Origin of the sequence: Marinobacterium aestuariivivens, from assembly GCF_042661465.1 — a bacterium.
Taxonomy (GTDB): domain Bacteria; phylum Pseudomonadota; class Gammaproteobacteria; order Pseudomonadales; family Balneatricaceae; genus Marinobacterium_A; species Marinobacterium_A aestuariivivens.
Window position 1 is genome coordinate 2158973 of record NZ_JBHSWE010000001.1, and the last position, 230686, is coordinate 2389658.

Here is a 230686-nt window from a genome sequence, read left to right on the forward strand (position 1 = left end):
TCCCCCTTGACGACCACATATTCGGTGGGATGGTCTTCCCGCAGCTGGATTCTGTCGCTGCGCACTTCCGCATTGGCGACCGAGACAGTGAGAAGCAGACAGGTGATCAGTCCGCACAGCAGTTTCTTCATACCCAGTTCCCTTGTTTTGGCTGCCTCGGCACTCTCCCCGGAGCGATCCGGAGCAATGCATTGAGCGATGATATCAGTATAATAGGCTGATAGTTGAATTTCGCCATTCAGAGCGCACTTTGCAACCCTATAAAACCGGATCCCATGGCAAAACTACCCATTCTCGAATTTCCCGACCCGCGCCTGCGTACCATCGCCGAACCGGTGGAACAGGTCACCGATGAAACCCGCCAGCTGATCGATGACATGTTCGAGACCATGTACGAGGCACCGGGCATCGGTCTCGCCGCCACCCAGGTCAATATACATCGCCGGATCATCACCATCGACATCTCCGAAGACCGCAGCGAACCCTGGTACTGATCAACCCGCGCTTCGAGGTGCTGGACCAGGAGATCGAGGAGATGCAGGAGGGTTGCCTGTCGGTGCCGGGATTCTATGAAAACGTCACCCGTCCGAACCATATCCGGGTACAGTCGCTCGACCGCGACGGCAATACCGTCGAGTTCGAGGCACGCGACCTGCTGGCGGTCTGCATTCAGCATGAAATCGACCACCTCGATGGCAAGCTTTTCGTGGATTACCTGTCTCCGCTCAAGCGCAACCGCATCCGCGGCAAACTCGAGAAAAAGCACCGCCACGAACAGCAGGCGGTTTAACAGGCCGTTGAAAAGCGTTAACGAGGCCGCTAGCGCGAGGCAAAAATCGGCGAAATGAGGGAGTTTATGTTCGATAAAAGACCGATTTGAGCCAATTTTTAACGCCGCGATAGCAACGCAGGTAGATTTTCAACAGCCTGCTAAGCTTCCTCTCGATTTCGAAGGACTGACAGGTCTGCCGCACAGGCCTGTTTTTTGATGGGAACTCCACGATGCCCGAACCGCTGAATATCGTCTTTGCCGGCACCCCCGATTTTGCCGCCGCCAGCCTGCAGGCCCTGCTTGAAACGGAACACAAAGTCATCGCCGTCTACACCCAGCCCGACCGACCCGCCGGCCGCGGCCGCAAGCTGACACCGAGCCCGGTCAAACAGCTGGCGCTGGAGCATGGCATCGAAGTGCGGCAGCCACTGTCACTGAGGGATCCAGAGGCCCAGGAAGGGCTTGCCGCGCTGGCACCGGATCTGATGGTCGTCGTCGCCTACGGCCTGCTGCTGCCCAAGGCGGTGCTGGAGACCCCGCGGCTGGGCTGCATCAACGTTCACGCGTCGCTGCTGCCACGCTGGCGTGGCGCCGCCCCGATTCACCGGGCGCTGCTGGCCGGCGACAGCGAAACCGGCGTCACCATCATGCAGATGGACGAAGGCCTGGATACCGGCGACATGCTGCTCAAGGCGAGCTGCCCGATTCTCGCCGACGATACCAGCGCCACCCTGCATGACCGCCTGGCGACAATCGGCGCCCGCGCCCTGGTCGATAGCCTGGCCGGCATCCGCGACGGCAGCATTGCCCGCGAGTCCCAGGACGACAGCCTGGCCACCTATGCCCACAAGCTGGAAAAACAGGAAGGTGATCTCGACTGGCAACAGCCGGCCGAGCAACTGGCCCGACAGGTGCGGGGACTCAGTCCCTGGCCGGTGGCCTTTACCCGGCTGGGCGAGGAAATCCTCAGGATATGGGCGGCCGAAGCGCTGGACAGCCCCAGCCATGGGCTTCCCGGTACGATCGTCGCGGCTGACAGGAACGGCATTCAGGTTGCCTGCGGTGAAGGCGTACTGAGGCTGAGCAAGCTGCAGTTGCCGGGCGGCAAGGCGCTGGAAGCCGCCGCCATGCTCAACGCCCGACGCGAGAGCTTCAGCATCGGCACGAGGCTGGGCAACGCATGAACCTGAGAGCCCTCGCCGCCCAGACACTCGCCCCGCTGCTGCAACACCGCGGTTCACTCAATGCCGTACTGCCGGCGGCGCTCGAGCGCTGTGAAGTGCGGGACCGGGCGCTGCTGCAGCAGCTCTGCTACGGCACTCTGCGCTTCGAACCGAGACTGTCCCGGATAACGGAGCGCCTGCTGAAGAAGCCTTTTCGCGACAAGGATGCGGATCTGCAGGCACTGCTGCTGCTCGGCCTCTACCAGCTGGACCAGAGCCGCGTCGCCGCCCACGCCGCCATCAGCGAAACCGTCGAAGCCGTCGGCGAACTGAACAAGGACTGGGCCCGCGGGCTGATCAACGCGGTGCTGCGCCGTTTTCAGCGCGACCGCGACGCCCTGATCGCCGAACTCGGTGGCCAGGAGGCTTTCCGCTACAACCATCCGGACTGGCTGATCGAAAAGCTGCGCCATAACTGGCCGCAACACTGGGAGCAGATCCTTGCGGCCAACGACCAGCCGGCACCGATGGCCCTCAGGGTCAATCTCGGCAAGCTCAGCCGTGCCGCCTATCTCGAACGGCTGCAGGCCGCCGGCCTCGAAGCCCGCCCGGGAGCCCTGGCCGAATCGGCCATCTACCTGCAGGAACCCTGTGATGTTGCGCGCCTGCCCGGCTTTGACGAGGGCCTGGTCAGCGTACAGGACGAGGCGGCGCAGCTCGCCGCCACGCTGCTCGACCCGCAGTCGGGCCAGCGGGTGCTGGATGCCTGTGCCGCCCCGGGCGGCAAGCTCTGTCACCTGCTCGAGCATCAGCCGGGCCTGGCGACGGCGGACGCGGTGGAACTGGAACCGGAGCGGGCCCGGCGCATCCATCAGAATCTCGAGCGCCTGGGACTGCAGAGCCAGGTGCATATAGGCGATGCCGCCGGGCAGGAGTGGTGGAACGGCCAGGCCTACGATTGCATCCTGCTGGATGCCCCTGCAGCGCCTCCGGCGTGATACGGCGCCATCCGGACATCAAGTACCTGCGGCGCAGCGAAGACCTCAAGGCGCTGGCCGAACTGCAGCTGCGCATTCTGCAGAACTGCTGGCAGATGCTGAGCACCGGCGGTCGACTGCTGTACGCCACCTGCTCGGTATTCCCGCAGGAGAACGAGCGGGTGCTGGCGCGCTTTCTCAAGGCGGAGGCCTCGGCCTCGGAGGTCGCCATCGAGCAGTCCTGGGGCGAAGCACAACCGCTGGGACGCCAGCTGTTCCCGCAGCCCGACGGTCATGACGGTTTCTACTACGCACTGTTGCAAAAGAACGCTGCACCGCAAAAGGATATAGCCACACCATGAAGATCATCCTGCTGGGGGCCGGCCAGGTCGGCGGAACGGTGGCCGAACATCTGGCCATCGAAGCCAACGATATCACCATCGTCGACTCCGACCCGGGCCGGCTACGCGAACTGCAGGACCGGCTGGACATCCGCACCCTCGAGGGCAAGGCCTCCTACCCAAGCGTCCTGGAGCGCGCCGGGGCCCAGGATGCCGACATGCTGATCGCCGTCACCAACAGTGACGAGGTCAACATGATCGCCTGCCAGCTCGCCCATACGCTGTTCAACATCCCCACCAAGATCGCCCGCGTGCGCGAGCACGACTACCTGCGCAAGGAGGGCGAGATCTTCAAGAACCAGGCGATACCGGTCGACGTGCTGATCAGCCCGGAACAGCTGGTGACGCGCCATATCCACCGTCTGATACAGCACCCCGGCGCGCTTCAGGTACTGGACTTCGCCGAGGGCCAGGCGCAGTTGGTTGCGGTCAAGGCCTATTACGGCGGCCCCCTGGTCGGGCGCGAGATATCCTTTCTGCGCGCCCACATGCCGGCGGTGGATACCCGCGTGGCGGCGATTTTCCGCCAGGACAGACCGATCATTCCCCAGGGCAATACGGTGATCGAAGCCGACGACGAAGTGTTCTTCATCGCCGCCCGTCGCGATATCCGAGCGGTAATGAGCGAACTGCGGCGGTTGGACAATCCCTACAAGCGCATCATCATTGCCGGTGGCGGCAATATCGGCGCCCGCCTGGCCACCAGCATCGAAAGCCAGTTCCAGGTCAAGATCATCGAGCGCAACATTCAGCGCTGCAACAACCTGGCCAAGACCCTGGACAGAACCATCGTGCTCAACGGCAGCGCCTCCGACCGGGATCTGCTGATCGAGGAGAACATCGAGGATACCGATGTCTTCCTGGCGCTGACCAACGACGACGAGGCCAACATCATGGCGTCGATGCTGGCCAAGCGACTCGGGGCCCGCACCGTGATGACGCTGATCAACAACCCGGCCTATGTCGACCTGGTGCAGGGCGGGATGATCGATATCGCGATATCGCCGCAACAGACCACGATCAGCGCACTGCTGACCCATGTCCGCCGGGGCGACGTGGCGGCGGTGCACTCGCTGCGACGCGGTGCCGCCGAGGCACTTGAGGCCGTCGCCCATGGCGACAAGCGCAGCTCCAAGGTGGTCGGCCGGGCCATCGAGGAGATCGACCTGCCGCCAGGCACGACCATCGGTGCTATCATCCGCAACGACGAGGTGCTGATCGCGCACGACGATGTGGTGATCGAAAATGGCGACCATGTCGTCCTGTTTCTGGTCGACAAGCGCCGTATCCGGGATGTGGAGCGTCTGTTCCAGGTCGGTCTGGCCTTTTTCTAAACGACGGACACACCATGCGTTACCGGGTCATACTGAAAATACTCGGCATCCTGCTGATGATATTCAGCCTCACGATGCTGCCGTCACTCGGCATTTCGTTCCTCTACGACGATGGTGCCCATCACGCCTTTTTTGCCGGCTTCGCCATTACCTGGCTGACCGGCTTCATTTCCTGGCTGCCGGTCTACCGGGTTCGGGAGGAGCTGCGCACCCGCGACGGCTTCCTGATCACGGTGCTGTTCTGGACGGTACTGGGGGTCTTCGGGGCCGTGCCACTGATGCTGTCGGAGGACCCGCACCTGCGCATCGTCGATGCGGTATTCGAGTCGATCTCGGGGCTGACCACCACCGGCGCCACTGTGATGACCGGTATCGACCAGCTGCCGAAGTCGATTCTGTTCTATCGCCAGCAGCTGCAGTGGCTGGGCGGCATGGGGATCATCGTGCTCGCGGTCGCCATCCTGCCGATGCTCGGCATCGGTGGCATGCAGCTCTATCGCGCCGAGACTCCGGGCCCGGTCAAGGATACCAAGCTGACGCCACGCATCACCGAAACCGCCAAGGCGCTCTGGTACATCTACCTGTCGCTGACCATCGCCTGCGGCCTCGGCTACTGGCTCGCCGGCATGACCCCTTCGATGCCATCGCCCACAGCTTCTCGACCGTCGCGATCGGAGGTTTCTCGACTCACGACGCCAGCATCGGCTATTTCGACAGCCCGCTGATCGAGGCGATCGCCATTTTTTTCATGGTCGTATCGGGGGTCAATTTCGGGCTGCACTTTTTCGCCTGGAGACAGCGCTCGCTAGCCCATTACTTCCAGGATCCCGAATTCCGCTTCTATCTCAGCCTGCTCGGCCTGATCACCTGCATATCACTGTTCGTGCTGGTCATGACCGATACCTTCGCACCCGACGAGGCCCTGCGCCGATCGGCCTTCATGGTGGTCTCGATCGCGACCACCACGGGCTTCGCCACCGCGGACTTCGCCCACTGGCCGGTGATGCTGCCGTTCCTGCTGTTCGTCATGGCCTTCGTCGGCGGCTGCGCGGCCTCGACCGGCGGCGGCATGAAGGTGATCCGCATCCTGCTGATCCTCAAGCAGGGCTATCGCGAGATCAAACGCCTGGTCCACCCCAATGCGATCATTCCGGTGAAGATCGGCAACAGGCCGATTTCGGACCGGGTGCTCGAGGCGGTCTGGGGTTTCTTCTCGGTCTACCTGATCGTCTTCGTGCTGATGCTGATCGCGCTGCTCGGCACCGGTCTGGACCAGGTCACGGCCTGGTCGGCGGTGGGTGCGACGCTCAACAACCTGGGGCCGGGCCTCGGCGGCGTCGCCACCCATTTCGGCGGTCTCAACGATACCGCGAAATGGATCCTCTGCTTCGCAATGCTGCTCGGACGGCTGGAGGTCTTTACCCTGCTGGTGCTCTTTACCCCGATCTTCTGGCGGCGGTGATGCAAAGGTTACGCGTTACGCGTTACCACACTTACCGATACAGCTTCGGCTCGCCCCTGGGGCGGCGGCTGAAACGTCGGTACTCCCACTGGTACTGGGCGGGCAGGGCGCGAACGCACTGTTCGACCGAGCGGTTCATCGCCGCGGCGGCCTTTTCCAGATCAGGATCGCCGATACCCTCTTCGGCCGCGCGGAAGAACAACTCGAAACCTTCACCCCCGGGCAGGCGTTTTGCGTAACCACAAATCACCCGGGCGCCGGTCTGCCGCGCCAGCTGCGGCAACAGTTTCATTGTCAGTGCCTGAACACCGAAGAAGGGGCGAAAATCCCCCTGGCGGTCCGGCTCCTGGTCCGGCAGGATCCCCACCATTTCGCCGCGCTTGAGTGCTTTCATCACCATCCTCACCCCCGAGGCATTGGCGGGTGCCATCGCCGAACCCAGCCGGGCGCGCCGGCGCCTGATCAGATCGTCCATCAGCTTCAGCTGCGGCGGCTTGTACATCGCGGTGAAGGGGCGGTAACGGTTGGAGACGTAGAGGTTGAGCACCTCCCAGTTGCCCAGATGGGGCGCGATCAGCAGGACGCCACGACCCTCGTCCAGTGCATCCCTGATCAGCGACTCGCCATGCACGGCCCGGACCTTGCCAAGGCTTCGGGCGGGCGACCAGAGCCAGGACATGCCCATCTCGGCCATTGCACGACCGGTTTCCTCGAGGCTTTCGGCCACCAGCCGCTCACGCGCTTCGACGTCCAGTTCCGGAAAGCAGAGCTCGATGTTGCGCCGGGTATTGCCGGCCAGCTTGCTGCCGGATTTGCCCGCCTGGCGCCGTCCGAACCAGCCCCCAGGGCATGGGCGAGTCTCAGCGGCAAGAGTGCCAGCAGTCCCAGTACCAGTATCGCCAACGCCGCTTTCAGTTTGTCCAGCACGACATCTTCCTTAGGTTGCTCCTTCCTGCGTCGGGGCATTATATCCGATTCCCAGGGCGACGAATCCCCGCGCCCTTGACGCAAGGATGGATTTCCGGCCACCGGCTCCTCTCCGACCCCTCAGTTTTGTCCCGTTTCGTGTATAATTCCGCTCTTATTTTGGCCAATCGACTAGTAGATGGTGATCTTCGTGACTGAAAAGGTGACCCCAGACGTCAGCACCTTCCAGGGCTTGATCCTGGCTTTGCAGCAATACTGGGCAGAGCAGGGCTGCGTCATCGTTCAGCCGCTGGATATGGAAGTTGGTGCGGGCACCTTCCATCCGGCGACCTTCCTGCGCTCCATCGGCCCGGAAAACTGGCGTTCCGCCTATGTCCAGCCGAGCCGGCGGCCGACCGACGGCCGCTACGGCGAGAACCCCAACCGCCTGCAGCATTACTACCAGTTCCAGGTGGTGATCAAGCCGTCGCCCGACAATTTCCAGGAGCTCTACCTCGGCTCGCTCGAGCACATGGGGCTGGATCTCGGCGTGCATGACGTACGTTTCGTCGAAGACAACTGGGAATCGCCCACCCTGGGCGCCTGGGGCCTGGGCTGGGAAGTCTGGCTCAACGGCATGGAAGTGACCCAGTTCACCTACTTCCAGCAGGCCGGTGGCCTCGAGTGCTACCCTGTGACCGGCGAGATCACCTATGGCCTCGAACGTATCGCGATGTACCTGCAGGAGGTCGACAGCGTCTACGACCTGATCTGGGCGCGCCACCCCGATGGCAGCGTCGTGACCTATGGCGATGTCTACCACCAGAATGAAGTGGAGCAGTCGACCTACAACTTCGAATACGCCGACGTCGAAACCCTGTTCGGCAACTTCGACTTCCACGAGCGTGAATGCAACAAGCTGCTGTCCCTCGAGAAGCCCCTGCCGCTGCCGGCCTACGAACAGGCGCTGAAGGCCTCGCATACCTTCAACCTGCTGGATGCCCGCCACGCGATCTCGGTCACCGAACGCCAGCGTTACATCCTGCGCGTGCGCACCCTGGCCCGTGACGTGGCCCATGCCTATTTCAATGCCCGCAAGGCCCTCGGCTTCCCGCTGGCGGACCCGGCAATCCGCGACGAAGTACTGGCTGCCTGTGCTGAGGAGAACGACTGATGGCCCACGATTTTCTGTTTGAACTCGGCACCGAGGAGCTGCCGCCCAAAGCCCTGCTGAGCCTGTCGCGCGCGCTCGAAGCGGAAGTACGCAGCGGCCTGCAGTCGGTACTCGGCGACCAGGCGGCCGAGCTGCTCCAGTCCGCCGTCTTCCGGGCCTATGCCGCGCCGCGCCGGCTGGCATTGCTGATCGAGCATCTCTGCACCGAGATACCGGCCAGCGTCTTCTTCGTCCAGGGCCGCCGGCGCGCATCGCCTTCGATGCCGATGGCGCTCCGAGCAAGGCGCTCGAGGGCTTCGCACGCAAATGTGGCACCCAGGTCGAGACACTGGTCGAGCAGGACGGCAAGATGTGTTTCCGGCAGGAAACCGCCGCTAAGCCGCTGGCGCAGGAACTGCCCGGCATCATCCAGTACGCCCTGGACAAGCTGCCGATTCCGAAGCGGATGCGCTGGGGCGCGTCGCGCAACGAGTTCGTGCGCCCGGTGAAATGGGTCTGCATGCTGTTCGGTGACGAAGTGATCGACTGCGAGATCGCCGGCCTCAGGGCGGGCCGCAAGACCCGCGGTCACCGCTTCCACTACAACCACGATATCGACCTGATCGCTCCGGCGGACTACGAGCGGGTACTGCGCGACAACGGCAAGGTCATCGCCGATTTCGCCGAGCGCCGCGAACTGATCCGCGGCCAGTTGCTGGCCGAAGCCGACAAGATAGGCGGTGAAGTGGTCATCGATCCCGGTCTGCTCGACGAAGTGACCGCACTGAACGAATGGCCGGTGGCCCTGACCGGGCGCTTCGAGGAGCGCTTCCTCGACGTCCCGGCGCAGGCACTGATCTCGACCATGGCCGACAACCAGAAGTACTTCCACCTGCTGGACGCAGAGGGCAGGCTGATGCCGTACTTCATCACCGTCGCCAACATCGCCTCGAAGGAGCCGCAGCAGATCATCGACGGTAACGAGAAGGTCATCCGTCCGCGCCTGGCCGACGCCGCCTTCTTCTTCGAGAACGACAAGAAAGCCTCGCTCGAATCCCGCATCGACAAGCTTCGGGCAATCGTCTTCCAGAAGGACCTCGGCACGGTTTACGACAAGACCGAACGCGTCGCCCGGCTGGCCGGCGTGATCGCCGGGCGGATCGGCGGCAACCCGGCCTGGGCCGAGCGCGCCGCCCGGCTGTCAAAATCGGACCTGGTCACCGAGATGGTGCTGGAGTTTCCGGAGCTGCAGGGGCTGATGGGTTACCACTACGCCCTCAACGACGGCGAGCCGGAAGAGGTCGCCCTGGCCCAGGACGAGCAGTACATGCCGCGCTTCGCCGGCGACCGCCTGCCGGAAACCCTGACCGGTGCCGCGGTGGCCATTGCCGACCGGCTCGACACCCTGGTCGGACTCTTCGGCATCAACCAGCCCCCGACCGGCTCCAAGGACCCCTTCGCGCTGCGCCGCGCCACCCTCGGCGTGCTGCGCATCATCGTCGAGAAGGAGCTGGACCTGGATCTCGTCGAACTGCTGCAGGTGGCGGCGGACAGCCATGCGGATCTGCCGGCCCGGGAAGGACTCGAAAGCCGCGTCATCGACTTCATGCTGGAGCGTTTCCGCGCCTGGTATGAGGATGCCGGTATTCCGGTCGAGACCTTCCTCGCGGTCCATGCGCTGAAGCCGACACGGCCGCTGGACTTCGACCGCCGCGTCCGCGCCGTCGCCCATTTCCGCACGCTGCCGGAAGCCGATGCGCTGGCCGCCGGCAACAAGCGTGTCAGCAACATTCTCGGCAAGCAGGGCGGCGACATCCGCGCCACCGTCGACGAGGCTCTGTTGCAGGAGGAAGCCGAGCGGGCACTGGCCGAGCGGGTGCGGGCGCTGCAGCTCGAATTGCAACCCGCATTCGGCAACGGCGACTACCAGACCGCTCTCGAGCAGCTCGCCAGCCTCAGGGATGTGGTTGACCGCTTCTTCGACGAAGTCATGGTCATGGCCGACGACGAAGCCGTTCGCGGCAACCGCATTGCGCTGCTGTCGCAGCTGCGTGCGCTCTTCCTCGGTGTCGCCGATATCTCCGTGATCGGCAGCTAAGGCAGATCACGGAATCAAAGAAACCCGCCGGCTGGCGGGTTTCTTTTGGTTCCACGTGAAACATCCGGTCGCTCAGCAGCGACCAGGATCAACTTTTATCTTTTCCCCCTGAACCGGCCGAGCATCCCGGCCGGCATATTGCCCATCACCGAACCGGCCAGCACCAGCGTCATGCCGAGCAGCAGGCCCGGCGTGATCTGTTCGCCGAAAAGCGGCACCGCCAGACCAGCAGACAGCACCGGCACCAGGGCCATCAACGCCCCCATGCGTGTTGCGTCAAGCAGCTGTACGGCCCGCACATAGCAGATCATCTGAACGATGGTCGCCAGCACGCCCTGGTAGAGCCCCTGGCTCAGCAGCATCGTCCAGGACACGTCAGCCAACGAAGTCGGCAGCAGGGTCATGTAGACCGGCAGATAAAGCATCGCCGTCACTACCACCACACCGACTGTCGCCGTCCAGGGATCCAGTGCCCAGGCCCGCAGCAGGGCGGTATACAACGCCCAGCACAGGCAGGCCAGGACGAAATAGAGGTCGCCGGTCCAGTACTGGGCCGAAGTGGCCAGGGTCTCGGCCAGCAGTATCAGTATGCCACTGCTGCTGATCAGGATACCCCGCCAGACTTTGGCGGCCTTGCGCTCGCCGGCAAAGGCTGTCGCCGCCAGCGCGATCGTGATGGGCATCAGCCCGGGCAGCAGCAGGGCAGCATGGGTGGCCGGCGCCCGCTCGAAGCCGCTGTAGACGAAACAGCCGTAGCCAAGGCCGCCGACCAGACCAAGCACCAGAATGCGAACATTGAAAAGCTGTTGTCGCTTCAGCCAGGCCAGCGGTATCAGCAACAGCACCGCGGTGCCAAAGCGGATCGCCAGCATATCGGTCATGCCCAGCGCCGCCAGCGTGCCGGCTCGCGACACTAGAATAAAACCGGTCCAGATCAGAATGGCCGCCATGGCATAGCAGAGTCCGATGGCCACGGGCCCCGTTGGCGAAAGTCTCCGCAGTGCGGTCATAGGTCATTGTCTCTTTATCAGGGTGACTGGCAGAGATAGAATAGCGCCCGAATACTTTCACTAACATCGAATAATAGTGAACATCATTTTCATTTTTTATGAATGACAATCGAGGGGAGGACGGATGATGGATATCTCGGATCTTCAGGTCTTCAAAGCCGTTGTCGAGACCGGAGGCATCACCCGGGCCGCCGAACGGCTCCATCGCGTGCCCTCGAACGTCACCGCCAGAGTCCAGAAGCTGGAAGAGACGCTTGGCCTGGCGCTGTTCAACCGCGAGAAAAACCGCCTCAGGATCACCCCGGCCGGAACCCGCCTGATGGCCTATGCCGACCAGCTGCTGCAGCTTCACCAGCAGGCGATCGACGAGCTGACCAACCCGGAGCCTGCCGGTCTGCTGCGTGTCGGCTCGATGGAGAGCACGGCCGCGGCGCGCCTGCCGGCAGTGCTGGTCGACTTCCACCGGCGTTTTCCGAAAGTCGATATCGAGCTTGCGACCGGCGCCTCCGGCCTCCTGGTCGAGAGGGTATTGCGGGGCGAACTGGACGTCGCGCTCGCGGCTGATCCGGTACCGGATGAGCGCCTCGAGAAGGTACCCTGTTTCGATGAACGACTGGTGGTCGTCAAGCCATCCTCGCTCGCCGGCACCCGGGGCCCGCGGCGCTACCAGCGAGCCTGACCGTGGTCGGTTTTACCCAGGGCTGTTCGTACCGCAACAGGATCGAGCGCTGGCTCGCACAGGGCCATCGTCATTGTGACCGCATGATCGAGATCCCGAGCCATCACACCATGCTGGCCTGCGTCATGGCCGGCATGGGTATCGCGATGCTGCCGCGAGCCGTGCTGGCGCTGCACCCGATGCTCGACGGCCTGTCGGTCGAGGACCCGGGTGCGCCGCTCAACGATGCCACCACCTTCCTGCTTTGGCGTCGTGACAGCAGGCTGCCGGCGATCGACGCACTGCGGCAACTCCTGGCGGAGGTGAGGGACGGCCGCTTCAGGAGCTCAGATAACGGCGTTCGAGATGACGCCGGAACCAGTCCGGATTGAGCGACTCGCCAGTGGCCTGGCGCATCAGCTCGTCGCTGTCCAGCAGGCTGCCATGCTGCCAGACCCGGGATTGCAACCATTCGAACAGCGGCCGGAAGTTACCGCTCGCAAGGTGCGGGTCGAGGGGTCCCAGATCGCGCTCCAGGGCTCCTGGAACTGGGCCGCCGCGAGCGCCCCCAGCGTATAGGTCGGGAAGTAGCCGAAGCCACCATCGGTCCAGTGGATATCCTGCATGCAGCCGTTGCGGTAATCGTTGCCGGTACCCAGGCCGAGATAGGCCTTCATCTTCAGGTCCCAGAGTTCCGGCAGGTCGGCCACCTCGATGCGGCCTTCGATCAGGTCACGCTCGAGCTCGAAACGCAGCAGTATATGGAAGGGATAGGTGACCTCGTCGGCATCGACCCGGATCAGGCCGGGCTGAACCCTCTGCAACAGGCTTCTCAGCTTGTCCGAACCCAGTGACGCAGCATCGGCCTGCGGAAATGCCTGGCGCAGCTGTGGCGACAGCCAGTCCAGAAAAGCGGGGTGGCGGGCGATCTGCATCTCGAACAGCAGGCTTTGGCTTTCATGGATGCCCATCGACCGGGCCCGTCCGGCGGGCTGTGCAAGCCAGGCCGACGGCAGGTTCTGTTCGTAGCAGGCATGTCCGGTCTCATGAACGATGCCCATCAGGCTCTCGATGAAGCCCTCTTCGGTATAGCGGGAGGTCAGACGTACATCCTCCGGAACGCCGCCACAGAAGGGGTGAGTGCTGACATCGAGCCGACCGCGCCGAAAGTCGAACCCCAGCCGCTCCATCAAGCGCACCCCAGCTCGCGCTGTGACGCGGCCGGAAAGGGCCCCTTGGGCTGTGGCGGCCTCAAGAGGGCCTGCCTTTCGAGGCATCGCTCGAGCAGCTCCGGCAGCCAGCCCTTCATCCGGTCAAAGAGAGCATCCAGCCTCGCCAGGCTCATGCCCGGCTCGTAAAGTTCGAGCAGCGCCTCGTAGGCGCCCGTGCCCAGGGCGTCACCGCGGATTTCCGCTTCCTCGCGAGCGAGCTTCACAACTTCGGCAAGATTGGCTGCGAAGCCCGGCCAGTCATTGTTGCGACGTTGCTCTCGCCAGGCATGTTCGCAACGCGAGCCGGCCAGGGACTGGGCCTCGACCAGAGCGGGAGGCACGACCAGGGCCCGCTGCCAGCGCCTGTGCATCTCGCGCAGGTTCGCCCGCTGCTCCGGCGTCAGGTCCTCTTCCTCCGCCTGCAGCAACCAGCCTTCGAGGCGCGGATCGGTCAGCCGTTCATGTACCACCAGTGCCAGTTCCGCCAGCGCATCGGCCCTGGCCTCGTTGCTCCCGGCGGGCATCATCACGGCCTGATCCCAGTGACAGAGGGCGCCGAGATGCTCGAGCCGGTGCAGTTGGCTGAAATGCCGTTCGAGTTTCAGATAGCCAGACATCATGGCGGAAAACCTCCTGCCCCCAATCGCTTCGTCAAGCCAGGTGACTACAGAACCAGTCGGCGGCCAGCTCGGCCACCTGCTCCAGAGCGCCGGTCTCCTCGAACAGGTGGGTGGCGCCCGGTACGATGCTCAGCTCCCGCACCGCCCCCAGAACGGCGTAAGCCTGCTCGTTCAGCTCCAGCACGGCTTCGTCATTGCCACCGACGATCAGCAATGTGGGCGCTCTGACGAAGGCGAGAGCATCGCCTGCGAGGTCCGGCCGCCCCCTCGAAACGACGGCTCCGACCCGTTCCGGCAGCCGGGCCGCCGCTTTCAGTGCGGCCGCCGCGCCGGTGCTGGCACCGAAGTAGCCGATCGCCATAGCCCTGAACTCCGGCTGGTCATCCACCCAGGCCGTTGCCGCCAGCAGCCGCTCGGTGAGCAGCTCGATATCGAATCGCCGGGCATAGACCCGGTCTTCCTCTTCGGTCAGCAAGTCGAACAGCAGGGTACCGATGCCCCGTTCGCGCAGACTTTCCGCGACGTAATTGTTGCGTCGACTCAAGCGGCTGCTGCCGCTGCCATGGGCAAAAAGCACCAGGCGGCAACAATCGTCCGGCAGGCCGAGCAAACCCGGATGACGGGACGCTCCGAAGAACAGTTCCACTTCCGCCGCAGCAGGAATATCGGTGGTCATCATCGCCCTCCAGACAAACCGATAGAGGATGTTCGTCTTCCTCCACAAGCTTAGCTCAGTGACGGGCGCTATCGCGGTCATAGGCTCTGTCGTATGATCGACCGGGTCAACGGACATTTCACAAGGAGGACCCGATGGCCGGTACCAGTCTGCTGGCACTGCTCGACGATATCGCGACAGTGCTCGATGACATTTCCGTGATGACCAAGGTTGCCGCGAAGAAAACCGCCGGCGTGCTCGGTGACGACCTGGCGCTGAATGCCGAGCAGGTGACAGGCGTCCGGGCCGATCGCGAGCTGCCGGTTGTCTGGGCAGTGGCCAAGGGCTCGCTGCTCAACAAACTGATTCTGGTACCGGCGGCACTGCTGATCAGCGCGATTGCGCCCTGGCTGATTTTGCCGATGCTGATGCTCGGCGGAGCCTATCTCTGTTACGAGGGATTCGAGAAGCTGGCGCACCGCTGGCTGCACGGCGCCCGGGAGCAGCAGCAGGAGCACCGCGAGAAGCTTGAGGCGCTCGCCGACCCCTCCATCGACCTGGTGGCCTTCGAGCGGAACAAGATTCGGGGCGCCATACGCACCGACTTCATTCTGTCGGCCGAGATCATCGTCATCGCGCTCGGCATCGTCGGTGGAGCCAGCTTCACCACCCAGGTGGCGGTCGTCAGTACTATAGCGCTATGCATGACGATTGCGGTGTACAGCCTTGTCGGAGGTATCGTCAAGCTCGATGACGCGGGATTGTTTCTGATCGGCCGCGACGAAGGCAGCCCCCTCCATGGCCCCGGCCGGGCGTTCGGGAAACTGCTGCTCAAGGGGGCGCCGTGGCTGATGAAAATGCTGTCGGTGGTCGGCACCGCGGCGATGTTTCTGGTGGGGGTGGCATCTTGGTACATGGCCTGCCCGGTGCCGAACACTGGCAGCATCAGGTCGCCGACCAGCTTGCACAGGCGACTTCACTCGGCCATGCGCTTGCCTGGGTCCTGGCTCCGGTGAGCAATGCGCTGATCGGCATTCTGGCCGGTGCTGTGCTGCTGGGCGTAGCTGAACTCGCCGGCCGGCTGTTTCGCAGACCGGCATAGTTCCACGTGGAACAGGGCAAGGACCGCAGGCCTCGACGGCCCGCGGTCTGCATCGAGTCTCAGAGCCAGGGCAATCGCACTACCTGACGACCGTGAGTGCCAGTCCGGGCCGGCGGTACCGTTTCCGGGCGACACGCTTTACGTCGTCCCTGACCGCTCGGCTGCCGCCCTCCCTGGCGGCAGACGGTCGCCCTGAAGCGGTACCCCCACCCCTCGACAACGCGGTGCCAACCGACAGACGCACCGAACCCGGTTCGCTACCCGACAATGGCCAGGCAAGCCGGCGGCGAGAACCATCCGTGCACTCGCGGCGTCAGCTGCAGCACCGAGGCCCGGAAGGCGTCGTCATAGGCAGTACGCAGCCGCTTATTCTTGACCCCGGGTTTGGAGCCCTTGGCCTGGCGCAGGAGGTTCAGGGCGAAGCGCCGGATGAGGGCCAGCACATAGTCGCCACCGCCCTCGGTGATCTGCCGGGCCACCGTTTTCTGACAGCCGATAGCGTCGATCGTCACCGTGACGCCGTCCAGGTCGAACAAGGACAGGATCTCGGGCAGGGCCGTGATCTCGTTCGCCTTCGCGTCCACCCGGCGTTGAGCCACCAACAGGCGAGCCTCACAGGACCAGGCATGAAGCAGGTGCAGTGCACGAGCCGCTGAACCACGGTGGGAGCGGCGGACGGTTTTGCCGTCCAGTGCCAGTTGATCCAGCCTGTCGCCGCCGATTCGGGCATGGGCGGCCCAATCGAAAAACGCCGCCTCGAACGCCTCCGGGTCGATCAGGGAAAAGACGCGCCCGAAGGTGTCGTGGGAGGGGGTGCCGTTGGGCAGCGGCAAGAATTGTCGCAACCAGTCCTCCTTGGCACGGCCAAATTCTGCCACGGCTTCCCAGTCATCCATGCCGGAGAGTGTTGCACAAAGGGCGATACCGAGGATGTCCGACAGCCCATGCAGCTTGTTTTGCGTGGTCCGGCGCGGATCGGGGAGGGATTCGAAGAAAGGCTTGGGGTTCGGCAGCATGGCAACGGTTTCTGCAAATGCCGGAACTAAGCCGTTTTCGCACCGGCACCGGGCTCTCCGAGGCTGATGTGGTCGGGTCTGGCTGACCGTCTGCCGCCAGGACGGCGGCAGCCGAGCCCTCACGGCGTGTCAGACAGGCCCGACCACATCGACCCTGACGATCTTGTCATCGCCTCGTGATAGTGCGATTGCCCTGGTCTCAGAGCGTGATGGCGGCAACCCAGCCGAACAGCAGCAGCGGCAGGTTGTAGTGCAGGAAGGTCGGGACGACGGTGTCCCAGATGTGATTATGCTGACCGTCGATATTGAGACCGGCGGTCGGGCCCAGGGTCGAATCCGATGCCGGAGAACCGGCATCGCCGAGCGCAGCGGCGGTGCCCACCAGGGCGACGATCGCCACCGGCGAGAATCCCAGCTGCATCGCCAGGGCACATAGATCGCCGCGATGATCGGAATGGTCGAGAAAGACGAGCCAATACCCAGCGTAATCAGCAGGCCGACGAACAGCATCGCAAAGGCCGCCATCGGCTTGCTGCCCCCCATGATCTGCGCCGACGCGCTGACCAGCGTCCCGATATGGCCGGTGTCGCGCAGCACCTGGGCAAAGCCACTCGCCGCAATCATGATGAAGCCGACCATTGCCAGCATCTTCATGCCTTCGGTGAAGGCATCATCGCCTTCGCTCCATTTCAGCACACCGGACAGCGAGAAGATCAGGAAACCGATCAGGCCGCCCAGTACCATCGAGTCCGTTTGCAGCTGAACCAGGAAAGCCGCCAGAATAGCCCCGACCGCCACCAGCATCGTCTTCGCAGAGTAGGGCGCACTGGTGCTTTCGGTACGGGCGATACGATCCATGTCGTAGTCGCGCCTGCCCCGGTAGCTGATGAAGATCGCCACCAGCAGCCCCGTGATCATGCCCAGCCCCGGGATCAGCATCGCCGAGAACGGGTCGATGCCACTGGTGTCGAGGCCACTCTTGCCGATATTGGCCAGCAGTATATCGTTGAGGAAGATCGAGCCGAAACCCACCGGCAGCAGCATATAGGGCGTGACCAGTCCGAATGTCAGCACACAGGCGACCAGCCGGCGGTCCATGCGCAGCTTCGCCATCACGAACAGCAGCGGCGGGACGAGCAGCGGAATAAAGGCGATATGGATCGGGATAATGTTCTGCGATGAACAGGCGAAGACCAGGATCATGCCGATAAGGCCATAGCGAATCTGCCCGACGCGCCTGTCATTGTCGCTCTTGCCCAGCATCCTGGCGATCCTGTCCGCCAGCATGTGGGGTATGCCGGACTTCGAGATCGCCACGGCAAAGGCGCCCAGCATCGCATAACTCAGCGCGATCTGGGCACCGCCACTAAGTCCTTCGTTGAAGGACGAGACGGTCTTTTCCATCGACAGCCCGCCGATGACACCACCAAGCAGTGAGGCCGTAATCAGGGAGATCACGACATTCACCCTTACCAGGCTGAGCAGCAGCATCGCCAGTACGCTGACCAGTACCGCATTCATGCCGAAGCCGACCGGATCGATCATGCGATACACCACATAGCCTGATATCGCCGCGAACAGGGCGATAACGACGCGGGACACCCCTGCTCCGAGACAGCGGGGGAAGAGAGTTCATGGTTCAAGATGCAGTCCTCGTTATAGTTATGGATCCACAGGTCTTATCCGGTGCCACCCGAAGGCCCGGGAAGTATTCATCAGCCGGCCGCGCACCTGTGTACCACAGGCGCGCAAGGGTGCAGAGATCCGCGCCGCGATGCAACTCCGATGCCGAAGCCGGGCCCTGATGAGCCCCGGAATTTCCGGGTGGCGTCCTTGTTCCGTTCCGCCGTCCGCGGGCGGAACCCATGCCGCACCCGGAGTCGGGCTCCGGATGCGGACAATTCGTCGAGCGTCGGACTCAGTGACTGGGCAGCAGGTCAGCCGGCATATAGCGGTTGAGCACGCCGCCCTGAATCAGATCGCGAGCATTCTCGATATCCGGCGAGAAGTAGCGGTCCTTGTCGTAGAAGGGTACCCGGCTGCGCAGGTCTGCCTTGGCCGCTTCGATCAGCTCGGCTGCCTTGAGCGGTGCGCGAAAATCGAGTCCCTGACAGGCCGCCAGGTATTCCACCGCGAGGATACCGGCGGTATTGTCACCCATGTCCTTGAGGCGGCGGCCGGCAAAGGTCGCCATCGAGACATGGTCCTCCTGGTTAGCCGAGGTCGGCAGACTGTCGACCGACGCCGGGTGGGCCAGGGTCTTGTTCTCGGACGCCAGGGCGGCGCCGGTCACCTGGGCGATCATGAAGCCGGAATTGACGCCGCCGTTTTCGACCAGGAAGGGCGGCAGCTTGCTCAGGTTCGAATCGATCAGCAGGGCCATGCGGCGCTCCGACAGCGAGCCGATCTCGGCGATCGCCAGTGCCAGATTGTCGGCCGCCATCGCCACCGGCTCGGCGTGGAAATTGCCGGCCGAGATAAAGTCGTCGGTCTCGGTGAATACCAGCGGGTTGTCGGATACCGAATTGGCTTCGGCCAGCAGCACTGCGGCGGCCTGGCGGATCTGCTGCAGGCAGGCGCCCATGACCTGCGGCTGGCAACGCAGCGAGTAGGGGTCCTGGACCTTTTCACAGCCCTGGTGCGACGCACCGATCTCGGAGCTGTCACCCAGCAGGTGACGGTAAGCCGCTGCGGCATCGATCTGTCCCTGCTGACCACGGACCTCGTGAACGCGCGGGTCGAAGGGACGACGGCTGCCCAGCGCCGCCTCGACCGAAGAGGCGCCGGCCACGACCGCCGCAGCGAAGAGATCCTCGGCCGCAAACAGGCCCTGCAACGCAAAGGCCGTGGATGCCTGGGTGCCATTGAGCAGCGCAAGCCCCTCCTTGGGCGCCAGGGTAATCGGCTCGAGACCGGCGATACGCAGGCCTTCGGCCCCGGACAGCCGCTCACCGCGGTAGGTCACTTCGCCTTCGCCGAGCAAGACCGTGCTCATATGGGCCAGTGGCGCCAGATCACCGGATGCGCCGACCGAGCCCTTCTGCGGGACGCAGGGATAGACCTCGGCGTTGACCAGCCTGATCAGCGCCTCGATGACCTCCAGACGGATACCGGAATAGCCGCGGGCGAGGGAGTTGATCTTGAGCGTCATCATCAGCCGCACGGTCGATTCGGACATCAGCGCGCCGATGCCGGCCGCATGGGACAGCACGATACTGCGCTGCAGCAGCTCGAGGTCCTGCGGGGCGATACGGGTATTGGCCAGCAGGCCGAAACCGGTGTTGATGCCGTAGACGACACGGTTCTGCTGGATGACGCGGGCGACCGCCGCGGCGCTGGCGTGGATCGCCTCATGGCTGGTCGGGTCAAGCGCCAGCTGAACAGGCGCCAGGTTGACGGTACGAAGATCCGCTAGGGTCATCTGGCCCGGCTGAATGGTAAGTGTGTGCATCTCTGACTCCTGCAAGACTAGGGTGGAACTGGCTGTGAACAACGGAACCCGTTGTCGCCCAATTTGTATATACCTATATATTACAATGCGGGATCATCGCAATAACCGAAACCTGCCGGGCTCGCACAAAAGGCGGGATGGCGTCGCGGCATTACTTTGTCAGGGCCTCCCAAAAAACCAAAAACAAGAATATTAATCCTTTATTTACTTGTACTTACATCAAAACATCCGCCCCTGTAACCGCGCTCCCGGCACCTTTCGCGACCGGCTGCAGCGCGGATTCAAGTATTTGTATAGTCATTAGCGTGGCTAATCTTGCCGCCACGACAGCCGCCGCACCAGAAAGTCCTCTGTCCTGGAAACTGTGACATTGCGACGCTTGCGTTGTCTCACAAGTATGGGTCAATCAGGGCGCAGCTATGCTGTTGCCTGCTGTTCACAACGGATACGGGGGATGTTGCCGTGTCGGATCGATGGTCGTTCTATCTCGCCATTGAAGGCTTCAATGCCGCCTGCGAACCGGAGGCCGAAGTGCTGGCGTCGGTCGAACAGCTGATGCAGGCCATTTTTCGCATGGGTCGCTACGGCTGCCCCGGGCATCCCAACCAGCTGTTCGTGCTGCAGTGCGGCGACGGCTTCCTGGTGACCAGCGAGCTTCATGAAGAGTCGCTGGAGCGCTGCGCCTGCATCGCCGTGGCCATCATGCAGCACCTGGCAGCCGAAGGCTATCTGGCGCGGGGCGCCATCAGCGAGGGTGAACTCGTCGACCTGCAGGATGAACAACCCCCGAACTGCGCGCCAGCCTGGTGGAGGATCACACCTATTCGCTGCATATGGGATTGATGAACACCAGCCCGGTGACAGGCACCGCCCTGATACGCCCGCTGGCCATAGACCGGATTGCACCGCGGGGGCCGCTGCTGTGCATTCGCCGGTCCCGCGTCGACCGCCTCGGCGCCGGGGTGCCCTCTGTGCCGATCGACGACAGCTCCAACCTGGCGTCGATCGACTGGGTCCATATGCGCTCGCCGCTGCTCGACCGTCTGCGCAAGGCAGCGACCCTGAGTGGCGGAACCGGCGCGAAACTGGAGCGGCTGCTCGATGCCATCTGCCGGTCCAGGCCCGTTCCCGAGGACTGGGCCTCGAACGTTAGACAGCTGCTGCGGATTCCGGAACCTGGAACAGGGAATACGAACAGCGGAACCTGAACCCCGGAATTCGCAGGCTCATTCCAGACCACGGTTGGGTATGGCGACGGGTATGTTTGGCTGTGGCGGCGGGTCCCGGAAGGCGCGTATCGACTGCGATAAAAACGCACAAAGCAGCCCGAAGGCTGCTTTGTGCGTTTTGCGATACGGCAGGAACCGGATCAGACGTCGAGGTTCGACACCCGCAGGGCATTCGACTCGATAAAGTTGCGGCGCGGCTCGACGTCGTCGCCCATTAACGTCGTGAACAGCTGATCGGCGGCGATCGCATCGTCAACGGTGACCTGCAGCATGCGGCGCGAATCCGGGTCCATCGTGGTCTCCCACAACTGCTCCGGGTTCATCTCGCCGAGACCCTTGTAGCGCTGGATGTAGTAGCCGCGACGGGACTGATCGAGCAGCCAGCCCATGGCCTCCTCGAAGTTCGAGATCGGCCGTACCCGTTCCCCGCGCTTCATGTAGGCACCTTCCTCGAGCAGAGACACCAGCTTCTCGCCGAGGGTGGTGATGGCCAGGTAGTCCCGCGAGGCGAAGAAGTCCTCGCTGAAGCGGTAGTAGTTCTCGACACCGTGCAGCAGGTGATTCACTTCCGGCAGGAACTGGCTGTGTTCGCGATCCTCGACGATCTCGCACAGGTACTTCTCGTTGCCCACCGCCAGCTGCCCCAGCTGCGTGCAAAGCTGCTGGCTCCACTGTTCAACGGCGGCACGATCCTTCAGCTGGGCCACTTCGAGGCGCGGCATGTACAGCATCTGCTTGAGGATATGCACCGGGTAGAGCATGCTCAGGCGATTGATCAGCTTGTCGACGGTGCGGTACTCGTTGACCAGGGTCTCGAGTGACGCGCCGCTCAGCGGCGGGGCTTCCTCGTTGACATGGAAGCTGGTGCCGTCGAGCGCGCCCTGCAGCAGGTAGTTCTCCAGGGCGTCGTCGTCCTTGAGATACTGCTCCTGCTTGCCTTTCTTGATCTTGTACAGCGGCGGCTGGGCGATGTAGATATGGCCGCGCTCGATCAGTTCCGGCATCTGGCGGAAAAAGAAGGTCAGCAGCAGGGTGCGGATATGGGAGCCGTCGACGTCCGCATCGGTCATGATGATGATGTGGTGGTATCGCAGCTTGTCCGGATTGAATTCCTCGCGTCCGATGCCGCAGCCCAGCGCTGTGATCAGGGTGCCGACCTCGGCCGACGACAGCATCTTGTCGAAGCGCGCCTTCTCGACGTTGAGGATCTTGCCCTTGAGCGGCAGGATCGCCTGGTTGCGACGATCACGCCCCTGCTTGGCGGAACCGCCCGCGGAATCACCCTCCACCAGGTAGAGTTCTGACAGCGCCGGGTCCTTCTGCTGGCAGTCCGCCAGTTTGCCGGGCAGGCCGGCGACATCTAGAACGCCCTTGCGGCGGGTCATCTCGCGGGCCTTGCGCGCCGCCTCGCGGGCGCGGGCCGCATCGATCATCTTCGACACCACGGCCTTGGCTTCCTGCGGGCTTTCCTGCAGGAAGTCGGCGAACTGCTGGCCCATCATCTGTTCGACCGCGGTTTTCACCTCGGACGACACCAGCTTGTCCTTGGTCTGGGACGAAAACTTCGGATCCGGCACCTTGACCGAGATGATCGCCGTCAGGCCTTCGCGGCAGTCGTCGCCGGTGGTGGCGATCTTGCTGCCCTTGTTGAGGCTTTCGGACTCGATGTAGTTGTTCAGGCAACGGGTCAGGGCAGTACGGAAACCGGACAGGTGGGTACCGCCGTCGCGCTGCGGAATGTTGTTGGTAAAGCAGTGCAGGCTTTCCTGGAAGCTGTCGTTCCACTGCAGCGCCACCTCGACGCCGACGCCGTTCTCGTGCATGGCGTTGAAATGGAAGACCTTGTTGACCACGCTTTTGTTGTGGTTCAGGAACTCGACGAAGGCGCTGAGGCCACCTTCGTATTCGTAGACGTCCTCGCGGCCGCTGCGCTCGTCGCGCAGCACGATGCGCACACCCGAGTTGAGGAACGACAGCTCGCGCAGACGCTTGGCCAGAATATCGTACTGGAAGGCGATATGGGTGAAGGTTTCGGGCGACGGCTTGAAGCGTACGCTGGTGCCGCTGCTGCCGGTTTCGCCGACCACCTTCAGCGGCTCGTCCGGCACGCCGTGATGATAGATCTGCTCGTGGACCTGGCCGGCACGGCGGATGGTCAGCTTCAGCTCGCTGGAGAGGGCATTGACCACCGAGACCCCGACGCCATGCAGGCCGCCGGATACCTTGTAGCTGTTGTCGTCGAACTTGCCGCCGGCATGCAACACGGTCATGATGACCTCGGCCGCCGACACGCCTTCCTCTTCGTGCATGTCGGTCGGAATGCCGCGGCCGTTGTCGCTGACGCTGACACTCTCGTCCGGGTGGATCACGACCTTGATCTCGGAGCAGTGTCCGGCCAGGGCTTCGTCGATCGAGTTGTCGACCAGCTCGAACACCATGTGGTGCAGGCCGGTACCGTCATCGGTGTCCCCGATATACATGCCGGGTCGCTTGCGCACGGCATCGAGTCCCTTGAGGACCTTGATGCTCGAGGAGTTATAGCTCTGGTTTTCGTCGCTCATCATCATCTCCTAACTCAATCAGCGTGCGACAGCTTCCCTGCATCAACCCGAAAACGGCTGACATCGGTCTGGGGCAGCCAGATCCCGTCAAGTGCGGCGGGGTCGACACAGGTAATAAAACACTGGTTGGAGGTTTCCTCCAAAAACTGGCAGAACAGCCGGCAATGCTGTTCATCCAGCTCCGACGGCAAGTCGTCGATCAGGTATATGCAGGGACGGTTGTTCAGGCGATAGAACAGGGCGCCCTGGGCCAGCTTGAGGGCGCTGACCACCAGCTTCTTCTGCCCGCGTGACAGACGCTCGGCGGCGTTGTGGCCATCCGCCCGCACTCGCAGGTCCGCCCGCTGGGGGCCGGCGCCGGTGAAGCCCTGTTTCAGATCGCGCGCCAGTCCCTCTTCCAGCAACTGATCCAGCGGGGTCTTGCGATCCCAGCCCGGACTGAACCTCAGCTCCACCGCCACACCACCGAGCAGGCGGCCGAGTGTGGCTTCGAAATCGGGTTTCAGCAGCTCGATATACTGCTCGCGCAGCTGCGTCATCTGCTCGGCATAGGCGACAAATTCCTGATCCCAGATGCGCCTGAGCCGAGGGTCGATTTTACCACACTTCAGCAGCGAGTTTCGTTGTTTCAGTACACGCCGGAAGCCGCGCCAGAGCTGGATGAAGCTGCGGTCGGAATGAAACACGCCCCAGTCGATGAACTGGCGCCGGATCGACGGACTGCCCTCGAGCAACAGAAAGGTATCGGAATCGATCACCTGCAGCGGCAGCAGCTGCGCCAGCTCGGAGAGCTCGATCGACTGGCCGGCATGACGTACCCGCACTTCGCCGTCGAGCCGGCGCTCGACACCCAGCGGCAGCGCCGGCGCACCGGGCAGGGCCTGGACCTGGGCGAATACCAGGCAGGCATCCTGGCCACTCTGCACCAGATGGCGGATCTGGGTGGTACGGAAGGAACGGGTCAGACCGAGAAAGTGGATGCCCTCCAGCAGGCTGGTCTTGCCGCTGCCGTTGTCACCGTGAATGATATTGATGCGGGGCGAGGGGTCGAGGCGCACGTCCGCCACATTACGGATATGCTGGATATGCAGGCTCTTTATCGGCATAGAAATGGCTTCGGCCGGGCGTGCCCGGCCGTATCGGCGCCGCGGATCACATCCGCATCGGCATCACGACATAGAGACTGTCGCTTTCGTCGACCCCTTCGATCAAGGCGCTGCTGTTGGCATCGGACAGGGTGAAGCGCACCTGCTCGGAGTTCAGGATCGACAGGCTGTCGAGCAGGTAGTTGACGTTGAAGCCGATCTCCAGCGAATCGCCCTCGTAGTCCACCGCGACGGTTTCTTCCGCCTCTTCCTGTTCCGGGTTGTTGGCCATCACCTGCAGCGCGCCATTGGTCAGCGACAGGCGGACGCCGCGATACTTCTCGTTCGACAGGATGGCGATACGGCTCAGCACCTGGCGCAGCTCCTGGCGGTCGCCGATCATGTACTTGTTGCCGTTGCGTGGAATCACGCGCTGATAATCCGGGAATTTACCGTCGACCAGCTTGGAGGTGAAGATGAAGTCGCCGACATGGGCGCGGATATGGTTGGCGCCGACCACCAGCCGCACCGAGTCCTCGCCGTTCTGCAACAGGCGGGCCAGCTCCAGGATCCCCTTGCGCGGCACGATGATCTGGTGATGCGTGCCGTTATCGGCCTGCACCTCGGCGATGCAGGTCGCCAGACGGTGGCCGTCGGTCGAGACCGCCCGCAGCTGACCGCTGTCGACCTCCAGCAACATGCCGTTGAGGTAATAGCGCACGTCCTGCTGCGCCATCGAAAAACCGGTTTGGTCAATCAGGTGACGCAACCCGCCCTGGGTCAACGCAAGCTCCAGCGCCTGGGGCTGTCCTCGACGTTGGGGAACTCGGCCGCCGGCAGCGTCGACAGGCTGAAACGGCTGCGGCCGGACTTGATCACCATCTTCTGACCGGTCAGTGTCAGCTCGATCAGGGAGTCGTCCGACAGCGACTTGCAGATATCCATCAGCTTGCGCGCCGGTACCGTGACCGATCCCGCCTCGGCCGGCTCGTCGAGCGTCACCCGACCCACCAGTTCGACTTCCAGGTCGGTCCCGGTCATGGACAGCTGGTCGCCCTCGGCCACCAGCAGAATGTTGGACAGCACCGGCAGGGTCTGACGACGCTCAACGACACCGGCTACCAGCTGCAGGGGTTTGATTAACGCTTCGCGCGATATGACGAATCTCATGGCGATCTACCTTGTTACGATCCGATACTACGCCGTCAGGTGACGCAGCAGATTCTGATAATCCTCTCTGATGTCCGTATCACTCTCCCGCAGCTCCTTGATCTTACGACAGGCATGCAACACGGTAGTATGATCGCGACCCCCAAATGCATTGCCGATCTCCGGCAGGCTGTGATTGGTCAGCTCCTTCGACAGGCTCATCGCGACCTGGCGCGGCCGCGCAATCGAACGGCTGCGGCGCTTGGATAGCAAATCGGACACTTTGATCTTGTAATAATCGGCGACAACCCGCTGAATGTTATCAATACTAACCTGTTTGTCCTGTAACGCCAGCAGGTCTTTCAGCGACTCCTTGATAAAGGGAGTGGTAATCGCGCTGCCCGTGAAATGGGCATTGGCAATGACGCGTTTCAGTGCACCCTCGAGCTCGCGCACGTTGGAACGGATCTTCTGTGCCAGGAAGAAGGCGGCATCGTCCGGCAGCACGATCTTCGCCTCTTCGGCCTTCTTCATCACGATGGCAACCCGGGTCTCGAGCTCCGGCGGCTCGATCGCCACCGTGAGGCCCCAGCCGAAACGGGACTTGAGCCGCTCCTCGACACCGTTGATCTCCTTCGGATAACGGTCGCTGGTCAGGATCATCTGCTGACCGCCCTCGAGCAGCGCGTTGAAGGTGTGGAAAAACTCTTCCTGGGAGCGCTCCTTGCCGGCGAAGAACTGGATGTCGTCGATCAGCAGCGCATCGACCGAACGGTAATAGCGCTTGAAGTCGTTGATGGCATTGAGTTGCAGCGCCTTGACCATGTCGGCGACAAAACGCTCGGAGTGCAGGTAGACGATGCGCGCATTGGGGTTGCGCTTGAGCATCTCGGTTCCCACCGCGTGCATCAGGTGGGTCTTACCGAGGCCGACACCACCGTATATAAACAGAGGGTTGTAGGAGCCGCCGGGATTGTCCGCCACCTGCTGCGCCGCCGCCAGCGCCAGCTGGTTGGACTTGCCCTGAACAAAAGACTCGAAGGTGAAGGACGGATTGAGGTTCGACTGGTGCTTGACGCCGCCTTCGACCTCGACCTGCCGTTCGTGGCGCGGGCTGATCGGTGCAAACGCCGGCTCCGGCGGCGCCATATCGAGCTCCAGCTGGGGCTCGGGACGCAGCGACTCGGGCTCCGGCGCCACGGCGCCTCCATTCATATAGGCCTGCTGAGGCGCGGTCTCGTAGGCCGGTGCCATCGACTGATGCGGCGGGGCCGGGCGCGGATCCCGCGGCGGCGCCACGGGCCGGCTGCGCAACGGCGCCATCGCCGGCCGGGCAGGGGAGCGCAGGGCGCCGCCGCCATGCTGCGCGACTTCGAGCCGCACATCGGCGCTGATATCGCCGGTGACTTCACAGACCACCTGACGGATGCGACTGAGGAAACGGTCATTGACCCAGTCGCGTACGAAACGGTTGGGGGCCAGCAACACCAGCATGCCCTCGCTGCCGCCTTCGGCGCGCAGCGGACGGATCCAAGTATTGTACTGCTGAGCCGGGAACTCCTCCTGCAGGCTTCTCAAGCATTGTTCCCATAGCTCGGTGGACATCGGTACTCCTGTGGGGCTTCGGCTGGCCGTACTGACAACGTATAGCGGCTGATTCTAGCGGGTTGAAAAGCACTTATCCACAGTGTTCTAAAACTTATTTACCGTGCCCCGGGATCCGGCCTTGATTGCCAGAGTTATCAACGCCAACCCGGCCCGATCGGGCCCGGGTCGGGTCGACCGCCGTGCAAAACCGGGTTGAGCGCAGCTTAATGACAGCTTATGTAACACATTATAAACAGTTTATATTGTTGTTTTATTTGCCTTATTAGTGCTTATCAACATAATTGTGCAAAACCCGCCGCAAATACCCGGATCATCCCCAGCCCCCCATCCCGGGCCGTCACAACGCCCAGGACGTCGCACATTTTCACTCCAACGAAAGCAAATAACCGATTGCGGACTAATCAGTATTCCGCTATAGTGCCGCGTCTAATTTTCACCCCTTGGATTTTCAGCCGCCTGACAGCCCCAAGGGGCTGTTGACGTTTGCGAGTATGTCCTGCCGGGACTGTTTTCACACAAGACAAGGCGCGAGTTGCGCAGTTTGGTAGCTCCAAATAAGCGACGAGCAACACCGTATTGTGCGAAAACAGCCCCGGCCCTTCAGGGTTGATCTGCAAAAGGCCTCATACGGCTTCAGCGAACTGGCTAAGGGAACCACCCTGAGCGGCATTCGCTTCATTGTCTGAGGACTTTTGCAGAACAACAGGAGACACCCGTAAACGTCAACAGCCCCTGGTGTTAGCGAGGGCTGAGTGAGTAGGACTGAAGCTATGAAAAGAACTTTTCAACCCAGCGTACTGAAGCGTAAGCGTACCCACGGTTTCCGTGCCCGCATGGCCACCAAAAACGGTCGCGCCGTACTGAACCGTCGTCGCGCTAAAGGCCGCAAGCGTCTGAGTGCTTAATGCACTCGACGCTTTTGGTCTGGTAGCAGTGGATGACCGGATTCGAATACCCTCGCCAGCTCAGAATTCTGACTGGTGAGGGTTTCAAACGTGTCTTCGACAAGGTCTCACTGAAGGTTCCGGATCAGCCCATACTGATTCTTGCCCGCTTCAACGAGCTCGATCACCCCCGGATCGGCTTTGTCATCTCCAAAAAAATGTACGTCGAGCCGTGAAACGCAACCGCATTCGACGTATCATTCGCGAATCCTTTCGCCTCAATCAGCACAAGCTTCCCCCGGTCGACCTCGTCATACTGGCACGCAAGGGCCTGGACGAACTCGAGCCTGAAGAATTGCATCAGCTTATGAACAAGTGCTGGTCGCGGCTGAAACACAAGGCAAAGAAAGCTAACCCGCAAAGATAGTGATCCTGACGCCATGGATGTAAAGCGAGTCATACTGTTTGCTGCCCTAGCATTGATCTCCTACGTGCTGGTACTGCAGTGGAACCAAGATTACGGCACCAAGGCTCCGGCCCCGGAATCCCAGACCTCCGTATCGGCCTACAGCTCCCAGAATGGCAGCGAAGTGCCCGCGGCCACTGACGCCGCCAGCGCCGAACCCAGCGCCGACGTTCCGGCCGACACCACAGCCAATGCCACCCGGTCCCAGCTCGTCAGCGTCAGGACCGATGTACTGGACGTGCTGATCGACACCAAGGGCGGCGACATCATCCAGGTGGCGTTGCCGCAGTACAAGGCCACTATCGACTCCGAACAGGCCTTCGTGCTGCTGGAGCAGAACAGTAACCGCACCTATGTCGCCCAGAGCGGCCTGGTCGGCCCCAATGGACCGGATGCCGCCGAGAGCGGCCGCCCGACCTACAGTGTCGAAGCCTCCGAATTCAGCCTCGGCGACCAGGACAGCCTCAATGTCGACCTGAGCTATACCGACCCTAACGGCGTCAAGGTGACCAAGCGCTTCAGCTTCACCCGCGGCTCCTATCAGGTCGGCCTGGACTACATTCTCGACAACCAGGGCCAGCAGAGCTGGACCGCCAACCTGTTCGGTCAGATCAAGCGCGACGGCAGTGCAGACCCGGCCGCCACCACCGATATGGGCATGCAGTCCTACCTCGGCGCGATCTTCTCCACCGAAGAGAACAACTACCAGAAGGTCGACTTCGATGATATCGACGACGGCAACTTCAAGCAGAGCTCGCCGGATGGCTGGGTGGCGATGGTGCAGCACTACTTCGTCAGTGCCTGGATCCCGGCGCCCGGTGCCGAGTACACCTACAGCACCCGCAAGCTGAACGGCAACTACATCGCCGGCTTCATTTCACCGACCCTGACGGTGCAGCCCGGCCAGCAGCAGACCGTTTCGGCCACCTTTTTCGCCGGTCCCAAGGACCAGGAGCAGCTGGCCGCGGCCCATGAAGACCTGCAACTGACCGTCGACTACGGCTGGCTCTGGTGGATCGCCTCGCCGCTGCACATGCTGCTGACCTGGATTCACAGCGTCCTCGGCAACTGGGGCCTGTCGATCATCGGCATTACCATACTGGTGAAGGCGGCACTGTTCCAGCTCAACGCCAAGGCCTTCAAGTCGATGGCCAAGATGCGCAAGTTCGGCCCTGAAATGCAGCGCATGAAGGAACTCTATGGCGACGACCGCCAGAAGATGTCCCAGGAGATGATGAAGCTGTACCAGAAGGAGAAGATCAACCCGCTGGGTGGCTGCCTGCCGATCCTGGCCCAAATGCCGATCTTCATCGCCCTCTACTGGGTACTGATGGAATCCGTCGAGCTGCGTCAGGCCGACTTCCTCTACCTGGCCGACCTTTCGGTCAAGGATCCGTACTTCATCCTGCCGATCCTGATGGGCGTGAGCATGTTCATCCAGCAGTCGCTGAACCCCGCGCCGCCGGATCCCATGCAGGCGAAGATCATGAAGATGCTGCCGATCGTCTTCACCTTCTTCTTCCTCTGGTTCCCGGCCGGTCTGACGCTGTACTGGGTGGTCAACAACATCCTGTCGATCGCACAGCAGTATATAATCAACAAGCAGATCGAAGGCGGCACGGCGGAAGCCAAGGCCGGCTAAAGAACAAGGCTCCTTCGGGAGCCTTTTTCATGTAGGGTGCTGGTGAGCAACGCGCACCTCACCACATTGAATTCGCGATGAGTTCGCGATGCGGTGCGCTTCGCTTACCGGCACCCTGCGTTCGTGGTTTCTGTTAACTGTCGACTGTTCAACTTGCCACTATGAGTTTAATCAACCAGGACACCATTGCAGCCCAGGCCACGCCTCCCGGACGCGGCGGTGTCGGCATTATTCGCGTCTCCGGCCCCCGCGCCCTGGAGATCGTCCGGGCGATCCTCGGCCTCGAACCGCAACCGCGCCATGCCCATTACGGCGCCTTCCTCGACGAGGGGGCCTGCAGATCGACCAGGGCATCGCGCTGTACTTTCCCGGCCCCAACTCCTTTACCGGCGAGGATGTGCTGGAACTGCAGGGGCATGGTGGCCCGGTGGTTATGGACACACTGTTGAAGCGAGCACTCACTCTAGGGGCTCGCCTTGCCAGGCCGGGCGAGTTCTCGGAACGTGCCTTTCTCAACGACAAACTCGACCTCGCCCAGGCCGAAGCGATCGCCGACCTGATCGACGCCAGCTCCACCCAGGCCGCCCAGTGCGCGCTGCGTTCGCTGCAGGGCGAGTTCTCCCGCCGCATCCACGACCTGGTCGAAGCGCTGATTCAGCTGCGCATCTATGTCGAGGCCGCAATCGACTTTCCGGAAGAGGAGATCGACTTCCTGGCCGACGGCAAGGTGCTGAGCGACCTGATCGACATTCTCGGCAGACTCGAAGCGGTTCAGGCCGAAGCGCGCCAGGGCAGCCTGCTGCGCGAGGGCATGAACGTGGTCATCGCCGGCCGGCCCAATGCCGGCAAATCGAGCCTGCTCAACGCGCTGGCCGGGCGCGAAACCGCAATCGTCACCGACATCGCCGGCACCACCCGCGACGTGCTGCGCGAACATATCCATATCGATGGCATGCCGCTGCATATCATCGATACCGCGGGTCTGCGCGATGCGCCGGACGAAGTCGAGCGTATAGGCATCGATCGCGCCTGGCAGGAGATACGCAAGGCCGATCGCATCCTGATGATGGCCGACAGCACCCAGACCCAGGCCATGACCCCGGACCAGCTCTGGCACGATTTCGCCGAGCGGCTGCCGGACCTGTCGAAGGTCACGGTCATCCGCAACAAGGCCGATATCAGCGGCGAGTCCATTGGCACCCGGAAGGTAGGTGAATGCACACTTATCTCACTGTCGGCGAAAAACGGGCAGGGGATAGAGCAGTTGCGTGAACACCTGAAGGAATGCATGGGTTTTCAGAGCACCACCGAGGGCGGTTTCATGGCCCGCAGACGGCACCTCGATGCCCTCGAGCGGGCTCACCGGCTGCTCGAAACCGGCCGCGAACAGCTCGAGTACAACGGTGCCGGCGAACTGCTCGCCGAAGACCTGCGCCAGGCGCAACAGGCCCTGAACGAGATCACCGGCGAGTTCAGTTCCGACGACCTCCTCGGCCGTATCTTCTCGAGCTTCTGTATCGGCAAGTAGATACGTCAATGTGGGAAGCGGCTTTGGCCGCTCCCACGACCATTGCAGCATCTCTCCTCACAGCAGCGGCGCCCCGCCGCGAATCATCCAAGAATTTCATACTCCCGCTACCCGGCCTCCGCATCGACCCGTTAGGGGATCCTGAGCGGAGCGAAGCGTGGCGCCTGTCGGTACAAGATGCGTCGATCAAACGACTGCAGCCCAAAGCAGGCTGTGCACAAATATTTTTACCCACAGGCATTGTACCGACCCAAGTTAACCACAGGCCGACCGCGGTACAGCCCATACCGTATCTCGCACAACAACTCACAGCCTAGCCGAAGGCCTTTTATGCAGGGGTTGTCTACCGCTTATCCCTGCCTCTGGGAACAGCTATCCAACCATGTTATCAACTTTATATATTATTAATTTATAAGGAAATATATGCCTTATCTACAGAATATATCAACACTATAAGGCGACCTTCTCGTCGTCAAGACAGGATACCCACAAGCCGTTCCTGACGCAGTGAGACCCGTTCCGCTGTACGGCTCCCACTCGTTAACCACAGCTTGCGTACAGACTTGCCACCAACACATGGCTCTCGACCTGTACATGTCATGTGGAAAAAGAAAGCTGTGAATAGAGCATGGACAGCCCTGGGGTCAAAGCTGTGTACAACTTGCATGCGGGAAAACCGCTCAATTCATCCACAAACTGTCCCCTGCTTGCACCCCGGTCAACAGCACTTTCCGAACAACCTAGACCGTTCTGTAATTCGCTGTTTTATAAGTATTTTTCCATGTTTGTCACAGCAAAGGCCGCTGTTAATAATCACAACCTACAAGGAAAAAGATATATAAGAATACTTTTCTTAAGATTCTTTAAAGGAAAGTTGGACAAAGATAAGCTGATCGTTTTTTGTACATTTTATATGAGCACGCATAGGGGTATACTTAGCCCCCTTTTCGACACCGGGCGACTCCGTCCGGGATGATTCTCTGCAGAGGTATGAGTTGGTGGACTATCCAGGTCGTTTTGACGTGATCGTGATCGGTGGTGGTCATGCGGGCACTGAAGCCGCACTGGCATCTGCCCGCATGGGCGCCAGAACCCTGTTGCTGACCCACAACATCGAAACCCTGGGTCAGATGTCCTGCAACCCGGCCATCGGTGGCATCGGCAAGAGTCACCTGGTCAAGGAGATCGACGCGCTCGACGGCGCCATGGCCCGTGCAACGGATCGCGGTGGTATCCAGTTCCGGGTACTGAACTCCCGCAAGGGGCCCGCCGTACGCGCCACCCGTGCCCAGGCCGACCGGGTGCTCTACAAGGCAGCCGTGAGGGACATTCTGGAGAATCAGGCGAACCTGCAGATTTTCCAGCAGGCCGCCGATGACCTGATCGTCGAGGGCGATACCGTCAAGGGCGTCGTGACCCAGACGGGTATCCGCTTCCATGCCCAATCGGTCATACTCACCGTCGGGACCTTTCTGGGTGGACTGATTCATATCGGTCTGGAGCGACACTCGGCCGGACGTGCCGGGGATCCGCCGTCCATCGCACTGGCCGACCGTCTGCGCGAGCTGCCACTGCGCGTCGATCGCCTCAAGACCGGCACGCCGCCGCGCATCGATGCCCGCAGTGTCGATTTTTCCGTGATGCAGGAACAGCCCGGCGATACCCCGACGCCTCTGATGTCCTATATCGGCGATTCGTCGGAGCAGCCGCAGCAGATCAGCTGCCATATCACCCACACCAACGAGCGTACACACGAAATCCTGCGCAAGGGACTCGACCGTTCTCCGCTCTATACGGGCGTCATCGCCGGTGCCGGGCCGCGCTACTGCCCGTCGGTGGAAGACAAGATCATGCGCTTCGCCGACAAGACCTCGCACCAGGTGTTCGTCGAGCCGGAAGGGCTGTGCACCCACGAACTTTATCCCAACGGTATCTCGACCAGCCTGCCGTTCGATATCCAGCTCGAGGCGGTACGTTCGATTCGCGGTTTCGAGCAGGCCCATATCACGCGTCCGGGCTACGCCATCGAGTACGACTTCTTCAATCCGCAGGACCTGAAGCATTCGCTCGAGACGAAACATATTCAGGGCCTGTTCTTTGCCGGCCAGATCAATGGCACCACCGGCTATGAAGAGGCTGGTGCCCAGGGACTGCTCGCCGGTATCAATGCCGCCCATCGCGCCTTCGAGCGTGACGCCTGGTATCCCCGTCGCGACGAGGCCTATATCGGCGTGCTGGTCGACGATCTGATCACCATGGGCACGTCCGAGCCCTATCGCATGTTCACCAGCCGCGCCGAATACCGGCTAATCCTGCGCGAGGACAATGCCGATCTGCGACTGACGGAGAAAGGTCGCGAGCTGGGACTGGTCGGTGACGAGCGCTGGCAGAAATTCTGTGACAAGCGTGAAGCGATCGAACGCGAGAAGCAGCGGCTGCGCGACACCTGGATTCAGCCGGGCAGTGAAGCCGCAGCGTCCCTCGACAGCAAACTCAAGTCGTCGCTGACGCGCGAGTACAATCTGGCCGACCTGGTGAAGCGACCGGAACTCGACTACGCCGATGTCGCGAACTTGAAGGGCGAGGGGGTTGCCGACCAGCAGGTCGCGGAGCAGGTCGAGATCCAGTTCAAGTACGCCGGCTATATCGAGCGCCAGCGCGACGAGATCGAACAGATGCGGCGCCAGGAGAATACGCCGTTGCCGGTGGATCTCGATTACGGCCGGGTTGGCGGACTTTCTAACGAGTTGCGTTCCAAACTCGAGTCGGTGCGCCCGACGACCATCGCCCAGGCGGCCCGCATTCAGGGCATGACGCCGGCGGCGATTTCGCTGCTGCTGGTCTACCTGAAGAAGGCACAGTTCAAAAAGAATGCGGAGCAGGCGGCCGGCTGATGGATTCCCGACTCAAGGAAAAACTGGTGCGCCAAAGTGGTGCGATGGGCATCGAACTGACCCAGGATCAGACCGAAAAGCTGATGGCCTATCTCGGTCTGCTGGTGAAATGGAACCGTGCCTACAACCTGACGGCGGTGCGCGATCCGGACGAAATGGTCGACCGGCACCTGGTCGACAGTCTCAGCGTGCTGCCCCATATCGAGGGGCCGCGTCTGATCGACGTCGGCAGCGGCCCGGGCCTGCCCGGGATTCCGCTGGCGATCTGCCGGCCGGATATCGCCGTGACCACGCTCGACAGCAATGGCAAAAAGACCCGCTTCCAGCTTCAGGTGAAGGCGGAACTGGGTCTCGAAAACCTCGACGTCGTCAATGCGCGGGCCGAAAGCTGCGGGTTGGCGCCCTTCGATCAGGTGATCTCCCGTGCCTTCGCCTCCTTGCAGGAGATGATTCTCTGGACCGCCCAGCTGTGCCGCCAGGATGGTGTTTTTCTTGCAATGAAAGGACTGTATCCTGAGGACGAACTGCAGGCGCTGCCGGCCGGATATGCACTCAAGGCCAGCCATCCGCTTCAGGTACCGGGCACCGAAGGCGCCCGCCATCTGCTGATTCTTGGGAGACACTGATCTTGGCGAAAATCCTGACGATCACCAACCAGAAAGGCGGTGTGGGCAAGACCACGACCTGCGTCAATCTCGCGGCCTCGCTGGCGGCAACCAGGAAACGGGTGCTGATGATCGATCTGGACCCGCAGGGCAATGCCACCATGGGCAGCGGAGTGGACAAGCACTCGCTGGAGCTGTCGTCCTATGAGCTGCTGACCGGACAGGCGGACGCACGGCAGGCCCGATTGATCGACACGCCCGCCGGATATCACCTGATCGGCGCGAACGGTGACCTGACCGCGGCCGAGGTGGAGTTGCTGAGCCTGCCGCGGCGCGAATTCCGCCTGCGCATGGCGCTGCAGGAAGTCGGTGACGATTACGATTTCATCCTGCTCGACAACCCGCCGTCGCTGAATCTGTTGACGGTCAATGCCCTGGCCTGTTCGTCCGGCGTGATCATTCCGATGCAGTGCGAATACTATGCCCTCGAGGGGATCAGCGCCCTGGTCGGTACCATCAACAAGATCAACCAGCGGCTCAACCCGGCACTGAAGATCGAAGGCATACTGCGCACTATGTTCGATCCGCGCATGAGTCTGACGCGGGATGTCTCCAACCACTTGGTCGACTACTTCGGCGACAAGGTCTATCGCACCGTGATACCGCGCAACGTGCGCCTGGCCGAAGCGCCCAGCCATGGTTTGCCGGCGCTGCTCTACGACAAGAGTTCGCGCGGTGCCCTGGCCTACCTGGCGCTGGCCGGGGAACTGATCCGCAAAACCGAGCAGGAAGAGGCTGCTGCAGACGCCGCCGAGAAAACGGCGACTGAAGAGATGCGCAGCGCCGAAGCGGGCACCGAAGCCGTGAAGGAAGTGAACTGATGGCCGCGATGAAAAGAGGACTGGGCCGGGGGCTGGATGCACTGCTGTCGACCGTCAATGAAATCAATGAGCCGACGTCGGCAAAGCAGGACGTCGAGCCGCTCGATGGCTACCGGCTGCTGCCGGCGGCACGCATACAGCGGGGGCGTTACCAGCCGCGACGCGATATCGAGCCCCGCGCGCTCGAGGAACTGGCTGATTCCATCCGCGCCCAGGGGTGATGCAGCCCATAGTGGTGCGCGCCATCGAAGACGGCCGATTCGAGATCATCGCCGGTGAGCGCCGCTGGCGCGCCAGTCAGATGGCCGGGCTCGACGAGGTGCCGGCAATGGTGCGCGAAGTCTCGGATGAAGCAGCCATCGCCATGGCGCTGATCGAGAACATTCAGCGCGAAAACCTCAACCCCATCGAGGAGGCGGTCGCATTGCAGCGACTGCAGCAGGAGTTCGGGCTGACGCAACAGGAGGTCGCACAGGCCGTCGGCAAGTCCCGTTCGACCATCGCCAATCTGCTGCGCCTGATGAAGCTCGAGGAAGACGTCAAGAAGATGCTCGACTATGGCGATCTCGAGATGGGGCATGCCCGGGCGCTGCTGGCGCTGACCGGCGAGGGCCAGATCGAAGCCGCCCGCGATGTCGTGGCCCGGGGGCTGACGGTACGTCAGACCGAAGATCTGGTACGCAAACTGCAGCAGCCGCAGGAAGCCCCGAAAGAAACCCCGCCGCCGAATCCGGCCCTGGAGCAGATCGCCGGCGAGTTGAGCCGCCGCTTTGCGACCCCGGTTTCGATCAGTGCCAACGCCAAAGGCAAGGGCAAAATCACCATCGCCTATAGCGGCGAAGAGGAGCTCAACTCGATACTTCAGTACCTGAAGTAGTTTTGAGATGACAGTTTACAGTTATCAGTTGTTTTTCTGTTGACGGTAAACTGCCCACGCTTTTTGGTTAAAAAATAACCTTTGGTTTCCTTTCTTTCCCTGTTGTTGTTTACCATTATTCCGGTTGCATGAATTCCATTAATACAACCGTTCCATCCCGCTTCCCGCCACCTTGTACCTTAGTGTAAAAGGCGCCGGTTCCGGTTGATGCTATACAGCATTACCCCTATAATCATCGCGCTGAATTTGGGGCCAGTGTTCAAAAATAGAGCACTCAGGGCATCGAAAAACGCGACCTGAGCGGTTGATGGCATGTTAATGCACAGGGAAAGTTCGCCGCTGCGTCGTGTACTGCAAATCCTGCTTCTGCAAACCGCCATTGCACTGCTGTTGTGCGGCGGCTTGCTGCTGTTCGCCGGTCGGGTGGAATCCTGGTCGGCACTGCTTGGAAGCCTGATTTACCTGGTGCCCAATCTCTATTTTGCAGTGAAAACACTGTCCCGCCGGCGTGGCCTCACAGGGCCAAAGGTGTTGGCGGCCATGTACATTGGCCAAATATGGAAAATGGCACTGGCGATCCTGGGTTTCAGCCTGGTGTTCGTGCTGGTTCAGCCCCTCAGTCCATTTTCCCTATTTGGCGCTTTCATCCTGCAGCAGCTGATCGGCTGGATTGCCTATGCCAGGATGATGCCGACAACAGGTTCCTGAAACTTTAAAAGAGAGACTGAGAATGGCTAGTGGAACTGTCACATCCTCAGAATACATATCCCACCACCTGACGAACTTGACGTTCGGCAACCATCCGGAATCCGGTTGGGGTCTGGCGCAGAGCGCACAGGAAGCGGCGGAGATGGGGTTCTGGGCGATCAACGTCGATACCATGCTGTGGTCCGTCGGCCTGGGTGTATTCTTCCTGTGGTTCTTCGGCAAGGTCGCGAAAAGCGTGACAGCCGGCGTACCGGGCAACACCCAGAACTTCATCGAGACCGTCATCGAGTTCGTCGATGACAACGTCAAGGGTATCTTCCACTACAAGAACCCGGTGATTGCACCGCTGTCACTGACCATCTTCGTCTGGATCTTCCTGATGAACCTGATGGACCTGGTGCCGGTCGACTGGCTGCCGTACATCGCCGGCCAGATGGGTATCCACTTCATGAAAGTGGTGCCGACCACCGACGTCAACGCGACCGGCGGCATGGCCTTCAGCGTATTCGCGCTGATCGTCTACTACAGCATCAAGCAGAAAGGCGTGAGCGGCTTCCTGAAAGAGCTGTCGTTCCAGCCGCTTCCGAAGGTTTTCCTGCCGTTCAACCTGTTCCTCGAAATCGTCGGCCTGCTGGCCAAGCCGGTCTCACTGGCGCTACGTCTTTTCGGTAACATGTATGCCGGCGAAATGATCTTTATTCTGATCGCACTGCTGCCGTTCTGGATCCAGTGGGTGCTGTCGGTACCCTGGGCGATATTCCACATTCTGATTATCACCCTGCAGGCATTCATCTTCATGGTACTCACGATCGTGTACCTGGCGATGGCCCACGACGATCACTGATTGAAATATTGATCGGCGATCATTGCAAAACAGTTTGCTTTAAAACTTGAAACTTTAACTTAACCTTGAAAAATCTGGAGAAATCAAAATGGCTGAACTGCTGTATATCGCTGCGTCGCTGATGCTGGGTCTGGGTGCAATCGGTGCTGCTATCGGCATCGGTATCCTGGGTGGCAAGTTCCTCGAAGGCGCAGCCCGTCAGCCGGAACTGGTTCCGCTGCTGCGTACCCAGTTCTTCATCGTCATGGGTCTGGTCGACGCGATTCCGATGATCGGCGTGGGTCTGGGTCTGTACGTCCTGTTCGCTGTTGCCGGCTAATAAGTAGTAGTCATTCGAACACCTACTTTATTAGACAACCGCGAGAGGTAATGGCGTGAATATCAATCTCACCATCATTGGTCAGGCCATTGCATTCTTCATCTTCGTCGTATTCTGCATGAAGTACGTGTGGCCCCCGATTACAGGGGCCCTCGCAGAACGCAAGAAGAAGATTGCCGAAGGTCTTGAAGCTGCCGACCGTGCCACCCGTGATCTGCATCTGGCCCAGGAAAAGGCCACTGCAAACCTTCACGAGAGCAAGGTCCAGGCCGCCGCCATCATTGAACAGGCCAATAAGCGGGCAAACCAGATCATCGATGAAGCCAAAGAGCAGGCGCGGACTGAAGCAGACCGCATCAAGACCGCTGCTCAGGCCGAAATCGAACAGGACGCGAACCGTGCCAAAGAAGCCCTGCGTGCGCAGGTGGCTGCTCTGGTCATGGCGGGTGCTGAAAAGGTTCTGGAAGCCTCTATTGACGAAAAAGCCCACGCACAGCTGCTTGAGAAGCTGTCCGCTGAGCTTTAAGCGAGGTTTAAGATGGCTGAACTCAATACAGTCGCTCGGCCTTATACCAAAGCTGCATTCGAATACGCGCTGGCACAGGGCGCTCTCGATCAGTGGTCCAAAATGCTCGCAACGGCCGCCGTGGTGGTTCAGGACGAGCGCATGGCCCAGGTCCTGAGCAGCCCTGCTCTGAGCAGCGAGCAGAAAGCGGCCGCGATGATCAGCGTCTGCGAAGACGAACTGAACGACGCCGGCAGGAATTTCATCTCCCTGCTGGCCGAGAACCATCGCACTTTTCTGCTCCCGGCAATCCAGGCGCAGTTCGAGCAGCTGAAAGCCCGTCAGGAAGCGTCCGTCGACATCGACGTGACCACGGCTTTCGAACTGGACGAGCAGCAGCAACAGAAACTATCTCAGGCCATCGGCACCAAACTGGGCCGCGCCGTGAAAATGACCACCCAGGTCGACAAGAGCATCCTGGGCGGGGTCGTGGTTCGCAGCGAAGACCTGGTGATCGACGGTTCGGTCCGCGCCCGTCTGGCGAAGCTGGCCGAAGCGATGACGTCCTGAGGGTGAGGAATTATCATGCAGCAACTGAATCCATCTGAGATCAGCGAGATTCTCAAGAAGCGCATCGAGAAGCTCGATGTGTCTTCTGAAGCCCGCAACGAGGGCACTATCGTCAGCGTGTCCGATGGTATCATCCTGATCCACGGTCTGGCTGATGTCATGTACGGGGAGATGATCGAGTTCCCCGGCGGCGTATACGGTCTGGCACTGAACCTGGAGCGTGACTCCGTGGGTGCCGTGGTACTGGGCGACTACCAGAGCCTGGTCGAGGGCATGACTGCCCGTTGCACCGGCCGCATCCTGGAAGTGCCGGTCGGTCCGGAACTGCTGGGTCGCGTCGTCGACGCCCTCGGCAACCCGATTGACGGCAAGGGCCCGGTCGAAGCCAAGCTGACCGACGCCATCGAGAAGGTCGCGCCGGGCGTTATCGCCCGCCAGTCCGTCGACCAGCCGGTGCAGACCGGTCTCAAAGCGATCGACGCCATGGTGCCGATCGGCCGCGGTCAGCGCGAGCTGATCATCGGCGACCGCCAGATCGGCAAGACCGCGATTGCCATCGACGCGATCATCAACCAGAAAGGCACCGGCATCAAGTGTATCTACGTTGCCATCGGTCAGAAGCAGTCGACCATTGCCAACGTGGTGCGCAAGCTGGAAGAGCACGGTGCGATGGATCACACCATCGTCGTGGCTGCCGGCGCCGCCGACCCGGCCGCCATGCAGTACCTGGCACCGTACGCCGGCTGTGCCATGGGCGAATACTTCCGCGACCGCGGTGAAGATGCGCTGATCATCTATGACGACCTGACCAAGCAGGCCTGGGCCTACCGCCAGATCTCCCTGCTGCTGCGTCGTCCGCCGGGCCGTGAAGCTTACCCGGGTGACGTTTTCTACCTGCACTCCCGTCTGCTCGAGCGTGCCGCCCGCGTGAACGCCGACTACGTCGAGAAGTTCACCAACGGTGAAGTGAAAGGCCAGACCGGTTCCCTGACCGCGCTGCCGATCATCGAAACGCAGGGCGGCGACGTCTCCGCGTTCGTTCCGACCAACGTGATTTCCATCACCGACGGCCAGATCTTCCTGGAATCCAGCCTGTTCAACTCGGGTATCCGTCCGGCCATCAACGCCGGTCTGTCCGTATCCCGAGTTGGTGGCGCGGCCCAGACCAAGATCGTCAAGAAGCTGGGCGGCGGTGTCCGTCTCGCCCTGGCGCAGTACCGTGAACTGGCGGCCTTCGCCCAGTTCGCTTCCGACCTCGACGACGCCACCCGCGCCCAGCTGGAGCACGGCCAGCGCGTCACCGAGCTGATGAAGCAGAAGCAGTACTCGCCGATGTCCGTAGCCGAAATGGGCCTGAGCCTGTTCGCGGCGAACGAAGGCTTCCTGAACGACGTTGAGCTGAACAAGATCGGCGACTTCGAAGCGGCCCTGATCTCCTACTTCAAGTCCGAGTACGCGGACCTGATGGGCAAGGTCAATGAAAAAGGCGCTTACGACGACGAGATCGCTGCCCAGTTCAAGGCCGGCATCGAGAAGTTCAAGTCAACCCAGACTTGGTAACAGCCTTCGGGCGAAGGGTCTGCGGGCGCTGTCCGCAGACCGGATACCAGGTCAAGGTAAAAAGGCGGAACTATGGCAGTCGGAAAAGAGATTAAGACGCAGATTGCGAGTATCGGGAGCACGCGCAAGATCACCAGCGCCATGGAAATGGTTGCGGCGAGCAAGATGCGCAAGGCCCAGGATCGCATGCAGTCGTCCCGTCCGTACGCGCGCAGTATCCGTGGCGTGATTCAGCACCTGGCGAAAGCCAATCCTGAATACAGCCACCTTTACATGCAGGAGCGCGAGGCCAAGCGTGTCGGTTACATCGTAGTGGCATCCGACCGCGGCCTCTGCGGCGGCCTGAACGTCAACGCGTTCAAGTCGGCCGTGGCCAGCATGAAGGCATACCACGACAAGGGCGTGGCTATCGAGATCTGTGCGCTGGGCGCGAAAGCGGTGTCCTTCTTCAAAAACTACGGCGGCAACGTCGTGGCCGCGAAAACCCATCTGGGCGATGCGCCGGGACTGGCCGATCTGATCGGCTCCGTCAAGGTGATGCTCGATGCGTTCGCCGAAGGCAAGCTGGACCGCCTGTTCGTGGTGTCGAACGAGTTCGTCAACACCATGACACAGAAGCCCGCGGTCGAGCAGGTGCTGCCGCTGCGCGCGGAAGACGACGACAAACTGCTGAGCCACCACTGGGACTACCTCTACGAACCGGACGCGAAGGAGCTGCTCAATGGCCTGCTCTCGCGCTACGTCGAGTCGGTGGTCTATCAGGCGGTGGTCGAGAACAACGCCTGTGAACAGGCAGCCCGTATGCTGGCGATGAAGAACGCAACCGACAACGCCGGCAACCTCATCGACGAGCTTCAGATGGTTTACAACAAGGCTCGTCAGGCCGCGATCACTCAGGAAATTTCCGAGATCGTCGGCGGTGCGGCGGCTGTTTAACGCAGTGAACGGGTTTAAAAGTTAAGAGGATCCGAACATGAGTAGCGGACAAATCGTTCAGATTATCGGCGCCGTCGTCGACGTGGAATTCCCGCGCGACAACGTGCCGAAGGTATATGACGCTCTGACCGTCACCAAGACCGGCCTGACGCTGGAAGTCCAGCAGCAGCTCGGCGATGGTGTCGTTCGTGCGATCGCCATGGGTCAGACCGAAGGTGTGAGCCGTGGCTGGGATGTAGAAAACACTGGTGCGCCGATATCCGTGCCCGTGGGCAAGGCCACTCTGGGCCGCATCATGGACGTGCTGGGCAACCCGATTGACGAGTGCGGTGAAATCGGTGAAGAAGAGCGCATGCCGATCCACCGCAAGGCCCCGACCTACGCGGAACAGGCAGCGACCAACGAGCTGCTGGAAACCGGCATCAAGGTCATCGACCTGGTCTGCCCGTTCGCCAAGGGCGGCAAGATCGGTCTGTTCGGTGGTGCCGGTGTGGGCAAGACCGTCAACATGATGGAGCTGATCAACAACATCGCGACCCAGCACTCCGGTCTGTCGGTATTCGCCGGTGTCGGTGAGCGTACCCGTGAGGGTAACGACTTCTACCACGAGATGCAGGAAGCGGGCGTTGTAAACGTCGAGCAGTTCGACAAGTCGAAAGTAGCGATGGTCTACGGTCAGATGAACGAGCCGCCGGGCAACCGTCTGCGTGTGGCGCTGACGGGTCTGACAATGGCTGAGAAGTTCCGTGACGAAGGTCGCGACGTACTGCTGTTCGTCGACAACATCTACCGTTACACCCTGGCGGGTACCGAAGTATCGGCACTGCTGGGCCGTATGCCGTCGGCGGTAGGTTACCAGCCGACCCTGGCTGAGGAGATGGGCGTTCTGCAGGAGCGTATCACCTCGACCAAGACCGGTTCCATCACGTCCATCCAGGCGGTATACGTACCGGCGGACGACCTGACCGACCCGTCTCCGGCGACCACCTTCTCCCACCTGGATGCGACCGTGGTACTGTCCCGTCAGATCGCCGAGCTGGGTATCTACCCGGCCGTGGATCCGCTGGACTCCACCTCCCGTCAGCTGGATCCGCTGGTCATCGGCCAGGAGCACTACGACGTTGCCCGTCAGGTGCAGGGCGTACTGCAGCGCTACAAGGAACTGAAGGATATCATCGCGATCCTGGGTATGGACGAGCTGTCTGAAGAAGACAAGCAGATCGTTGCCCGTGCGCGTAAGATCCAGCGCTTCCTGTCGCAGCCGTTCTTCGTGGCCGAGGTCTTCACCGGCGCTCCGGGCAAGTACGTATCGCTGAAAGACACCATTCGTGGCTTCAAGGGCATCCTGGAAGGCGAGTTCGACTCCCTGCCGGAACAGGCCTTCTACATGGTCGGCGGTATCGACGAAGCGGTAGAGAAAGCCAAGAAAATCTAAGCTTCCTGGCCTAACTCTATAAGAGGTAACTAGCATGGCTATGACTGTTCATTGCGATATCGTGAGTGCCGAAGGCGAAGTCTTCTCCGGCCTGATCGAGTTCGTATCGGTAACAGGTAGCCTGGGTGACCTGGGTGTCTACCCGGGTCACGCTCCGCTTCTGACGGAACTGAAACCAGGCCCTGTCGAGCTGCGCAAGCAGGGCGGCCAGGAAGACGTTTTCTACGTCTCCGGCGGCTACATCGAGGTGCAACCGCACAAGGTTACGGTACTGGCAGACACTGCGCTGCGAGCCCACGACCTGAGCGAAGCCTCCGCACTCGAAGCGCAGAAGCACGCCCAGCAGGCGATGTCTGACAAAACCGCCGAGTTCGAATACTCGCGGGCGGCGACAGAACTCGCGGAAGCTGCAGCCCAGCTCCGTACCCTGCAGCAGATCCGCAAGAAAAGCGGCAAGGGCTGATCACTCAGCCATCTGCACTCGACACAAAAAGGCAGCCCTCAGGCTGCCTTTTTTCGTTCTTTCGTAGGAGCGGCGCCTCGCCGCGAACCAACCCGCTGCCAGCTTTATTCGCCCCGAGGGCGGGGCTCCTACGGTCACAACAACCCCCACAGTGTATCGAACACGATCTGCTGCGCGGCGGCGACTTCGCGGGAGTCGATCACCACGGCGGTGGGGTAGTTCTGCGATGCCAGCGAGATGATCGCGACCCTGGGTGGATAGATGGCGATATAGGCGGCATCCACCCTGCCTTCGGTCCTGATCCATTTGCGCTCCGACAATTCGGCATCCTCGCCGCCTTCGCCGATGGCGATCACCCGCACCCGTATCCCCCGCGCGATGCGTTGCACCGTGTAGTTCGGAAAGGGGCGGTACAGGTGGCGTCGGATAGGCTTGGACGAGAACACCGAATAGACCGGGTCGGCGTTGCCGGCAACGGTGTTGAGGATGTCCCGCAGCACGAACTCGATGCCTTCGTCACCCTCGTAGAACTGCACATTGGCGGTGCTGAATTCGGGTTTGAGGTGGTTCAGTTCCGGAATCAGCCGGCTGCGCAGCTGGCCGATCGCATTGTCCAGTGCGGACTGACGTTCCTGTGCCAGCTGCAGCAGCACCTCGGGGTCCCGGGGCGAGAAATAGCGTCGCTTGCCCTTGGGCAGGTAGGTCACGATCCCCTTGCTCTGCAGGCCCTTGAGACATTCATAGGCAGTACCACGGTTGATGCCGGCCTTGTCGGCAATGGTGCGGATGGCACTCGGGCCGAGGCTGAGCAGGGCGCGATAGATGCGGACGTCGCGTTCGTCGAGGCCGAGTTGTGCGAAGATGGAGTCGGTCATTTTGTCAAAAAATTACTGACAAGCTGTATTGAATCTACCTTTGTATCAGATAAAGTCAGCGGGCCAAACACAATTCAGCAATCGTCCGGCAACAAAGCGCCGGACCAGGGATCAGCAACAGATGTCAGTGGATGTGATAATACTGGCGGCCGGGCAGGGCAGCCGTATGAAATCGGACAAACCCAAGGTCCTGCACCCGGTCGGCGGCAAGCCGATGGTGCAGCACGTGATCGATACGGCCGCCGCGCTCGAAGGGGCCCGGCTGCATGTGGTGGTCGGCCATGGTGCCGACCAGGTGCGCGAGGCGCTGCATGGCCAGGCCGTCAGTTTCGCGCTTCAGGCCGAACAGCTTGGCACCGGCCATGCGGTGGCCCAGGCGATGGACGCGGTCGATCGCGACGGCATCAGCCTGGTGCTCTACGGCGACGTGCCGCTGACCCGCGGCGAAACCCTGCAGCAGCTGATCCGCATCGCTGCCCAGGGACATCTCGGACTGCTGACCGTCGAGCTTGGAGATCCGTCCGGTTATGGCCGGATTATCCGCGACGATCTCGGTGCCGTCGTCGCCATCGTCGAGCACAAGGACGCCAGCGAGGCCCAGCGCGCCGTATCCGAGGTCAATACCGGCATCCTGGCACTGCCGACCCGGCTGCTGGCCGATTGGCTGCCGCAGCTGTCGAGCCACAATGCCCAGGGCGAGTACTATCTGACCGACGTCATCGCGATGGCGGCGTCCGAAGGGGTGCGCATCGAGGCGATCCAGCCGGCGCACGAGCAGGAAGTTCAGGAGTCAACAACCGCCAGCAGCAAGCCGAGCTGGAACGCTGGTATCAGCGCCGCGAAGCCGGGCGGCTGATGTCGGAAGGGGTGACGTTGCTGGATCCGGCGCGTGTCGACCTGCGCGGCACCCTCAGTGCCGGCCGCGATGTGGTGATCGATATCAACTGCGTTTTCGAGGGCAGGGTGCAGCTCGCAGACGGTGTCGAGATCGGTCCGAACTGCAGCATCCGCAATGCCTCCATCGGCGCCGGCACGGTCATCAGGGCGAATTCGGTGATCGAGGATGCGGTCGTGGACGCCGGCTGCGATATCGGTCCCTTCGCCCGGCTGCGCCCCGGCACCGAGCTGGCCCGGGGGCAAAGGTCGGCAATTTCGTCGAAACCAAGAAGGCCCGCATCGGCGAGGGCTCGAAGGTCAATCATCTGACCTATATCGGCGACGCAGAGATCGGGCAGGGCGTCAATGTCGGCGCCGGCACCATCACCTGCAACTACGATGGCGTCAACAAGTTCCGCACCGAGATCGGGGACGGCGCCTTTATCGGCTCCAACAGTGCGCTGGTGGCGCCGGTGACGATCGGAGCCGGCGCCACCGTCGGCGCCGGCTCGACCATTACCAGGGATGTGCCGGAGCAGAGTCTGTCCGTTGCGCGTGGAAAGCAAAGAAACCTCGACAACTGGCAGCGCCCGGTAAAACAGAAGGACTAAGGATATGTGTGGAATAGTAGGCGCTATAGCGGCGCGCCCGGTTTCGGAAATACTGCTCGAGGGGCTGCGCCGTCTCGAATACCGCGGATACGACTCGGCCGGCATGGCGGTCTGGGACGGCGATCAGATCAACAGGTTGCGCCGCGCCGGCAAGGTGCAGGCGCTGGCCGATGCGCTGGCCGAGAGCCCGCTCGACGGCCAACTCGGCATCGCCCATACCCGCTGGGCGACCCACGGCAAGCCGACCGAGAACAATGCCCATCCGCATATGTCAGGTTCCCGGCTGGCGGTGGTGCATAACGGCATCATCGAGAATTTCGAGGCGCTTAAGCGCGACCTCCAGGCCCAGGGCTACGAATTCAGCTCCGATACCGACACCGAAGTGATCGCCCATCTGCTCGACAGCGCGGTACAGGAAGGTGACAGCATCCTCGACGCGGTGCGCAAGACGGTGGCCCGTCTCGACGGTGCCTTTGCCCTCGGCGTGATGCACCAGGATTTCCCGGGCGAGCTGATCACCGCCCGCAAGGGCAGTCCGCTGGTGATCGGCGTCGGCATCGGCGAGAACTTCATCGGCTCCGATCCGCTGGCACTGCTGCAGGTCACCGACCGCTTTATCTACCTCGAAGAGGGTGATGTCGCCCGCCTCAAGCGCCTCGGCATTGAGATCTGGAATGCCAAGGGCGAGTCGGTCGAACGGCCGATCCTGCAGTTCCAGCACGGTTCCGGCAGCGTCGACAAGGGTGAGTACAAGCACTACATGCTCAAGGAGATCTACGAGCAACCGAAGGTGGTGCATGCCGCAATGGAAGGCCGCCTGGGCAAGGACAGCGTGCTGGAGCAGGCCTTCGGCACCGGTGCGGCGGAGATCTTCGACCAGGTGAGGCAGGTGCAGATCGTGGCCTGCGGCACCAGCTACCATGCCGGCCTGATCGCCAGGTACTGGATCGAAGACCTGGCCGGAATTCCCTGCATGGTCGAGGTTGCCAGCGAATTCCGCTACCGCAAGGTGGTGCTGCCGCCGGGCACGCTGTTCGTCAGTATCTCCCAGTCCGGCGAGACCGCCGATACCCTGGCGGCGCTGCGCGAAGTGCGCGACCGGGTGCTGGCGAGCCTGGCAATCTGCAACGTACCGGGCAGCTCGCTGGTGCGCGAATCGGATCTGTGCCTGATGACCAATGCCGGGCCCGAGATCGGTGTCGCCTCGACCAAGGCCTTCACCACCCAGCTGGTGGCGCTGCTGCTGACCACCCTGGTGCTGGGCCGCCGCCACGGCCTGGCGCCCGAGACCGAAGCGCGTATCGTTGACGAGCTGAAGCAGCTGCCGGCGCTGCTGGAGCGGGTACTGAGCCTGGATCCGGCGATCGAAAAGATGTCCCAGGCCTTCGCGGAAAAGCAACATGCTCTGTTCCTGGGCCGCGGCACCCTCAATCCGGTGGCGATGGAAGGCGCGCTCAAGCTCAAGGAGATCTCCTATATACATGCCGAGGCCTACGCCGCCGGTGAGTTGAAGCATGGTCCGCTGGCGCTGGTCGACAAGGACATGCCGGTCGTCACGGTGGCACCGCGCAACGAGATGCTCGACAAGCTCAAGGCCAACCTGCAGGAAGTGAAGGCGCGCGGCGGCGAGCTGTTCGTCTTCGCCGGTTGCAGCGACGAGGTGCTGCCGGAGGAGGGCGTCCAGGTGCTGGAGCTGCCGCCGGTGCCGGGCATTCTCGAGCCGATCGTCTATACCCTGCCGTTGCAGCTGCTGTCCTACCACGTCGCCGTGCTCAAGGGCACCGACGTCGACCAGCCGCGCAACCTCGCCAAGTCGGTGACGGTGGAGTAACGGTCGCTGAGGTGACGCGTTTACTGGCAACTGCTTCTGCGTTGCCAGCACACCCGCGGGGCGGCCTCCCGCCATCCCTGGCGGTGACGCGTCACCTGCCGATCACTTCAGATCGAAGCGATCGGCGTTCATCACCTTGGTCCAGGCCTTGACGAAGTCCTGGACGAACTTCTCCTGGCATCGTCCTGGGCATAGACTTCGGCGTAGGCGCGCAGGATCGAGTTGGAGCCGAAAACCAGGTCGACCCGGGTGGCGGTCCATTTCACCGTGCCGCTCTTGCGCTCGCAGATCTCGTAGAGATTGTTGCTGGCCGGTTTCCAGTTGTAGTTCATGTCGGTCAGGTTGACGAAGAAATCGTTCGTCAGCACGCCTTCCCGATCGGTGAAGACACCCTCTTTGCTGCCGCCATGGTTGGTGCCCAGCACCCGCATACCGCCGATCAGCGCGGTCATTTCCGGTGCCGTCAGCCCCAGCAGCTGAGTACGGTCCAGCAGCATCTCTTCCGGGGTGACCACATAATCCTGCTTCACCCAGTTGCGGTAACCGTCATGCAGCGGTTCCAGCGGTTCGAAGGAGTCCACATCGGTCATGTCCTGGCTGGCGTCGCCACGGCCCGGTGCGAAGGGCACTTTGATGTCCACACCGGCATCTTTGGCGGCTTTCTCGACGGCGGCGCTGCCGCCCAGCACGATCAGGTCGGCCAGGCTGACCTTCTTGTCGAGGTCAGACCGGATGCCTTCGAGTACCTTGAGTACCTTCTGCAGCCTTGCGGGCTCGTTGCCTTCCCAGTCCTTCTGCGGTGCCAGGCGGATACGGGCGCCGTTGGCACCGCCGCGGTAGTCTGAGCCGCGGAAGGTGCGGGCGCTGTCCCAGGCGGTGCAAACGAGTTCTGAGACGCTCAGGCCACTCGACAGGATCTTCGCCTTGAGGTCTGAGACTTCTTTTTCGCTCAGGCTGTAGTCCACCGCAGGGACCGGATCCTGCCAGATCAGGTCTTCGGCCGGCACGTCGGGCCCCAGGTAGCGGCTCTTCGGCCCCATATCGCGGTGGGTCAGTTTGAACCAGGCGCGGGCGAAGACTTCGGATAAATAGTCGGGGTCCTTATGGAAGCGCTCGGAAATCTTGCGGTATTCCGGGTCCATCTTCATCGCCATGTCGGCATCGGTCATGATCGGCTTGCGGCGGATGGACGGGTCCTCGACGTCCACCGGCATGTCCTCTTCGTTGATGTCGACGGGCTCCCACTGCCAGGCGCCGGCCGGGCTCTTTTTCAGTTCCCACTCGTGATTGAGCAGCATATCGAAATAGCCGCTGTCCCACCGGGTGGGATGGGTGGTCCAGGCGCCCTCGATACCGCTGGTGACGGTATCGCGGCCGATGCCCCGGGCTTTGTGGTTGTTCCAGCCCAGGCCCTGCTCTTCCAGGCCGGCCGCTTCGGGTTCGGGGCCAAGGTTTTCGGCGTTGCCGTTGCCATGGGTCTTGCCGACGGTGTGACCGCCGGCGGTCAGGGCCACGGTTTCCTCGTCGTTCATCGCCATGCGGGCGAAGGTCACCCGCACGTCCGCGGCGGTTTTCAGCGGGTCCGGCTTGCCGTCCACGCCTTCAGGGTTGACGTAGATCAGCCCCATCATCACGGCGGCCAGCGGGTTTTCGAGATCGCGTTCGCCGGAGTAGCGGCTGTTGGGGTTGTCTGTGGGCGCCAGCCACTCTTTCTCCGAGCCCCAGTAGGTGTCTTTTTCGGGGTGCCAGATATCGGCCCGGCCACCGCCGAAACCGAAGATCTTGAGTCCCATGGACTCGTAGGCCATATTGCCGGCCAGGATCATCAGGTCGGCCCAGGACAGCCTGTTGCCGTACTTCTTCTTGATCGGCCACAGCAGACGGCGGGCCTTGTCGAGGTTGGCGTTGTCGGGCCAGGAGTTCAGCGGCGCGAAACGCTGGTTGCCGGTACCGGCGCCGCCACGGCCATCGGCGATACGGTAGCTGCCGGCGGCGTGCCAGGCCATCCGTATCATCAGGCCGCCGTAGTGCCCCCAGTCGGCCGGCCACCAGTCCTGGCTGTCGGTCATCAATGCCTTGAGGTCGTTCTTGACCGCCTCGAGATCCAGCGTTTTGAATGCTTCAGCATAATCGAACGCTTCCCCCAGAGGGTCGGTCTTGGTGTCATGCTGGTGAAGAATGTCCAGGTTCAGAGCCTTGGGCCACCAGTCCATGCTGGAAGTCCCGGCTGCGGTGTTGCCGCCATGCATGACGGGACACTTGCCGGCAGAGCTGTTTGTATTGTTGCTCATTGATATTCTCCGCTCACTTTCTAGATGCGCCAGATCCAATGTAGCAGTTGGAGGGGTAAGCAGAGTTTATTTGTCTCTATAGAACCGATAGCCATTTTCAATTGTCCCCCGTCACCCCAGCGTCGCCAGGATCACCTGATCGGGCGCGAAGCAGGCGTAAAGGGCGTCGCCTGTTTTGAAGGAAAGTCCGGCGGCCCTGTTCCGGGGCACCAGAGCGCAGAGCGGTTCTCCGCCGTCCAGTTCGATCCGGTACTCGTCGAATTCGGTGCCCCGCTCGATCCCGGCCAGGGTGCCGGCCAGGCGGTTGTCCCGCACGTCTTCTCGCTCCACGTCCGCGGGCTCGAGCCATACCCAGGGGCCTTGACCAGCGCCAGCACCTCCTTGCCGACAGCCAGGTTCAGCCGCCGTGCGCTGCGCTCGGTGATATCGGCATGGATCAGTTCGCCGCCGTCCAGGCGCACGCTGACCTTGTGGCTGATGTCTTCCGGCTTCAGGCGTTCGACGCGACCGAACAGCTGGTTGCGGGCGCTGGTCTGCAGGCCGAAGCGGCTGACCACCGACAGCAGGCTGTCGAGAGAGACCCGCTCGTCCTGCACCGCGGCGACCGCCATCGCCTCGATCTCGCCGAGCAGCCGGTATATCTTGAGCAGCCGCTCGCCATAATCGGTCAGCTCGGCGCCGCCACCGCCCCTGCCTCCGGTTTCCCGGCTGACCAGCGGCCGGTCGGCCAGGGCGTTCATCTCGGCGACGGCATCCCAGGCGAACTTGTAGCTGACGCCCGCAGCCTTGGCGCCACGGCTGATCGATCCCTCGGTGCGTATCGCCTCGAGCAGGCGGATGCGTTTCGGGTTGATGAAGTCCCGGCCCTGCGTCTGCAGGGTCAGCAGGATATCCAGTTCCATCGCTCATTCCGTCCGGACAAAAGCCTATTGTGGCGCCTGCCGATCCCTGGCTCCAGTGGTTGTATTAATTTTTATATAACGCTAAATTCAACCCATTCGCTATATAAATAAAAATATAACCATGTGCTGAGTGAGGGACGAAACAGAATGAAAAGGGCGGCTTTCGCGGGGTTGCTGGCAGGGTTGCTGAGTCTGTCGGTGCCGGGCCATGCTGACGAAATTCGCGTTGCGGTGGCGACCAACTTCGTCGAGGTGATGCGCGAGCTGGCAGCCGATTTCGAGCGCGAGACCGGCCATGAGGTGACGCTGTCGTCCGGTGCGACGGGCAAGCTCTATGCCCAGATCAAAAACGGCGCGCCCTTCGACCTGTTCCTTGCCGCCGATGACAGGCGTCCCGAGCTGCTCGAGCAGGAGGGCGTGGCACTGGCGGGCAGCCGCTTCACCTATGCGCTGGGGGAGCTGGTGCTCTGGAGCCCGCAGCCGGATCTGATCGACGGCGGCCCCGAGGTACTGGAAGCGGCTCCGTTCGACTATCTGTCGATCGCCAACCCCAAGACTGCACCTTACGGCCGGGCTGCACAGCAGACACTGGAACGGCTCGGTCTCTGGGCGAATCTGGAGGGCAGACTGGTGCGGGGCGAGAATATCGGCCAGGCCTACCAGTATGTCCACAGCGGCAATGCGGCGCTGGGCTTTGTCGCCAGATCCCAGGTCTACCGTAACGGTGAATACACAGCGGGCTCGTACTGGCGTGTGCCGGCCGACTTCCACGAACCTGTCGTGCAGCAGGCGGTACAGCTGCGCGAAGGTGAAGCCGTGACGGCACTGCTCGACCATATGCGCACCCCCGCAGCCCGGGCGTTGATCGAAAGCTATGGCTACGGCACCCTGGCGCCGCAGATGGAAGGGCGCTGATTGATGTTCAGCGAGCAGGATATCGCGGCACTCTGGATCACCGTCCAGCTGGCGGCCGTGACCACGGCGCTCCTGCTGGTGCTGGGTACGCCGCTGGCCTGGTGGCTCAGTCAGAGCCGCTGGCGCGGCAAGGTGCTGATCGAGGCGCTGGTGGCGCTGCCGCTGGTGCTGCCGCCCACGGTGCTCGGCTTCTATCTGTTGCTGGCGATTGGCCCCGACGGTCCCATCGGGCGCTGGTTCGACCGCGGTCTGGCATTCAGCTTCAGCGGTCTGGTGCTGGGCTCGGCGGTCTATTCGTTGCCCTTCGTCGTGCAGCCGTTGCAGGGCGCCTTCTCGGCTATCGGCCGTCGACCACTCGAAGTCGCGGCCACTCTCGGTGCCCCGCCCCGGGACGCCTTTATCAGCGTCGTGGTGCCGCTGGCCCGCAGCGGTTTCCTGACCGCGACGATACTGGGATTCGCCCATACCCTCGGCGAGTTCGGCGTGGTGCTGATGATCGGGGGCAACATACCGGGCCTGACCCAGGTGGTCTCGATCGCCATCTACGAGCATGTCGAAACCCTGGAGTACGCCCAGGCGCATCAGCTCTCGGCACTGCTGCTGCTGCTGTCGTTCGCGACCCTGCTGGTGGTCTATCTGTTCAACCGGCGTTTTTCGGTGGTGCATCCATGACAATCGAGGCGGCCTTCAAACTCGTGCGTCCGGGGTTCAGTCTCGATGTCGAATTCAGCCTGCCGCTTGCCGGGGTAACGGCGCTGTTCGGCCCGTCTGGCTGCGGCAAGACGAGCCTGCTGCGGGCGATGGCGGGACTGGAGCGGGCCAGCGGGCATTTTCGCCTCGGCGACCGCCGCTGGCAGGATGGCGACCATTTCGTGCCGACCCACCGGCGCTCGCTGGGTTATGTCTTCCAGGAGGCCAGCCTGTTCCCGCACCTGTCGGTTGAGGGCAACCTGCTCTATGGCTGGAAACGGCTGCCGGCAGAGCGGCGGCGTATCCGCCCGGCCGAGGTGATCGACTGGCTCGGCCTGGCGGCGTTGCTCGAACGTCCGGCGACCGCGCTTTCCGGCGGACAGCGCCAGCGCGTCGCCATCGGCCGGGCACTGTTGGCCAGTCCCGATCTGCTGCTGATGGACGAGCCGCTGTCGGCACTGGACCGGCAGGCAAAACGGCAGATTCTGCCCTTTACCGAACAACTGGCCTTGCGGTCCGGCGTGCCGATCTTCTACGTCACTCATGCCGCCGACGAGGTCGAGCGACTCGCCGACCGCGTGATCTTCATGAGCGACGGGCGTATCGAGCGGATCGAGCGCCTGCAGCAGGCGCTGGCACGGCCCGATTCGCCGCTGTTCGCCGAGGAGGGGGCCGCGAGTATCCTTCATGGTCGCGTCGGCGACCCCTCGACGATGGCCGCACCCCTTTCGATTTCAACGGCCTGCGGCTGTGGCTGGTCAAACCTCTGCAACGGCCGGTTGAGCGGGCCCGCCTGCGCATACTGGCCTCGGACGTCAGTCTGGCCACCCGCAAGCCTGGCGACATTTCCATCCTCAATCAGCTGGACCTGCGGATCACCCGGATTCATCCGCCACGCGAAGGGCGGGTACTGGTAAGCGGTATTCTCGCCGATGGCCAGATGCTCGCGGCCGAAGTCTCCGCCTACTCGGTCAGCCAGCTGGCGCTGCGGGAAGGGCAAAGGGTCTACGCGCTGATCAAGGCGGTGGCGTTGCTGGGGTGAACGGTCAAAAGCGGTCACGCAACGAGTAGTAGAGCATGCCGGTGACCAGCATGGGCCAGCGCAACAGGGTCCCCCGGGAAAGGTCGGTGTCGGTATTGCGGCCATGACGTCGAAGCGTTCGGCACTGCCGCTGACGGCCTCGGCGATCAGTTTGCCGCCGAGGGTGGCCAGGGCGATGCCGTGACCGGAGTAGCCCTGGGCCACGAACAGCGACGGGTCGAGGCGACGAAAAAACGGCAGTCGATTCAGCGTGATGGCGAGGGCCCCGCCCCAGGCATAGTCGATGCCGGTACCGGCCAGTTGCGGATAGACTTCGAGCAGGTGCCTGCGCACAAAGTCGGCAATATTGCCGGGGAAGCGATTGCTGTAGTTCTCGCCGCCGCCGAACAGCAGACGCCGGTCGGCGGAGAGGCGGAAATAGTTGACCACGAAACGGGAGTCGGCCACGGCGACATCGTCGCGAATCAGGGCGCGTGCCGTCCCCTCGTCCAGCGCCTCGGTGGCGAGAATGAAGTTGTTGATCGGCATTATCTTGCCCGCGATACGGGGCTCCAGCTGGCCGAGATAGGCATTGCAGGCCAGCACGACATACTCGGCCCTGACCGTACCGCCTGCCGTTTCGATACGGGGGCGGGGCCTGTTTGGTAGCGCAGCACCCGGCTTGATTCATGGATCCGCACGCCCCTCGCAACGGCGGCGGTTGCGAGGCCCAGGGCATAATTCAGGGGGTGCAGGTGGAGGGCGTCGCTGAACAGCTGGGCGCCATGGTAGCGGTCGGTTCCCAGCATGGGCTCGAGCTCGGCGCGGGGCACGAACCTTACGCCCTCGTAACCATAGTCGCGTTGCAGCTTCTCGACCGCGCGTTGCATCGGTTCCAGGTGGGAGGCCTTGAAAGCGGTATGCAGGATACCGGACTTGAGGTCGCAGTCGATCCGGTGCTGAAGGATCAGGTTCCGTACCAGCGCGACCGCTTCGAGCGACAGCTCCCAGAGCGCCCGGGCATGGGTCGGTCCGAGCATGCGCTCGAGGCTGCCCTGGTCCTGGTTCTGCCCGACGCACACCGCCGCCATTGCGGCCCGAGGCGCCCTGGCCGATGCGGCCGGCTTCCAGCAGCACCACCCGGTAACCCCGTTCGGCCAGGTGCAGTGCCGCCGAGAGTCCGGTATAGCCGCCGCCGATAACGCAGACATCGGCCGTCGTCTCTCCCTCCAGCGCTGTGCAGACCGGCCCTGGCCTGGCCGTGGCGGCATAGTAGTTGTTGCTGTCCAGGCCCTGACGAGCGGGCCGGGGCGCAAGTGTCGAGTCGTTCATCGTCGCAGCGCTCGGGCTGTAGTTAAGCGAATATTAGTCCGCCGCCATCTTGCTCTACAATTCGATCAACCGGGGTAATCGGATTTACGCCATGGATATCGTCAAGAAGTTCCTGCAGCAACACAGCATCAGTGAAATTGAATGCCTGGTGCCGGACATGACCGGCAACGCCCGGGGCAAGTTCCTGCCGACGCGCAAGTTCATCGCCGAACCGAGGGCGCGACTGCCGGAAAGCATCCTGATCCAGACCGTGACCGGCGACTGGTCGGAGGAGCACGATCAGCTGGTGGACCCGGCGGACAGGGATATGGTTCTGCAGCCTGATCCAAGTACCCTGCGGCTGGCGCCCTGGGCCAAGGAGCCCACGGCGCAGCTGATCTTCGACTGCTACGACAGCGAAGGCAATCAGCATCCGCTGTCGACCCGCAGCGTGCTGCGCCGGGTGCTGGCACTGTATGAAGCCGAAGGTCTGACCCCTGTGGTGGCGCCCGAGGTCGAGTTCTACCTGGTGCAGAAAAACCTCGACCCCGACTACGAACTCAAGGCGCCGATCGGCCGTTCGGGCCGTTACGAGGTGGCCCGCCAGTCCTACAGCATCGATGCGGTCAACGAGTTCGATCCGGTGATCGACACCCTCTACCGCTACTGCGAGCGACAGGCGCTCGATGTCGATACGCTGATCCACGAATCCGGTGCCGGTCAGATGGAGATCAACTTCAAGCACGGCGACGCCCTTGCGCTGGCCGATCAGGTCTTTACCTTCAAGCGCACGCTGCGCGAGACGGCGCTCGAGCACGATATCTACGCCACCTTCATGGCCAAGCCGATGGAGCGCGAGCCTGGCAGCTCGATGCATATTCACCAGAGCCTGATCGACAGCCGTACCGGCCGGAACCTCTTTGCCGGTGACAATGGACGTTTCAGCGACCGTTTCTATCACTATATTGGTGGGCTGCAGAAATATGTGCCGGCGGCGATCGGCTTCTTCGCGCCGAACGTCAACTCCTACCGCCGCTTTGTGCCCGATATCGCGGCGCCGATCAATCTGCAGTGGGGGCTCGACAACCGCACCACCGGGCTTCGGGTGCCCGATTCGCCGCGGGAAGCGACCCGTATCGAGAACCGCTTTGCCGGCGCCGATGCCAATCCCTACCTGGCCATCGCGCTGTCGCTGGCCTGTGGCTACCTGGGCATGAAGGAGCAGCTGCAGCCATCGGCACCGGCCGAAGGCAGTGCCTACGGCCACAACAGCCGCGTCGAGATCGCCCGTACCCTCGAGGAGGGGTTGCGTCTGCTGGCCGCCTGCCAGCCGCTGCAGGAGATCCTCGGCGAGCGCTTCGTGCGCGCCTTCATCGCCGTCAAGCTGGCCGAATACGAGGCCTTCGCCAAGGTCATCAGCTCCTGGGAACGGGAATACCTGCTGCTGCGGGTTTGACGCGCCTACGTATGTAACTCTCCGCATGGTCTGATCCCGGGTAGGGTGGAATGAGCGCCGAAGGCGCGAATTCCACCGGGGCTTTCGGCGGGCACCTCGGTTCGACTCTTTGGTTTCGCTGCGAGCTGACATCACCGGTGGAATTCGCTTCGCTCATTCCACCCTACGTTCCTACAACCCTCCCGTCACCACCGGATCGGCAGCTCGGTCGTCGATTTCAGCGTCTGCAGCAGCAGGTTGGATTTGACGTTCGAGACCATCGGCAGGTTCAGCAGACGATGCAGCGTGATATCGGCGAAGGCCTTGAGGTCCGGCGCGATCACCTTGAGCATGTAGTCGGCATCGCCGGCCACGCCCCAGCACTCCAACACTTCCGGGTATTCGATGATTGCCCGGCGGAAGTCTTCGGCAATCTTCTCGCTGTGCTTGTCGAGCGACACGCTGACCAGCGCCATGACGCCCAGCCCGACCCTTTCCGGGTCCAGTTGGGCCACATACCTCTGCACCACGCCGGATTCCTCCAGCTTCTGACGCCGCCGCTGGCACTGCGACGGCGACAGGTGAACCAGCTCCGACAACTCGACATTGCTGAGCCGGCCATTCTGCTGCAGCGCCTCGAGAATTCTGATGTCCAGACGGTCCAACTCGACCTGATGCGAGGTTCTCACGATTTATGACTCCAGGATGCGGGAATCTTGTGAAAGTTAAGCATTTCGGGCGCACTTTGCAAAAAAACGCGCGGCCGATCCTCTAAGCTATCTCCCCATCGATTGACTTAAGTCAATTTTTACCAGAACGACGGGACTGAAGGAGATAACAACAATGGGCCTTGCACAATCCGCTGCGACCACCACCGACCTCTGGGACAACCCCTGGGCACCGACGGCTTCGAATTCGTCGAGTATGCCTCCAGCGAGCCGGAAAAGCTGGCCGCGCTGTTCGAAAAGATGGGCTTCGTCGCCGTTGCCCGTCACCGCAGCAAGAACGTGACCCTGTACCGCCAGGGCGATATCAACTTCATCCTCAATGCCGAGCCCCATAGCCGCGCCGAGGCCTTCGCCCGTGACCACGGCCCCTGTGCCAATGCGATGGCATTCCGTGTCGCCGATGCCGGGGCGGCACGCGATGCGCTGGTGGCCGGCGGTGCGACGCCGGTCGAGTCGGGGGCAGGTCCCATGGAGCTGCATATTCCGGCGGTCGAAGGCATCGGCGGTTCGCTGATCTACCTGGTCGACCGTTACGGCGATAAGGATATCTACGATATCGACTTCCGTCCGATTCCGGGCGTCGATCAGCACCCGAAAGGTGCGGGCCTGACCTATATCGACCACCTGACCCACAACGTCGCCAAGGGCAACATGGACCTCTGGGCCGGTTTTTACGAGCGGCATTTCAATTTCAGGGAAGTGCGCTATTTCGATATCGAAGGCAAGCTGACGGGCCTCAAGTCCCGCGCCATGACCAGCCCCTGCGGCAAGATTCGCATCCCGATCAACGAGTCGTCCGACGACAAGAGCCAGATCGAGGAGTTTCTCAAGGAATACAACGGCGAGGGCATCCAGCACATCGCCCTGGGCACCGGCAACATCTACGAGACGGTCGAAGCCCTGCGCGCGCGCGGCGTGGCCTTCCTGTCGACGCCGGATACCTACTACGAGAAAGTCGATCAGCGTCTGCCGGGTCATGGCGAGGACCTGGTCCGGCTGCACCGCGAGAGCATCCTCATCGACGGCGCCCCGACCCAGGGCCAGGGGCTGCTGTTGCAGATCTTCACCGATACCGTGATCGGTCCGATCTTTTTCGAGATCATTCAGCGCAAGGGCAATGAAGGATTCGGCGAAGGCAATTTCCAGGCGCTGTTCGAATCGATCGAGGAAGACCAGATTCGCCGCGGCGTGCTTGCCGCAGACGCGTAGGTTTGCCATTAACCTGCGCTAAACCGGTTTTCTTCTGTGCTGTCGATGATCCCCTACCCGGGATTGTCGGCCCGCCGGCCCTGATCGGGCCGTGTGGGCACCGATAATAACGCTAAAAACAGGACTCTACCCTTGTCTACTACCACTACTGCCTCGCAGGTGGCGGGCGCTGCACCCGCCCCGGCGCTCTGGTCGTCCCGACTGGCCTTTATACTCGCGGCTGCCGGCTCCGCCGTCGGCCTCGGCAATATCTGGAAATTTCCGTACATCACCGGCGAGAACGGCGGCGGCGCCTTCGTGCTGGTCTACCTGGTCTGCATCGCGGTGATCGGCATTCCGATCATGATGGCCGAGGTGATGCTCGGCCGTCGCGGCCGTCACAGCCCGATCAACAGCATGCGCGAAGTCGCCCGCCAGGAAGGCGTCTCGAGCCACTGGAAGGCGATCGGCTGGCTGGCGACCCTGGCGGCGTTTCTGATCCTGTCGTTCTACAGCGTGATCGCGGGCTGGACCATTCCCTATATCTTCCACGCCATCCAGGGCGACCTGGCCGGCGTCGACGCCGACCGGGCCGGCCAGATGTTCGGCGATCTGCTGGCCTCGCCCATCGAACTGACGGTCTGGCACAGCCTGTTCATGGCGCTGGCGGTGCTGGTCTCGATTGGCGGCGTGCGCCATGGCCTGGAGCGTGCCGTGACCTGGCTGATGCCGGCATTGCTGGCGCTGCTGATCCTGCTGGTGGGCTATGGCATGACGACCACGCACTTCGGCGCGGCGGTGAGCTTCCTGTTCGAGCCGGACTTCTCCAGCCTGACCGCCGAGGCCGTACTGGTGGCGCTGGGGCACGCCTTCTTCACCCTGAGCCTGGCCAGCGGTTCGATGATGGCCTACGGCGCCTACCTGCCGAAGGGCGTTTCGATTGCCCGCACCTCGCTGACGGTGGCGTTCATGGACACCGGCGTGGCGCTGATGGCGGGGCTGGCGATCTTCCCGATCGTCTTTGCCAACGGCCTCGAACCCGGCGCCGGTCCCGGCCTGATCTTCAATACCCTGCCGGTGGCGTTCGGCCAGATGCCGGGCGGCAGCTTCTTCGCCACGCTGTTCTTCGTACTGCTGCTGTTCGCCGCCTGGACCTCGGCGCTGTCGATGCTGGAGTCGGTGGTCAAATGGCTCGAGGAGCACGGCATGAGGCGCGCCAAGTCGGCCATCGTCGGCGGCCTGGCGGCATGGTTTGTAGGCCTGACCACGGTACTGTCGCTGAATGTCTGGTCCGGCTTCACACCGCTCGACGCCTTCGAGCGCTTCGAGGGCAAGACGCTGTTCGACCTTTACGACTTCCTGACCGCCAACGTGATGATGCCGGTCGTGGCCCTGCTGACTGCCGTTTTCGTCGGCTGGATCATGAAGAAGTCCTCCAGCGAAGAGGAACTGGGCGGCGGTAAAGGTCACCGTCTCTGGCTGTTCGTGCTGCGTTACCTGACGCCGGTCGGCGTACTGGTGCTGTTCCTCTACAACCTCTGATCGATTCCCGGAACCGGCCGGGCCCGAGGGTCCGGTCCCGCAATAAACAGGTTTGATACGATGAAAGAACTACTGCAGAAATTTGAAAACAAGGCGCCGGAAATCGTCTTCGAGTGGCACGATGCCGAAACCGAAGCCCGGGGCTGGGTGGTGATCAACTCGCTGCGCGGCGGTGCGGCCGGCGGCGGTACCCGCATGCGCAAGGGGCTGGATCGTCACGAGGTCGAATCCCTGGCCAAGACCATGGAGGTGAAGTTCTCGGTCTCGGGCCCGGCCATCGGCGGCGCCAAGTCCGGTATCGACTTCGACCCGGCCGATCCGCGCAAGCACGAGGTGCTCAAGCGCTGGTACAAGGCCGTGGCGCCACTGCTGAAAACCTACTACGGCACCGGCGGCGATCTCAATGTCGACGAGGTGCACGAGGTGATCCCGATCACCGAGAGCTACGGTCTCTGGCATCCGCAGGAAGGTGTGGTCAATGGCCATTTCAATCCGACCACCAGCGAGCAGATCCAGAAGGTCGGTCAGCTGCGTCTGGGCGTCGCCAAGATTGTCGAGGACAGCCGTTATACCCCGGACTACGGCCGCAAGTACGTGGTCGCGGATCTGATCACCGGCTGGGGTGTGGCCGAGGCCGTGCACCACTACTACAACATCTATGGCGGCGATGTGCGCAACAAGCGCGTGATCGTTCAGGGCTGGGGCAATGTCGGTTCCGCGGCTGCCTACTACCTGGCGCAGCAGGGCGCGCGTATCGTCGGCATCATCGACCGTGCCGGCGGCCTTATCGAGCCGGAAGGGCTGTCGTTCGAGCAGGTACGCGAACTGTTCCTGAACAAGAAAGGCAATCAGCTCGACGCGGACAGGCTGCTGTCGTTCGAAGAGGTCCAGGCGCGTATCTGGGATATGGGAGCCGAGATTTTCCTGCCCTGCGCTGCATCGCGACTGGTGACCCGCGACCAGGTCGACCGCATGGCCGACAATGGCCTCGAAGTGGTCTCCTGCGGCGCCAACGTGCCGTTCAACGATCCGGAGATCTTCTACGGCTCGATCTACGAATACGCCGATTCCAGGGTCAGCGTCCTGCCGGATTTCATCGCCAACTGCGGCATGGCCCGGGTGTTCGCCTTCCTGATGCAGGACAGGGCCGAGATCTCCGACGAGGCAATCTTCGCCGATGTCTCGGCCACGGTGCGTGATGCCCTGGCCAAGACCCACGGCGAATCCCGCGAGCCGGTCCGGATCGCCAGCACGGCCTTCGAGATCGCGCTGAAGCAGCTGGTCTGATCGGGTTGACCGAAACAACAGCGCCCACCGACCGGTGGGCGCTGTTGTTTCTGGAGTAAGCGGTGAGTGGTGAGTCGTTAACGTCCGGCCTCCGGGCGAATGAACTCGCCGGGCGGCGCGATTCCTGTACAGCTATAACGATCATGTTTGTTTGGGTCGCATATTCAGGGACGAATGTTATGGCCCGTCGTATTGCCTTCCGGATGATCACCTGCCGTCCGATGGCAAGGCGCCTGCGGCGCCTATGATGGGGTACACCGCCACACGCCCCGAGAGAGCCGGCCCGTGGGCAGTGCTGGCGGCTCTCCCCATCCTACGCCCTTCGCCGCGAGGCGCGGCTCCTACGCGCTTCACGCCTTCCGCCCGCACGGGTAGCATAGAGCCCTTCCAAGGCTTGCCGAGGCGCCTCATGACCGATGCCGTCACCTCTTTCGCGATTCATTTCACTGCTGTCGTCGGTGTGCTTTTCCTGCTGTTCCTGGCCGGGCTCGCTTTAACCGCGCTGGCGATGTACCAGATCGACAAGCGCCAGACCCGCCACAGTATCCGCCGTAATTTCCCGCTGGTGGGCCGTTTTCGCTACCTGTTCGAGCACCTGGGCGAGTTTTTCCGCCAGTACTTTTTCGCCATGGATCGGGAAGAGCTGCCGTTCAATCGTGCCCAGCGCTCCTGGGTCTATCGTGCCGCCAAGAATATCGACAATACCACCGCCTTCGGCTCGACCCGCGATCTGCGACAGCCCGGCACCTACTATTTCCTTAACTGCCCCTTCCCGACGCTGTCTGAGGACAGTGCCCGCTCCATGCCGATGCGGATCGGCCCATACTGCCGCGAGCCTTACGACGCCCCATCCTTTTTCAATATATCCGGCATGAGTTACGGCGCCCTTTCGCGTCCGGCCGTGCGGGCACTGTCCCAAGGCGCCCAGTTGGCGGGGTGTTGGATGAACACGGGCGAGGGGGACTGACGCCCTATCATCTGGAGGGGGCTGCGATCTGGTGGTGCAGATCGGGACGGCGAAATATGGTGTCAGGGACGAGCATGGCCGGCTGTCCGACGAGAAACTGAGGGAAAAGGCGGCCATTCGCCAGGTGAGGATGTTCGAGCTCAAGCTCAGTCAGGGCGCAAAGCCGGGCAAGGGAGGCATATTGCCGGCGGAGAAGGTGACGGCCGAGGTGTCGGAAATTCGCGGCATCCCCGCGGGCCAGGCGTCGATCAGCCCGAACCGCCATCCGGAGATCGACTCCATCGACGACCTGCTGGACATGATCGAGCGAGTGCGCAGCGTCACCGGCAAACCCTGTGGTGTCAAACTCGTCCTCGGCTCGACCGGCTGGCTCGAGGATCTGTGTCAGGTGATTCTGCGGCGCGGGCCGAAATCGGCACCGGATTTCATCACCCTGGACGGCTCCGATGGCGGGACCGGCGCGGCACCGATGCCGCTGATGGACAGCGTTGGCCTGCCGTTGCGCGAAAGTCTGCCGATCCTGGTCAACAAGCTGTCGGAGCATGGCTTGCGCGAGCGGGTGCGGGTGGTCGCCTCCGGCAAGCTGATCAACCCGACCGATGTGGCCGCCGCCATCTGTATCGGAGCGGATTTCGTCGTCAATGCCCGTGGTTTCATGTTTTCACTGGGCTGCATTCAGGCGATGCAATGCAACCGCAATACCTGCCCGGCCGGCGTGACGACCCACAATCCGGAGCTGCAGCGCGGGCTGGTACCGGAAGACAAGGCTGAAAGGGTGCGGCACTACCATGACAATCTGGTGCATGAGGTCGAACTCATTGCCCACGCATGCGGTGTGCCCGAGCCGAGGCTGCTGCGGCGGGAGCATGCGGCGATGGTGGTGGAAGGCGGTCGTTCGGTACCGCTGAGCGTACTCTTCCCCGGCACCGGCTCCCACCATCAACCGGGGGCCTGAATGAGGGGTTGAGGAATGCCGAAACAGGGGGCGGGCCCCTGTGGCCTAGCTCTCGTCGAACCAGGCTTCGTCGTCGATATCGCGGGACAGCTCGCGCTCTTCTCGATGACGCTCAATGGCGCGTCTGGCTTCGAGGGCCCGGCGGGAGGCACGTTTTTTCCGTTCCTGCTTTTCTTCTTCCTCGAATCCGACCAGTACATTGAAGACTTCGGTCTGAACGGCGTTGAGATCCTGATTTTTCCGTATCAGCATAGTATCAGCTCCTCGACCTCGGGAGCCCTGCGCCAGCCTGCGGCGGGAAAACCTCTGGCTGACTCAGAGACTCCGCATTACTCAGGCGCCAAGGTCGGCGCCATGTTGCATTGCAGTAAAAGAATCGCCGACTTCTCTTTTATCGCATATTCGACGATTTTTCAAACAGCAGTGACAGGATAGGGAGCCTTTGTTGCAGCCTGATGTCAGCTTTCGGGCCGACGCAGGGGCGGACGCTTGTCGTTCAGGCGCAGGTTGCGCAGGCTGCGTTTGATGGTTTTGAGATGATCGAGCAGGGCGGGGCCGAGCTTCATCGCAACCCCGACGGCCAGCACGTCGATGACCACCAGGTGCACGACCCGGGATGACATCAGGGCGCTGAGGTCCTTGTCTTCTTCCAGATCGGTATGGATGGCGATGGTGGCCAGGTCCGCCAGCGGCGTATTGCTCGGACACAGGGTGATGACGGTGGCGCCGGTTTCGCGTACCAGGCGCACGCTGTGCAGCAGATCCTTGGTGCGGCCGGTCTGGGAGACGGCAATCACCACATCCCCCTCGGACAGGGTGACAGCCGAGATCGTCTGCATGTGGGGGTCCGAGTAGGCCGCGGCGAGAATCTTGAGGCGATAGAGCTTGTGCTGGGCATCCATGCAGACCGGCGCCGAGGCGCCAAAACCGTAGATTTCGACCCTTGGCGCCTTGGCCAGCGCATCGATCGCGGCTTCGAGGGTTTCCGGATCGAGTTCCTCGCGGATGCTGATCAGGTTGCCGATCATCGAGTCGAAGATCTTCTGCTTGAACTCGCGGACCGTGTCCTTGGAATCGAGCGAGAACTGCTCGAAGCTCGGGCTGCTTGCCAGCCCCTGGGCCAGGGTCAGCTTGAAATCTTGAAAGCCGTCGTAGTTGAGCGCGCGGCAGAAGCGCACCACCGTCGGCTCGCTGACACTCGCTTCAGAGGCCAGGTCGACGATGCGCATATGGATCACTTCGTTGGGGTTGGCCAGAACATAGTCCGCGACCTTCTGCTCGGATTTGCGCAGCTTCGGACGCGCATCTGCGATCGATTTGAGCAGGTTAAAGGAGTTCAAGGCATTTCCCTTTTTCTAACAACTACTTGGCCGGCCCCGATTATAGCAATGAAAGTCGGAGGGAGCCTATCCTGAGAGGGGTCGTCGCCACGGCGCTGCCAATTGCAGCCATGCAAGGTGCGTGCTACCTTTTTGATTCGCAAATAAAAACTCCAACAAGGCAAACAACGCGGGGAACGGACTGTGAAACGTCGTCAATTTTTACAAGGAGCGGGTGCTGCCACCCTGGCGGCAGGCACTCTGGTATCGGCGACCGCCAAGGCGGCACCGGAATACAAGTGGAAGATGGTCACGACCTGGCCGAAGAACTTTCCGGGCCTCGGCACTGGAGCCAACTTCCTCGCCGAACTGATCGGCAAGCTCAGCAACGGCCGTATCGAGGTCAAGGTATACGGCGCCGGCGAGCTGGTCGGGGCACTGGAATGCTTCGATGCGGTTTCCCGCGGCACCGCGGAACTCGGCCATGGTGCCTCCTATTACTGGAAAGGCAAGAGCCGCGCGGCCCAGTTCTTCGCCGCAGTGCCCTTTGGTCTGACGGCCCAGGAGATGAACTCCTGGCTCTACCACGGCGGTGGCATGGAGCTGTGGGAAGAGGTCTACGCGTCTTTCGGTCTGGTACCGGGGGCTGCCGGCAATACCGGCGTGCAGATGGGCGGCTGGTTCAACAAGGAGATCAACAGCGTAGCCGATCTGTCGGGGCTGAAGATGCGCATACCAGGTCTCGGCGGCGAGGTGCTGAAGCGCGCCGGCGGTACGCCTGTGCTGCTGCCGGGCGGTGAAATCTTCCCGTCGCTGCAGTCCGGTGCGATCGACGCCACGGAATGGGTCGGGCCTTACAACGATCTGGCCTTCGGTCTGCACAAGGCGGCCAAGTACTACTACTACCCGGGTTGGCACGAGCCGGGCACGACACTGGAGTGCTTCATCAATAAGGAAGCCCTGGAGGGGCTGCCGGCCGAACTGCAGCTGATCGTGCGCAACGCGATCCGCATTGCCAACCAGGACATGCTGGCGGAGATGACCGCCAAGAACAACCATGCCCTGGAACAGCTGGTCAATGAGCAGGGCGTCGAACTGCGCCGCTTCCCGGACGACGTGCTGCTCAAGCTGCGCGACCTGTCCGACGAAGTGATCGCCGAAGAGGCGGCCCAGGACGAGATCACCAAGAAGGTGTTCGACTCCTTCGTCAAGTTCCGTGACCAGGCAAAGAAGTGGCACGCGGTATCGGAGCAGGCCTACCTCAACGCCCGTTCGCTTTAAGCGCAGCGCTTTGCAACAAAGAAGGCCGGCAGATGCCGGCCTTCTTCTGTTTCGTAGGTCGGGTAGAGGCCTGAAGGGCCGAAACCCGACAAGGGTGTCGGGCTTCGCTGCGCTCTGCCCGACCTACGATACCCCCTACCCGTAAACGATTTCCGGCAACCAGGTCGCGAGCGATGGCCACCAGGCCAGCAGTCCGAGCATGGCGACCTGGATCAGGATAAAGGGGATGACGCCGCGATAGATCTGGACCGTCGAGACGCTTTCAGGCGCCACGCCCCGAAGATAGAAAAGGGCGAAACCGAACGGCGGTGTCAGGAAGGAGGTTTGCAGGTTGATCGCGAACATGATGCCGAGCCAGACCGGATCCAGGCCCATGGTCAGCAGGATCGGCGCGACGATCGGCACCACCACGAAGGTGATCTCGATAAAGTCGAGGAAGAAACCGAGCAGGAATATCACCAGCATCACCAGTATCATGGCGCCGACGATGCCGCCCGGCAGGCCCGTGAGGAAGTCCCGCACCAGATCATCGCCACCGTAGCCGCGAAATACCAGCGAGAAGATCGAGGCACCGACCAGAATGATGAACACCATCGAGCTGACCTCGGTGGTCGATTTCATCACCTGCTTGAGGATCGTCAGGCTGAAGGTGCGGCGCAGTGCGGCCAGAATCATGGCACCCACGGCACCGACCGAAGCCGCCTCGGTCGGGGTCGCGAAGCCGCCGAGAATGGAACCCAGCACCAGGCCGATCAGCAGAATGGGGGCACCAGGGCCTTGAGCACCCGGCTGCCGAGATCCTCAACCGCATCGCGCTCCGCCTGGGGGATCGCCGGTACCGACGCCGGATGGACGATTGCCTTGAACAGCAGATAGAGGATGTAGGCGGCGACCAGCATCAGGCCCGGCAGCAGCGCACCGAGAAAAGGTCGCCGACGGTCACGGTTTCGGGCGAAAAGATGCCCTGGTCGATCTGCGCCTGTTGATAGGCCGACGAGATGACGTCACCGAGCAGTACCAGCACGATCGACGGCGGGATGATCTGACCCAGGGTTCCCGACGCGCAGATGGTGCCGGCGGCGACCTTCGGGTCGTAGCCGCGGCGCAGCATGGTCGGCAGTGACAGCAGTCCCATGGTCACGACGGTGGCGCCGACGATGCCGGTACTGGCGGCCAGCAGCATGCCCACCAGGGTCACGGAAATGCCCAGGCCGCCGCGCATCGGGCCGAACATCAGCGCCATCGCATCGAGCAGCTCTTCGGCAATGCGGGACTTTTCGAGCATCACGCCCATGAACACGAACAGCGGTACCGCGATCAGCACTTCGTTGTTCATGATGCCGAACAGCCGGTTCGGTACCGCCTCGAGGAAGACTGCATCGAAATGGCCCGTGAAAGTGCCGATGGCGGCGAAGATAAGCCCGGTTCCGGCCAGCGAGAAGGCGACCGAATAACCCAGCAGCAGCACCACGACGGCGCCGGCGAACAGCAGCAGCGGAAGCAGCTCAGTCATAGTCCGTGCTCCTCTTCTTCCGGGTTAAGGTGGCCCTGGCCGCTCAGCACCAGCAGGCAGCGACCCAGGTCCGCGAGTCCCTGCATGATCATCATGATCGGCATGGCAATCAGCGTGGACTTGAGAACATAGCGGTACGGAATGCCCCCGGCTTCCTGGGAGCCTTCCAGCAGGCTCCAGGAGGTGGCGACGTAGTCCCAGGAGATCACCAGGATGAACACCGATACCGGCAGCAGCAGCAGCAGGGTGCCGAGGAGGTTGATCCAGGCCTTGCCGCGTTCGGTGAGCGGGCGGTAGAAGATGTCGACCCGGACATGGCCGTCATGCTTGAGGGTATAAGCCGCGCCAAGCAGGAAGACGAAGCTGTGCATGTAAATGACCGATTCCTGTAACGCGATGTTGCCGACATTGAACAGGTAGCGCATGACCACGATCGCAAAAGTGATCAGGACCATGAGCAGGGTCAGCCAGGAAATAATCCGGCCGCTCCATTCACTGAAGGCATCCAGCAGTCGGACCAGCCGGTCAATCGGGGAGAGTGCAGGCATTGTGGTGGTTACCGCTATCCGTTTCGGAGAAGAGGCATTAAATATAACGTCATCGCTGCGAATCGTCAGTTCCCCCTGCCGCAAAATGGCGCAAAAGCATGGGAATCCGCGATCACAGGCCTGCAGAGAACAGCTGGGACTTGCCCGCGGCTTCCCTTACAATAGGGCCAGCCCGTCGGCACCAGGCCGGCGTGGCCAGACTGAATCCCCGAATTGCGGAGAGATTGATGACGGATCAACTGGAAATCGAAGCGCGGCTGCTGCGACTGGACCCGCCCCGGCTGACAGCCTTCTGCGCGGCCCTGACCGAACGCATGTTCCCGAACTTCGCGCTGTTTTCGCGCCTTGTCGAGTTCGGCGACGCGGCCCAGTTGCGGCAGATTCTCAATGGCGTCTGGGATCAGCTGGCCAACAGCGGTGCGAAGATGAATTTCGAGGTCCAGCTCGACAAGGTCGAGGCCAATATGCCTGAGCTGGACGATTTCGACATGTATGGGGCCTCGCCGGCACTCGATGCCGTAGTCGCGCTGTTTTCGACCCTCAGCTGCGTGCTTGAAGCGGATGCCAGCGAGGCCGTCGCGGTGGCGAACCTGTCACGCGAATGCGTGGCCAACTTCATCGAGGTCACCGAAGGCGACGACCAGATGTCCGACGAGGAGCTGGTGCGCTTTATCAATACCCACGAAATGATGCTGCAGGAGGAGGCTTTCCAGGAGGATGTGCTGGAGAGCCTCGAGTCGGCATCCGCCTTCAATCCCGCCCGGGTGCGGGAGCTGCGCGCCCTGGCCCGGAACGAGGGCTTCAGCAACATCGGCATCAGCGACGAAGACTGATGCTGCGTCTCGGACTGTTGCTGCTGGTGCTGCCGGGCCTGGCGATGATGGCGGGGTTCATGCTGGAGCAGTCGGCGGTCGACGCCTGTCTCGACAGCGGCGGCTCTTATGAGTACGCGGCCGGGACTTGCGACAGTACCGGCAATCACCCCTTCGTGCCGTTCAGTGCACGTTATCCGTTGCTGGTGAACGGCGGCATGTCGTTGTCCGTTATCGGGTTGCTGCTCTGTCTGACCGGCCTGTATCGCGGCCGTCGCTGAGGAGCCCTCCATGAAAACCCGCTCCAAGGTGCTGCTGGGCCTGTTACTGCTGCTGTTGGCTGCGTCGTTCTGGGCCTGGCGTTACGGTCCCGGCTGGCTGGTGCAATTCAATGCTCAGCAGCAGCAGGCCAGGACGGCCTCCGAGGCCGAGGGGCACGGCTTTGGCCGGCAGTCGGACCAGCAGGGCTGTCTCGATCGCGCTCTGACCGACTTCAATGCCTGCAGCGGTTATGACTGCACGCTGCAGCAGGATTTCTTTCTCAAGGCCTGCCTTGAAGAGGCGGCCCCGTCAGCAGGCTTCTGTGATGGCGTGCCGGCCTACCGTGAACAACCCTCCGAAGACGACAAGACCTGGGCGCGCCACCGCTGCTGGGATCTTGATATCCGCGGTGAGGGCTGCCGCCTGCTGCTGCGCCAGCAGCAGTACTGGTGCGGCGGCGGGGTCGCGGCCGAATAAGCTTTTTGTCGGGCACCCGTTGTGGGAGCTCACTCTGTGAGCGAATAACCACCACTCACCACTTTCAGCTTTCTTCGATCGTCAGTACCAGCTTGCCGCGCACATGGCCGCCGGCGCTCTGCTGATGCGCCTGCCGGGCTTCGCTCAGCGGCAGTTCGCCGGCCAGTGTCAGTTGCAGTTTGCCTTCGGCGCACAGGCGCGCCAGCTCCGCCAGCTGCTGGCCGTTCGGCTCGACGCGGATACCCAGGGCCTGCTTGCCGTCCGCTTCGGCGGCGCGGATCACGGCATCCGCGGTGACCGAAGGCAGGGTGACCAGACGGCCGCCGGGTTTGAGACAGCTCAGCGCGCTGATGCCGACTTCGCCGCCAATGCCGTCGATCACCAGGTCCGCATCCTGCACTTCGCTGGCCAGATCCTGGGTCTTGTAGTCGATCAGCCGGTCGCAGCCAAGGCCTCGCAGGTATTCATGGTTTGCCGCGGAGGCGGAACCGATCACCTCGGCACCCGCGGCCTTGGCCAGCTGCACCGCCAGATGTCCGACGCCACCGGCCGCGGCCAGTACGAGCACCTTCTGTCCGGCCTGCAATTGTCCCTTGTCGTGCAGCGCCTGCCAGGCGGTGAGACCGGCAAGGCCGAGACCGCCGGCCTGGCTGAAGCTCAGTTCGTCCGGCTTATGGGCGATCTGAGCCACCGGTGCCGCGACATACTCGGCGTAGCAGCCGGCCGCTTCGGGAAAACGGATGAAGCCGAACACCCGGTCGCCGATCTGGTAGTCCTCGACACCGGCGCCGACCATTTCCACGGTGCCCGCGAACTCCCAGCCCGGAATGAACGGCAGCTTGCCGATAAAGGCCGCGGCACCGCCACCGCTGCAGGTTTTCCAGTCGATCGGGTTGACGCCGGCGGCGCGGTTACGTACCAGGACCTCGTTGTCGCGGATGGTCGGGGTCGGCACTTCCTCGCAGCTCAGGGCGTCGGCTCCGCCGAAGGCGTGTATGCGGCTTGCTTTCATCTGGTCTCTCCCGCAGCGTGCGGCATGCAGCCGCTGACGTTTGAATTTGATAGGCTTGCGTTGCAGGCAGCCACCCCGCAGGCGGCTGCGCTCCCATTCAGCTATTGGATAGCAAGAGTATGATCTATTTGGCAATTTTGGAACTGCTGTTGTTCTGGGGCGGTCTCATTCTGTTCCTGCTGTCGCTCGGTCTCTATGCCCTGAGGACCCGGGACTACCGGTCGCTGCTGGTTTTCTGGCAACCGACCATCCAGTTCAGCCCGGTCGAGAGCCGCCTTAACCGCACCGGGCTGCTGATGATGATTCTCGGCGTGGTGCTGAGGTTCTATCTGTTTTACTTGAGCTAACACTGGCAAATTCGGGACGCTGTCATGAAAGGAAATCCGCTGAGAGGCGCAGGCTATCTGTTACGGGGCCTGCAGATGCTGCCCGATCCCTCGATCCGGCACTTCGTCATCATACCGCTGCTGGTCAATATTCTGCTGTTCGGCGGTGCCATCTGGCTGCTGCTGGAGCAGTTCGGCTTCTGGGTCGACTATCTGATCAACCAGTTGCTGCCGGACTGGGAGTGGCTGGAGTTTCTGCGCTACCTGCTGTGGCCGTTGCTGGCACTGCTGGTGCTGGTGCTGGTCTATTACAGCTTTACCATCGTGGCGAACTTTATTGCCGCCCCGTTCAACGGCTTTCTGGCCGAAAAGGTCGAGCGGCAGCTGCGCGGCGTCGCGGTTGGCGACGAGGGCTGGAAAGCGTTGCTGGCGATGGTTCCCCGTACCATCCAGCGCGAGCTGGCGAAACTTGCCTACTACCTGCCGCGGGTGCTGTTGCTGCTGGTTCTGACCTTCATACCGGTGATCGGCCTGCTGTCGCCGCTGCTCTGGTTTCTGTTCGGCGCCTGGATGATGTCGATCCAGTACTGCGACTATCCGATGGACAACAACAGGGTCAGTTTCGCGCAGATGAAGCAGCTGCTGAAATCCGAACGCCTGACGGCGGTCGGCTTCGGAGGCCTGATCCAGGTGGGGATGATGATTCCGCTGCTGAACCTGGTGCTGATGCCGGCCGCGGTGGTTGGCGCAACCCTGTACTGGGTCGAGGAACATGCCCCCGTCGTCGGCGGCGGCACCGCGCTAAGAACGTCGTAAGGTCGGTTATTATGTAGGGTGCTGGTAAGTGAACGCACCGCACCACCGCGGATTATAGTGCGCTTCGCTATCGCTCAGCAGCACCCTACGACCCTCTCGCGTCAGCCGAAGATCAGGGCGCAGCGCGGTCCCGGGAATCCGGCATCACCAGCATTTCAGGCGGGAAGTGACAGCTGAAGGTACTGCCTTCACCGGGCTGACTCTCGATGCTCAGCTGGGCGCCGTGTCGCACCAGCACATGCTTGACGATCGCCAGCCCGAGGCCGGTTCCGCCGCTGGCCGACGAACGGCTTTCGTCGACGCGGTAGAAGCGCTCGGTGAGACGGGGAATATGGATCGGGTCGATGCCGATACCGTCGTCGCTGACCGAGAAGTGCCCGCCCCTGGCGTCGACCCACCAGCGTAGCCGGATATGGCCGTTGTCCGGGGTATAGCGCACCGCATTGAACACCAGGTTCGAAAAGGCGCTGTGCAGTTCCAGTTCCTGTCCGACCAGTTCCAGTTCGCTGTCCAGCTCCAGGCTGATCTGATGCTGCTTTTCCTGTGCCAGGGCCTGGGCGTCATGCTCTATCTGCATCAGCATACTGTGCAGCGCCACCGGGTGTTCGTCGGCGATATGGTTGCTGCCTTCGAGGCGCGACAACATCAGCAGGTCGCTGACAAGGCTTTCCATGCGCCGGGCCTGGGCCTGCATCTGGCTGAGCGCCCGTGTCAGCGGTCGCGGGAGGTCCTGATCGAGGAAGGTCTCGAGGTAGCCGCAGATCACGGTCAGCGGGGTGCGCAGTTCATGGGAGGCGTTGGCGACGAAGTCCTGCCGGGTCTGCTCCAGGCGCACCAGGCGGGTGATGTCCCGTGCCACCAGCAGGCGGTCGCCCTCGCCGAACTTGGTGACCTGGTACTGCAGACGGATATCGGGGTTGATCGGGCTGGGCAGCTCCAGCGGGTCGCTGTACTGACCACGACGGAAATAGCGGATAAAGCGGGGGTCGCGGAGCAGGTTCATCACCGGCTTGCCGCGGTCCGACGAGGCCTTGAGCCCGAGCAGGCGGTCGGCCGAGCGGTTCCACCATTCCAGGTTGTTGCTGCGGTCGATAATGACCAGGCCGTCCTGCAGTGCGGCAGAGGACTGCTGAAAGCGCTGCAGTGCGGCCAGCAGATCCTGCTCGCGCTTGCCGGAGCGTCGCTGAATGCGTGCCAGCTCGTCGAACAGCTCGCCCCAGTGGCCCGGTGCCTCGGGAGGCTGGGAGTCGTCCCGGCGCTGTACCCAGTCGCTCAGCCGGTTGAAATGACGGACCTGCACCAGGCCCCAGCCGCAGAGCGCCACCGCCGCACCCCAGCCGGCGAAGCCGAACAGCAGCCCGGTCAGGGCGCCGGCGAGGATGCTGAGGGCCATACTGAACAGCATGGCGTTCCGGGCTTTCTGCATCTGAGATACTTCCTGTCAATCGGGCGGCCAAGGGTGATCCCGAATTTTTCTAATGTCTCTGAGCTGTAAGACTTTTTCTCGAGGTGCCTGCCGCCGCGCGGCCGCCTCCTGCCTTCAGGCGACCTTGGCGGAGAAGCGGTAGCCGGTACCTCGCACGGTCTGCACCAGGTAGTCGTGGCGGCTGCCGAGGGCCTTGCGCAGACGGCGGATGTGTACATCGACGGTACGCTCCTCGACGTATACATTGCCGCCCCAGACCATGTCCAGCAACTGGCCACGGGAATAGGCCCGGTCCTGGTGAGTCATGAAGAACTGCAGCAGGCGGAACTCGGTCGGCCCCAGTTCCACCGGCTTGTCGTCGGACGTGACGCGGTGGGAGATCGGGTCCAGCGTCAGGCCGTCGACGCTGACCGGTTCTTCGATGCCCTTGGGGGTGGTGCGGCGCAGCACCGTTTTCAGCCGCGCCACCAGCTCGCGGGGCGAGAACGGTTTGGTGATATAGTCATCGACGCCGGCTTCCAGGCCCTTGACCTTGCTGTCCTCTTCGCCCTTGGCGGTGAGCATGATGATCGGGATTTCCGCCGTCATTTCATCATTGCGCAGCCGGCGGGCGAAGTCGATACCCGTCATGCCGGGCATCATCCAGTCCAGCAGCACCAGGTCCGGCGTACTGTCGACGACGATTTCGTGGGCGTCGCGGGCATTGTCCGCTTCCAGGCACTCGTAGCCGGCCATCTCCAGCGCGACCGCGATCATTTCACGAATCGGCGCTTCGTCGTCGACAATCAGTACACGTTTTGATGCAGACATGGGTTTGCCTCTGTACAAATTAACTGGAAATGCCCTCGGGCCCATCCTGGGCCCGGGGACACGTCAGGGTTCCCGATACCTTTGAGCGGAGAAAGGCCGAGAAACACGGGTAATTAATACGGCAATATTACAAACGTAAATTATGACAGAGATATGACGAAGCGTCCCAAGCGGTACCTATTGGCGGCAAAAAGATGCCGATCAGGTGGCCTGCGTGTAGTGGGCGGCGATACCAATAAAGATGGCAAGACCCGCGTAATGATTGTTGAGGAAGGCGCGGAAGCAGGGTTCCCGTTCGCGCCGCCGGGCAATCCAGGCCTGGTAGAGGAAGAAGCCTGCCGCCACCACAAGACCGCCGTAGTACCAGAAGGAGAGGCCCAGCTGCCGGCCCACCAGCACCAGGCATAACAGGGTCAGTGCCTGCAGCATGGCGATGATCAGCCGGTCGGCATCGCCGAACAGGATGGCGGTGGACTTGATGCCGACCACCAGATCATCGTCGCGATCGACCATCGCATAGTAGGTGTCGTAGGCCACGGTCCAGAGCAGGTTGGCGGTAAACAGCAGCCAGGCAATGGGCACCAGCTCGGCGTCGAGGGCGGTGAAGGCCATGGGAATGGCCCAGGAGAAGGCGGCGCCGAGCACGACCTGGGGCAGGTGGGTGTAGCGCTTCATGAACGGGTAGGTCGCGGCCAGCGCCAGACCGCCGAAGGACATCAGTACCGTGGTGGTGTTGGTGAAAAGTACCAGCACGAAGGCCAGCAGCATCAGCGTGGCGAACAGCGTCAGGGCTTCACGACTGCTGACCCGGCCCGTGGGCAGCGGGCGGCTGGCCGTCCGTTTGACATGGCCGTCGACCTTGCGGTCGGCAAAATCGTTGATAACGCAGCCGCCGGCCCGGGTCAGCACCACGCCGGCACAGAAGATCAGCAGGATATCCAGGGTGGCAGTCCGCCGGCCGCGATCCAGAGCGCCCAGAGCGTGGGCCAGAGCAGCAGGTAGATGCCGATCGGGCGGTTGACCCGGGACAGCTGAACATAGGCGTCGAGGCGCTCGCGTAGGTACTCTGGGGAAAGCTGCATTTGCATAAGCGATTATCCGCGGCTGTTGCGACGAAGCGGGTATTCTACCGACTTCAGCGCGGGCAGAAAAACCTCGCACACCAGCAGCGGCTTGCCGGCCAGCCGGAATACCGATCGCCGCGCCCAGAGGCGGGTGCCGTCGGCCAGCCGCAGGTCGCCGATCTGCAGCGGCTCCCGCTGCATCGTCGGGTCCCGGAACAGTACCGATCCCAGCGAACGGTTGCCGATCTCCCTGAGTTGGCGCTGAGGGCCGGACAGAGTGCTGACCGGGAATACCGAACGGGCATAGACCCAGGGTTCGCCCCGGCCCAGCAGCAGCACCTCGCGAACCAGTGCCAGCTGGCGCGGCGGCAGGCCCAGTGCCCGGGCCTCGGAGTGGGAGGGCTTGAAATAGCCCTGGCGTAGTACCTCGACCCGGAAATGCCCCTGGCTGGCGAGGACCAGTCGTTGTGTCAGCGAACCGCGGTCCTGCAGCCAGCTGCGCCAGGGTTGGGGCGCGGCCAGGCGGGACGGGCGCTTCAACGTACGCCAGCGGGTCGAGAAATGGTTACGGGTCAGGGCCTGTGCGGGGGTCACAACTTCGGTCCGAATCAGAAAGCGGCTATCTTAGCAGAGGGGGCTGTAGGGTGGCAATGAGCGCAGCGAATTCCACCATGGGTCACGTAAGGCATGAGAGGAGCTGCGTAGCCCGATCCCCGGGCGAATCCGGGCTAACTTGGTGTAAGCTGGCAGTGAATGGCAATCTCAGAGCGAGCGAAATGAAGCGAAACTACGACAGCGACGAGATCCTGGCCCTGATGCAGCGCTGGGTCGAGGTGATGGTGGTCGGCGAGAATCTCTGCCCCTTTGCGGCGCCGGACGTGCGCCATGGCCGGGTGCGCTATGCCATCAGCGAGGCGCGGACCGAGGAGGCCCTGGCGCGGGACTTCCTCGCCGAACTGGACCTGATCCAGCATGCGGCCGAAGACGAAGTCGCGACCAGCCTGCTGATCGCGCCGCGGATGCTGGCCGATTTCGGGGACTACCTCGACATGCTGGCGCTGTGCGAGACGCTGATCGAGCGTGCCGGACTGGACGGAGTCTTCCAGCTCGCCAGCTTTCATCCCCGCTACCTGTTCGGCGGGGTACCGGAAGACGATCTCAGCCACTGGACCAATCGCGCGCCCTTTCCGGCCTTTCACCTGATCCGCGAGGGGCAGATGAGCCGGGTGCTGATGAACTATCCGGATCCGGACGCGATTCCGGAGCGCAATATCGAGCATCTGCGGGCGCTCGGGCGGGACGGCCTGGTCCGGCTGTTCCCGCCGTTTGCGGATTACTGCTGAACGGCCGTAGGAGCCGCGTCCCGCGGCGAATAGGTTTGGCACCGAGCCAAATTCATTCGCACCGGGGAAGTGCCCTTTGGGTGCGGCGCTCCTACGAAGTCAATCCTCGTCGCTCTCTTCGCTTTCGTCCTGGACCGTGCGCTTCATCTCCTTGAGGCTCTGGTGGCGCACGTCGGTGCCGCTGACCAGGTAGACCAGATGCTCGGCCAGGTTGCAGGCGTGGTCGCCGATGCGCTCGAGCGCGCGCAGTACCCAGATGACGTTGAGCACACTGCTGATCGAGCGCGGATCCTCCATCATGTAGGTGGCCAGTGAGCGCATCGCCGAGCGGTACTCCTGGTCGACGGCCTTGTCCTGTTTCGCCACCTGATAGGCCAGCTGGATATCGCTGCGGGCAAAGGCCGTCAGCACGTCCCGGACCATGGCCCGGACCAGGCTGCCGATATGGCGCACTTCCTGGTAGCCGCGCGGCGATTCGCCGGTATTGACCAGCTCGATGGCGTGGCGGCAGATGCGGGTCGCTTCGTCGCCGATGCGCTCGAGGTCCGCCACCGCGCGCGAGATCGCCATGATCATGCGCAGGTCGCTGGCGGCGGGCTGACGGCGGGCGATGATGCGGGTGCAGTGCTCGTCAATCATCAGCTCCATGTCGTTGGTCTGCTTGTCGACGCGCAGGGAGCGCTCGGCCAGCTCGGCGTCGCCGTTGAGCAGGGCCTCGATGCCGTCATGCACCTGGCGCTCGACCAGGCCGCCCATGGTCAGCAGTTCGGTGCGGATCTGCTCCAGCTCTTCGTTGAATTGCTGGGATATATGGGTGCTGTAACCGTCCTTTTCGAATTCCACGGTCTTCTCTCCAGTTGTGCTGTGTATACCGAGCCAACGCAGTAGATGGATGTAACGTCCGTAAGACTCTTAGCCGTAACGGCCGGTGATGTAGTCTTCGGTCTGTTTCTGTACCGGGTTGGTGAACAGGGTGTCGGTGACACCGAATTCGACCAGGTCGCCCATGTACATGAAGGCGGTATAGTCCGACACTCGGGCCGCCTGCTGCATGTTGTGGGTGACGATGGCGATGGTGAAGTCCTTTTTCAGCTCGTGGATCAGTTCTTCGATTTTCAGCGTCGAGATCGGGTCGAGCGCCGAAGCCGGCTCATCGAGCAGCAGCACTTCGGGCTTGACCGCGATGGTGCGGGCAATGACCAGACGCTGCTGCTGACCGCCGGACATGCCCAGCGCGCTTTCGTGCAGGCGGTCCTTGACCTCGTCCCAGAGGGCGGACGAACGCAGTGCCCATTCCACCGTCTCGTCGATCAGGCGCTTCTTGTTGACGCCCTGGATACGCAGGCCGTAAGCGACGTTCTCGTAGATCGACTTCGGGAAGGGGTTGGGCTTCTGGAACACCATGCCGACGCGACGCCGCAGCTCGGCGACATCGACGCCGCGGCCGTAGATGTTGTCGCCGTCGAGCAGGATCTCACCGGTGATGTTGCAGCTGTCGACCAGGTCGTTCATGCGGTTGAAGCAGCGCAGCAGGGTCGACTTGCCGCAGCCGGACGGGCCGATAAAGGCGGTCACCCGGTTTTTCGGGATCTGCATGTCGATGCCGTGCAGCGCTTCCTTCTCGCCGTAGCACAGGCGCAGATCCCTGACCTGCAGCGTGATCTCTTCGTCTTCCAGGCGCAGTTCGCGCTGATCGCGCTGCATGGAAGTGATATCGATGGCGTGGGTTTTGATATCAGTGGTCATGTCTCGAAACCTTTGTTGAGTCAGCTCGCCGGGCGGCATTACATTTCAAGCGCTTTGTACTTTTCGCGCAGGTGGTTGCGGATCGCGATGGCACTGAAGTTCAACAGCGCGATCACCACCACCAGCAGCAGCGCCGTGGCGTACACCAGCGGACGGGCCGCTTCCACGTTCGGGCTCTGGAAGCCCACATCGTAGATATGGAAGCCCAGGTGCATGAATTTCTGGTCCAGGTGCAGATAGGGGTAGTTCATGTCCAGCGGCAGGCTGGGCGCCAGCTTGACCACACCGACCAGCATCAGCGGCGCCACCTCGCCGGCGGCGCGGGCGATCGCCAGGATCACACCGGTCATGATAGCGGGGCTGGCCATCGGCAGCACCACTTTCCAGAGGGTCTCGGCCTTGGTCGCCCCCAGTGCCAGGGAGCCCTCGCGGATCGCACGCGGAATGCGGCTCAGGCCCTCTTCGGTGGCGACGATCACGACCGGCACGGTCAGTAGTGCCAGCGTCAGCGAGGCCCACATCAGGCCGCCGGTGCCGAAGGTCGGCGACGGCTTCGCTTCCGGGAAGAACAGGTCGTCGATGTTGCCGCCGAGGAAGTAGACGAAGAAGCCGAGGCCAAAGACACCGTAGACGATCGAGGGTACGCCGGCGAGGTTGTTGACGGCGATGCGGATTACACGGGTCAGGAAGCCCTGGCGGGCATACTCGCGCAGGTAGACCGCGGCGATAACACCGAACGGCGTCACCATCACCGACATCAGGATCACCATCAGCACGGTGCCGTAGATGGCCGGGAAAATACCGCCTTCGGTATTGGCTTCGCGGGGATCGTCGGCGACGAACTCCCAGATCTTGGCCAGGTAGTGACCGACCTTGTCGCCCAGCCCCATGGCGTTGGGCAGGAAGGCGCGAACGACCTTGGCCACCGGGATTTCGACACTGCGGCCATTGCCGACTTCGGCGACGAAGCTGTCACGGTTCAGCGCCGTGCTCAGCTCCAGCAGCTGTTTCTGCAGCACCTGGTACTCGACGTCCAGCTCGGCCCTGCGTTCCTTGATCTCGGCGTAGGGGACAGGGTCGGAGACGTTCTTCAGCTCCAGCGAACGCTGTTTCAGGCGCAGGCGCTCGAGTTCGTAGTTGATGGCGCCGATATCGCCTTTCTGTATGTCCTCGATCTGCTCGCTCAGGTTGCGGGCACGCTCGATGCGGCGCTGGAACTCCTGCCAGAGCTCGTCGTATTCGGCGCTCGGCGCATAGCCGTCGTGCTGGGCAATCAGTTCGCCCTGCTGCTTGATGGCGCGCAGATAGCCGTAGAAATTGCCCCACTCCTCGCGCTCGGCGACGAACAGCATCTCGGGATAGCTGCGGTCGGTGACATAGGCGTCCAGCGCCCAGACAAAATCGGCACCGGTGACGTCACGGTTGCCGACCTTGAACAGGTCGCGCTCCATGTGCTCGACCCCTTCCGGTACCTTGACGCCGGAGTCGCGCAGCTGGGCGGCCGGCACGAGCTCCGACTCGACCAGCTCGCCGACCAGAACGCTCTGCTGGTCGCCCTGGGTGTAGGTGGCGCTGAGCACATCGGCCGGCCAGAAGTGGCCCAGACCGCGCACCGCGATCAGGGCCAGCAGGCCCAGCACCATGATGACGCTGATGGCGACCGCACCGGCATTGAGCCAGACCCAGGGGAGCCGGAGCGGGTCCATTCGGAAAAGGAAATTCTCATCGCTGTATCCTCGTTGACCCGTTACAGAGAGCCGTATTTCTGGCGCAGATGCTGGCGGATGCTCTCGGCCAGGGTGTTGACGACGAAGGTGAACATGAACAGCACGAAGGCGGCCAGGAACAGAATCCGGAAGTGGGTGCTGCCGACCTCGGATTCCGGCATCTCGACCGCGATATTGGCGGCCAGGGTGCGCATGCCCTCGAAAATATTCACATCCATGATCGGGGTGTTGCCGGTGGCCATCAGTACGATCATGGTCTCGCCGACGGCCCGCCCCATGCCGATCATTACCGCCGAGAAGATACCGGGGCTGGCGGTCGGCATCACGACCCGCACCAAGGTCTGCCAGGGCGTCGCGCCCAGCGCCAGCGAGCCGTAGCTGAGGCTCTTCGGTACCGCGAAGATGGCGTCCTCGGTAATCGAGAAGATGGTCGGAATGACGGCGAAGCCCATCGCGATGCCGACCACCAGGGCATTGCGCTGGTCGTAGCTGATCCCCAGCTCCTGACTGACCCACAGGCGCATGTCGCCGCCGAACAGCAGGTTTTCGATCGGACCGGCGATGGCGAAGCTAAGCATCACGGCCAGGATCACCACCGGCACCAGCAGGGTGACGTCCCAGCCCTCGGGCAGCAGGAAGCGGATGCGGTTCGGCATCTGCGCCCAGACGAAGGCGAACGCCAGGATCGACAACGGCACCAGCAACAGGGTGATGAAGACCGCAGCGAGATTCAGCTCCATGAAGGGCGCGAGCCAGAGGCCGGCGAGGAAGCCGAGGATTACGGTCGGCAGGGCCTCCATCAGCTCGATCATTGGCTTGACCTTGCGGCGCAGGCCCGGAGCCATGAAATAGGCGGTGTAGATGGCACCGCAGATGGCCAGCGGGGTCGCCAGCAGCATCGCGTAGAAGGCGGCTTTCAGGGTACCGAAGGCCAGCGGCATCAGGCTGTACTTGGGTTCGAAGTCGTTGGTCGAGGCCGACGACTGCCAGACATAGGCCGGTTCTTCGTAACCTTCGTACCAGACCTTGCTCCAGAGCGCGGCCCAGGAGATTTCCGGGTGTTCGTTATGCACCGCCCAGAAGCGGAGCTCGCCGTCCTGCTCCAGCAGCAGCGCGTTGGAGCGGGGGGCATAGGCGATCTGGTCGATGGCGCCTTCGGTCACCTGTTCGCTGAGCACGTTGCGTTCTGCGGTGGTGTTGAACAGGCGCAGGGTGCCGTCGGCGTCGACGGTGGCGAAGCCCTTGCGGCGGTGCTCGATGGCAAAGCCGGCCAGCGGCTCGCCGCCGCTGTCGAAACTGCGAATCCGGGTCAGTTGCCATTCACCCTGATCGTCCCGTACCAGGAACCACTGGGACACCACACCCCTGTCGTCGGCCAGCATCAGGGAGGAGCCGCCGAGCAGCAGTTCGAAGGTGCGGATTTCGCCGGTGCTTGCGGTCATCACCTGGGTGGTACTGGCGCCATCGGCGGACTGCAGGTCTTCGACCGCCAGCTTGCCGCCCGGTGCCGCCATCAGCAGCCAGCGACGGTCCGGCATCAGCAGGAGCTTTGTCGGCTTGACGCTCTGGTTCGGCAGCGCCTGGGTGTCGATTTCGGTATCGACCTCGCCGGTGAGGAAGTTTTCGGTCAGCGACACATCGGTCTGGGTCAGGCTGCCCTGGCTGCCGCCGACCAGGCGCCAGTCATCACCGTCTCCGTTGACGGCTAATACATCCAGCGGCAGGTTACCGACCGGAATCGGGGCTTCGCCCAGCGGCCAGGCAATTTCCGGCGTGATGACGCGCTCGCCGTCCGGGTAGGACGACTTGTAGTCGTGACGCATTACCAGGGCGCTGCCATCGCTGAGACCGACCGCGAACAGACGGCGCGCTTCCGAGAAGGAGGACACGCTGGTGATGTCGGCGCCTTCCGGAAGCGCAAGGGCCTGCTGCTTGACGATCTCGCCGCTGCGGGTGTCGAAGAACACCAGTTCGGCGGCATCGGTGAGCCGCAGACCGATCTCGGCCTGCTCTTCCATGGCCAGGTACAGGGTCTTGCCGTTGCCGGGCAAAGGGTAGGGGGCGACGACCTGGCCATTCTGTTGCCGGGCTCGACCTCGGCCGAGCGGAACAGCGGCAGGACTTCGTACAGCAGATAGAAAAAGATCAGCAGGATCGCGATGATCACGCTGATACCGCCGATTCCGATCCCGGCCGTTGCGGCCCGGTCTTTCAGCGCGCGGATCTTGCGCTTGCGTCTGGCAGACGGGGTATCGAAATCGAGGTCGGGTACAGAGACGGTGGCTTCATTGCTCATGGCGCTGGGTCCCGGGACAGTATTGGAAGTTCGGCGGCTACAATAATGTAGATATATGACGCTTTTGTTACATCGTTTGGCCAAAAAGAAGCAGGGAGGCCGTCACCGGCTCCCCTGCTTCCTGTACTGATCCGGGGGCTGTTAGAGGCCCAGGTCAGCCATCTGCTTCTCGACCACCTTGGCCGGCAGCGGGATGTAACCGTCCTTGACGACGACTTCCTGACCGGCCCTGGACATGACCAGCTTCAGGAATTCACGCTCCAGCGGCTGCAGCTCTTCGTTCGGCTTCTTGTTGACGTAGACGAACAGCGAACGGGCCAGCGGGTATTTGCCGGTAACGGCGTTTTCCGGCGTGGCTTCAACGAAGGCGTCGCCTTCCTTCTTGGCCAGCGGCAGGGCGCGGACCGAAGCGGTCTTGTAACCGATGCCGGAGTAGCCCAGGCCGTTCAGGGAGGTGGAAACCGACTGAACGACGGACGCGGAGCCCGGCTGTTCGTTGACGTTGTTGCGGAAATCGCCCTTGCAGAGCGCTTTCTCCTTGAAGTAGCCGTAGGTGCCGGATACGGAGTTGCGGCCGAACAGCTGGATGCTCTTGTCAGCCAGCGCGCCGGTCAGGCCCAGCTGGCCCAGGTGCCGATATCGTCGGCAGCGCCGCACTTGCGGGTCGAGGAGAAGACCGCGTCGACCTGGTCGATGGTCAAGCCTTCGATCGGGTTGTCCTTGTGGGCAAAGACGGCCAGGGCATCAATCGCGACCGCAACCGGAGTCGGCTTGTAGCCATACTTCTGCTCGAAGGCTTCGATTTCCTTGTCCTTCATCATGCGGGACATCGGACCCAGGTTCGAGGTGCCTTCGGTCAGGGCCGGCGGGGCGGTGGAGGAACCGGCTGCCTGGATCTGGATGTTGACGTTCGGGTACAGACGCTTGAACTCTTCGGCCCAGAGGGTCATCAGGTTGGCCAGGGTGTCGGAGCCGACGCTGGACAGGTTGCCGGAGACGCCGGCTGCCTTTTCGTAGGTCGGCAGATTCGCGTCGAGCAGGTCGGAGGCGTTGGCCGTCAGGCAGGTCGCGGTCATGGCGACAGCTGCGAAGAGCTTCTTCATCGGTTTCATCTTGTGCTCCTGATTGGTTTAACCGGCAGAGTTCAACTCTGAAGTGGGGCTCACTATAGGAACGATCTGTGACAGGAATATGACAGCCGTAAAAGGGTGTCGCCATTCGTAGACTGGGGCAGATTGATCGGAAAGTAGTGATTTGTGCAGCGGCGAAGACTAGAATCTGCGCATCCCAAAACTTCAGGTCGGAAGCCCGAAAAATGTCGATAGCTGATGATCAGATCCTGGTGCCGGACGGCGAGCTTAGTCTGAAGCTGCCGGCCAGCGTGCAGGCAACCAACATGTTCGGCGATGTCTACAGCGGCTGGGTCGCCATGCGCGCCGTCGAAGCGGCCGAAATCCGCGCGGCCAAAATCGCCGAAGGCCGGATCGCGACCGTCTCGGTCGGTGGCATGGATTTCATGTCGCCGGTACTGGTCGGCACCATACTCAGTTTCTACACCCGGGTCGTCGAGCAGGGGCGCAGTTCGATGCGCATCGCCGTCGAAGTCTGGGGTCGCTGCCCCGATGGCCGCGATCCGCGCAAGGTCTCCGAGACCGAGTGCGTTCAGGTCGCCATCGACGAAAACGGTCATATCCGCCGCCTGCCGCCGCAGGACTGAACAGCTCCGAACCCTCTTCGGTCTGCTTTACTTGGTGTAGGGTGGAATTCGGCCCTAAGGTGCGCGCATCAGGGAAGCGAAGCTGCGGGAGGTCGGAGATGAATGTACGGTTGCTGAAAATGGGGTTGTCGACCCTGCTGGGTTGGCGGCGTCAGGGGTACTTTATCCCCTACCGTTATGCCGACCAGATTGCCGAACGGACGCTGGCGTATCCGTCCCTGGAACGGTTGCTGGATCAGCACCGGGATGACTTTGCCCGGCTGTTGCATGCAGCCGAGGGCTTCCTGCCCCAGCTGCAATCCATTGTAGGCCTGAAGCCGCCGCATCCTCGCTGGGAGCAGAGCTGGTTTCCGCGCCTGGATGGCATTATCGCCTACGGTCTGACACGTATTCAGATGCCCGCGCGCATCATCGAGGTCGGTTCCGGCCATTCGACACGCTTCTTTTTCGTGCCTGCCGGGAAGAGGGGCTGGAGACGCAGCTGACCGCGATCGATCCGGCGCCCCGGGCCGACCTACAGGACCTGCCGATCCGGCTGCTGCGCCAGCCGCTGCAGCAGGTCGACTTGGCGCTGTTCGAAAAGCTGCAGGCGGGCGATATGCTGTTTATCGATTCCAGCCACTTGCTGCTGCCGGGCTCCGATGTCGACTGGCTGCTGAATCGGGTCTGGCCCTCGCTGGCCGAAGGCGTGCTGGTACACTTTCACGATATCCTGTTGCCGGACGACTACCCCGAGGCCTGGCGCTGGCGCGGTTACAACGAGCAGCAGGGCGTGGCGCCGCTGCTGAGCTGTGGCGCGGCCGAACCGGTCTGGTCGAGCCACTATGTCGTCAGCCGCATGGCGGAAGTGCTGGCCGCGAGCCCTCTGTCGCAGCTGCCGATGCCGGCCGAGGCGATCGAGACCAGTCTCTGGCTGCGCAAGGTCATCCCGGCGATCTGATCATGTGGGGGCCCACTCCGTGGGCGAATATCGTCACCCGTCACCCGTCACCCGTCTACTGACAACTGCTCCTGCGTTGCCAGCACACCCGCGGGGCGGCCACCCGCCACCCCTGGAGGTGACCCGTCATAGCGGCTCGAGATTGGCGTAGCCGAGCACCAGCCACTTGGCGCCTTCGTAATCGAAGTTCACCTGTACCCGGGCCTTGGCTCCGGTTCCTTCGTAATTCACCACGATGCCTTCGCCGAATTTGGCATGGCGCACGCGCTGACCCAGGCTGATATTGCTGGCCGGCACTTCGGCGCCGGCAAGGGATGCCGAGCCGCTGTTGAACAGGCCTTCGCCGCTGTTTGAGCGCGCGGTGAGGGGGCGGCGTACCTGGGCGTTGAGGCGCACCTCCTCGATCAGCTCGGTCGGCACCTCGTGGACGAAGCGCGAGGGGCGGTTATAGGTCTCCTGCCCGTGGAGACGGCGTGACTCGGCGTAGGTCAGGTAGAGTTTCTGCATCGCCCGGGTAATACCGACATAGCAGAGGCGGCGTTCCTCCTCGAGACGCCCCGGCTCCTCGATCGACATCTTGTGGGGGAACAGGCCTTCCTCCATGCCGGCGAGAAACACCAGCGGAAATTCCAGGCCCTTGGCCGAGTGCAGCGTCATCATCTGCACGCTGTCCTGGTAGTCGTCGGCCTGGGCTTCGCCGGCATCGAGGGCGGCCTGGTCGAGGAAGGCGGTCAGCGGCGTGCGGGCGACGGCTTCCTCGGTGTCGGCGTCTTCCTGCCAGCTACCGGCGAACTGTCGTGCTGCCGTGACCAGTTCCTCAAGGTTCTCGATGCGGGACTGCGCCTTTTCGCCCTTTTCCTTCTCGTGGTGCTGGATCAGGCCGGATGTCTGGATCACATGCTCGGTCTGTTCGTGCAGCGCGGTGCCGGCGGTGTCCGCATCCAGTGCCTCGATCAGCTCGAGGAAGCCGCGCAGCGCATTGGCGGCCCGTGCCGGCAATTCGCCCAGCTCGATGATCTCGCTGGCGGCCCGCCACATGCTGTGGCCCTCGGCACGGGCGCGCTCACGCACCAGCTCGATGGTGCGGGTGCCGATGCCGCGGGTCGGCACGTTGATCACGCGCTCCATGGCGGTGTCGTCGTGACGACTGGCGATCAGGCGCAGATAGGCCAGGGCGTTCTTGATCTCGAGACGGTCGTAGAAGCGCTGGCCGCCGTAGATGCGATAGGGGACGCCGGCGCGGATCAGCATCTCCTCGATGATGCGCGACTGGGCGTTGGAGCGGTACAGCACGGCGCTGTCGGCGCGCAGATTGCCTTCCTGCACCCACTGCTGGATGCGGTCGACGATGAACCGCGCCTCGTCCTGTTCATTGAAGGCGGCGTACAGCGACAGCGATTCCCCGTCGACACCTTCGGTCCAGAGCTGTTTGCCGAGGCGGCCCTGGTTGTTGCAGATCACCGCGTTGGCGGCCTGCAGGATGCTGTTGGTCGAACGGTAGTTCTGCTCCAGACGGATGGTCTCGGTGCCGGGGAAATGCTCCGGCAGGTTCTGGATATTTTCGATACGGGCGCCGCGCCAGCCGTAGATCGACTGGTCGTCGTCGCCGACCGCCATCAGCTTGCGCTCGTTGCCGCAAAGCAGCCGCAGCCAGGCGTACTGGATGGCGTTGGTGTCCTGGAATTCGTCGACCAGAAGGTAGCGGAAACGCTCCTGGTAGTGCTTCAGCAGGGCCGGTGAGCGGTCGCGCAACAGTTCCAGCGAACGCAGCAGCAGTTCGCCGAAGTCGATCATGCCGCCGCGTTCGCAGGCCTGCTCGTAGGCGATGTACAGGTTCAGCATGGTCTGCTGGAAGAGGTCGTGGGAGCGCTCGATATGGGCGCTGCGCAGGCCCTCGTCCTTCTGGGCGTTGATGTACCACTGGAATTGCCGCGCCGGCCAGCGCTGTTCGTCGAGGTTCATCTCCTTGGCCAGGCGCTTGATCAGACGGAGCTGGTCGTCGCTGTCCATGATCTGGAAATTGTCCGGCAGGCCGGCATCGCGCCAGTGCGCCCGCAGCAGCCGGTGCGCCAGGCCATGGAAGGTGCCGACCCACATGCCATGGGGGTTGAGCCCCAGCAGCTCCTCGATCCGGCCGCGCATTTCACGGGCGGCCTTGTTGGTGAAGGTTACCGCCATGATCGAATAGGGGGAGATGCCTTCGGCCTGGATCAGCCAGGCGATGCGGTGCACCAGCACCCGGGTCTTGCCGGAGCCGGCACCGGCCAGCACCAGCAGGTTCTGCATCGGCGCAGAGACGGCTTCGCGCTGGGCGTCGTTGAGGGAGTCGAGAATCGGGGTTACATCCATAGCGGCACAACGGACTCTGGTTGATCACGAGAACGGCAGGGCAGGGCCCGGCGTATCTGGCGAAGGTGAATGGCTGTATGGGCGTCCAGTATCTTAGCGCGATGCGGCGGCAGATTCATCCCGGATCTGCCGCCGTTCACCTCAGGACAGGCGGGAAGGATGGTCGATGCGGAACTGCAGGATGCGCTGCAGTTCGGCCGGGTCCTTGAGTTTCATCTCGCCGCTCTGACGGCCGGCCTGTTCCAGCCCGAGCCACGGAATCAGCCGCGAGAGCCAGAATCGCATCGCCGCCGTGCGGGTCAGCTGCGGCCAGGCCTGGTGCTCGTCGTCGGTGAACGGGCGCACTTCGTTGTAGGCACCGAGCAGAGCCGTTTCCCGGACAGGGTCGATCTGACCGTCCGCGGTGCAGCACCAGTCGTTGGCGACGATGGCCAGGTCGTAGAGCAGGAAGGCGGTGGCGGCATTGTAGACATCGAGGATGGCGCTCAGGCGGGTATCCTCGAACAGCGCGTTGTCGTGGAAGAGGTCGCCGTGGATCGCCCCCATCGGCAGCTCGAGCTCGGAATCGCACAGCGCGTCGAACAGGCGCACTTCGCCGAGCAGCAGTTCGGCCTCGTCGCCCGGCAGCAGCTGCGCGACGCGCTGGCTTTCGCGGCGCCACCAGAAAATGCCGCGGTGGGCCCTGCGCTTCATGTAGAAGTCCTGGCCCGCCAGGTGCAACCGGGCGAGGGCGGCGCCGATCTCGCTGCAGTGCGCGGCCGTCAGCTCCTGCTGGGCGACATGATGGCCGGCAAACCGGGGCAGCAGCAGCGCCGGGCGGCCCCTGAGCTGTTTCAACGCGATGCCGTCGCGATCCTTGAACGGCGCCGGCACCGGACAGCCGCGTTCGGCCAGCCAGCTGGTCAGCTCGACGAAATAGGGCATCTCGTCCATGCCGAACTCTTCGAACAGGGTCAGGACATACTGCTGCTCGACACCGCCAGGATCCTTCAGCGTGACAAAATAGTTGGTGTTTTCGATACCGCCTTCGATGCCCCTGTGGGTGACCAGCGTGCCGAGATCGAAGTCGGCCAGCAGGCGGTTGAGGTCCTGTGCAGTTACTTCTGTATATACAGCCACAATATTACCAGCTGAAAATGACCCATTTGGGGATCAGGAGGGAGGATTCTTCGAAGCGGTTGAACTCGCCGGTGCCTTCGACGGGCACCAGGTAGTAGGGCTTGCCGACCTTCGGCACCACCTTGACCTCTTTCAGCACGCCATTGACCCGGTATTCGTAGAAGGCCTTTTCGTCGTCGTGCCGGATGGTGATTTCCGGCCCCCGGAGCCCAGTTCCGGCAGTGTCTCGGCCTGTGCCGGCGGCAGGACCAGCAGGCTGGCCAGCAACAGCAGTTTCTTCATCATTATTCCGCACTCGTTGGTTTGGCTGCCGCTTATTTAATATGATTGTCAGCCCTGACACTATCCCCGGTCACGATAAACATGGCCCAGGTCACAACCAAGATGGACAAAATATGAGCGAGCAGCACCCATCCCTCATTCTAGTCGACGGCTCTTCCTATTTATACCGTGCCTTTTTCGCCTCGCAGCAGGCGGACCTGCGCACGTCGGAAGGCTTCCCGACCGGCGCGGTGCGGGTGGTGACCTCGATGCTGCGCAGCCTGATCAGGCAGCATCCGAAGAGCCCGGTGGTGGTGGTGTTCGATGCCAAGGGCAAGACCTTCCGGGACGAGCTGTTCGAGGCCTACAAGTCCCATCGCCCGCCGATGCCCGACGATCTGCGTCAGCAGGTCGAGCCGATCCACGAGATCATCCGCGCCATGGGGCTGCCGCTGCTGGTGGTGGACGGGGTCGAGGCGGACGATGTGATCGGGACCCTGGCCCGGGAGGCCAGCAGCAAGGGGCTCGATACCCTGATCTCGACCGGCGACAAGGATATGGCCCAGCTGGTGGACCGGCACGTCACCTTGATCAACACCATGAACGACAGCCGTCTCGACGAGGCCGGGGTGCAGGAGAAGTACGGCATACCCCCACATCTGGTGATCGACTTCCTGGCACTGATGGGGGACAAGGTCGACAACATTCCCGGGGTACCGGGCGTCGGCGAGAAGACAGCGCTGGCGCTGCTGCAGGGCATAGGCGGCATCGCCGACCTCTACGACAACCTCGACAGGATACCGGAGCTGGGCTTTCGCGGGGCCAAGTCGATGCCGAAGAAACTCGAGGAAAATCGCGAGATGGCGGAGCTCTCCTACCGCCTGGCCACCATCAAGACCGACGTCGAACTGGATCAGGGCGTAACCGATTTCGGCCTGCCGGCGCCGGACAATGACAAGCTGCTGGAGATGTTCAGGCGTTTCGAATTTCGCACCTGGGTGGCCGAGCTCGAACAGGGCGATGACGGCGAAACGGCGGCGCCCGGTGTCGCGGTGCCGGAGAATGTCGAGTACGAGACGCTGCTCGAGCAGGCCGATCTGGATCGCTGGGTCGCCGAGCTGGAAACGGCGGAGCTGTTCGCTTTCGACACCGAGACCACCAGTCTCGACTATATGCAGGCCGAGATCGTCGGGCTGTCGTTCGCGATCGAGCCGGGCAGGGCAGCCTATGTGCCGCTGGCCCACGATTATGTCGATGCACCGAAACAGCTCGATCGCGATGCGGTGCTGGCGCAGCTCAAACCGCTGCTGGAGGATCCGCAGCGGCCCAAGGTCGGACAGCATATCAAGTACGACATGAACGTGCTGGCGCGCTATGGCATCCGGCTGCAGGGCGTCGCCTTCGATACGATGCTCGAATCCTATGTGCTGAACTCGACCGCGACGCGCCACGATATGGACAGCCTGGCCGACTACTACCTCGGCGTGAAGACGGTTCATTTCGAGGACATCGCCGGCAAGGGCAAGAAGCAGCTGACCTTCAACCAGATAGACCTCGAGCAGGCCGCGCCCTATGCGGCGGAAGATGCCGACATCACGCTGCGTCTGCACCAGGTGCTGCACGAAAAGCTCAGCCGCGAAGCCGCGCTGCTGCAGGTGTTCGAGGAGATCGAACGGCCGTTGATCCCGGTATTGGCCCGGATCGAGCGCAACGGCGCCCTGGTCGACGCCAGCCTGCTGGGCAAGCAGAGCCGGGAACTGGCCGAGCGGCTGGTGGCGCTGGAGCGGGAAGCCTTCGAGCTGGCCGGCCGGCCGTTCAACCTCGGCTCGCCGAAGCAGCTCCAGGAGATCTTCTACGAGGAGCAGAAGCTGCCGGTGCTGAAAAAGACGCCGAAGGGCGCGCCGTCGACTGCCGAAGAGGTGCTGCAGGAGCTGGCGCTGGATTATCCGCTGCCGAAGCTGATCCTCGAGCACCGGGGCTGAGCAAGCTGAAGTCGACCTACACCGACAAGCTGCCGCTGATGATCAACCCGCAGACGGGCCGTATCCATACCTCCTACCATCAGGCCGTGACCGCAACCGGAAGGCTGTCGTCAACTGACCCGAACCTGCAGAACATCCCGGTGCGCAATGCCGAGGGGCGGCGCATTCGCCAGGCCTTCATCGCCCCCGACGGCTACCGTCTGGTGGCGGCGGACTACTCCCAGATCGAGCTGCGCATCATGGCTCATCTGTCCCAGGATCAGGGGTTGCTGAATGCCTTTTCCCAGGGCGAGGACATTCACCGGGCTACGGCTGCGGAGGTGTTCAAGGTCGCGCTCGACGACGTCACGACCGAGCAGCGCCGTAGCGCCAAGGCGATCAATTTCGGCCTGATCTACGGCATGTCGGCGTTCGGTCTGGGCAAGCAGCTGGGCATTGGCCGCAACGAGGCGCAGCGCTATATCGACCACTATTTCGAGACCTATCCGGGCGTGCAGCGCTACATGGACGACATCCGCGCGAAGGCACGCGAGCAGGGATATGTCGAAACCCTCTTCGGGCGTCGTCTCTACCTGCCGGAGATCAACTCCCGCAACGCCATGCGCCGTCAGGCAGCGGAGCGAACGGCGATCAACGCGCCGATGCAGGGCACCGCGGCCGATATCATCAAGCGGGCGATGGTACAGGTGGCCGACTGGCTCGAGACCTCCGGCTACGATGCCAAGATCATTCTGCAGGTACATGACGAACTGGTGTTCGAGGTGCGCGAAGACCTGGTCGACGACTTCGTCGCAGAGGCGAAAACGCGCATGGCGGCGGCGGCGAAGCTGGATGTGCCGCTGGTAGTCGATGCAGGTGTCGGCGTCCACTGGGACGAGGCGCACTGACCGGAGCGCCGGCGGCTCAGATCGCCGGCGCGATTTCCATGAACATGTAGCCGATGCCGTAATGCGTCACCAGACATCCGGTATCGATCGCCAACTGCTTGAACTTGCCGCGCAGGCGTGCGATCAGCACGTCGATGGTGCGGTCGCTGTAGTTCCATTCACGGTTGCCCAGCGCCTTGAGCAGCTCCTCCCGCGGCATTACCCGGCCGGCGTTGCTGATCAGCGCTTGCAATACCAGGGTTTCGTTGCGGGTCAGGCTGGCCTGAGTGCCTGTGCCGCAGGCGATCATCTGACTCTCGGCGCTGAAATGCCAGTCCTGGCTGGCGAACAGGGCGGTACCGGCCGGTGCCGCTTGCGGCTGGCGGTGGCGGATCCGGGCCAGCAGGTTCTTGCCGCAGGCGTGCAGTTCCCGCAGTTGCAGCGGCTTGGGAAAGAACACATCGGCGCCGCTTTCGTAGCTGACGATGCGCTCCACCCGATCGTCGCAGCCGCTGGTGACGATAACGCCGGCGCTGCTGCGGGCACGAATTTCGCGGCACAGTGCGTGCCCGTCCGTATCGGGCAGTTGCAGGTTGAGAAAGATAAGGTCGAATGCCTGTTCCTGCACCCGGACCAGCGCTTCCTGTCCCGATTCGGCTTGCGAAACCATCCAGCCCTGTGCACTCAGGTACTGGCTCAGGGGCTTGGCCGAGTCCGGATCACCGTCGACAACCAGTATCTTGCTTTCCTTGTACAGGCAGGCTTGGGCATTCATGCGGGCACGGTTCCGTCATACAGGTGTTTTAATTCTTAATACTTTCTGAATACTAATAAAATGCTGGAATTAATCCAGTTTTTTAACAGTTGTTAGAAAAGTTTAGAAATATATTATAAATCATATTCTTATATTGATCCTGGCCGACAGCGAACAGGCGTCTCGTTGTGGCATAGGTTTAGGAAGCCTAAATTCAAGGCTTGCTGGGCGCAGCCGGTACCGCCGCGTCGATCGAACGAATGGCCTGCTCCAGCGGGCGGCGCTGGGAAGCCGGTAGGTCGCAGTTGTCGACCCAGTCGGCGAAGGCGTCGCCGGCGGGTCGCTGCGAGCGCCAGACTGGCCGGGCCAGCCCGCCCCCTGCAGCAGCCTTGCGATGACCAGGCAGGCGTACCAGTCATGCAGTGGCTCCATCCGACCGCGGCCCTGCTGCAGCGCCGGCAGCGAGTAGGAGGGGCTGTAGGCGCGGAAGTGCAGTCCGTCGATCGGCGTGCCGTCCGCCGCCGCGCCGGCCCAGTCGAGCAGGTGCAGCCGGTGGCCGTCATACAGCAGGTTGCCGGGCTTGATATCGCCGTGCACCACGCCGGCCCGGTGGCTCACCTGCAGCATATCCACCAGCTGTGCCAGCAGCGTCGCCGGATCGGGACAGCGGCCGTCGTGCGCGCGGATATGCTGCGATAGCGTCTCGCCGGGCAGGAAATCGGTGATCAGCAGCGACCAGCCGCCCCGGTCCTGCAGGTCGTGAACGCGCGGCAGCGGCAGCGCGGGGCCGAGCCGCTGCAGCCAATAAGCCTCGCGGGCGAGAAAATAGTGCCGCTGCGCACCCCGGCCGGCCTTGACGCGGTGCCAGTCGCCGCTGGACCGGTGGCGCAGGCGCCAGAGGTTGCGGGCGACCGCGACGGCGTCCGGCGCGTAGAGTCCGGCCTCCGGCAGCAGGCGCCGCAGGTCGCCGGGGGCGGCCTGCATCTCAGAGGTTTTCCGGCAGATCGAGAGCGGTGAAGAAGCCCTCGACGAAGGGGTTGGTCTCGCCCTCCACGCGCAGCTGCAGCCGCACCAGGCTGTCGCCTTCGGCGGCCACCAGCTGGCTGGTGGCCGCGTCGGCGGTCGCGCTGACCTGCATCGACTCGGTGAGACGGAACCAGTTCCAGAGGCCCGGGTAGCGGCGGTTCAGCACCACGTGATCGTTGCCGCTGAGCTTGACTTCGAGGTCGCGCGAGCGGGACTCGGGGACCGGCCAGCTCATTTCGGCCCAGAGCGACGGGCCGTTGCGATAGCGGTATAGCGGCCCCTCGTCGCGCAGCGAAAACTCGGTCAGGTCCGGGCTCATGGCGTCGGCCCGGATGGCGAAGCGCAGCCCCGGGGTGTCGGCGGTGAAGAAGGCGCCGCGGATACGCTCCAGTTCCGTCATTGCGCGCCAGAAGCGGCCGTCCAGCGCCAGGAAGCGGCCCGGCAGGAAACTGTCGAGCACCGGGTCGCCGCTGTCGCGAACGCTGAAGTAGCTGAGGAAGCTGTCGCCGAAGACGGCCGCGAGGCCCGCGGGGCCGAAGAATTCCCGGAAGGCCGGCAGGCCGACGTCCTGCGAGGCCTGGCGCGCGAACGGGTAGAAGGGACCGATCCGGTTGTCGTAGAACGCCATGACGTCGCTGCGCCAGCGCTCGTTCAGCAGCGCACGGACATCCGCCATCGCCAGTTCGTTGAGTCGTGCGGCGCCGCCCTGCAGCAGGTCGCGCAGCAGCGGATCGCTGTAGGCGTCGCCGAGCGACTGCATCTGTGCCAGCGGGCTCAGGGATTCCGGCGCCGCCAGCTGGTCGAGGAAGAAACGTCCGCGGTTCGGGCCCTGCGTCGCCTCCCGTACCCACTCCAGCGCCTGGTTGACCTGTCGCAGGGCCAGGTCGAGATGGCTCTGGCCGGCGTCGTCGGGGGCGATCAGGCGGTGATAGTGGACGAAGGGCTGGGCGATGGCGTCGGCCATCTTCAGCGCGCTCTGACGCTGCTCCTCGAGCTGGCGGCTGCGTTCGGCCTCGCGCTGGGCATCCAGCGGCCCCTGGACCTTCTTCGCGACGCTGCCCGTCTTGCCCTTGAGCTTGGGCGTCCGGGCGGCGTCCGCTTCGGCCCCCGGCTCGGCCAACAGTGCCGCCAGGTCGGTATGGCGGCTGATCAGGCCGTAGTAGCGCCTGAGCGGCGAGAACAGCGGCTCGGCGGCCGTTGCCAACTGCTGGCGTGTGTCGCCCCAGCCTTCGGCCGGTACCCAGCGGATGCTGTCGGCAAAGCGCTGCCAGTGGCTGACGTAGTCCTCGATATAGCGCCGGCGCAGCTTGCGGTTGATGCGCCCGAGCTCGGTTTCGCCGCTGATCCGGCCCACCAGCTCCTCGTAGTCTTTCAGCGCTTCGGCGGCGAGCTGGAAGCGGGTGCCGCTCATCAGTTCCTGGAAGCCCTCGCGGGTGAAGATGTAGGGCATCAGGTAGCCGCCGTAGCCCGGCTCGAACGCCAGCACCTGACCGTGGTTGGGGCCCAGGTTGTCGCGCAGGTCGACGCGGCGGCTGAAGCCCGGCTGCTGCAGGATATGCTGGTACAGCAGGTCGCCGAGGTCTTCCGACGCCAGCGAGGTCTTCACCAGCTCGATCAGCGGGTCGTCGCTCGGTGGCGGCACGACGCCGGGTTTCAGCAGGTCGCGCACCAACTGGCGAAAACGCTCCAGGGTGGCGACGTCGCCTTCGCCCTCGGCCTGCAGCGACTCGACGTAGTAGTCGATCAGGGCGTCGATGCCGGTGCGTTCAGGATCGGACAGTTGCTGGTAGAGATTGTAGAGTTCCAGGCTCTTCACCGGGTCGTCGAGCTTGTTGTAGACGTAGAGGTCCTTGAGCAGGTTTTCCCGCAGCCCGACCAGCAGTACCTCCTCGAGCGCCTGCTGGTAGGCGCCGTTGACGGCGCGCCCGATACCGGGATCCGGCAGCCAGCCGGGCAGGTACCAGGGGCGGGCCTTTCGTGGATGCGGCTCAGGTCGCGCAGCGCCGACAGGCTGAAGATGGTGCTCGACAGGTCGTCGAGGTGGTGGCGGGAGGTCTGCAGCTGCTGCTTGTAGCGCTCGAGTTCGGCCACCGCCTCGAGGTCCAGCGCGCGATGGTGGTCGTGACTGGTCTTGAGCAGCCAGACAAAGAGTGCGAACAGCAGACAGAGGCCGCCGCCGACGGCGACGCGCAGCACCCGGTAGGCGGTCTCGCGGCGGCGGTTGACGCCGACCAGCGCCGCTTCGGCCGCGATCTCGCGGCGCAGCAGCTGCTTGACGAACAGGCTGCGCCCCGGGTCCCGGGGAGCCGTCACCGGCATTTCGGCGATGCCGAGACGCGCCGCCAGCAGCATGCCGAGCCGGTCGACCGGCGCGCTGGCGCCGCCGCCGTGGACGAAGAAGTAGCCCCGGAAGTTCAGTGGCCGGGTTTCGAACTGGTGGTCCAGGAACAGGCGACGGAACCAGTCCTCGAGTTCGGCCTGCAGCAGGCCGATCTGGAAGGGGCCCGCGAGGATCGCCTGGCGGTAATCGGGATTCAGCTGGGCTTTGAGCGCCGGCGTGACCTGGGCGCTCAGCCGGGCCTTCAGGGCCGCGAAGGAGTCGGCGAACCAGGCCGGATCGTAGCCCTTTTTCCGGGTCACCGGCATCAGGGCACCGAGCGGGGCCTCCAGCTGCTGTTCGTCGAAGGTGGCGAAAAACTGGCAGAAGTCCTCCAGCGCGCCCATCCCGGTGAGCAGGCAGTACACCGGCAGGTCCAGCCCGAGGCGCCGGTTGAGCTGCTGCAGCAGCGCGCGGCGACGCCGTGCCTGCTGTTCCAGCCGGTCCTGGTCGCCGCCGAGCAGCTCGCCGAGGGGCTGCCCGAGCAGCACGCCGTTGGCGGCCTGGCGGGGGCGGCGCAGGTTGAGGCGCTGCAGCAGCAGGTCGAGCGCGGCGTCGAAGCCGTGCGGCGCCTCTTCCAGGTGCAGCGCCGCCAGCACCGCCTGGTCGCTGACCCAGATCGTGACCGGCAGGTCGCCGGTGTCCTCGGCGTCGACCTGCTCGAAGCCCATCTGCTCCAGCATCGGCCGGTCGGCGTCGAGGGTCTCGTCGATCAGCAGGAACCAGGGCGTCTCGTAGGGGCTGCGTCCGCCGCGGCTCTTGTTGCGCCAGGCTTTTTCGAAGGCGCTCAGCAACTGGCGCTGCTGCAGCTGGCGACGCTGCCGCTGGGCCAGCTCGGCTTCGTCGGGGCGGTTGCGCAGCCGACGGCGGCGCAGCCACCAGCTCAGCACGGCCAGGGTGCCGCGGCCGCCAGCGACAGCAGGCCGCCGAGCGCCGGCAGCCAGGCCGGCTGCCACTGCCACCAGTCGAGCAGGCCGCTGCCGGCCCAGAACAGGACGCCGAGCAGCAGCGCCAGAACGATGAAAGGCCAGACAGCCTGCTTACTAGAGTCCATCCGACTTGATCCTGTTAACGATTGGTAATGATGAAGGCATCGTCTATGCCCAGCGCCTGCGCCCGTTGCAGCAACTGGCGCGCCTGTTGCCGGTCCGCCGGGGTCGCCAGCACCCGGTACAGCGCATTCCAGGGTTCGACCCGCGCGCCGAGCGCCTCCAGGCCGTGATGCTGCAGGAAGGCCGTGGCCTGGGAACGCTGGTCGAAGGTCGCCAGCTGCACGACCCAGTGGCTTTCGCCATCCTGTGGCGCCGGTGTAGCGGTCTGTTCAGGCGCGCCGTAGCCGCGCGCGCTGCGCTGCATTTCGTCGGGCGTGCTGACGTAGACCACCTCGCGGTCCTCGGGCTCGTCGAGCTGGCGCCGGCTGAATTCGGCCAGGCCGGTGAAGCCCTCTGCCCGCGCCTCGAAGGTCTGGCCGTACCAGTAGCCGACACCGCCCCAGGCGATGCCGACGGCGGCGGCGAACAGCAGCAGCTGGCGGCCGAAGCGGGCACGGCGTGCCGGTTTGCGCGGCGGCGGCAGTTCGGCGGCGCTGCAGCCGTTGAAGCGGCTTTGCGGCCGGTTGCGCAGCACCACGGTTTCGATCTGCAGATAGAGGGCGTCGAGACGCTCGCGGCCCGACAGCCGGTATTGGCCGCGAAAGCCGATCTTGAGGAAGACGTAGATCAGCTCCAGCAGGTCGAGCAGCAGGTTGGGCTGGCCCAGCGCCTTGTCGGCGACGCGGTAGAACTGTTCGCCGCCGTCGCGCATGCCGAATAGCTCGCTGAGCAGGGTCTGGTTCTCCCAGCCGCAGCTTTCGCCCCAGTCGCAGTGCAGGATCAGCTCGTCCAGCACGATGCAGAACAGGAAGCAGCTCTTGTCGGCGACCGAAGCCGGGTAATCCAGCGCGGCGATGCGCCGCTTGAGGTCGGTGATGGCGGCGCGCAGCTCCTGGCGGAACCGGTGCAGGTCGTCGGGGCGCGGCATCCGCGGGATGGTGACGCAGAGCGACAGCAGCTCGGCACCGGCGTTGAGCAGGCGGTTTTCGGAGCTGTCGAACGCTTGCAGCGACTCCAGGTTGTGCCGCTGGTACTTCAGCACCGGGGTCGCCGCCAGCGCGATGCCGTTGCCGCGCGTCTCGTCCGGGGCGCCGGCGCCCTGTGCGACCTCGACCGTCGCTTCGTCCAGGTAATCCATGGTCATCGCGGCTTATCCCAGGGCATAGAGCTTGACGGCCAGGTCCGGGATGCGCCCGTCGACGTGCAGCGCCAGCGGTTCCCGCTTTTCCGTCAGCTCGAGCCAGTAGGGGTGGTGGCTGTCGATCTCTATGTAGGCGACGTCGGGGCGCGGGCGCAGCTCGCCCGGCGCCACCGGCAGCGCCTTCAGCGTGACGCCGGACAGGCCGCTGCGCACCAGCTCGGCGATCTGGCCCAGGCCGCAGAGTTTGCAGGCGCTGGGGAACAGCTGTGCCAAGGCCGCGGCGCCGAGGCTGGACTCCACCGCCAGCACGAAGCGGTGGCCGCCCATGGCGTGCAGGTCCGGTACCGAGGCGCGCAGCAGGCGCCTTTTCTCGAACAGCTGGGCATCCCAGGCGAATTCGAGCACGGTGTCGCTCTGCACCAGCGACAGCTGGTCGCGCAGGCGCGAGAACAGCGGCCCGAAGGCCCGCTGCAGATCCTGCAGCTGCAGCGGAGGCGACGGCTCGGCCAGGCTCGGCTCGAAGCTGCACAGTTCCGCCGACAGCGTGCACAGCTGACGATAGAGCTCGTCGGTCGGCGTCGCCGGGTTGTCCAGCGTCGCCCCGAGCCAGGGCACCCAGCGGTTGAGCGTCTGCAGCCAGAGGTATTCGCGCAGCAGCGTCTGCTCGCTCTTGCGTGCCTGGCCGGCGTCGATGCGCTGCACCACCAGGCTGGCACGGGTTTCGATCAGCACCTGCAGTTCCTTCAGGCGCTCGGTGATCAGCGTCGAGGCGCCGTACTGCAGGCAAGCCGGGATGAAGCTCTGCTCCAGCACCAGGGCACCGCTTTCGCGCCGCTCCAGCACCCGGGCGACCGGCAGCAGCGTCAGGCCGGTGATATCCTCGCCCTCGAGGATCAGCCGCACGTTGGCCTGGGCGACACGGGTCTCGACGGCATTGTTGCTGCTGTCGCTGGTGTCGAACAGCGTCACCGAGTCCAGCAGGAAGCGGCGGTTGTCGCCGCTTTCGCCGTATTCGACGCCACCCTCGACCGCCATCGGCAGCGCCAGGTATACCTTCTTCTCGAGGGTGTTCTCCGGCACGTCCAGCAGCAGTTCCTGGTCGCACTCGAAAAAGGTGCCGTCGGGAAAGACGCCGCGGCAGCCGGTGACTGCGATCTTGCCGATCTTCAGCCGTTCGCGGTCGATCGCCAGGTCGCACAGGCCATGGCGCTTGCCCTGGCCGGCGGCCGCCACGTACTGCTCGACGTAGTGGTGCAGGTGACGGTCCTGCTGCTGAAAATGCTGTGGAGCGATGAACATGCCCTCGCTCCAGACTACTTTGCGATGCCGTCTCACGGGATTTCCTCTAGAAAACTTTCCACCAGGGCGAGGCCGGTTCCATCGAGATGGAGACCCGCAGCCCGCTGACATGAATCAAGATCGGTTCCTCCGCCGGTTCTGCATCCAGCGGCAGCAGCGCCTTGGCGCTGGCGTTGCCATAGTCGGCGAACTCCGCCAGTACCGCCAGGTAGCGCGTCTGCTGCTTCAGGTCCAGGTCGAGGCGCTGTTCGCGGCCCGGCAGTTGCGGCGGCAGGTGCAGCACGTCGATCAGCGAGGCGCCGAGCAGCTCGCGCTCCTGGCGGTAGAGCTCGATGAAGGGAGCGTTCTGGAAGGCGCCGCTCTCGCTGAGCTGGTACAGCCGCAGTACCACCGGGTGCGAGTCGCCTTCGCCGTAGGGATTGACCTCGCTGTCGATGGCCAGCCGCAGCGACTGGGTGTAGCGCACGCCGGGCGCCGGCTGCGACGAGGAACAGCCGACCAGCAGCGCCAGGCCGGCGATGAGCAGCAGCGGCCTCATCCTTTCCCCCGCAATTCTTCGACGAACAGGGCGGTGAAGCGGTGATGGAATTCGCGCCGGTCCAGCTTGCGGTTGAACTGCTTGCGGTAGAGCCGCCAGTATTTCTTGTCGCGGCTGCCCCAGCCGCTGCAGAAATCGCTGAAGGCCTCCTCCAGGTGCACCGGGCTCAGCTCGTCGAGAAAGCGGTCCAGGGTGCGCTGCAGGCAGTCCATCAGCCGCTCCTGCCCCAGGGCGCGACCGCCTGGTGCTGCTGCTGTTCCAGCAGCCGGGTCAGCGCCTGCAGGCTGGCGTGCAGGGCCCGGGACTCGCCGGTGGACGGCGCCTGGTCCAGGGTGACGACGTCGGCGCGGGCGGGCTTCTCCGGCAGCGGCAGCTCGCAGTCGTCTTCGAAGGGGTCGGGGCCGAAGGGATCGTCGGCCATGACGTTGTGGCGCGAAAAGTCGCTGTCCGGCTCTGGCTCGAAGGCGCCGGCTTCGGCGTCGTCCAGCGGCCAGGCGCTGTCCGTGGCGTCGAGGTTGTCGAGGTCGAACACCGGACCCTGCGGCTGCGCCGGGCCCTCGTCCGCCGGCGCGGGACGCGCGTTCAGCAGCGACGACAGGTCGCTGACCAGCAGGCTGTAGCCTCCGAGCCTGAGGATGTCGCCGTCGCCGAGGCGCTGATGGCGGCCCCGGCCCAGCAGCCGGCCGTTGACCCTGAGTCCGTTGGTGCTGCGGTCGGTCACCTGGTAGCCGCCGCGGGGGTCGCGGCTGATCTCGGCGTGGATGCGGGACAGCTGGCGGTCGAAGTCCGGCAGCTGCAGGGTGCAGTCGTAGGCGCGGCCGATGGTGCCGCCGCCGTCCGGCAGCGCCACCGGCGCTGCTGCACCTGTTCGTGCTCGGGGATTTCGACCAGTTGCAGATTAATCGTCATAGTGAACACTCTTCACGCAGGGCGCCAGCGCCTCGTTGAAGGCGCCGAGGAAATTGGGGTTCTGGCGCAGGAAGTCCTTGGAAAACTGCACGTTGAGGTCCTGGCGCTTGTAGGGCTCGCGGCGGAAGTGGTCGAGCGGAATGCCCATCTGCCTCATCGAGTGCTCGAAGGTCAGCTCGTACTCGAGCGCGACGTCGATGTCGCCCTGCCAGAGCATCTGCAGCAGGGCGTCGGCATCCCGCGGCTTCTTCACCACGTTGTAGCCGTTCTTCTTCAGGTACAGCCACTTGCTGGTGTTGAACTTGGCGCCGTAGCGGGCCTGATAGCGCGACGACTCCTCGTCCAGGTCCAGCTTCGCCCCCGGCGCGATGAACCAGGACAGTGCCTCGGAGATCACCGGAATCGAGGCTTCGGCGTAGCGGCTGCGGGCGGAGTTGGCGGAGCCGGCGAAGAACCCGTGCATCTCGTTGGTCTCGACCAGCAGCTGCGCCTTGTCCCAGCGCATCATGTGCAGCTCGTAGGGTTGCCCCATGCGCCGCAGCGCGCACTGCACCCGCTCCAGCGCCACGCCGCCCATGTTGCCGGCCTCGTCCAGGGTCTGGTACGGGGGCCAGTTCTGGGTCGCCAGCTTGAGGCGCTCCAGCGCCTGCGCCGGCGCCGCGAACGCCGGAGCAGCAGCAGGGTGGCCAGGCGGCTCAAGGGGAAGCGGGTCGCCATCAACGGATCACCAGCGCGATTTCACCGTTGTCGATGCCCGCCCGGACCTCGTCGATCGGCAGGCCTTCGCTCAGGCGGGTGATGCACTGCTCCGCCAGGCGCGGCATCAGCGCGCGGTTGATGATCTGCTCCACCGCGCGACCGCCGGTGGTCGGGTCGCTGTTGCGGGCGACCACGAACTCCACCAGCGCCGGATCCCAGTCGAAGCTGGCATCGTACTGCTGTGCCAGCTTGGTGCGGATGCGGTTCAGCGCGATTTCGGTGATCCGGCCGAGCTCGTCGTCGTTGAGCGGGTAGTAGGGGACGACGGTGGCGCGGCCGAGGAAGGCGGGCTTGAAGAAGCGCTGCAATTCCGGACGGATGCGCTCGACCAGCTCGGCGTTGTCGGGCCGCGCGTCGCTCGCCTCGCAGATGTCGCAGATCGCCTGGTCGGCGGCGTTGGAGGTCATGATGATGATGGTGTTGCGGAAGTCGACGGTGCGGCCTTCACTGTCCTTGATGTGGCCCTTGTCGAAGATCTGGTAGAAGAGGTCGTGGACGCCCGGGTGGGCCTTCTCCATCTCGTCGAGCAGCAGCACCGAGTAGGGGTTGCGGCGGATCGCCTCGGTCAGCACGCCGCCCTCGCCGAAGCCGACGTAACCGGCTGGGGAGCCGAGCAGCATCGAGATCTTGTGCTCCTCCTTGAACTCGGTCATGTTGATCACGGTGAGGTTGTCGCCGCCGCCGAACACCTGGTCCGCCAGCGCCATCGCGGTTTCGGTCTTGCCGACGCCGCTGGGGCCGCACATCAGGAAGACGCCGACCGGCTTGCGGCTGTCGGTGAGGCCGGCGCGGGAGATGCGGATGCTCTTCGCCAGCTCGGCGATGGCGGTTTCCTGGCCGATCACCCGCGCGTGCAGCGCCTGCTCCAGCGTCAGCAGCTTGGCCACCTCGTCGCGCACCAGGCTGCCGGCGGGGATGCCGGTCCAGTTCGAGATCACCGCGGCGATCGCCTGCTGGTCGACCAGCGCGTGCACCAGGGCGCGTCCTGCTGGATGCCGTGCAGCTCGTCCAGCAGCGCCAGCAGCTGGCGCTGCCGGTCGCCGTCGCTGCGCCCTTCGGCGTGGGCGTCGCGCAACGCCGCCTTCAGCTCCCGGACCTGCTCGACCAGCGCCTGCTCCCGCGACCAGCGCCGGTCCAGGGTTTCCAGTTCGGCTTCCAGTTCGGCGATGCGCGCGCGCAGCCCGGCGATCTGGTCGTCGCCGCCGCTGAACACTGCCTGCTCGGTCTCCTGCGCCGCAAGCTCGCCCTGCAGGTAGCGGATCTTCTGCTCCAGCGCCTCCACCGGCTCCGGCTTGGCGCCCTGGGTCAGGGCGATGCGGGCGCAGGCGGTGTCGAGCAGGCTGATCGCCTTGTCCGGCAGCTGCCGCGACGGCAGGTAGCGGATCGACAGGTTCACCGCGGCGTCGATGGCGTCTTCGCGGATGAAGACGCCGTGGTGCAGGCTCAGCGACTCGGCGACGCCGCGCAGCATCTGGATGGCATCCTCGACGCCGGGCTCCTCGACCTTGACCACCTGGAAGCGGCGGGTCAGCGCCGGGTCCTTTTCGAAGTACTTCTTGTATTCGGCCCAGGTGGTGGCGGCGATGGAGCGGAATTCGCCGCGCGCCAGCGCGGGCTTCAGCAGGTTGGCGGCGTCGTTCTGGCCTGCGGTGCCGCCGGCGCCGATCAGGGTGTGCGCCTCGTCGATGAACACCACGATCGGCACCGGCGCCGCCTTGACCTCGTTGATGACGTCCTTGAGGCGGTTCTCGAACTCGCCCTTGATGCTGGCGCCGGCCTGCAGCAGGCCGAGGTCCAGCGAGCGGATCTCGACGCCCTGCAGCGCCGCCGGCACCTCGCCGGCGACGACGCGCAGCGCCAGGCCCTCGACCACGGCGGTCTTGCCGACGCCGGGCTCGCCCACCAGGATGGGGTTGTTCTGGCGCTTGCGGCAGAGGATGTCGATCGCCTTGCGCACTTCGCCGTTACGGCCGGAGATCGGGTCGATACGGCCGTTGCGCGCCTGCTGCGTCAGGTTGTGGGTGTACTTGTCCAGGGCGCCGCCGGCGGCCTGGGCGCGCTCTCGGGCGCGGCGCCGCCACCGGCGGCCGCCACCGGCTTCAACGCTGCAACCTGGGCCTGCAGCGCTTCCAGCGACACCGGCTCCAGCGCCTTCAGCGTCAGCGCGCGCAGGCCGAAGGCGTCCGGCTGCAGCAGTGCCAGCAGCAGGTGCAGGCTGCGGATGCACGACTGGTCGAAGTTCACCGAGGCCTGCAGCCAGGCGGCTTCGATCAGGTCGCTGAGCCCCTTGCTGAGGGTGGGTTGGCTATCGGCACCGCGGGGCAGCCGCTCGAGACGGACGCTGAGTTCGGCCAGCAGCGCGCGTTCGTCGACCTGCTGCTGCTCGAGAAAGCGGACCAGGGAGCGTCCCGGCCATTGAGCAGCTGCACTAGCCAGTGCTCGACCTCGATGGCCGGCACCTGCTGGTTCATGGCGGCGCCGGCCGCCTGCTCCAGGGCTTCCCTGAGGCCCGCTTCCAGCTTGCCGACCAGCTTGCTCAGCTTTACCTGCGACATCGTGACTTTTCCTTATGGCAGAAGAATTTTGCGGAACTCCCCGGGGCGGACCCGGGGCGCGAGGCAGTTGGCTTCCCCAGCCGCACCGCGCGATCGGGGCGGGAGGAGAGCTGCGGTTCGGCGATGAAATCCCGCCGTACCTGGAGATAGAGTTTCAGGTCCGTGGCTTCCCGCAGGTAGGTCCGGACCAGCGCGCGCAGCCGGCCGGCAAAGCCGCTGTCGGCCAGCAGCGCGCGATACTCGTCGCGGTCCCGCGGCTGCACCCGGATTTCCAGGCGCTGGAAGTGCAGCAGGCCGGTGCGACCCAGCAGCAGGCCCTGGCCGAGCCGGTTGTTGCGCGCCTCGGGGCCGCCGAGCCGGGTCAACGAGGTGGCCGGCAGCCGGGCGCGGCTCTGCGCCACGGCGTCGACGTGGATCGGTAGCGCGAAGTAGTCGCTCAGCAGTCGCCTGAGGCCGCCAAGGCTGCGGGTTTTCAGCCCCAGCAGCAGGCTGTAGCGCAGCAGCCCGCTGTCATCGGCGGTCGGCAGCGCCGCCAGGCTGCGCAGGCACTGCCGCTGCGGCAGTCGGCCCAGGGCTGCACCACCGGCCCGCTCCTGTTCGTCGCGCAACAGCAGGCTGGCCCTTTCCCGCTCCGACTGCTGCAGCTGGAAGAAACGGTGGTTGAACAGGTTGAGGAAGTCGTCCAGCGCCTGGTCTTCCCGGTGCAGGCTGGCGAGCAGCCGCTCGTACAGGTAGGGCGGCAGCACGCCGCGAACGCCGGACAGCGCCTCCAGGCCGAGGCGGATACGGGCTTCGGGCCCGGACAGGTCCAGCGCCCGGACCTCGGCCTCGAGCCCGTCCGGCATCGGTTCGGCGTCGAAGCGCAGCGGCCGACCGGGTGTCAGCGCACGCAGCAGACGCACCGCCTGGATGAACTCGAAGCGCTCGGGGTTGTGCTGCAGGGCCCGGCTCAGAGACATGGCTGGCTCCTGTGAAGAGCCGGCGCGAAACTGCGTATTCTCGAGTCGTCGCTGCAAAGGTGACTTGCGGGTCTGTTCGGCAGTCGGCTCAGAGGCATAGCTGACTTCCGATGGCTCCTGTGAAGAGCCGGCGCGAAACTGCGTATTCTCGAGTCGTCGCTGCAAAGGTGACTTGCGGGTCTGTTCGGCAGTCGGCTCAGAGGCATAGCTGACTTCCGATGGCTCCTGTGAAGAGCCGGCGCGAAACTGCGTATTCTCGAGTCGTCGCTGCAAAGGTGACTTGCGGGTCTGTTCGGCAGTCGGCTCAGAGGCATAGCTGACTTCCGATGGCTCCTGTGAAGAGCCGGCGCGAAACTGCGTACTCTCGAGTCGTCGCTGCAAAGGTGACTTGCGGGTCTGTTCGGCAGTCGGCTCAGAGGCATAGCTGACTTCCGATGGCTCCTGTGAAGAGCCGGCGCGAAACTGCGTATTCTCGAGTCGTCGCTGCAAAGGTGACTTGCGGGTCTGTTCGGCAATTGGCTCAGAGACATAGCTGACTCCCGTGCACCGGTGCGAAACTGCGTAATTTCGAGTCGTCACCGAAACGACGTACGTGCAGCCGCATGAAACGGTCGTAACTGCAGAACTGCTGGTAAAAGGCGTTCAGCACTTCGCCGAACAGCGCCTGCTGGTTGCCGAGCCGTTCGGCGTCCAGCGTCAGCGTGATCTCGGTGCCGGTGGCGAAGATATTGGCACCGCAGACGTTGAGCGCGGCCACCTGCTGCTCGTAGCTGACCGCGCGGATCGCCTCCGCCTGGCGGCAGCTGCGCCCTGGCAGCACAGCGACAGCACCTCCTGCAGCGCCTGCACCGGCCGGTCGGTCTGCAGCAACGAGGCGAAATTGGCGTTGAGCAGGGCGATGAAGCGCCAGTTCAGGTCATTGTCCAGCGCCGGGTACTGCGGCGCGGTCGGCGTATTCAGCAGCCGCAGCTGCCCCGGCAGGTCGATCGCGGCCAGGCTCTGGGCCGGCGTGCCGGCCGACAGCGCGCAGGGGCTGCGGCCGTTGCTGCACCAGAGGTCCAGCGACAGCACCAGGCCGTCCCCCGGGGCGGGGTCGCCGCCGGTGCAGCCGATGCTGAGCTCCACCGCGCCGCCCGGCCTCGTCCCAACGCTGGCGTACCTGCCACTGGCGCAGGTCGCGCGGCTGCCGGTAGCGGACGTCGTACAGCGGCGGCAGCAGGCGCTCGCCGTCCGGCAGCACCTCCCGCACCGCCGCGACCGAGACCACCTCGAGGTCGGCGTCGCCGGCGGCGTCGGCGACCACCGGCACGGCGAGGTGGCTGAAGTCGTAGCCGAGCGGCTCCCCCGGCTGGGCGAACAGGTTGATCGCCGGCACGGTGTTGAGCCGGAACACGCGGGTGTCGAACAGGCGGATGAACTCGGCCGGCAGCTCGCGCACGAACAGGTTCAGCCGCAGGCGGCTGTGGTCGAAGCCGCCGAGCTCCCGGCCCAGGTCGCGGATGCGGAAGTAGGCGCCCTTGTCGGGGTAGGTGAACCAGTCCCGTAGCAGGTCGAAGCCCTCGAACTGGTTGCCGTAACGCGGCAGCCAGCAGAACGACGGGTCCGCCACCCGGCTCTGCAGCCGGCCGGCGTCGATCAGACGGTGGTTGCGGCCGTCGGCATCCGACAGGCTGATCGCCTGGGTCTGGGTCAGCAGCAGCTCGATTAGGCTGGCGGCGTTCTGCTCGAAGCCCTGGACGTAGAACTCGAAGTCGTCGAAGCGCAGCTGGCTGAAACGCGCCTCGGCGTCGCAGCACGCCAGGTTCAGCTGGATCACCGCCCCGGCGTTGCGCAGCGCGCCGGGCAGCGGGAAGTTGAACGGTGCCGTGGCGGCCTCGACCGCGGCCAGGGTGAAGGGCTGGACATTGAGGTCGGCGCGGGTGCTGAAGCGGCACTCGCGGCCGTCGTCCAGCGCCACCGCCACCTCGCTGCCGGCGGGCAGGCGGACCGGCTCGTTGAGCTGCTCCGGGTCGGGCTCCAGCGTCAGCGCGCAGTAGCTCGGTGCCACCTCGGTGTAACCGGGATAGAGGATCGCCAGCAGGCCCTGGACGATCTCCGGCAGCTGGGCGTCGAGGCGCTGCTCGGTACGGGCGGTCAGCAGCGCCATGCCGTCGATCAGGCGGGCGATGTTGGGGTCTTCGATGCTGCCCTGGCTGAGCTGCAGCTGCGCGGCCTGTTCCGGGTGGCGCTGCGCATAGTCGGCCAGCGCCCGCCGCACGTAAGCCAGCTCGCGTTCGTAGTAGCGCATCAGCTGATCAGACAAGGTCCTGTGTCTCCATTCTGACGCGCAGGTCCCGCAGGTTCAGGCGCGAATCGAATACCAGGGCCTGGGGGCCGCGGTCGGTTTTCAGTTTGGCCAGCAGCGAGAAACTGACGGCGTTGTTCAGCTCGTCGCGTTCGTAGACTTCCACCCGGACCTCGGTCAGGCGCGGTTCGAAGGCCCGGACCCAGGCTTCGAGCTGGTGGGCGAAGCGGTCCGGCTCCATCTGGCTGCTGAGCGACTGCAGGCAGTCGAGGCCGAAGCGCAGGTTCGAGCGGGCCACTTCCGGCAGGCGGTTCGGCAGGGTGCACAGCGGTGCCTCCGATTCCAGCAGGCAGCCTAGCTGGTGGCGCACCGAGGCGACCAGGGCGTCGTGGTCGTCGCCGACGTCCTCGTCGGCGAGGAAGGTTTTCCAGAACAGCATCAGGCCCCCTCCCTTCGCCGCCGGGCTGGCCCAGGTCGGTGGTCAGCAGCACCTCGCCGCAGAAGTGATCGAACTGGTACTGCGGCTGCACCAGCACCTCGCAGACGAAGCGGCCGTGGCTGCCCGGTACTTCGCGCACCTGCACCCGGCCCTTCTTCAGCGGATACTTGGCCTGGGTCTGCTCGTCGCCGGCGATGACGTTGCTGCTGTAGTTGTCGAGCCACTGGCTCAGGAACAGCTCGCACTCGGCGGCGCTGTGGAAGTTGCCGATCAGGCTGCGGATCTGCACCTTCAGGTAGTGGGCGATGCGGCAGATCATCAGCGTCGTCTGCAGTTGCCCGGAGACCTGGTCGCCATCGCCCGGGCCCGGACGCCACACCGAGCCGTTGCCGTTGAAGAAGTACTTGTCGGTCAGCGGGCTCTGGCTGATCGGCACGAAGCCCCGGGCGGCGTAGAAGCCGGCCAGGTTGCCGCACAGCCGTATCGACGGCTGCGGCCGACGCAGCGGGCTGTCCGCCGCGGCGCCGTCCGGCAGGTTGATCAGGGCGCCCTGGTAGCGGTCCTGCCAGCGCGACTTCATGAAGCCGAACCAGCCGAGGCGGTTGAACTCGCGCATGGCGATGCTGGCGAAGGCGAAGGCGGCGCTGCCCCAGAGGCCGGGCCGCGGTGCCGGGATTTCGTCGAACAGGAAGCCGATGCGGCGGTCGCGGTAAGGCGGTCGCAGCCGCAGGCGCGGCATCGCCAGGCCCAGGAAGCGCGTGGCCGGGTGTTCGCGCAGGCGCTGCCAGCCGCTGTAATCCGGGCCGTCCAATATCTTGCCGATGCGTTCGACGTCGGACAGCCAGCCGGCGTCGGTTTCGCCGAAGAAGTCGTCGGCGGGTGCCAGCACGAAGGGGCAGAGGCAGAGGGCGCCGAGCTGCCCCAGCAGCTCGAGGCTGTAGAGGTCGTCGAAGGCGTCGTCGTGGTCCATCTCCATCGAGACGCCGTGGTCGACCACCATCAGGCCGAACGGCTGGCCGCCGAGGGTGTTGAGCTCGCGGTTGCCGATCAGGTTGTAGAGAAAACTGCTGCGCAGCGTGGTGCAGGTGTTGAGGTCCTGCGTCAGTTCTGGCCAGCCGATGTCAAGCACCTTGACGCGGATGCGACGGTAGCTGACCGGCAGGTTGACCAGGCTGTGAAGGTTGCGCCAGCCAGCTTCCAGCGCGCTGAAGGCCGGCTGCTGCAGAATCTGGGAAAGCTGGACCGACAGTTGCCGGTCCAGCCGGGCGATCAGGCGGCACAGCGCCGCCCTGAGCGCCTGCCGGCTCTGCAGGACCTGCGGGTCCCACTCGCCGAGCAGCGCCAGGGCGCGGGGCAGGAAATCCTCCTCGCGGGGATCCAGCCCGTTGAGCGCCTGCTGCCAGTCCGCCTGGAACATCCCGTCAGCCCGGGATCTTGGTGACCATGCGCACCGAGGTGGTCAGCTCTTCGAGCTGCAGCCAGGGGCGCAGGTGGGCGACGGCGGAGTAGGCGCCGGGACGGCCCGGCTGTTCGACCACCTGGATGCGGGACTCGCACAGCGGGGTCCTGGAGCGTTCGGCGTTGCCCATGGCGCCGGAGTTGGTGTACTGATCGATCCAGGCCTGGAGGTCGCGCTGCACGTCCGGCGCTTCCAGGTTGGAGCCCAGCTTGTCGCGGCCCATCACCTTGAGGTAGTGGGCGATGCGGCTGCTGGCCATGATGTACGGCAGGCGCGCCGAGATGGCGGCGTTGGCCGTGGCATCGGGATCGGTGTAGGTCTTCGGCTTCTGGGTGGTCTGGCCGCCGATGAAGACACCGTAGTTGGTGTTCTTGTAGTGCACCAGCGGCAGGAAGCCCAGGTCGCTCAGCTCCTTCTCGCGCTCGTCGGTCAGGTTGACCTCGATCGGGCACTGCTGCTGCACGTCGCCGGCGTCGGACTGGTAGGTCAGGTTGGGCAGGTTCTCGACCTTGCCGCCGTTGTCCAGGCCGCGGATGGCGGTGCACCAGCCGAAGGCGGTGTGTGCCTGGGTCATCTTCAGGCCCAGCTCGTAGGCGGCGTTGGACCAGACCAGCTGGCTGTTGTCGGTCGGGCGCGGGTTGCCGGCGGCGTCCACGGCCAGCTCCTCGTACTCGAACGCCTTGGTGCCGAGGCCCTTCTGGCCGTAGGGCAGGCGCGCCAGGGTCTGCGGCAGCGTCAGCACCACGTAGCGGGCATCGTCGCTCTCGCGGAAGGCGTTCCAGGCGGCGTAGACCGGGGAGTCGAAGCCGGCGGCCACCGGTTTGCCCTCGTCGAACTGCTCGAAGCTGCGGTATTCGAACATCTCCGGTGCGGCGGCGGCGAGGAAGGGCGCGTGGCTGGCCGCGGCGGTTTCGCCGAGGTAGCGCATCAGGGCCACGTCCTCATCCTTGTGGGTGAAGGCGTAGTCGCCGATCAGCAGGCCGTAGGGCTCGCCGCCGGCGGTGCCGAATTCCTTCTGGTAGAGGGCGTCGAACAGCGGGCTGCGGTCCACCGCCGGCGCGTCCTCGAACTGGTCCAGCAGCTCCTCCTTCTGGAAGTCGACCAGGCGGATCTTCAGGCTCGGGCCGAGTTCGCTCTCGCGCACCAGCTTGTTGAGGCCGCGCCGAGCCTTCCAGGCGCTGGAAGGCGTCCTGCTGCATGATCGCCGACAGCTGGCGGGACATCTGCCTGTCCAGCTCGGCGATGGCCCGGTCGATGGTGGTGGTGACGTTCTTGTCCCACACCACGGTACCGCTGAGGGCCTGCTCGGCCAGCACCGAGAACAGTTCCTTGGTGGTGTCGGCCGGGGTCTGGGCGGTGGCGGCGATGGCGCGGTCGAGCAGGCTCAGCCCGCCTTCGACGGCGACCGCCTGGGCTTCGTTGATCTGTTCTTCGGTGCTCATGCCTCATCTCCCTTGGCGTCGATGCCCAGCTCGCTGGACAGGGCGTTGATGGTGTCGGCGCTCTGCAGCACCTCCTTGAGCAGCTTCTCCAGGTCGCGGGAGCGGTCCGCCTTGGCCAGCAGCGTCTTCAGCTGGGCGCGGGTGTCGGCGAGCTTCTGCAGCGCCTCGACCTGGCCGATGATGGCGTCCGGCTCGAAGTCCTTCATCGAGTTGAACTTCAGCGCCGCTTCGAACTGGCTGCCGTCGTTGGACAGGGTGTTGTCGACCTTCAGCTTGAGCTCCGGGCCGACGCGTTTCATGACGGTGTCGAAGTTGTCCTTGTCGACCTGGTAGAAGGTGCGGTCCTCGAGTTCTTCCCGGTCCGACCTGTGGGCCGAGAAGTCGCCCATGACGCCGACCACGAAGGGCAGTTCCTTGGTCTCGACGGCACCGTTGGTCTCGACGTCGTAGGTGATGCTGACGCGGTTCTTGCTGACGCGCTTCTGTTGTGAATTCAGGGCCACGATCAACCTCCTGGTTTGGGGTCAGGGAATTAGGAAGCCTTGGATTCCAGCTTGCCGGTGGTGGTATCGAACTTGACGGTGTCGCCCTTCTCGATCTTGCCGCCGGTGCTTTCGACGTAGTACACCTGGGAGATGGTGGTGTAGGTCAGGTGCAGGCTTTCATGCGGCAGGTTGCCGTCGGAGCAGTCGAGGCTGTAGTGGGACATGCGCGCCTTTTCCAGCGTGATCACCAGGTAAGGATCCAGGCCGCCGCCTTCGCGGTTGGGCTTGGTCATGACGATCTCGACGGTCTTGCCTTCGGCACCCGGCGAGAACAGGAAGGTGGTCAGGTGCGGCGAGGCGCCGTCGGAGGTGCGGTTGATGACCACTTCACCGAGGTCCGCCATGCCCTTGTCGGCGTTGTTGCCGTTGCCGATATTGACCGACACGCCGCGGTTGGCACCCCAACTGACTTGATCGACGGCGAAGAAGCCCTTTTTGTTGCCGATGTCGGTGACGGTGGCGGCGCCCTTGATGCTCTCCAGACCGTCGATACGCATGAAAATAGAAGCCATCAGTCTCTCTCCTTAGGTATTCAGCGCCGTCTGGGCGCCGGGTGCTGTTCCGAGTGGCCGGTTACCACTCGAAGCTCGATATTCCGATGCCGTTGCCCTGGGGCTCGGCGGTTTCTGTGGCCGCCGGGGGCGGCACCCTGCCTCCTCCCGGTGTTCCTGCGCCGGCGTCGGGGGGCGGATGTCGCGTCCCCCTGCCGGCGCTGCTGCAGTTCACGGGCGCTGATCCGCGCCTCGGGGATCTCCGTGCGGTCGATACTCTCCAGCCCCGCCAGCTGGGTAATGCGCCCCATCACCGCGCTGTCGTCGCCGACCATCTCGGCCAGCAGCTCCGGCAGCGGCAGGTAGCCCCAGCGAATGGCCCGCTCCAGCAGCATGTATACGGGGCTGTGGGGCTCGGTGCGGGCGAAGAAGTCGGCGATCCGGCGCAGCTCCCGGAAGGCCTGGTCGCGGTGGTAGATCTCGCCGCCGCCTGCCAGCGTCACCATGGCCTCGGGCGCGGTGGCCGCGGGCGCCCCGGTGCCCGCAGGCTCCGCGGCGGGTTCGGTCGGCGCCTCGACGGGCCCGCTGTCGGCGGCGGGTGCCGCCTTGTCCAGCGGCCAGGGCTTGAGCTGGTCGCCGACCAGGTAGCGCAGCGCGCCGAGCAGGCGCTCGATGCTGTCGCGGACGTAGCGGAAACTCGGACCGTTCAGGCCGTCTTCGCGGCAGCGCTCGCCGATGGCGCTTTCCAACCGCGCCAGCGTCTTGAGGATGCGGCCGAGGGCCAGCACCGTATCGGTGACCGCGGCTTTTTCGGCGCCGAGCAGCGCCTGGGCCTCGGCCTTGAGCGCGGGCAGGTCGCCGCTCTTCTCGGCGGAGTAGTAGCGGCTGTAATCGATATCGCCGACCAGGGTGGTCATCTGCAGCGGCATGTAGAGCAGGCCGCCGTCGGCACTGTCGCCGATCAGCTGCAGCAGCGGCTTGGTCCGGGTCTCGGCCCATTCGCGCCGGCGGCCGGCGTCGTCGTCCGCCTGCAACTTGTCGGCGGGCGGTTTGGGGTTCAGGTCCGGCCAGAAACGCTCGACCGCTTCGGCGAAGGTGTCCAGCACCGTCGCCAGGCCTTCTAGCGGCGCGGTGCCGAACAGCTGCGCGGTCGCCAGCCAGCAGAACACCTCGACGTCCTTGGAGGTGCTGCCGAGGGTATCCTCGCACTGGCGCGCCAGCGCCAGCCAGTTGTCCCGGTTGGCGCTCTGCAGCGCCTCGTCGGTGGCGGCGTCGGGGGATTCGATCAGCTGGCGGTACGACGACTGCGCCAGGTTGAAACCGTTGCGCAGGCCCCGGTACAGCGTACGGTTGCCCTTGAGGTATTCGCCGCAGGGGGCGTCATCGGCGATCGGGTTGAGCAGCGTGTCCATGACCGTCACCAAGCAGCGTGCATGTTCTCGGCGCTGCGCCAGCGGAACTGCCGGGAAAGCCGCTTGTAATGCATATAGGCCGCGGGGCTGACCTGCAGCAGGGCCAGTCCCTCCGCGCGCCGGGCGGGATTGTTGAAGCGCAGGGTTACGGCCCGGGTACGGGGTTCATAGCGCCGGATCACCGGCTCTTGGTTGCTGCCGACGACCAGATTGCCCGTCGAGGCATTGCGGGCGTAGACCGGTTGAAAGAAGTCGCGCTTGACCATCTGCTCGATGCGCCGCGCTGCGGCCGGCTCGATATTGCGCGAGATGCACTCGTGGCAGGCCTTGAGTAGCTTCCAGGCCAGTTTCTCGACCTTGTCCCGCGGGATGGTGATATCCGAGTTGGCCTGGTCGGGGTGCCGGTCTCGCCGCCGATGCGGGTGACGTCGTAAAAGGGATGGCCGACGTCCTTGGCCTTGAGCGCCGACTTGGTGTTGAGCTGCAGCTCGACGATATGGTAATCGCCACGGCCGATGTCCATCGACAGAAAGAACTTGATATCGCGGTAGCCCTGGGCGGTCGGACCCAGCCCCCCTGCCTGACCGACTGGTAGCGGTCCTTGAGTGCAACCCCGTCGAGAGAGGTGAAGCAGCGCTGCCGGGTGATATAGTCCCGCGCTGCGTACATCGCCTCTTCGGTCTTGAAGGTGATGGTAGCGCGCGCGATATCCTTGAGGTCCTCTACGCCCTTGCTGGCGCCGCCCCGGGTCAACTTGGCCTTGGCCGTGCGCCGGTCCTTCAGCGGTGCGGACTTGATACCGGCGACGCAGCCCGGAAAGTCGGTAGCGACCTGGTTGATGAAGCGGCCAAGCAGGCGGTCGGCGGTGGTGGCGTCGGCGTAGAGTTCGTCCAGCTGCCGGTCGATCTTGCAGTCCTGGACCTGGCCTTCACTGGTCGGGTCGGCCACGTCGCCCGGCAGCAGGATGATGTCGCACAGTGGCGTAATATTCTGTTTCAGTCTTGGCATCTTGTCGTTCCTTTGCGTTTCGCTACCGGCGAGCGGCCCCTGTTTCCTGATACTGCGTGCTTTCAACCGCCGATCATGACGGTGGCGCAGCCGGCGGCGATGGAGCCGCCGTGGGTCGTCAGGTCCCCCATGCGCGCCGCCGGCTTCTTGCCGATCAGCACCGTGGCGCTGCCCTTGGCGATGCTGTCGGGCGGCCCGACGCAGGTGCAGAGCTCGCCGAGGCAGGCGGCCGGCAGCTTGCCGATCAGCACCTGGAGGTTGCCCGGACCCGAGATCGGGCCGCCGACGTGGGGGACCGGTGGCGTGCCCGGGGTCTGCAGCGGGCAGGTGTGCATGTCGGACGAGCGGGCGGCGCAGGGCATCTCGCTTCTCCTTATCCGTTCGCCGGCTGGCCGGAGCCGCCGCGGGCCAGGTCCAGCGCCATGGCGCAAACGCGGGCGCAGTACGCCGCGTGGCCTTTCCATTCCGGCAGTACCGAGGCGGTGTTGATGGCGCCGGCCGCTGCCTTGGCGTAGAGAAATTCCGGCGGCAGTACCACCGGCTGGCCCGGTTCGCCGAGGCTGCCGCTGCCGTTCCAGAACACCGCCTGGGCCAGCCAGCCGGGTGCGCAGCGGGTTCCGAGGTGCGTCACCTGGGCTTCCGCCTGGCGCCGTTTCGCTTCGTCCGGCTCCTGCACCCAGCGCTTGCACAGCGCGATGGCGGCGTTCTCGGCGTCGCTCCAGTCCCCCGGCGCAATTCCAGCGCCGGCAGGCCCACCAGAGGGTTTCGCGCATCGGCAGCGCGTGGCAGTAGAAGTTGACCAGGTCGATCCAGAGTCCCTGCTGCTGCAGGCCGGCGATGGCGTCCGCCGGTGCCTGACCGGCGTCGATGCAGGCCTGGGCCTCGTCGGACGGCTCGAAGCGCGCCAGGATCGCCTGGCAGGTGGCGTGTGGAATCTTTTTCAGCATCAGTTGATCATCACCATGCCGCCCTTGACCGTGGTGGTACCGCTGGCGGAGATCTCCGCCGAGGCCGATCCCTTGACGGTGGCGGCCACGCTGGCCTTGAGTTCGGCGTTCAGGCCGGACGCCGACAGCGACGAGCTGGCCTTGAGCGACATCGAGCCGCCGGACTTGAGGTCCACCTTGGAGTCGCCGGCGACCGCCACCTGGCCGCCGTCGAGTTGGATCTTGGAGCTGCCGGCGAGACTGATGCTGTCGCTCTCGATCTCGATCTTCGAGTCGCTGATGGTCAGCTTGCTGTCGCCGACGATCAGCTGCAGCTTGTCGCTGGCTTCCAGCGTGATCACCTTGCCGTTGACGGTGACGTTTTCGGTGGCGGTCAGGCTGTAGTGCTTGTTCGTCTTGAGGCTGATGTTCTCCTTGGCCTCGAGGCTGTAGTTCATTTCGCCCTTGACGCTGATGTCCTTGGTGACCGCGACGCGCTTCTCGGCGGTGACTTTCTCGTCGGCGTCGTTTTCGACTTCGACCAGCAGATCTCTGGCGGCGTGGAGGTACAGCTGCTCGTTGTCCTTCTTGTCGTCGAAGCGAAGTTCGTTGGCCTTGCCCTTGAGCTGGGTGCGGATACCCGACTGGGTGCTGTCCGCGGTCGGGTAGGGCGGCTTGTGCTTGCTGTTGTACAGGGTCCCGGTGACCAGCGGCTGGTCGGGGTCGCCGTCGAGAAAGCTGACCAGCACTTCCTGCCCGGCGCGGGGAATGAACTGCAGGCCGTAACCGTTGCCTGCCATCGACTGCGCGACACGTACCCAGCAGCTGGTCTTGTCGCCGCTGGCGCCGCTGTCCCAGTGGAAGCGGATGCGAATGCGCCCCTGGTCGTCGCAGGCGGGCTCGGCGTCGGTCTTGCCGGAGACCACCGCGCTCTGCATGCCGAAGACGCGTGGCTTGCCGCGGGCCGCCGGGTAGTGGAGGTGCGCCTGCGGCGTGCAGGTGAAGCGGCAGTGCTGACTGAAGGTACGTTCCCGGGTGACGCTGAACTCCTGCTCCAGCGCCACCACCAGATAGTCGCCGGGCTGGCTGTCGTCGCGGTGGGACTGCAGCGACAGGTAGCCCCCCACGGCGAGCGCGGCGCTGGCGGTCTCGGCGTCCACCAGGTGGTATTCCGAGTCGAGCTGGGCGCGCTGCGTTTCGACCAGCGGCTTGTCGAGGTCGTCGACGGCGCCGCTGATGCTGGCGGCGGGGTAGCGGAAGTCGGTCAGCTTGGTATTGCCGGCGAGCTTGTACTTCGACGCCTTGGCCTTGCTGCTGACCAGCTTGGTCTGGTTGTAGTCGTACGCCGCGAGCTCCAGGCTGGCGGCGTGGAAGCGGTGACGCGGCGCCCAGCGCTCGACCACCGGGTTCTCGCCGCCGGGCGCGCCGCTGTCGTCCAGCAGGCACTTGTCGGCGCTGTCGAACGGTTTGGCGGCGTCGTGCAGTACCAGGGTGCCGGATTCGTCGTCGCGGCCGAAGTGGAAGTGTACGCCCTCTTCGGCGAGCAGGCGGCTGACGAATTCCAGGTCGGTTTCGTTGAACTGCACGCAATAGGCCCGTTTGGCCGTCGGCATGTCGTCGACCCGGTACTGTCCCTTGAAGCCGAGCTCGTCGAAGATGGAGGTGACGATGTCGCGGGTGGACTGCTCCTGGAACACGCGGTGGCTGCGGCTGTAGCCGAGCAGTGCCAGCCAGGGCTGGATGCGCAGGCGAAAGCAGGTCTGGCGCTGGGCGTCGAGGAGTTCCAGCGTGCGGACGCCGGTGACCACGCCGGAGAAGGAGCGTATCGGCGAACGGTCGCTGCCGGGGCTGCTGTAGACCTCGCAGGTCAGGGTTTCACCGAGCCAGGCGGCGGCGTCGCACTCGGTGCACAGCAGGTCGACCTCTATTTCCGACAGGGATGAAAGGGCGGAGCTGTGACGCAGTCTGACGAGGACGTAAGTCCCGCCCTGGCTGTCTCTGGCCACCAGGTTGCTGCTCTGTGGGTCGAAGAGCACACCCATCGGTACATCCCGTTGATATCGGTTGAGTATTCGCCTGAAGGCACCGGTGCCGGGTATTCGTAGAGGTCTTGCCCGGACTTTTGAATTTAAGGTATCGGCTGAGTATATAGAGGCTTGGTTTACAAAAGCAGTCGTTAAATGTAATGAAATTGTTTTGATGTTTTTTTTACATTTATATCGAGTGTGAGCGATCGTCTATTTTGACGGGATTTCTCAGGAGTCTGCTGAAATTGCGGCTTGTCGTTTGCCTGGTTTGGATTGGTGGTGGCTGTTAAGGCTTTGATTTAATGGGCTTGGTATAAAAATATGTATCAATGTGAAGAAAATGTAATTTTTCTATTCTATTTTTTAACATTCTCGGATGTGGGTAAGCCATGGTCAGCTTAAATACCGCTCCTGGCATGGCGATAGCCATTAATTCGGCGTAATAAGCTGTGCTATTCTGCTGCCTCTGAAAACCCATCAGCTGTAAAGTTCCTTATATATCTCGACGGCTGAAAGGTTTGGTGGAAGGGGCCCCCGATGAAAGCATTTCTCGAAGTACACTTTAAGTTGATCATGACGATCTGGATCATCCTGGTCAGCGTTCTGGGTTTGCTCTACCTGATGAATTACATGAAGTTCACCAGCCTGATGTCGACGGTGGTGTCGTCGCAGCTGCAGGTGATGTCGACGTCGCTGGAACGTTCGATCATCCGCGCCGAGCAACTGGGGCTGCCGTTGCAGGAAATGGATAACCTGCCGGAATTGATGGCGCGGACCCGTGCACGTGACGAGCAGGTATCGGCGCTCTACGTCCTCGATGCCGGCGGCCGGGTGCTGTTCGCGTCCGGCACGGAGCTGCTCGACCCGGAGCACCGGCCGCGGATCCTGCGCCGGGCGCTCAAGGGTGACGAGGTCGCCTGGACCCTGGAGGAAAGCAGCGTGCTGTACAGCGGTCTGCAACTGTTCGACGGCACCCGGCAACTGATGGGCGGCATCGTGATCGCCTACGACAAGTCGGGCTACGGCGCCGTGCTGGCGCAGGTCAAGTTGCACCTGCTGGAAATGACGCTGATGATCTTCGGCAGCTTTGCGCTGCTGATTTTCGTCGCTGTGCGGCTCGGCTTCGGCGACGTCAACAAGGTCTTCAAGCTGATCAGCAGCCAGCTGCCACGGAGCCACGATGCGTCGGGCGCGGGCGGGTTGGAGCTCGTCCCCGGCTCGATGGCACACCGCTTTGCCGAGCAGATCGACCAGAGCAACCGCATGAAGGCGCAGGTACGCCGGGAGCTGGATGCGATGACCGCCGAGGTGAGCCGGCTGCGGTCCGACAGGTCCCACCACGAGGAAGTAAAAAATGACTGAGCGCAGCGACGGCCTGACCGGCTTCATCAATCGTCGCCTGTTTATCACGATCCTGCTCAGCACCTTGCTGGCGGCGATCATCAGTGCGGTGTACACCCTTACGGAATTCAATATCGCGCTCAAGCCGCGACTGTTGCAGAAAGCCGAAGCGGTGGCCGAGGTGGTTCGCGAAGACATCGAGCTGGCCCTGGGGGTCGGCGTACCCTTCGACCGGATCCGCGGCATGGATCTGTATCTCGAGGAAACGGCGGCGAAGTATCCGGAGCTCGTTTACGTACTGGTGACCGGCCGCGACGGCGAGCTGCTTTACAGCGGCGGCGCCATGGACGGCGTCCAGGCGCCGGTGACCGGTATCGCCGGTGCGGCGCTGGATGTGGATAGGGCCCTGCAGGCCGGGTTCGTCAGCCGCCTGGTCGACGGCGGCCGGGACCTGCTCCGTCTGCTGCCGCTGGGCGAGAGCAGCGAGCTTCAGGCGGAGAACCTGCAACTGCCGCTCGCGGTCGGCGGCCACGTCTACGGCGCGGTGCAGGTTGGCCTCGACACCGGCTACATCCGCACCCAGTTGACCGACGTGTTTTTCGATATCGCCATCGTGCTGGTGGCGGTGCTGCTGGTGTCGTTCGAGGTGGTGATGGTGCTGGTGATGTTCTATGTCTCCGGCCCGCTGCAGCGCTCCGAAAGCATTCTCGAACGCCAGGCCGGCGGCGACTTCTCGGTAAACGACCGCCTGTCCGGGAAAGGCTCCATCGGCACCTTTATCAGCCAGCTGAACCGCGATTCGCAGCAACTGCAGGACAGCTTTCGCTCGGCGCTCGATCAGGCGACGGGCGGTCACGGCGGCGCGATTTCCAAACCCGACGAGATTCCCCAGGGCGACGGTATCGGCGGCCGCCTGCGCCGACTCGCGGACCAGTTCAACCTGCTGAAGGTGTTGCGCGAGAAGCAGGGCAGCATCACCGATGCCCGCATTCCGCTGTTCGTGTTCGCCTTCGCCGAGGAGCTGCAAAAGTCCTTCATGCCGCTGTTCGTGGCCGAGTACTACGAGCCCAACCCCTGGTTCGACAAGGACATCATGGTGGGGTTGCCGATATCGGTGTTCATGTTCGTCATCGCGGCGGTGACGCCCTTTGCCGGCCGCTGGGTCGACCGCTGGGGCAACAAGCGGCTGTTCTTCTGCGGACTGGTGCCGGCGCTGGCGGGTTACCTTGGCTGTGCCGTCGCTTCCGGCGTGTACGAGATCATTTTCTGGCGCGGCGTGACCGCCCTCGGCTACGCCATCATCACCATCAGCTGCCAGGGCTACATCGCTGCCATCGTCACGGCACAGAACCGTGCCAAGGGCATGGCGGTGTTCGTCGGCGTGCTGATGACCGCGACCATGTGCGGTACCGCGCTCGGCGGTATCATCGCCGACCGGATCGGCTATCAGCCGGTATTCCTGCTATCCGCGATACTGGCGTCATTCGCCGGTCTGCTGGCCTGGCTGATGTTGTCGGAACAGGTCGATGAAAGGCGCAAGAAGGGCGGAGGCGGCAAGGGCTCCGCCTGGGCCCTGGCACGCAACCCGCGTTACGTCTGCATCGTGCTGTTTTGCGCCATACCGGCGAAGATCATCCTGACCGGTTTCCTCTACTACATGGTACCGCTGTACCTGGTAACGCTGGACGCGACCCAGTCGGAGATCGGCCGCATCATGATGGTCTACTCGCTGATCATCATTCCGCTGGGGCCCGTGGCCTCGCGCATCGCCGACCGCAGCGGCCAGACGGTGGAGTTGGTGGTGCTGGGGACGGTGCTCTCCGGCGTCATCCTGATCTCGCTCTACGGCGAGGCGTCGGTGATGTCGATGCTGCTGGCGGTGGCGCTGATGGGGGCGGCGCATTCCATCCTCAAGGCGCCGCTGATCGCGGCGGCGATGGAGGCAGCCGAAGCCACTCCCGAGGTCGGCCGCACCGCCGCGCTCGGCTTGCTGCGCACCTCCGAGCGGGTCGGCAGCGTGCTGGGCCCGGTGCTGGTAGCCAGCCTGCTGGTGGTTTACGACTACGGTGAGGCAATGGCCATCGTCGGTACCGGCATCGTACTGACCGGCGTCGTCATGGGTGTCTATCTGAAAAAGTCCGCGGCAAAGGAAGTCTTCGCATCATGAAACTGGATCGCCTGTTCGGCATTGCCATGCTGCTGTTCAGCCTGTCGGCAACGGCGGCCTTCACTCCGGAGCAACCGGCCCGGGTCTACATGGTGCTCTGGCGCGGATGCGAGGAGGCCTGTCAGGGCTTCCGCCAGTACCTTGAGGACCGCGAACTGCCGGTCGAGCTGATCCTGCGGGACGCCAATCGTGACAAGACCAGGTTGCCGCAGTTTCTGGCCGAGGCCCGTGACTTGCGGCCCGATCTGGTGGTGACCTGGGGCACCTCGGTGACCAAGGCGATCATCGGTCCGATCGAGGCGGGCAGCGCGGAAACGCTGCTCGGCGATATACCGGCGATGTTCATGGTGGTGGCGGACCCGGTCAGCGCCGGTATTGTCGAGTCCTACGCGCACAGCGGTCGGCCGACGGTGACCGGCATTCGCAACCGGGTGCCGGAAGAGGTGCAGATCCGTGCCATCCAGGATTACATGGAGGCGCGCCGAATCGGCGTCATCTACAGCCCGTCGGAGCTGAACTCGGTGCTGAATGCCGAGCAGCTCAAGGTGCTGTCCGGCGAGATGGGCTTCGAGCTGGTCGAGCGAACCCTGGCGCTGGGCGATAAGGGCGGTCCACTCGACGGCCAGCTGCCGAAGCTGATGCGCGAACTGGCGCAGGAAAAGGTCGACGTGATTTACGTTGGCTCCAGCTCCTACAACCTGCAGCAGCGCGACGAGTTCACCCGCGCCGCGGCCGTCGAGGGCTTGCCGGTCGCCAGTGCCTATGAGGTGATGGTGACCGACTCGGGGGCTTGCTGGCTGTGGCGAACCGTTACTACAACGTCGGTCGCCTCGCCGCCAACCAGGCGGACAAGGTGCTTTTTCAGGGGCAGCTGCCGGGCGAGCTGGAGATCTCGTCACTGAGCCGGTTCTCGGTGTTCATCAATATCGCGGTGGCGCGCGAACTGGGGCTGTTTCCGCCGATCCAGTTGCTGCGCTTCGCCGAATTGGTCAATGCGGAACCGGTCAACTGACTCCCGCAGCGGGACGTGAAAAATTTCTCTGCCGGGCCGGAACTTTTGACAGGCGCCAAGTTCAACCGCTATGCAGAGTCACATTTTCACATTCATCTGTGCCATGGTGGTGGCTACTGTATATAAGAAGCATGCGTTGAAGCCCTGCACTTGCCTGTCGTTCCCCTTCCAGGTCTGTGTAGGGCTTCTTTTTGGTGGGTACTTGTCGGGACAGTAGCTCAAGCACTTGCCCGTCGTTCGCGTTCCCAGGCCTGGCAGGCCTGGCAGGCCTGCGCAGGGCTTCTTTTTGGTATTAACTGAAAGTTTACAGTTAACAGTTTGTAGTGGCGCGCCGTTGATGTCGGGTACCGGCGGGCCTGTTGAGTAGCGTAGGGTGGAATGAGCCTGCGAATTCCACCGGCGGTATCGGACGCCGGCGGGGCCCGGTGGGGCTTGCCTCGGCAAGCGGCTCGATATCGTGGGTTGCGCAATGCCCGGGCCCGGCAGGGGTATTGAGTTCCGTACCGGTGCATCGCTTTTTCCCAGCTTACGCTTCCGTTATCACATCTTCTGCCGGCTCGGCCTCATCGTCGTTCAGCAGCCACTCGCTCAGCCGCTGCTGCAGTTGTTCGACACCGGCTTTCTTCAGCGCCGAGAAGGCCTGCACCGTGACGCCATCGCCGAGACGTTCGCGCAGTGCCTTGCGCACTTGCAGCACCGTGCTCTGCATCGGCCCCTTCTTGAGCTTGTCCGCCTTGGTCAGCAGCACATGCAGCGGCATGCCGGTGGTTTCGCACCAGCCGACCATCATTTCGTCGAACTCCTTCATCGGATGGCGGATGTCCATCACCAGCACCACGCCGCGCAGGCAGGCTCTTTTCTGCAGATAGGCGTCGAGGTGCTTCTGCCAGTGCTCCTTCATGGCGATCGGCACCTTGGCGTAGCCGTAGCCCGGCAGGTCGACGATTCTCAGGCCCGGCACATTGAGATCGAAAAAGTTGATCAGCTGGGTACGTCCCGGCGTCTTCGATGTCCGGGCCAGCCGCGAATTGTTGGTCAGGGTGTTGATGGCGCTGGATTTGCCGGCATTCGAGCGGCCGGCAAAGGCCACCTCCGCGCCCATGTCTTCCGGGCACTGGCTGAGGCGGGCGGCGCTGGTGTTGAAGGCGGCGCTGTTGAAGTGAATCGGATTTTCGGTGGTCGACATAGGGGCTCGTTCTGGGGCCTGGAGGATGGCTGGTCGCCTGGTTGCAGGCTTCGTTATCCGTTCCAGTTTATGTGGGTATTGGCTATAATGCCGCAAAATTTTACCTGTGGCTGCGCCGAACCTCCAGTCGCGGCTGTATATGAATATGGTTTGCGCCGGTGCGCCGGAGTGGACTCACAACACTTTATCAAGCAAGAGTCTGGGTTAGTCGATGAACAAACTACTGATCAGCTTACTGGTAACCCTGGGAATTTCCGGATTGGCACAAGCGGCGGGCGATGCCGCAGCGGGGCAGGCGAAAACGGCCGTCTGTGCCGGCTGTCACAATGCCGACGGCAACAGTGCCGTCGCCAACTTTCCCAAACTCGCGGGCCAGAACCAGGCCTACCTGCTGAAACAGCTCAAGGACATCAAGGGCGGCGCCCGTCCGGTGGTCGAGATGACCGGCCTGCTGGACAATCTGAGCGATCAGGATCTTGAAGATATCGCGGCCTACTTCGCCAGCAAGAAGGTCCAGCTTGGTCAGGTGTCCGAAGAGCACCTCGAAGCCGGCCAGAAAATCTACCGTGCCGGTCTGATGGACAAGGGCGTTGCCGCCTGCACCGCCTGCCATTCGCCGAACGGTACCGGCAACGCGGCGGCTGGTTTCCCGGCCCTGAGCGGTCAGCACGGCGATTACGTCAAAAAGCAGCTGATGGCGTTCCGTACCGAAGCGCGTGACAACGACCCCAACCGCATGATGCGCGATATCGCCGCCAAGCTCAGCGACAAGGACATCGAAGCGGTCGCCAACTATGTGCAGGGGCTGCACTGACCCGTTCAGCCGGGATTTAACGAAGGCAGCTTAGGCTGCCTTCGTACTGTCTGGACCCCTGTGTCCCAATCTGAACCTTGGCCGCGTTACGCAGTCCCTGTTAAGCCATGGATTAGCCGGAGAGTGAAAGTATGTTGAAGAAACTGGGCGTGGGCCTTGTGGCCCTGATGATGTCGCTGCTGGTGTCGGCGGCGGAAGGCGAGAAGTTTCAGGAGGGCGTGCACTACGCCAAGTTGCCGTTTGCGGTCAAGACTGTCGACCCGGGCAAGGTGGAAGTGGTCGAGATGTTCGGCTACCTCTGTCCGCACTGTAATGCGTTCGAACCGCTGGTGCGCAGCTGGCATGAAAAACAGGCCGAGGACGTTCAGTTTGTCCGCATTCCGGTCGTGTTCGGGCGCAGCTGGGAGCCCTTCGCCCGCGCCTACTATGCCGCCGAGCTGATGGATGTGGTGGATGAGACACACCAGGCGATGTTCGATGCCATTCATCTGCAGAAGAAGCGCTTCGCCAGGCAGGATGACCTGGTCGAGTTTTACGGCAGCCTCGGTGTCGACGCCGACAAGTTCGGCAAGCTGCTGGATTCCTTTGCCGTCAACACCAAACTCAACCAGGGTGAGTCCAAGGCACGCAGCTACGAGATCACCGGTGTGCCCACCATGGTGGTCAATGGCAAGTATCGCATCACGGCGGCGTCCGCCGGCGGCCACAAGGGGATGCTCGAAGTGGTCGACTACCTGGTCGAAAAAGAACGCGAGTCGATGTAAGGCTCCGCTGAGACCCGCACAAAGCCGCCCCTTTGGGGCGGCTTTGTCGTTTTCGGGGTTTCTCCCTTGATCGGACCGGCTTTACCTGCCCCCTGTCAGCAGGCACACTTGGCACCGGCGACCGCGAACGCGCCACTTCCACCGCATTAAGACAGGACCCCTTTCAGGTGCGACGACTCCTCCGCATACTCAAGATTGCCAGAGTAATGGCGCGTTATCGGCTGGATACTTTCTTCGAACCGGTGCCGCTACCCTGGTTCGTACGGCTTTGGCTGCGCTTACTGCCCTGGCGCTATGTGGTGCCGGCTACACAGCCTGGCGGCGAGCGTCTGCGGTTGGCACTGGAGGCGCTGGGGCCGGTTTACATCAAGTTCGGTCAGATGCTGTCGACGCGCCGCGACCTGCTGCCGGACGATATTGCCCTGGAGCTGCAGAAGCTGCAGGACCGGGTACCGCCCTTTCCCGGGCAGGAGGCTCGACTCCTGGTCGAAAAGGCGCTGGGGCAGAGTGTCGGCGAGATCTTCCAGGCGTTCGATGCCGAGCCGCTGGCCTCCGCTTCGGTCGCACAGGTGCATCTGGCGACGCTGCGCAGTGGCCGGGAAGTGGTGGTCAAGGTCGTACGGCCCGGTATCGAACGCACCATTCGCAAGGATGTCGACCTGTTGTATACCTTCGCCCGACTGTTGCAGTGGGCCTGGCCCGAAGGACGCCGGCTGCGGCCGGTCGAGGTGGTATCCGAATATGAGCAAACCATCTTCGACGAGCTGGACCTGCGCAAGGAGGCGGCCAACGGCTCCCAGTTGCGACGCAACTTCGAACAGTCCGACATTCTCTACATACCGGAGATCTACTGGGATCTGACGAGGCGCAATGTCCTGGTGATGGAGCGCATCCATGGCATTCCGGTCGCCGATGTCGTGCAGTTGCAGGCCCAGAATACCGATATGAAAATGCTCGCCGAGCGCGGGGTCGAGATTTTTTCACCCAGGTGTTCCGCGACAGCTTTTTCCACGCCGACATGCACCCGGGCAATATTTTTGTCTCCCGCGACAACCCGCAGACGCCACAGTATATCGCCGTTGATTTCGGCATCGTCGGGTCGCTGACGCCGGAGGATCAGAGTTATCTGGCACGCAATATCCTGGCCTTCTTCAAGCGTGATTACCGCCAGGTGGCGCAACTGCATATCGACTCGGGCTGGGTACCGGCCGATACCAATGTCTATGCCTTCGAGACTGCCATTCGCAGCGTCTGCGAACCTATCTTCGAAAAGCCGCTGAAAGATATCTCTTTCGGCCAGCTGTTGCTGGGGCTGTTCCAGACGGCGCGGCGCTTCAACATGGAAGTCCAGCCACAGCTGGTACTTTTGCAGAAGACGCTGCTGAATATCGAAGGCCTGGGTCGGCAGCTCTATCCGGAGCTGGACCTGTGGAAGACCGCCAAGCCGTATCTGGAAGAGTGGATGAAGCAGCGGATGGGGCCGAAGGCTGTCTATCGCTCGATCAAGGCCCAGGCACCGGAGTGGCTGGAAAAACTGCCCTATATGCCGCAGCTGGTGTTCGATGCGCTGAATCAGGTCAAGCGCCTCGAAAGTGTTCAGCTGGATCAGCAGCAGCGCTTGTCGCAGGAGAGGAAGCCCGCCAGCGGCAGCGGCGCTGGAGTCGTGTGGCAGGTCTGGCACTGCTGGCGCTGGCCCTGTTGACGGGCCGGGAAGAGGTGCAACAGTGGCTGGCGCAGCTTTCGGTAGCGGGTTGGGGAATGGCTGTCGCCGGATTTTATCTGCTGCTGTTGCACTAGCAGTGGCTTGGCGTGGCGGGGGCTTCGGTTATTCTTCCGGACTCAAGTCAGCTTAAGGTTCAAGTGGAAGTCATGTCGGAACTCTGGCTCGATCAGGTTAAATGGAACAGCGACGGCCTGGTGCCGGCGATCGCGCAGGATTACAAAAGTGGCCATGTTCTGATGGTCGCCTGGATGAATCGCGAGGCGTTGATGCTGACCGCCCGCGAGGGGCGAGGCATCTACTGGTCGCGCTCCCGTCAGAAGCTCTGGCGCAAGGGCGAGGAGTCCGGTCATGCTCAGCGGCTGCACGAGATTCGCCTGGATTGTGACGGTGACGTAATTCTGCTCAAGGTGGAACAGCTGGGTGGTATCGCCTGTCATACTGGACGTGAGAGCTGCTTTTACAGCGTGCTGGAAGGTGACCACTGGAAACCGGTGGATCCGGTGCTGAAGGAGCCCGAAGCCATCTATCAGCCAAGCGAGCCTTCTACCCATGAATGATGTACTGCAGCAGCTGGGTGAAGTCCTGGAGTCGCGCAAGCAGGCGTCAGCCGACAGTTCCTATGTCGCCAGCCTTCACGCCAAGGGGCTGAACAAGATTCTCGAAAAAGTTGGGGAAGAGGCGACCGAGGCGATCCTGGCGGCCAAGGACGCCGAGCGCAGTGGCGACAGCCGCGAACTGATCTGCGAAACCGCCGATCTCTGGTTTCACAGCCTGGTGATGCTGTCTCACCTGAATGTTTCCCACGAGGCGGTGCTCGACGAACTGGCTCGACGGTTCGGCCTTTCGGGGCTGGAGGAGAAGGCCGGTCGCAACAAGGGCTGAGGCTGTGGCGGACTGCATTTTTTGTCGCATCGCTCGACGTGAAGCGCCTGCCGAAGTCCTGTACGAGGACGAGCGGATCCTGGCCTTCCATGACCATGCCCCCAAGGCAGCGGTCCACCTTCTGGTGGTACCGAAAAAGCACATTCGCAACCTGGCCGACCTGAAGCCGGAAGATGGGGAATTGATTGCCCACCTGATGATGGCGCTGCCGGATATCGCACAGGCGGCCGGGCTTGAAAACGGGTTTCGTACCTTGACGAACACAGGCCCTGGCGGACACCAGGAAGTGTATCATCTGCATTTTCACATACTGGGTGGCCGGCGCTTGCCGGCCCTGTAGAACTGGAGGGTTATTATGGGTTTCGGTGGAATCAGTATCTGGCAGTTGCTTATCGTCCTGGCAATTCTAATACTTCTCTTCGGTACCAAGAAGCTGCGCAATATCGGTGGCGATCTCGGCGGGGCGGTCAAGGGCTTCAAGAAGGCCATGTCGGATGATGCCGACAAGAAGTCCGACGAGGACCCCAAGAAGCTGTCGAAAGAGGAAGACGCCCAGTTTTCCGAGCAGAGCGATGCGACGAAGAAAGAAAGCGTCAGCAACGACAAGAAATCTGGCCAGTAAGCCTGGCGGGCGCCTGAATGTTCGATATAGGTTTTGCTGAGCTGCTGATCATCGCGGTCGTGGCGTTATTGGTGCTGGGGCCTGAAAAGCTGCCGACGGCCGTACGCACCCTGGGTCTTTGGGTCGGGAAGTTCAGGCGCACGGTCAGCGGCATTCAGGCCGAGATCTCCGAAGAGCTTCGGCTCGACGAGTTGCGCCGCAATGCCTCGATCGAGAAAGAGCGGCTGGACCGCGAACTGGATGAGATGAAAACACCCTTCCAGTCGACATCCCGAACCAGCCCGAATGCAGGCGAGGGTCAGGGTGGCGCGTCCGATACTCCAGCTGCCGATCCTAAAGCTGCCGACTCCGGCGCAGAGAAAAAGCGGATACTTGATGAGCAAGCAGAGCGAGGGGCTGCCCGAGCAGGACCAGGAACAGCCTCTTATTTCCCACCTGGTAGAGTTGCGTCAGCGCCTGATGTGGTCGTTGCTGATCATATTGCTGGTATTTCTTGGTCTGTTCTATTTTGCCAATGATCTCTACGAGTACCTCTCCAGGCCACTGACGGCGCTATTGCCTGCCGGCACCAGCATGATTGCGACGGATGTGACCTCGCCGTTCTTTGCGCCGTTCAAGCTGACGCTGATGGTATCGATATTCGCTGCCATGCCGTTCATCCTTCATCAGGTCTGGGGATTCATATCGCCGGGGCTGTACAAGCATGAGAAACGGATTGCCGTGCCGTTGCTCATTTCCAGCATCTTCCTGTTCTACAGCGGTATCGCCTTTGCCTACTATGTGGTCTTTCCGCTGATCTTCGGCTTTTTCACCAGCGTCGGGCCTGAAAACGTCGCGGTGATGACCGATATCAGCAGCTATCTGAACTTTGTGCTGAAGTTGTTCTTCGCTTTTGGCATCGTATTCGAGATTCCGATTGCGACGCTGCTGCTGATCTGGAGCGGTGTATCGAGCGTCGAAAACCTCAGTAGCAAACGCGCCTATGTCATCGTCGGCTGTTTCGTTGTCGGCATGCTGCTGACACCGCCGGACGTGATTTCCCAGAGTCTTCTGGCCATACCGATGTGGCTGCTGTTCGAGCTGGGCATCCTGCTGGGCAGGATCGTGGTGCGTCGACCGGATGAAGGGGGGAGCCTGACCTGGAAGAGGACGACAAGGTCACCGACCCGGGTACCGGGCAAGGCAGATAAGATAGAACGGACGGAAAGGCACCTGCGAGGTGCCTTTTTTGCGGGTCCCTGATTTACTAATCCTTGGCTGTCTATACCCTGACCTATATCCATGAGCAGGTTCTGTATGGACGGCTCTGTAATCTGATTACTTTTTGGCCGGCATAACGGTGTATTTGATCGAGTTTTAATCAGATTCGCGTTGTTGAACTTCTTTTTGAAATTTTTATACAGGGGCTGTTGACTCTCCCGCTGGGGTCTGTAGAATTCGCCTCCTCGCTTGGGGAGACAGCCGGAAACGGACATCGAAACAGGCGGTGGGGCCGGAAATAAGTGGTTGATTTTCAATGAAAATTAACGATAATGACCGGCCTCTGAAACAGCTCCGATTCACAGTCGCCACGGCGACGAAAGTTGAAAAAAGAGTTGACTTCGAAACCGGGCGCGCTAGAATATGCGCCTCGCTCGAGACGCCGGAAGGCGCTTCGACAGAGACAAAAGGATCAAGTCATCGATCCGGTCTCAACGCTCTTTAACAGATTGATCAGGTAATTCGTGTGGGCGCTTGTCGGGATAGGGCAAACAAAAGCTTTATCAAGATAAGCAACCTTACATGTGAATTCATTTAAAGTTGTTTTAACTTGAGTCAGATTTAGAAGTGTTTCGGCATTTCGAAAATTTAAACTGAAGAGTTTGATCATGGCTCAGATTGAACGCTGGCGGCAGGCCTAACACATGCAAGTCGAGCGGTAGCACAGAGAGCTTGCTCTCGGGTGACGAGCGGCGGACGGGTGAGTAACGCGTAGGAATCTACCGAGTAGTGGGGGATAGCCCGGGGAAACCCGGATTAATACCGCATACGCCCTAAGGGGGAAAGTGGGGGCTCTTCGGACCTCACGCTATTTGATGAGCCTGCGTAGGATTAGCTAGTTGGTAGGGTAAAGGCCTACCAAGGCGACGATCCTTAACTGGTCTGAGAGGATGACCAGTCACACTGGGACTGAGACACGGCCCAGACTCCTACGGGAGGCAGCAGTGGGGAATATTGGACAATGGGGGCAACCCTGATCCAGCCATGCCGCGTGTGTGAAGAAGGCCTTCGGGTTGTAAAGCACTTTCAGTGGTGAGGAAAGGTGTGTGGTTAATACCCGCATACTGTGACGTTAGCCACAGAAGAAGCACCGGCTAACTCCGTGCCAGCAGCCGCGGTAATACGGAGGGTGCGAGCGTTAATCGGAATAACTGGGCGTAAAGCGCGCGTAGGTGGTTGAGTCAGTCAGATGTGAAAGCCCCGGGCTTAACCTGGGAACTGCACCTGATACTGCTTGACTAGAGTACGGTAGAGGGCAGTGGAATTTCCTGTGTAGCGGTGAAATGCGTAGATATAGGAAGGAACACCAGTGGCGAAGGCGACTGCCTGGACTGATACTGACACTGAGGTGCGAAAGCGTGGGTAGCAAACAGGATTAGATACCCTGGTAGTCCACGCCGTAAACGATGTCGACTAGCTGTTGGGAGACTTGATCTTTTAGTAGCGAAGTTAACGCGATAAGTCGACCGCCTGGGGAGTACGGCCGCAAGGTTAAAACTCAAATGAATTGACGGGGGCCCGCACAAGCGGTGGAGCATGTGGTTTAATTCGAAGCAACGCGAAGAACCTTACCTACTCTTGACATCCAGAGAACTTGCCAGAGATGGCTTGGTGCCTTCGGGAACTCTGAGACAGGTGCTGCATGGCTGTCGTCAGCTCGTGTTGTGAAATGTTGGGTTAAGTCCCGTAACGAGCGCAACCCTTGTCCCTATTTGCCAGCACGTAATGGTGGGAACTCTAGGGAGACTGCCGGTGACAAACCGGAGGAAGGTGGGGACGACGTCAAGTCATCATGGCCCTTACGAGTAGGGCTACACACGTGCTACAATGGCCGGTACAGAGGGTCGCGATCCTGCGAAGGGGAGCCAATCTCAGAAAACCGGTCGTAGTCCGGATTGGAGTCTGCAACTCGACTCCATGAAGTCGGAATCGCTAGTAATCGCGAATCAGCATGTCGCGGTGAATACGTTCCCGGGCCTTGTACACACCGCCCGTCACACCATGGGAGTGGACTTCACCAGAAGTAGGTAGCTTAACCGCAAGGGGAGCGCTTACCACGGTGGGGTTCATGACTGGGGTGAAGTCGTAACAAGGTAGCCGTAGGGGAACCTGCGGCTGGATCACCTCCTTAAACGACCTTGCCCATCCCGGCACAGCGTTCACACGAATTACCTGATCGAAGTTAAAGCAAGCGAGCTTTAAACAGTGCGTCCTGTTCAGCAGGGGGCATGATTTAAAGCTTTCAAGCTTTCATCGAAACGCCTTCCATGGCTCTTTCGATATAAGGTTCTGGATGAGGTGGCTCCAGTTTTTGCTGGCGCAAAAGCCTGCCATCCTTGGACCGAAACGTTCTTTAACAATATGGATTCGAATTCAATTCGAGATAAGTCTTGTACTGAGTACAAGCGCCAATGGCGAAAAATCTTATCGTACTCTCGTCCTTGACAGACGCCTTCGGGTTATATGGTCAAGTGACGAAGCGTGCACGGTGGATGCCTTGGCAGTCAGAGGCGACGAAAGACGTGGTAGCCTGCGAAAAGCTTCGGGGAGGTGGCAAACAACCTTTGATCCGGAGATCTCTGAATGGGGAAACCCACCCGCTTTGCGGGTATTCCTTTCCTGAATACATAGGGATTGGAAGGCGAACCCGGGGAACTGAAACATCTAAGTACCCGGAGGAAAAGAAATCAATTGAGATTCCCTTAGTAGCGGCGAGCGAACGGGGACCAGCCCTTAAGCTCAGTTGTTGTTAGCAGAACGCTCTGGAAAGTGCGGCCATAGTGGGTGAAAGCCCCGTATGCGAAAGCGGCAATTGAGTGAAATCGAGTAGGACGGGACACGTGTTATCCTGTCTGAACATGGGGGGACCATCCTCCAAGGCTAAATACTCCTGACTGACCGATAGTGAACCAGTACCGTGAGGGAAAGGCGAAAAGAACCCCTGTGAGGGGAGTGAAATAGACCCTGAAACCGTGTACGTACAAGCAGTGGGAGCAGGCTTCGGTCTGTGACTGCGTACCTTTTGTATAATGGGTCAGCGACTTAATTTCAGTAGCAAGGTTAACCGTCTAGGGGAGCCGTAGGGAAACCGAGTCTTAATAGGGCGTTTAGTTGCTGGGATTAGACCCGAAACCGGGCGATCTATCCATGGGCAGGTTGAAGGTTGAGTAACATCAACTGGAGGACCGAACCGACTACCGTTGAAAAGTTAGCGGATGACCTGTGGATCGGAGTGAAAGGCTAATCAAGCTCGGAGATAGCTGGTTCTCCTCGAAAGCTATTTAGGTAGCGCCTCATGTCTCACCACCGGGGGTAGAGCACTGTTTCGGCTAGGGGGTCATCCCGACTTACCAACCCGATGCAAACTCCGAATACCGGTGAGTGCAATCATGGGAGACACACGGCGGGTGCTAACGTCCGTCGTGAAAAGGGCAACAACCCAGACCGCCAGCTAAGGTCCCAAAGTTATCGCTAAGTGGGAAACGATGTGGGAAGGCTCAGACAGCTAGGAGGTTGGCTTAGAAGCAGCCACCCTTTAAAGAAAGCGTAATAGCTCACTAGTCGAGTCGGCCTGCGCGGAAGATATAACGGGGCTAAGCGATACACCGAAGCTGCGGATGCCACTTGTGGCATGGTAGAGGAGCGTTCTGTAAGCCGTTGAAGGGGAAGCTGTGAGGCACCCTGGAGGTATCAGAAGTGCGAATGCTGACATGAGTAACGATAATGGAGGTGAAAAACCTCCACGCCGGAAGACCAAGGGTTCCTATCCAACGCTATTCGAGGTAGGGTGAGTCGGCCCCTAAGGCGAGGCAGAAATGCGTAGTCGATGGGAAGCGGGTTAATATTCCTGCACCGGCTGTAACTGCGACGGGGGGACGGAGAAGGCTAGGCCAGCGCGGCGTTGGTTGTCCGCGTTTAAGGATGTAGGTTGAGGAGTTAGGCAAATCCGGCTCCTTAAGACTGAGATCTGATGACGAGGTCCCATGTGGACCGAAGTGGTTGATGCCAAGCTTCCAGGAAAAGCCTCTAAGCTTCAGGTTACAGCTGACCGTACCCAAAACCGACACAGGTGGTCAGGTAGAGAATACCAAGGCGCTTGAGAGAACTCGGGTGAAGGAACTAGGCAAAATGGTGCCGTAACTTCGGGAGAAGGCACGCTCCTGACGGTGACCCCCCTGCGGGGTGAGCGGTTGGGAGTCGAAGATACCAGGTGGCTGCGACTGTTTATTAAAAACACAGCACTCTGCAAACACGAAAGTGGACGTATAGGGTGTGACGCCTGCCCGGTGCCGGAAGGTTAATTGATGGGGTTAGCGCAAGCGAAGCTCTTGATCGAAGCCCCGGTAAACGGCGGCCGTAACTATAACGGTCCTAAGGTAGCGAAATTCCTTGTCGGGTAAGTTCCGACCTGCACGAATGGCGTAACGATGGCCACACTGTCTCCACCCGAGACTCAGTGAAATTGAAATAGCTGTTAAGATGCAGTTTACCCGCGGCTAGACGGAAAGACCCCGTGAACCTTTACTATAGCTTCACAGTGGACTTTGACATTACTTGTGTAGGATAGCTGGGAGGCTTTGAAGCGTGGACGCCAGTCTGCGTGGAGCCGACCTTGAAATACCAGCCTGGTACTGTTGAGGTTCTAACTCTGGACCGTGATCCGGTTCGAGGACATTGTGTGGTGGGTAGTTTGACTGGGGCGGTCTCCTCCCAAAGCGTAACGGAGGAGCACGAAGGTACCCTCAGCATGGTCGGAAATCATGCAATGAGCGCAAGAGTAAAAGGGTGCTTGACTGCGACACAGACACGTGGAGCAGGTACGAAAGTAGGTTCTAGTGATCCGGTGGTTCTGTATGGAAGGGCCATCGCTCAACGGATAAAAGGTACTCCGGGGATAACAGGCTGATACCGCCCAAGAGTTCACATCGACGGCGGTGTTTGGCACCTCGATGTCGGCTCATCACATCCTGGGGCTGAAGCCGGTCCCAAGGGTATGGCTGTTCGCCATTTAAAGTGGTACGCGAGCTGGGTTTAGAACGTCGTGAGACAGTTCGGTCCCTATCTGCCGTGGGCGTTTGAGATTTGAGAAGAGTTGCTCCTAGTACGAGAGGACCGGAGTGAACGAACCTCTGGTGTTCCGGTTGTGATGCCAATCGCATTGCCGGGTAGCTACGTTCGGACGGGATAACCGCTGAAAGCATCTAAGCGGGAAGCCCCCTTCAAGATAAGATCTCACCGGGACCTTGAGTCCCCTAAAGGGCCGTTCGAGACCAGGACGTTGATAGGCTGGGTGTGTAAGCGTTGCGAGGCGTTGAGCTAACCAGTACTAATTGCCCGTGAGGCTTGACCATATAACGCCCAAGGCGTTTGGGGTCGGGAGTTCAGGTGAAGAGCCTGAGATAAGATTTGAGCATTGGCTGAAGCTTGTGCACAGACAGGACAGGCGCGAGAAAGCGCTGAAAAATCCGAATTGAAGACTGGGGATATACCGGCCAATCACAGGTTATCCACAGGCAAAAGAATCCATATTGTGCCAGTTTTGCTTGGCGACCATAGCGAGGTGGAACCACCTGATCCCATCCCGAACTCAGTAGTGAAACGCCTTAGCGCCGATGGTAGTGTGGGGTCTCCCCATGTGAGAGTAGGTCATCGCCAAGCATCTAATAACGGAAACCCCGGTCTCGCAGAGGCCGGGGTTTTTCCGTTATGTGTTCGTTCGGCGATGACCCTCACAGGGGGCCGGTAGACAGCGCCGCTTGCGGCCGCCTTACCATGTGATAGTAGGGTCAAAACGGGACTTGTCGAAGCACAGCTTCGAGCCGTTTTGACGACCGCGGCGTGCATCGCCCGCGGGACGGCTCAGGCTCCGCCTGAGGCGCCAAGCATCCTGTCAGGATACGCCGAGTACAGATCGAAGTACCGGCTTCAGGCCTTGCCGGGCATCTTGGTATCAGTTTAGTCGAGTGCCAGTATCATTCGCTGCGGGGCGCAGCTCCTACAAGGCAGCTCCTGCAAGGGAGGCGCCAAGCATCGGGCTTCAGCATAGCATTCGCTGCAAAGAAGTGCTCTTTGGATACGTCGCTACGGAAGTCACCGACAATTGCGGGAGCGACTTCAGTCGCGAATAGCCCACTGGCACCCTCCGCCGTTCACGGCTAAAGCCCCCACAGGAGGGATCGGCTCATTCGCTGTAGTAAAGTGTCCTCCGGGTGCCCAGTTCCCACTAGTCATCTCAGTAACCAGATATTGTCGTTGTCACTTTCGTCGACCTCGTCGATCCAGTACTTGATCCTGAAGGGCTTTATCGGCTGCTCCTGTCGGGGCGGGCCGGCATTGCGGCTGACCTGGAAGTGTCCATAACAGCCAAGGTGCTGACGCGGGCCGGGTGTGACCGCGATCGTGCCCTGGCCTGTGCCGCTATGAGGATCGAGAGCGCCCGAAATGCTCAGCGTCGGCTCCTCGTGGTAGATGCCGACTCCGCCGTACACCCAGGTATCTCCCTGAACGGGCATCCGGTGTTCGAACCGGCCGCCGGGACCGATCGGTGTGGTGAAGCGGACGGCGGAATTCGAGCCGATCACGGCCTCGATCTCGCCGCCGGCCACGTCGAATCTGATCAGGTCCTGATAGTCGGCGCAGCGGATGCTCACGCGTCCGGTCATGGCGCCAAAGCCCAGGCGGTAACTGTAGTCATCACGCACCAGTCCCTGCCAGGTGCCGTTCGACGAGAGTGTTGACTGCCGAGCAGGAGGCGGAGGCTCATACCAGTAGCGGTCGGCTGCGCAGGCTGTCAGTAACGGCAGCATGAGCAGCGTTCGGGCGAAAGAGAGATAGTTCATACAACCCTCCCGGAAGCGAATCCTACCTGTCAGACCCCGGTGGCCATTGACGGTTCAGACTGCCTCGGGCCTCTGCTCGGGTGTCGCGCGCCAGGGGGCGAGTCCTTCAGAAAACCCCATCAGCGGAATTGGGATACCAGGCTGCTGAGACTGCGGCTGATGCCGGTGAGGTCCTGTGAGAGTTTCTGATTGCTCTGGGCCTCGGATGAAGAGTCCCGGGCCCTCGAGGCGGTTGTCTGAAGCGTAGCAGAAACCTGATTGGAGACACTGGACTGCTGCTCGGTAGCCGCGGCGATAAGTGTGCTCATGTCGTTGATCCTGGCCATGGCTTCACGGATACGGGACATGATCTGGCGAGCGTCATCGGAGCGGCGGACCGTCTGTTCGGTCATCTCCTGCTGACGAACCATACTATCGGAAACCTCTGAGGTGGTCTGATCGAGTTGATCTGTCAGGCGCTGTATGCGCTCCGCCGCTTCGGCGGTACCGGCGGCCAGTGAGCGGACCTCGTCGGCCACAACGGCAAAGCCACGTCCGGCTTCGCCCGCCCGGGCGGCCTCGATGGCGGCATTCAGCGCCAGCAGGTTGGTTTGCTGCGCGAAACCCTGGATCAGATGAAGCACTTCACCGATGGCCGCGGAGTCGTGCTGGAGTTTCTGCAGGCTGCGAACCGAAGCCGCGACGTCCTGTGCCAGCACCGAGACGCTCTGGCCTGTCTCTTCCATGAAGCGGACCCCCTCGTCACTCAGCGACTGAGCGTCGAGGGTGGCCGTGTTGCTGCTGCCGGCATGCTCGGCGACCTCCTGGTAGGAGGAGGAAAGCTGCTCCATCTGCACGGCGGCCTGTTCGGTGGCGCTTTGCTGGGCGTTGACGATCTGTTCCAGCTTGCCGGCGCTGCCGGTCATGGCCAGCCCCAGTTCGTTGAGTTGCCCGGTTTCGCGGCGGATGCTGTCGATCAGCAGGCGGAAGTAGTCCTGCATCTTGTCCACGGCCAGCTTCAGGCTGGCAATTTCCTCGATGCCGCTTTGCAATGCGAAACGCTGCGAGAGGTCGCCGTTGGCCAGCTGGTGAATATACCGACTGCTGGCCACCAGGTAGCCGGCCAGTCGCCGCAGCAACAGGCTCATCAGGATGCCCGTGACAATCATCAGGCCGACGCAGATGCCGATGAGCAGGTAGGCCTGTGTCTTGATCCCGTCGTATCGCTCGGCCAACGCACCGTCCAGGCGGGACAGTTCCTCCTGGAGCCCTTCGAGCTGCCGGTAGGCGACCGCTTCGGTCTCTTGCTTGCGCTTGAGGACGGTGGCGGTATTGTCCAGTTCCTTGGGATAGCGGCGTGCCAGCGACTGCAACTGGTCGAGGATTTCGCTACCGGCTTCCACACCTTCCCCGTCGGAGGCGTCGTCGCTGGCCCAGCCCAGCAGAGCCGCAACCTCATCCTGCTGAGTCTCTGTTTCCCGGTAGACGCCCAGACGCGGCAGCGCCTGTAGCTGGTTGAGGGTCTCGTTCAGCGCCCGGTGACGCTGATTGAGGTCTTGCAGACTGCCTTCACTGTCGTGATCGAAATGTGCCTGGCGAGAAAGCGAGAGCTGCTGCAACAGTTGCTGCGCCTCTGCGATCAGGGGGTAATAGCGGAGCTTTGGTTCGGCGGCCGTTCCGCTCGCCGAACTCACATACTCACTCAGCCGTTTAAGCTCCTGCGACATTTCCCTTTCGTTGTTGATCAGCAGCGTCTGGGGGTCACTCAGCTTGCCGGCGGCCCGCAGTTCACCGGTCGCCCTCTCTTCTATGCCGGTCAGCCGGTTCTGGATGCGCTGGCGAATGTCGGCGTCGAGAAGCGGCAGCTCGCCGGTCCGGGTTGCCAGCTGGGCCAGGTTTTGCTCGAGCCTGGGCAGCAGGGAGGCATCGCCGCTTTGGAGATACTGGCGCATCGGGTCCAGCAGCTGTTTGCGGCTGTTTTCCTTGAATGCCTGATAGGTCTGTCCGGTCTGGAAGGCGGAGTCCAGTCTCTGCAGCGACCAGAGCAGGGCGGCGCTGAAAAGGGCCGCGATCAGCAACAGGGACGCGGTGGCGATGCGGGTAAGGTGGGATATCTTCATCGAGGTGCCGGTTGTGCCACCCTGACATCCTTGCCGGACAGCTGAATTCGGGTTTTATCGATCCTGGCGGCGAGTTTAGCGCTGTACCTGTTACATAAATGTTACAGCTGTCGCGGCGCTTGCCGATCCTCTCAAGTCGCGTGGACACTAAAGCGCCAATCGACTAAAATACCGCCGGTTTGCCTGAAGGAAAGGCAATATCGACCCAAATTCTTGAAAGCGAGGTAAAGTTTCGGTTTTACCTCGCTTTTTTGCACCTATTCAATTTCGTATCGGTCTGTTTGTAGCGCGCAATGCGGGGAGGTTCACTTGACGAGACCAGCCATTTTGGCCCTTGAAGACGGCAGTATTTTCAGGGGGTGGCAATTGGCGCAGAGGGTCAGTCCAGCGGTGAAGTGGTGTTCAACACCTCGATGACCGGGTACCAGGAAATTCTGACAGATCCGTCGTATTGCCGTCAGATCGTCACCCTGACGTATCCCCACATCGGCAATGTCGGCACCAATGCCGAGGACGAAGAATCCGCCAAGACCTGGGTTTCCGGTCTCGTGATCCGTGACCTGCCGTTGCTGGCCAGCAACTTCCGCAGCGAACAGTCCCTGGAAGAGTACCTCAAGACCAACAATATCGTCGGCATCGCCGATATCGACACCCGCCGCCTGACCCGAATCCTGCGCGAGAAAGGCGCCCAGAGCGGCTGTATCATGGCCGGTGAGGGTATCGACGAAGAGAAGGCGCTGGCCGAGGCGCGGGCTTTCCCAGGGCTCAAGGGCATGGACCTGGCCAAGGTCGTTTCCGCCAAGGATGCCTACGAGTGGCGTTCGTCCACCTGGGAGCTGGGTGTCGGCCATGTCGAGAAAAGCGACGACGAGCTGCCGTTCCATGTCGTGGCCTACGACTACGGCGTCAAGCGCAACATCCTGCGCATGCTGGTCGAGCGCGGTTGCCGTCTGACCGTGGTGCCGGCGCAGACCCCGGCCGCCGAGGTACTGGCACTGAACCCCGACGGTGTCTTCCTCTCCAACGGACCGGGCGACCCCGAGCCCTGCGACTACGCGATCGCGGCGATTCAGGAAATCTGCAAGACCGAGCTGCCGGTGTTCGGCATCTGTCTTGGTCACCAGCTGCTGGCGCTTGCCTCCGGTGCCCGGACCGTGAAAATGAAGTTCGGCCACCACGGTGCCAATCACCCGGTGCAGGATCTCGACAGCAAGCATGTGATGATCACCAGCCAGAACCATGGCTTCGCGGTCGATGAGGACACCTTGCCGGATAACGTACGGGCGATCCACAAATCCCTGTTCGATGGCTCGCTGCAAGGCATCGAGCGCACCGACCGTCCGGCCTTCAGCTTCCAGGGCCACCCTGAAGCCAGCCCCGGTCCGCGCGATGTCGCACCGCTGTTCGATCGATTCATCGAACAGATGAAGGCGCGCAAAAGCGCCTGAGCAGACTGAACAGACGTAGTTACTAACAGATTCGACTGGTTTTTACCGATGCCAAAACGTACGGACATTCAAAGTATTCTGATTCTCGGCGCCGGCCCGATCGTGATCGGCCAGGCCTGCGAATTCGACTATTCCGGTGCTCAGGCCTGCAAGGCGCTGCGTGAAGAGGGTTACCGGGTCATCCTGGTCAACTCCAACCCGGCCACCATCATGACCGATCCGGCGATGGCTGATGCGACCTACATCGAGCCGATCAACTGGAAGACCGTTGCCAAAATCATCGAGAAGGAGCGCCCCGATGCGCTGCTGCCGACCATGGGTGGCCAGACCGCGCTGAACTGCGCCCTGGACCTGGACCGCGAGGGCGTGCTGGCACAGTTCGGTGTCGAGATGATCGGCGCCACCCAGGATGCCATCGACAAGGCCGAGGACCGTGAGCGCTTCGACAAGGCGATGAAATCGATCGGCCTCGAGTGCCCGCGCGCCGCCATCGCCCACAGCATGGAAGAGGCGCTGCAGGTACTGGATTCCATCGGTTTCCCGGCCATCATCCGCCCGTCCTTCACCATGGGCGGTTCGGGCGGCGGTATCGCCTACAACCGCGAAGAGTTCGTCGAGATCTGCGAGCGTGGTCTGGACCTGTCGCCGACCAACGAGCTGCTGATCGACGAGTCGCTGATCGGTTGGAAGGAATACGAGATGGAGGTCGTTCGCGACAAGAACGACAACTGCATCATCATCTGCTCGATCGAAAACTTCGACGCCATGGGCGTGCACACCGGTGACTCCATCACGGTGGCCCCGGCGCAGACGCTGACCGACAAGGAATACCAGCGCATGCGCGACGCCTCCATCGCGGTGCTGCGCGAAATCGGTGTCGAGACCGGCGGTTCCAACGTCCAGTTCGGTCTGGATCCCGAAACCGGCCGCATGGTCGTGATCGAGATGAACCCGCGTGTGTCGCGTTCCTCGGCACTGGCGTCCAAGGCCACCGGTTTCCCGATCGCCAAGGTCGCGGCCAAGCTGGCCGTCGGCTACACCCTCGACGAGCTGCAGAACGAGATCACCGGCGGCCGCACCCCGGCGTCGTTCGAGCCGTCGATCGACTACGTCGTCACCAAGGTGCCGCGCTTCACCTTCGAGAAGTTCCCCAGGCCAACGACCGCCTCACCACTCAGATGAAATCGGTCGGCGAAGTCATGGCCATCGGCCGCACCCAGCAGGAATCACTGCAGAAGGCGCTGCGCGGTCTCGAGGTCGGTGCCACCGGTTTCGACCCGGTCGTCGAGGATCTCAACGGGGAAGATGCCCGCAGCGACATTATTCGCGAGCTCAAGCAGCCGGGGGGCGAACGTATCTGGTACGTCGGCGATGCCTTCCGTCTCGGCATGAGCGTCGACGAGATCTACGAACTGTCGGGTATCGATCCCTGGTTCCTGGTGCAGATCGAGGACATCATCAGGGACGAGCAGCGCGTCGCCGAGATGGCGCTGTCCGATCTCGACAGGGAGCAGGTGTTCCGCCTCAAGCGCAAGGGCTTCTCCGATGCGCGCCTGGCGAAGCTGCTCGGCGTGTCCGAGAAACAGTTCCGCAAGCAGCGTCAGAGCCTAGGCGTGCGCCCGGTATTCAAGCGCGTCGATACCTGTGCCGCCGAGTTCGCCACCGATACCGCCTATCTCTACTCCACCTACGAGGAGGAGTGCGAGGCGAGCCCGTCCGGCCGCGACAAGATCATGGTCATCGGCGGTGGCCCGAACCGTATCGGTCAGGGCATCGAGTTCGACTACTGCTGCGTCCATGCGGCCCTGGCGGCGCGTGAAGACGGCTACGAGACCATCATGGTCAACTGCAACCCGGAAACCGTCTCCACCGACTACGATACCTCCGACCGTCTCTACTTCGAGCCGATCACCCTCGAGGACGTGCTCGAGATCGTCAACGTCGAGCAGCCCAAAGGCGTGATCGTTCAGTACGGCGGCCAGACGCCGCTGAAACTGGCGGTGGCGCTGGAGCAGGCCGGCGTGCCGATCATCGGCACCAGCCCGGAAGCGATCGACCGCGCCGAGGACCGCGAGCAGTTCCAGCAGATGCTCAAGCGCCTGGGCTCAAGCAGCCGCAGAACGCCACCGTGCGCAGCCTCGAAGAGGCCGTCATCGAAGCCGAGCGCATCGGCTACCCGCTGGTCGTGCGCCCGTCCTACGTGCTGGGCGGCCGGGCGATGGAGATCGTCTACAAGGAAGACGAGCTGCGCCGCTACATGACCAGCGCGGTGAAAGTCTCCAACGACGCGCCGGTGCTGCTGGACCACTTCCTCAATGCCGCCGTCGAAGTGGATATCGATGCAGTATCCGACGGCAAGACCGTGGTGATCGGCGCCATCATGCAGCATATCGAGCAGGCCGGGGTGCATTCCGGTGACTCCGCCTGCTCGCTGCCGCCCTACAGCCTGGCGGCCGACGTCCAGGACGAGATGCGCGAGCAGGTCAAGAAGATGGCCATGGAGCTCGGCGTGGTCGGCCTGATGAATGTGCAGCTGGCCTACCAGGACGGCGAAGTCTACGTCATCGAGGTGAACCCGCGCGCGTCCCGTACCGTGCCGTTCGTCTCCAAGTGCATCGGCGTATCGCTGGCCAAGATCGCGGCGTTGGTGATGACCGGCAAGTCCCTCCAGGAGCTCGGCTTCACCGAGGAGATCGTGCCGAAGCACTTCAACGTCAAGGAAGCGGTGTTCCCGTTCAACAAGTTCCCGAGCGTGGACCCGATCCTCGGCCCGGAAATGAAATCCACCGGCGAGGTGATGGGCGTCGGCGAGACTTTCGGCGAAGCCTTCATGAAGGCGCAGATCGGTGCCGGCGAGAAGATGCCGAAGAGGGGCAAGGCGTTCATTTCGGTCCGTGACGTCGACAAGCAGGGGGTGGTCAAGGTTGCCCGCGACCTGGTCGAGCTCGGCTTTTCGCTGGTCGGCACCCGCGGTACCGTCAAGCTGCTCGGGGAGCATGGCGTACCGGCCGTGGCGGTGAACAAGGTCATGGAAGGCCGGCCGAACATCGTCGACATGATTAAGAATGACGAAATCGTCTATGTCATCAACACCACTGAAGGTCGCAAGGCGATCGCCGATTCCTCCGAGATACGGCGCAGCGCACTGCAGCACAAGGTACCCTATACCACCACCCTGGCCGGTGCCGAAGCGACCACCATGGCGCTGCAGTTCGGTGAGGAGAAAACGGTTCGCCGCCTTCAGGATTTGCATGCAGGTGAGGCAGTATGAAACGAGTACCGATGACCGTGAATGGCGAGAAGGCGCTGCGTGCAGAACTTGAACGCCTGAAGACCGTCGATCGTCCCCGGGTGATCGCGGATATCGCCACCGCCCGGGAGCATGGCGACCTGAAGGAAAACGCGGAATATCATGCGGCACGGGAGCAGCAGGGCTTTATCGAGGGCCGGATTCAGGAGCTCGAGTCCAAGCTGTCCCACTGCCAGGTGATCGATGTCACCTCGATTCCGCATTCCGGCAAGGTGATCTTCGGCACCACCGTGGTGATCGTCAACATCGAGACCGATGAAGAGGTGCGCTATCAGATCGTCGGTGACGACGAGGCCGATATCAAGCACCGCAAGATTTCGGTCAACTCGCCGATCGCCCGAGCGCTGATCGGCAAGGAAGAGGGCGATATCGCCTGTGTCGCCACCCCGGGCGGCGAGATCGAGTACGAAGTCGCCGAGGTGCTGCATCTCTGATGCGGCGCCAGGCACGCAGCCAAAAAATACCGCCGGATGGCGGTATTTTTATAAAGGGGCTGCTTAGCGCAGCAGGTTCGAGAGCTTGGGATTCGGCTCCAGCGCCTTGCGGTAGATCAGCGCGATATTGCCGATTTCCTGCACCAGGGTGGCTTCGACGATGGCGCACAGCTCGCGGATCATCTCCCTCTTGACGTCGCGGTCGCCGACGACGAACTTTACCTTGATCAGTTCGTGGTCATCGAGGGCGCGGTCGACTTCGAGCTGGATGTTCTCGGTCAGTCCCTTACCGGCAACGGTCACGATCGGGTTCAGCTTGTGGCCGATGGTGCGCAGCTGCTTCTTTTGCTCGGGCGTCAGGCTCATACTAGAATACGGTGCCTCATGATTGTGTGAGTCCGGCCGCCGCTATCTGAATATGCGGCCGCGATGAAAACAATCGGCCATTTTACCCGAGTTGTCGCATGCTGAGTAGCTCGCACAGCTCCCGATCCGTCTGGAATTGCAAGTGGCAAGATCTAAAAGCAGTGGCCGCTGGTTGAAGGAACATTTTGACGACCGCTACGTCAAACAGTCCAAGTCCGATGGCCTGAGGTCCCGGGCCAGTTACAAGCTGCAGGAACTGAACGAGAAAGACCGCCTGTTCCGGCCGGGCATGACCGTTGTCGATCTTGGTGCTGCACCCGGCGGCTGGTCCCAGGTCGCCAGTGAACTGGTCGGGGATCGGGGGCGGGTGGTGGCATCCGATATCCTGGAGATGGATCCGCTGCCGGGTGTGGAGTTCGTGCAGGGGGATTTCACCGACGATGCGGTGCTGGAGCAGATCCTGGAAGCTCTGGGCGATGCTCCGGCAGACCTTGTAATCTCGGATATGGCCCCCAATATGAGTGGTATGTCCGCAATCGACCAGCCGGCGGCCATGTACCTGGTCGAGCTGGCGCTGGATATGGCGCGTCAGGTACTCAAACCCGGCGGCAGTTTTCTGGTCAAGGTGTTTCAGGGGGAAGGCTTCGATGCCTACCTGGCCGAAATGCGACAGAGTTTCAACAAGGTCGTGACGCGCAAGCCGGAAGCGTCACGCGCACGATCCCGTGAGGTCTACCTGCTCGGAACCGGCTTCAGGGCCGTATAAGTGTTCGAATCCGGGGCACCGGGTGGTCCCGGGGCGGAGCCCGATTGTAGTCAGGCCGGTCAATCTGGTGTACTTTTGAAGCGCAATTAAAGCGCTAGAGCGTCAACTGAGGGTAATCCTTTGAATGATATGGCAAAGAATCTGGTCCTCTGGCTGGTTATTGCAGCGGTTCTGCTGACCGTCTTCAATAACTTCAATGCCGAGGAGATTCCCGCAGACTCACCTATTCCGATTTCGTGGCGGAGGTGCAGGCCGACCGCGTCGAGAAGGTCGTCATCGATGGCTATACCATCTATGGCCAGCGTGAGAACGGTGAACGTTTCGAAACCATTCGTCCGGCGCTTCAGGACCCCAAGCTGGTTGACGACCTGCTGCAGCACAATGTGGTGATCGAGGGCAAGCAGCCCGAGCAGCAGAGCATCTGGACCCAGCTGCTGGTCGCCTCCTTCCCGATCCTGGTGATCATTGCCGTGTTCATGTTCTTCATGCGCCAGATGCAGGGCGGCGGCGGCGGCAAGGGCCCGATGTCGTTCGGCAAGTCCAAGGCGCGGATGATGAGCGAGGACCAGATCAAGACCACCTTCGATGACGTCGCCGGTGTCGAAGAGGCCAAGGAGGAGGTCAAGGAACTGGTCGACTATCTGCGCGATCCGGGCAAGTTCCAGCGTCTGGGCGGTCACATCCCCCGCGGTGTGCTGATGTCCGGCAGTCCGGGTACCGGCAAGACCCTGCTGGCCAAGGCGATCGCCGGCGAGGCCAAGGTGCCCTTCTTCAGCATTTCCGGTTCGGACTTCGTCGAGATGTTCGTCGGCGTCGGTGCTTCCCGTGTCCGCGACATGTTCGAACAGGCGAAGAAGAATGCGCCCTGCATCATCTTTATCGACGAGATCGACGCGGTCGGTCGTCACCGTGGCGTCGGTCTCGGCGGCGGCAACGACGAACGCGAGCAGACCCTGAACCAGCTGCTGGTCGAAATGGACGGTTTCGAGGGTACCGAAGGCATCATCGTCATCGCCGCAACCAACAGGCCCGACGTGCTCGACCCGGCGCTGCTGCGTCCAGGTCGATTCGACCGCCAGGTCAATGTCAGCCTGCCCGATATCCGCGGTCGCGAACAGATTCTCAAGGTGCACATGCGCCGGGTTCCGCTGGGCGACGATGTCAAGCCCGAGCTGATCGCGCGCGGGACGCCGGGCTTTTCCGGTGCGGATCTTGCCAACCTGGTCAACGAGGCAGCGCTTTTTGCGGCCCGCGACAGCAAGCGCACCGTCGGCATGCTGCAGTTCGAGAAGGCCAAGGACAAGATCATGATGGGCGCCGAGCGCAAATCGATGGTGATGTCCTACAAGGAGCGTCTCAATACGGCCTATCACGAGGCCGGCCATGCCATCATCGGCCGCCTGATGCCGGAACATGACCCGGTCTACAAGGTCTCGATCATTCCCCGTGGCCGCGCACTCGGCGTAACCATGTTCCTGCCGGAGGAAGACCGTTACAGCCACAGCCGCAAGACGCTGATTTCCAATATCTGTTCGCTGTACGGCGGTCGTATCGCCGAGGAGATGACGCTGGGCAAGGATGGTGTGACCACCGGTGCCTCCAACGATATCCAGCGGGCCACCAGTCTGGCGCGCAACATGGTCACCAAGTGGGGCCTGAGCGACGAGCTGGGGCCGCTGCTGTACGATGACGAGGATGGCGATCCCTTCACCCGCGGTTACGGCCAGCCGGCGAAGCATACGTCGGAAGAGACGCAGCGCCAGATCGACAAGGTGATGCGCGGTATCATCGACGACTGTTATGGCCGTGCGCATCAGTTGCTCGAAGAGAACCGCGACATCCTCGATGCGATGGCCGAAGCACTGATGAAGTACGAGACCATTGATTCGAAACAGCTGGACGAGCTGATGGCGCGCAAGCCGGTGACACCGCCGGACGGCTGGGTGGAGCCTGACAGCGAGCAGGAGGGGCGGCAGCGCAAGTCGATGAGACAGCGCCTCATGCTCAGCAGGAGAGCCGCTCCGAGCCGCCGAATCCGGAGCCGAAACCGGAGCCGGAACAGCAGGACCAGGCGCCGTCGCGCAGCGACGATTCGGATATGCCAGAGTCCGGTGATCGCAAGTTGCACTGATTGAACGGACTGGCGACAGTCGCAAAGGCCGGCCTCCAGAGGCCGGCCTTTTGTTTTTGGAAGGAACGCCGACAATGTTCCCGGAATTCAACCGGGGCAACTTAAGCTGGAGACAGGTTTTGAACACGAGCTGGATGCAATGCGGTGACAGGCGCCTGGATCTGTCCCGGGTGCAGGTGATGGGGATTCTCAACGTCACCCCCGATTCCTTTTCCGATGGTGGCAGCTACTATCGCGGTGGCTGTCTAGCCGCCGAGCAGGCACTGCAGCGTGCGGCCGAAATGGTCGACGAGGGGGCCACCATCGTCGATATCGGCGGTGAGTCGACGCGCCCCGGAGCCGCTCCGGTCAGCGTGCAGGAGGAACTTGACCGGGTGCTGCCGGCCGTCGAACGCATCCGGGCCGAACTCGACGTGGTGATCTCGATCGACTCCAGCACGCCCGAAGTTTTCACCGAAACGGCGACGATCGGTGCCGGAATGCTCAACGATGTCAGGGCGCTGACACGCGAAGGCGCCCTCGAGGCGGCTGCGGCCACAGGTCTGCCGGTCTGCCTGATGCACATGCAGGGCAATACGCCGGCGGACATGCAGTGGGCGCCGCATTACGACGATGTGGTGCAGGAAGTCGCTGACTTTCTGACCCGGCGCGTACAGGCCTGCGAGCGGGCTGGTATCCCCCGCGAGCGGCTGATACTGGATCCGGGCTTCGGATTCGGCAAGACGCTGGAGCACAACCTGCGCCTGCTCAATCGCCTGGAGGCCCTGCATGCATTGGCACTGCCGCTGCTGGTGGGCACCTCGCGCAAAACCATGATAGGTCAGGCACTGGACCGTCCGGTCGACCAGCGCCAGGCCGGCAGTCTTGCCACAGCCGTGATCGCGGTCTCCAAGGGGGCCCATATCATGCGCGTTCATGATGTGGCGGCCACCGTTGATGCGGTGCGTATGACCGAAGCCGTGTTGAGGGAATCGAAGGGAGAACAGCCTTGAGCAAGTCTTATATTAGTGCCGATGGCTTTCGCGGCCGCTGTATTGACCGGCCGGACAACCTGTTCAAGTCGAAGGGGACGAAACTGTGACAAAACGTTATTTTGGTACCGACGGTATTCGCGGCAAAGTCGGCCAGCATCCCATTACCCCGGACTTTGTCCTCAAGCTGGGCTGGGCCGCCGGCAAGGTGTTCGCCCGTTCGGGCCAGAGCCGGATCCTGATCGGCAAGGATACCCGCATTTCCGGTTACATGTTCGAATCGGCGCTCGAGGCGGGTCTTTCGGCCGCGGGGGTCGATGTGCTGCTGACCGGGCCGATGCCGACGCCGGCCATCGCCTATCTGACCAAGACCTTCCGCGCCGATGCCGGTATTGTCATCAGCGCCAGCCATAACCCCTTCTACGACAACGGCATCAAGTTCTTTTCCGCCACCGGTACCAAGCTGCCGGACGAGATCGAGCAGGCGATCGAGGCGCAGATGGATATCGCGATGACCACTGTCGAGTCCCACGAGCTGGGCAAGGCGAAGCGTATCGACGATGCCGCCGGGCGCTATATCGAATTCTGCAAGGGCACCGTGAGCGGGGCGCTGAGCCTGAAGGGGCTGCGCATCGTGCTCGATTGTGCCAACGGCGCCACCTACCATGTCGCGCCCCAGGTGTTTGAAGAGCTCGGCGCCCGGGTCATACGCATGGCGACTACACCCGATGGCATCAATATCAACGAGCAGTGCGGTGCCACGGCCCCGGCGCGGCTGCAGCAGCGTGTGGTCGAGGAGAGGGCCGACCTGGGTATCGCCCTCGACGGCGACGGTGACAGGATCATCCTGGTGGACCACGAGGGCGAGGTCGTCGACGGTGATGAGATTCTCTTCATCATCGCACGCCAGATGCAGCAGCAGGGACGTCTCAATGGTGGTGTGGTCGGCACCCTGATGAGCAACTATGGCCTGGAGCTTGCGTTGCAGCGTGCCGATATCCCGTTCGTAAGGGCCAGGGTCGGCGATCGCTATGTACTGGAAGAGCTGGACCGGCGCGACTGGCTGCTCGGCGCCGAGAACTCGGGACATGTCGTCTGTCGCCACCTGACCACGACCGGTGACGGCATTGTCGCCGGTCTGCAGGTGCTGAAGGCGATGGTCGACAGCAGCCAGAGTCTGCACCAGCTCAAGAGCGGCATGACCAAGCTTCCCAGGAAATGATCAATGTCCGGCTGGCTCGACGGGTCGACATTGCCGGTGTCGAAGCCATTGACCAGGCAGTGGTCCGCACCGAAAGCCGTCTGGCCGGCAGCGGGCGCGTCCTCTTGCGTCCGTCCGGTACCGAGCCTGTGGTGCGCGTGATGATCGAAGGCGAGGATCCGGCGCTGGTCGCCGGCCTCTGCCGGGAGTTGGCGGAGGATGTGGAAAAAGCGCTGCAAGCGCTTGTATCTTAAAATCAACTCGGTTAAGATTTGCGCCTCTTTCGGGAGGGGAGTTCGATGCGCAGAAGTATCGTGGCAGGCAACTGGAAGATGAACGGCAATCTCGAGGTCAATGCCGAGCTGATTGCAGGGATTCTGAAAGAGAAGTCCAGTGCCCAAGGCATCGAAGTTCTGGTCTGTCCGCCGGCGATCTATGTCGCCCAGGTCAGTGGCCTGCTGGAGGGTTCGGATATCGGGGTCGGTGCGCAGAATGCATCGGCTTTCGAAAGCGGAGCCTTCACCGGCGAGGTATCGCTGCCGATGCTGGCAGACTTCGCTGTCCGTTACGTGATCGTCGGGCACTCCGAAAGACGCGCCCTGTTTGCCGAGAGCGACGGGCAGGTGGCCGAAAAAGCCAGAGCTGTGCTGCTGGCCGGTATGACACCGATTGTCTGTGTGGGGGAAACGCTCGAGGAGCGCGAAGCCGGCGGGACGCTCGAAGTGGTGTCGCGGCAGCTGAGAGCCGTCTGTGACGGGCTCGATGCGGATCAGCTGGCCGGAATGGTGGTTGCCTACGAGCCGGTCTGGGCGATCGGCACAGGCAGGACGGCAACGCCGGAGCAGGCGCAGGAAGTTCACGCCGCATTGCGTGCACTGATCGCCGAGGCGGACGGGAAGGCGGGCCTCGAGGTTCGGATTCTCTACGGTGGCAGCGTCAACGCGGAAAACGCGGCACAGCTGTTCGATAAGCCTGACATAGACGGCGGTCTGGTCGGCGGAGCCTCTTTGAAGGCAAAAGATTTTATCGCTATCTGCAGTGCGGCTGCAGGTGCAAAAGTGACTGGTTGAACAAATGGAAACTCTGGTTCTGGTAGCACATGTGCTGCTCGCCGCCGCGATCATCGGGCTGGTGTTGTTGCAGCAGGGTAAGGGTGCCGAAGCGGGTGCGTCCTTTGGTGGCGGTGCCTCCCAGACCGTTTTTGGAAGCCAGGGAAGCAGCAGCTTTCTGGGTCGCATGACTGCTGTGCTGGCGACCGGTCTGTTTATTACCAGCTTCGTCCTGGCTGTTTTTGCCAAGGACAAGGCTGAAACGGTCGGTGATGCGGGGATTCCCGCACCGGCCGTGATTGAAAGCAGCGCAGGCGAGCAGCCTGAACTGCCGGCGCTGGAAAGCGCACCGGTCGAGCCGGCCGATGCGGATGTGCCGAGTGCGGAGTAAGATCCGCAGCTGAGTTTGCCCAAGTGGTGGAATTGGTAGACACGCTATCTTGAGGGGGTAGTGTCCCTAGGACGTGCCGGTTCGAGTCCGGCCTTGGGCACCATATTGAAAGTAAGGCAGGATGCATGTAATATTATGCACCTGTTTCTGATGCGGGGTGGAGCAGTCTGGTAGCTCGTCGGGCTCATAACCCGAAGGTCGTTGGTTCAAATCCAGCCCCCGCTACCACTTTAGGGAATGGTACTTTGTAGCAGGCGCGCCCGACGAGTCGGACTCGCTTTTTACAGAGCGGCATAAGCCGGGCGAAGGTCCTGGGTTCAAATCCAGCCCCCGCTACCAATACGTGGAACGGTAGTTTGTAAAGAGTACGCCCGATGGTCGGACTCGCTTTTTACAAAGCCGGCACAGCCGGGCGAAGGTCGTTGACCCAGGTCGAGACTCGCTACCACTTTTGAAGTGTGGTACTTCGTAGAAGCCAGGGCCGACGAGTCGGAATCGCTTTCTAGAGATGCCCGACGTGGTCGGGGCGAAGGTCGTTGGCCTGGTCCAGCTTCCCGCTATCACTTTTAGGGTCAGGCACGTTGACTGAATTGTGCCTGATATGGCGGGCTCGCTTTACAGGGGTGCCCGGCGGCAGTGGTAAAAGGACGGTTTTCGAGTCCAGTTTCCAATGCCACCTTATTCGTATATTTTCGAAAAGGCCCCTATTCAGGGGCTTTTTCGTAGGTAAATCAAGGCACGGGTGCCGCGATCAGAAATGGGTCCAACAGAGGCCCATTTTTTGTTTTCGGGGACTGCTCGAAGGCCTTTCAAGACGAGGTTAGCCGGTGTCAGCGAAGCTGAAATTGCTACAGGAACTGATTGAGCCGAGCGTCACCGCGCTCGGTTTCGACCTCTGGGGGATCGAGTATCTGGCCCAGGGGGCTCACAGTGTATTGCGCATCTATATCGACAGCGAAGAGGGCATCACCGTGGACGACTGTGCCAAGGTGAGCCATCAGGTCAGCGGCGTGCTGGATGTGGAGGAGCCGATCAGCGGCCACTACAACCTGGAGGTATCCTCGCCCGGAATGGATCGTCCCCTGTTCACACTGGAGCAATTCGCCGCCTGGGCTGGCCATCAGGTGCAGATCCGTCTGCGCGTGCCTTTCGAGGGCCGGCGCAAGTTCAAGGGGCTGCTCAACGGCGTCGAAGGCGACGACGTGCTGTTGGTGGTGGACAAAGAAGAATATCTCTTGCCGATCGACTCGATCGATCGCGCGAATATAGTTCCGCAGTTCTGAGGAACGCGAAGGGTTTGGCGAGGCAGTGGTATGAATAAAGAGATTCTACTGGTAGCAGAAGCGGTTTCGAACGAAAAGGACGTCCCCAAGGAGGTCATCTTTGAGGCGATCGAACTGGCGCTGGCAACCGCAACCAAGAAACGCTACGACGAAGAGGCGGATATCCGCGTCGAAATCGACCGTGCGACCGGCGATTACGAGACCTTCCGGCGCTGGCTCGTTGTCAGCAACGAAGAGGTACCGGCGCTCGGTACCGAGCTGACGCTGGAAGAGGCACACGAACAGGACAAAAACCTGCAGCCGGGCGATACGTACGAAGAGAGTGTCGAATCGGTCAAGTTCGGCCGCATCGCTGCCCAGACCGCCAAACAGGTCATCGTGCAGAAGGTACGCGAAGCCGAGCGCGCGAAGGTGGTGGCCCAGTACCAGGACCGCCAGGGGAGCTCATCTCCGGCAGTGTCAAGAAGGTGACACGTGACAACGTTATTGTTGACCTGGGCAACAACGCCGAGGCGCTGCTGCCGCGTGAACACCTGATCGGTCGCGAAACTTTCCGCATGGGTGACCGGGTCCGCGCGATTCTGCATGAGGTGCGTGCAGAAGGCCGCGGTCCGCAGCTGATTCTCAGCCGCAGCTGCCCCGAGATGCTGATCGAACTGTTCCGTATCGAAGTGCCGGAGATCGCCGAAGAGGTGATCGAAATCCGTGCAGCTGCCCGCGACCCTGGTTCACGGGCTAAAATTGCCGTGAAAACCAACGACGGCCGTATCGATCCGGTCGGCGCCTGCGTCGGCATGCGTGGTGCCCGGGTACAGGCCGTTTCCAACGAACTGAACGGAGAACGCGTCGATATCATCCTCTGGGATGACAATCCGGCGCAGCTGGTGATCAATGCAATGTCACCGGCGGACGTGGCGTCCATCGTTATCGATGAGGACTCCCACGCCATGGATGTGGCTGTTGCCCAGGAAGCCCTGGCAATGGCGATTGGCCGCAGTGGCCAGAACGTCCGCCTGGCCAGTGAACTGACAGGCTGGACACTGAACGTTATGACCGAAGAAGATGCTGCCGAGAAGCAGCAGTCCGAAATGGGTTCCATCATGGAAGTCTTCATGAACCACCTCGATGTCGATGAAGACGTCGCCGAGGTACTGGTTGGAGAAGGTTTCACCTCGCTTGAAGAAGTGGCCTATGTACCCGTCGACGAGATGCTCGAAATCGACGGATTCGACGAAGATATCGTCGAAGAACTGCGCTCCCGGGCCAAGGATGCCCTGCTCAACCTGGCAATTGCCAGCGAAGAAGTACTGGAGAACGCGGAGCCGGCTGCAGACCTGCTGGAAATGGAGGGTATGGATCGCCATACCGCCTATCTGCTGGCCGCGAAAGGGGTGATCACGATGGAAGATCTGGCCGAACAGGCCGTCGAAGATCTGCTGGACGTTGAAGGCATCGATGAAGAACGAGCCGGCCAGCTGATCATGACCGCCCGTGCGCCCTGGTTTGCGGACGACGAGTAAGGTCAACGGAATAGGAGAACCAATATGGCAGAAGTAACCGTACAGCAACTTGCCGATGTGGTTGGTGTTTCCGTTGAGCGTTTGCTTAAGCAGATGCTGGAAGCGGGTATCAAAGGTAAAAGCGAAGGCTCCAAGGTCACCGAAGGCGAGCGTCAGGATCTGCTGACGTATCTCAAGCGCAGCCATGGCGAAAACGCCGAGTCAGGCGAGCCGAAAAAATCACGCTCAAGCGCAAGACAACCTCGCAGTTGAAGATTGCCGGCGCGTCGGGCAAGAAGAAGACCATCAATATCGAAGTGCGCAAGAAGCGGACCTACGTCAAGCGCGAGACGGCAGAAGACGAAGCCGTTGCACCGCAGGAAGCTGAAGTCGAGCAGCAGGCCGTAGCGGTCGAGCAGCCGGCACAGGCGGCGGAGCCGATCGCGGCCGAAGCGCCGGTTGTAGCGGCGGAGCAGGCGCCGGCGGCAGAAGCCAAGGTCGAGCCGGTCGTCGAGAAGGCGGTGGCTGCGCAGGAAGAGGAGCCCTGGCTCCGGCTGCGCCCAAGGCCGATCCGCGCGAGGAAGCTCTGCGCAAGGAGAAGAAAAAGCAGCAGCAGCAGCAGCGGCGCAGCGAGGACAAGAAACCGTCCCGCGGTGCCAAGACTGCCCGTACCGGTCGCGGCGGCTTCGACGACGACCGCTCCGGCGGCGGTCGTCGTGGTGGCAAGCTGAGCCGTGGTCCCGGCAAGGGACGCGGCCGTGGCAATAAGGCGAACGTGCATGGCTTCAAGGAACCGACCGCACCCCAGGTGCATGAGGTTCAGATTCCCGAGAGCATCACCGTGGCGGATCTCGCCAAGAAGATGTCGATCAAGGCGGCCGAGGTCATCAAGGTGATGTTCAAAATGGGCGCCATGGCGACCATCAACCAGGTGATCGATCAGGATACCGCCATTCTGGTGGTCGAGGAGATGGGTCATGTCGCCAAGCCGATGCAGGAAAACGCGGTCGAAGAGGCGCTGATCGAGAGCATTCAGCAGCATCAGGGCGAAGCGACCGGCCGCGCGCCGGTGGTCACCGTCATGGGTCACGTCGACCACGGCAAGACCTCGCTGCTCGACTATATCCGCACCACCAAGGTGGCGGCGGGCGAGTCCGGCGGTATCACCCAGCATATCGGCGCCTACCACGTCGAAACCGAAAACGGCATGGTCACCTTCCTGGATACGCCGGGACACGCGGCCTTTACCGCCATGCGTGCCCGTGGTGCCAAGCTGACCGACATCGTCATCCTGGTCGTGGCCGCCGATGATGGCGTGATGCCGCAGACCGAAGAGGCGGTCCAGCATGCCAAGGCAGCCGGCGTGCCGCTGGTCGTTGCGGTCAACAAGATCGACAAGGAAGATGCCGATCCGGAACGCGTCAAGAGCGAGCTGGCCCAGCGCGATGTCATTCCCGAGGACTGGGGTGGCGACGTGCAGTTCGTACCCGTCTCGGCGAAGACGGGCCAGGGCATCGACGACCTGCTCGACTCTGTACTGCTGCAGGCCGAGGTACTGGAACTGACGGCTGTTGCCGAAGCTCCGGCCCAGGGCGTGGTGGTCGAATCCCGTCTCGACAAGGGGCGTGGTTCCGTCTCCACCGTGCTGGTCCAGAACGGTACCCTGCGCAAGGGCGATATCGTGCTGGCGGGCCTGCACTACGGTCGCGTCCGCGCCATGCTCGACGAGAACGGTGAGCCGATCGACGAAGCGGGTCCGTCCATTCCGGTCGAGATCCTCGGTCTCGACGGTACGCCGGACGCCGGTGACGACTTCACCGTCGTCAGCAACGAGAAGAAAGCGCGTGAAGTCGCACTCTTCCGTCAGGGCAAGTTCCGCGAGGTCAAGCTGGCGCGCCAGCAGGCCTCGAAACTGGAAAACCTGTTCGCGAACATGCAGGCGGGCGATGTGAAGTCGCTGAACATCGTGCTGAAGGCGGATGTACGCGGCTCGCTGGAAGCCCTGAGCCAGGCGCTGGAAGACCTGTCCACCGACGAGGTGAAGGTCAACATCGTTGCCGGCGGTGTCGGTGGTATCTCCGAGACAGAAGCCAACCTGGCGCTGGCCTCGAGTGCCATCATCATCGGCTTCAACGTTCGTGCCGACAATCAGGCCAAGGCCATCGTCGAGCGCGAAGGTCTGGAATTGCGCTACTACAGCGTCATCTATGACATCATCGATGACGTCAAGCAGGCAATGAGCGGCCTGTTGTCGCCGGAATACCGCGAACAGATCGTCGGTATCGCCGAGGTGCGCGATGTGTTCCGTTCGCCGAAGCTTGGCCAGGTGGCCGGCTGCATGGTCACCGAGGGTACCGTGTACCGCAACAAGCGTATTCGCGTACTGCGCGAGAACGTGGTGATCTACGAAGGCGAACTGGAATCGCTGCGCCGCTTCAAGGATGCCGTGGCCGAGGTCCGTCAGGGCATGGAGTGCGGTATCGGCGTCAAGAACTACAATGACGTCAGGGTCGGCGACCAGATCGAAGTCTTCGACACCATCGAAGTGCAGCGGACCATTTAACCCTATGGCACGTGAATTCAGTCGTACACAGCGGGTGGCGGACCAGATCCAGCGGGATCTGGCCCAGCTGATCCAGTTCGAGATCAAGGACCCGCGCCTGGGGATGGTCACCGTGAGCTATGTGAAGGTGGCGAAAGACCTCGGTTATGCCGACGTCTACGTCACCGTCATGCCGCTCGGTGAGCAGGAGGAGGCTCAGGCACTCAAGGATTCGCTGGCGGTTCTGAACAAGGCCGCGGGGTTCCTGCGCCACGAGCTGGCCCGGGGCATCAAGCTGCGGGTCATGCCGCAGCTGCGATTCCACTTCGATGAAACCGTCGAGCGCGGCCGTCGCCTGCACAGCCTGATCGAACAGGCTTACCAGCGCGACAGCAAGGACAGCAAGCCGGACGAGGAGTGACCATGGCCCGAAAACCGAAAGGGCGGGCGCTGGACGGTATCCTGCTGGTCGACAAGCCGGCAGGGCTGACCTCCAACGGCGTGCTGCAGCGGGTCAAGCGTCTCTACGGTGCCGCCAAGGCCGGGCATACCGGTGCGCTGGATCCGCTGGCGACCGGCATGCTGCCGATCGCCTTCGGCGAAGCCACCAAGTTTTCGCAGTTCCTTCTCGATGCCGACAAGCGCTATCTGACCACGGCCAGGCTGGGTGTACGTACCGCGACCAGCGATGCCGACGGTGAGGTGGTAGAAAGGCGAGAGGTGCCCCGGGATCTCGACGAGGAGCAGATCGAAGCGCTGCTCCGGCAGCACTTTCTCGGCGAGATCGAGCAGGTGCCTTCGATGTATTCGGCGCTCAAGCACCAGGGACAGCCGCTGTACAAGCTGGCCCGCAAGGGCATTCAGGTCGAGGTCAAACCGCGGCGGGTAAAGGTCTACGAGATTCGCCTGACCGCGTTGCGGGGCGATGAAATCGATCTGGATATCCGCTGTTCCAAAGGCACCTACATCCGTTCGATCGTCGAGGATCTGGGGTTGCTGCTTGGCTGCGGCGCCCATGTGCAGATGCTGCGCCGGCTCGACACCGGGCCCTACCGGGCGGACATGATGACCGCCTTCGACAGCTTGCAGCAGATGGCAGAACCGGTCTCGCCCGGCGAGGATGAAAAGGGCATACAAGCCCGCCTCGATGCGCTATTATTGCCGGTCACCAGCGCCCTGGAGGGGCTGCCGTCGGTCGCACTCGATGCGATACAGGCGCAACGTATCCTGCAGGGGCAGAGACTGGTACTGGCGGATCAGGAGCCGGTCGAACTGGTGAAGGTTTTCGAACGCGATAACGGGCGATTTCTCGGTATCGCGGAAGTATCCGATGGCGGCGTACTGAGGCCGCGTCGCCTGCTGGCGACCGCCTGACGGCGCCATCGGCGCCCGCCAAGGCGGGCATTACCGACGTTGCACTGAAAATATGCTCGGTGCATCGCGTCTTTTCAACCAGCGGCCCTGAGCCGCGTGCATATTGTTAACGGAGTTCGAAATGGCACTGTCCGCAGAAAAGAAAGCTGAAATCGTCAAAGACTTCGCCCGTGGCGAAGGCGACACAGGCTCCCCCGAAGTACAGGTTGCACTGCTGTCCCACAACATCCAGGGCCTGCAGGACCACTTCAAGGAACACAAGGGCGATCACCACTCCCGCCGTGGTCTGATTCGCATGGTAAACCAGCGTCGTAAACTGCTGGATTACCTGAAGAAGAAAGACGCCGATCGCTACCTGCAGCTGATCGGGCGCCTGGGTCTGCGCCGCTAAGCAATACCGGGGGCCATACTGAGTATGGCCCCCGTCTTTATGTACAGGATGTACGGTATGCCGCGGACGCATGGATGCGTAGGAGCGGCGATGTACAGGATGTATTGTCACCATTTTTTGCTCCTGCAAAAATGGTATTCCCGACATCCGTGTCGGTCATGCCGCGGACGCATGGATGCGTAGGAGCGGCGATATGGCCCTGTCTTCATCCACTTGATTCATCCGGCCCGTACTCAATTGCGCTTTGTCCCAGAGTGCAACTGAGTACAGGCTTTAACGAAGGACTGAATGAGGCGGCATGCGACGGGGAATTTCCACAGCACCATGAGGAAACGAATCGTGCAAGCAATTACCAAGACATTCCAGTTCGGCAACCAGCAGATCACGCTGGAAACCGGCCGTATCGCCCGTCAGGCCACCGGTGCCGTCATGGTCACCATGGGCGGCTGCCAGGTCCTCTGTACCGTGGTCGGCGCCAAGGAAGCGAAAGAAGGCCAGGACTTCTTCCCGCTGTCCGTGCACTACCAGGAAAAGTACTACGCCGTCGGCCGTATCCCGGGTGGCTTCTTCAAGCGTGAAGCACGCCCGTCCGAGAAGGAAACCCTGACCTCGCGCCTGATCGACCGTCCGATTCGTCCGCTATTTCCGAAAGGTTACATGAACGAAGTCCAGGTCATCTGTACCGTCATGTCCGCCGACAAGATCAACGATCCGGATATCGCGGCAATGATCGGTACCTCCGCGGCGCTGGCGATCTCCGGCATTCCCTTCATGGGCCCGATCGGTGGCGCCCGTGTCGGTTTTACCGAAGCTGAAGGCTACATCCTGAACCCGACATACGAGCAGCTGGCGAGCTCCGAGCTGGACATGGTCGTCGCCGGTACCTCCGATGCTGTGCTGATGGTCGAGTCCCAGGCCCAGGAACTGACCGAAGACGAGATGCTGGGTGCGGTGCTGTTCGCGCATCAGGAAATGCAGGTCGCCGTCCAGGCCATCAACGAACTGGTCGCCGAAGCCGGCAAGCCGAAGTGGGACTGGCAACCGGCCGAGAAGAACGAAGCCCTGATCGCCCAGGTCCGTGACCTGGTCGGTGAAGGCATCGCCAGCGCCTACCAGGTTGCCGACAAGCAGCAGCGCCAGAACGCCCTGGCCGACCTGCGCAGCCAGGCGATCGCTCAGGTCGCGGGCAGCGAAGAGGGACAGCCGAGCGAGAAGGCCGTCGGCGGTATCTTCAGCTCGCTTGAGAAAGAGATCGTGCGCCACCGCATCATCGAAGGTCAGCCGCGTATCGACGGTCGCGACAACAAGACCGTGCGTCCGATCAACGTCGAGATCGACCTGCTGAAAGGCGCCCACGGTTCCGCACTCTTCACCCGTGGCGAAACCCAGGCCATCGCCACCTGTACCCTGGGCACCAGCCGCGACCAGCAGATCATCGATGCGATCGAAGGCGAGCGCAAGGATCCGTTCATGCTGCACTACAACTTCCCGCCGTACTCGGTCGGTGAAGCGGGTCGCATGGGTGGTGCCGGTCGTCGCGAAATCGGTCACGGCCGTCTGGCCCGTCGCGGTGTGGCCGCGGTTCTGCCGACTCAGGAAGAGTTCCCGTACACCATTCGTGTCGTCTCGGAAATCACCGAATCCAACGGCTCCAGCTCCATGGCTTCCGTCTGCGGCGCCTCGCTGTCGATGATGGATGCCGGTGTACCGTTGAAGGCACCGGTGGCCGGTATCGCCATGGGCCTGGTCAAGGAAGCGGATCGTTTCGCCGTCCTGACCGACATCCTGGGTGACGAAGACCACCTCGGCGACATGGACTTCAAGGTGGCCGGTACCGAAGCAGGCGTTACCGCACTGCAGATGGACATCAAGATCACCGGGATCACCGAAGAGATCATGGAGATCGCGCTGGAGCAGGCGTTTCACGCCCGCAAGCACATCCTCGGTGAAATGGCCAAGGTCATCGGCTATGCCCGTCCGGAACTGCCGGACAACGCGCCGGCCATGACGCTGCTGAAGATCAACCCGGAGAAGATCCGCGACCTGATCGGCAAGGGCGGCGCCACCATCCGCGCGCTGACCGAAGAAACCGGTGCGATGATCGACATCGAAGACGACGGCACCGTGCGCATCTATGCCGACAACAAGCTCAAGGCGAAGGAAGCGATCGAGCGCGTTCAGGCGATTACCGCCGAAGCCGAAGTCGGCAAGGTCTACGAAGGCAAGGTTGTCCGTATCGAGGACTTCGGTGCTTTCGTCAACATCCTGCCGGGCAAGGATGGTCTGGTGCACATCTCCCAGATCGCCGACAAGCGTGTCGAAAAGGTTACCGACTACGTCAAGATGGATGACGTTATCAAGGTCAAGGTACTGGATGTCGACATGCGCGGCCGCATCAAGCTGTCGATGCGCGACCTGATCGAAGACGAGTCCGCTTCCTGATCAGAAGGCGAGTGAAAAAAGCCGGCCCCTCAAGGCCGGCTTTTTTGTGGGTGATCGGAACGGTCCGTGGGAGCCCGCTCCGCGGGCGAATCTCTGCGAAACGACGCCGAACTGCCCCTCTTTCGTAGGAGCACGCCCCGTTGCGAACCCGGATTTATTCGCTGCGAGGCGCAGCTCCCGCAGTCTCGTCCTTCATCAGGCAGTAGATACGGAATCCGTAGACGGTCACCAGGGTGCCGAACAGGTCGAACAGGATACCCAGCAGGGTATCGAAGGGCGCAAGGTCCATACCGCGCTGCTCGAGCAGCGCAAACGGCAGTTCCAGCAGGAAGAGGCCGCCGAAGATGATCAGCATGCCCTTGAACAGCAGCCAGAAGTAATCGCGGGTATCGCCCCAGCTCTGGCGCAGGGACTCGACCGGCTTGCGGTTTTCCAGTACGCAGACATAGTCGGCGAAGGCCAGGCGGACCCCGGCGATGAGGCCTGGCACGATCAGCGCCATCAGCCCGAGGGTGACGGCCACGGCCATCATCAGGTAGGTCAGCAGCAGCCGGCGCCAGTAGCGCAGGCCCGCCAGGATCGCCTGTCGTGCCCCGAGGGGCTGGCTGTCGACGGCCGACTGCAGGAACAGAATGGTGGCGCCCCAGTAGACCGGGAGCAATGTCAGGTTCGCCAGCATCAGCAGGGCGCCGGCATTGCGCATCGCCGTGCTGCCGGGTTCGAAGCTGTGCTGAATCAGCAGGCCCAGCAGATTCAGCGCAATGATAAAGGGCAGCTGGATGCGGGCGATGGTGCCGAAGTGACGGCGGAAGAAAAACAGGCTCTGGCGGATATACTCTAGGGTCATGGCGGGTCGTCAGTTTCCCGGTTTGGCATCGGCGAGCAGCACCAGTTTGAAGCTGCCGTTTTCAGCCAGGGTTTCGATGCGTCTGAAGCGACGGGTGGCACGTCGCTCCAGCATGATATGGCGGTTCACGACAAAGGCGGCAATGCCCTCCGGCGCCAGCAGGCGGGCCGTGGCGGCAAGGAAACGCTCGGTCAGGTCGTCCTCGACACTGAATCCTGCATGGAACGGGGGTTGCACAGGAGCAGCGGAAACTGCTCCCGGATCCCTTCGCCGCAACTGGCGGGGACAACCCGGGCGTCGATGCCGTATTCCTCAATGTTGCGGCGACAGGCCGCGATGGCCGCGGCATTGTTGTCGGTCGCGACGATCGGCGCGCCAAGCCGGGCCGCCTGCAGGGTCAGATAGCCGTAGCCGCAGCCGAAATCCAGGATGCTATGCGGCGGTTCGTCGAGCGCGGCGACAAAATCGTCGAGGTGTTCGATCAGGAAGGCGCTGCCCCTGTCGATCTTGTCCCAGCCGAAGACGCCGGGCTTGCTCCAGTACTCGAAGCGGGCGTCCCGGCACAGGGGGCGCAGTCGCGCATAGTCGCGATCGTCCAGCGACGGCCCGGGCCGTTCCGGACGGACGAAGACGCCGCGCCAGACGTTGGCACTGACCTTCTCGAACTTGGCCTGGCCGCTGAACAGCTTTTTCGTCCGGTCCAGATAACCCTTGATCCCCTCGCCCTTGTCGCCGCTGAGCACCAGTTCTCCGCCGGGACGGAGCACCCGTACAGCCTCGTTGATGCAATGATGGACCAGCGGTTTCTCCTTCGAAACCCGGTATACCACCCGGGCAACGCTGCCATTGGCGAAGGATGACAGGTCGAAATCGGACCAGTCCGCCCGCCAGCCGCGCTCGCGGGCCCGCTCGACCAGGTCGAGGCGGTTGCTGATCATCTGCACGGCCGGGCTCGGTGCGAGCTGACTGCCGAGCAGGTTCTCGTCCGCCAGCCAGAGGCAGGGTTCGGGGGCGTTCTGCAGCCAGGGCAGCAGCAGGTTGAAAGCCGGATCGCTCATGGCAGGATGCTGTGGATTTCGGATTCGGTGAGATAACGGTAGTCCCCCGGCGCAAGCTCCGGGTCGAGCTCGATCGGGCCGATACGCTGCCGGTGCAGACTGAGGACCCGGTTGCCGAGGGCGGCGAACATGCGCTTGACTTGGTGGTAGCGGCCTTCGGTCAGCTCGACGACGGCTTCGCACGCAGACAGGATCTCCAGTCGTGCCGGTCGGGTCCGCTTCAGCTCGCCGTGGAGCTTGAGCCCCTCGGCGAAGGTCGCTACGGCTTCGGGCTCGATCGGGTCGGCCGTGGTTACGCGGTAGCTTTTGGCCAGCTTGTGACGCGGCGACGTGATGCGGTGGGACCACTGGCCATCGTCGGTCAGCAGCACCAGGCCTGTGGCATCGATGTCGAGCCGGCCGCAGCAGTGCAGGCTGTCCTGACGGGGCAGGTCGACCAGGCTGTTGACGGTCGGATGGGTCGGGTCGTCGCTGGCGCTGACGTAGCCTACGGGCTTGTAGACCATCAAATAGCGGTGCCCCGGTGCCTCGACCGGCTGATCCTGGAGGCAGACCTCATCGGCTTCGGGATCGATATGCAGCGAAGGGTCCCGCACCGCCATACCGTTGACGCTGACGTCGTCGCGGCGCATCAGCCGGCGGATATCCTTGCGCGAGATACCGGTGGCCTGGGAGAGATACTTGTCCAGTCGCATAGAGTGATTCAGGGCTGTTGTCGAAAGGGGCCAGTATACCCGAGCGCAGCGCCTTTTTGTCGCCACCCGGTACTGCCGTTGCATGAAAACAGGCACTGTATGAGCTAATATAGCGCCCACTCAACAGGCCAATGGGACCGCTGTGAAACTCTTTGTCGATAACCTGACCAACGTCGATTTTTCTTACCTGCATCCGCACCGGGGGTTGCTGGGCGAGTCCTGGCTGGTGCAGCTGGTGCTCGATGGCCGACTCAACGACCAGGGCATGATCTGCGACTTTGGTATCGTCAAGAAAGCGGTCAAGGCGTGGATGGACAGGCACATCGACCATGCACTGCTGGTACCGACTGGCATGCCCCGGCTGAACCACCGTCAGCAGGACGATGAAACCCTGATCGAGTGGCGTTACCCGGACGGGCGCCTGTTCCGCTGCCGTTCGCCGCACCAGGCGATCACCCTGGTGGGCGAGCCGGAGATCAGCGAGCACAGCCTCGCGAGTTGGTGCCGCGATCAACTGTTGGCCCTCTTCCCCGGCGAGGTGCAGGGGCTGGAGCTGGCGTTCGTGCCGGAGCGCATCGAGGGTGCCTTCTACCACTACAGCCATGGACTGCACCAGCACGACGGCAACTGCCAGCGTATTGCCCACGGTCACCGTTCGCGCATCGAGATTCACCTCAACGACCAGCGCGACGAAGCCCTGGAATCTGTCTGGGCCGAGCGTCTGAGGGACATCTATATCGGCACCCGGTCGCATCTGGTGGATGACAGCGAAGGGCTGCACCACTATCGCTACCGGGCCCCCGGGGAGTTCGAGCTGCAGCTGCCGTCCGAATGCTGCTACCTGATCGATACCGAGTCCACCGTCGAGCAGATCGCCCGTCACCTGGCCGATGCCATCAAGCGGGAGCATCCGGGGGAGCGGGTCAGGGTCCGTGCCTACGAGGGCGTGGGCAAGGGCGCGATCGCAACCGCCTGACGGCCGGATATGGGGGTAGGAGCCGGGCCTCCCGGCGAAATGTGCTGGCACGCTGGTTGTTCGCTCGCAGCGCGAGCGCCTACGGCCGCCGCTGCGATTTGTTTTCGGGGCGCCCACTCTATGGGCGAACCGGTTTGACGCCGAGGTCGTTCGCACCGGGGCGGCGCTCCTACGGACTAACCTGCCCCAGCCCCGGCTTGTTGTAGTCGCAGACCCCGTCCGGGAAGATGCGCTGCAGCTGTGACCGGTGCGACTGCATGTCGACCGGGTTGTAGAGGCCGCGCCCGATGGCCTCGTCGATGCTGATCAGGCTGCATTTGAACAGATCCCCCCGCAGATCCTCTCCGGCCACGGTGCGTGGCGTGCCGTAAATGGGGTAGCGACGCATGCAGGCGCCGTCTGGCCGCTGGTTCCACTGACCGTCCCAGACATCCGGCCCTTCGGCCAGCAGCCGGCCTTCGGAATCGAAGCAGCTGTCCTGGGCGGTTTGCGGGCGCTTACCCTCGTCAAGCCATTGCAGCAGCTGCTGCAGCGCATCGGGCACCGGATTGTGGGGCCTTGCCGTCATCCAGATCAGCTGATTTCCGGCATAGCCGCGCTGTAGCAGACGTAGCCGGGCACTGAAGGCCGCACTGGCATGATGCATGTCCAGGGACGGCTCCAGATAGTGACGCAGGTCGATGACCGGGATGGGCAGCTCTCCGGTGAAAACGAGGCCGGCCCGCACCGCAGCCTGGATCGCCTCGGGATCACCCTGAGTACGGGGCGCTGGGGTACGGCCCCCATCGGGGGACAGCTGCATGTTGTGGTGGCTCCAGGGACTGAAATCCATCAGGTCGTCGTCACCGTTGAGATGCCAGAAGCGCTCCTTGCGCATCTTCGTCGGGGGTTTCCAGCCGCCGATATTGGCGTTGAGGTGGAGGAAGGTGTCGGGCTTCAGCTTGCCGTCACGAAGCGCCTGCAGGCCGTACTGGACGCCGACATTGTCCCAGGTCTGACGTGCATAGCCGCTGTCGCCGGCGCCATAGATGCGGCGCAGGTCTTCCCAGTGGGTCCAGTGCACCTGGCGCGCCACGTCGGGCTCAAAGCGCGGTGAGAAGTAGACGAAGCGCGGATTGTTGACCAGCGGTGTCAGCCCGCGCCAGGCATGGCTGCACTCGCTGCCGCCCAAGGGCAGGCGCGGCGCCCGTCCCTGGATGATCATCGCCAGCTCATAGAGCCAGGTGCGGGTGTCGTGGATGCCGTTGCGGCTGTTGAGACCGGCCACCAGGCGTCGTGACGGCCAGCTCCAGGTATCGGGCGCCAGTTTGTCGAAATAGAATTCCAGCAGCTCGCAGTCGAAGGCATAAATGGTCTGGGTCAGCATGTCCGGGTAGGCATAGAGCGCGACGCCGGCATCGAGCAGACCGCTGCCGTTCTGGGCGATCAGGTACTGCTGGATGGCGCCGCCCGAACCACCGATGCCGAGGGTGTGGCGGGGGACCCCGTAGCGGGCGCTGAACTGGCGCTTGACGCGCAGTGCCGTCTCCTCGGCAAGCCAGATATTGTAATGGTTGGAGGTCTGGTTGCCGGTCGAATAGGCGATGGCGAAGCCGGCGCGCAGCTCGTCGATGCGGCGCTCCGGGATATCGGTTTCCCGCAGGCGGCCCTGGCGGTAGCCGATGCCGACCCCGCCGCGGAACTGGTAGATCAGGTTGCCGTTCCAGTAACTCAGGTCGGGCGATTCGGGTGAGTCCTCGGGGCCTTTCAGCGTAACGATGCTGTAGATGAAACGATTGATGGTGCCGGTTTCGACGCGCACGATGAAGTCGATCTCTCCGCCTGCGACACTGATGCGGGCGATATCGCCGTTTGCCTGCGCCAGCGGGTAGAATTCGCCGGTGCCGACGCGGTTGTAGTAGTAACCGACGCGAGTCGGATGCCGGCAGTCCTTGCTGTAGCCGATCAGCCGGTCGGTCTTGCGGCCCTGGTCGTCCTCGGCAAAGACCCGGATACCGTAGCCGTCCTGATTGTCGACCAGTGGCTGCCCCAGTCCCGATGCTTCGCCGTCGCAGGCGAAGGGATATTGCAGTGGGCCGGCATAGAGTGGTTCGTGGGGACCGATCCCGCCGATGCCGATCGGGTAGGGGAAGGGGTCGTCGGGCCTTTTCCATTCACTGGGATGCGGGCCCTGGTAACTGGGTCTGGGGCTGTAGTCGAGCGGTGGCGTACCCACCACCCTCGGCATCGCGCGGTAGCGCTGGTTGGTATCCAGGTACTCCGGAATCTCATGCCAGAGCCAGGTCGCAAGCGCCAGCAGCGGGACCAGGAGCAGCCCTGCAATCTTCGCATATTTCATACCGCCTCCGCGTGATCGTAACGGGGGTATGACTAAAGACTAGCCAAAAAAGTCGCCTCTGTAAGGCATATGGAACAGAGTGTGGCGTGAAAGCAAAGCGGGGAATATGGCGGGAGAGGAACCGCTTCGCCCTTGGGGGCGAAGCGGTATTCGGCGTCAGTCGCGCTCGATCGCGAGGGCGGTGCCCATGCCGCCGCCGATGCAGAGGGTGGCCAGACCCTTCTTGGCATCGCGCTTGATCATTTCGTGAATCAGGGAGACCAGGATACGGCAGCCGGACGCGCCGATCGGGTGGCCCAGTGCAATGGCTCCGCCGTTCACGTTGACGATGTCGGTGTTCCAGCCCAGGTCCTTGTTGACGGACATCGCCTGGGCGGCGAAGGCTTCGTTGGCTTCGATCAGTTCCAGATCGCCGATGCTCCATTCGGCCTTTTCCAGTGCTTTGGTGGTGGCACAGATCGGGCCGGTACCCATGATGGCCGGGTCGACACCGGCGGACGCGTAGGCCTTGATGCGGGCCAGCGGCTTGAGGCCCAGAGCCTCGGCTTTCTCGGCAGAGCAGAGGATCACGGCTGCAGCGCCGTCATTGATGGTGGAGCTGTTGCCGGCGGTCACGGTGCCGTCCCGCTTGAAGGCCGGACGCAGCTTGGCCAGGGCATCGGCGGTCACACCGAAGCGCGGCTGCTCGTCGGTATCGAACACCACCGGGTCACCCTTGCGCTGCGGGATGCTGACCGGGATGATCTCGTCCTTGAAGCGGCCGGAGGTAACGGCGGCTTCTGCCTTGTTCTGCGATGCGGCAGCGAAGGCATCCTGCTCTTCACGGTTGAAGCCGTATTTCTCGACGATATTCTCGGTGGTGATACCCATGTGGTAATTGTTGAAGGCGTCCCAGAGGCCGTCCTTGATCATGGTGTCGACCATCTGCCAGTCGCCCATGCGCGCACCATTGCGGGAGTTCGGCAGCACATGCGGAGAGGCGCTCATGTTCTCCTGGCCGCCGGCGATAATCAGATCGGCATCGCCGCAGCGGATGGCCTGGGTCGCCAGCTGCAGTGCCTTGAGACCGGAGCCGCAGACCTTGTTGATGGTCATCGCCGGCACTTCAGACGGCAGCCCGCCGTTGATGGCGGCCTGGCGGGCCGGGTTCTGGCCGCACCCGGCGGTCAGTACCTGGCCGAGAATCACTTCGTCGACTTCAGCCGGATTCAGGCTGGTTTTTTCCAGCAGTGACTTGATGACGGTGGCTCCGAGGTCGGCCGCGGAAACGCCGGCCAGTGATCCGCCGAAGGTGCCAATGGCCGTACGGCCTGCAGCTACAATTACGACATCGCGCATAGTTAAGCCTCTTTGTTGGTAGCGTCTAGGGTAAAGGCGGAAGTCTGTCGCAGGTCGTCCCGAACAGGCGGTCGCAGGGCGGCGCCCGTCAGGTTGTCATGCCGTTGTGGCTTGCCGGCGGGGTGCGCAGGGCTCTTCGTCCAGAATGCGGTGAGGCCGGCGCGATCATTCAGACGCGCCCAAGCAGGCCGGATTGGGGCGGGATTGCAGTTGACGAGAAAGCTGCTGTACAACACATCGCACTTCGACATTGCCTCGTAACGACCGGACTGGCTGAACAGATTCCTGAGAACCAGACTAACAGGGAAGTTTGACTCTGATATTGCAGTGATTGCCAAAGCAAGAAACAAGCCTGTTTATCGAATCGCGTAAACGCCCGTCAGGCCGCCGCTCGCGATCCCCTGATTCCCGTCACTTTTTTGGAATAATGTAATAAGCGACCGGTCCAGTCTGCGCGAGGGCTTCTTGGTTTGTCAAGCAATGGTGCAGTGCGAAAGAAGCGGGCCCCGCGATGGTGCGGGGCCCGGCAGGGTCAGCGGTCGACTTCGAGATTGTCAATCAGGCGGGCGGCGCCGAGATAGGCGGCACCGAGAATAACGAGAGCCTTGTCATCGGGGCCGGCCGGGAGCAGGTCGTCACGCCGGACGATGCGCAGATAGTCACGTCGGAAACCGGCGGCTTCCAGCTGCCGAACCCCTTCTGCGGTGAGACGGTCGTAATCGCATTCGCCGGCGCCGATGGCATCGGCCGTCTCGTGCAGCACCCGGTTGAGAGTCGGCGCTACCGCCAGCTCGGCCTCGCTGAGGTAGCCGTTGCGCGAACTCAGTGCAAGGCCACGTTCATCCCGCACGATGGGGACGCCATGAATCTCGATTGGCATGCACAGGTCGGCGGTCATGCGGCTGATCACCAGCAGCTGCTGGTAGTCCTTGCGGCCGAAGAAGGCCACGTCGGGCTGGACAATGCCGAACAGCTTGCTGACCACGGTCGTGACGCCGCGGAAATGGCCCGGCCGGGTGCTGCCGCAATGCATGTCGGACAGCTCGGGCACCTCGACGATCGTCTGGTTGCCGCGCCCGCGGGGATACATCTCCGTTTCGCTGGGGACGAACAGGTAGTCGCAGCCCACCGTCCCCAGCCGGGCCTGGTCCTGCTCCAGCGTACGGGGATAGCTGTCGAGGTCTTCATTCTCCCCGAACTGCAGCGGATTGACGAAAATGGTGACCACGACCACCTCGGTATGGCGGCGGGCTTCGTTCACCAGCTCCAGGTGGCCCCGGTGAAGATTGCCCATGGTCGGTACCAGTCCGATGCGCTTGCCGTCGAGGCGTGCCTGCTGCAGCCGCTCTCGCAGCTCGGCGATTTGGTGAAGCGTCTGCATCTTACTCGAACCCGTGCTCTGCCTGGGGGAAAGTGCCGGCGTGGACTTCGTCGGCGTAGCGCTTGATGGCGCCGCGGATATCGCCGGTTTCGGCCATGAAGTCCTTGACAAACCGGGGCTTGCGGCCGGGCGAAATACCGAGAATGTCGTGCATGACCAGTACCTGGGCATCGGTATCGGGTCCGGCACCGATGCCGATCACCGGGATATCGACGGCACGGGATACCTCGCCGGCGAGCAGCGACGGTACGCATTCGAGCAACAGCAGGCTGGCCCCCGCCTGTTCGAGGCAGACGGCATCCTCGATCATCTGCTTGGCGCTCTCGTGGTCGCGCCCTGGACGCGATAACCGCCCAGCTTGTTGACCGCCTGGGGCGTCAGACCCAGATGGGCACAGACCGGTACACCGCGTTCCGACAGCCGGGTAATGGTGTCCGCCAGCCAGGCTCCGCCCTCGATCTTGACGATGTGGGCGCCGGCCTGCATCAGCACAGCGGCGCTGGCCATCGCCTGCTCCGGCGTGCCATAGCTCATGAACGGCAGATCGCTCATGACCATCGAGCCTCCGCTGCAGCGGGCGACGCTGCGGGTATGGTAGGCCATCTCGTCGAGTGTCACCGGCAGGGTACTGTCGTGTCCCTGGAGCACCATGCCCAGGGAGTCGCCCACCAGAATGACCTCCACGCCTGCTTCGCTGACCAGTTGCGCGAAGCAGGCATCGTACGCGGTCAGCACCGCGAACTTTTTACCATCCCGCTTGAGGGTGGATAGGGTATGCAGAGTGACGTTCTTCATAGGGCGTGCGCTACTTTCTGGTTTTTTCGGTTACGGATTATAGCGATATCCGTTCGAGAGTGCCCATTGGACAAAGATCAAGCTTCGCGGACAGCGCCTGACCGTCCGGCAGATGCAGCTCCGGCGCCAGTTCGGCCAGGGGCCAGAGCACGAAGTTGCGTTGGCACAGATAGGGATGCGGCACCTGCAGGCGCGCACTGTCGATCCGTTTGTCACCATACAGCAGCAGGTCGAGATCGAGGGTGCGGGGTCCCCAGCGTTCCTGGCGTACACGCTGGTGGCGCTGTTCCAGCGCCTGTAGCTCGTCGAGCAGGGCATGGGCCTCGAGGGTCGTATCGAGCCCTGCGACCGCGTTGACATAGTCGGGCTGGCCGGGTGGGCCGACGGGGTCGGAGCGGTACAGACTCGAGTGGCCGAACAACCGGGTGTCGGGCAGGTCGGCCAGTTGTTGCAAGGCCCTTTCGACATGGCCACGGGGGTTGTCGAGGTTGCTGCCCAGGCCGATGTAACAGCGGATCATCTCATGCATCGCGAGGACGCGTCCGCGGCCGGCGACGACGGGCCCGGGGCTTTTTGGCGGCCGGTGCGACATCGCCCTGCAGCGCTTCGCGGTCCTGGCCGTCGGCCGCCTGGTAGTCGGTCCACCACTGGCTCAGGCCACCGAGGTCCTCGCCGCTGGATTCGCGCAGCAGCAGCAGGTCGTAGGCTGCCCGGAAGCGGGGGTGCTCCATCAGGCGCGCCGCGCGATGGCCCTGGCGCCGCGGCAGGCGCAGCTGCAGTTCCCAGATCTCCCGCAGCGGCGTCGAGAATCGGCGCGGGATCGCGGTGTGGCGGATCTGGGCGGCGATCACTTCGTTGGCGGCTTCGTGCAGCGCCGGGATGGCCGGCAAATGCTGTTCCTGCATCAGCCGGTTCATGCGCAATTGCATCGGGTACCACAGCAGGGCCGCGAAAAGAAAGGCCGGCGTCACGCTCTTGCGCTGCTCCAGGCGCCGGTCGGTATTACGCAGCGCCTTGAGGATCAGTGCCTCGACCGGGTAACCCTGACTGCCACCTTCTGCTATGGCCGCCTGTACCTGGGGAACAGCTGCTCGAACAGGCCGTAGGTCTGCATCTCGCGATAGGCGTCCACGCCATGGCCGGACTGCAACAGCTTCAGTACCTCGTCGAACATGCGTGCAGAGGCGATATGGCGCAGCAGGGGGCCAGTTGGCGGATCGGTGCAGCGGTGGCCGGCTCGATCTCGAAGCCGAGCTTGGCGGCGAAACGAACGGCCCGCAGCATCCGCACCGGATCTTCACGGTAACGCGCTTCAGGGTCGCCGATCATGCGAATCACCCGGTGCCCCATGTCGCGGAAGCCGCCGACGAGGTCGTGGATACTGTGGTCCTTGGGGCAATAGTAAAGCGCGTTGATGGTGAAGTCGCGACGCAGCGCATCCTCTTCCAGGGTGCCGTAGACATTGTCGCGCAGTATCAGGCCGCTTTCGGACTGGCGGCCGTGCTCGCCGTCCTCGTTTTCGTCGGCATTGTGGCCGGCGCGAAAGGTGGCGACTTCGATCACATCGCGGCCAAAACGGACATGCACCAGCTTGAAGCGCCGGCCGATCAGGCGTGCGCGGCGGAACAGCTCCTCGGCCTCTTCGGGCAGTGCCGAGGTGGCGACATCGAAGTCCTTGGGACGCAGGCCCAGCAGCAGGTCGCGAATGCAGCCGCCGACCAGATAGGCTTCGTGACCGTCATCGTTGAGGCGGTGCACGACCTTCAGTGCGTTTTCGTCGAGGTGCTGGCGGGGAATCTTGTGCTCGTCGCGGCTGATAATCCGCATCTTGGCGTCGCCAGTCGTGTCGGCGGGAGTTTCAGTGTCCGGCTTGGATGCCATATTTCGTCTACGTAGCAGAAGGATGGCGCCAATCAGGATAACCGCAATGACAGCGGTCATGAACAGGCTCATATCCATAAGTGTTCGTTTTTTGTTCGCCCAGGCGTTGGAAAGTGGCGCATCATAACACTGTTGACGGCCGATAAGTAGGCCGGTTGTGCGCAGATCAGTGACTATGCCGGCAATTTGCGGGGAGGTTGGCAGATAAGGAGTGGGTTAGCTGACCACCGCCGTCGGATCTCGGTCTGGTTGTTATTTTTATTCAGACGCCTGCATCCGGAATCTCGGGCTTGGGGACCATCGTGACACCGTACGGCGGTCAGCTACAGGCCTCGTTGTTATTTTTATTCGAGGCGGTGACCTTCGGCGCCGGGCCTGTTGTTGTTTTTATTGCCGGCCGGGCCTGAGTCTTCAAGTTGTTGTTCTGGCCGTTAGAAAAGCAGGTGCCGTGCCATGTTTTGTAAGTGTTTGATTCTAAATGGATGTGCTTGGAGTTTGTTACGGCCTGAGTCGGTCGTTATGCGTCGGGTGTTACCGATGGGAACGTCCGGGTAGCACTCCTTGGGTGCGGTGGTAACAACTTTTGTTCTGTGATGCTATCGCTGCCACGGCATCTGCAGGTAGGTGGGCGTCATCTTGGGACGGTCGCAACCGGCCGGCGCGATGCCCAGGGCTGGCGAGCGGGATTCCGGGGTATTTCAAGCCGCGTCTTTGCAGGGCCTGAGCGAAAGAGAGTCAGGCGGGAATCGGGATTCTCGCGCTGCAAATTCAGTGAGGGCTCGTAACAGGGAGGGTGAGAGGGCTTGCAAGGCAGTTCGGCTGACCGCCGGTCCATCCATTCAGTGCCTGTTGTTGTTTTTATTCAGGCGTCTGCATCCGGAATCTCGGGTTTGGGGACCATCGTGACACCGCACCGGCGGGTCAGCTCGGGCCTCATTGTTATTTTTATTCGAGGCAGTGTGCGTTCCTGGATGGCTGCTTGTTGTTTTTATTGCAGTGCCCGGATGCGCTGTTGTCTTGTTGTTGTTCTGACGAACTTGTTGTTGTTTTGCGTTTATAGAGGCATGACGCGTGCCATGTTTTTTAAGTTGTTGATATTAATGCATAATAATTTTGTCGGCTGGGTTTTTACCCGTGATTCGCAGGTGGCTTGTTACCTTGGGTAACAAGCTGTCACCGGGGGCTGGGGCGCTGGGTAACACTTGCCGTAACATTGCGTCAGCCTGTGAGCGACTTCTGTATGCGCGGTGGCGTCATGGGGGGGCTGTTTCGAGGGGATTGCTCTGCTGGTTATCGGACCGGACCCGGATGCCTGGGGTGATGAGTCTGTCGGGGGATGGTCACATTGCCTCCGGGGGGCGGACGCGGTGAAACGTCGTGCCAGAAGCTGCGGGGTACGGGAGGTGCGGGATACCGCGGGAAGATCGGTCTGAAGGTACGGGTGGCTGACCACTGATCCGGGATTACGTGACTGCCTGTTTGTTGTTTTTGTTCAGGCACTCGGGTTTGGGGACCATCGTGACACCGCTCAGCGGTCAGCTCAGGCCTCATTTTTTGTTTTTATTTGAGGCGGGCTACTCACCGGCCGCTCCGTAGTTATTTTTATTGCTGGAGCGACCGGCGGTAAGGTCTTGTTGTTGTTCTTGCTTCTTGTTGTTCTTTTACCAATATAAGAGCAGGCTTCGTGCCACTTCTGTTAAGTTGTTGTTTATATGGAATAAGTTATTTTAGTGTTACAGCTGTTACCCTTTTTGGGAAGGGGAACTGTTACCCCCGGGAACGTTGTGCGGTGACAGCCTGGGTACTGAGGTAACACTTTTGGGGGCTGCGTAAACATGACCGTCGCTCGCGCCTTCCCCGGCTGTCACTTGCTGCGACTTTTGCGCGGGATGCCCAGCTTCTGGCGACGCTCCCAAAGGCATTTGCGGCTGACGCCGAGCTTTTTCGCCAACTCGGTCTCGCTCATGCGGCTCTGATTTTCCAGTACGAAACGCTGGAAATAGTCGTCCAGCGACAGTCCCGGCTGGCTTTCGCGGCGTGCGGGCGCGGCGTAGCTCACCTCTTCGGAACGGTGGGCATAGCTGCGCTCGATGTTCTGGAGTCGGGAGGCTTCCAGGTCGAGGCCGAGCAGGTCGGTGGTGATCAGATGGCCTTCGGCCAGAATCAGCGCCCGTTCGATGGCGTTCTCGAGTTCGCGGACATTCCCGGGCCAATGGTACTGGCGCATGGCATCCAGGGTGTCTTCGCTGAAGCGTGCGGCTGGCAGGCCCATCTTGTCGCAGGCGCGCTGCAGGAACTTCCTGCCCAGTTCGACGATGTCGTCGCCGCGCTCGCGCAGTGGCGGCATGCGCAGCTCCATCACGTAGAGGCGGTAGTAGAGGTCTTCGCGGAAGTCGCCGTGGCGTGCCATCTCCTTGAGGTTGCGGTGGGTGGCCGCGACCAGCCGTACATTGACCTTCGTCGACTGCACGGCGCCGACGCGGCGGATCTCGCTTTCCTGCAGGAAACGCAGCAGGCGGGCCTGGGCCTCGAGCGGCAGCTCGCCGATCTCGTCGAGAAAGAGGGTGCCGCCATCGGCCGCTTCGATCAGGCCGCTGCGGTTGCTGTTGGCGCCGGTGAAGGCGCCCTTCTCGTGGCCGAACAGCTCGGACTCGATCAGGGTTTCCGGGATGGCGGCGCAGTTGACCGAAATCAGCGGCGCCTGGGCGCGGGCGCTCTGTTCGTGGATGGCGCGGGCGACTAGCTCCTTGCCGGTGCCTGATTCGCCGAGAATCAGCACGGTGGCGTCGGTACGGGCGACCTTCTCGATCCGGTGCAGCAGCTCCTGCATCGGCCGGCAGGAACCGATCAGTTCGGTTTTGGCGTTGCGTGGCTTGGTCTCGGGCGCGGTTTTCCTGTCCGGCTGCTGCCGGCTGAGGACCTGTTCCACGGTGCGCAGCATTTCGTCGTGATCGAAGGGTTTGGCGATATAGTCGACCGCCCCCATTTTCATCGCGTCGACGGCTGATCTCAGACTTGCATAGCTGGTCATGATCAACACCGGCACGCTGCCGGCCAGCGGGATCAGGTCGGTGCCCGGCGCGCCCGGCAGGCGCAGGTCGCTGATGATCATGCTGAAGTCTTTCAGCTGGAAGCGTTCCGTAGCCTCGGCAATGGAGGCCGCATCCTCGACCTGGTAATCGTGTCTTTCCAACAGGCGCTTGAGCGCCGTGCGGATGATTGTTTCATCTTCGACAATCAGAATACGGCTCATTCGGTTCAACCTTGATTGCTACAAACGGCACCTTCCGGCCGTCAAAGCTCCGACGTCGGAAGTCCGGGTAGGGTGATGACCACTAGAGTGCCTTTATTCTGATTTTTGTTGGCCGGGCTGAATATTTCGATATTACCATAGTGTTCCTCGATAATATTGTAGACAAGTGGTAAACCCAACCCCGTACCCTTGCCGGGGTCCTTGGTGGTGAAGAAGGGTTCGAACAGCCGGTCCTGCAGTTCCGGCGCAATGCCGCTGCCCTCATCCAGCATCCTGATGATGACCTTTTCGTCCTCCCGCCCGGCGCTGACGCTGATCAGACCCTGATCGGGTGACGCGTCGCAGGCATTGTTCAGCAGGTTGACGAAAATCTGCAGCAGTTGCTGGGCATCGCCGATGACCTGCAGCCCTGACGGCACCTCGTTGCTGTAGCGCTGATTCCGGCCGCGGCTGTCCAGCGAAACCAGATGAATGGCCTCGGCGATCAGGTCATGCAACGGAACCGGCTCGTGCTGCGTGCTGTTGTCCTGGCGGCCGGCATGGGCGAAACGGACCAGGGACTGCACGATGCGACTGATGCGCTTGGTCTGGTCCAGGATCTGTTCACCGGTTTCGAGTACCGGCTCCGCGTCTGTTTCCAGCTTCAGGTTCTGTGCCAGGCAGGCGATGCCGGTCACCGGGTTGCCGATCTCGTGGGCGACGCCGGCGGCGAAGCGCCCGATCGACGCCAGGCGCTCGTGATGGGCCAGTTTGTCGGCCAGCATCAGGGTATCGGTTTCGTCCTCGAGGAGTATCACCATGCCGGCATGGGAGGCCCGTTCGCTGAGCTGCGCCTTGTGCAGGCTGAACCAGCGCAGCTGGCCGTTCAGACTGAGCTTCTGGCTCGGCAGATGGGACTGGTCGCCCTGGGTGAAGTCGGTCAGCAATTTGCCCCAGGGTTCGGGCAGCGAGGCCGGGCGCCAGGTCAGGACATCGTCGGCACGCACACCGGTGTAGCGCTCGATCTCGGCATTCCAGAACAGGATGCGGCCATCGCTGTCGAGCGTGCAGACGCCGACCGGCAGCTTCTGCAGGGTCAGACGGTGGTAGCGGCGAAGCTCGTCGAGTTCGGCGGCCAGTCCTCCCAGGCGCTGGTGGTACTGCTCCAGCTGTGACTCCAGCAGATGGACGTCGCGGGCGCGAAAACCCTCGATCGGGTCCTGGCGGTCGAGGGGCTCGAGCAGGGTGGCCGCTTCCACCGGTCCCAGCAGTCCCGACAGGTGCTGCTCCAGCTGGGTGCGCAGGCGCAGCAGGTCCAGCGGCGAGAGCACCTCGTAGTTGATGCCCAGCTGAGCGACCACGGTCTGCAGCTCCTGCGGGCGGTCTCGGGACCGAGTCGTGGACGCAGCAGGGCCTCGAAATCCTCCATCCGGGTGGCGCTGAGCTTGACGCCGACCGGCTGCTGCATGACGTTGAGCATGCAGGCATCGCCGGCCTTGCGCTCCTCCTCGGTGGTGGGGAATAGGCGGGAGCCTATGATCAGCACGGTACAGTTGAGCAACAGCGACAGCACGGCGGCACCGTGCCAGTTGTCGTCGAAGATGTTGAAGTCCAGCAGGCTGAACTGGCGGTTGAAGAACATCGTCAGCAGCCAACTGCCGATGCCGGTGCACAGGCCCAGCCCGAAACCCCAGCGATTGACGCCGGCCCAGAACAGCGTCGCCAGCAGCCCCGGCATGAACTGCAGAAAGGTGATGAAGGCGATCAGGCCCAGCAGATAAAGCGCATCCGGACGCGCCAGCTGGCTATAGAAGAGGTAGCTGCCGGTCATCAGCACCAGGATCAGGATGCGGCGCAGCCACAGCAGCCAGTTATAGAAGCGGACATTGTCCGGCACCCGGGTGATCGGCAGCAGCAGGTGGTTCTGCAGCATCGAGGCCATCGACACCGTGGCCACGATAATGACGCCGCTGGCCGCCGAGAGTCCGCCGATAAAGCCCAGCAGTGTCAGCCAGTTGGAGTTCAGCAGCAGGCCGATATTGAGGATGACGTATTCGTTGAGACCGGTGACCTGCAGCTTGAGACCGGCCCAGATGATCAGCGGCACCGTCAGCGCCAGCAGCAGCAGGTACAGCGGCATGATCCAGGAGGCCTTTTGCAGGCTGAGCGCCGAGGAGTTCTCGGTGAAGGCCAGGTGGAACATGTGCGGCATGACGATGGTGGCGGTAAAGAAGGCCAGCAGCAGGGTGTGCCAGCTCTGGTTGTTCGGCAGTCGCTGGATCTGCTCCAGGGCCTGCGGGTTCGCGGCCAGCCAGGCCTCCAGGCCGGAGGGGCCGCCGAGGACGGCAAACAGGCAGTAGAGGCCGATCGCCAGCAGCACCGCTAGCTTGATCAGCGATTCCACCGCCATGGCTACCACCAGTCCGGTATTGCGGTTGCGCAGCGAGGCGTGACGGGCGCCGAACAGGATCGCGAACAGCGCCATCACGGCACAGAAGGCCGCTGCCAGCAGGTCCCGCGGTGCGTCCCGGTTGAGCAGGTGCAGCGAATCGGAGACGGCCTGGATCTGGATCGCGATCAGCGGCAGGGTCGCGGCCACGATCAGAATCGAGGTCAGGGTGCCGACCGGCCCGCTGCGGAATCGAAAGGCGAAGAGGTCGGCCAGCGAACTGAGCTGGTGGGTGCGGGTGATCCGCAGGATCGGCACCATGATGGCCGGCGCCAGGACGAAGGCGAAGGTGGCGCCCAGGTAGGAGGTCAGGTAGGTGATGCCGGCATCCCGGGCAATGCCGAAAACGCCGTAAAAGGTCCAGACGCTGGCGAAGATGCCGAGCGACAGTGCATGCAGTATCGGGTGGTTGACCAGGCGTTTGGGCAGCATGCCGCGCTCGGTCAGCCAGGCGGCGCCAAACAGAAACAGCAGGTAGGTGAAACCGGCCGCGAACAGCCCCTGCAGACTAAGCATCGCGGCGTCCCCGCTGCAGGTCGATCAGCCAGGCAATGCCGATCAGTACCAGCCAGATCAGAAAGGGCCGGTACCAGCTCGCAGCGGGCTGCAGCCACCAGTCCAGCAGCAGCGGAACCAGCAGGTAGAAACCGACGATCATCAGCAGCGCGGTGCGGTGCAGAAACATGGGAACTCCTCAGTCCGTCGGCGATGGCAGGGCGAGCGACCCGGGAATGCGCTCGATGTCCCAGTGTTCCACCGCCCATTGCAGCAGCTCGGCAGGACTGGCATCGGCCAGCGCCGGATCGGGCTTCTGACCGAGGAACTTCAGGGCGCTCAGCAGTGCCGGAACCGGCCGCTGCGGATCCAGCGGCGTGGCCCGGGTCTGCTTGCTGAGTTTCTGCCCGTCCGGTGTCGCCGCCACCGGTATATGGGCATAGCGCGGAGTGGCATGGCCGAGATAGCGCTGCAGCTGGATCTGTCGCGGCGTCTCGTCGAGCAGGTCGCTGCCGCGCACAATCCGGGTGACGCCCTGGTCGGCATCGTCGACCACGACCGCCAGCTGATAGGCGAAGTAGCCATCGCGGCGTAGAATCACGAAGTCGCCGGAGTCCTCGGCCAGCCGGTACCGCTGCGCCCCCTGAATACTGTCGTCGAAACGAATCTCGGTCTCTTCACAACGGGCGCGGATGGCACTGGACGCCAGTCTGTCCGGAGGCTGCAGCAGGCAGTGGCCATCGTAACGGCTGCCGCCGGTGCGTTCGAACAGTTGCTTGCGGGAGCAGCTGCAGCGATAGGCCAGCTTGAGGCTGCGCAGGTATTCCAGGGCTTCGCGAAAGAGGGCATGACGCTGACTCTGGTACAGTACCGGGCCATCCCATTCGAAGCCGAAGGACTCGAGAGTGCCGAGAATCTGGCGGGTCGCGCCGGGTTGTTCCCGTGGCGGGTCGAGATCTTCGATTCTGACCAGCCAGCGTCCCTGGTGGGCACGGGCGTCAGCGAAGCTCGCCAGTGCGGCCAGCAGGGAACCGAAATGGAGCGGTCCGGTCGGGGAGGGAGCGAATCGTCCGGTATAGCGCAAGGATTGCGGTCCTGTGCAGGTGCCGGCCACCCGGGCAGGGTGACCGGATTCCGGCGGTCAGCCGCCGAGCTGTTTTTCCTTGATCTCGGCCAGCGTCTTGCAGTCGATGCAGAGGGTGGCCGTGGGGCGCGCCTCGAGGCGGCGGATGCCGATTTCGATGCCGCAGGCATCGCAGAAGCCGTATTCGTCGTCGTCGATGCGCTCGATGGCCTCGTCGATCTTGCGGATCAGTTTGCGCTCGCGGTCACGGGTGCGCAGTTCGAGGCTGAATTCCTCTTCCTGGCTGGCGCGGTCGCTGGGATCTGCAAAGTTGGAGGCTTCTTCCTGCAGATGATGGATGGTGCTGTCGACCTCCTCCATCAGCTGCCGCTTCCAGGCATTCAGAATCTGTTTGAAATGCTCGCGATGAGCATCGCACATGTACTCTTCACCCGTATCGAGATCGTAGGGTTCAAAGTGCGTAAACTGAGAATCGTTTGTTGGCATAGTCTTGCCTCACTTCTCCGAGTCCTCCGGACGGCGTGGCCCGGACCGGTTATTCCTTCAGCCTGTTCCATGCGTCGGCAAAGGCTGCGAAGTTACCAGAACCCTTTTCATTAGGCTAGCCTTTATAACCAATTTCGCCAGTCCCGCGCAGATCATGCAGATCGCGCCAAATCGCGCACTGAGCGGGTATACTGGCCGCTTTTCTTTTCGAGGAACAGGCAGGCGATGGCGACAGACTGGAGCAGGCGGGCTCTGGAGATCGAGTCCTTCAAGGTAATGGATCTGCTGAAGCGTGCGCGCGAACTGGAAGCGGCCGGGCAGGACGTGGTGCATATGGAAGTGGGCGAGCCGGACTTCCCGACCGCGGCGCCGATTGCGGAGGCTGCCCGTCAGGCCATCGAAAAGGGGCTGACCCAGTACACCCCGGCGGCAGGCATTCCGGAGCTGCGCCGGGCGATTGCCGGTTTCTACCGCCAGCGCTACGGACTCGAGGTCGCGCCGGAGCGGATTATCGTCACGGCCGGGGCCTCGGCGGCGCTGCTGATGGTGTTCGCGCTGCTGGCTGACCCGGGGCAGCAGTTCATGATGGCCGACCCGGGCTATCCCTGTAACCGCCAGTTCCTGCGCCTGGTCGAGGCCCGCGGCCAGCTGGTGCCGGTCGATGCCGGCAGCAACTTCCAGCTCACGCCCACGCAGGTGGCCGAGCACTGGCGGCCGGAAACGGCCGGAGTGCTGCTGGCCTCGCCGGCCAACCCGACCGGCTCGGTGCTGCATCAGCCGGAGCTGGCGGCTCTGGCCGAATCGGTGCGTCAGCAGGGCGGCAGCCTGGTGGTCGATGAGCTCTACCATGGTCTGACCTACGGTTTCGATGCGCCGACGGTACTGCAGGTGGATCCCGGGGCCTTCGTGATCAACAGCTTCTCGAAATATTTCGGCATGACCGGCTGGCGCCTGGGCTGGATCGTGGCGCCGGAGGACGCGGTTCCGCATCTGGAGCGACTGGCCCAGAATCTCTATATCTCGCCGTCGACGATTTCGCAGTACGCGGCCCTGGCAGCCTTCAGTCCCGAGGCGCTGGAGATTTTCGAAGCGCGGCGCCGGGCTTTCGGCGAGCGCCGGGACCTGTTGCTGAACGGGTTGCGGGCGCTCGGATTCGGTGTGCCGGTCGCGCCCCAGGGCGCTTTCTACATCTATGCCGATGTCTGTGACCTGACCGACAACGCCTTCGATTTCTGCTGGGATCTGCTGGAACGCGACTATCTGGCGGTCACGCCCGGTCTGGATTTCGGCCGCCACCGCAGCAATGACTTCGTCCGTTTTTCCTATACCACCAGTCTCGAACGGATCGAGCTCGGTCTCGAACGGCTGCGTCGAAGGTTCGGCTGATGCAGCTTGATGGCCTGATCGAGGGGTGCCTGCTGCAGCGTTACAAGCGCTTTCTCGCCGATGTCGAACTGGCCGATGGTCGGCGGGTGGCGGCACACTGCCCCAATACCGGCTCGATGCGCAATTGCAGCACGCCAGGCAGCCGGGTATGGCTGCAGGACAGCGGCAATCCGGCCCGCAAGTATCCGCTGGGCTGGAAGCTGGTCGAGGTCGAGGAGCGCTTCCTGGCCTGCATCGATACCGCTCTGGCCAACGCCCTGGTGGCCGAAGCGATCGGGCAGGGTGTCATTGCCGAGCTGGCCGGCTACCGGCGATTGCGTCGCGAGGTGCCCTACGGCGAGGAACGCAGCCGGATCGACCTGCAGCTCAGCGAAGGCTCGTCGCCCGATGCCTGGGTCGAGGTTAAGATGGTGACCTTGCTCGAGGAGGAGGGCTGGGGAAGCTTTCCCGATGCCGTCACGACGCGGGGGCAGAAGCATCTGCGGGAACTGACGGCGCTGGCGCAGGCCGGTCAGCGTGCCGTACTGCTGTTCTGTGTACCCCACAACGGTATCCGGCAGGTGCGTCCGGCCGATGGCATAGACCCCGACTATGGCCGTCTGCTGCGCGCCGCTGCCGAACAGGGTGTGGAAGTGCTTGCTTACGCGGCAGAGGTTTCCCTGTCGGAAATCCGGCTTGCGAAACGACTGCCGGTAGCGCTCTGAATGCTCAGGTCAGTACGATATTGCCGTCGATCAGGTTGAAGGCAACCGGCCACAGCTTCTGGCCATTGCACGGGCCGGCAATGCATTCGCCGTCGTCGATTTTGAACAGCGCGCCGTGGGTCGCACACTGGATAAAATTGCGTTCGTAGTCGAGGAATTGATCCGGCAGCCACTCCAGCGGCACGCCCCGGTGCGGACAGCGGTTCTCGTAGACGAAGATCCGGCCCCGATGGCGTACGGCGAAGATCCCGCGGCCCTCGACCTCGAAACCTTTGGCCCCCTGTTCGGGAATATCACTGATCGGGCATAGAACGGTCATGGGCGGTCCATAATGAATGCAGATAAAGAGTGCTTGAGCGCGGCTCACCCCGCGGGTGGCGCTGCTCCATTATAATGGCGCGCTCAGAAATTCAGGGAGTCGCTGATATCGCCGGGCGATGCATGGCATATCCTGTCCGACTCTCGACTCCAGGAACCGGAAAACATTGTGCAAGGCCTTATCGTCTACCTGAGTACAAGACCCCTGCTGTGGATGCTGCTGATCTCCGGCGGTGTACATTGGCTGCTGGCGACCGGCTGGACGGCCCCGGCGGCAGTGCCAGGCGGTGCCCGCGCGACGGCGCTGCACCTGAGCGTCGACAGGGCCCCGGCGAAAGGCGCTGAGCACCCGCGCCGGGGCGAAACGCCGGGCCCGCTGCCTGCGCAGGCCGAGACTGTTGCACAACCGCAACCGCAACCGCAACCGCAACCGCAACCGCAACCGCAACCGCAACCGCAACCGCAACCGCAACCGCAACCGCAACCGCAACCGCAACCGAAACCACAGCCACAGCCCGAACCCGAACCCGAACCCGAACCCGAACCCGAACCGAAACCGAAACCGAAACCGGAGCCGAAACCGGAGCCCAGACCGCAGCCACAGCCCCCGGACGGGCCGGTCGACGAGCTGTTGTCCGATCAGCAGGAGGTGGTGGCGTCGGCAACTGCCGACAGGGAGGCGCGCGACCCTGTCGAGCGTGAAGCACAGTGGCGGCAACCGCCACCGCCGCCGGTCTATCCGGCACTGGCGCGGCGGCGGGGGCAGGAGGGCGAGGTGATGCTGCGGCTGGACATCGACCCCCATGGTCGGGTGACGGGGGCGCAGGTGCTGGCCTCGTCCGGCTATCCGCTGCTGGATCGTGCGGCGCAGGAGGCCGGACTGGGCTGGAAGCTGGTACCGGCGCGAATCGATGGCATCGCGGTCGCCTCCTATGTGACAATCCCGGTCCGGTTCAACCTTCAATAGACCTCAATCATGATCCTGTCAGGACGGCTTTCTCCGCATCGTCTGCGCCGGCTGCTATGGCTTCTGCTGCCCCCCGCGATGCTGCTGTCGCTGCTGGTCGGACCCGTGTCACTGTCGCCGGAGATGCTGCTGCAGCCCGGTTCCCGTGACTTTCTGATCCTGTTCGAGCTGCGCCTGCCGCGACTGGTGCTGTCGCTCTTCGCCGGCGCTCTGCTGGCCCTTACCGGTGCCTCCATTCAGGCGCTGTTTCGCAATCCGCTGGCCGACCCCGGTCTGATCGGCATCAGCGCCGGCGCCGCCCTGGCCGCGGTGGCGATACTGGTGTTCGGTGGCCCTTGGCTGCTGGGCGGACCGGGTGCGGTACTGCTGCCGCTGGCGGCCTTCCTCGGCGGCCTGCTGGTAACGGCGCTGGTGGCCCGCATCGCCCGTACGCCCCAGGGAATTTCGGTCACCACCATGCTGCTGGCCGGCATCGCGTTGAACAGTATCGCCGCGGCGGCCATTGGCGTGATGAAATATTTCAGCGACGAGCTTTCGTTGCGGCAGGTCACTTTCTGGTTGCTGGGCAATCTGCACCGCACCGACTGGAACAGCGCTCTGCTGCTGGCACTGCTGGCACTGCCGGTGCTTGTACTGCTGTTGCGCGAGGGCCAGCAGCTCAATCTGCTGCTGCTGGGCGAGCAGCAGGCGCGGCTGCTCGGCGTGGTCACACATCGCCTCCAGCGGCGCCTGGTGCTGCTGGTGGCGCTTGGGGTGGGTGCCGTGGTGTCGCTGGGCGGGCTGATCGGCTTTGTCGGGCTGGTGGTGCCCCACCTGGTGCGGCTGCTGTGCGGGCCTGACAATCGCGAACTGATGCCGCTGTCTGCGTTGCTCGGGGCGCTGTTGCTGACGCTGGCCGATGTGCTGTCGCGGGTACTGGTCAGTCCGGCCGAACTGCCGATCGGGATCGTCACGGCCCTGGTCGGCGGCCCCTTTTTTCTGGTGATGATTCTCTACCGGCAGCGGGGGCGGCTATGGTTCTGAGCGCACGGGAGCTGGGCTGGCACAGCGGCGAACGGCGGATCCTGGATAATATCGATCTGGCACTGGCGCCGGGGGCCGTGACCGTTGTGCTCGGGCCCAACGGCGCCGGCAAGTCGACGCTGCTGCAGTTGCTGTCCGGGCTGCAGCTGCCGACGGTCGGCGAGGTCCGGCTCTGCGGCCGCGCGCTCCAGGGCTGGGGCGAGGCGCAGCGTGCCCGCCGGCTGGCAGTGATGACCCAGGAGCAGCCGCTGGACTTTCCCTTCAGCGTCGAGGAGGTGGTGCGTCTGGGAGCCTGGCCGCTGGCGCTGTCGAAGCCCGAGGAGCAGGCCCATTGCCGCGGCTGGCTGCGGCGTCTGGAGCTGGAGCCGCTGGCGTCACGCAACTATCTTCAGCTGTCCGGGGGTGAGCGTCAGCGGGTGCAGCTTGCCCGGGTCCTGGCCCAGTGCGGCAGCGAGACAAGCGTGCTGCTGATGGACGAACCGGCCAGTGCGATGGACCTGAGACATCAGCACCTCTGTCTGCGGCTGGTACGGGCCCTGGCCAATGCCGGCATGGCGGTGCTGCTGATCCTCCATGATCTGGCGCTGGCCGCGCGCTATGCCGACCGCGTGCTGTTGCTCAAAGCCGGGCGGGTACTGGCGCAGGGGGCGGTGGCCGAGGTGATGACCGCACCCCTGCTGAGTACGCTGTTCGACGTCTCTGTCGAGGTCAGCCGGGAAGCTGAGGTGCCCCGTTTCAGTTCATTCGTCGCGGATGACGCCTTCCCGCTTTAACCGGCCGGTGAGCAGTTCGAGCGCCTCATCGTCATCGGTGTAGACCGGAACGGTATAGCCCAGCTCGTCGTCGTCCAGCGGATGCTGCATTTTTTCTGCTGGCGCATCACGGTGACATCGGCATCGGAGGCATCCATGCCCTTGGCCTGGCGACGTTTCAATCGGGCTTCGATCAGCTTCTGTTCACAATGGCAGCTGATAATACGGAATGGGACCTTGAGCGAAGTGGCCAGCTCTGCATAACTGATCCGGGGCCGCTGGCGGATAAAGGTGGCATCGACCACCACCGTATAGCCGGCGCGCAGCATGTCGCGGGTGGTTTCGAACAGCCGGTGATAGGTACGGATGTTCATCTCCTGGCCGTACATCTCCAGCTTGTCGCCCTTGAGGCTGAGTTCGCGGTAGAGGCGCTTGCGCTCGATATCGGAGCGGATGCGGATCGCATCGATGCGCTCAACCAGCTGGCCGCTGATATAGCTCTTGCCGCTGCCGGACAGGCCGTGCATCAGCAGCAAGGCTGGCTGCGGCTGGCGGGCATAGAGCTGGGCGAGCCTGAGGTAGCGACGGAAGGTGTCGATGTCATTCTGCTCGCCGAGCATCGCCACCTTGGCCCGGACCATGGCCCGGTAGGCCTTGTAAAAATTCAGCAGCTTCAGGGCCTTGTAGTCCCCGGTGAGTTCGAGGTAGCGGTTGAGCAGACGGTGCGCCCAGCGGAACTGGCCGTTGGCCTCCAGGTCCATCAGCAGGAACGCCAGGTCGCAGATGGTGTCGATCCAGCGGAACTGCAGGTTGAACTCGATGCAGTCGAACAGCCGCAGCTCGTCGTTGAACAGGGTGATATTGGCGGTGCAGGTCGCCGTGGCATTCGCAGACATGGCCTTCGGCCTTGCGCCGGCGGATGAAATCGGTCAGGTCGCGGAACTGCTGGGCGGTCTGCTGCGACAGTTTCTGCACCGCGGACCAGTCTTCCGGATCCTGCAGCACGTCGCGCAGGTGCAGGAAGTTGTCCGACACCGTTTCCCAGATGGTCTCGGGCTCGCCCAGGGGCTGTCCGAGGCGACGATCGGCACGGCATTGTGAAAGTGGGCGATCTGCTCGGCCAGGGTGTCGATCCAGGCGGGCTCGAAGCGTTTCTGCTGCAGCAGCAGGTCGAGGCGCAGCCGGGTATCGAACTGGCGCATGCGCACGGCGTACTCGAAGGGCTCGCCCTCGCCGCCGATGCGGGCCTGGGCCGGGGTGCCGGTAATGGGCACCACCTCGAGATAGATATCCGGCGCCAGGCGGCGATTGAGCCGCAGCTCCTCCTCGCAGAAGTGCTGGCGCTTGTCGAGGCTGGTGAAGTCGAGAAAGCCGAAGTCGACCGGCTTCTTCACCTTGTAGGCGTATTCGCCGGTGAGCAGAAGCCAGGAGATGTGCGTCTCGAGAACGCGAATGTCCTGGGTGGCGTGGGGATACGCCGCCGGATCACAAAGTGATTGAATGAATTCAGGAAACATGGAATCCCGGTATCGCGCAATTGGGTAAGGAATTATACTGAGCCGATGACAAAAAAGAGAGCCTCTTCCACAAAACCTTCCCGCCGACGCAAAACAGCCCGCAAGCCTCCCAGGCGTTCATTCCGATCCGCCCTGTTCGGTTTTGTGCTGAAGCTGACGCTGGTGCTGAGCGTTTTTGCTGCCATCGGGCTGGCCTACCTCGACATGCAGGTACGCACCAAGTTCGAGGGCAAGCGCTGGGCGCTGCCGGCCAAGGTCTACGCCCGGCCGCTCGAACTCTATTCGGGGCAGCCGCTGTCGATGGACGACCTCAAGACCGAGCTCGACGGCCTCGGCTACCGCTTTGTCCGCAGTACCGCAGCCCCCGGACAGGCGGAATGGGCCAGTTCGCGCGTGCGGCTCCACACCCGTGGCTTCGTCTTCCCTGACGGATATGAACCGTCGCGTCAGCTGCTGCTCGATTTCCGCGGCAACAGTCTGTCCAGGATCCGTGACGGCGAAGGCCGCAGCCTGCCGCTGGCCAGGCTCGAACCGGTGCTGGTGGGCGGCATCTACCCCCACAGCAACGAAGACCGGGATCTGATCCGGATCTCCGAGGCTCCGCCCTACCTGATCGAGGCGCTGATCGGCATCGAGGATCGCAGCTATTACGATCACTTCGGCATCTCTCTCAAGGGTATCGCCCGCGCCATGTGGGTCAATATCCAGGCCGGGCGTTTCGTCCAGGGCGGCAGCACGCTGACCCAGCAGCTGATCAAGAATTTCTATCTCACCGCCGATCGTACGCTGCTGCGCAAGCTCACCGAAATTCCGATGGCGGTGCTGCTGGAGCTGCATTACGGCAAGGACGAGATACTCGAAGCCTACCTCAACGAGGTCTATCTCGGCCAGTCGGGGGCCCGGGCGGTGCACGGCTTCGGTCTCGCCAGTCAGTACTATTTCGGCCGTCCGATCCAGGAACTGCAGCTGCACCAGGTCGCGTTGCTGGCCGGTCTCGTCAAGGGGCCCTCCTACTACGACCCGCGGCGCCATCCGGAGCGCGCCCGCGAGCGCCGGGACCTGGTGCTGGCGATTCTGGAAGAGCGCGGCATCATCACGCCGGAACAGCTGGCCGAAGCCCGGAGCCGGGATCTCGACGTGGTCAAGACCCGCAGCCTGCACAAGGGCGCCTATCCGGCCTATCTCGACCTGGTCAAGCGTCAGCTGCGTGAGGACTATCGCGACGAGGACCTGAGTTCCGAGGGGTTGCGCGTCTTCACCAGCCTCGACCCCATCGTTCACCGGCGCGCCGAAGCGGCGATGGTCGAGACCACCGCTCAGCTGGAAAAAAGTACGGCAAGAAACTCGAGGGCCTGCAGGGCAGCATGGTGGTGACCGATCCCCAGACCGGCGATGCGCTGGCGCTGATCGGTGGTCGGGACACCCGTTTCCAGGGCTTCAACCGGGCCCTGGATGCGGACCGCTCGATCGGTTCCCTGGTCAAGCCCGCGGTCTATCTGGCGGCACTGGAGCAGGGTTATACGCTGGCCAGCCCGCTCGAGGACGAGCCGATCCGGCTGAAGTTGCCCAACGGCGATGTCTGGGCACCGGACAACTTTGATCATCAGGCCCACGGCCTGGTTCCGCTGCATCAGGCGCTGGCCAAGTCGTACAATCTCGCCACTGCCCAGCTTGGCCTCGAGATCGGCGTCGACAAGGTCGTCGACATGCTGCACCGGCTGGGGATCGAGCGGGATCTCAATGCCTACCCGGCGCTGCTGCTCGGTGGCCAGACGATGTCGCCGGTCGAGGTGGCGAATATCTATCAGACCATTGCCGCCAACGGCTTCCAGACGCCGCTGCGGGCGATCCGCATGGTGACCGATGCCGAGGGGCAGGAGCTGTCCCGCTATCCGTTCCAGGTGCGGCAGACGGTACCGGTGGAGCTGGTGCACCTGATTCAGTACGCGATGCAGGAGGTGGCCCGCGAGGGCACCGCGCGCTATCTCTACAGCCAGTTGCCGGCCGATCTCAATGTCGCCGGCAAGACCGGCACCTCGAACGGTCAGCGCGACAGCTGGTTCGCCGGTTTTACCGGCAACCGTCTGGCGGTGGTCTGGCTGGGGCGGGATGACAACGAGCGGATGCCGATCACCGGCTCCAGCGGGGCGCTTCGGGTCTGGACCGACTTCATGCGGCGCGAGCAGCCACAGCCCTATCTGGCGAGTATGCCGGACGACATCGAGTATGTCTGGATCGATGAGGCCACCGGCCTGCGCTCGGACCAGTACTGCGAAGGCTCGCGCCAGCTGCCCTTCCTGGTCGGCACGGCACCCTTGCAGGCTGTGGATTGCGGCCTGGGAGACCCGGTGAGGGAGTCTGTCGACTGGTTCAGAAGCTGGTTCCGCTAGCGTGCGGTACGTCTGCCGTTGCGTGTTTGCAGTCCGGGCGAACCGATGTCAGAGTGTCCGGCCGATGGGTTCAGTAGCTGCTTCAGATAGGACATGACGATGTATCGATACAGGTATGGTGTGTTGGCGGGTCTGGCATTGCTGGCGGGTTGTGCCGGCCCCGGCGTTTATCAGCCGCCGGTGGAGGAGCGCAGTGCCGCAGCACCCCGCGCGCCCGCAGTGGAGCCGGACACCGGTGTCAGGGTCACGCCGGTTTACGACGAGCCGGTGATCCGGCAGCAGCGCATCGAAGGCGAGCGTGGTCTCTCGGTGCAGCCGCTTTATCCGCAGGACGGTGCCCAGGCGCCGATACCGGCCCCGGAGACGGCCGCGCCGGCGTCCAGCAACCCGGCGGTGGTGGCGCTGCTCGACAGTGCCCGCCAGCAGCAGGGTGCCGGCTCCTGGCCGCGGCCCAGTCGAGCCTCGAGCGGGCGCAGCGCATCGCGCCGCGGGATCCTCAGGTGTACTACCAGCTCGCGGATGTGCAGCGGCAGATGCAGAAATATGCCGAGGCCGAACAGCTGGCACGCAAGGGTATCGCGGTCGCCAGCGGCCAGTCCGGGTCACTGCGCCGCCTTTGGCTGTTGATTGCCAACATCAGAAAAGACGCCGGTGATCTCGATGGCGCCCGCGAGGCCCTGGAGCAGGCTCGGCGTTACTGAACCCTGGCGGTCAGCCTTCGGGCTGCGCCAGGTGCGTCAGAATATCGAGGGTCGACACGACGCCCACCGGAATATCGTCACGGGTCACGAAAATCCGGTGAATCCGGTGGTTGCACATGAGGTTCGCCGTTTCCTGCAGTGAGGCGCCGGCATCCACCGTGATAAGGTGCGGCGTCATGATTTCGCAGGTCAGGTGCTGGGCATGCAGATCACCCCCGACAAGTCCGAGCTGTTCGGCCGTTACGCCTTCCAGTCCTCCGTAGTAGTAGTGGGTCATCGGATTTTCATCGATCGAGTGATCGGACTGACCATCGAACCGCAGGAGGTCGGTGAGGCTGACCACGCCCTTCAGTTCACCACCGTTACCGGTAACGGGCGCGCCGCTAATTTGGTGCTTGTTGAAGAAATCGATCAGCATTTTCAGGGACCAGTGCTCGGATACGGTCAGCACTTGGGCCGACATGATATCGGCGACGCAGGTGGTTTCGAGTGTTTTCATTGTGAGACTTCCTTCGGATTCCGGCTCGGGCGACGACTTCTGCAATCGATACTCAGTCTAGCCTCCCACAGAAGCCGGTCGCTGTCTTTAGCGCCGAAGAGGTACCCCTTTCGCAGGGCCTCAAGCCGAAATGAAAGCGTCGGTGTGGGCCGCAGCGATGGCTTCAGCCACCGCTATCTCCCCGGCGTCTGACGTCAAAGCTCAGAAATAGCAGAAAAGCGCCCAGCGCGGGCCGGTACAGCGCCTCCTGCTCGTAACCGGCCACCAGGGCGGTCGGACCCAGTACCAGCAGGGCTGCGCCGGCCATGACCACGGCAACGAGACCCGTGGCGAACGCCGTCCCCCGGTACCCCTTCAACACACCCGCCAGCAGCGCCAGGCAGATCGCCACTGCCAGCCCCTGACCGTAGAGCTCGCCGATGCCAAAGCGGCGGAAGAGCTCGAACAGGGCGAAGAACCCCAGCAGCCAGCGTCCCCAGGCCGCCCTGGACCAGTCCAGCGCCCAGGCCCGTGCCGGGACTGCCAGCGCGAACAGCGGCAGGCCGGCAAACTGGGCCAGGTTGTCCAGCATCAGTCGCAGGGTCTGCTGGTCGGCGCTGCCGGTGGTCAGCGTCAGTCGGCCAAGGGACGCCAGGGCCACCGACAGTGCACCGAGACTCATCACCAGCAGCGTCGTCGGCGCGGGGTCGGTATCGGCGCGGCGGTACAGCAGCCAGTGCTGCCGAGCGCGCTGCCCAGCAGCGCCAGCTCGGCGATCAGCTCGAACACCTCAGAGGCGGCCGAAGACGCGGTCGGCAGCGGCCAGGGTGGCCTCGATATCCTGCTGGCTGTGGGCGGCCGAGATGAAGCCGGCTTCGAAGGCCGACGGCGCCAGGTAGATGCCTTCCTCGAGCATGCCGTGGAAGAAGCGGCCAAACAGGGCGCTGTCGCAGGCGGTGGCCTGGGCAAAACTGCTGACCTGCGGCTGAGCGGTGAAGAAGAGACCGAACATGCCGCCGACCTGGCTGGTGGTGAATGCCACGCGGTGGCTCAGCGCGACGGCCTCGAGCCCTGGGTCAGCAGTTCCGCTTTTGCCGACAGCTGTTCGTGGAAGCCCGGTGCCGAGATGGCGTTGAGCATGGCCAGGCCCGCGGCCATGGCCAGCGGGTTTCCGGACAGGGTGCCGGCCTGGTAGACGGGGCCCAGTGGTGCGATCTTTTCCATGATCTCGCGCTTGCCGCCGAAGGCGCCGACCGGCAGGCCGCCGCCGATCACCTTGCCGAGGGTGGTCAGGTCCGGCTTGACGCCGTAAAGTGCCTGGGCGCCCCCAGGGCGACGCGAAACCCCGTCATCACCTCGTCGAAGATCAGAACGCTGCCGTACTGGTCGCAGACCTCGCGCAGCCCTTCGAGGAAGCCCGGTACCGGCGGGATGCAGTTCATGTTACCGGCCACAGGCTCGACGATGATGCAGGCGATCTGGTCGCCGATTTCGGCGAAAGCCTGGCGGACATTGTCGATATCGTTGTAGTTCAGGGTGATGGTGTGTTCGGCCAGCGCGGCCGGGACGCCCGGCGAGTTCGGCTCGCCCAGTGTCAGGGCGCCGGAGCCGGCCTTCACCAGCAGCGAGTCGGAGTGACCGTGGTAGCAGCCTTCGAACTTGACGATCTTGTCGCGGCCGGTATAACCGCGGGCCAGGCGGATGGCGCTCATGGTGGCTTCGGTGCCGGAGCTGACCATGCGTACCAGTTCGATCGACGGCATCAGTTCGCAGACCTTGTCGGCCATCTCGATCTCGATCGCTGTGGGGGCGCCGAAACCGGTGCCATGATCCAGCGCCTGGCGAACGGCATCGATCACCAGGGGCGCGTTGTGGCCGAGGATCATCGGGCCCCAGGAGCCGACGTAGTCGATATAGCGATTGTCGTCCTCATCGAACAGGTAGGCGCCCTGGCCGTGCTTGAAGAAAATTGGTGTGCCGCCGACGCCCTTGAAGGCGCGCACCGGGGAATTGACGCCACCGGGGATGTGTTGCTGGGCGGCCTGGAACAGGGCTTCGGAACGGGACATGGGTATCTTTCCTGGCTGGTTGAGGTCAGAACTGTCGACTGAAAAGCTGTGCCTGCCGGCGCACGTCGTCGGCGCCAAAGAGCGCGTGAATTACGGCGATCATGCTGGCGCCGGCCTCAGTCACCTGGCGGGCATTATCCACGCTAACGCCGCCAATCGCCACCATCGGCAGGCCGACTTCGGCCCCGGCCCGGGGCAGTAGAGACAGTGGGGCGGGGCGGGCGCCGGGCTTGGTGCGGGACGGGAAAAATGCGCCGAAGGCGACATAGTCTGCGCCTTCGTCCCGGCCTCTGAGCGCCAGCTCCAGGCTGTCATGGCAGGTGACACCGATAATGGCATCGGGGCCCAGTTCCCGGCGTGCGGCGGCGACCGAACCGTCGCTCTGGCCCAGATGCACACCCTGGGCCTGGCTGGCAACGGCCAGCGCGAGGTCGTCGTTGATCAGCAGCGGTCGCTCGAAGCGGTCACAGAGTTCGCGCAGCAACCGGGCCTGGCGCAGGCGCCTGTCGTGGTCGTCGCTTTTGTCGCGGTACTGCACGATCGCCGCCCCGCCCTCGAGCGCCGCCTCGACCCCGGCGAGCAGTGTCTTGTCGTCGGGCATCAACTGGCTGTCGGTAATGGCATAGAGGCCCTGGAGGCTGTAGGCAGTCATGGTGTCGTTCCTGTTGTGTGGGTCGTTTCGACCCCGGTCAAATCGCCTGCTTGCGCAGATAGTAGGCTTCGAGCTGGGCCCGCGTCAGCAGTCCGATGATGTCGCCGCGATTGCTGCTGACGCAGAGGATATCGGTTTCGCGCTCGCGCATGCAATCGGCCGCTTCCTGCAGGGTGGCGCGGAAGCTGACCATCACGGCATCGCGGCGCTGAGCCGGAATGTCCAGCAGGTTCAGGTGATCCGGCGCGCTTTCCTGTTGTTCGAGCCACAGCAGCAGGTCGGAGCGAGGCAGCAGCGCCCGGGGCTCCGGGTCTGCGAGCAGAATCCACTCCTGTGCCTGTTGCGCCAGATTTTCGGCGTATTCGGGCGTCACCTCGAGGCCGGCTCTGAGAAACTTTCGCTGCATCAGGCTGCCGACGGCGGCGCGGGACAGCACCTGGGCCAGCGGTTCCTGGCGATAATCCAGTCCCTGGGCCTGCAGCAGTGACTGGAAGATCGACGGCAGGCCGAAGAGTGCGCGCACCGTGAGGTTGCTGATCACGATCGCCAGCATGCCCGGCAGGATGATATGGGGATTTCCGGTCAGCTCGAGCAGCGCGATCAGGGCTGCCAGCGGGGCATTCAGTACAGCCCCCATCATCGCGCCCATACCGATCATCGCATAGAGCCCCGAATGGGACAGCTGGTCGCTGATCAGTTGCCCGAGGGAACCGATAAGGGCGCCCGCGACGGCACCGATAAAGAAGGTCGGGCCAATCAGGCCGCCGGGGACGCCGAGGCCCAGCACGACGGGCGTCAGCAGCCATTTGGCCAGCAGCAGCCCGGCGAGCCAGAACAGTTCGTGGTGTCCCAGCAGGCTGTCGCTGACGGTATCGTAGCCGACGCCCATCACCTGGGGCACGACCAGCGCTACGAGACCGGTCAGAATGCCGGCCAGCAGCAGGCGCCAGTAGATCGGGTAACGGCCGAGCTTCAGGGTGAACAGCATGATGCGGTTGAAGCCACCGGCCAGCAGCCCGATCAGCAGCCCCAGCAGCATCACCATCGGAATTTCACTCAGTCCGCCGATACTGAGCGCAGGCACGCTCAGCAGTGGTTCGGCGCCGAGGCTGGCGCGGATCACCAGATCGGCGGTCACGGCCGCGACAATGATGGGGGTGAAGCCGAGTACCGTATATTCCAACAGCACCACCTCCATCGCGAAGACGACGCCGGCCAGTGGGGTGTTGAAGGCGGCGGAGATGCCGGCGGCCGTGCCGCAACCGACCAGCAGGCGCATCGAATTGTTGGGCAGCCGCAGCCACTGGCCGATCAGGCTGGCGCCTCCTGCGCCCAGATGAATGGCCGGGCCCTCGCGGCCGACCGAATGGCCGCTGAGCAGTGCTATGGACGCTGCGCCGAACTGGGCCAGCAGATTGGCCGCGGGCAGATTGCCCTGGTGATAACGCAGGCGTTCGAGAACGTGGACGACCCCGACCTTGCGCCGCTCCGGCGTCAGCCGCCAAATCAACAGGATCAGCAGCAGGCTGCCGGCAACGGGCAGCAGTACCCGCACCATGTCGGGAAGCGCCTCGAAATTCTCGGGGTTGTGACCGGGCAGGTACAGGCTCAGCGGGATTTCGACGACGAGCCTGAATGCCATGACAATCAGCCCGGCCATGGCACCCGACAGGACGCCGAGAATCAACAGCTGTGGCAGGGAGTCGATATGGGACAGGCGGTCGCGAAAATGCTCCAGCGACAGGAGGTCCTTGCGAATCAATGGGCAGATGTCCGGATAGTTTTTAGGGCTGGCGCTTTGTATCATTAAGGAGTCGGCGGACAGGTGTCAACTTGTTGTCCGGCCCCCAGGGCCTGAACAGGCTCTTAACGCTTTTCGACTCTGATGAGAGGTTGATGTGATCAAGGTAGGTATCGTGGGCGGCACCGGCTATACCGGTGTGGAGCTGTTGCGGATTCTGGCGAATCATCCGGACGTCAAGGTCGACGTCATCACCTCGCGATCCGAAGAGGGCATCCGTGTGGCGGACATGTTCCCGAACCTGCGGGGTCACTTCGACCTGGCCTTCACGGTACCGGACGTCGACCGGCTGGCAACCTGCGATGCCGTCTTCTTCGCCACCCCGCACGGCGTGGCGATGAGCATGGCGCCGGAGCTGGTGGAGCGCGGGGTCAAGGTGATCGACCTCGGCGCCGATTTCCGCATCAAGGACCTGGAGCTGTGGTCGCGCTGGTATGGCATGGAGCATACGGCACCGGCGCTGGCGGCCGAGGCGGTCTATGGCCTGCCGGAAGTGAACCGCGAGCAGATCCGCAGTGCGCGCATGATCGCCTGTCCCGGTTGCTACCCGACCGCGGTGCAGCTGGGCTATCTGCCGCTGGTCGAGAACGGCCTGATCGACCACCGTCGCCTGATCGCCGACTGCAAGTCCGGTGTCAGCGGTGCCGGTCGCGGCGCCAGTGTCGGAACCCTGCTGTGCGAAACCAGCGAGAGCTTCAAGGCCTACGGCGCGGCGGGCCACCGCCACCTGCCGGAGATCAAGCAGGGGTTGAGTGCGGCGGCCGGTCGTCCGGTAGGCCTGACCTTCGTGCCGCACCTGACGCCGATGATCCGCGGTATCCATGCCACCCTGTACGGTGTGCTGAAGGATCCGACGGATGGCCTGCAGGCGCTGTTCGAGGAGCGCTACGCCGACGAGCCCTTCGTCGATGTCATGCCGGCCGGCAGCCACCCGGAGACCCGCAGCGTCAAGGGCGCCAACTATTGCCGTATCAGCATCTTCCGTCCGCAGGACGACGATACAGTGGTGGTGCTCTCGGTCATCGACAATCTGGTCAAGGGCGCGGCCGGTCAGGCGGTGCAGAACCTGAACATCCTGTTCGGCCTGGATGAGCGGGCCGGCCTCAACCTGGTCGGATTGATGCCCTGATGACGTCAATACTTGACTAAATTGGTTGGGTAAGAAAGAATAGCGCCCAGTTTGATGTGAGTGGGAGTGGGTATGACTGAGTCCTTTGAGCAGAATCCTCCGATGGTCTTTACCGATGCGGCGGCTGCAAAGGTGAAAAGCCTGCTGGAGGAAGAGGCAAACGACAACCTCAAGCTCCGGGTCTATATCACCGGAGGGGGCTGTGCCGGTTTCTCCTACGGGTTTACGTTCGACGAGGCGGTGGCCGAAGACGACACGGCCATCGACAACAATGGCGTAACGCTGCTGGTGGACTCCATGAGCTTCCAGTATCTGGCGGGCGCCGAAGTGGATTACCGGGAGGGATTGCAGGGGTCGCAGTTCGTGATCAACAACCCCAATGCCGCCACCACCTGTGGTTGCGGCTCCTCCTTCTCGATCTGATCGACCGGCGGGCAGACCATTCGGGCTGCCCGCTTGCCTCGCCATACTCCCTGAACATGTACCTGTTCCGTCACGGCTGATAGATGGCGCCGAGAATGCGCTCGCCTGCAGCACCTGTTACCGGCGGGATATTGCCACCGAGTCCCTGCAGCGTCCTGGCCGCCAGCCAGGCAAAGGCGCAGGCTTCCACCCAGTCGGGATCCAGTCCCAGCTCGGCCGTTGTACCCAGCCCATAAGGTTTCAACAGGGTTTCGAGGCGCGCCTTCAGGCAAACGTTATGACTGCCGCCACCACAGAGATAAACCTCGCCGGATTCACCCAGTACCGCCCGGATCTCCCGGCAGAGTGTCAGGGCTGTCAGCTCCAGCAGTGTGGTCTGGATGTTTTCGGGAGATTCGGCTTCGGCCCCGGCGGCGGCGATACAGCCGTTCAGCCAGTCGAAATTGAACTGTTCCCGCCCCGTGCTCTTCGGCGGCCGGGCCGAGAAAAAGGGCAGGTCCAGCAGCTTTTCCAGTAGTGCCGGCAGGACGCTGCCTGACGCGGCCCAGGCGCCGTCCCGGTCGTAGTTCAGATCGAGGTGGTGCCTGATCCAGCCGTCGAGCAGTACGTTGCCAGGCCCCGTGTCATGCCCCGAGACCGGCCGGGTCCTATCCCGGGGCAGCAGGGTGATGTTCGCCATGCCGCCCAGGTTTGCGATGACGCGGTCGATCCCGTCATCGCGAAAAAGAGCGTTGTGGAAAGCCGGCACCAGCGGTGCGCCCTGGCCGCCGGCCGCCATGTCGCGGCGCCGGAAGTCGGCGACGACGGGGAGGCCGGTGCGCTCGGCGATCAGGTTGGGATCGCCAATCTGCAGGCTGAAGCGGGCTTCAGGGCGGTGTCGTACGGTCTGGCCGTGGCTGCCGATGGCCCGGATCGACGTGCGGTCCAGCCGCTGCTGCTCGATGAGCTGGTTGGCCGCCCGGGCGAATAGTTCGGCAAGCGCAAGATCGAGGCGGCCCAGGCGCTCGATTTCGTCGGCGCCCGGGTGCATCAGTGCGAGTGTTCGCTGCCGCAGATCGGCGGGAAAGGCTTCGCTGTGACTGGCCAGCAGCTGCGCTCGCTGGCCATCGTATTCGACCGCGACCGCATCGACACTGTCGAGACTGGTGCCCGACATCAGGCCGATATAGATCGGGGGCATGGCGTTATTCGGCTCTGGCGAGCTGGGTGCCGGAGTAGGATTCGAGCTGCGCCAGCAGGGTCTGGGCAACGGAGGCGAAGGCCTGGCGCTCCGCTTTCGGCAGCGGATCCGCATGGGGCAGCTTCACCGTCACGGGGTTCTTGTGTACGCCGTTGACGCGGAACTCGTAATGCAGGTGGGGGCCTGTCACCATGCCGCTTTTGCCGACGTAGCCGATCAACTGACCCTGCTTGACCCGGCTGCCAACGGACAGGCCCTTCTTGAAGCGCGACATATGGGCGTAAAGGGTGGTGATATTCTGGCCGTGCTGCAGGATGATGACGTTGCCATAGCCGCCCTTGACGCCACGGAAGATGATCTTGCCATCGCCGGCGGCCTTGATCGGAGTGCCGGTGCCGGCAGCATAGTCGACGCCCTTGTGGGCACGGATCCTGTTGAGCACCGGGTGCTTGCGGTTCGGATTGAACGGCGAGCTGATGCGGGCAAAGTCGACCGGCGTGCGCAGGAACGCCTTGCGCATGCTGTTGCCTTCCGGGGTGTAGTAGTTGGTGTTGCCCTTGGAGTCGGTGTAGCGCAGCGCCTGGAATGCATGCCCCTGGTTGACGAACTCGGCCGCCACGATATTGCCGGTGCCGATTTTCTCGCCGTCCAGCAGCTTTTCCTCGTAAATGACGCGGAAGCTGTCGCCCTTGCGCATATCCAGGGCAAAGTCGATGTCCCAGCCGAAGATCGCCGCCAGCTCCATGATGGTATTGTTCGGCAGCCCGGCGCGGGCGCCGTCGAGGAAGAGGGAGTTCTCGATCGTGCCCTGGGCGAACTGGTGCTGGATCTTGGCTTCGCGCTCGACCGTCTTGGTACGATAGGTATCGCCCTGCTGTTCGATCAGCACCTGCTTGAGTGGGCTGATGAGATGCTTGAGCTTCTTCAGTTCGCCCCCTTCGATCAGGAAGGACAGGGTCTCTCCGGGGTAGAGGCGCTTGAGGGCGTCGCTGTCCCTGGTCGCCTGGCTGACAACATGGACGTCCCGGGCCGAGAGGCCGGCGCGCTTGAACAGGGTGCTCAGGTTGTCGCCGCTGGTCACCTTGTAGTCGACCCAGTTGGCGACGGGCTCGGCCGGTGGTGCCTTGGCTTCTGCGGTCTCCGGTTCTTCATCGGCGGCGTCGCTTACAGCCGGCTGCTCGAGAAGTGCCTGTTCGGCGTCCGTGACCAGGCCTGATTCGTTTTCGGCCTCGAGGTCGAGGTCGAGGTCGAGCGCCACTGTCTGCTGTTGCAGCGACGAGAGATTCTCGCCCCGGGTAGCGGATACCTTCTCGGAGGGGACCAGCATCAGCGTGACCCCGACAATGACGATACAGATGGATGCGGCGACCAGATGGACGGTCGGCAGGCGATGACCGATTACCTTGATGATGTTCAACACTATGCTACCCATGAATAGATGACCTGTGCGCTTGCCTATTTAACCGCAAACCGCGGGGGTTGGCAAAATAGAATATCGGCGGTAAGGGAAAAACCTTGACAGTCATCCGCCAGGTTTGTTCCTGACCCTGCACGGCGGTAGAATACGCCTCCTTTAGTCAATAGCCGTTTCCAAGGGTATTTGAAAGCAATGAGCGACATGACACTGTTACAGGATCTCAAGGCCCGCGGGTTGATCGCACAGATGACCAGCGAGGAAGAACTTGAACAACATCTGGCAGACAGCAGTGTCACCCTCTATTGCGGCTTCGACCCGACCGCCGACAGCCTGCATCTTGGGCATCTGGTTCCACTGCTGATGCTCAAGCGTTTTCAGGAATACGGTCACCGCCCGATCGCCCTGGTCGGCGGTGCCACGGGCATGATCGGTGATCCCAGCTTCAAGGACCAGGAGCGCTCGCTGAACTCCTCCGAAGTGGTCCAGCAGTGGAGCGACTGCCTCAAGGCCCAGATCAGCCGCTTTATCGATTTCGGTGACCAGAGTGGTGGCGCCATTCTGGCCAACAATTTCGACTGGACGGCCAGTGTCGACGTGCTGTCTTTCCTGCGCGATATCGGCAAGCACTTCACCGTCAACAAGATGATCGCCAAGGAGTCGGTACGTCAGCGCATCGAGCGTGAAGGCTCCGGCATCTCCTTTACCGAATTCACCTACCAGATTCTGCAGTCCTACGACTACCAGTACCTGAACAAAGAATATGGATGCACGCTGCAGATCGGCGGCTCCGACCAGTGGGGCAATATCACCGGGGGGATCGACCTCACCCGTCGTGTCAACGGTACCCATGTGCACGGGCTGACGCTGCCGCTGATCACCAAGGCCGACGGTACCAAATTCGGCAAGACCGAAGGCGGCGCGGTATGGCTCGACGAAAAGAAGACATCACCCTATGCCTTTTACCAGTTCTGGCTGCAGACGCCGGATGCCGACGTCTACCGGTTCCTGAAGTTTTTCACCTTCCTGCCGGTGGCCGAGATCGACGAACTCGAAAAGGCGGACGCCACGCGCGAGGGGCGGCCCGAAGCGCAGGCGGTGCTGGCGCGGGAAGTGACTCGACTGGTGCACGGTGACAAGGGAGTCGAGGCGGCGCAACGCATTACCGAGGCACTGTTCTCCGGTGACCTGTCGACCCTCGATGAGGGCGATTATGCGCAGCTGAGCCTCGATGGTCTGCCGTCCTCCGGACTGGTGTCGGCGGAACTGGCCGAGAAACCTCTGACGACCCTGCTGTCCGAAGTCGGTATGGCGGCCTCGGGCAAGCAGATCAAGGATGCACTGCAGCGCAATGCCGTTATCGTGAACGGCGACACCTTCGGCTTCGATGACAATATGAATGCGCCGGGCGTATTTGCGACCGAGCGAGCGCTGTTCGGCAAGTATTTCCTGGTCAAGCTTGGCAAGAAGAAGCATCACCTTTTCGTCGTCGCTTGATTTAGTGGGGTGAACGTCGGTTGGGTAGAGCGCCGAAGACGCGACACCCAGCATACAACAGGGCCGGTAGCGGTCTATCACAAGCGTCCGGTTATTCGTTTCGTCGGCTGTAATAAAAAAATGCCGAAAGGCTGTTGACTCTCCCGCTGGGGTCTGTAGAATTCGCCTCCTCGCTTGGGGAGACAGCCGGAAACGGTCATCGAAACAGGCGGCGGGGTCGGAAATAAGTGGTTGATTTTCAATGAAAATTAACGATAATGACCGGCCTCTGAAGCAACTCCGATTCACAGTCGCCACGGCGACGAAAGTTGAAAAAAAGAGTTGACTTCGAAACCGGGTGCGCTAGAATATGCGCCCACTTGAGACGAAAGGCCAGTTCATCGGTCGCTTCTCGAGACGCTCTTTAACAGATTGATCAGGTAATTCGTGTGGGCGCTTGTCGGGATAGGGCAAACAAAAGCTTTATCAAGATAAGCAACCTTACATGTGAATTCATTTAAAGTTGTTTTAACTTGAGTCAGATTTAGAAGTGTTTCGGCATTTCGAAAATTTAAACTGAAGAGTTTGATCATGGCTCAGATTGAACGCTGGCGGCAGGCCTAACACATGCAAGTCGAGCGGTAGCACAGAGAGCTTGCTCTCGGGTGACGAGCGGCGGACGGGTGAGTAACGCGTAGGAATCTACCGAGTAGTGGGGGATAGCCCGGGGAAACCCGGATTAATACCGCATACGCCCTAAGGGGGAAAGTGGGGGATCTTTGGACCTCACGCTATTTGATGAGCCTGCGTAGGATTAGCTAGTTGGTAGGGTAAAGGCCTACCAAGGCGACGATCCTTAACTGGTCTGAGAGGATGACCAGTCACACTGGGACTGAGACACGGCCCAGACTCCTACGGGAGGCAGCAGTGGGGAATATTGGACAATGGGGGCAACCCTGATCCAGCCATGCCGCGTGTGTGAAGAAGGCCTTCGGGTTGTAAAGCACTTTCAGTGGTGAGGAAAGGTGTGTGGTTAATACCCGCATACTGTGACGTTAGCCACAGAAGAAGCACCGGCTAACTCCGTGCCAGCAGCCGCGGTAATACGGAGGGTGCGAGCGTTAATCGGAATAACTGGGCGTAAAGCGCGCGTAGGTGGTTGAGTCAGTCAGATGTGAAAGCCCCGGGCTTAACCTGGGAACTGCACCTGATACTGCTTGACTAGAGTACGGTAGAGGGCAGTGGAATTTCCTGTGTAGCGGTGAAATGCGTAGATATAGGAAGGAACACCAGTGGCGAAGGCGACTGCCTGGACTGATACTGACACTGAGGTGCGAAAGCGTGGGTAGCAAACAGGATTAGATACCCTGGTAGTCCACGCCGTAAACGATGTCGACTAGCTGTTGGGAGACTTGATCTTTTAGTAGCGAAGTTAACGCGATAAGTCGACCGCCTGGGGAGTACGGCCGCAAGGTTAAAACTCAAATGAATTGACGGGGGCCCGCACAAGCGGTGGAGCATGTGGTTTAATTCGAAGCAACGCGAAGAACCTTACCTACTCTTGACATCCAGAGAACTTGCCAGAGATGGCTTGGTGCCTTCGGGAACTCTGAGACAGGTGCTGCATGGCTGTCGTCAGCTCGTGTTGTGAAATGTTGGGTTAAGTCCCGTAACGAGCGCAACCCTTGTCCCTATTTGCCAGCACGTAATGGTGGGAACTCTAGGGAGACTGCCGGTGACAAACCGGAGGAAGGTGGGGACGACGTCAAGTCATCATGGCCCTTACGAGTAGGGCTACACACGTGCTACAATGGCCGGTACAGAGGGTCGCGATCCTGCGAAGGGGAGCCAATCTCAGAAAACCGGTCGTAGTCCGGATTGGAGTCTGCAACTCGACTCCATGAAGTCGGAATCGCTAGTAATCGCGAATCAGCATGTCGCGGTGAATACGTTCCCGGGCCTTGTACACACCGCCCGTCACACCATGGGAGTGGACTTCACCAGAAGTAGGTAGCTTAACCGCAAGGGGAGCGCTTACCACGGTGGGGTTCATGACTGGGGTGAAGTCGTAACAAGGTAGCCGTAGGGGAACCTGCGGCTGGATCACCTCCTTAAACGACCTTGTCCGTCCCGGCACAGCGTTCACACGAATTACCTGATCGACGTTAGAGAAGAGCAAAAGCTTGGCTGAATAGCTCAAGCTTGAAGAAAAGCTGGTAGCTCAGTTGGTTAGAGCGCACCCCCTGCCTTCAAGGTAAAGAGCGGGTGAGGTCGACCAACGTGTCTACGAAGCTGAATGTAGGCTTGTAGCTCAGTTGGTTAGAGCGCACCCCTGATAAGGGTGAGGTCGGTGGTTCAAATCCACTCAGGCCTACCAAATTTCCGTGATACGGCGTTATGGCAACACTCGCATAGCAGGCTATGCGTCGCGTTCCCATGCCTTGTCTCACGAAAATTGCGCGTTAATCGTTGGGGCTATAGCTCAGCTGGGAGAGCGCCTGCTTTGCACGCAGGAGGTCTGCGGTTCGATCCCGCATAGCTCCACCATTTAGAAGAAAGTTGTAAGTAATAAGTTTACAGTCAACAGTTTGTAGCTTGTAACTGTAACCTGTGAACTCATCACTTAAAGCTTTCAGCTTTATCGCTCTTTAACAATATGGATTCGAATTCAATTCGAGATAAGTCTTGTACTGAGTACAAGCGCCAATGGCGAAAAATCTTATCGTACTCTCGTCCTTGACAGACGCCTTCGGGTTATATGGTCAAGTGACGAAGCGTGCACGGTGGATGCCTTGGCAGTCAGAGGCGATGAAAGACGTGGTAGCCTGCGAAAAGCTTCGGGGAGGTGGCAAACAACCTTTGATCCGGAGATCTCTGAATGGGGAAACCCACCCGCTTTGCGGGTATTCCTTTCCTGAATACATAGGGATTGGAAGGCGAACCCGGGGAACTGAAACATCTAAGTACCCGGAGGAAAAGAAATCAATTGAGATTCCCTTAGTAGCGGCGAGCGAACGGGGACTAGCCCTTAAGCTCGGTTGTTGTTAGCAGAACGCTCTGGAAAGTGCGGCCATAGTGGGTGAAAGCCCCGTATGCGAAAGCGGCAATTGAGTGAAATCGAGTAGGACGGGACACGTGTTATCCTGTCTGAACATGGGGGGACCATCCTCCAAGGCTAAATACTCCTGACTGACCGATAGTGAACCAGTACCGTGAGGGAAAGGCGAAAAGAACCCCTGTGAGGGGAGTGAAATAGACCCTGAAACCGTGTACGTACAAGCAGTGGGAGCAGGCTTCGGTCTGTGACTGCGTACCTTTTGTATAATGGGTCAGCGACTTAATTTCAGTAGCAAGGTTAACCGTCTAGGGGAGCCGTAGGGAAACCGAGTCTTAATAGGGCGTTTAGTTGCTGGGATTAGACCCGAAACCGGGCGATCTATCCATGGGCAGGTTGAAGGTTGAGTAACATCAACTGGAGGACCGAACCGACTACCGTTGAAAAGTTAGCGGATGACCTGTGGATCGGAGTGAAAGGCTAATCAAGCTCGGAGATAGCTGGTTCTCCTCGAAAGCTATTTAGGTAGCGCCTCATGTCTCACCACCGGGGGTAGAGCACTGTTTCGGCTAGGGGGTCATCCCGACTTACCAACCCGATGCAAACTCCGAATACCGGTGAGTGCAATCATGGGAGACACACGGCGGGTGCTAACGTCCGTCGTGAAAAGGGCAACAACCCAGACCGCCAGCTAAGGTCCCAAAGTTATCGCTAAGTGGGAAACGATGTGGGAAGGCTCAGACAGCTAGGAGGTTGGCTTAGAAGCAGCCACCCTTTAAAGAAAGCGTAATAGCTCACTAGTCGAGTCGGCCTGCGCGGAAGATATAACGGGGCTAAGCGATACACCGAAGCTGCGGATGCCACTTGTGGCATGGTAGAGGAGCGTTCTGTAAGCCGTTGAAGGGGAAGCTGTGAGGCACCCTGGAGGTATCAGAAGTGCGAATGCTGACATGAGTAACGATAATGGAGGTGAAAAACCTCCACGCCGGAAGACCAAGGGTTCCTATCCAACGCTATTCGAGGTAGGGTGAGTCGGCCCCTAAGGCGAGGCAGAAATGCGTAGTCGATGGGAAGCGGGTTAATATTCCTGCACCGGCTGTAACTGCGACGGGGGGACGGAGAAGGCTAGGCCAGCGCGGCGTTGGTTGTCCGCGTTTAAGGATGTAGGTTGAGGAGTTAGGCAAATCCGGCTCCTTAAGACTGAGATCTGATGACGAGGTCCCATGTGGACCGAAGTGGTTGATGCCAAGCTTCCAGGAAAAGCCTCTAAGCTTCAGGTTACAGCTGACCGTACCCAAAACCGACACAGGTGGTCAGGTAGAGAATACCAAGGCGCTTGAGAGAACTCGGGTGAAGGAACTAGGCAAAATGGTGCCGTAACTTCGGGAGAAGGCACGCTCCTGACGGTGACCCCCTGCGGGGTGAGCGGTTGGGAGTCGAAGATACCAGGTGGCTGCGACTGTTTATTAAAAACACAGCACTCTGCAAACACGAAAGTGGACGTATAGGGTGTGACGCCTGCCCGGTGCCGGAAGGTTAATTGATGGGGTTAGCGCAAGCGAAGCTCTTGATCGAAGCCCCGGTAAACGGCGGCCGTAACTATAACGGTCCTAAGGTAGCGAAATTCCTTGTCGGGTAAGTTCCGACCTGCACGAATGGCGTAACGATGGCCACACTGTCTCCACCCGAGACTCAGTGAAATTGAAATAGCTGTTAAGATGCAGTTTACCCGCGGCTAGACGGAAAGACCCCGTGAACCTTTACTATAGCTTCACAGTGGACTTTGACATTACTTGTGTAGGATAGCTGGGAGGCTTTGAAGCGTGGACGCCAGTCTGCGTGGAGCCGACCTTGAAATACCAGCCTGGTACTGTTGAGGTTCTAACTCTGGACCGTGATCCGGTTCGAGGACATTGTGTGGTGGGTAGTTTGACTGGGGCGGTCTCCTCCCAAAGCGTAACGGAGGAGCACGAAGGTACCCTCAGCATGGTCGGAAATCATGCAATGAGCGCAAGAGTAAAAGGGTGCTTGACTGCGACACAGACACGTGGAGCAGGTACGAAAGTAGGTTCTAGTGATCCGGTGGTTCTGTATGGAAGGGCCATCGCTCAACGGATAAAAGGTACTCCGGGGATAACAGGCTGATACCGCCCAAGAGTTCACATCGACGGCGGTGTTTGGCACCTCGATGTCGGCTCATCACATCCTGGGGCTGAAGCCGGTCCCAAGGGTATGGCTGTTCGCCATTTAAAGTGGTACGCGAGCTGGGTTTAGAACGTCGTGAGACAGTTCGGTCCCTATCTGCCGTGGGCGTTTGAGATTTGAGAAGAGTTGCTCCTAGTACGAGAGGACCGGAGTGAACGAACCTCTGGTGTTCCGGTTGTGATGCCAATCGCATTGCCGGGTAGCTACGTTCGGACGGGATAACCGCTGAAAGCATCTAAGCGGGAAGCCCCCTTCAAGATAAGATCTCACCGGGACCTTGAGTCCCCTAAAGGGCCGTTCGAGACCAGGACGTTGATAGGCTGGGTGTGTAAGCGTTGCGAGGCGTTGAGCTAACCAGTACTAATTGCCCGTGAGGCTTGACCATATAACGCCCAAGGCGTTTGGGGTCGGGAGTTCAGGTGAAGAGCCTGAGATAAGATTTGAGCATTGGCTGAAGCTTGTGCACAGACAGGACAGGCGCGAGAAAGCGCTGAAAAATCCGAATTGAAGACTGGGGATATACCGGCCAATCACAGGTTATCCACAGGCAAAAGAATCCATATTGTGCCAGTTTTGCTTGGCGACCATAGCGAGGTGGAACCACCTGATCCCATCCCGAACTCAGTAGTGAAACGCCTTAGCGCCGATGGTAGTGTGGGGTCTCCCCATGTGAGAGTAGGTCATCGCCAAGCATCTAATTAAACAAAAGCGCCCCGGCCTCTGGTCGGGGCGTTTTTGTTTTATATGCTCTGACCTGCTCTCACATGGGGCATGTGAACAGCGCCGCTTGCGGCCGCCTTACCATGTGATAGTAGGGTCAAAACGGGACTTGTCGAAGCACAGCTTCGAGCCGTTTTGACGACCGCGGCGTGCATCGCCCGCAGCATGGCTCGCGCGTGCGCGAGGCGCCAAGCATCCCGTCAGGATATTCCGGCTTCAGGCCGAAGCGCCAGTATCAGACCCTGCCCAGGCATCTCGTCGCCCGAAACCATTCGCTGCGGGGCGCAGCTCCTACGCCGTTTTGACGGCTGCGGCGTGCATCGTCCGCAGCATGGCTCGCGCGTGCGCAAGCCATGCTTTCCGTCCGGTTGCCAGGGACTGGTTCGTTGCGCCAACCACTGGCGGGATCGGGCAATTCGCTGCAGGTCGCCGACAATTGAGGGAGCGACTTCAGTCGCGAATAACGCTGTCGGCACCCTCCGCTGTTCACGGCTAGGACCGTTCCCACAGCTGCAAAGCCTACTTGTGATCCCTGAACTCGGTAAAATGGTACTCCGTGCTGAATGGCACGATATTCGACGAGAGGCCACTCCGGCCGTCATCGGAATAGGCCACGAAGTCTCCCAGGCAACCGACACTGTAGCGGCCTGGTGTGACCATTACCGTCCCGCGAGCGACGCCCTTGTCGGGGTCTATGTGGCCCGCGATCGATAACTCTGTCCCTTTACCTGGATGCCTGTCTCCGTTTGCCGAAAGGGTGACACGCTGGTAGAAACGACCGCTGTCGTCAAGTTGGGCGCTGATACTGTAGCCGGTATCCTGTCCCAGTTCGGCCTCCATCTGCCCTTGCCTGACGTCAAGCCTGATCCGGTCCTGGTAGGTGTCGCAGACGATGGCCTTGTAGAAGCTTCGAGAGCTGCCAAGCGGTCTTAGGCGATATCTCGATTCGAGAGGCCCTGTCCAGTTGCCGTCGTACCGGCTGCTATCGCTGGTCAGGGGGGCGAATCAGGAGAAAGAAGATAGCTGTTACCACAGCCGGAAAGCAGGAGCGTCGAGAGCAGTAGCGCACTCGAGCCGATCAAAACAGAGGCATTCATGGCAGTCCCCTCCCTTGTGGTTACTGCTTAGGACCTCAGAGGGGGAAGGCCGTTCCGGATTCGGGTTAAAGCGTCGTCAGCCGTGCCAGCTCCTGCGGAAACAACAGAGCCAGAGCGATCAGTGGCAACAGTACATAGAAGTAGGCCAGCATCGGGGCACGAATGCCCCTGTGGCTTTGACGCAGGGCCATCAGGTTGTCGATGACCAGTTGCCCTTTGATGATCACGGTGCCGCATACCAGCAACACCAGTCCAGAGTGCGGATCGGAGCTTTCGGCGATCAACGCACTGCTGAGCGTCAGCAGGATCAGCAGACGCCAGCTGTTCAGGTCGCTCATGTTTCACCCCATTACATAGACAAGCGGGAACAGGATAATCCAGGCCAGATCGATCATGTGCCAGTAGCAGGCACCGTTCTCGAGGCCTTCGTGGTCTTCGGCATCGTAGCTGCCGCAGGCGGTGCGCAGGGTCAGCCAGCTCAGCGTGGCCATCCCCACCAGGACGTGCAACAGGTGGTTGAAGGTCAGGTAGTAATAAAGTGTGAAGAAAAGATTGCTACGGGCATGTATGCCGGATGCCTCGTTCCACAGATATTCCCATCCCTTGATCCCGCAGTAGAGCGCACCGCAGGCAATGGTCAGTCCGAGCCAGCGGATGCAGCGACGGCGGTCATTGCGCCGGATGGCCGACATGGCCCGGGCAATGCAAAAGCTGCTGCTGACCAGCACCAGGGTATTGAGGGTGCCGGCCAGGGTATTCAACTGACTGGGACCGGCTGCGAACAGTTCCGGATTGTGCGCCCGGGTCACCAGGTAGATCAGGAAGAAGAGCGCAAATTCGCTCAGCTCCGCATAGATCAGAACCCATACCGCCACGCTGCCCGGCATCTGGCGGACGGAGGTCGGGCTGATTGTCGTCGCTGTCATGATCGGCTCAGAAATAGCTGCTGATCAGCCGCTCGATGGCGGCCAGGGTTTCACTGTCATCGCTCAGAGGCTCCGCCGGCAGGCGCGACAGGCATCCCCGACAGGAGTGCCGGATCCGATCATCAGCGCGCAATAGATCAACAGGCGTGTCGAGGCCGCTTCCTCCAGATCCTGGTCCTTGAGACGGCGCAGGTCATTGCCAAGCGCGACCAGCTGGGTTGCGGTCTGCTTGTCGATTCCGGCTTCCTGACAGAGGATCACCACCTCCCGCTCCGGTGTCGGGTAGTCGAAACTGAGCGCGACGAAGCGCTGCCGGGTGCTGGGCTTGAGGCCTTTTATCAGGTTCTGGTAACCCGGGTTGTACGAAATCACCAGCATGAAATCCGGATGCGCCCTGAGCAATTCGCCGGTGCGGTCGATCGGCAGTTCGCGGCGGTGGTCGGACAGCGGGTGCAGCACCACGGTGGTGTCCTTGCGGGCTTCGACCACTTCGTCGAGGTAGCAGATCGCACCTTCGCGTACGGCACGGGTCAGCGGACCATCCTGCCAGTAGGTACCGTCGGCGCCGATCAGGTGACGGCCGACGAGGTCGGCGGCGGTCAGGTCGTCGTGACAGGCGATGGTGATCAGCGGCCGATTCAGCTGTTCGGCCATGTGCTGAACGAAGCGGGTCTTGCCGCAGCCGGTGGGGCCTTTCAACAGCACCGGCAGCCGGCTCCCGGCGGCATGACGAAAGAGTTCGACTTCGTTGTGCTGTGGCAGGTAATGGATGCTGTTTGTCATAACGATGGCTCCGGTGGGGCTCGGTTGGCCCCGGTCAGATTCAGGTGCAGTTCCGGTGGTGGGCAGGCGACAGCATTGGCTGCCGCCTTCCTTTGCCGACCGGGGTTCAGCTTGCCCCCGTAAGATTCAGATAAAGACGTGGCAGCAACATGGGCAGGCGACTCAGGTCGCTGACCAGTGCATAGCCCTTGTCGCCAAAGAGAAAAGGAAGATAGTCATTGCCTTTGTCATCGATCGTGATGCAGAACGGCTGCAGGCCCAGGGCGCGGGCCTGCTGTACCGCATGGCGGGTATCCTCGATGCCATAGCGTCCCTCGTATTGATCGATATCGTTCGGCTTGCCGTCGGACAGGATCAGCAGCAGCCGCTGTGCACTTTTCTCCTGGGCGAGGATGTCCGCCGACTGGCGGATGGCCGCCCCCATGCGGGTGTAGAAGCCCGGCTTGATCTGCTGCAGTCGTCCCCGTACCGCATCGCCGTAGGTTTCGTTGAAGTTCTTCAGCAGGTGATAGCGCACCTGCTTGTTGCGGATCGACGAGAAGCCGTAGAGCGCGAAGCGATCGCGGGAACTGCTGAGCGCCTCGGCGAACAGCGTCATGCTGTCGCGAATCACATCGATCACGCGCTGCTCGTCATTGAGGCCCGCATCGGTCGACATCGACAGATCCGCCAGCAGCAGGCAGGACAGGTCCCGCTGATTGGGCCGGCGCTGACGGTAGCAGGCTCCCGGTTCCAGGCCGCGCTGCTCTTCGGTCAACTGATGGAGCCAGGCATCGAGATCGAGCTCCTCACCCTGCAATTGGCGTTTCAGCCAGCTACGTTCCGGTCGCAATGTACTGAAACGGTTGCGCAACTGGCGCGCGGCCGGTCTCAGTGCTTCCGGCAAAGGCGCCGGTGCAGCCTCGTCGGCGAGCATCGGTTGCAACAGGCAGTGATCGGCTTTCAACTGCTGGCGGCGGTAGTCCCACTCCGGCAGGCGGATGCCGTCGCCCAGCGCCAGGTCGTCGTTCTGCGGCGCCGGCAGATCCAGGTCGAAGCGCACGCGCGCGGAGCCGGCGCGGCGCTGGCGCGACAGTGTAATGATGTCCAGGTCCTCGGCGGCGCCGAGGTCGTCGTCGAGGTTTTCTTCCTGACAGCGGTCCAGTTCGACCTGCTCGACACGGCTGAACAGGCTCTCGAGCTGAAAGATCAACAGCCCGTCGGTCTGTTTGCGGTCATCGAGACGACGGGCGGTCCGGCGTACAGTACCGGCTTCCTCCGGTGCCTGTGGTGACTGCTCCGCCGACTCGCCGGAGTCTTCGTCGCAGGCATCGACCGAAAGCTCCCGCAGCGGTGCCGGGTAGAGCCAGAAAGGCACCGGCCAGGCATCGCCGGGGGCCCGGGGCAGCAACTCCACCGAGCCCGGCTGCAGCAGGGCGCGTCGAATCGCCTGCTCGCGGGTCCAGGCGTCGGCCTGGAGCTGGTCCTGGCCCGGACGCAGCAGCAGGCTGGCTTCGACCATCTCCCGATAGCGCTTCGCCAGGCCGGGCCGGGTCTCGAGCAGCAGCCGACAGGCCCGCTGGTTGTCGCGGAACCAGTGACGGAATCGAGGCAATACCGCGGCCATGGCCGTGAGCCAAAGATAGAGTGACTCATTGAGTTCGCGCTCCGGAAAGAGAGCGACTGCCGGCGGCAGTCGCAGGCTGCGCGCATCCTGCCAGCTGACCGCATGGCGCCGGTGACTGCCGGCAATACGCTGAATCAGCTTGCGCGGTGCCCGGAACGGCCGAGCTTCCGCGGCTTCAAGCAGCTTGCCGGTTTCACCACCCAGCGCGCGATAGAAGGGGGCCAGCTGAGGCTGGATATCCGCCAGCTCGACCCGGGCGTCGGCGAAATCGGTTGCCGATTGCCGCGTCACCAGTCGATGCCAGATGCCCCCTACAAACTCTTCCATGGCTCACCTCGAGAAAAATTGAAGGGCGGGAGCAGGGCTCCCACCGGGTCTCAGTTGCAGCTGCCGCAGCAGACGGCCTTGGCCGGCTTGGCGCCGCTCTCCACGGTTACCCGCTGGCCGACGAAGAAGCTGGCGAGATAGGCCACCAGTCCCAGCGCGAACACCACTCCGAAGGCTTCGCGAACCCAGAAGATCGGGATCAGCTTGGCCTGGGTGTTCATGAAGCTCAGCGCGCCGACTTCGGGCAGGCGCTGCAATGCCACCTGCCAGGCGCCGGCGACGGTCAGGGCCAGGGTGATGCCGATCATGCTGGCGCACATGGTCCAGAAGGCGAAGATCTCCAGCTTCTGCGACAGCGCGGAGTTGCCCTGTGGGCGACCGCGCATGATCGGCATCGCATAGGAGATGATGCAGAGCACGATCATCGCGTAGGCGCCGAAGAACGCCAGATGGCCGTGTGCCGCGGTGATCTGGCTGCCGTGGGTGTAGTAGTTCACCGGTGCCAGGGTATGGATGAAGCCCCAGACGCCGGCGCCGAGGAAGGCCATGACCGCGGTACCCAGGGCCCAGAGAGTGGCGGCCCGGTTGCCGTGCTGGTGACGACGCTGGCTGACCACGCGGAAGGCGAACAACACCATCATGAAGAAGGGCACCGGCTCCAGCGCCGAGAAGATGGAGCCGAGCCAGAGCCAGTACGGGCCGGGGCCGATCCAGAAGTAGTGGTGACCCATGCCGATCAGGCCGGAGATCAGCGCCAGGGCAATAATCACGTAGAGCCATTTCTCGATCACTTCGCGGTCGACGCCGGTGACCTTGATCAGCACGAAGGCCAGGATGGCACCGAGGATCAGTTCCCAGACGCCCTCGACCCAGAGATGCACGACCCACCACCAGAAGAACTTGTCCAGCACCAGGTTGGACGGGTTATAGAAGGAGAACAGGAAGAACACCGCCAGCCCCACCAGGCCGGTGATCAGCACCATGTTGATGACGGTCTTGCGGCCCTTGAGGATGGTCATGCCGATGTTGTAGATGAACGCCAGGCAGACGATGACGATACCGATCTTGGTGATGGTCGGCTGCTCGAGGAACTCGCGGCCCATGGTCGGCAGCAGCTCGTTATGGGTGAGCTTCGCCAGTTCCGCATAGGGCACCAGCAGGTAGCCGAGAATGGTCAGGGTGCCGGCGGCGGCAAAGACCCAGAACGTCACCCGGGCCAGCCAGGGACTGTGCAACTCGGTGTCGCACTCCTCCGGCACCAGGTAGTAGGACGCGCCCATGAAGCCGAACAGCAGCCAGACGATCAGCAGGTTGGTGTGTACCATCCGCGCGACATTGAACGGGATATAGGGGAACAGGAAGTCCCCGACGATGTACTGCAGGCCCATGATCAGGCCGAACAGGATCTGGCCGACGAAGAGCATCAGCGCAAATATGAAGTAGGGCTTGGCGACCCCTTGGGATTCGAATTTCATCCAGGCATCCTCCGGCTCAGCCTTCCCTGTTGGGTGGCCAGTCGTTATCGTTGATACGCGAGGTCCAGATCAGGAAGGCCGAAAGGTCGTCGACCTGCTCGGGGCTGAGGTGGAACTGCGGCATTTTGCGCCGACCCTCGGTCGGCATCGGCTGCATCTTCATCCAGGCCTGCATGAACTGGCCGAAGGTCTCTTCGCTGCCGTTGCCATAACGGTCGTAGACGTTGGCCAGTTCCGGCGCGAAATAGGCGCCTTCGCCCATCAGACTGTGGCAGCCGATGCAGTTGTTGTCCTCCCAGACCGCCTTGCCGCGGGCCACCGATTCGGTGATGTTTTCGCGATGGTCACGCTCCGGCAGCTCGCGCAGGGTGTCCAGCGTCAGCCCCAACAGCAGCAACAGAAAGAAGAAGCCGCCGCCATAGTAGATATTGCGGGCCATCCCCTTGGTGAAGATCTCGGTCATGCCGGTCCCCTCCTTATGGTGATTGTGATCGGATGCATAAAAGCGTCCCTCTGCGGTTAGTATTGGTCGTACCCTAAGACAGCAAAGGTTGTGCCATTTTTTATATCATTGATTTTTAAAGATAAAATAAATCATGTTGTTCTAATGACAGCAATGCTAAGGTTGTTCTATTAACAACAAGGTTATCTTAATGACAACATCGAGTTTCAGTGAAAGCCTGATCGGCATTGTCGCGGACCTGTCACGGGATCTGCCGGTGAGCCAGCGTTACCGACGATTGCTAGAAGCGATGCTGCGCCTCTTTCCCTGCGATGCGGCGGCGCTGCTACAGCTCGAGGGCGAGCAGCTGAAGCCGCTGGCGATAGAGGGCCTGAGCGATGACACCATGGGGCGCCGCTTCCGGATCGATGAGCATCCACGGCTGGCTAAACTGCTGCGCTCGCGCGAGCCGGTCAGGTTCGCCGCCGACAGCCCGCTGCCCGATCCCTATGACGGTCTGGTGGAGACCCTCGACCATCAGCTGCATGTACATGACTGCATGGGGGCGTCGCTCTATATAGACGAGCGGCCCTGGGGCGTGCTGACCCTTGATGCGCTGCAGCCCGAAACCTTCGACCGCATCGATCCGGTCGAACTGCGCACCTTCATCGGTCTGACCGAGGCGACGGTCAAGGCGGCGGCGCGCATGGCGTTGCTTGAAGCCGGGCGGAGCGCGAGCACCAGGTGGCCCGGGCGCTGCAGGAAGAGGGCAGGGCCCCCGAGATCATCGGCAGCAGCCCGCCGATTCGCCGGCTGCAGGAGGAGATCTCGATCGTCGCCCGTTCCAGCCTGACGGTGCTGGTGCAGGGCGAGACCGGCGTGGGCAAGGAGCTGGTGGCGCGTCAGGTGCACGGCCAGTCCGATCGTACCGAACAGCCGCTGGTATACGTCAACTGTGCCGCGCTGCCGGAAAGCATTGCCGAAAGCGAACTGTTCGGTCATGTGAAGGGCTTTCTCCGGTGCCGTCAGCGACCGGGCCGGCAAGTTCGAGATCGCCGACAGCGGCACCCTGTTCCTCGACGAGATCGGCGAGCTGCCGCTGTCGATCCAGGCCAAGCTGCTGCGGGCACTGCAGAGCGGCGAGATCCAGAGGGTCGGCAGTGACCGCCACCTGCGGGTCGATGTCCGCATCGTCGCCGCCACCAACCGGGATCTGCAGCAGGAAGTGGCCCAGGGCCGCTTCCGTGCCGACCTCTATCACCGGCTGTCGGTGTATCCCGTGCAGGTCCCGCCGCTGCGCGAACGGGGTCGTGATGTGCTGCTGCTGGCGGGCTATCTGCTCGAAGCCAGTCAGCAACGCCTAGGCATCCGCGCCCTGCGGCTGGCCGCCGAGGCCAAGCAGGCGCTGCTGGACTACAACTGGCCCGGCAACGTGCGGGAGCTCGAGCATCTGCTCAGCCGGGCCGCCCTCAAGGCCCGGTCGCAGAAACCGGGGGATACCGTGATCCTGCAGCGCCAGCACCTGGACCTGGAGCCGCTATCGGATACGGAGCAGTCGGTGCCTGCACTGCCCGGGCGGGAGGAGATGCCGCAAGGTATGGCGATGAAAGAGGCCCTGGACCGGTTCCAGCGGGATCTGGTCGTTCGGCGGCTGGATGAGCATAACGGCAATATGGCTGCCGCCGCGCGCAGCCTCGGTCTCAACCGCAGCAACTTCTATCGCCTGCTGCAGCGCCTGGACCTGCGTTAAGGCCATGGACGGCCTGTAGACAGAAAATGCAGGAGCAATTTTCTGCTAAGGCCATGGACGGCGGAAGGTCGCCCCGCCTGTAGACAGAAAATGCAGGAGTAAACGTCTGCTCAAGCTGTGAATAAGCTGTGTGGATATGGAGCCGGTCTGCCGCTCCATGTTGTCCACAGACAGGATTACGCCCCTCCGGTCCAAGCCGTGATCAACTTTATCGGCGTCAGTATTCCCGGGCCCTGGCATCCGGTTCGAAGTGCTTGTTACAAGCTTGTGCACAGCCTTGTTCAGGGTTTCTGTGGGCAGTTTTTAAGTATTCACAGGGCGGAGTTATCTACAACCCGATTTATTCACAAAACGGGCTGTAGTGCGGTCACCAGGGACCTCGATCAGGCTGTGCCGGCCTGCACCTGCAGCCGCGCCACCGGACGTTCGTCCAGGACAACATGAATCAGGGCCGTGGCCAGCGCGATGACGGCAGCCGACCACCAGACGATGTTGTAGGTGCCGGTTTCATCGTAGAGATAACCGCCGATCCAGACGCCGGTGAAGGAGCCGAGCTGGTGGTTCAGAAAGACGATGCCGTAGAGGGTGCCCATATAACGGACGCCGAACATCTGGGCGACCAGCCCGGAGGTCGGCGGTACGGTCGCCAGCCAGAGAAAGCCGGTGGCAATCGAGAACAGGTAGACCGAGGTAGTCGTCAGCGGTGCGACCATGAAAAGGGTGATGGCGACCGCACGCAGGGCATAGATGATGCCCAGCAGCTTTTTCTTCGAATACCGACCCGACCAGCTGCCGAACAGCAGGCAGCCAAAAATATTGAACAGCCCGATCAGTGACAGGCTGGTGACCGCGACACTGGCATCGAAGCCATTGTCGGTCAGGAACGCCGGCATATGGACGGTGATGAAGGCCAGTTGGAAGCCGCAGACGAAGAAGCCGGCGATCAGCAGCCAGTAATGGATATGGCCACGAGCTTCCTTGAGGGCCTCCGATAGCGTCTGCGGAGGGCCATCCAGAGCACTGTTCGCGGTGCTGCTGGCGTCGTTGCGGAACGGGCCGGCCAGCAGCAGCATGGCAAGGGCGCCGCCCGCCAGCAACAGCAGCGCTGTCTGCCAGCCGTAACTGGCAATGAAGGCCTGGGCGACCGGGATCACCAGCAGCTGGCCCGCGGAACCGGCCGCGGTGCCGAGCCCCAGTGCAAAGGCCCGGCGCTCCGGCGCGACCATGCGTGCCAGTGCCGGCAGCACCACACCGAAGCCGGTGCCTGCGATGCCCATGCCGACCAGAATGCCCGCGCCGGTATGCAGAGCCCAGATACTGTCGGCATTCGCCGTAACATAAAGCCCCAGCGCATAGGCAACGGCGCCGCCGAGCAGCGCCCGGAAGGTGCCGAAACGATCTGCAATCGCGCCGGCGATGGGCTGGAACAGTCCCCAGCACAGGTTCTGCAGTGCCAGCGAGAAGGCGAAGATCTCCCGACCGTAGCCGAACTCGGCCGAGATCGGTGGCATGAAGAAGCCCATGGACGAACGCAGACCGAAGTTGATCGCGAGCAGTACGCAGGCAAAGGCCACGAAGAGGCTGAGCAGTTTTACAGGTCTGTGCATGGTTCCGGGATCCAGCAGGAAGATCGTAGGGGGATGCGCGGGCAAGATGGACTATGTTAACGCTATATCGGTCTGGCTGTCAGGCGTCTGCAGTGTTCGATGAGAGCGTAACCTGGAATAAGCCGCAGGCGAATTCCGGGGACCGGCACGCACGGCATTTCCGCCGTCCCTGACGGTCAGTGCGCCCTGCAGTGCTCGATGACGCACCAAATCGTCGGGAACGATTTGGCATATCGTCGCTTGCGACGATAACCCGAAGGGCGAAGGCCATGGATGGCCTGAGTACAAATTTGTCGGGAACAAATTTGCGCGTCAGCCCGAAGGGGCAGCCACAGGGACGTGGCTGACAATCGAACCGGTTCGATGACGCACAGCGGTCGATCCGGCAACAAAAAAGCCCCACTGGCAACAGCGAGGCTTTCAAGTATAAGTGGTGCCCGGAGGCGGAATCGAACCACCGACACGGGGATTTTCAATCCCCTGCTCTACCGACTGAGCTATCCGGGCAACAACGGGCGCCAATTAAACACTCATGCCAGGCGTCTGTCAATGGCGGGGCCCCGGCTTTTTGCGGGCGCTCAGCCTTCGATGCCGTACTGCTCGCGGTAAGCCCTGATCGCCGCGATTTCCTCCTCCATGCCGCCTTTCTCCTCGAGATAGCTGACCACGTCGTTCAGGGTCACGATGCTGGCGACCGGCATGCCGTAGTCGCGCTCGACTTCCTGGATGGCCGACAGCTCGCCCTGGCCACGCTCCATACGGTTCAGAGCGATGACGACACCGGCGGGCGTGGCGCCGGCCTGCTCGATGATCTGCATGACTTCGCGGATGGCGGTGCCGGCCGTGATGACATCGTCGATGATCAGCACCCGGCCCTTGAGCTCGGCGCCGACCAGGTTGCCGCCTTCGCCATGGTCCTTGGCTTCCTTGCGATTGAAGACATAGGGCACATCGCGCTGGAAATCGGTCGCCAGTGAAACCGCTGCGGTGGTGGCCAGCGGGATGCCCTTGTAGGCCGGGCCGAAGAGGACATCGAACGGGATACCGGAATCCTCGATGGCGGCCGCATAGTATTTGCCCAGCTTGGCGAGGGCCTCTCCGGTGTTGAACAGGCCGGCATTGAAGAAGTAGGGGCTGGTTCGGCCGGATTTGAGGGTGAATTCGCCGAAACGCAGCACGCCGCGCTCGATGGCGAACTCGATAAAGGCTCTCTGGTAGTCCTGCATGGGGCTCTCCGCACTGAAATCTGATCGGCGCCTATGATATCAGCGTGCAGAGCGCCGCTCTATGGCGATTGTGACCTGAAGAAATTTCAATTTCGGCCGCTAACCTATACAATCCCTTCTTTGATTTCGACCATTGTTTTATTGCGCGCTTTACAGGACCGAAAGACATGCGTGTCATCACATTCAATACTCAGGGTATTGAACAGGCTGCCGACAAAGGCTTTTTCGATTGGATGGTACAGCAGGATGCCGACGTGGTATGCCTGCAGAATCTGCGCGCGAAGGAATATCAGCTCGACGCCGAGCGTTATCATCCGGAAGGCTACCACGCCTACTTCTTCGATGCGTTCGAAGACGGCTACAGCGGCGTTGCCATCTATACCCGGGAGCTGCCCAAGGCGATCATGACGGGGCTCGGCTTCGAGCTCTGCGATTTCCACGGCCGTTTCATCCAGGCCGATTTCGACAAGGTCAGCGTGGCCTCGATGTCGATTCCATCGGGTCTGAAGAGTCCGGAAGCCCAGGCCAACAAGGAAGAGTACCTCGAACTCTTCATGGGGCATCTGAAGAAAACGCTGCGCAAGCGCCGCGATTTCATCTTCTGCGGCACTTTCCATATCGCCCACAAGGCAATCGACCTGAGCAACTGGTATGTGAATCAGAGTGTCTCGGGCTTCCTGCCCCAGGAGCGGGAGTGGATGGAAGAGGTGCTCGGCGACATGGGCTTCGTCGATGCCTTCCGCCGCGTCAACAAGGCCGAGCGTCAGTACAGCTGGTGGCCGGACTACAATCGCGCCTGGTCGCTGAACGAAGGTGCGCGTCTGGACTATCAGATCACCACCGCCAATCTGCGCAACAGCGTCAAGGCGGCCCGCATCTACCGCGACGAGCAGTTCTCGCAGCATGCGCCGGTGATCATCGACTACAACATCGGCGGCAAATAAACAAAAAAGGGAGCTAAGCTCCCTTTTTGTTGTCTGCGTCCGGGTTATTTGGCCAGTGCGGCTTTCTGAGCCTCGATCAGCTGGCGGATTCCCTTGCGGGCCAGGTCCAGCATCGCATTGAGCTCGTCCTGGGTATAGGGCTCGCCCTCGGCGGTGCCCTGTACTTCGATAAAACCGTCGTTTTCCGTCATGATGACGTTCATGTCGGTATGGGCCCTGGAGTCCTCGGCGTAGTCGAGATCCAGTACCGGGTGGCCCTCGTAGATGCCGACCGATACCGCCGCCAGCATATGCTTGACCGGGTCGCCCTTCATGGCCCCGTGCTTGTCCTTCTTCAGCACATTGATGGCATCCTGCAACGCGACGTAGGCCCCGGTGATGGCCGCGGTGCGGGTGCCGCCATCGGCCTGCAGCACGTCGCAGTCGATGGTGATGGTGTTTTCACCAAGCTTGTTCAGGTTCAGGGCGGCGCGCAGAGAGCGGCCGATCAGACGCTGGATCTCGACGGTGCGTCCGCCCTGCTTGCCGCGGGCCGCTTCGCGGTCGGTGCGGGTATTGGTGGAGCGGGGCAGCATGCCGTATTCGGCCGTAACCCAGCCCTGGCCGCTGCCACGCAGGAAGCGCGGCACACCACGGTCGACGGAGGCGGTACAGAGCACCTTGGTATCGCCGAATTCGACCAGTACCGAACCTTCCGCATGTTTGGTGAAGTTGCGCGTAATCCTGATCTCGCGCATCTGGTCCGGCTGACGCCCGCTCGGACGCAGCTTTTTAAGTCCCAGGTTCTGCAGCTGTTCGGAGATGCTCGAACTCATCGTCGTCTTGTACCTTTATCTTTGGGGAGCCCGGCGGTGCAGGGCAGCCTGTCGGACTTAACACGGATCTACTGCGGCGAAGCCGATTTTGGTCTTTTTTTGTTCTCTTTTTCATTAAATAGAACCACTATTCGCTTTAAAAGAGCTCAAAAACCGTCTCAAAACGGACTTCACCTCGCTACGATCGGTCAAGCTCCGCCAGGCTGCCAGATATCGGCCGGGCTGTTAGAATGGCTTTCCGAACAGCCAATTCTAATCGAGATCGGACGACATGACACGCAGTATGACGGCCTTCACCCGCCAGGAGACCCAGAGCGACTGGGGCAGCCTGGTCTGGGAAATTCGCTCGGTAAACCATCGATATCTGGAACCCCACCTGCGCCTGCCGGAGAGCCTGCGTGAACTCGAGGGCGCGCTACGCGAACAGCTGCGCAAATCCCTCAGCCGCGGCAAGGTCGAGTGTACCCTGCGTTTCGTACCGGAGACCCAGCAGCAGACCCTCAGTGTCGACCGGGATTTTGCCGCGCAGCTGATCGCGGCGGCTCAGGACCTGCGCACGCTGATGACCGACAGCCAGCCGCTGAACCCGCTGGAAGTCCTGCGCTGGCCCGGTGTCATGCGTGAAAGCGAACTCGATATGGAGGCTGTGAAAAAAGCCTCGCTGGCGCTGTTCAGCCAGGCGCTGAAGGATCTGGCCGAAGGCCGCAGCCGGGAGGGCGCGGAGCTGGCCCAGCTGATCGAAATGCGGCTCGACGGCATCGAACAGGTCGTCGCCCAGGTTCGCAAGCGCCTGCCCGAAATCCTCCAGGCCCAGCGCGACAACCTGCGCAGCCGCCTGGCCGAACTGCAGGAAGAGCTGGACGAAAACCGCCTCGAGCAGGAAATCGCCCTGCTGGCCCAGAAAGCCGACGTTGACGAGGAGCTGGACCGCCTCGGCACCCATGTCCAGGAAGTGCGTCGCGTACTGAAGCAGAAGGACCCGATCGGCCGCCGCCTCGACTTCCTGATGCAGGAACTCAACCGCGAAGCCAACACCCTGTCGTCGAAATCCATCGTCGCCGACACCACCCAGTGCGCCGTCGAACTGAAGGTGCTGATCGAGCAGATGCGGGAACAAATTCAAAATATCGAGTAAAGCTTCTCGGAGCACTGGGTTCAGCGTTGTCACGCTGACCAGCAAGAGGGGTTTAACGACGATCGACCCTGAGCGCATCCATCAAGGGATGATCGGTAACGATGCGCTAAGCTTCCCTGAACGGCCGGAGAGGGACCCATGGCGGAACGAAGCAACTTCGAGTTCCTTGGTGAACACGACCCCATCTTTTTGCAGCTGGCATCGGTAGCTGAGCGCGCCTTTGCCAGTGATCCGAATACTACGCTGATCAAGCTGCGCCAGCTCGGCGAGGCGCTCGCCCAGGATCTGGCCGTACGCAGCGGTATCGAGCTCGACGAGAAGACGACCCAGGCCGATCTGCTGTTCAGGCTCGGTCGCGAGATACGACTCGAGCCCGCCATTCGCGATCTGTTCCACACACTACGCAAGGAAGGTAACCGGGCGACGCACGAGTTTCGGACGCAGCACCGGGAGGCGATACAGGGACTGCAGGTGGCCCGGGCGCTGGCGATCTGGTTTCACCAGTCGTTTGGCAAGGCGGGAACAAGCTTCAAGCCAGGCCCCTTCGTGCCACCCGAGGATCCCAGCGGCCAGCTACGCGACCTCCAGAATCAGATTGATCAGTTGCGTGCGCAGCTGCAGGGCGCCAGCGAGCAACTGGAAAGCCACCAGCAGGAAGCTGAGAAACAGCAGCAGCTGGCGGAGCTGATAGCCCGCGAGAAAGAAGAGTATGCCGTACTGGCCGAGCAGATGGATGCCGAGGCCCGGACTTACGAGCAGATCGCGCTTGAGCATGAGCAGATGCTGGAGCAGCAGCGTAACGAGTTCGAAAGGCGTCTGAAGGCGCTGCAGGATGAGCTGCTGGCCCATAAGGAAAAGGCGAAGGAAGCTCAGCAGGCAGTCAGCCATTCCACCCGGAAGGCCGCCGCGCAGTTCACGCCAAACGAAGAGCTGACCCGCATCCTTATCGACCAGCAACTCATCGATGCCGGCTGGGAAGCTGACTCCGAGGAACTGACTTACCAAAAAGGCGCCCGTCCGGAAAAAGGCACGAACCGGGCTATTGCCGAGTGGCCGACGGTGGGTCGCCAGGCGGCAGACTATGTCCTGTTCGCCGGTCTTATTCCTGTTGCCATCGTCGAGGCGAAACGCGAGAACACCAATGTAGCTGGGAAGATTCCGCAGGCGGAACGCTACTCCAGGGGATTCGAGCCTGTGGTGGGAATGGAACCTGCTTGGGAATTGGAGGGGCGCAGTGAGGCCTGGTCCGGCGCGGAATCGACGCCGTTCAAGGTACCCTTTGTCTATTCGTGCAATGGTCGGCCCTTCGTGAAACAACTGGCCGAGCAGTCCGGTACCTGGTTTCGCGATGTGCGCCACCCCAGCAACACCGCCAAGGCGCTGCATGACTTTCACAGTCCCGAAGGATTGATGGACCGCCTCAAGCGCAGCAGGAGCGACGCCGAAGCGAAATTGAAGCAGGAAGGGTTCGCCTATCTGAAGGTACGAGACTACCAGCAGAGAGCGATAGAGGCGGTCGAGGCTGCACTGGAAGGCGATCAGCAGAATTGCTTGCTGGCGATGGCGACCGGTACCGGCAAGACTCGCACAATCATCGGGCTGATGTATCGCTTCCTGAAGACGGAGCGCTTTCGCCGCATCCTGTTCCTGGTTGACCGTACCGCGTTGGGCCAGCAGGCGATCGATGCCTTCAATGAAGCGCCTCTGGAGCAGAACCAGACCCTGTCGAAGATCTATAACGTCGCAGAGTTAGGCGACATGGCCGCCGAAGCCGAAACCCGCATTCAGGTCGCGACGGTACAGGCGATGGTCAAGCGCATCTTTCAGTCTGACACCCCGCCTAGCGTCGATGCCTTTGACTGCATCATCATTGACGAGGCCCATCGGGGCTACACACTGGATCAGGAGATGACCGAGGGTGAACTGGCCAATCGTGATACCAGCCAGTACCTGTCCAGCTACCGCCGCGTGCTCGACTATTTCGATGCGATCAAGGTTGGACTCACGGCCACCCCGGCGAAACACACCACCGAAATATTCGGCAAGCCGGTCTACACGTACTCCTATCGTGAAGCTGTGGCCGACGACTGGCTGATCGACCATGAGCCGCCAATCCGTTACGAAACCCTGCTAAGCCGCCACGGCATCCACTTCGACCAGGGCGAGCAGGTCAGCGCAATCAACATCCATACCGGCGAGGTACAGCTGGCCGAGCTTGAAGATGAGCTGGACTTCGAAGTCGAGGCCTTCAACCGCAGAGTGATCAGTGAACCGTTCAATGAGGTCATCTGCAAGCAACTGGCGCAGGAACTCGACCCCACGGGCGACGAGAAAACCATGATCTTCTGCGCCACCGACCTGCATGCGGATATGGTGAAACGGCTGCTTGATGCCGCCTTCAGCGAGCTCTGGGGTGACGATTACAACGAGGCGGCGGTCAAGAAGATCACAGGCGCCAGCGACAAGGTGGATCAATTGATCCGCCAGTACAAAAACGAGCGCTATCCCAATATCGCCATCACCGTTGACCTGCTTACTACCGGCATCGACGTGCCGCCGATCTGTCATCTGGTGTTTTTGCGCCGGGTGCGTTCGCGCATTCTCTATGAACAGATGATCGGGCGGGCAACTCGGCGCTGCGACGAGATCGGCAAGACGGTATTCAAGATCTACGATCCGGTCGATATCTATGCCGCGCTCGAAGATGTGACCAGCATGAAACCACTGGTAAAGGACCCGAATATCACCATCGAACAGCTGGTGGATGAGCTAACGGATCCTGAGCGTCTCTCACAGGGGTTAGGTTCGCCGGGAAACAGTCCCGACGGCAGCCATGCCCATGATGTCCTCGATGCCCTCAGTCAAAAGGTGATGCGTGTCCTGCGCAAGGCCAGTAACCGGGCCGAGACACGGCCGGAGGTCAGGCAGAAACTGGACGAGCTGGAACAACTTTGGGGCGTGGCGCCGGACGAACTCCACCAGCATCTGCACAAGATCGGCCCACAGGATGCTGCCGACTTTATCCAACGCCATCAGGGCTTGCTGAACCAGCTTGCAGAGGTTAATCAGTTGCTGGGCAGCGAACGTTATCCGCTGATCTCGGAGCATGACGACGAGCTGTTGGTCAGGGAACAAAGCTATGGCGAATACGGGAAGCCGGCGGACTATCTGCAGAGCTTCAACGACTTCATTCGCAGCCAGCTTAACCAGTCCGTGGCTCTGGGCGTGGTCGTCAACAAGCCAAAGGATCTGACCCGCGAGCAGCTGAAGGAGGTGCGTCTGTTGCTGGATCAGCACGGCTACTCGGAGGCCGGTCTGCAGAGCGCCTGGCGCAATGAAACCAATCAGGAGATTGCTGCTACCATAGTCGGCCACATCCGTCGGGCGGCCCTGGGCGAAGCGCTGGTACCTTTCGAACAGCGCGTCGCCCATGCTATGCAACGGATCTACGAGCAGCACTCCTGGACCCAGGTACAGCGTAAGTGGCTGGACCGGTTGGCCAAGCAGTTGACGCACGAGGTGGTTATCGACCAGCAGTTCGTTAACCGGGCCTTTGCCACCGATGGCGGTGCCAAGGGGCTTGATAAGCGGTTGGGCGGTCAACTCGAGACAGTGATGCACGAATTGGCTGACCAGCTGTGGGAAGAAGCAGGCTAATCCACCGCTCGGCAGAAGTATCACGAAATTGAAAACATTACAGGGAGTTTGGTGCGTATGGAATTCGCTACTCAGCTGGAACTGAACGTCAGGGCGGGTGCGCCCATTGTCCAGATCATCAGTTACGAAACGCTAAGAATCCAGGCCTGCTGCCAGCGTGTCGCAGGCTCCTTAGGGTACGAGTTCTATATCTGGAATCGCACTCAGGGCCTGCGTCATTGCAAGAGCAGCTCACAGTCAACTGAAGATTACCGTCAGCCCCATGAGATATTCGAGTGGCTGGATGAGCAGGTGCAGCAACAAGAGAAGGTTCTGCTGCTGCTGGAGGATTTCCATCCTGATCTGGCGGATAACCAACTTGAAACCATAAGCCGTCTGCGCAACTTTGCTATCTCGGTCGCGAAGCGGAAGTGCAGGACTGCTGCATCGTCATCTCACAGCCCGTGCCGGTTCTGCCGCCGGAACTGGAAAAGGAAGTACAGGTGCTGGAAATGCCGTTGCCGGGCATCGGTGAGCTGAAGCAGATCATGCAGCAGGCACGCCAGCGGTTCGACCTGCCGGAGCGTGAGTACCAGGAGTCTCCCCGTCTGCTCGAAGCCGCGCTGGGACTGTCGACCAGCGAGGCACAGCTGGCGTTTGCGCGAGCCATTACTGAAAAGGGCCGCCTGACCGAAGCTGAGATTCCGCTGATCGTCGGTGAAAAGGAGCAGGTGATTCGCAAGAGCGGCCACCTGGAATATTTTCATCCCAAGGCCCGGCTCGATGACATTGGCGGGCTTGATCGTCTCAAGGCCTGGCTGCAGCGCCGCAATCAGGCATTTTCCGAGGAAGCCCGTGAGTTCGGCCTCGAAGCGCCGCGAGGTGTTCTGCTGTTGGGCCTACCCGGTACCGGTAAAAGTCTGGCCGCCAAAGCGGTGGCAAATGCCTGGCAGTTGCCATTGCTCCGGCTCGATATGGGCCGCATCTACGGCGGGATTGTCGGACAGTCGGAAGAGAACATGCGTCGGGCTTTGCACATGGCGGAGACGCTTTCGCCCTGCATCCTCTGGGTCGACGAGATCGAGAAGGCGCTCTCGGGAATGAAGAGTTCCGGCAGCACCGATGGCGGCACCACCGCGCGTGTCCTCGGCAGTTTTCTGACCTGGTTGCAGGAGAAGCAAAAGCCAGTTTTCGTGGTCGCTACGGCTAACCATATTGAACACCTCCCGCCCGAGTTGCTGCGAAAGGGGCGTGTCGACGAGATCTTCTTCGTGGATCTGCCTGTCGAAGCCGATCGGGTCGAAATTCTCAAGATTCACTTGCGAGCTCGCGGTCGCCGCGACGAGGATTTCAGCGAAGAAGAGCTCCGAAAACTGGCTCGACAGGCGCAGTGCTTCACCGGCGCCGAGCTGGAGGAGGTCGTCAAGGAAGCACTGTTTAGAGCGTTCGATGATGGCCGGCAGCTGCGGCAAACGGATCTTGCTGATGCCATTGCAGAGACAACACCGTTGTCGCAGACGATGCACGAACTAATCCGTGACACCCGTGATTGGGCCAGGGGCGTGCAATTACAGCCAGCAGCGCAGCTCCTGAAGAACTGCCGGTTAACCCGCAGGGTGCAAAAGCTCCGCGGCTGCGGCAGGAAGGGGAAAACCCATTCTTGAAAGCCTAGGGAGAGGGAACTCCGTACGATGGCCAATCCATTTTTCGTAGCACTCGGTGACCGGAACGGGACACTGGAAGAAGCTGCCAGCAGGGGGCTGGAGCCTTTTCGGCACTACCTGCAGAACGCGATCAATGCCAGCAGGAACCGACAGGTCAGCTGTCGATGGAAGCCCCTCGATGCTCAGCAGTGGCGTCTAAGCATTGAGGCGGAGGTTTATCGGGTACATCCGTTCAGCGAGGTGGAGCTGCTGCTCTCCGAGCCCGGCTGGTATGCAATCACCCGGGATCTCGTAGAAGACATTCCACTGGATGACTCTTTCGCACTCGACCCGGACGACCCTGTCATCGTGGGCAAGGGGCGGGATCGGCAAAATATCCGCCTGACGGTCGCCGATGTTCGGCAACGTGCGGGGGAGGTCCAGGTACGACTTGGAGAAGGTCTCGATCTCGACCGGATTTCCTGGTGCGGTTACGCCTTGGGTGTTCGCAGTCTGGACGTCGCCCTGGATAGCGAGCTGAAGCTCGATATCGATGGACGGACACGTCGCGCCTCTCGGGTGGAAGGGAGCCGCTACCGCATTGATGGAGCCGTTGAGCCCACCTCTGAACTGACATGCGAGGGCCAGCGGCTGGCCTTTCGTGTGCTCAAGTCGTTCGATCCTGCCAGCCTGGGGTCGCCGGACCTGTATCGGCGCGAAGGCGAAAGCTACTTGCTGTTTGCCGAGCGAGAACCAAAGGGCATCCTGGGCCGCGTCGAGCCCGAAACGCAGCGCTGGTACCAGGGACTAGGGGCTTCCCATTTGTCGGTCGATGGCGCGCCTCTGCAGGAGCAACACTGGAAGTGCGAATCGGTTCCGGATAAAGGTCGGCTGTACCTGCAACTGACCGCACTGGAGGCGGGGGCTCCCTCATTGCCGGGGCAGGTCTCCCTGACCGCACAGCCAAACGTGACACTTTCGTGCAACCGGATCGAAAGCCGGGATAAGTGGATTCAACTGATCGAGGACGACGAGGCTGACGATCAGCAGGCAGGACAGTCCAGTCTCGAATACTTCTTTGGCGACAACATTCGCATACTGGACAGCAAAGCCAAACGCGGCGATGAGGGTTACAGCATTATCAAAGCGCGTCCTGACGAATGCCAGTTGTTGCTACGTAGAGGAAAGGGCAAGGGCGGGAACAGCGTTTTCCCGACGCAGGATCAGCTGCAGGTTCAGGTCGATACATCTCAGCTGGAGAAACAGAAACAGGCCATACAGAGCCTGCAGCGGGATCCCGCATTGGCGCACGCTTCGTTGATTCGGCTATTCGAGCATCGCGAACGCACGCGTTGGCCGGAGGTCGAAGCAGTGCCCGAGGTCGATATCAATTGGCAGGTACTGACAGACATAACCTTTGACGGCTGTGACCGACAGCGCGAGTTCGTGAGCAAGGCCCTGGCCACACCTGACTTCGCCATTCTGGACGGGCCTCCCGGCACCGGTAAAACGACGACGATCCTGGAGCTGATCGTACAACTGGTCCGGCGCGGTCAGCGAGTGTTGCTGAGTGCCTCGACCCACGCCGCGATTAACAACGTGCTGGAAAGGATTCAGCGGGATCGCGTGCTGGCAGCAGAGGTGTTTCCGCTGCGGATCGGCGACGAGAACCGCGCAGTCGGTGTGGAGGCAATGCAGTACGACAACCAGCTCAAAGAACTTCGCGATCAGACCGGGTTCGAAGTGTCGGAACAGCTGCTGGTGGACGCCTCCAATCTGGTTTGCGGCACCACGATCGGCATTCTGCGGTTGTTCAGGAACCGCGCTCTCGGCCTGGAGGCCGGCGAGCCGCCATTCGACGTTCTGATTGTCGATGAGTGCAGTAAAACGACCTTTCAGGAGTTCCTGGTGCCCGCGCGATATGCGCGGCGCTGGGTGCTGGTGGGCGACGAGCGCCAACTCTCTCCGTTTGCGGAGCGCGAACAGATCACGGCCAACCTGGATCAGCTGATGCTGAAACCGGGAAAATCCAAAGAACCGGCGGTACTGCTCGACCCGGCCATTCAAAAGGCATGCTTCTACCTGCAGGAGTTCCATCCGTACAGGGACAGGCTAATCGTGCCGGTTTCCCTGCCGGTACTGCGGGCTCTTGGTGCAGAGCTGCAGCATCGGGATCCGAAAGCCCATGAAGAAATTCTGCTGCTGGGGCCAAAACAGCAGGGCGTCAATATGCCGGGCTGCTGGTTAACGCCCGAACGATGCAGCGAAGAGCCTTATCACCTGTATGCCCACAATCTGATTTTTATTGAAGAGGGCTTGCTGCCTGAGCTGCGTGATCGCCTGCCGGACGATGCCATCTTACTACACCCGGACTGGCAGGAGAGCGGGCATGCTTTCCGCCACCGCGCCGGTTGGGCAAACCGGCACCAGTTCCGGCTCCGCGGTCGCGAAGTCCTGAATGATGGTTTCGAGGTACACCAGAAAGTCAGTGACCGGCTTGGGTCGACCGGTTGGTCGGACGAAGTCTGCTGGCGCCTCGAGCGCGAATACTGGCTGCGCTTTCTCAAGGGGAACAAACATGCCTACCTGAAGGAACAGCTGGACAGGCTGCTCCCTAAATCAGTGCAGGCTGACGGTCGCATCTATACGCTCAGGAACATAGCATTTCCGTCCATTCTGGAGGCGCTGTCGGGTGATGGCCTGGAGAAAAAAGGAAAGATGAGCCCACCACTCTGAACCAGGGCTTTCAGCCAGCTGAGCGTCAGCAGCGCCATTCGACCCTAAGCCACCAGCACCGGATGCATCCGGATATTTCACGCTTCCCCCGGGACGAGTTCTACAGCCATGATCGGCGCAACCGCTCGCTGCTGGATGGTAGTCAGGTCGCCAGTGCCCGAGCCTGGGACTATAACGCGTACCCCAGCCGCAGCCATTGGTTGCACGTTTCGGGCAAGGTTGTGAGGAACCGCAATGAGAAGGAGGTCAAGGCGGTTATAGCCGAACTGGACCGATTCTGCGGCTGGGCCGCTAGACAGGACAAAACCTACGATGTCGCCGTGCTGACGTTCTACAAGGGTCAGGAAAGCGCGCTGCGCGAAGCGTTGCAGAAGCTCCCTGGCAATGCCAAAGCCTACAGTCGCTTCACGTACAAAGGCGTTGCAATCAAACTGGCAACGGTCGATTTCTTTCAGGGGCAGGAGGCTGACCTTGTCATCCTGTCGATGGTCAACACCCATCGCGACGGCTTTATGGACAGCCCCAACCGTCTTAACGTCAGTATCACCCGGGCCCGCTACCAATTGCTGATCGTTGGCGATCGGGACTACTTCGCCAAGCGCTCGCGAACGCAGGAGCTTAAAGCCCTGGCCCAGGCCTGTTCATTCCAAGGGACTCACGAATGAAAATTACTCTGCAACGCCGCCTCAGGGTACAACGTTTCCCGGTTCTGGCGAGCGTGATTCTACGCAAGTCGCGTCCCGATATCGCGGAACTGATTCGTGCCGCGCAGCAAAATCCAGATGCGATGCCGCCTCGTCTGATGAGCTATCTCCGGCGTGAAGGGCTCTGGGACACCGAAACGAAAGCCATCACTGCTGCCGCACGGCAGGTACTGGAAACGGGCAGCGTTCCCGCGCGTGAGCGCGGCCTGTATTCCATCTGGTATAGCGACAACGATCCCCTGCTGGGTACCCGACCGCTTTTGCTCCAGCGCAATACGGCGAACTGGGGGCCATCCTGGGATAAAGCGAAGCGCCATGGAGATGACAGCGTTTTGGCGGTAACGGCTCCAGCAACCTGTTTTGTCCATGATGGCCAGGCGCCACAACAACTGACGCTGGAACGGTTGAGGCCGGAAGTTGCCGACGCTCCGGAGAAATCCGCAACGCTGGATCTTACGTGGATCCTGGTTGATCAGCACTCGGAGTTACTGCTGCAAGGGGATCTGGAACTCCTTGGTGAAGCCCAGAAGGGCAAAGGCCAGCAGCGCAAAAACCGTGTCGAAAGGATATCGCTCCGGCTTCAATGGAGCAGAATGCAGGTTCCGGCATTGCTAGAGCAAATCGCCACGGCGCAGGACTACAGCTGGGATGCAGACGCACAACGGGCTCTTTGCTGGGTGCCGGAGGATTTCGGTCAGCTATGCAACTTCGAGGTCGCAGAGCATGAGCTACTGCGCCTGCAATGCCCCGAGAACGGATCCTTCGAAAAAGTGCTACTGGAGCAGTATCCGCTTAAGCCCAAGGGTAAACAGGTTGCCGACCAGTGGCGAATGCGCTGGCTTGAGCAGCAATTTGCCGGGGCCTATACCTCGCCGGAGGACGCACTGCGACAGCAGAAAGCCTGGCTGCAGCAGCCGGCGATGGCCGGCTTCGAACTGCAGCCACTACAGGGCCAGGAACTGCTGAACCGGCTGGATCGCAGGCGGGCGCCCGAGAGCTACTGGCACCTGGCCGCGCTGCAGGACCTGGCCCCAACCCGACACAAGCGCCATCGCTCAGTACTGACGTATCAGAAGGGGCAGACCTTCGACCTGACCGAATTTGTCGAACGTCTCACCCATGGTCATCCGGTGCAGTATTGCGTTTACGCCGATCCTCATTACAAAAACCGCTGGCAGGCGGGCAATCTCGAGTGGATTCAGAGCCAGTTGCAGGCCCAGCAGGGGCGGGTACTGACCCGTGCCGGGGAGTTGCCCCGGGTACCGCCTCGCTGGGATATCGAGACGGTATCCCGTGAGGACGGTGGTCACGATCGTTTTTGGGTATTTGTAACCGATGCCGGTATTCACTGCTGGACCTGTACGACCAGCCTGGACTTTTTGATACGCGACGGCCATGGCAACCGGGTTCGGGAGGTGGTCACTTTTGCACCCATTCCCGAGGATCAAATTCCCGAGTTTATTGAACAGGCCATCGATGCGATGCAGGGAGAGCCCGCATGATCCAGTCCAGAACGGAATCCTTTAACGTCAGCCATGAAAATGAAGAGCTGCAGGCCCTGTTTGTCGCCCGGTCAGGGGACCTGGCGGTGGGCCGGCATCAGGGACAGTGGTTTAACCTGAACAGCCCCTTTCCGATCCAGCTTCTGGACCGGGCCGGCAGAACCCTGCTGGTGGCCATCCGGTATCTGGACGATCCGGAGCTGATTGCACGCCTGCAGGCCCGCGCCGATGCGGGTGTACGCATTTATCTGTTGCTTGGCGAAGATGCCAGAAACCGCTCCGCGATCGAGGCGCTGGCAGGACGTTGCCTGATACGCTGCGGTGTGAAGCAGAACGGCACCTTGCTACTGCTGGACCAGGGGGCGGATACAGCGCAAGGTTTTATCCTCTCTGGCGGGATACCCGATAGTCGTTATTGGCTCAAGCTGACCACTGGCCAGTGTGATGATTATTTCAGGCTCTTCTGCCACCTGTTCTGGCAACAGGCGGGCACCGAGTATCTGAGACAGGGGCAACAGTCGCAACAGGCCGTTGTCAGCCCACTCGGCACCATCGACCTCAACCATCAGGATGCGCTCGCCGGCAAGCTCGGGGAAAACCTGCGTCAGGCATGGTCTGAGATGCAGTACGCCATGATGTCCGACTCTGTGTCGCTGTTCGATCTGAAAGACCTGCCTGAAGCCGGACGAGGTACGCTGATCTGCGAGTTGTCTCAGCTTGACGCTTCTCGCGCCATCAAGCTCGGCGAAAGCGTTGCCAGTCTGGTGTTGACGGAACAGGACGGCATGCCGCAAATAGTGCAGGGATACGACCGGTCACACTGGATGCTGCCCAGCCGCACGCGCGAACAGGATATCAACTGGTGCATAAGGCTGGCTCCCGAACAGCTGAGCGATGTTTCGTCGCATCTGGCCCGCTGGGGCGACGCGGGTCGCTGGCAGTATCGCTCCCGCATACGGATTGCCGATATCGGCCAGCCGGTACGCTTTGCCGAC

At 62.3% G+C, this 230686-nt stretch carries 178 protein-coding genes, 5 tRNA genes, 6 rRNA genes and 34 pseudogenes (2 of these 223 cut by a window edge); 114 read left to right on the forward strand and 109 right to left on the reverse strand.

The window, feature by feature from the left end:
• A protein-coding gene (locus tag ACFQDL_RS11255; RefSeq protein WP_379909101.1) for a LysM peptidoglycan-binding domain-containing protein crosses the window boundary here: on the reverse strand, positions 1-131 show its 5' end (the start). 907 nt of this gene lie to the left of the window's left edge; 131 of the gene's 1038 nt are visible here — the first part of the coding sequence; it begins with the start codon at positions 129-131; its stop codon lies off the left edge, out of view.
• A 144-nt stretch (positions 132-275) separates the two neighbouring features.
• On the opposite strand from ACFQDL_RS11255, the pseudogene def reads away from it, so the two are divergent.
• The 5 genes and pseudogenes from def (at position 276) to ACFQDL_RS11280 (ending at position 6109) form a co-directional block, all read left to right on the forward strand.
• A pseudogene (def, locus tag ACFQDL_RS11260) lies at positions 276-790 on the forward strand (peptide deformylase).
• A gap of 212 nt (positions 791-1002) precedes the next feature.
• Complete coding sequence (gene fmt / locus ACFQDL_RS11265; RefSeq protein ID WP_379909102.1) at positions 1003-1956, forward strand: methionyl-tRNA formyltransferase; 954 nt, start codon at positions 1003-1005, stop codon at positions 1954-1956.
• A pseudogene (gene rsmB, locus ACFQDL_RS11270) lies at positions 1953-3274 on the forward strand (16S rRNA (cytosine(967)-C(5))-methyltransferase RsmB). Before fmt ends, rsmB begins: the two are co-directional and overlap by 4 nt.
• Positions 3271-4647 (forward strand): Trk system potassium transporter TrkA, encoded by a 1377-nt coding sequence (trkA, locus tag ACFQDL_RS11275; protein WP_379909103.1) that lies wholly within the window; start codon positions 3271-3273, stop codon positions 4645-4647. Before rsmB ends, trkA begins: the two are co-directional and overlap by 4 nt.
• A 14-nt stretch (positions 4648-4661) precedes the next feature.
• Positions 4662-6109, forward strand: a pseudogene (locus ACFQDL_RS11280) (TrkH family potassium uptake protein).
• A 31-nt stretch (positions 6110-6140) separates the two neighbouring features.
• On the opposite strand, the gene ACFQDL_RS11285 reads toward ACFQDL_RS11280, so the two are convergent.
• The gene (locus ACFQDL_RS11285; RefSeq protein ID WP_379913025.1) at positions 6141-6908 is read right to left on the reverse strand and encodes a lysophospholipid acyltransferase family protein; all 768 of its coding nucleotides are present in this window, start codon (positions 6906-6908) and stop codon (positions 6141-6143) included.
• A gap of 306 nt (positions 6909-7214) precedes the next feature.
• Here ACFQDL_RS11285 and glyQ point away from each other — a divergent pair, with 306 nt between their 5' ends.
• Together glyQ and glyS are read left to right on the forward strand one after the other, a co-directional pair.
• Positions 7215-8189, forward strand: a complete 975-nt coding sequence (gene glyQ / locus ACFQDL_RS11290; RefSeq protein WP_379909104.1) for a glycine--tRNA ligase subunit alpha — start codon at positions 7215-7217, stop codon at positions 8187-8189.
• Positions 8189-10266: pseudogene (gene glyS, locus ACFQDL_RS11295) on the forward strand (glycine--tRNA ligase subunit beta). The gene glyQ and the pseudogene glyS overlap by 1 nt, the downstream one beginning before the upstream one ends.
• Before the next feature lie 95 nt (positions 10267-10361).
• On the opposite strand, the gene ACFQDL_RS11300 reads toward glyS, so the two are convergent.
• The gene (locus ACFQDL_RS11300) at positions 10362-11276 is read right to left on the reverse strand and encodes a DMT family transporter (protein WP_379909106.1); all 915 of its coding nucleotides are present in this window, start codon (positions 11274-11276) and stop codon (positions 10362-10364) included.
• 127 nt (positions 11277-11403) lie between these two features.
• Here ACFQDL_RS11300 and ACFQDL_RS11305 point away from each other — a divergent pair.
• A pseudogene (locus ACFQDL_RS11305) lies at positions 11404-12326 on the forward strand (LysR substrate-binding domain-containing protein).
• On the opposite strand, the pseudogene ACFQDL_RS11310 reads toward ACFQDL_RS11305, so the two are convergent.
• Positions 12274-13765, reverse strand: a pseudogene (locus ACFQDL_RS11310) (carboxypeptidase M32). The pseudogenes ACFQDL_RS11305 and ACFQDL_RS11310 sit on opposite strands and share 53 nt — an antisense overlap.
• 31 nt (positions 13766-13796) lie before the next feature.
• A complete protein-coding gene (locus ACFQDL_RS11315; RefSeq protein WP_379909107.1) occupies positions 13797-14441 on the reverse strand; it encodes a dienelactone hydrolase family protein in 645 nt (214 codons plus the stop codon).
• Positions 14442-14575: 134 nt separating this feature from the next.
• Between ACFQDL_RS11315 and ACFQDL_RS11320 the strand changes: the two genes are divergently transcribed.
• The gene (locus tag ACFQDL_RS11320; RefSeq protein ID WP_379909108.1) at positions 14576-15436 is read left to right on the forward strand and encodes a DUF808 domain-containing protein; all 861 of its coding nucleotides are present in this window, start codon (positions 14576-14578) and stop codon (positions 15434-15436) included.
• A gap of 343 nt (positions 15437-15779) precedes the next feature.
• Here the strand turns inward: ACFQDL_RS11320 and ACFQDL_RS11325 are convergent, their stop codons facing one another.
• From ACFQDL_RS11325 to hutH, 3 genes and pseudogenes are all read right to left on the reverse strand, one after another.
• Positions 15780-16538, reverse strand: coding sequence for an ISAs1 family transposase (locus tag ACFQDL_RS11325; RefSeq protein ID WP_379909109.1), 759 nt, complete (start codon positions 16536-16538; stop codon positions 15780-15782).
• Between the two features lie 199 nt (positions 16539-16737).
• Positions 16738-18059 (reverse strand): annotated as a pseudogene (locus ACFQDL_RS11330) (Na+/H+ antiporter family protein).
• A gap of 397 nt (positions 18060-18456) precedes the next feature.
• Positions 18457-19989 carry a histidine ammonia-lyase gene (hutH, locus tag ACFQDL_RS11335; RefSeq protein ID WP_379909110.1) on the reverse strand — a complete coding sequence of 511 codons (1533 nt, stop codon included), beginning with the start codon at positions 19987-19989 and terminating at the stop codon, positions 18457-18459.
• A 462-nt stretch (positions 19990-20451) separates the two neighbouring features.
• Here hutH and ACFQDL_RS11340 point away from each other — a divergent pair, with 462 nt between their 5' ends.
• A complete protein-coding gene (locus tag ACFQDL_RS11340; RefSeq protein WP_379909111.1) occupies positions 20452-20832 on the forward strand; it encodes a hypothetical protein in 381 nt (126 codons plus the stop codon).
• The gene (locus ACFQDL_RS11345) at positions 20832-21197 is read left to right on the forward strand and encodes a hypothetical protein (protein WP_379909112.1); all 366 of its coding nucleotides are present in this window, start codon (positions 20832-20834) and stop codon (positions 21195-21197) included. Before ACFQDL_RS11340 ends, ACFQDL_RS11345 begins: the two co-directional genes overlap by 1 nt.
• Positions 21198-21358: 161 nt before the next feature.
• Here ACFQDL_RS11345 and gyrB read toward each other — a convergent pair whose 3' ends face one another.
• From gyrB to dnaA, 4 genes and pseudogenes are all read right to left on the reverse strand, one after another.
• Complete coding sequence (gene gyrB / locus ACFQDL_RS11350) at positions 21359-23779, reverse strand: DNA topoisomerase (ATP-hydrolyzing) subunit B (protein WP_379909113.1); 2421 nt, start codon at positions 23777-23779, stop codon at positions 21359-21361.
• 14 nt (positions 23780-23793) lie between these two features.
• Positions 23794-24885 (reverse strand): DNA replication/repair protein RecF, encoded by a 1092-nt coding sequence (gene recF, locus ACFQDL_RS11355; RefSeq protein ID WP_379909114.1) that lies wholly within the window; start codon positions 24883-24885, stop codon positions 23794-23796.
• 46 nt (positions 24886-24931) lie between these two features.
• Positions 24932-26034: pseudogene (gene dnaN / locus ACFQDL_RS11360) on the reverse strand (DNA polymerase III subunit beta).
• A gap of 27 nt (positions 26035-26061) precedes the next feature.
• On the reverse strand, positions 26062-27618 hold the full coding sequence (dnaA, locus tag ACFQDL_RS11365; protein ID WP_379909115.1) for a chromosomal replication initiator protein DnaA: 1557 nt from the start codon (positions 27616-27618) through the stop codon (positions 26062-26064).
• Between the two features lie 773 nt (positions 27619-28391).
• On the opposite strand from dnaA, the gene rpmH reads away from it, so the two are divergent.
• From rpmH to ACFQDL_RS11455, 18 genes and pseudogenes are all read left to right on the forward strand, one after another.
• On the forward strand, positions 28392-28526 hold the full coding sequence (gene rpmH / locus ACFQDL_RS11370) for a 50S ribosomal protein L34 (RefSeq protein WP_087109707.1): 135 nt from the start codon (positions 28392-28394) through the stop codon (positions 28524-28526).
• 32 nt (positions 28527-28558) lie between these two features.
• Positions 28559-28741 carry a ribonuclease P protein component gene (locus ACFQDL_RS11375; RefSeq protein WP_379909116.1) on the forward strand — a complete coding sequence of 61 codons (183 nt, stop codon included), beginning with the start codon at positions 28559-28561 and terminating at the stop codon, positions 28739-28741.
• Entirely contained in the window at positions 28738-28932 is a 195-nt protein-coding gene (gene rnpA / locus ACFQDL_RS11380) for a ribonuclease P protein component (protein ID WP_379909117.1), read from the forward strand. The genes ACFQDL_RS11375 and rnpA overlap by 4 nt, the downstream gene beginning before the upstream one ends.
• Before the next feature lie 13 nt (positions 28933-28945).
• Entirely contained in the window at positions 28946-30613 is a 1668-nt protein-coding gene (yidC, locus tag ACFQDL_RS11385) for a membrane protein insertase YidC (protein WP_379909118.1), read from the forward strand.
• Positions 30614-30774: 161 nt separating this feature from the next.
• Positions 30775-32141: pseudogene (mnmE, locus tag ACFQDL_RS11390) on the forward strand (tRNA uridine-5-carboxymethylaminomethyl(34) synthesis GTPase MnmE).
• A 998-nt stretch (positions 32142-33139) separates the two neighbouring features.
• On the forward strand, positions 33140-35035 hold the full coding sequence (gene mnmG, locus ACFQDL_RS11395; protein ID WP_379909119.1) for a tRNA uridine-5-carboxymethylaminomethyl(34) synthesis enzyme MnmG: 1896 nt from the start codon (positions 33140-33142) through the stop codon (positions 35033-35035).
• Entirely contained in the window at positions 35035-35661 is a 627-nt protein-coding gene (gene rsmG / locus ACFQDL_RS11400; RefSeq protein ID WP_379909120.1) for a 16S rRNA (guanine(527)-N(7))-methyltransferase RsmG, read from the forward strand. The genes mnmG and rsmG overlap by 1 nt, the downstream gene beginning before the upstream one ends.
• A gap of 2 nt (positions 35662-35663) precedes the next feature.
• Positions 35664-36521 (forward strand): ParA family protein, encoded by an 858-nt coding sequence (locus ACFQDL_RS11405; RefSeq protein ID WP_379909121.1) that lies wholly within the window; start codon positions 35664-35666, stop codon positions 36519-36521.
• A pseudogene (locus tag ACFQDL_RS11410) lies at positions 36521-37398 on the forward strand (ParB/RepB/Spo0J family partition protein). Before ACFQDL_RS11405 ends, ACFQDL_RS11410 begins: the two are co-directional and overlap by 1 nt.
• 318 nt (positions 37399-37716) lie before the next feature.
• Complete coding sequence (locus ACFQDL_RS11415; protein WP_379909123.1) at positions 37717-38106, forward strand: ATP synthase subunit I; 390 nt, start codon at positions 37717-37719, stop codon at positions 38104-38106.
• A gap of 22 nt (positions 38107-38128) precedes the next feature.
• Complete coding sequence (atpB, locus tag ACFQDL_RS11420) at positions 38129-38950, forward strand: F0F1 ATP synthase subunit A (protein ID WP_379909124.1); 822 nt, start codon at positions 38129-38131, stop codon at positions 38948-38950.
• Between the two features lie 88 nt (positions 38951-39038).
• A complete protein-coding gene (atpE, locus tag ACFQDL_RS11425) occupies positions 39039-39269 on the forward strand; it encodes a F0F1 ATP synthase subunit C (RefSeq protein WP_379909125.1) in 231 nt (76 codons plus the stop codon).
• 55 nt (positions 39270-39324) lie between these two features.
• Complete coding sequence (locus ACFQDL_RS11430) at positions 39325-39795, forward strand: F0F1 ATP synthase subunit B (RefSeq protein ID WP_379909126.1); 471 nt, start codon at positions 39325-39327, stop codon at positions 39793-39795.
• A gap of 12 nt (positions 39796-39807) precedes the next feature.
• Complete coding sequence (locus ACFQDL_RS11435; RefSeq protein WP_379909127.1) at positions 39808-40344, forward strand: F0F1 ATP synthase subunit delta; 537 nt, start codon at positions 39808-39810, stop codon at positions 40342-40344.
• Between the two features lie 15 nt (positions 40345-40359).
• Positions 40360-41904, forward strand: coding sequence for a F0F1 ATP synthase subunit alpha (gene atpA / locus ACFQDL_RS11440; protein WP_379909128.1), 1545 nt, complete (start codon positions 40360-40362; stop codon positions 41902-41904).
• 72 nt (positions 41905-41976) lie between these two features.
• Positions 41977-42840 (forward strand): F0F1 ATP synthase subunit gamma, encoded by an 864-nt coding sequence (gene atpG / locus ACFQDL_RS11445; protein WP_379909129.1) that lies wholly within the window; start codon positions 41977-41979, stop codon positions 42838-42840.
• Positions 42841-42877: 37 nt separating this feature from the next.
• The gene (gene atpD / locus ACFQDL_RS11450) at positions 42878-44275 is read left to right on the forward strand and encodes a F0F1 ATP synthase subunit beta (protein WP_379909130.1); all 1398 of its coding nucleotides are present in this window, start codon (positions 42878-42880) and stop codon (positions 44273-44275) included.
• A gap of 34 nt (positions 44276-44309) precedes the next feature.
• Positions 44310-44738, forward strand: coding sequence for a F0F1 ATP synthase subunit epsilon (locus ACFQDL_RS11455; RefSeq protein ID WP_379909131.1), 429 nt, complete (start codon positions 44310-44312; stop codon positions 44736-44738).
• 134 nt (positions 44739-44872) lie between these two features.
• Here ACFQDL_RS11455 and ACFQDL_RS11460 read toward each other — a convergent pair whose 3' ends face one another.
• Positions 44873-45613 (reverse strand): TrmB family transcriptional regulator, encoded by a 741-nt coding sequence (locus ACFQDL_RS11460; protein WP_379909132.1) that lies wholly within the window; start codon positions 45611-45613, stop codon positions 44873-44875.
• A gap of 121 nt (positions 45614-45734) precedes the next feature.
• On the opposite strand from ACFQDL_RS11460, the pseudogene glmU reads away from it, so the two are divergent.
• Positions 45735-47100: pseudogene (gene glmU / locus ACFQDL_RS11465) on the forward strand (bifunctional UDP-N-acetylglucosamine diphosphorylase/glucosamine-1-phosphate N-acetyltransferase GlmU).
• 4 nt (positions 47101-47104) lie between these two features.
• Positions 47105-48931: a glutamine--fructose-6-phosphate transaminase (isomerizing) gene (gene glmS, locus ACFQDL_RS11470; protein WP_379909133.1), complete on the forward strand. Its 1827-nt coding sequence runs from the start codon at positions 47105-47107 to the stop codon at positions 48929-48931.
• A gap of 102 nt (positions 48932-49033) precedes the next feature.
• On the opposite strand, the pseudogene katG reads toward glmS, so the two are convergent.
• From katG to ACFQDL_RS11485, 3 genes and pseudogenes are all read right to left on the reverse strand, one after another.
• Positions 49034-51222, reverse strand: a pseudogene (gene katG, locus ACFQDL_RS11475) (catalase/peroxidase HPI).
• A gap of 111 nt (positions 51223-51333) precedes the next feature.
• On the reverse strand, positions 51334-51552 hold the full coding sequence (locus tag ACFQDL_RS11480; protein WP_379909134.1) for a TOBE domain-containing protein: 219 nt from the start codon (positions 51550-51552) through the stop codon (positions 51334-51336).
• Between the two features lie 35 nt (positions 51553-51587).
• A pseudogene (locus ACFQDL_RS11485) lies at positions 51588-52124 on the reverse strand (TOBE domain-containing protein); the annotation flags it as partial.
• Positions 52125-52271: 147 nt separating this feature from the next.
• Here ACFQDL_RS11485 and modA point away from each other — a divergent pair.
• Genes modA through ACFQDL_RS11505 form a run of 4 tightly spaced genes read left to right on the forward strand, consistent with a single transcriptional unit; the run spans position 52272 to position 54771 of the window.
• Positions 52272-53039 (forward strand): molybdate ABC transporter substrate-binding protein, encoded by a 768-nt coding sequence (modA, locus tag ACFQDL_RS11490; protein ID WP_379909135.1) that lies wholly within the window; start codon positions 52272-52274, stop codon positions 53037-53039.
• Positions 53040-53042: 3 nt separating this feature from the next.
• Entirely contained in the window at positions 53043-53711 is a 669-nt protein-coding gene (modB, locus tag ACFQDL_RS11495; RefSeq protein ID WP_379909136.1) for a molybdate ABC transporter permease subunit, read from the forward strand.
• Positions 53708-54646, forward strand: coding sequence for a molybdenum ABC transporter ATP-binding protein (gene modC, locus ACFQDL_RS11500; protein WP_379909137.1), 939 nt, complete (start codon positions 53708-53710; stop codon positions 54644-54646). Before modB ends, modC begins: the two co-directional genes overlap by 4 nt.
• The gene (locus tag ACFQDL_RS11505; protein WP_379913027.1) at positions 54613-54771 is read left to right on the forward strand and encodes a TOBE domain-containing protein; all 159 of its coding nucleotides are present in this window, start codon (positions 54613-54615) and stop codon (positions 54769-54771) included. Before modC ends, ACFQDL_RS11505 begins: the two co-directional genes overlap by 34 nt.
• A gap of 198 nt (positions 54772-54969) precedes the next feature.
• On the opposite strand, the pseudogene ACFQDL_RS11510 reads toward ACFQDL_RS11505, so the two are convergent.
• From ACFQDL_RS11510 to ACFQDL_RS11520, 3 genes and pseudogenes are all read right to left on the reverse strand, one after another.
• Positions 54970-55356, reverse strand: a pseudogene (locus tag ACFQDL_RS11510) (NAD(P)/FAD-dependent oxidoreductase); the annotation flags it as partial.
• Positions 55299-55961, reverse strand: a complete 663-nt coding sequence (locus ACFQDL_RS11515; RefSeq protein WP_379909138.1) for an NAD(P)/FAD-dependent oxidoreductase — start codon at positions 55959-55961, stop codon at positions 55299-55301. The pseudogene ACFQDL_RS11510 and the gene ACFQDL_RS11515, both read right to left, overlap by 58 nt.
• Positions 55876-56082: pseudogene (locus ACFQDL_RS11520) on the reverse strand (FAD-dependent oxidoreductase); the annotation flags it as partial. The pseudogene ACFQDL_RS11520 and the gene ACFQDL_RS11515, both read right to left, overlap by 86 nt.
• 91 nt (positions 56083-56173) lie before the next feature.
• On the opposite strand from ACFQDL_RS11520, the gene ACFQDL_RS11525 reads away from it, so the two are divergent.
• Positions 56174-57517, forward strand: a complete 1344-nt coding sequence (locus ACFQDL_RS11525) for a glutamine synthetase family protein (RefSeq protein WP_379909139.1) — start codon at positions 56174-56176, stop codon at positions 57515-57517.
• Positions 57518-57702: 185 nt separating this feature from the next.
• Here the strand turns inward: ACFQDL_RS11525 and ACFQDL_RS11530 are convergent, their stop codons facing one another.
• Positions 57703-58185 carry an Lrp/AsnC family transcriptional regulator gene (locus ACFQDL_RS11530; protein ID WP_379909140.1) on the reverse strand — a complete coding sequence of 161 codons (483 nt, stop codon included), beginning with the start codon at positions 58183-58185 and terminating at the stop codon, positions 57703-57705.
• 168 nt (positions 58186-58353) lie between these two features.
• On the opposite strand from ACFQDL_RS11530, the gene hppD reads away from it, so the two are divergent.
• The 4 genes and pseudogenes from hppD (at position 58354) to ACFQDL_RS11550 (ending at position 64163) form a co-directional block, all read left to right on the forward strand.
• Positions 58354-59433: a 4-hydroxyphenylpyruvate dioxygenase gene (hppD, locus tag ACFQDL_RS11535; RefSeq protein WP_379913029.1), complete on the forward strand. Its 1080-nt coding sequence runs from the start codon at positions 58354-58356 to the stop codon at positions 59431-59433.
• Between the two features lie 132 nt (positions 59434-59565).
• On the forward strand, positions 59566-60954 hold the full coding sequence (locus ACFQDL_RS11540; protein WP_379909141.1) for a sodium-dependent transporter: 1389 nt from the start codon (positions 59566-59568) through the stop codon (positions 60952-60954).
• Positions 60955-61014: 60 nt separating this feature from the next.
• Positions 61015-62241, forward strand: coding sequence for a Glu/Leu/Phe/Val dehydrogenase dimerization domain-containing protein (locus tag ACFQDL_RS11545; protein ID WP_379909142.1), 1227 nt, complete (start codon positions 61015-61017; stop codon positions 62239-62241).
• Between the two features lie 409 nt (positions 62242-62650).
• A pseudogene (locus ACFQDL_RS11550) lies at positions 62651-64163 on the forward strand (FMN-binding glutamate synthase family protein).
• A gap of 45 nt (positions 64164-64208) precedes the next feature.
• Here the strand turns inward: ACFQDL_RS11550 and ACFQDL_RS11555 are convergent.
• Positions 64209-64415, reverse strand: a complete 207-nt coding sequence (locus tag ACFQDL_RS11555; protein ID WP_379909143.1) for a PA3496 family putative envelope integrity protein — start codon at positions 64413-64415, stop codon at positions 64209-64211.
• A 206-nt stretch (positions 64416-64621) separates the two neighbouring features.
• Positions 64622-65503 (reverse strand): MurR/RpiR family transcriptional regulator, encoded by an 882-nt coding sequence (locus ACFQDL_RS11560; protein ID WP_379909144.1) that lies wholly within the window; start codon positions 65501-65503, stop codon positions 64622-64624.
• Positions 65504-65686: 183 nt separating this feature from the next.
• Between ACFQDL_RS11560 and ACFQDL_RS11565 the strand changes: the two genes are divergently transcribed.
• Complete coding sequence (locus ACFQDL_RS11565) at positions 65687-66763, forward strand: TRAP transporter substrate-binding protein (RefSeq protein WP_379909145.1); 1077 nt, start codon at positions 65687-65689, stop codon at positions 66761-66763.
• Between the two features lie 135 nt (positions 66764-66898).
• Here the strand turns inward: ACFQDL_RS11565 and ACFQDL_RS11570 are convergent.
• Both ACFQDL_RS11570 and ACFQDL_RS11575 read right to left on the reverse strand, forming a co-directional pair.
• Positions 66899-68276: pseudogene (locus ACFQDL_RS11570) on the reverse strand (TRAP transporter large permease).
• On the reverse strand, positions 68273-68824 hold the full coding sequence (locus ACFQDL_RS11575; protein WP_379909146.1) for a TRAP transporter small permease subunit: 552 nt from the start codon (positions 68822-68824) through the stop codon (positions 68273-68275). The pseudogene ACFQDL_RS11570 and the gene ACFQDL_RS11575 overlap by 4 nt, the downstream one beginning before the upstream one ends.
• A gap of 227 nt (positions 68825-69051) precedes the next feature.
• On the opposite strand from ACFQDL_RS11575, the gene ACFQDL_RS11580 reads away from it, so the two are divergent.
• From ACFQDL_RS11580 to ACFQDL_RS11590, 3 genes are read left to right on the forward strand one after another with little or no spacing between them, the layout of a single operon-like run.
• Positions 69052-69657, forward strand: coding sequence for a YjaG family protein (locus tag ACFQDL_RS11580; protein ID WP_379909147.1), 606 nt, complete (start codon positions 69052-69054; stop codon positions 69655-69657).
• Positions 69657-69917, forward strand: coding sequence for a hypothetical protein (locus tag ACFQDL_RS11585; protein ID WP_379909148.1), 261 nt, complete (start codon positions 69657-69659; stop codon positions 69915-69917). Before ACFQDL_RS11580 ends, ACFQDL_RS11585 begins: the two co-directional genes overlap by 1 nt.
• 10 nt (positions 69918-69927) lie before the next feature.
• Positions 69928-70374, forward strand: coding sequence for a hypothetical protein (locus ACFQDL_RS11590; protein ID WP_379909149.1), 447 nt, complete (start codon positions 69928-69930; stop codon positions 70372-70374).
• Between the two features lie 64 nt (positions 70375-70438).
• Here the strand turns inward: ACFQDL_RS11590 and ACFQDL_RS11595 are convergent, their stop codons facing one another.
• Entirely contained in the window at positions 70439-71386 is a 948-nt protein-coding gene (locus ACFQDL_RS11595) for an NADP-dependent oxidoreductase (protein ID WP_379909150.1), read from the reverse strand.
• 119 nt (positions 71387-71505) lie between these two features.
• Here ACFQDL_RS11595 and ACFQDL_RS11600 point away from each other — a divergent pair, with 119 nt between their 5' ends.
• Together ACFQDL_RS11600 and cysZ are read left to right on the forward strand one after the other, a co-directional pair.
• On the forward strand, positions 71506-71733 hold the full coding sequence (locus tag ACFQDL_RS11600) for a hypothetical protein (protein ID WP_379909151.1): 228 nt from the start codon (positions 71506-71508) through the stop codon (positions 71731-71733).
• A gap of 24 nt (positions 71734-71757) precedes the next feature.
• Positions 71758-72528: a sulfate transporter CysZ gene (cysZ, locus tag ACFQDL_RS11605; protein ID WP_379909152.1), complete on the forward strand. Its 771-nt coding sequence runs from the start codon at positions 71758-71760 to the stop codon at positions 72526-72528.
• Positions 72529-72640: 112 nt separating this feature from the next.
• Here cysZ and phoR read toward each other — a convergent pair whose 3' ends face one another.
• From phoR to ACFQDL_RS11625, 4 genes and pseudogenes are all read right to left on the reverse strand, one after another.
• On the reverse strand, positions 72641-73954 hold the full coding sequence (gene phoR / locus ACFQDL_RS11610; protein ID WP_379909153.1) for a phosphate regulon sensor histidine kinase PhoR: 1314 nt from the start codon (positions 73952-73954) through the stop codon (positions 72641-72643).
• Between the two features lie 114 nt (positions 73955-74068).
• Entirely contained in the window at positions 74069-74764 is a 696-nt protein-coding gene (phoB, locus tag ACFQDL_RS11615) for a phosphate regulon transcriptional regulator PhoB (RefSeq protein ID WP_379909154.1), read from the reverse strand.
• A gap of 201 nt (positions 74765-74965) precedes the next feature.
• A pseudogene (gene ubiA / locus ACFQDL_RS11620) lies at positions 74966-75846 on the reverse strand (4-hydroxybenzoate octaprenyltransferase).
• Between the two features lie 12 nt (positions 75847-75858).
• On the reverse strand, positions 75859-76422 hold the full coding sequence (locus ACFQDL_RS11625) for a chorismate--pyruvate lyase family protein (protein ID WP_379909155.1): 564 nt from the start codon (positions 76420-76422) through the stop codon (positions 75859-75861).
• Positions 76423-76604: 182 nt separating this feature from the next.
• On the opposite strand from ACFQDL_RS11625, the gene ACFQDL_RS11630 reads away from it, so the two are divergent.
• The gene (locus ACFQDL_RS11630; RefSeq protein ID WP_379909156.1) at positions 76605-77171 is read left to right on the forward strand and encodes a DUF1415 domain-containing protein; all 567 of its coding nucleotides are present in this window, start codon (positions 76605-76607) and stop codon (positions 77169-77171) included.
• A 99-nt stretch (positions 77172-77270) separates the two neighbouring features.
• On the opposite strand, the gene phoU is transcribed toward ACFQDL_RS11630, so the two are convergent.
• From phoU to ACFQDL_RS11655, 5 genes and pseudogenes are all read right to left on the reverse strand, one after another.
• The gene (gene phoU / locus ACFQDL_RS11635; protein ID WP_379909157.1) at positions 77271-78014 is read right to left on the reverse strand and encodes a phosphate signaling complex protein PhoU; all 744 of its coding nucleotides are present in this window, start codon (positions 78012-78014) and stop codon (positions 77271-77273) included.
• A 69-nt stretch (positions 78015-78083) separates the two neighbouring features.
• On the reverse strand, positions 78084-78917 hold the full coding sequence (pstB, locus tag ACFQDL_RS11640) for a phosphate ABC transporter ATP-binding protein PstB (protein ID WP_379909158.1): 834 nt from the start codon (positions 78915-78917) through the stop codon (positions 78084-78086).
• Positions 78918-78955: 38 nt separating this feature from the next.
• Positions 78956-80643: pseudogene (gene pstA / locus ACFQDL_RS11645) on the reverse strand (phosphate ABC transporter permease PstA).
• Positions 80644-80664: 21 nt separating this feature from the next.
• Positions 80665-82695 (reverse strand): ABC transporter permease subunit, encoded by a 2031-nt coding sequence (locus ACFQDL_RS11650; protein ID WP_379909159.1) that lies wholly within the window; start codon positions 82693-82695, stop codon positions 80665-80667.
• Positions 82696-83081: 386 nt separating this feature from the next.
• A pseudogene (locus ACFQDL_RS11655) lies at positions 83082-84052 on the reverse strand (PstS family phosphate ABC transporter substrate-binding protein).
• 203 nt (positions 84053-84255) lie between these two features.
• Here ACFQDL_RS11655 and ACFQDL_RS11660 point away from each other — a divergent pair.
• The 3 genes from ACFQDL_RS11660 to ACFQDL_RS11670 all read left to right on the forward strand — a co-directional run bounded on the left by ACFQDL_RS11660 (position 84256) and on the right by ACFQDL_RS11670 (position 85597).
• Positions 84256-84657, forward strand: coding sequence for an acyl-CoA thioesterase (locus ACFQDL_RS11660; protein WP_379909160.1), 402 nt, complete (start codon positions 84256-84258; stop codon positions 84655-84657).
• 98 nt (positions 84658-84755) lie between these two features.
• On the forward strand, positions 84756-85142 hold the full coding sequence (locus tag ACFQDL_RS11665) for a hypothetical protein (protein ID WP_379909161.1): 387 nt from the start codon (positions 84756-84758) through the stop codon (positions 85140-85142).
• A 5-nt stretch (positions 85143-85147) separates the two neighbouring features.
• On the forward strand, positions 85148-85597 hold the full coding sequence (locus ACFQDL_RS11670; protein WP_379913031.1) for a class I SAM-dependent methyltransferase: 450 nt from the start codon (positions 85148-85150) through the stop codon (positions 85595-85597).
• 126 nt (positions 85598-85723) lie between these two features.
• Here the strand turns inward: ACFQDL_RS11670 and uvrD are convergent, their stop codons facing one another.
• The 4 genes from uvrD to ACFQDL_RS11690 all read right to left on the reverse strand — a co-directional run bounded on the left by uvrD (position 85724) and on the right by ACFQDL_RS11690 (position 89350).
• Positions 85724-87946 (reverse strand): DNA helicase II, encoded by a 2223-nt coding sequence (gene uvrD / locus ACFQDL_RS11675; protein ID WP_379909162.1) that lies wholly within the window; start codon positions 87944-87946, stop codon positions 85724-85726.
• A 141-nt stretch (positions 87947-88087) separates the two neighbouring features.
• On the reverse strand, positions 88088-89065 hold the full coding sequence (locus tag ACFQDL_RS11680) for a homoserine kinase (RefSeq protein ID WP_379909163.1): 978 nt from the start codon (positions 89063-89065) through the stop codon (positions 88088-88090).
• 4 nt (positions 89066-89069) lie between these two features.
• The gene (locus ACFQDL_RS11685) at positions 89070-89258 is read right to left on the reverse strand and encodes a DUF2782 domain-containing protein (protein ID WP_379913033.1); all 189 of its coding nucleotides are present in this window, start codon (positions 89256-89258) and stop codon (positions 89070-89072) included.
• On the reverse strand, positions 89198-89350 hold the full coding sequence (locus ACFQDL_RS11690; protein WP_379913496.1) for a hypothetical protein: 153 nt from the start codon (positions 89348-89350) through the stop codon (positions 89198-89200). Before ACFQDL_RS11690 ends, ACFQDL_RS11685 begins: the two co-directional genes overlap by 61 nt.
• Positions 89351-89460: 110 nt before the next feature.
• Here ACFQDL_RS11690 and polA point away from each other — a divergent pair.
• A pseudogene (gene polA / locus ACFQDL_RS11695) lies at positions 89461-92195 on the forward strand (DNA polymerase I).
• Between the two features lie 16 nt (positions 92196-92211).
• Here polA and ACFQDL_RS11700 read toward each other — a convergent pair.
• The 29 genes and pseudogenes from ACFQDL_RS11700 to ACFQDL_RS11840 all read right to left on the reverse strand — a co-directional run bounded on the left by ACFQDL_RS11700 (position 92212) and on the right by ACFQDL_RS11840 (position 117630).
• Positions 92212-92949, reverse strand: coding sequence for a response regulator transcription factor (locus ACFQDL_RS11700; protein ID WP_379909164.1), 738 nt, complete (start codon positions 92947-92949; stop codon positions 92212-92214).
• A 120-nt stretch (positions 92950-93069) separates the two neighbouring features.
• A complete protein-coding gene (locus tag ACFQDL_RS11705; RefSeq protein WP_379909165.1) occupies positions 93070-93912 on the reverse strand; it encodes a protein kinase domain-containing protein in 843 nt (280 codons plus the stop codon).
• Position 93913: 1 nt separating this feature from the next.
• Positions 93914-95884 carry an ImcF-related family protein gene (locus ACFQDL_RS11710; RefSeq protein WP_379913035.1) on the reverse strand — a complete coding sequence of 657 codons (1971 nt, stop codon included), beginning with the start codon at positions 95882-95884 and terminating at the stop codon, positions 93914-93916.
• A complete protein-coding gene (locus tag ACFQDL_RS11715) occupies positions 95767-97221 on the reverse strand; it encodes a type VI secretion system protein (RefSeq protein WP_379909166.1) in 1455 nt (484 codons plus the stop codon). Before ACFQDL_RS11715 ends, ACFQDL_RS11710 begins: the two co-directional genes overlap by 118 nt.
• The gene (locus ACFQDL_RS11720; RefSeq protein WP_379909167.1) at positions 97215-97385 is read right to left on the reverse strand and encodes a hypothetical protein; all 171 of its coding nucleotides are present in this window, start codon (positions 97383-97385) and stop codon (positions 97215-97217) included. The genes ACFQDL_RS11715 and ACFQDL_RS11720 overlap by 7 nt, the downstream gene beginning before the upstream one ends.
• A gap of 14 nt (positions 97386-97399) precedes the next feature.
• Positions 97400-98566, reverse strand: coding sequence for a type IVB secretion system protein IcmH/DotU (gene icmH, locus ACFQDL_RS11725; protein ID WP_379909169.1), 1167 nt, complete (start codon positions 98564-98566; stop codon positions 97400-97402).
• Between the two features lie 6 nt (positions 98567-98572).
• Positions 98573-99973, reverse strand: coding sequence for a type VI secretion system baseplate subunit TssK (gene tssK / locus ACFQDL_RS11730; RefSeq protein WP_379909170.1), 1401 nt, complete (start codon positions 99971-99973; stop codon positions 98573-98575).
• Positions 99909-100400 carry a type VI secretion system lipoprotein TssJ gene (tssJ, locus tag ACFQDL_RS11735; RefSeq protein ID WP_379909171.1) on the reverse strand — a complete coding sequence of 164 codons (492 nt, stop codon included), beginning with the start codon at positions 100398-100400 and terminating at the stop codon, positions 99909-99911. The genes tssK and tssJ overlap by 65 nt, the downstream gene beginning before the upstream one ends.
• On the reverse strand, positions 100397-100612 hold the full coding sequence (locus ACFQDL_RS11740) for a type VI secretion system-associated FHA domain protein (RefSeq protein WP_379909172.1): 216 nt from the start codon (positions 100610-100612) through the stop codon (positions 100397-100399). Before ACFQDL_RS11740 ends, tssJ begins: the two co-directional genes overlap by 4 nt.
• A complete protein-coding gene (locus ACFQDL_RS11745) occupies positions 100612-101250 on the reverse strand; it encodes an FHA domain-containing protein (protein WP_379909174.1) in 639 nt (212 codons plus the stop codon). The genes ACFQDL_RS11740 and ACFQDL_RS11745 overlap by 1 nt, the downstream gene beginning before the upstream one ends.
• A 48-nt stretch (positions 101251-101298) precedes the next feature.
• The gene (locus ACFQDL_RS11750; protein WP_379909175.1) at positions 101299-101886 is read right to left on the reverse strand and encodes a hypothetical protein; all 588 of its coding nucleotides are present in this window, start codon (positions 101884-101886) and stop codon (positions 101299-101301) included.
• Positions 101887-102025: 139 nt separating this feature from the next.
• Entirely contained in the window at positions 102026-103042 is a 1017-nt protein-coding gene (locus ACFQDL_RS11755) for an AAA family ATPase (RefSeq protein ID WP_379909176.1), read from the reverse strand.
• Entirely contained in the window at positions 103003-104025 is a 1023-nt protein-coding gene (locus ACFQDL_RS11760; RefSeq protein ID WP_379909177.1) for an AAA family ATPase, read from the reverse strand. The genes ACFQDL_RS11755 and ACFQDL_RS11760 overlap by 40 nt, the downstream gene beginning before the upstream one ends.
• Before the next feature lie 53 nt (positions 104026-104078).
• The gene (locus ACFQDL_RS11765) at positions 104079-104312 is read right to left on the reverse strand and encodes a hypothetical protein (RefSeq protein ID WP_379909178.1); all 234 of its coding nucleotides are present in this window, start codon (positions 104310-104312) and stop codon (positions 104079-104081) included.
• A 26-nt stretch (positions 104313-104338) separates the two neighbouring features.
• Positions 104339-104623 carry a hypothetical protein gene (locus ACFQDL_RS11770; RefSeq protein WP_379909179.1) on the reverse strand — a complete coding sequence of 95 codons (285 nt, stop codon included), beginning with the start codon at positions 104621-104623 and terminating at the stop codon, positions 104339-104341.
• Positions 104611-105582 carry a type VI secretion system baseplate subunit TssG gene (locus tag ACFQDL_RS11775; protein WP_379909181.1) on the reverse strand — a complete coding sequence of 324 codons (972 nt, stop codon included), beginning with the start codon at positions 105580-105582 and terminating at the stop codon, positions 104611-104613. The genes ACFQDL_RS11770 and ACFQDL_RS11775 overlap by 13 nt, the downstream gene beginning before the upstream one ends.
• A gap of 520 nt (positions 105583-106102) precedes the next feature.
• The gene (locus tag ACFQDL_RS11780; protein ID WP_379909182.1) at positions 106103-106402 is read right to left on the reverse strand and encodes a type VI secretion system baseplate subunit TssF; all 300 of its coding nucleotides are present in this window, start codon (positions 106400-106402) and stop codon (positions 106103-106105) included.
• Positions 106403-106498: 96 nt separating this feature from the next.
• Positions 106499-107884, reverse strand: a complete 1386-nt coding sequence (gene tssF, locus ACFQDL_RS11785) for a type VI secretion system baseplate subunit TssF (protein ID WP_379909183.1) — start codon at positions 107882-107884, stop codon at positions 106499-106501.
• Positions 107877-108305 (reverse strand): type VI secretion system baseplate subunit TssE, encoded by a 429-nt coding sequence (gene tssE, locus ACFQDL_RS11790; RefSeq protein WP_379913037.1) that lies wholly within the window; start codon positions 108303-108305, stop codon positions 107877-107879. Before tssE ends, tssF begins: the two co-directional genes overlap by 8 nt.
• Positions 108306-108348: 43 nt before the next feature.
• Positions 108349-109722 (reverse strand): annotated as a pseudogene (locus tag ACFQDL_RS11795) (type VI secretion system contractile sheath domain-containing protein); the annotation flags it as partial.
• A gap of 4 nt (positions 109723-109726) precedes the next feature.
• Positions 109727-110908, reverse strand: a complete 1182-nt coding sequence (gene tssC, locus ACFQDL_RS11800) for a type VI secretion system contractile sheath large subunit (RefSeq protein ID WP_379909184.1) — start codon at positions 110906-110908, stop codon at positions 109727-109729.
• Between the two features lie 294 nt (positions 110909-111202).
• A complete protein-coding gene (gene tssB / locus ACFQDL_RS11805) occupies positions 111203-111709 on the reverse strand; it encodes a type VI secretion system contractile sheath small subunit (protein ID WP_379909186.1) in 507 nt (168 codons plus the stop codon).
• A gap of 29 nt (positions 111710-111738) precedes the next feature.
• Positions 111739-112263, reverse strand: a complete 525-nt coding sequence (locus ACFQDL_RS11810; RefSeq protein WP_379909187.1) for an Hcp family type VI secretion system effector — start codon at positions 112261-112263, stop codon at positions 111739-111741.
• Between the two features lie 20 nt (positions 112264-112283).
• Entirely contained in the window at positions 112284-113654 is a 1371-nt protein-coding gene (locus ACFQDL_RS11815; RefSeq protein ID WP_379909188.1) for a type VI secretion system protein TssA, read from the reverse strand.
• Positions 113655-113659: 5 nt separating this feature from the next.
• Positions 113660-113836: a hypothetical protein gene (locus ACFQDL_RS11820; RefSeq protein WP_379909189.1), complete on the reverse strand. Its 177-nt coding sequence runs from the start codon at positions 113834-113836 to the stop codon at positions 113660-113662.
• Positions 113820-114662: a hypothetical protein gene (locus ACFQDL_RS11825; protein WP_379909190.1), complete on the reverse strand. Its 843-nt coding sequence runs from the start codon at positions 114660-114662 to the stop codon at positions 113820-113822. Before ACFQDL_RS11825 ends, ACFQDL_RS11820 begins: the two co-directional genes overlap by 17 nt.
• Before the next feature lie 62 nt (positions 114663-114724).
• Positions 114725-115024: a PAAR domain-containing protein gene (locus ACFQDL_RS11830; RefSeq protein ID WP_379909191.1), complete on the reverse strand. Its 300-nt coding sequence runs from the start codon at positions 115022-115024 to the stop codon at positions 114725-114727.
• 11 nt (positions 115025-115035) lie between these two features.
• Positions 115036-115609 (reverse strand): annotated as a pseudogene (locus ACFQDL_RS11835) (DUF6931 family protein).
• The gene (locus ACFQDL_RS11840; RefSeq protein ID WP_379909192.1) at positions 115609-117630 is read right to left on the reverse strand and encodes a type VI secretion system Vgr family protein; all 2022 of its coding nucleotides are present in this window, start codon (positions 117628-117630) and stop codon (positions 115609-115611) included. The pseudogene ACFQDL_RS11835 and the gene ACFQDL_RS11840 overlap by 1 nt, the downstream one beginning before the upstream one ends.
• Before the next feature lie 522 nt (positions 117631-118152).
• On the opposite strand from ACFQDL_RS11840, the gene ACFQDL_RS11845 reads away from it, so the two are divergent.
• Genes ACFQDL_RS11845 through ACFQDL_RS11860 form a run of 4 tightly spaced genes read left to right on the forward strand, consistent with a single transcriptional unit; the run spans position 118153 to position 122135 of the window.
• Positions 118153-118977 (forward strand): hypothetical protein, encoded by an 825-nt coding sequence (locus ACFQDL_RS11845; protein ID WP_379909193.1) that lies wholly within the window; start codon positions 118153-118155, stop codon positions 118975-118977.
• Positions 118970-121123 (forward strand): MFS transporter, encoded by a 2154-nt coding sequence (locus ACFQDL_RS11850; RefSeq protein WP_379909194.1) that lies wholly within the window; start codon positions 118970-118972, stop codon positions 121121-121123. The genes ACFQDL_RS11845 and ACFQDL_RS11850 overlap by 8 nt, the downstream gene beginning before the upstream one ends.
• On the forward strand, positions 121120-122025 hold the full coding sequence (locus ACFQDL_RS11855; RefSeq protein WP_379909195.1) for an ABC transporter substrate binding protein: 906 nt from the start codon (positions 121120-121122) through the stop codon (positions 122023-122025). Before ACFQDL_RS11850 ends, ACFQDL_RS11855 begins: the two co-directional genes overlap by 4 nt.
• Positions 121977-122135: a hypothetical protein gene (locus ACFQDL_RS11860; RefSeq protein WP_379909196.1), complete on the forward strand. Its 159-nt coding sequence runs from the start codon at positions 121977-121979 to the stop codon at positions 122133-122135. The genes ACFQDL_RS11855 and ACFQDL_RS11860 overlap by 49 nt, the downstream gene beginning before the upstream one ends.
• 526 nt (positions 122136-122661) lie before the next feature.
• Here ACFQDL_RS11860 and yihA read toward each other — a convergent pair.
• Positions 122662-123321, reverse strand: a complete 660-nt coding sequence (gene yihA / locus ACFQDL_RS11865; protein WP_379909197.1) for a ribosome biogenesis GTP-binding protein YihA/YsxC — start codon at positions 123319-123321, stop codon at positions 122662-122664.
• A 211-nt stretch (positions 123322-123532) separates the two neighbouring features.
• On the opposite strand from yihA, the gene ACFQDL_RS11870 reads away from it, so the two are divergent.
• The 12 genes and pseudogenes from ACFQDL_RS11870 to rrf (ACFQDL_RS11925) all read left to right on the forward strand — a co-directional run bounded on the left by ACFQDL_RS11870 (position 123533) and on the right by rrf (ACFQDL_RS11925) (position 135044).
• On the forward strand, positions 123533-124135 hold the full coding sequence (locus ACFQDL_RS11870; protein WP_379909198.1) for a c-type cytochrome: 603 nt from the start codon (positions 123533-123535) through the stop codon (positions 124133-124135).
• Between the two features lie 131 nt (positions 124136-124266).
• Positions 124267-124899: a thiol:disulfide interchange protein DsbA/DsbL gene (locus tag ACFQDL_RS11875; RefSeq protein ID WP_379909199.1), complete on the forward strand. Its 633-nt coding sequence runs from the start codon at positions 124267-124269 to the stop codon at positions 124897-124899.
• 167 nt (positions 124900-125066) lie between these two features.
• Positions 125067-126696 (forward strand): annotated as a pseudogene (gene ubiB / locus ACFQDL_RS11880) (ubiquinone biosynthesis regulatory protein kinase UbiB).
• A gap of 72 nt (positions 126697-126768) precedes the next feature.
• Complete coding sequence (gene hisI, locus ACFQDL_RS11885) at positions 126769-127179, forward strand: phosphoribosyl-AMP cyclohydrolase (RefSeq protein WP_379909200.1); 411 nt, start codon at positions 126769-126771, stop codon at positions 127177-127179.
• On the forward strand, positions 127172-127504 hold the full coding sequence (locus tag ACFQDL_RS11890) for a phosphoribosyl-ATP diphosphatase (protein WP_379909201.1): 333 nt from the start codon (positions 127172-127174) through the stop codon (positions 127502-127504). Before hisI ends, ACFQDL_RS11890 begins: the two co-directional genes overlap by 8 nt.
• Positions 127505-127508: 4 nt before the next feature.
• Entirely contained in the window at positions 127509-127844 is a 336-nt protein-coding gene (locus ACFQDL_RS11895; RefSeq protein WP_379909202.1) for a histidine triad nucleotide-binding protein, read from the forward strand.
• A 15-nt stretch (positions 127845-127859) separates the two neighbouring features.
• Positions 127860-128126: a Sec-independent protein translocase subunit TatA gene (gene tatA / locus ACFQDL_RS11900; RefSeq protein WP_379909203.1), complete on the forward strand. Its 267-nt coding sequence runs from the start codon at positions 127860-127862 to the stop codon at positions 128124-128126.
• Between the two features lie 17 nt (positions 128127-128143).
• Positions 128144-128644 (forward strand): Sec-independent protein translocase protein TatB, encoded by a 501-nt coding sequence (gene tatB, locus ACFQDL_RS11905; protein ID WP_379909204.1) that lies wholly within the window; start codon positions 128144-128146, stop codon positions 128642-128644.
• Positions 128571-129368, forward strand: a complete 798-nt coding sequence (tatC, locus tag ACFQDL_RS11910; protein ID WP_379913039.1) for a twin-arginine translocase subunit TatC — start codon at positions 128571-128573, stop codon at positions 129366-129368. Before tatB ends, tatC begins: the two co-directional genes overlap by 74 nt.
• Before the next feature lie 608 nt (positions 129369-129976).
• Positions 129977-131517, forward strand: a 16S ribosomal RNA gene (locus tag ACFQDL_RS11915).
• A gap of 334 nt (positions 131518-131851) precedes the next feature.
• A 23S ribosomal RNA gene (locus ACFQDL_RS11920) occupies positions 131852-134737 on the forward strand.
• Positions 134738-134928: 191 nt separating this feature from the next.
• Positions 134929-135044, forward strand: a 5S ribosomal RNA gene (gene rrf / locus ACFQDL_RS11925).
• The 16S, 23S and 5S rRNA genes sit together here, the layout of an rRNA operon.
• A gap of 569 nt (positions 135045-135613) precedes the next feature.
• Here rrf (ACFQDL_RS11925) and ACFQDL_RS11930 read toward each other — a convergent pair.
• Together ACFQDL_RS11930 and ACFQDL_RS11935 are read right to left on the reverse strand one after the other, a co-directional pair.
• Positions 135614-136225 carry a hypothetical protein gene (locus ACFQDL_RS11930; RefSeq protein ID WP_379909205.1) on the reverse strand — a complete coding sequence of 204 codons (612 nt, stop codon included), beginning with the start codon at positions 136223-136225 and terminating at the stop codon, positions 135614-135616.
• A gap of 119 nt (positions 136226-136344) precedes the next feature.
• The gene (locus tag ACFQDL_RS11935) at positions 136345-138324 is read right to left on the reverse strand and encodes a methyl-accepting chemotaxis protein (protein WP_379909206.1); all 1980 of its coding nucleotides are present in this window, start codon (positions 138322-138324) and stop codon (positions 136345-136347) included.
• Positions 138325-138633: 309 nt separating this feature from the next.
• On the opposite strand from ACFQDL_RS11935, the pseudogene carA reads away from it, so the two are divergent.
• The 3 genes and pseudogenes from carA (at position 138634) to greA (ending at position 143516) form a co-directional block, all read left to right on the forward strand.
• Positions 138634-139772, forward strand: a pseudogene (gene carA, locus ACFQDL_RS11940) (glutamine-hydrolyzing carbamoyl-phosphate synthase small subunit).
• 48 nt (positions 139773-139820) lie between these two features.
• Positions 139821-143043 (forward strand): annotated as a pseudogene (gene carB / locus ACFQDL_RS11945) (carbamoyl-phosphate synthase large subunit).
• Positions 143040-143516, forward strand: coding sequence for a transcription elongation factor GreA (greA, locus tag ACFQDL_RS11950; protein ID WP_379909207.1), 477 nt, complete (start codon positions 143040-143042; stop codon positions 143514-143516). Before carB ends, greA begins: the two are co-directional and overlap by 4 nt.
• Before the next feature lie 63 nt (positions 143517-143579).
• Here the strand turns inward: greA and ACFQDL_RS11955 are convergent, their stop codons facing one another.
• A complete protein-coding gene (locus ACFQDL_RS11955) occupies positions 143580-143882 on the reverse strand; it encodes a YhbY family RNA-binding protein (protein ID WP_379909209.1) in 303 nt (100 codons plus the stop codon).
• A gap of 142 nt (positions 143883-144024) precedes the next feature.
• Between ACFQDL_RS11955 and rlmE the strand changes: the two genes are divergently transcribed.
• The 15 genes and pseudogenes from rlmE (at position 144025) to pnp (ending at position 159922) form a co-directional block, all read left to right on the forward strand.
• The gene (gene rlmE, locus ACFQDL_RS11960; RefSeq protein ID WP_379909210.1) at positions 144025-144648 is read left to right on the forward strand and encodes a 23S rRNA (uridine(2552)-2'-O)-methyltransferase RlmE; all 624 of its coding nucleotides are present in this window, start codon (positions 144025-144027) and stop codon (positions 144646-144648) included.
• Between the two features lie 129 nt (positions 144649-144777).
• Positions 144778-146779: pseudogene (ftsH, locus tag ACFQDL_RS11965) on the forward strand (ATP-dependent zinc metalloprotease FtsH).
• A gap of 134 nt (positions 146780-146913) precedes the next feature.
• Positions 146914-147771 (forward strand): dihydropteroate synthase, encoded by an 858-nt coding sequence (gene folP / locus ACFQDL_RS11970; protein ID WP_465264016.1) that lies wholly within the window; start codon positions 146914-146916, stop codon positions 147769-147771.
• Between the two features lie 85 nt (positions 147772-147856).
• Positions 147857-149205, forward strand: a pseudogene (gene glmM / locus ACFQDL_RS11975) (phosphoglucosamine mutase).
• Positions 149206-149250: 45 nt separating this feature from the next.
• Positions 149251-150021, forward strand: coding sequence for a triose-phosphate isomerase (gene tpiA, locus ACFQDL_RS11980; protein ID WP_379909211.1), 771 nt, complete (start codon positions 149251-149253; stop codon positions 150019-150021).
• A 4-nt stretch (positions 150022-150025) separates the two neighbouring features.
• On the forward strand, positions 150026-150391 hold the full coding sequence (secG, locus tag ACFQDL_RS11985) for a preprotein translocase subunit SecG (protein ID WP_379909212.1): 366 nt from the start codon (positions 150026-150028) through the stop codon (positions 150389-150391).
• Positions 150392-150408: 17 nt separating this feature from the next.
• Positions 150409-150494, forward strand: a tRNA-Leu gene (locus ACFQDL_RS11990).
• A gap of 48 nt (positions 150495-150542) precedes the next feature.
• A tRNA-Met gene (locus ACFQDL_RS11995) sits at positions 150543-150619 on the forward strand.
• A gap of 599 nt (positions 150620-151218) precedes the next feature.
• On the forward strand, positions 151219-151674 hold the full coding sequence (rimP, locus tag ACFQDL_RS12000) for a ribosome maturation factor RimP (RefSeq protein ID WP_379909213.1): 456 nt from the start codon (positions 151219-151221) through the stop codon (positions 151672-151674).
• A gap of 30 nt (positions 151675-151704) precedes the next feature.
• Positions 151705-153194, forward strand: a pseudogene (nusA, locus tag ACFQDL_RS12005) (transcription termination factor NusA).
• A 24-nt stretch (positions 153195-153218) separates the two neighbouring features.
• Positions 153219-155736, forward strand: a pseudogene (gene infB, locus ACFQDL_RS12010) (translation initiation factor IF-2).
• 4 nt (positions 155737-155740) lie between these two features.
• The gene (gene rbfA, locus ACFQDL_RS12015) at positions 155741-156136 is read left to right on the forward strand and encodes a 30S ribosome-binding factor RbfA (protein WP_379909214.1); all 396 of its coding nucleotides are present in this window, start codon (positions 155741-155743) and stop codon (positions 156134-156136) included.
• Positions 156137-156138: 2 nt separating this feature from the next.
• The gene (gene truB, locus ACFQDL_RS12020; protein WP_379909215.1) at positions 156139-157089 is read left to right on the forward strand and encodes a tRNA pseudouridine(55) synthase TruB; all 951 of its coding nucleotides are present in this window, start codon (positions 156139-156141) and stop codon (positions 157087-157089) included.
• Between the two features lie 121 nt (positions 157090-157210).
• On the forward strand, positions 157211-157480 hold the full coding sequence (rpsO, locus tag ACFQDL_RS12025) for a 30S ribosomal protein S15 (RefSeq protein WP_379909216.1): 270 nt from the start codon (positions 157211-157213) through the stop codon (positions 157478-157480).
• A 339-nt stretch (positions 157481-157819) separates the two neighbouring features.
• A complete protein-coding gene (gene pnp / locus ACFQDL_RS12030; protein WP_379909217.1) occupies positions 157820-159922 on the forward strand; it encodes a polyribonucleotide nucleotidyltransferase in 2103 nt (700 codons plus the stop codon).
• A gap of 154 nt (positions 159923-160076) precedes the next feature.
• Here the strand turns inward: pnp and ACFQDL_RS12035 are convergent, their stop codons facing one another.
• The 3 genes and pseudogenes from ACFQDL_RS12035 to rsuA all read right to left on the reverse strand — a co-directional run bounded on the left by ACFQDL_RS12035 (position 160077) and on the right by rsuA (position 162522).
• Positions 160077-160769: a YciC family protein gene (locus ACFQDL_RS12035; RefSeq protein WP_379909218.1), complete on the reverse strand. Its 693-nt coding sequence runs from the start codon at positions 160767-160769 to the stop codon at positions 160077-160079.
• A gap of 9 nt (positions 160770-160778) precedes the next feature.
• Positions 160779-161827: pseudogene (locus ACFQDL_RS12040) on the reverse strand (methyltransferase).
• Positions 161824-162522, reverse strand: coding sequence for a 16S rRNA pseudouridine(516) synthase RsuA (gene rsuA, locus ACFQDL_RS12045; protein WP_379909219.1), 699 nt, complete (start codon positions 162520-162522; stop codon positions 161824-161826). The pseudogene ACFQDL_RS12040 and the gene rsuA overlap by 4 nt, the downstream one beginning before the upstream one ends.
• Positions 162523-162664: 142 nt before the next feature.
• Here rsuA and ACFQDL_RS12050 point away from each other — a divergent pair, with 142 nt between their 5' ends.
• Positions 162665-163498 carry a 6-carboxytetrahydropterin synthase gene (locus ACFQDL_RS12050; protein WP_379909220.1) on the forward strand — a complete coding sequence of 278 codons (834 nt, stop codon included), beginning with the start codon at positions 162665-162667 and terminating at the stop codon, positions 163496-163498.
• A gap of 169 nt (positions 163499-163667) precedes the next feature.
• Here the strand turns inward: ACFQDL_RS12050 and ACFQDL_RS12055 are convergent, their stop codons facing one another.
• From ACFQDL_RS12055 to dksA, 14 genes and pseudogenes are all read right to left on the reverse strand, one after another.
• Complete coding sequence (locus ACFQDL_RS12055) at positions 163668-165836, reverse strand: DUF6351 family protein (protein WP_379909221.1); 2169 nt, start codon at positions 165834-165836, stop codon at positions 163668-163670.
• Positions 165837-165992: 156 nt separating this feature from the next.
• Complete coding sequence (locus tag ACFQDL_RS12060; protein WP_379909222.1) at positions 165993-167174, reverse strand: acetyl-CoA C-acetyltransferase; 1182 nt, start codon at positions 167172-167174, stop codon at positions 165993-165995.
• Between the two features lie 532 nt (positions 167175-167706).
• Entirely contained in the window at positions 167707-168555 is an 849-nt protein-coding gene (panC, locus tag ACFQDL_RS12065) for a pantoate--beta-alanine ligase (protein WP_379909223.1), read from the reverse strand.
• Between the two features lies 1 nt (position 168556).
• Positions 168557-169350: pseudogene (gene panB, locus ACFQDL_RS12070) on the reverse strand (3-methyl-2-oxobutanoate hydroxymethyltransferase).
• A 37-nt stretch (positions 169351-169387) separates the two neighbouring features.
• Positions 169388-169879, reverse strand: a complete 492-nt coding sequence (gene folK, locus ACFQDL_RS12075; RefSeq protein ID WP_379909224.1) for a 2-amino-4-hydroxy-6-hydroxymethyldihydropteridine diphosphokinase — start codon at positions 169877-169879, stop codon at positions 169388-169390.
• Positions 169872-170321, reverse strand: coding sequence for a hypothetical protein (locus ACFQDL_RS12080; RefSeq protein ID WP_379909225.1), 450 nt, complete (start codon positions 170319-170321; stop codon positions 169872-169874). Before ACFQDL_RS12080 ends, folK begins: the two co-directional genes overlap by 8 nt.
• Positions 170322-170410: 89 nt before the next feature.
• Complete coding sequence (locus tag ACFQDL_RS12085; protein ID WP_379909226.1) at positions 170411-170524, reverse strand: hypothetical protein; 114 nt, start codon at positions 170522-170524, stop codon at positions 170411-170413.
• Positions 170506-171177, reverse strand: coding sequence for a polynucleotide adenylyltransferase PcnB (gene pcnB / locus ACFQDL_RS12090; RefSeq protein WP_379909228.1), 672 nt, complete (start codon positions 171175-171177; stop codon positions 170506-170508). The genes ACFQDL_RS12085 and pcnB overlap by 19 nt, the downstream gene beginning before the upstream one ends.
• 1918 nt (positions 171178-173095) lie before the next feature.
• Positions 173096-174484: a sigma-54-dependent transcriptional regulator gene (locus ACFQDL_RS12095; RefSeq protein WP_379909229.1), complete on the reverse strand. Its 1389-nt coding sequence runs from the start codon at positions 174482-174484 to the stop codon at positions 173096-173098.
• 41 nt (positions 174485-174525) lie between these two features.
• Positions 174526-175677 carry a sensor histidine kinase gene (locus tag ACFQDL_RS12100; protein ID WP_379913043.1) on the reverse strand — a complete coding sequence of 384 codons (1152 nt, stop codon included), beginning with the start codon at positions 175675-175677 and terminating at the stop codon, positions 174526-174528.
• Positions 175560-177428, reverse strand: a complete 1869-nt coding sequence (locus ACFQDL_RS12105) for an SLC5/6 family protein (RefSeq protein WP_379909230.1) — start codon at positions 177426-177428, stop codon at positions 175560-175562. Before ACFQDL_RS12105 ends, ACFQDL_RS12100 begins: the two co-directional genes overlap by 118 nt.
• Positions 177421-177597, reverse strand: a complete 177-nt coding sequence (locus ACFQDL_RS12110) for a hypothetical protein (RefSeq protein WP_379909231.1) — start codon at positions 177595-177597, stop codon at positions 177421-177423. The genes ACFQDL_RS12105 and ACFQDL_RS12110 overlap by 8 nt, the downstream gene beginning before the upstream one ends.
• 9 nt (positions 177598-177606) lie before the next feature.
• On the reverse strand, positions 177607-178491 hold the full coding sequence (gene gluQRS, locus ACFQDL_RS12115) for a tRNA glutamyl-Q(34) synthetase GluQRS (RefSeq protein WP_379909232.1): 885 nt from the start codon (positions 178489-178491) through the stop codon (positions 177607-177609).
• 57 nt (positions 178492-178548) lie between these two features.
• Positions 178549-178977 (reverse strand): RNA polymerase-binding protein DksA, encoded by a 429-nt coding sequence (dksA, locus tag ACFQDL_RS12120; protein ID WP_379909233.1) that lies wholly within the window; start codon positions 178975-178977, stop codon positions 178549-178551.
• A gap of 225 nt (positions 178978-179202) precedes the next feature.
• On the opposite strand from dksA, the gene ACFQDL_RS12125 reads away from it, so the two are divergent.
• Positions 179203-180363, forward strand: a complete 1161-nt coding sequence (locus tag ACFQDL_RS12125) for a pyridoxal phosphate-dependent aminotransferase (protein WP_379909234.1) — start codon at positions 179203-179205, stop codon at positions 180361-180363.
• Positions 180363-181067, forward strand: a complete 705-nt coding sequence (sfsA, locus tag ACFQDL_RS12130; protein ID WP_379909235.1) for a DNA/RNA nuclease SfsA — start codon at positions 180363-180365, stop codon at positions 181065-181067. The genes ACFQDL_RS12125 and sfsA overlap by 1 nt, the downstream gene beginning before the upstream one ends.
• 4 nt (positions 181068-181071) lie before the next feature.
• Here sfsA and ACFQDL_RS12135 read toward each other — a convergent pair whose 3' ends face one another.
• Positions 181072-181386 (reverse strand): Rieske (2Fe-2S) protein, encoded by a 315-nt coding sequence (locus ACFQDL_RS12135; RefSeq protein ID WP_379909236.1) that lies wholly within the window; start codon positions 181384-181386, stop codon positions 181072-181074.
• Positions 181387-181554: 168 nt separating this feature from the next.
• On the opposite strand from ACFQDL_RS12135, the gene ACFQDL_RS12140 reads away from it, so the two are divergent.
• Genes ACFQDL_RS12140 through ACFQDL_RS12150 form a run of 3 tightly spaced genes read left to right on the forward strand, consistent with a single transcriptional unit; the run spans position 181555 to position 184148 of the window.
• A complete protein-coding gene (locus ACFQDL_RS12140; protein WP_379909237.1) occupies positions 181555-182352 on the forward strand; it encodes an energy transducer TonB in 798 nt (265 codons plus the stop codon).
• Positions 182353-182361: 9 nt separating this feature from the next.
• Entirely contained in the window at positions 182362-183375 is a 1014-nt protein-coding gene (locus tag ACFQDL_RS12145; protein ID WP_379909238.1) for a FecCD family ABC transporter permease, read from the forward strand.
• Positions 183366-184148, forward strand: coding sequence for a heme ABC transporter ATP-binding protein (locus ACFQDL_RS12150; RefSeq protein ID WP_379909239.1), 783 nt, complete (start codon positions 183366-183368; stop codon positions 184146-184148). The genes ACFQDL_RS12145 and ACFQDL_RS12150 overlap by 10 nt, the downstream gene beginning before the upstream one ends.
• Here ACFQDL_RS12150 and ACFQDL_RS12155 read toward each other — a convergent pair.
• Positions 184145-185023: a bifunctional aminoglycoside phosphotransferase/ATP-binding protein gene (locus ACFQDL_RS12155; RefSeq protein WP_379909240.1), complete on the reverse strand. Its 879-nt coding sequence runs from the start codon at positions 185021-185023 to the stop codon at positions 184145-184147. The genes ACFQDL_RS12150 and ACFQDL_RS12155 overlap by 4 nt on opposite strands.
• A 33-nt stretch (positions 185024-185056) precedes the next feature.
• On the reverse strand, positions 185057-185644 hold the full coding sequence (locus ACFQDL_RS12160) for a hypothetical protein (RefSeq protein WP_379909241.1): 588 nt from the start codon (positions 185642-185644) through the stop codon (positions 185057-185059).
• A gap of 144 nt (positions 185645-185788) precedes the next feature.
• On the opposite strand from ACFQDL_RS12160, the gene ACFQDL_RS12165 reads away from it, so the two are divergent.
• The 3 genes from ACFQDL_RS12165 to ACFQDL_RS12175 all read left to right on the forward strand — a co-directional run bounded on the left by ACFQDL_RS12165 (position 185789) and on the right by ACFQDL_RS12175 (position 188735).
• Positions 185789-187018, forward strand: a complete 1230-nt coding sequence (locus tag ACFQDL_RS12165; protein ID WP_379909242.1) for a transglycosylase domain-containing protein — start codon at positions 185789-185791, stop codon at positions 187016-187018.
• On the forward strand, positions 187009-188034 hold the full coding sequence (locus ACFQDL_RS12170) for a penicillin-binding transpeptidase domain-containing protein (RefSeq protein WP_379909243.1): 1026 nt from the start codon (positions 187009-187011) through the stop codon (positions 188032-188034). The genes ACFQDL_RS12165 and ACFQDL_RS12170 overlap by 10 nt, the downstream gene beginning before the upstream one ends.
• A gap of 533 nt (positions 188035-188567) precedes the next feature.
• Positions 188568-188735, forward strand: a complete 168-nt coding sequence (locus tag ACFQDL_RS12175) for a hypothetical protein (RefSeq protein WP_379913044.1) — start codon at positions 188568-188570, stop codon at positions 188733-188735.
• A gap of 10 nt (positions 188736-188745) precedes the next feature.
• On the opposite strand, the gene ACFQDL_RS12180 is transcribed toward ACFQDL_RS12175, so the two are convergent.
• The 5 genes and pseudogenes from ACFQDL_RS12180 to ACFQDL_RS12200 form a co-directional block, all read right to left on the reverse strand.
• Positions 188746-189234 carry a CBS domain-containing protein gene (locus ACFQDL_RS12180; RefSeq protein WP_379909244.1) on the reverse strand — a complete coding sequence of 163 codons (489 nt, stop codon included), beginning with the start codon at positions 189232-189234 and terminating at the stop codon, positions 188746-188748.
• A 163-nt stretch (positions 189235-189397) separates the two neighbouring features.
• Complete coding sequence (locus ACFQDL_RS12185) at positions 189398-189895, reverse strand: hypothetical protein (RefSeq protein ID WP_379909245.1); 498 nt, start codon at positions 189893-189895, stop codon at positions 189398-189400.
• A gap of 108 nt (positions 189896-190003) precedes the next feature.
• Positions 190004-191282 (reverse strand): annotated as a pseudogene (gene hemL, locus ACFQDL_RS12190) (glutamate-1-semialdehyde 2,1-aminomutase).
• A 25-nt stretch (positions 191283-191307) separates the two neighbouring features.
• Positions 191308-191934, reverse strand: coding sequence for a thiamine phosphate synthase (gene thiE, locus ACFQDL_RS12195; RefSeq protein ID WP_379909246.1), 627 nt, complete (start codon positions 191932-191934; stop codon positions 191308-191310).
• Between the two features lie 37 nt (positions 191935-191971).
• The gene (locus ACFQDL_RS12200; RefSeq protein WP_379909248.1) at positions 191972-193696 is read right to left on the reverse strand and encodes a chloride channel protein; all 1725 of its coding nucleotides are present in this window, start codon (positions 193694-193696) and stop codon (positions 191972-191974) included.
• A 136-nt stretch (positions 193697-193832) separates the two neighbouring features.
• Here ACFQDL_RS12200 and argC point away from each other — a divergent pair, with 136 nt between their 5' ends.
• Together argC and erpA are read left to right on the forward strand one after the other, a co-directional pair.
• Positions 193833-194864: an N-acetyl-gamma-glutamyl-phosphate reductase gene (gene argC, locus ACFQDL_RS12205; protein ID WP_379909249.1), complete on the forward strand. Its 1032-nt coding sequence runs from the start codon at positions 193833-193835 to the stop codon at positions 194862-194864.
• Between the two features lie 72 nt (positions 194865-194936).
• Positions 194937-195287, forward strand: coding sequence for an iron-sulfur cluster insertion protein ErpA (gene erpA, locus ACFQDL_RS12210; protein WP_379909250.1), 351 nt, complete (start codon positions 194937-194939; stop codon positions 195285-195287).
• 70 nt (positions 195288-195357) lie between these two features.
• Here erpA and ACFQDL_RS12215 read toward each other — a convergent pair whose 3' ends face one another.
• Together ACFQDL_RS12215 and ACFQDL_RS12220 are read right to left on the reverse strand one after the other, a co-directional pair.
• Positions 195358-196467 (reverse strand): anhydro-N-acetylmuramic acid kinase, encoded by a 1110-nt coding sequence (locus tag ACFQDL_RS12215; RefSeq protein ID WP_379909251.1) that lies wholly within the window; start codon positions 196465-196467, stop codon positions 195358-195360.
• 4 nt (positions 196468-196471) lie between these two features.
• On the reverse strand, positions 196472-197899 hold the full coding sequence (locus ACFQDL_RS12220) for an OapA family protein (RefSeq protein ID WP_379909252.1): 1428 nt from the start codon (positions 197897-197899) through the stop codon (positions 196472-196474).
• Positions 197900-198076: 177 nt separating this feature from the next.
• Between ACFQDL_RS12220 and tyrS the strand changes: the two genes are divergently transcribed.
• The 6 genes from tyrS to rrf (ACFQDL_RS12250) all read left to right on the forward strand — a co-directional run bounded on the left by tyrS (position 198077) and on the right by rrf (ACFQDL_RS12250) (position 205309).
• A complete protein-coding gene (tyrS, locus tag ACFQDL_RS12225) occupies positions 198077-199378 on the forward strand; it encodes a tyrosine--tRNA ligase (protein ID WP_379909253.1) in 1302 nt (433 codons plus the stop codon).
• A gap of 552 nt (positions 199379-199930) precedes the next feature.
• A 16S ribosomal RNA gene (locus ACFQDL_RS12230) occupies positions 199931-201471 on the forward strand.
• A 186-nt stretch (positions 201472-201657) separates the two neighbouring features.
• Positions 201658-201734: transfer RNA gene (locus ACFQDL_RS12235), tRNA-Ile, on the forward strand.
• Between the two features lie 94 nt (positions 201735-201828).
• Positions 201829-201904, forward strand: a tRNA-Ala gene (locus ACFQDL_RS12240).
• Positions 201905-202117: 213 nt separating this feature from the next.
• A 23S ribosomal RNA gene (locus ACFQDL_RS12245) occupies positions 202118-205002 on the forward strand.
• Between the two features lie 191 nt (positions 205003-205193).
• A 5S ribosomal RNA gene (gene rrf / locus ACFQDL_RS12250) occupies positions 205194-205309 on the forward strand.
• Between the two features lie 547 nt (positions 205310-205856).
• Here the strand turns inward: rrf (ACFQDL_RS12250) and ACFQDL_RS12255 are convergent.
• The 7 genes from ACFQDL_RS12255 to ACFQDL_RS12285 form a co-directional block, all read right to left on the reverse strand.
• The gene (locus tag ACFQDL_RS12255) at positions 205857-206177 is read right to left on the reverse strand and encodes a hypothetical protein (protein WP_379909254.1); all 321 of its coding nucleotides are present in this window, start codon (positions 206175-206177) and stop codon (positions 205857-205859) included.
• Between the two features lie 322 nt (positions 206178-206499).
• Positions 206500-206772: a cytochrome C oxidase subunit IV family protein gene (locus tag ACFQDL_RS12260; protein ID WP_379909255.1), complete on the reverse strand. Its 273-nt coding sequence runs from the start codon at positions 206770-206772 to the stop codon at positions 206500-206502.
• 3 nt (positions 206773-206775) lie between these two features.
• Positions 206776-207360, reverse strand: coding sequence for a cytochrome c oxidase subunit 3 family protein (locus ACFQDL_RS12265; RefSeq protein ID WP_379909256.1), 585 nt, complete (start codon positions 207358-207360; stop codon positions 206776-206778).
• Between the two features lie 63 nt (positions 207361-207423).
• Positions 207424-208143: a CbbQ/NirQ/NorQ/GpvN family protein gene (locus ACFQDL_RS12270; RefSeq protein WP_379909257.1), complete on the reverse strand. Its 720-nt coding sequence runs from the start codon at positions 208141-208143 to the stop codon at positions 207424-207426.
• Between the two features lie 106 nt (positions 208144-208249).
• The gene (locus tag ACFQDL_RS12275) at positions 208250-210076 is read right to left on the reverse strand and encodes a nitric oxide reductase activation protein NorD (RefSeq protein ID WP_379909258.1); all 1827 of its coding nucleotides are present in this window, start codon (positions 210074-210076) and stop codon (positions 208250-208252) included.
• Positions 210077-210126: 50 nt separating this feature from the next.
• Entirely contained in the window at positions 210127-211551 is a 1425-nt protein-coding gene (locus tag ACFQDL_RS12280) for a cbb3-type cytochrome c oxidase subunit I (RefSeq protein ID WP_379909259.1), read from the reverse strand.
• Positions 211552-211567: 16 nt separating this feature from the next.
• The gene (locus ACFQDL_RS12285; protein ID WP_379909260.1) at positions 211568-212014 is read right to left on the reverse strand and encodes a c-type cytochrome; all 447 of its coding nucleotides are present in this window, start codon (positions 212012-212014) and stop codon (positions 211568-211570) included.
• Between the two features lie 190 nt (positions 212015-212204).
• On the opposite strand from ACFQDL_RS12285, the gene ACFQDL_RS12290 reads away from it, so the two are divergent.
• The 3 genes and pseudogenes from ACFQDL_RS12290 (at position 212205) to ACFQDL_RS12300 (ending at position 213743) form a co-directional block, all read left to right on the forward strand.
• The gene (locus ACFQDL_RS12290; RefSeq protein WP_379909261.1) at positions 212205-212846 is read left to right on the forward strand and encodes a GAF domain-containing protein; all 642 of its coding nucleotides are present in this window, start codon (positions 212205-212207) and stop codon (positions 212844-212846) included.
• Positions 212738-213467, forward strand: a pseudogene (locus ACFQDL_RS12295) (sigma 54-interacting transcriptional regulator); the annotation flags it as partial. The gene ACFQDL_RS12290 and the pseudogene ACFQDL_RS12295, both read left to right, overlap by 109 nt.
• 129 nt (positions 213468-213596) lie before the next feature.
• A complete protein-coding gene (locus tag ACFQDL_RS12300; RefSeq protein ID WP_379913046.1) occupies positions 213597-213743 on the forward strand; it encodes a helix-turn-helix domain-containing protein in 147 nt (48 codons plus the stop codon).
• Positions 213744-214126: 383 nt separating this feature from the next.
• Here the strand turns inward: ACFQDL_RS12300 and ACFQDL_RS12305 are convergent, their stop codons facing one another.
• From ACFQDL_RS12305 to pyrE, 3 genes are all read right to left on the reverse strand, one after another.
• Positions 214127-215350 (reverse strand): MFS transporter, encoded by a 1224-nt coding sequence (locus tag ACFQDL_RS12305; protein ID WP_379909262.1) that lies wholly within the window; start codon positions 215348-215350, stop codon positions 214127-214129.
• A 431-nt stretch (positions 215351-215781) separates the two neighbouring features.
• Positions 215782-215857, reverse strand: a tRNA-Phe gene (locus ACFQDL_RS12310).
• Positions 215858-215928: 71 nt separating this feature from the next.
• Entirely contained in the window at positions 215929-216576 is a 648-nt protein-coding gene (gene pyrE, locus ACFQDL_RS12315; protein ID WP_379909263.1) for an orotate phosphoribosyltransferase, read from the reverse strand.
• A 167-nt stretch (positions 216577-216743) separates the two neighbouring features.
• Here pyrE and ACFQDL_RS12320 point away from each other — a divergent pair, with 167 nt between their 5' ends.
• Positions 216744-217520 (forward strand): exodeoxyribonuclease III, encoded by a 777-nt coding sequence (locus ACFQDL_RS12320; RefSeq protein ID WP_379909264.1) that lies wholly within the window; start codon positions 216744-216746, stop codon positions 217518-217520.
• A gap of 44 nt (positions 217521-217564) precedes the next feature.
• Here ACFQDL_RS12320 and rph read toward each other — a convergent pair whose 3' ends face one another.
• Positions 217565-218335, reverse strand: coding sequence for a ribonuclease PH (rph, locus tag ACFQDL_RS12325; protein ID WP_379909265.1), 771 nt, complete (start codon positions 218333-218335; stop codon positions 217565-217567).
• A 271-nt stretch (positions 218336-218606) separates the two neighbouring features.
• On the opposite strand from rph, the gene ACFQDL_RS12330 reads away from it, so the two are divergent.
• The 8 genes from ACFQDL_RS12330 to ACFQDL_RS12365 form a co-directional block, all read left to right on the forward strand.
• On the forward strand, positions 218607-219470 hold the full coding sequence (locus tag ACFQDL_RS12330; RefSeq protein ID WP_379909266.1) for a YicC/YloC family endoribonuclease: 864 nt from the start codon (positions 218607-218609) through the stop codon (positions 219468-219470).
• 138 nt (positions 219471-219608) lie between these two features.
• Complete coding sequence (gene hsdR, locus ACFQDL_RS12335; RefSeq protein ID WP_379909267.1) at positions 219609-223127, forward strand: type I restriction-modification system endonuclease; 3519 nt, start codon at positions 219609-219611, stop codon at positions 223125-223127.
• A gap of 57 nt (positions 223128-223184) precedes the next feature.
• On the forward strand, positions 223185-223646 hold the full coding sequence (locus ACFQDL_RS12340) for a hypothetical protein (RefSeq protein ID WP_379909269.1): 462 nt from the start codon (positions 223185-223187) through the stop codon (positions 223644-223646).
• Positions 223619-224770 (forward strand): AAA family ATPase, encoded by a 1152-nt coding sequence (locus ACFQDL_RS12345; RefSeq protein ID WP_379913048.1) that lies wholly within the window; start codon positions 223619-223621, stop codon positions 224768-224770. Before ACFQDL_RS12340 ends, ACFQDL_RS12345 begins: the two co-directional genes overlap by 28 nt.
• A gap of 27 nt (positions 224771-224797) precedes the next feature.
• The gene (locus ACFQDL_RS12350; RefSeq protein WP_379909270.1) at positions 224798-227485 is read left to right on the forward strand and encodes an AAA domain-containing protein; all 2688 of its coding nucleotides are present in this window, start codon (positions 224798-224800) and stop codon (positions 227483-227485) included.
• Positions 227482-228150, forward strand: coding sequence for an AAA domain-containing protein (locus tag ACFQDL_RS12355; protein ID WP_379913050.1), 669 nt, complete (start codon positions 227482-227484; stop codon positions 228148-228150). Before ACFQDL_RS12350 ends, ACFQDL_RS12355 begins: the two co-directional genes overlap by 4 nt.
• The gene (locus tag ACFQDL_RS12360) at positions 228147-229691 is read left to right on the forward strand and encodes a hypothetical protein (RefSeq protein ID WP_379909271.1); all 1545 of its coding nucleotides are present in this window, start codon (positions 228147-228149) and stop codon (positions 229689-229691) included. Before ACFQDL_RS12355 ends, ACFQDL_RS12360 begins: the two co-directional genes overlap by 4 nt.
• A gap of 170 nt (positions 229692-229861) precedes the next feature.
• Positions 229862-230686, forward strand: partial view of a hypothetical protein gene (locus tag ACFQDL_RS12365; RefSeq protein ID WP_379909272.1) — the beginning only. The gene runs 1209 nt beyond the window's last position; the window shows 825 of its 2034 coding nt (coding positions 1-825); the start codon lies at positions 229862-229864; its stop codon lies off the right edge, out of view.

Bases quoted from the DNA above. Each gene is read 5' to 3' on its own strand.
- ACFQDL_RS11600 (WP_379909151.1), top strand. From the start codon at position 71,506: ATGATCTATTTGGCAATTTTGGAACTGCTGTTGTTCTGGGGCGGTCTC.
- ACFQDL_RS12290 (WP_379909261.1), top strand. From the start codon at position 212,205: ATGACAACATCGAGTTTCAGTGAAAGCCTGATCGGCATTGTCGCGGAC.
- ACFQDL_RS11435 (WP_379909127.1), top strand. From the start codon at position 39,808: ATGGCTGAACTCAATACAGTCGCTCGGCCTTATACCAAAGCTGCATTC.
- icmH (WP_379909169.1), bottom strand. From the start codon at position 98,566: ATGACCATGGATTACCTGGACGAAGCGACGGTCGAGGTCGCACAGGGC.
- ACFQDL_RS12175 (WP_379913044.1), top strand. From the start codon at position 188,568: ATGCAGAAATATGCCGAGGCCGAACAGCTGGCACGCAAGGGTATCGCG.
- ACFQDL_RS11935 (WP_379909206.1), bottom strand. From the start codon at position 138,324: ATGAAGATATCCCACCTTACCCGCATCGCCACCGCGTCCCTGTTGCTG.
- ACFQDL_RS11855 (WP_379909195.1), top strand. From the start codon at position 121,120: ATGAAACTGGATCGCCTGTTCGGCATTGCCATGCTGCTGTTCAGCCTG.
- atpD (WP_379909130.1), top strand. From the start codon at position 42,878: ATGAGTAGCGGACAAATCGTTCAGATTATCGGCGCCGTCGTCGACGTG.
- ACFQDL_RS12285 (WP_379909260.1), bottom strand. From the start codon at position 212,014: ATGACCGAGATCTTCACCAAGGGGATGGCCCGCAATATCTACTATGGC.
- modC (WP_379909137.1), top strand. From the start codon at position 53,708: ATGACAATCGAGGCGGCCTTCAAACTCGTGCGTCCGGGGTTCAGTCTC.
- hisI (WP_379909200.1), top strand. From the start codon at position 126,769: ATGTCGGAACTCTGGCTCGATCAGGTTAAATGGAACAGCGACGGCCTG.
- ACFQDL_RS12180 (WP_379909244.1), bottom strand. From the start codon at position 189,234: ATGAAAACACTCGAAACCACCTGCGTCGCCGATATCATGTCGGCCCAA.
- secG (WP_379909212.1), top strand. From the start codon at position 150,026: ATGGAAACTCTGGTTCTGGTAGCACATGTGCTGCTCGCCGCCGCGATC.
- ACFQDL_RS12095 (WP_379909229.1), bottom strand. From the start codon at position 174,484: ATGAGCCGTATTCTGATTGTCGAAGATGAAACAATCATCCGCACGGCG.
- cysZ (WP_379909152.1), top strand. From the start codon at position 71,758: ATGAAAGGAAATCCGCTGAGAGGCGCAGGCTATCTGTTACGGGGCCTG.
- rpsO (WP_379909216.1), top strand. From the start codon at position 157,211: ATGGCACTGTCCGCAGAAAAGAAAGCTGAAATCGTCAAAGACTTCGCC.
- phoB (WP_379909154.1), bottom strand. From the start codon at position 74,764: ATGTCTGCATCAAAACGTGTACTGATTGTCGACGACGAAGCGCCGATT.
- tssE (WP_379913037.1), bottom strand. From the start codon at position 108,305: ATGCTGTTCTGGAAAACCTTCCTCGCCGACGAGGACGTCGGCGACGAC.
- atpE (WP_379909125.1), top strand. From the start codon at position 39,039: ATGGCTGAACTGCTGTATATCGCTGCGTCGCTGATGCTGGGTCTGGGT.
- ACFQDL_RS12145 (WP_379909238.1), top strand. From the start codon at position 182,362: ATGATCCTGTCAGGACGGCTTTCTCCGCATCGTCTGCGCCGGCTGCTA.
- modB (WP_379909136.1), top strand. From the start codon at position 53,043: ATGTTCAGCGAGCAGGATATCGCGGCACTCTGGATCACCGTCCAGCTG.
- ACFQDL_RS11345 (WP_379909112.1), top strand. From the start codon at position 20,832: ATGAACACCAGCCCGGTGACAGGCACCGCCCTGATACGCCCGCTGGCC.
- modA (WP_379909135.1), top strand. From the start codon at position 52,272: ATGAAAAGGGCGGCTTTCGCGGGGTTGCTGGCAGGGTTGCTGAGTCTG.
- ACFQDL_RS11320 (WP_379909108.1), top strand. From the start codon at position 14,576: ATGGCCGGTACCAGTCTGCTGGCACTGCTCGACGATATCGCGACAGTG.
- trkA (WP_379909103.1), top strand. From the start codon at position 3,271: ATGAAGATCATCCTGCTGGGGGCCGGCCAGGTCGGCGGAACGGTGGCC.
- rsmG (WP_379909120.1), top strand. From the start codon at position 35,035: ATGGATTCCCGACTCAAGGAAAAACTGGTGCGCCAAAGTGGTGCGATG.
- folP (WP_465264016.1), top strand. From the start codon at position 146,914: ATGCAATGCGGTGACAGGCGCCTGGATCTGTCCCGGGTGCAGGTGATG.
- recF (WP_379909114.1), bottom strand. From the start codon at position 24,885: ATGCCGATAAAGAGCCTGCATATCCAGCATATCCGTAATGTGGCGGAC.
- truB (WP_379909215.1), top strand. From the start codon at position 156,139: ATGGCCCGAAAACCGAAAGGGCGGGCGCTGGACGGTATCCTGCTGGTC.
- ACFQDL_RS12185 (WP_379909245.1), bottom strand. From the start codon at position 189,895: ATGAGTCTCGGTGCACTGTCGGTGGCCCTGGCGTCCCTTGGCCGACTG.
- ACFQDL_RS12150 (WP_379909239.1), top strand. From the start codon at position 183,366: ATGGTTCTGAGCGCACGGGAGCTGGGCTGGCACAGCGGCGAACGGCGG.
- tpiA (WP_379909211.1), top strand. From the start codon at position 149,251: ATGCGCAGAAGTATCGTGGCAGGCAACTGGAAGATGAACGGCAATCTC.
- ACFQDL_RS12320 (WP_379909264.1), top strand. From the start codon at position 216,744: ATGCGTGTCATCACATTCAATACTCAGGGTATTGAACAGGCTGCCGAC.
- ACFQDL_RS11850 (WP_379909194.1), top strand. From the start codon at position 118,970: ATGACTGAGCGCAGCGACGGCCTGACCGGCTTCATCAATCGTCGCCTG.
- dksA (WP_379909233.1), bottom strand. From the start codon at position 178,977: ATGCCAACAAACGATTCTCAGTTTACGCACTTTGAACCCTACGATCTC.
- ACFQDL_RS12270 (WP_379909257.1), bottom strand. From the start codon at position 208,143: ATGACAAACAGCATCCATTACCTGCCACAGCACAACGAAGTCGAACTC.
- panC (WP_379909223.1), bottom strand. From the start codon at position 168,555: ATGCAGACGCTTCACCAAATCGCCGAGCTGCGAGAGCGGCTGCAGCAG.
- ACFQDL_RS11740 (WP_379909172.1), bottom strand. From the start codon at position 100,612: ATGGACTGCCTGCAGCGCACCCTGGACCGCTTTCTCGACGAGCTGAGC.
- ACFQDL_RS11665 (WP_379909161.1), top strand. From the start codon at position 84,756: ATGAATGTACGGTTGCTGAAAATGGGGTTGTCGACCCTGCTGGGTTGG.
- ACFQDL_RS12125 (WP_379909234.1), top strand. From the start codon at position 179,203: ATGGCGACAGACTGGAGCAGGCGGGCTCTGGAGATCGAGTCCTTCAAG.
- ACFQDL_RS11300 (WP_379909106.1), bottom strand. From the start codon at position 11,276: ATGACCGCACTGCGGAGACTTTCGCCAACGGGGCCCGTGGCCATCGGA.
- ACFQDL_RS11415 (WP_379909123.1), top strand. From the start codon at position 37,717: ATGCACAGGGAAAGTTCGCCGCTGCGTCGTGTACTGCAAATCCTGCTT.
- pstB (WP_379909158.1), bottom strand. From the start codon at position 78,917: ATGACCACTGATATCAAAACCCACGCCATCGATATCACTTCCATGCAG.
- ACFQDL_RS11590 (WP_379909149.1), top strand. From the start codon at position 69,928: ATGAAAACCCGCTCCAAGGTGCTGCTGGGCCTGTTACTGCTGCTGTTG.
- ACFQDL_RS11845 (WP_379909193.1), top strand. From the start codon at position 118,153: ATGAAAGCATTTCTCGAAGTACACTTTAAGTTGATCATGACGATCTGG.
- ACFQDL_RS11830 (WP_379909191.1), bottom strand. From the start codon at position 115,024: ATGCCCTGCGCCGCCCGCTCGTCCGACATGCACACCTGCCCGCTGCAG.
- glyQ (WP_379909104.1), top strand. From the start codon at position 7,215: ATGGTGATCTTCGTGACTGAAAAGGTGACCCCAGACGTCAGCACCTTC.
- folK (WP_379909224.1), bottom strand. From the start codon at position 169,879: ATGCATGAGATGATCCGCTGTTACATCGGCCTGGGCAGCAACCTCGAC.
- ACFQDL_RS11595 (WP_379909150.1), bottom strand. From the start codon at position 71,386: ATGAAAGCAAGCCGCATACACGCCTTCGGCGGAGCCGACGCCCTGAGC.
- ACFQDL_RS11460 (WP_379909132.1), bottom strand. From the start codon at position 45,613: ATGACCGACTCCATCTTCGCACAACTCGGCCTCGACGAACGCGACGTC.
- ACFQDL_RS12360 (WP_379909271.1), top strand. From the start codon at position 228,147: ATGAAAATTACTCTGCAACGCCGCCTCAGGGTACAACGTTTCCCGGTT.
- ACFQDL_RS12255 (WP_379909254.1), bottom strand. From the start codon at position 206,177: ATGGAGGCCGAACTGGGACAGGATACCGGCTACAGTATCAGCGCCCAA.
- ACFQDL_RS12055 (WP_379909221.1), bottom strand. From the start codon at position 165,836: ATGAAATATGCGAAGATTGCAGGGCTGCTCCTGGTCCCGCTGCTGGCG.
- ACFQDL_RS11315 (WP_379909107.1), bottom strand. From the start codon at position 14,441: ATGACCACCGATATTCCTGCTGCGGCGGAAGTGGAACTGTTCTTCGGA.
- ACFQDL_RS11555 (WP_379909143.1), bottom strand. From the start codon at position 64,415: ATGCTGATACGGAAAAATCAGGATCTCAACGCCGTTCAGACCGAAGTC.
- uvrD (WP_379909162.1), bottom strand. From the start codon at position 87,946: ATGGATGTAACCCCGATTCTCGACTCCCTCAACGACGCCCAGCGCGAA.
- tssK (WP_379909170.1), bottom strand. From the start codon at position 99,973: ATGTCAGCGGGCTGCGGGTCTCCATCTCGATGGAACCGGCCTCGCCCT.
- ACFQDL_RS11930 (WP_379909205.1), bottom strand. From the start codon at position 136,225: ATGAACTATCTCTCTTTCGCCCGAACGCTGCTCATGCTGCCGTTACTG.
- tyrS (WP_379909253.1), top strand. From the start codon at position 198,077: ATGAGCGACATGACACTGTTACAGGATCTCAAGGCCCGCGGGTTGATC.
- erpA (WP_379909250.1), top strand. From the start codon at position 194,937: ATGACTGAGTCCTTTGAGCAGAATCCTCCGATGGTCTTTACCGATGCG.
- tatA (WP_379909203.1), top strand. From the start codon at position 127,860: ATGGGTTTCGGTGGAATCAGTATCTGGCAGTTGCTTATCGTCCTGGCA.
- atpB (WP_379909124.1), top strand. From the start codon at position 38,129: ATGGCTAGTGGAACTGTCACATCCTCAGAATACATATCCCACCACCTG.
- atpG (WP_379909129.1), top strand. From the start codon at position 41,977: ATGGCAGTCGGAAAAGAGATTAAGACGCAGATTGCGAGTATCGGGAGC.
- rph (WP_379909265.1), bottom strand. From the start codon at position 218,335: ATGAGTTCGAGCATCTCCGAACAGCTGCAGAACCTGGGACTTAAAAAG.
- ACFQDL_RS12155 (WP_379909240.1), bottom strand. From the start codon at position 185,023: ATGTCTGCGAATGCCACGGCGACCTGCACCGCCAATATCACCCTGTTC.
- ACFQDL_RS11325 (WP_379909109.1), bottom strand. From the start codon at position 16,538: ATGCTGCCGAACCCCAAGCCTTTCTTCGAATCCCTCCCCGATCCGCGC.
- ACFQDL_RS11580 (WP_379909147.1), top strand. From the start codon at position 69,052: ATGACGGATCAACTGGAAATCGAAGCGCGGCTGCTGCGACTGGACCCG.
- rbfA (WP_379909214.1), top strand. From the start codon at position 155,741: ATGGCACGTGAATTCAGTCGTACACAGCGGGTGGCGGACCAGATCCAG.
- rsuA (WP_379909219.1), bottom strand. From the start codon at position 162,522: ATGCGACTGGACAAGTATCTCTCCCAGGCCACCGGTATCTCGCGCAAG.
- ACFQDL_RS11375 (WP_379909116.1), top strand. From the start codon at position 28,559: ATGACCGGATTCGAATACCCTCGCCAGCTCAGAATTCTGACTGGTGAG.
- tssJ (WP_379909171.1), bottom strand. From the start codon at position 100,400: ATGAGGCCGCTGCTGCTCATCGCCGGCCTGGCGCTGCTGGTCGGCTGT.
- ACFQDL_RS11955 (WP_379909209.1), bottom strand. From the start codon at position 143,882: ATGAGCCTGACGCCCGAGCAAAAGAAGCAGCTGCGCACCATCGGCCAC.
- ACFQDL_RS11515 (WP_379909138.1), bottom strand. From the start codon at position 55,961: ATGTCTGCGTTATCGGCGGCGGCTATACCGGACTCTCGGCGGCACTGC.
- ACFQDL_RS11455 (WP_379909131.1), top strand. From the start codon at position 44,310: ATGGCTATGACTGTTCATTGCGATATCGTGAGTGCCGAAGGCGAAGTC.
- ACFQDL_RS11525 (WP_379909139.1), top strand. From the start codon at position 56,174: ATGGATATCGTCAAGAAGTTCCTGCAGCAACACAGCATCAGTGAAATT.
- ACFQDL_RS12135 (WP_379909236.1), bottom strand. From the start codon at position 181,386: ATGACCGTTCTATGCCCGATCAGTGATATTCCCGAACAGGGGGCCAAA.
- tatB (WP_379909204.1), top strand. From the start codon at position 128,144: ATGTTCGATATAGGTTTTGCTGAGCTGCTGATCATCGCGGTCGTGGCG.
- pcnB (WP_379909228.1), bottom strand. From the start codon at position 171,177: ATGCGGATTATCAGCCGCGACGAGCACAAGATTCCCCGCCAGCACCTC.
- ACFQDL_RS11720 (WP_379909167.1), bottom strand. From the start codon at position 97,385: ATGGACTCTAGTAAGCAGGCTGTCTGGCCTTTCATCGTTCTGGCGCTG.
- ACFQDL_RS11870 (WP_379909198.1), top strand. From the start codon at position 123,533: ATGAACAAACTACTGATCAGCTTACTGGTAACCCTGGGAATTTCCGGA.
- ACFQDL_RS12350 (WP_379909270.1), top strand. From the start codon at position 224,798: ATGGCCAATCCATTTTTCGTAGCACTCGGTGACCGGAACGGGACACTG.
- ACFQDL_RS12170 (WP_379909243.1), top strand. From the start codon at position 187,009: ATGGTGGTGACCGATCCCCAGACCGGCGATGCGCTGGCGCTGATCGGT.
- ACFQDL_RS12215 (WP_379909251.1), bottom strand. From the start codon at position 196,467: ATGCCCCCGATCTATATCGGCCTGATGTCGGGCACCAGTCTCGACAGT.
- rpmH (WP_087109707.1), top strand. From the start codon at position 28,392: ATGAAAAGAACTTTTCAACCCAGCGTACTGAAGCGTAAGCGTACCCAC.
- ACFQDL_RS11750 (WP_379909175.1), bottom strand. From the start codon at position 101,886: ATGGGCGGCGTGGCGCTGGAGCGGGTGCAGTGCGCGCTGCGGCGCATG.
- ACFQDL_RS12340 (WP_379909269.1), top strand. From the start codon at position 223,185: ATGGAATTCGCTACTCAGCTGGAACTGAACGTCAGGGCGGGTGCGCCC.
- ACFQDL_RS12280 (WP_379909259.1), bottom strand. From the start codon at position 211,551: ATGAAATTCGAATCCCAAGGGGTCGCCAAGCCCTACTTCATATTTGCG.
- greA (WP_379909207.1), top strand. From the start codon at position 143,040: ATGAAACGAGTACCGATGACCGTGAATGGCGAGAAGGCGCTGCGTGCA.
- ACFQDL_RS11840 (WP_379909192.1), bottom strand. From the start codon at position 117,630: ATGGGTGTGCTCTTCGACCCACAGAGCAGCAACCTGGTGGCCAGAGAC.
- ACFQDL_RS12265 (WP_379909256.1), bottom strand. From the start codon at position 207,360: ATGACAGCGACGACAATCAGCCCGACCTCCGTCCGCCAGATGCCGGGC.
- ACFQDL_RS12345 (WP_379913048.1), top strand. From the start codon at position 223,619: ATGCCGTTGCCGGGCATCGGTGAGCTGAAGCAGATCATGCAGCAGGCA.
- phoR (WP_379909153.1), bottom strand. From the start codon at position 73,954: ATGCAGAAAGCCCGGAACGCCATGCTGTTCAGTATGGCCCTCAGCATC.
- ACFQDL_RS11660 (WP_379909160.1), top strand. From the start codon at position 84,256: ATGTCGATAGCTGATGATCAGATCCTGGTGCCGGACGGCGAGCTTAGT.
- ACFQDL_RS11700 (WP_379909164.1), bottom strand. From the start codon at position 92,949: ATGAATGCCCAAGCCTGCCTGTACAAGGAAAGCAAGATACTGGTTGTC.
- glmS (WP_379909133.1), top strand. From the start codon at position 47,105: ATGTGTGGAATAGTAGGCGCTATAGCGGCGCGCCCGGTTTCGGAAATA.
- yihA (WP_379909197.1), bottom strand. From the start codon at position 123,321: ATGTCGACCACCGAAAATCCGATTCACTTCAACAGCGCCGCCTTCAAC.
- hutH (WP_379909110.1), bottom strand. From the start codon at position 19,989: ATGCACACACTTACCATTCAGCCGGGCCAGATGACCCTAGCGGATCTT.
- ACFQDL_RS11690 (WP_379913496.1), bottom strand. From the start codon at position 89,350: ATGATGAAGAAACTGCTGTTGCTGGCCAGCCTGCTGGTCCTGCCGCCG.
- ACFQDL_RS11810 (WP_379909187.1), bottom strand. From the start codon at position 112,263: ATGGCTTCTATTTTCATGCGTATCGACGGTCTGGAGAGCATCAAGGGC.
- ACFQDL_RS11705 (WP_379909165.1), bottom strand. From the start codon at position 93,912: ATGCAGGCCGCCCCCGGCGACCTGCGGCGCCTGCTGCCGGAGGCCGGA.
- gyrB (WP_379909113.1), bottom strand. From the start codon at position 23,779: ATGAGCGACGAAAACCAGAGCTATAACTCCTCGAGCATCAAGGTCCTC.
- ACFQDL_RS12220 (WP_379909252.1), bottom strand. From the start codon at position 197,899: ATGGGTAGCATAGTGTTGAACATCATCAAGGTAATCGGTCATCGCCTG.
- pyrE (WP_379909263.1), bottom strand. From the start codon at position 216,576: ATGCAGGACTACCAGAGAGCCTTTATCGAGTTCGCCATCGAGCGCGGC.
- thiE (WP_379909246.1), bottom strand. From the start codon at position 191,934: ATGACTGCCTACAGCCTCCAGGGCCTCTATGCCATTACCGACAGCCAG.
- hsdR (WP_379909267.1), top strand. From the start codon at position 219,609: ATGGCGGAACGAAGCAACTTCGAGTTCCTTGGTGAACACGACCCCATC.
- ACFQDL_RS11815 (WP_379909188.1), bottom strand. From the start codon at position 113,654: ATGGACACGCTGCTCAACCCGATCGCCGATGACGCCCCCTGCGGCGAA.
- ACFQDL_RS11630 (WP_379909156.1), top strand. From the start codon at position 76,605: ATGAAGCGAAACTACGACAGCGACGAGATCCTGGCCCTGATGCAGCGC.
- ACFQDL_RS12160 (WP_379909241.1), bottom strand. From the start codon at position 185,644: ATGTTTCCTGAATTCATTCAATCACTTTGTGATCCGGCGGCGTATCCC.
- ACFQDL_RS12330 (WP_379909266.1), top strand. From the start codon at position 218,607: ATGACACGCAGTATGACGGCCTTCACCCGCCAGGAGACCCAGAGCGAC.
- ACFQDL_RS11545 (WP_379909142.1), top strand. From the start codon at position 61,015: ATGAAAGAACTACTGCAGAAATTTGAAAACAAGGCGCCGGAAATCGTC.
- ACFQDL_RS12105 (WP_379909230.1), bottom strand. From the start codon at position 177,428: ATGCTTAGTCTGCAGGGGCTGTTCGCGGCCGGTTTCACCTACCTGCTG.
- ACFQDL_RS12060 (WP_379909222.1), bottom strand. From the start codon at position 167,174: ATGCGCGATGTCGTAATTGTAGCTGCAGGCCGTACGGCCATTGGCACC.
- dnaA (WP_379909115.1), bottom strand. From the start codon at position 27,618: ATGTCCACCGAGCTATGGGAACAATGCTTGAGAAGCCTGCAGGAGGAG.
- ACFQDL_RS12300 (WP_379913046.1), top strand. From the start codon at position 213,597: ATGAAAGAGGCCCTGGACCGGTTCCAGCGGGATCTGGTCGTTCGGCGG.
- sfsA (WP_379909235.1), top strand. From the start codon at position 180,363: ATGCAGCTTGATGGCCTGATCGAGGGGTGCCTGCTGCAGCGTTACAAG.
- ACFQDL_RS12085 (WP_379909226.1), bottom strand. From the start codon at position 170,524: ATGTTCGACGAGGTACTGAAGCTGTTGCAGTCCGGCCATGGCGTGGAC.
- ACFQDL_RS11585 (WP_379909148.1), top strand. From the start codon at position 69,657: ATGCTGCGTCTCGGACTGTTGCTGCTGGTGCTGCCGGGCCTGGCGATG.
- ACFQDL_RS11775 (WP_379909181.1), bottom strand. From the start codon at position 105,582: ATGTCTCTGAGCCGGGCCCTGCAGCACAACCCCGAGCGCTTCGAGTTC.
- ACFQDL_RS12305 (WP_379909262.1), bottom strand. From the start codon at position 215,350: ATGCACAGACCTGTAAAACTGCTCAGCCTCTTCGTGGCCTTTGCCTGC.
- ACFQDL_RS12260 (WP_379909255.1), bottom strand. From the start codon at position 206,772: ATGAGCGACCTGAACAGCTGGCGTCTGCTGATCCTGCTGACGCTCAGC.
- ACFQDL_RS11875 (WP_379909199.1), top strand. From the start codon at position 124,267: ATGTTGAAGAAACTGGGCGTGGGCCTTGTGGCCCTGATGATGTCGCTG.
- fmt (WP_379909102.1), top strand. From the start codon at position 1,003: ATGCCCGAACCGCTGAATATCGTCTTTGCCGGCACCCCCGATTTTGCC.
- atpA (WP_379909128.1), top strand. From the start codon at position 40,360: ATGCAGCAACTGAATCCATCTGAGATCAGCGAGATTCTCAAGAAGCGC.
- ACFQDL_RS11575 (WP_379909146.1), bottom strand. From the start codon at position 68,824: ATGCCTGCACTCTCCCCGATTGACCGGCTGGTCCGACTGCTGGATGCC.
- ACFQDL_RS11825 (WP_379909190.1), bottom strand. From the start codon at position 114,662: ATGCCAAGACTGAAACAGAATATTACGCCACTGTGCGACATCATCCTG.
- ACFQDL_RS12275 (WP_379909258.1), bottom strand. From the start codon at position 210,076: ATGGAAGAGTTTGTAGGGGGCATCTGGCATCGACTGGTGACGCGGCAA.
- ACFQDL_RS12110 (WP_379909231.1), bottom strand. From the start codon at position 177,597: ATGTTTCTGCACCGCACCGCGCTGCTGATGATCGTCGGTTTCTACCTG.
- yidC (WP_379909118.1), top strand. From the start codon at position 28,946: ATGGATGTAAAGCGAGTCATACTGTTTGCTGCCCTAGCATTGATCTCC.
- ACFQDL_RS11770 (WP_379909179.1), bottom strand. From the start codon at position 104,623: ATGTCGCAGGTAAAGCTGAGCAAGCTGGTCGGCAAGCTGGAAGCGGGC.
- ACFQDL_RS11890 (WP_379909201.1), top strand. From the start codon at position 127,172: ATGAATGATGTACTGCAGCAGCTGGGTGAAGTCCTGGAGTCGCGCAAG.
- ACFQDL_RS12035 (WP_379909218.1), bottom strand. From the start codon at position 160,769: ATGACCCTAGAGTATATCCGCCAGAGCCTGTTTTTCTTCCGCCGTCAC.